Annotated in this window: 145 protein-coding genes, 1 pseudogene and 1 riboswitch (1 of these 147 only partly in view); of the genes and pseudogenes, 82 read left to right on the top strand and 64 right to left on the bottom strand. The window is 75.1% G+C overall.

The genetic code is table 11. The features are described from left to right. Positions 1–529: 529 nt before the first annotated feature. From ACH4SE_RS07345 to ACH4SE_RS07325, 5 genes are all read right to left on the bottom strand, one after another. Positions 530–3,151, bottom strand: coding sequence for a discoidin domain-containing protein (locus ACH4SE_RS07345; protein WP_398542332.1), 2,622 nt, complete (start codon positions 3,149–3,151; stop codon positions 530–532). Between the two features lie 453 nt (positions 3,152–3,604). Then, entirely contained in the window at positions 3,605–4,303 is a 699-nt protein-coding gene (locus tag ACH4SE_RS07340; RefSeq protein ID WP_398542331.1) for a maleylpyruvate isomerase family mycothiol-dependent enzyme, read from the bottom strand. 215 nt (positions 4,304–4,518) lie between these two features. Beyond that, positions 4,519–6,465 (bottom strand): alkaline phosphatase family protein, encoded by a 1,947-nt coding sequence (locus tag ACH4SE_RS07335; RefSeq protein ID WP_398542330.1) that lies wholly within the window; start codon positions 6,463–6,465, stop codon positions 4,519–4,521. Positions 6,466–6,677: 212 nt separating this feature from the next. Then, positions 6,678–7,928: an iron uptake transporter deferrochelatase/peroxidase subunit gene (efeB, locus tag ACH4SE_RS07330; protein WP_398542329.1), complete on the bottom strand. Its 1,251-nt coding sequence runs from the start codon at positions 7,926–7,928 to the stop codon at positions 6,678–6,680. Next, positions 7,925–9,196, bottom strand: coding sequence for an EfeM/EfeO family lipoprotein (locus ACH4SE_RS07325; protein WP_398542328.1), 1,272 nt, complete (start codon positions 9,194–9,196; stop codon positions 7,925–7,927). Before ACH4SE_RS07325 ends, efeB begins: the two co-directional genes overlap by 4 nt. 226 nt (positions 9,197–9,422) lie before the next feature. Between ACH4SE_RS07325 and ACH4SE_RS07320 the strand changes: the two genes are divergently transcribed. Further along, positions 9,423–9,860, top strand: a complete 438-nt coding sequence (locus ACH4SE_RS07320) for an RNA-binding S4 domain-containing protein (protein ID WP_398542327.1) — start codon at positions 9,423–9,425, stop codon at positions 9,858–9,860. Between the two features lie 6 nt (positions 9,861–9,866). Here the strand turns inward: ACH4SE_RS07320 and narI are convergent, their stop codons facing one another. Genes narI through ACH4SE_RS07300 form a run of 4 tightly spaced genes read right to left on the bottom strand, consistent with a single transcriptional unit; the run spans position 9,867 to position 16,700 of the window. Then, positions 9,867–10,586 carry a respiratory nitrate reductase subunit gamma gene (narI, locus tag ACH4SE_RS07315; protein WP_398542326.1) on the bottom strand — a complete coding sequence of 240 codons (720 nt, stop codon included), beginning with the start codon at positions 10,584–10,586 and terminating at the stop codon, positions 9,867–9,869. Beyond that, positions 10,583–11,284, bottom strand: coding sequence for a nitrate reductase molybdenum cofactor assembly chaperone (gene narJ / locus ACH4SE_RS07310; protein WP_398542674.1), 702 nt, complete (start codon positions 11,282–11,284; stop codon positions 10,583–10,585). Before narJ ends, narI begins: the two co-directional genes overlap by 4 nt. Positions 11,285–11,289: 5 nt before the next feature. After that, positions 11,290–12,981: a nitrate reductase subunit beta gene (narH, locus tag ACH4SE_RS07305; protein ID WP_398542325.1), complete on the bottom strand. Its 1,692-nt coding sequence runs from the start codon at positions 12,979–12,981 to the stop codon at positions 11,290–11,292. Continuing rightward, positions 12,981–16,700: a nitrate reductase subunit alpha gene (locus ACH4SE_RS07300; RefSeq protein WP_398542324.1), complete on the bottom strand. Its 3,720-nt coding sequence runs from the start codon at positions 16,698–16,700 to the stop codon at positions 12,981–12,983. Before ACH4SE_RS07300 ends, narH begins: the two co-directional genes overlap by 1 nt. A gap of 230 nt (positions 16,701–16,930) precedes the next feature. Between ACH4SE_RS07300 and ACH4SE_RS07295 the strand changes: the two genes are divergently transcribed. Then, positions 16,931–17,923, top strand: coding sequence for a tellurite resistance/C4-dicarboxylate transporter family protein (locus tag ACH4SE_RS07295; RefSeq protein ID WP_398542323.1), 993 nt, complete (start codon positions 16,931–16,933; stop codon positions 17,921–17,923). On the opposite strand, the gene ACH4SE_RS07290 is transcribed toward ACH4SE_RS07295, so the two are convergent. Next, a complete protein-coding gene (locus ACH4SE_RS07290; protein WP_398542322.1) occupies positions 17,920–18,315 on the bottom strand; it encodes a VOC family protein in 396 nt (131 codons plus the stop codon). The genes ACH4SE_RS07295 and ACH4SE_RS07290 overlap by 4 nt on opposite strands. Before the next feature lie 62 nt (positions 18,316–18,377). Here ACH4SE_RS07290 and ACH4SE_RS07285 point away from each other — a divergent pair, with 62 nt between their 5' ends. The 4 genes from ACH4SE_RS07285 to ACH4SE_RS07270 all read left to right on the top strand — a co-directional run bounded on the left by ACH4SE_RS07285 (position 18,378) and on the right by ACH4SE_RS07270 (position 21,901). Then, a complete protein-coding gene (locus ACH4SE_RS07285) occupies positions 18,378–18,815 on the top strand; it encodes a MarR family winged helix-turn-helix transcriptional regulator (protein WP_398542321.1) in 438 nt (145 codons plus the stop codon). A gap of 224 nt (positions 18,816–19,039) precedes the next feature. Beyond that, positions 19,040–20,230: a thiolase family protein gene (locus ACH4SE_RS07280; protein WP_398542320.1), complete on the top strand. Its 1,191-nt coding sequence runs from the start codon at positions 19,040–19,042 to the stop codon at positions 20,228–20,230. Positions 20,231–20,342: 112 nt separating this feature from the next. Next, positions 20,343–21,209: a metallophosphoesterase family protein gene (locus ACH4SE_RS07275; protein WP_398542319.1), complete on the top strand. Its 867-nt coding sequence runs from the start codon at positions 20,343–20,345 to the stop codon at positions 21,207–21,209. Next, a complete protein-coding gene (locus ACH4SE_RS07270; protein WP_398542318.1) occupies positions 21,206–21,901 on the top strand; it encodes a 4'-phosphopantetheinyl transferase in 696 nt (231 codons plus the stop codon). Before ACH4SE_RS07275 ends, ACH4SE_RS07270 begins: the two co-directional genes overlap by 4 nt. Positions 21,902–21,925: 24 nt before the next feature. Here ACH4SE_RS07270 and ACH4SE_RS07265 read toward each other — a convergent pair whose 3' ends face one another. The 3 genes and pseudogenes from ACH4SE_RS07265 to ACH4SE_RS07255 form a co-directional block, all read right to left on the bottom strand. Beyond that, positions 21,926–22,978: a LacI family DNA-binding transcriptional regulator gene (locus ACH4SE_RS07265; RefSeq protein WP_398542317.1), complete on the bottom strand. Its 1,053-nt coding sequence runs from the start codon at positions 22,976–22,978 to the stop codon at positions 21,926–21,928. A gap of 174 nt (positions 22,979–23,152) precedes the next feature. Further along, positions 23,153–24,844, bottom strand: a complete 1,692-nt coding sequence (locus tag ACH4SE_RS07260; RefSeq protein ID WP_398542673.1) for a discoidin domain-containing protein — start codon at positions 24,842–24,844, stop codon at positions 23,153–23,155. Positions 24,845–25,711: 867 nt separating this feature from the next. After that, positions 25,712–26,194, bottom strand: a pseudogene (locus ACH4SE_RS07255) (discoidin domain-containing protein); the annotation flags it as partial. A 439-nt stretch (positions 26,195–26,633) separates the two neighbouring features. Here ACH4SE_RS07255 and ACH4SE_RS07250 point away from each other — a divergent pair. From ACH4SE_RS07250 to ACH4SE_RS07210, 9 genes are all read left to right on the top strand, one after another. Next, on the top strand, positions 26,634–29,168 hold the full coding sequence (locus tag ACH4SE_RS07250) for a glycoside hydrolase family 3 C-terminal domain-containing protein (RefSeq protein WP_398542316.1): 2,535 nt from the start codon (positions 26,634–26,636) through the stop codon (positions 29,166–29,168). Between the two features lie 192 nt (positions 29,169–29,360). Beyond that, positions 29,361–29,864 carry a hypothetical protein gene (locus tag ACH4SE_RS07245; protein ID WP_398542315.1) on the top strand — a complete coding sequence of 168 codons (504 nt, stop codon included), beginning with the start codon at positions 29,361–29,363 and terminating at the stop codon, positions 29,862–29,864. After that, positions 29,834–31,255, top strand: a complete 1,422-nt coding sequence (locus ACH4SE_RS07240; RefSeq protein WP_398542314.1) for a hypothetical protein — start codon at positions 29,834–29,836, stop codon at positions 31,253–31,255. Before ACH4SE_RS07245 ends, ACH4SE_RS07240 begins: the two co-directional genes overlap by 31 nt. Then, positions 31,252–32,682 carry a VWA domain-containing protein gene (locus ACH4SE_RS07235; RefSeq protein WP_398542313.1) on the top strand — a complete coding sequence of 477 codons (1,431 nt, stop codon included), beginning with the start codon at positions 31,252–31,254 and terminating at the stop codon, positions 32,680–32,682. Before ACH4SE_RS07240 ends, ACH4SE_RS07235 begins: the two co-directional genes overlap by 4 nt. 76 nt (positions 32,683–32,758) lie before the next feature. Further along, complete coding sequence (locus ACH4SE_RS07230) at positions 32,759–33,904, top strand: AAA family ATPase (RefSeq protein WP_398542312.1); 1,146 nt, start codon at positions 32,759–32,761, stop codon at positions 33,902–33,904. After that, entirely contained in the window at positions 33,901–36,687 is a 2,787-nt protein-coding gene (locus tag ACH4SE_RS07225) for a DUF5682 family protein (RefSeq protein WP_398542311.1), read from the top strand. The genes ACH4SE_RS07230 and ACH4SE_RS07225 overlap by 4 nt, the downstream gene beginning before the upstream one ends. 588 nt (positions 36,688–37,275) lie before the next feature. Further along, positions 37,276–38,475: a glycoside hydrolase family 6 protein gene (locus ACH4SE_RS07220; protein WP_398542310.1), complete on the top strand. Its 1,200-nt coding sequence runs from the start codon at positions 37,276–37,278 to the stop codon at positions 38,473–38,475. A 231-nt stretch (positions 38,476–38,706) separates the two neighbouring features. Beyond that, positions 38,707–39,225: a hypothetical protein gene (locus tag ACH4SE_RS07215; RefSeq protein ID WP_398542309.1), complete on the top strand. Its 519-nt coding sequence runs from the start codon at positions 38,707–38,709 to the stop codon at positions 39,223–39,225. A gap of 129 nt (positions 39,226–39,354) precedes the next feature. Then, positions 39,355–40,299, top strand: a complete 945-nt coding sequence (locus ACH4SE_RS07210) for a carbohydrate kinase family protein (protein ID WP_398542308.1) — start codon at positions 39,355–39,357, stop codon at positions 40,297–40,299. Between the two features lie 76 nt (positions 40,300–40,375). On the opposite strand, the gene ACH4SE_RS07205 is transcribed toward ACH4SE_RS07210, so the two are convergent. The 4 genes from ACH4SE_RS07205 to ACH4SE_RS07190 form a co-directional block, all read right to left on the bottom strand. Beyond that, positions 40,376–41,257: a DUF6227 family protein gene (locus ACH4SE_RS07205; protein WP_398542307.1), complete on the bottom strand. Its 882-nt coding sequence runs from the start codon at positions 41,255–41,257 to the stop codon at positions 40,376–40,378. Between the two features lie 237 nt (positions 41,258–41,494). After that, a complete protein-coding gene (locus ACH4SE_RS07200) occupies positions 41,495–41,680 on the bottom strand; it encodes a hypothetical protein (protein WP_398542306.1) in 186 nt (61 codons plus the stop codon). Next, positions 41,677–42,783 (bottom strand): AraC family transcriptional regulator ligand-binding domain-containing protein, encoded by a 1,107-nt coding sequence (locus ACH4SE_RS07195; protein WP_398542305.1) that lies wholly within the window; start codon positions 42,781–42,783, stop codon positions 41,677–41,679. The genes ACH4SE_RS07200 and ACH4SE_RS07195 overlap by 4 nt, the downstream gene beginning before the upstream one ends. 304 nt (positions 42,784–43,087) lie before the next feature. Continuing rightward, entirely contained in the window at positions 43,088–43,750 is a 663-nt protein-coding gene (locus ACH4SE_RS07190) for a TetR family transcriptional regulator (RefSeq protein WP_398542304.1), read from the bottom strand. A gap of 105 nt (positions 43,751–43,855) precedes the next feature. Between ACH4SE_RS07190 and ACH4SE_RS07185 the strand changes: the two genes are divergently transcribed. Beyond that, positions 43,856–44,008, top strand: coding sequence for a hypothetical protein (locus ACH4SE_RS07185; protein ID WP_398542303.1), 153 nt, complete (start codon positions 43,856–43,858; stop codon positions 44,006–44,008). Positions 44,009–44,163: 155 nt separating this feature from the next. Further along, the gene (locus ACH4SE_RS07180; RefSeq protein WP_398542672.1) at positions 44,164–44,379 is read left to right on the top strand and encodes a DUF4190 domain-containing protein; all 216 of its coding nucleotides are present in this window, start codon (positions 44,164–44,166) and stop codon (positions 44,377–44,379) included. Between the two features lie 104 nt (positions 44,380–44,483). On the opposite strand, the gene ACH4SE_RS07175 is transcribed toward ACH4SE_RS07180, so the two are convergent. Next, positions 44,484–45,935 carry a glycine hydroxymethyltransferase gene (locus tag ACH4SE_RS07175; RefSeq protein ID WP_398542302.1) on the bottom strand — a complete coding sequence of 484 codons (1,452 nt, stop codon included), beginning with the start codon at positions 45,933–45,935 and terminating at the stop codon, positions 44,484–44,486. 21 nt (positions 45,936–45,956) lie between these two features. After that, positions 45,957–46,059: riboswitch (ZMP/ZTP riboswitch) on the bottom strand. Between the two features lie 108 nt (positions 46,060–46,167). On the opposite strand from ACH4SE_RS07175, the gene ACH4SE_RS07170 reads away from it, so the two are divergent. From ACH4SE_RS07170 to ACH4SE_RS07130, 9 genes are all read left to right on the top strand, one after another. Continuing rightward, positions 46,168–47,166, top strand: a complete 999-nt coding sequence (locus tag ACH4SE_RS07170) for an enoyl-CoA hydratase/isomerase family protein (protein ID WP_398542301.1) — start codon at positions 46,168–46,170, stop codon at positions 47,164–47,166. 89 nt (positions 47,167–47,255) lie between these two features. Then, positions 47,256–47,996 carry a class I SAM-dependent methyltransferase gene (locus ACH4SE_RS07165; RefSeq protein ID WP_398542300.1) on the top strand — a complete coding sequence of 247 codons (741 nt, stop codon included), beginning with the start codon at positions 47,256–47,258 and terminating at the stop codon, positions 47,994–47,996. Between the two features lie 175 nt (positions 47,997–48,171). Then, positions 48,172–49,197, top strand: a complete 1,026-nt coding sequence (locus ACH4SE_RS07160; RefSeq protein ID WP_398542299.1) for a LacI family DNA-binding transcriptional regulator — start codon at positions 48,172–48,174, stop codon at positions 49,195–49,197. A 255-nt stretch (positions 49,198–49,452) separates the two neighbouring features. Next, a complete protein-coding gene (locus ACH4SE_RS07155; RefSeq protein WP_398542298.1) occupies positions 49,453–51,369 on the top strand; it encodes a ricin-type beta-trefoil lectin domain protein in 1,917 nt (638 codons plus the stop codon). A gap of 375 nt (positions 51,370–51,744) precedes the next feature. Then, positions 51,745–52,722, top strand: coding sequence for a YbhN family protein (locus tag ACH4SE_RS07150; RefSeq protein ID WP_398542297.1), 978 nt, complete (start codon positions 51,745–51,747; stop codon positions 52,720–52,722). A 201-nt stretch (positions 52,723–52,923) separates the two neighbouring features. Further along, positions 52,924–53,679, top strand: coding sequence for a response regulator transcription factor (locus ACH4SE_RS07145; protein WP_398542296.1), 756 nt, complete (start codon positions 52,924–52,926; stop codon positions 53,677–53,679). Next, positions 53,676–55,169 carry a sensor histidine kinase gene (locus ACH4SE_RS07140; RefSeq protein WP_398542295.1) on the top strand — a complete coding sequence of 498 codons (1,494 nt, stop codon included), beginning with the start codon at positions 53,676–53,678 and terminating at the stop codon, positions 55,167–55,169. The genes ACH4SE_RS07145 and ACH4SE_RS07140 overlap by 4 nt, the downstream gene beginning before the upstream one ends. Positions 55,170–55,224: 55 nt before the next feature. Beyond that, complete coding sequence (locus ACH4SE_RS07135) at positions 55,225–55,677, top strand: hypothetical protein (protein WP_398542294.1); 453 nt, start codon at positions 55,225–55,227, stop codon at positions 55,675–55,677. Next, positions 55,674–55,889: a hypothetical protein gene (locus ACH4SE_RS07130; protein ID WP_398542293.1), complete on the top strand. Its 216-nt coding sequence runs from the start codon at positions 55,674–55,676 to the stop codon at positions 55,887–55,889. The genes ACH4SE_RS07135 and ACH4SE_RS07130 overlap by 4 nt, the downstream gene beginning before the upstream one ends. Before the next feature lie 13 nt (positions 55,890–55,902). Here ACH4SE_RS07130 and ACH4SE_RS07125 read toward each other — a convergent pair whose 3' ends face one another. Then, positions 55,903–57,531, bottom strand: coding sequence for a bifunctional 3'-5' exonuclease/DNA polymerase (locus ACH4SE_RS07125; protein WP_398542671.1), 1,629 nt, complete (start codon positions 57,529–57,531; stop codon positions 55,903–55,905). A 195-nt stretch (positions 57,532–57,726) separates the two neighbouring features. Next, positions 57,727–58,101, bottom strand: a complete 375-nt coding sequence (gene trxA / locus ACH4SE_RS07120) for a thioredoxin (protein WP_398542292.1) — start codon at positions 58,099–58,101, stop codon at positions 57,727–57,729. Positions 58,102–58,222: 121 nt separating this feature from the next. Here trxA and ACH4SE_RS07115 point away from each other — a divergent pair, with 121 nt between their 5' ends. Continuing rightward, positions 58,223–58,432, top strand: coding sequence for a hypothetical protein (locus ACH4SE_RS07115; protein WP_398542291.1), 210 nt, complete (start codon positions 58,223–58,225; stop codon positions 58,430–58,432). Positions 58,433–58,575: 143 nt separating this feature from the next. On the opposite strand, the gene ACH4SE_RS07110 is transcribed toward ACH4SE_RS07115, so the two are convergent. After that, the gene (locus ACH4SE_RS07110) at positions 58,576–59,907 is read right to left on the bottom strand and encodes a citrate/2-methylcitrate synthase (RefSeq protein ID WP_398542290.1); all 1,332 of its coding nucleotides are present in this window, start codon (positions 59,905–59,907) and stop codon (positions 58,576–58,578) included. A gap of 111 nt (positions 59,908–60,018) precedes the next feature. On the opposite strand from ACH4SE_RS07110, the gene ACH4SE_RS07105 reads away from it, so the two are divergent. From ACH4SE_RS07105 to ACH4SE_RS07085, 5 genes are all read left to right on the top strand, one after another. After that, positions 60,019–61,188 (top strand): citrate synthase/methylcitrate synthase, encoded by a 1,170-nt coding sequence (locus ACH4SE_RS07105; protein ID WP_398542289.1) that lies wholly within the window; start codon positions 60,019–60,021, stop codon positions 61,186–61,188. A gap of 76 nt (positions 61,189–61,264) precedes the next feature. After that, complete coding sequence (locus ACH4SE_RS07100; protein ID WP_398542288.1) at positions 61,265–62,218, top strand: zinc-binding alcohol dehydrogenase family protein; 954 nt, start codon at positions 61,265–61,267, stop codon at positions 62,216–62,218. Between the two features lie 129 nt (positions 62,219–62,347). Continuing rightward, complete coding sequence (gene htpX, locus ACH4SE_RS07095) at positions 62,348–63,247, top strand: zinc metalloprotease HtpX (RefSeq protein WP_398542287.1); 900 nt, start codon at positions 62,348–62,350, stop codon at positions 63,245–63,247. Further along, positions 63,247–63,813, top strand: coding sequence for a hypothetical protein (locus ACH4SE_RS07090; RefSeq protein ID WP_398542286.1), 567 nt, complete (start codon positions 63,247–63,249; stop codon positions 63,811–63,813). Before htpX ends, ACH4SE_RS07090 begins: the two co-directional genes overlap by 1 nt. Before the next feature lie 72 nt (positions 63,814–63,885). Next, positions 63,886–64,326 (top strand): nitroreductase family deazaflavin-dependent oxidoreductase, encoded by a 441-nt coding sequence (locus ACH4SE_RS07085; protein ID WP_398542285.1) that lies wholly within the window; start codon positions 63,886–63,888, stop codon positions 64,324–64,326. A 103-nt stretch (positions 64,327–64,429) separates the two neighbouring features. On the opposite strand, the gene ACH4SE_RS07080 is transcribed toward ACH4SE_RS07085, so the two are convergent. Both ACH4SE_RS07080 and ACH4SE_RS07075 read right to left on the bottom strand, forming a co-directional pair. After that, positions 64,430–65,887 (bottom strand): MFS transporter, encoded by a 1,458-nt coding sequence (locus ACH4SE_RS07080; RefSeq protein WP_398542284.1) that lies wholly within the window; start codon positions 65,885–65,887, stop codon positions 64,430–64,432. Positions 65,888–65,931: 44 nt separating this feature from the next. Next, the gene (locus ACH4SE_RS07075; RefSeq protein ID WP_398542283.1) at positions 65,932–66,297 is read right to left on the bottom strand and encodes a nuclear transport factor 2 family protein; all 366 of its coding nucleotides are present in this window, start codon (positions 66,295–66,297) and stop codon (positions 65,932–65,934) included. Between the two features lie 351 nt (positions 66,298–66,648). Here ACH4SE_RS07075 and ACH4SE_RS07070 point away from each other — a divergent pair, with 351 nt between their 5' ends. The 3 genes from ACH4SE_RS07070 (at position 66,649) to ACH4SE_RS07060 (ending at position 71,328) form a co-directional block, all read left to right on the top strand. After that, positions 66,649–67,794 (top strand): CaiB/BaiF CoA transferase family protein, encoded by a 1,146-nt coding sequence (locus ACH4SE_RS07070; RefSeq protein WP_398542670.1) that lies wholly within the window; start codon positions 66,649–66,651, stop codon positions 67,792–67,794. Between the two features lie 94 nt (positions 67,795–67,888). Beyond that, the gene (locus ACH4SE_RS07065) at positions 67,889–69,103 is read left to right on the top strand and encodes an acetyl-CoA C-acetyltransferase (RefSeq protein WP_398542282.1); all 1,215 of its coding nucleotides are present in this window, start codon (positions 67,889–67,891) and stop codon (positions 69,101–69,103) included. Positions 69,104–69,144: 41 nt separating this feature from the next. After that, a complete protein-coding gene (locus ACH4SE_RS07060) occupies positions 69,145–71,328 on the top strand; it encodes a 3-hydroxyacyl-CoA dehydrogenase NAD-binding domain-containing protein (RefSeq protein WP_398542281.1) in 2,184 nt (727 codons plus the stop codon). A 28-nt stretch (positions 71,329–71,356) separates the two neighbouring features. On the opposite strand, the gene ACH4SE_RS07055 is transcribed toward ACH4SE_RS07060, so the two are convergent. Further along, positions 71,357–72,166, bottom strand: coding sequence for a MerR family transcriptional regulator (locus ACH4SE_RS07055; protein ID WP_398542280.1), 810 nt, complete (start codon positions 72,164–72,166; stop codon positions 71,357–71,359). A 139-nt stretch (positions 72,167–72,305) separates the two neighbouring features. Between ACH4SE_RS07055 and ACH4SE_RS07050 the strand changes: the two genes are divergently transcribed. After that, entirely contained in the window at positions 72,306–73,730 is a 1,425-nt protein-coding gene (locus ACH4SE_RS07050) for a M1 family metallopeptidase (protein ID WP_398542279.1), read from the top strand. A gap of 18 nt (positions 73,731–73,748) precedes the next feature. Here the strand turns inward: ACH4SE_RS07050 and ACH4SE_RS07045 are convergent, their stop codons facing one another. Beyond that, entirely contained in the window at positions 73,749–74,792 is a 1,044-nt protein-coding gene (locus ACH4SE_RS07045) for a fatty acid desaturase family protein (protein WP_398542278.1), read from the bottom strand. Positions 74,793–75,146: 354 nt separating this feature from the next. Here ACH4SE_RS07045 and ACH4SE_RS07040 point away from each other — a divergent pair, with 354 nt between their 5' ends. The 4 genes from ACH4SE_RS07040 to ACH4SE_RS07025 all read left to right on the top strand — a co-directional run bounded on the left by ACH4SE_RS07040 (position 75,147) and on the right by ACH4SE_RS07025 (position 80,105). Further along, positions 75,147–77,537: a Tex family protein gene (locus ACH4SE_RS07040; protein ID WP_398542277.1), complete on the top strand. Its 2,391-nt coding sequence runs from the start codon at positions 75,147–75,149 to the stop codon at positions 77,535–77,537. 165 nt (positions 77,538–77,702) lie between these two features. Further along, positions 77,703–77,885, top strand: a complete 183-nt coding sequence (locus ACH4SE_RS07035) for a hypothetical protein (protein WP_398542276.1) — start codon at positions 77,703–77,705, stop codon at positions 77,883–77,885. A gap of 79 nt (positions 77,886–77,964) precedes the next feature. After that, positions 77,965–78,528 (top strand): NADAR family protein, encoded by a 564-nt coding sequence (locus ACH4SE_RS07030; RefSeq protein ID WP_398542275.1) that lies wholly within the window; start codon positions 77,965–77,967, stop codon positions 78,526–78,528. A gap of 197 nt (positions 78,529–78,725) precedes the next feature. Beyond that, the gene (locus ACH4SE_RS07025; protein ID WP_398542274.1) at positions 78,726–80,105 is read left to right on the top strand and encodes an FAD-dependent oxidoreductase; all 1,380 of its coding nucleotides are present in this window, start codon (positions 78,726–78,728) and stop codon (positions 80,103–80,105) included. Between the two features lie 118 nt (positions 80,106–80,223). On the opposite strand, the gene ACH4SE_RS07020 is transcribed toward ACH4SE_RS07025, so the two are convergent. Further along, the gene (locus tag ACH4SE_RS07020; protein WP_398542273.1) at positions 80,224–81,231 is read right to left on the bottom strand and encodes a hypothetical protein; all 1,008 of its coding nucleotides are present in this window, start codon (positions 81,229–81,231) and stop codon (positions 80,224–80,226) included. Positions 81,232–81,354: 123 nt separating this feature from the next. On the opposite strand from ACH4SE_RS07020, the gene ACH4SE_RS07015 reads away from it, so the two are divergent. From ACH4SE_RS07015 to ACH4SE_RS07000, 4 genes are all read left to right on the top strand, one after another. Beyond that, complete coding sequence (locus ACH4SE_RS07015; RefSeq protein ID WP_398542272.1) at positions 81,355–81,729, top strand: deoxyxylulose-5-phosphate synthase; 375 nt, start codon at positions 81,355–81,357, stop codon at positions 81,727–81,729. 87 nt (positions 81,730–81,816) lie between these two features. After that, a complete protein-coding gene (locus ACH4SE_RS07010) occupies positions 81,817–82,152 on the top strand; it encodes a YnfA family protein (protein ID WP_398542271.1) in 336 nt (111 codons plus the stop codon). A gap of 119 nt (positions 82,153–82,271) precedes the next feature. Next, on the top strand, positions 82,272–82,673 hold the full coding sequence (locus ACH4SE_RS07005) for a roadblock/LC7 domain-containing protein (protein ID WP_398542270.1): 402 nt from the start codon (positions 82,272–82,274) through the stop codon (positions 82,671–82,673). Positions 82,674–82,840: 167 nt separating this feature from the next. Then, the gene (locus ACH4SE_RS07000) at positions 82,841–84,127 is read left to right on the top strand and encodes a DUF6397 family protein (RefSeq protein ID WP_398542269.1); all 1,287 of its coding nucleotides are present in this window, start codon (positions 82,841–82,843) and stop codon (positions 84,125–84,127) included. A gap of 23 nt (positions 84,128–84,150) precedes the next feature. Here the strand turns inward: ACH4SE_RS07000 and ACH4SE_RS06995 are convergent, their stop codons facing one another. Next, positions 84,151–86,664, bottom strand: a complete 2,514-nt coding sequence (locus ACH4SE_RS06995; protein WP_398542268.1) for a DEAD/DEAH box helicase — start codon at positions 86,662–86,664, stop codon at positions 84,151–84,153. A 136-nt stretch (positions 86,665–86,800) separates the two neighbouring features. Here ACH4SE_RS06995 and ACH4SE_RS06990 point away from each other — a divergent pair, with 136 nt between their 5' ends. Next, on the top strand, positions 86,801–87,595 hold the full coding sequence (locus tag ACH4SE_RS06990) for a metal-dependent hydrolase (protein ID WP_398542267.1): 795 nt from the start codon (positions 86,801–86,803) through the stop codon (positions 87,593–87,595). 41 nt (positions 87,596–87,636) lie between these two features. Here ACH4SE_RS06990 and ACH4SE_RS06985 read toward each other — a convergent pair whose 3' ends face one another. Both ACH4SE_RS06985 and ACH4SE_RS06980 read right to left on the bottom strand, forming a co-directional pair. Then, entirely contained in the window at positions 87,637–89,418 is a 1,782-nt protein-coding gene (locus ACH4SE_RS06985) for an ABC transporter ATP-binding protein (RefSeq protein ID WP_398542266.1), read from the bottom strand. Beyond that, positions 89,415–91,253, bottom strand: a complete 1,839-nt coding sequence (locus tag ACH4SE_RS06980) for an ABC transporter transmembrane domain-containing protein (RefSeq protein ID WP_398542265.1) — start codon at positions 91,251–91,253, stop codon at positions 89,415–89,417. Before ACH4SE_RS06980 ends, ACH4SE_RS06985 begins: the two co-directional genes overlap by 4 nt. A 408-nt stretch (positions 91,254–91,661) precedes the next feature. Here ACH4SE_RS06980 and mscL point away from each other — a divergent pair, with 408 nt between their 5' ends. Continuing rightward, complete coding sequence (gene mscL, locus ACH4SE_RS06975) at positions 91,662–92,105, top strand: large conductance mechanosensitive channel protein MscL (RefSeq protein ID WP_398542264.1); 444 nt, start codon at positions 91,662–91,664, stop codon at positions 92,103–92,105. Positions 92,106–92,216: 111 nt separating this feature from the next. On the opposite strand, the gene ACH4SE_RS06970 is transcribed toward mscL, so the two are convergent. Continuing rightward, on the bottom strand, positions 92,217–92,786 hold the full coding sequence (locus ACH4SE_RS06970) for a MarR family winged helix-turn-helix transcriptional regulator (RefSeq protein ID WP_398542263.1): 570 nt from the start codon (positions 92,784–92,786) through the stop codon (positions 92,217–92,219). Positions 92,787–92,882: 96 nt separating this feature from the next. Between ACH4SE_RS06970 and ACH4SE_RS06965 the strand changes: the two genes are divergently transcribed. Beyond that, entirely contained in the window at positions 92,883–94,697 is a 1,815-nt protein-coding gene (locus ACH4SE_RS06965) for an ABC transporter ATP-binding protein (RefSeq protein ID WP_398542262.1), read from the top strand. A 25-nt stretch (positions 94,698–94,722) separates the two neighbouring features. Here ACH4SE_RS06965 and ACH4SE_RS06960 read toward each other — a convergent pair whose 3' ends face one another. The 5 genes from ACH4SE_RS06960 to ACH4SE_RS06940 form a co-directional block, all read right to left on the bottom strand. Continuing rightward, positions 94,723–95,376: a lactate utilization protein C gene (locus ACH4SE_RS06960; RefSeq protein WP_398542261.1), complete on the bottom strand. Its 654-nt coding sequence runs from the start codon at positions 95,374–95,376 to the stop codon at positions 94,723–94,725. Continuing rightward, complete coding sequence (locus tag ACH4SE_RS06955) at positions 95,373–96,914, bottom strand: lactate utilization protein B (protein WP_398542260.1); 1,542 nt, start codon at positions 96,912–96,914, stop codon at positions 95,373–95,375. The genes ACH4SE_RS06960 and ACH4SE_RS06955 overlap by 4 nt, the downstream gene beginning before the upstream one ends. Continuing rightward, entirely contained in the window at positions 96,911–97,732 is an 822-nt protein-coding gene (locus tag ACH4SE_RS06950; RefSeq protein WP_398542259.1) for a (Fe-S)-binding protein, read from the bottom strand. Before ACH4SE_RS06950 ends, ACH4SE_RS06955 begins: the two co-directional genes overlap by 4 nt. A 153-nt stretch (positions 97,733–97,885) precedes the next feature. Continuing rightward, a complete protein-coding gene (locus ACH4SE_RS06945) occupies positions 97,886–98,992 on the bottom strand; it encodes an NAD(P)-binding domain-containing protein (RefSeq protein ID WP_398542258.1) in 1,107 nt (368 codons plus the stop codon). Between the two features lie 72 nt (positions 98,993–99,064). Next, on the bottom strand, positions 99,065–99,877 hold the full coding sequence (locus tag ACH4SE_RS06940) for a glycoside hydrolase family 3 N-terminal domain-containing protein (RefSeq protein ID WP_398542257.1): 813 nt from the start codon (positions 99,875–99,877) through the stop codon (positions 99,065–99,067). 210 nt (positions 99,878–100,087) lie between these two features. Here ACH4SE_RS06940 and ACH4SE_RS06935 point away from each other — a divergent pair, with 210 nt between their 5' ends. Further along, on the top strand, positions 100,088–100,510 hold the full coding sequence (locus ACH4SE_RS06935; RefSeq protein ID WP_398542256.1) for a YjbQ family protein: 423 nt from the start codon (positions 100,088–100,090) through the stop codon (positions 100,508–100,510). 39 nt (positions 100,511–100,549) lie between these two features. Here the strand turns inward: ACH4SE_RS06935 and ACH4SE_RS06930 are convergent, their stop codons facing one another. Next, entirely contained in the window at positions 100,550–101,626 is a 1,077-nt protein-coding gene (locus ACH4SE_RS06930; RefSeq protein WP_398542255.1) for an ATP-dependent DNA ligase, read from the bottom strand. Positions 101,627–101,693: 67 nt separating this feature from the next. On the opposite strand from ACH4SE_RS06930, the gene ligD reads away from it, so the two are divergent. After that, positions 101,694–102,707 (top strand): non-homologous end-joining DNA ligase, encoded by a 1,014-nt coding sequence (ligD, locus tag ACH4SE_RS06925; protein ID WP_398542254.1) that lies wholly within the window; start codon positions 101,694–101,696, stop codon positions 102,705–102,707. A gap of 36 nt (positions 102,708–102,743) precedes the next feature. Here ligD and ACH4SE_RS06920 read toward each other — a convergent pair whose 3' ends face one another. Continuing rightward, positions 102,744–103,274, bottom strand: coding sequence for an Lrp/AsnC family transcriptional regulator (locus ACH4SE_RS06920; RefSeq protein WP_398542669.1), 531 nt, complete (start codon positions 103,272–103,274; stop codon positions 102,744–102,746). Between the two features lie 250 nt (positions 103,275–103,524). Between ACH4SE_RS06920 and ACH4SE_RS06915 the strand changes: the two genes are divergently transcribed. Further along, complete coding sequence (locus tag ACH4SE_RS06915; RefSeq protein WP_398542253.1) at positions 103,525–104,565, top strand: lactonase family protein; 1,041 nt, start codon at positions 103,525–103,527, stop codon at positions 104,563–104,565. 96 nt (positions 104,566–104,661) lie between these two features. Here the strand turns inward: ACH4SE_RS06915 and ACH4SE_RS06910 are convergent, their stop codons facing one another. The 8 genes from ACH4SE_RS06910 to ACH4SE_RS06875 form a co-directional block, all read right to left on the bottom strand. Next, positions 104,662–105,555, bottom strand: coding sequence for a sirohydrochlorin chelatase (locus tag ACH4SE_RS06910; protein WP_398542252.1), 894 nt, complete (start codon positions 105,553–105,555; stop codon positions 104,662–104,664). A gap of 165 nt (positions 105,556–105,720) precedes the next feature. Then, positions 105,721–106,689 carry an N-acetylglucosamine kinase gene (locus ACH4SE_RS06905; RefSeq protein WP_398542251.1) on the bottom strand — a complete coding sequence of 323 codons (969 nt, stop codon included), beginning with the start codon at positions 106,687–106,689 and terminating at the stop codon, positions 105,721–105,723. A 7-nt stretch (positions 106,690–106,696) separates the two neighbouring features. Further along, the gene (locus ACH4SE_RS06900) at positions 106,697–107,536 is read right to left on the bottom strand and encodes a phospholipid scramblase-related protein (RefSeq protein WP_398542250.1); all 840 of its coding nucleotides are present in this window, start codon (positions 107,534–107,536) and stop codon (positions 106,697–106,699) included. A 26-nt stretch (positions 107,537–107,562) separates the two neighbouring features. After that, complete coding sequence (locus tag ACH4SE_RS06895; RefSeq protein ID WP_398542249.1) at positions 107,563–108,240, bottom strand: uracil-DNA glycosylase; 678 nt, start codon at positions 108,238–108,240, stop codon at positions 107,563–107,565. An 86-nt stretch (positions 108,241–108,326) separates the two neighbouring features. Next, positions 108,327–109,421 (bottom strand): WD40/YVTN/BNR-like repeat-containing protein, encoded by a 1,095-nt coding sequence (locus tag ACH4SE_RS06890; RefSeq protein ID WP_398542248.1) that lies wholly within the window; start codon positions 109,419–109,421, stop codon positions 108,327–108,329. A gap of 92 nt (positions 109,422–109,513) precedes the next feature. Further along, positions 109,514–110,170: a TetR/AcrR family transcriptional regulator gene (locus tag ACH4SE_RS06885; RefSeq protein ID WP_398542247.1), complete on the bottom strand. Its 657-nt coding sequence runs from the start codon at positions 110,168–110,170 to the stop codon at positions 109,514–109,516. A 148-nt stretch (positions 110,171–110,318) separates the two neighbouring features. Then, a complete protein-coding gene (locus tag ACH4SE_RS06880; protein WP_398542246.1) occupies positions 110,319–111,257 on the bottom strand; it encodes a M56 family metallopeptidase in 939 nt (312 codons plus the stop codon). A gap of 123 nt (positions 111,258–111,380) precedes the next feature. Continuing rightward, entirely contained in the window at positions 111,381–111,929 is a 549-nt protein-coding gene (locus tag ACH4SE_RS06875; protein ID WP_398542245.1) for a DUF5134 domain-containing protein, read from the bottom strand. A gap of 322 nt (positions 111,930–112,251) precedes the next feature. On the opposite strand from ACH4SE_RS06875, the gene ACH4SE_RS06870 reads away from it, so the two are divergent. Continuing rightward, entirely contained in the window at positions 112,252–112,785 is a 534-nt protein-coding gene (locus ACH4SE_RS06870) for a GNAT family N-acetyltransferase (protein WP_398542244.1), read from the top strand. Between the two features lie 21 nt (positions 112,786–112,806). On the opposite strand, the gene ACH4SE_RS06865 is transcribed toward ACH4SE_RS06870, so the two are convergent. Further along, positions 112,807–113,475 carry a glycerophosphodiester phosphodiesterase gene (locus tag ACH4SE_RS06865; protein ID WP_398542243.1) on the bottom strand — a complete coding sequence of 223 codons (669 nt, stop codon included), beginning with the start codon at positions 113,473–113,475 and terminating at the stop codon, positions 112,807–112,809. A 224-nt stretch (positions 113,476–113,699) separates the two neighbouring features. Between ACH4SE_RS06865 and ACH4SE_RS06860 the strand changes: the two genes are divergently transcribed. From ACH4SE_RS06860 to ACH4SE_RS06825, 8 genes are all read left to right on the top strand, one after another. Next, positions 113,700–115,097 carry a DUF6421 family protein gene (locus tag ACH4SE_RS06860; protein WP_398542242.1) on the top strand — a complete coding sequence of 466 codons (1,398 nt, stop codon included), beginning with the start codon at positions 113,700–113,702 and terminating at the stop codon, positions 115,095–115,097. Between the two features lie 23 nt (positions 115,098–115,120). After that, positions 115,121–115,879, top strand: a complete 759-nt coding sequence (locus ACH4SE_RS06855) for an SDR family NAD(P)-dependent oxidoreductase (protein WP_398542241.1) — start codon at positions 115,121–115,123, stop codon at positions 115,877–115,879. Further along, positions 115,858–116,979 carry a threonine aldolase family protein gene (locus ACH4SE_RS06850; protein WP_398542240.1) on the top strand — a complete coding sequence of 374 codons (1,122 nt, stop codon included), beginning with the start codon at positions 115,858–115,860 and terminating at the stop codon, positions 116,977–116,979. The genes ACH4SE_RS06855 and ACH4SE_RS06850 overlap by 22 nt, the downstream gene beginning before the upstream one ends. A gap of 58 nt (positions 116,980–117,037) precedes the next feature. After that, complete coding sequence (locus ACH4SE_RS06845; RefSeq protein ID WP_398542239.1) at positions 117,038–117,634, top strand: transglutaminase family protein; 597 nt, start codon at positions 117,038–117,040, stop codon at positions 117,632–117,634. 20 nt (positions 117,635–117,654) lie between these two features. Further along, entirely contained in the window at positions 117,655–117,981 is a 327-nt protein-coding gene (locus ACH4SE_RS06840) for a thioredoxin family protein (protein WP_398542238.1), read from the top strand. 246 nt (positions 117,982–118,227) lie between these two features. After that, positions 118,228–119,013, top strand: coding sequence for an electron transfer flavoprotein subunit beta/FixA family protein (locus tag ACH4SE_RS06835; protein ID WP_398542237.1), 786 nt, complete (start codon positions 118,228–118,230; stop codon positions 119,011–119,013). A 90-nt stretch (positions 119,014–119,103) separates the two neighbouring features. After that, positions 119,104–120,066, top strand: coding sequence for an electron transfer flavoprotein subunit alpha/FixB family protein (locus tag ACH4SE_RS06830; protein WP_398542236.1), 963 nt, complete (start codon positions 119,104–119,106; stop codon positions 120,064–120,066). Positions 120,067–120,246: 180 nt separating this feature from the next. Continuing rightward, positions 120,247–121,494, top strand: coding sequence for a DUF6986 family protein (locus tag ACH4SE_RS06825; RefSeq protein WP_398542668.1), 1,248 nt, complete (start codon positions 120,247–120,249; stop codon positions 121,492–121,494). A 13-nt stretch (positions 121,495–121,507) separates the two neighbouring features. On the opposite strand, the gene ACH4SE_RS06820 is transcribed toward ACH4SE_RS06825, so the two are convergent. Then, complete coding sequence (locus tag ACH4SE_RS06820; protein WP_398542667.1) at positions 121,508–122,494, bottom strand: LacI family DNA-binding transcriptional regulator; 987 nt, start codon at positions 122,492–122,494, stop codon at positions 121,508–121,510. Positions 122,495–122,733: 239 nt separating this feature from the next. On the opposite strand from ACH4SE_RS06820, the gene ACH4SE_RS06815 reads away from it, so the two are divergent. Continuing rightward, complete coding sequence (locus tag ACH4SE_RS06815) at positions 122,734–123,702, top strand: ROK family protein (RefSeq protein WP_398542235.1); 969 nt, start codon at positions 122,734–122,736, stop codon at positions 123,700–123,702. A gap of 99 nt (positions 123,703–123,801) precedes the next feature. On the opposite strand, the gene ACH4SE_RS06810 is transcribed toward ACH4SE_RS06815, so the two are convergent. Then, a complete protein-coding gene (locus ACH4SE_RS06810; protein ID WP_398542234.1) occupies positions 123,802–125,250 on the bottom strand; it encodes an MFS transporter in 1,449 nt (482 codons plus the stop codon). A 139-nt stretch (positions 125,251–125,389) separates the two neighbouring features. Here ACH4SE_RS06810 and ACH4SE_RS06805 point away from each other — a divergent pair, with 139 nt between their 5' ends. After that, on the top strand, positions 125,390–125,956 hold the full coding sequence (locus tag ACH4SE_RS06805) for a winged helix-turn-helix transcriptional regulator (protein WP_398542233.1): 567 nt from the start codon (positions 125,390–125,392) through the stop codon (positions 125,954–125,956). Positions 125,957–125,979: 23 nt separating this feature from the next. Continuing rightward, positions 125,980–127,044 carry an NUDIX domain-containing protein gene (locus ACH4SE_RS06800; protein WP_398542232.1) on the top strand — a complete coding sequence of 355 codons (1,065 nt, stop codon included), beginning with the start codon at positions 125,980–125,982 and terminating at the stop codon, positions 127,042–127,044. 45 nt (positions 127,045–127,089) lie between these two features. Here ACH4SE_RS06800 and ACH4SE_RS06795 read toward each other — a convergent pair whose 3' ends face one another. After that, positions 127,090–128,451 (bottom strand): dipeptidase, encoded by a 1,362-nt coding sequence (locus tag ACH4SE_RS06795; protein WP_398542231.1) that lies wholly within the window; start codon positions 128,449–128,451, stop codon positions 127,090–127,092. Positions 128,452–128,603: 152 nt separating this feature from the next. Between ACH4SE_RS06795 and ACH4SE_RS06790 the strand changes: the two genes are divergently transcribed. After that, on the top strand, positions 128,604–129,860 hold the full coding sequence (locus ACH4SE_RS06790; RefSeq protein WP_398542230.1) for a geranylgeranyl reductase family protein: 1,257 nt from the start codon (positions 128,604–128,606) through the stop codon (positions 129,858–129,860). A gap of 96 nt (positions 129,861–129,956) precedes the next feature. On the opposite strand, the gene ACH4SE_RS06785 is transcribed toward ACH4SE_RS06790, so the two are convergent. Further along, entirely contained in the window at positions 129,957–130,442 is a 486-nt protein-coding gene (locus ACH4SE_RS06785) for a nitroreductase family deazaflavin-dependent oxidoreductase (protein ID WP_398542229.1), read from the bottom strand. A 165-nt stretch (positions 130,443–130,607) separates the two neighbouring features. Here ACH4SE_RS06785 and ACH4SE_RS06780 point away from each other — a divergent pair, with 165 nt between their 5' ends. Genes ACH4SE_RS06780 through ACH4SE_RS06770 form a run of 3 tightly spaced genes read left to right on the top strand, consistent with a single transcriptional unit; the run spans position 130,608 to position 133,420 of the window. Continuing rightward, a complete protein-coding gene (locus ACH4SE_RS06780) occupies positions 130,608–131,414 on the top strand; it encodes a TetR/AcrR family transcriptional regulator (RefSeq protein ID WP_398542228.1) in 807 nt (268 codons plus the stop codon). Between the two features lie 57 nt (positions 131,415–131,471). Then, positions 131,472–132,758: a sensor histidine kinase gene (locus tag ACH4SE_RS06775; RefSeq protein ID WP_398542227.1), complete on the top strand. Its 1,287-nt coding sequence runs from the start codon at positions 131,472–131,474 to the stop codon at positions 132,756–132,758. Next, the gene (locus ACH4SE_RS06770; protein WP_398542226.1) at positions 132,755–133,420 is read left to right on the top strand and encodes a response regulator; all 666 of its coding nucleotides are present in this window, start codon (positions 132,755–132,757) and stop codon (positions 133,418–133,420) included. Before ACH4SE_RS06775 ends, ACH4SE_RS06770 begins: the two co-directional genes overlap by 4 nt. A gap of 115 nt (positions 133,421–133,535) precedes the next feature. Here ACH4SE_RS06770 and ACH4SE_RS06765 read toward each other — a convergent pair whose 3' ends face one another. Then, positions 133,536–135,110, bottom strand: a complete 1,575-nt coding sequence (locus ACH4SE_RS06765) for an MFS transporter (protein ID WP_398542225.1) — start codon at positions 135,108–135,110, stop codon at positions 133,536–133,538. 85 nt (positions 135,111–135,195) lie between these two features. On the opposite strand from ACH4SE_RS06765, the gene ACH4SE_RS06760 reads away from it, so the two are divergent. Then, entirely contained in the window at positions 135,196–135,597 is a 402-nt protein-coding gene (locus ACH4SE_RS06760) for a MarR family winged helix-turn-helix transcriptional regulator (protein ID WP_398542224.1), read from the top strand. A 77-nt stretch (positions 135,598–135,674) separates the two neighbouring features. Here ACH4SE_RS06760 and ACH4SE_RS06755 read toward each other — a convergent pair whose 3' ends face one another. Then, positions 135,675–136,952, bottom strand: a complete 1,278-nt coding sequence (locus tag ACH4SE_RS06755) for an MFS transporter (RefSeq protein ID WP_398542223.1) — start codon at positions 136,950–136,952, stop codon at positions 135,675–135,677. A gap of 17 nt (positions 136,953–136,969) precedes the next feature. On the opposite strand from ACH4SE_RS06755, the gene ACH4SE_RS06750 reads away from it, so the two are divergent. Together ACH4SE_RS06750 and ACH4SE_RS06745 are read left to right on the top strand one after the other, a co-directional pair. Beyond that, positions 136,970–138,193 carry an ROK family protein gene (locus ACH4SE_RS06750; RefSeq protein ID WP_398542222.1) on the top strand — a complete coding sequence of 408 codons (1,224 nt, stop codon included), beginning with the start codon at positions 136,970–136,972 and terminating at the stop codon, positions 138,191–138,193. Between the two features lie 252 nt (positions 138,194–138,445). Further along, a complete protein-coding gene (locus ACH4SE_RS06745) occupies positions 138,446–138,760 on the top strand; it encodes an SHOCT domain-containing protein (RefSeq protein ID WP_398542221.1) in 315 nt (104 codons plus the stop codon). A 145-nt stretch (positions 138,761–138,905) separates the two neighbouring features. On the opposite strand, the gene ACH4SE_RS06740 is transcribed toward ACH4SE_RS06745, so the two are convergent. Both ACH4SE_RS06740 and ACH4SE_RS06735 read right to left on the bottom strand, forming a co-directional pair. After that, complete coding sequence (locus ACH4SE_RS06740) at positions 138,906–139,481, bottom strand: ATP-binding protein (protein ID WP_398542666.1); 576 nt, start codon at positions 139,479–139,481, stop codon at positions 138,906–138,908. Between the two features lie 250 nt (positions 139,482–139,731). Next, complete coding sequence (locus ACH4SE_RS06735) at positions 139,732–141,075, bottom strand: PLP-dependent aminotransferase family protein (RefSeq protein ID WP_398542220.1); 1,344 nt, start codon at positions 141,073–141,075, stop codon at positions 139,732–139,734. Positions 141,076–141,208: 133 nt separating this feature from the next. Here ACH4SE_RS06735 and ACH4SE_RS06730 point away from each other — a divergent pair, with 133 nt between their 5' ends. The 5 genes from ACH4SE_RS06730 to ACH4SE_RS06710 all read left to right on the top strand — a co-directional run bounded on the left by ACH4SE_RS06730 (position 141,209) and on the right by ACH4SE_RS06710 (position 145,581). Continuing rightward, complete coding sequence (locus tag ACH4SE_RS06730) at positions 141,209–142,027, top strand: alpha/beta fold hydrolase (RefSeq protein WP_398542219.1); 819 nt, start codon at positions 141,209–141,211, stop codon at positions 142,025–142,027. A 63-nt stretch (positions 142,028–142,090) separates the two neighbouring features. Further along, entirely contained in the window at positions 142,091–142,843 is a 753-nt protein-coding gene (locus ACH4SE_RS06725; protein WP_398542218.1) for a molybdopterin-dependent oxidoreductase, read from the top strand. After that, positions 142,840–143,511, top strand: coding sequence for a cytochrome b/b6 domain-containing protein (locus ACH4SE_RS06720; protein WP_398542217.1), 672 nt, complete (start codon positions 142,840–142,842; stop codon positions 143,509–143,511). Before ACH4SE_RS06725 ends, ACH4SE_RS06720 begins: the two co-directional genes overlap by 4 nt. Before the next feature lie 116 nt (positions 143,512–143,627). Further along, a complete protein-coding gene (locus ACH4SE_RS06715; protein ID WP_398542216.1) occupies positions 143,628–145,037 on the top strand; it encodes a hypothetical protein in 1,410 nt (469 codons plus the stop codon). Between the two features lie 160 nt (positions 145,038–145,197). After that, positions 145,198–145,581 (top strand): hypothetical protein, encoded by a 384-nt coding sequence (locus ACH4SE_RS06710; protein ID WP_398542215.1) that lies wholly within the window; start codon positions 145,198–145,200, stop codon positions 145,579–145,581. Between the two features lie 39 nt (positions 145,582–145,620). Here ACH4SE_RS06710 and ACH4SE_RS06705 read toward each other — a convergent pair whose 3' ends face one another. From ACH4SE_RS06705 to ACH4SE_RS06685, 5 genes are all read right to left on the bottom strand, one after another. Beyond that, positions 145,621–146,448 (bottom strand): DeoR/GlpR family DNA-binding transcription regulator, encoded by an 828-nt coding sequence (locus tag ACH4SE_RS06705; protein ID WP_031513571.1) that lies wholly within the window; start codon positions 146,446–146,448, stop codon positions 145,621–145,623. Between the two features lie 159 nt (positions 146,449–146,607). Next, complete coding sequence (locus ACH4SE_RS06700) at positions 146,608–149,010, bottom strand: right-handed parallel beta-helix repeat-containing protein (protein ID WP_398542214.1); 2,403 nt, start codon at positions 149,008–149,010, stop codon at positions 146,608–146,610. Positions 149,011–149,170: 160 nt separating this feature from the next. Further along, the gene (locus ACH4SE_RS06695; RefSeq protein WP_398542213.1) at positions 149,171–149,794 is read right to left on the bottom strand and encodes a hypothetical protein; all 624 of its coding nucleotides are present in this window, start codon (positions 149,792–149,794) and stop codon (positions 149,171–149,173) included. Positions 149,795–149,919: 125 nt separating this feature from the next. Beyond that, complete coding sequence (locus ACH4SE_RS06690) at positions 149,920–150,750, bottom strand: MOSC domain-containing protein (RefSeq protein ID WP_398542212.1); 831 nt, start codon at positions 150,748–150,750, stop codon at positions 149,920–149,922. A gap of 32 nt (positions 150,751–150,782) precedes the next feature. Then, on the bottom strand, positions 150,783–151,454 hold the full coding sequence (locus ACH4SE_RS06685) for a DUF6643 family protein (RefSeq protein WP_398542211.1): 672 nt from the start codon (positions 151,452–151,454) through the stop codon (positions 150,783–150,785). A gap of 235 nt (positions 151,455–151,689) precedes the next feature. Between ACH4SE_RS06685 and ACH4SE_RS06680 the strand changes: the two genes are divergently transcribed. Continuing rightward, positions 151,690–152,883, top strand: coding sequence for a hypothetical protein (locus ACH4SE_RS06680; RefSeq protein ID WP_398542210.1), 1,194 nt, complete (start codon positions 151,690–151,692; stop codon positions 152,881–152,883). Between the two features lie 870 nt (positions 152,884–153,753). Here the strand turns inward: ACH4SE_RS06680 and ACH4SE_RS06675 are convergent. Then, positions 153,754–154,914 (bottom strand): glycosyltransferase, encoded by a 1,161-nt coding sequence (locus tag ACH4SE_RS06675; RefSeq protein WP_398542665.1) that lies wholly within the window; start codon positions 154,912–154,914, stop codon positions 153,754–153,756. 76 nt (positions 154,915–154,990) lie between these two features. Between ACH4SE_RS06675 and ACH4SE_RS06670 the strand changes: the two genes are divergently transcribed. After that, entirely contained in the window at positions 154,991–155,758 is a 768-nt protein-coding gene (locus ACH4SE_RS06670) for a glutamate racemase (RefSeq protein ID WP_398542209.1), read from the top strand. A gap of 45 nt (positions 155,759–155,803) precedes the next feature. Beyond that, positions 155,804–156,349 (top strand): hypothetical protein, encoded by a 546-nt coding sequence (locus tag ACH4SE_RS06665; RefSeq protein ID WP_398542208.1) that lies wholly within the window; start codon positions 155,804–155,806, stop codon positions 156,347–156,349. Between the two features lie 30 nt (positions 156,350–156,379). Here ACH4SE_RS06665 and ACH4SE_RS06660 read toward each other — a convergent pair whose 3' ends face one another. Next, positions 156,380–157,483, bottom strand: coding sequence for an O-antigen ligase family protein (locus ACH4SE_RS06660; protein ID WP_398542207.1), 1,104 nt, complete (start codon positions 157,481–157,483; stop codon positions 156,380–156,382). 189 nt (positions 157,484–157,672) lie between these two features. Between ACH4SE_RS06660 and ACH4SE_RS06655 the strand changes: the two genes are divergently transcribed. The 3 genes from ACH4SE_RS06655 to ACH4SE_RS06645 all read left to right on the top strand — a co-directional run bounded on the left by ACH4SE_RS06655 (position 157,673) and on the right by ACH4SE_RS06645 (position 160,437). After that, a complete protein-coding gene (locus ACH4SE_RS06655) occupies positions 157,673–158,182 on the top strand; it encodes an NUDIX hydrolase (RefSeq protein ID WP_398542206.1) in 510 nt (169 codons plus the stop codon). 210 nt (positions 158,183–158,392) lie between these two features. Then, positions 158,393–160,006, top strand: coding sequence for a DHA2 family efflux MFS transporter permease subunit (locus ACH4SE_RS06650; protein WP_398542664.1), 1,614 nt, complete (start codon positions 158,393–158,395; stop codon positions 160,004–160,006). 167 nt (positions 160,007–160,173) lie between these two features. Further along, positions 160,174–160,437: a hypothetical protein gene (locus tag ACH4SE_RS06645; protein WP_398542205.1), complete on the top strand. Its 264-nt coding sequence runs from the start codon at positions 160,174–160,176 to the stop codon at positions 160,435–160,437. Between the two features lie 63 nt (positions 160,438–160,500). Here the strand turns inward: ACH4SE_RS06645 and ACH4SE_RS06640 are convergent, their stop codons facing one another. The 3 genes from ACH4SE_RS06640 to dhaK form a co-directional block, all read right to left on the bottom strand. Then, positions 160,501–160,905 carry a PTS-dependent dihydroxyacetone kinase phosphotransferase subunit DhaM gene (locus ACH4SE_RS06640; protein ID WP_398542204.1) on the bottom strand — a complete coding sequence of 135 codons (405 nt, stop codon included), beginning with the start codon at positions 160,903–160,905 and terminating at the stop codon, positions 160,501–160,503. Continuing rightward, positions 160,902–161,564, bottom strand: a complete 663-nt coding sequence (gene dhaL / locus ACH4SE_RS06635) for a dihydroxyacetone kinase subunit DhaL (protein ID WP_398542203.1) — start codon at positions 161,562–161,564, stop codon at positions 160,902–160,904. Before dhaL ends, ACH4SE_RS06640 begins: the two co-directional genes overlap by 4 nt. A gap of 92 nt (positions 161,565–161,656) precedes the next feature. After that, entirely contained in the window at positions 161,657–162,649 is a 993-nt protein-coding gene (dhaK, locus tag ACH4SE_RS06630) for a dihydroxyacetone kinase subunit DhaK (protein ID WP_398542202.1), read from the bottom strand. A 158-nt stretch (positions 162,650–162,807) separates the two neighbouring features. Between dhaK and ACH4SE_RS06625 the strand changes: the two genes are divergently transcribed. Further along, positions 162,808–163,683 carry an oxygenase MpaB family protein gene (locus ACH4SE_RS06625; protein WP_398542201.1) on the top strand — a complete coding sequence of 292 codons (876 nt, stop codon included), beginning with the start codon at positions 162,808–162,810 and terminating at the stop codon, positions 163,681–163,683. Between the two features lie 92 nt (positions 163,684–163,775). Further along, positions 163,776–165,193, top strand: the 5' portion of a protein-coding gene (locus tag ACH4SE_RS06620) for a tetratricopeptide repeat protein (protein WP_398542200.1). 826 nt of this gene lie beyond the right edge of the window; only the first 1,418 of its 2,244 coding nucleotides appear in the window; the start codon lies at positions 163,776–163,778; the stop codon falls past the right edge of the window.

The following is a 165,193-nucleotide window of genomic DNA, read 5'->3' as shown; positions in this document are numbered from 1 at the left end:
CGTGCCCCCCCCCCCCCCCCCCCCCCCCCCCCCCCCCCCCCCCCCCCCCCCCCCCCCCCCCCCCCCCCCCCCCCCCCCCCCCCCCCCCCCCAGTCGTCGTGCGCGGTGCGCCGGGTACGCCCCCGAGCCTGCTGGGTCCGGACGGGCCGGACAATTCCCGCCGGGGAATGAGCCGGAGCGCGCGTTCATCTCATGAAGCCGTGACGGACCCTTGACGGCACATGGGGCGGCTGGTTTCCATGTGTTGCGGTGCCGTCCACCGTTCGGTCGTCGGGAGTCGACGTCTGAGGCCGCACCAGAGCCGCCGCCGCGTAAACCCCTTGGACGCAACGATTCCGGGGGAAGGCGTCCGCCGCAGGATGGGAGCGCTCCCACCCTGCGCCGGAGAGCCGCTGCCGCACCGCCGTGTCCCCGCCCCCCACCGGGGACAGGGCAGGGGCCGCCGTCCCGGTCTCCCGGGACGGCGGCCCCCTCGGTCCGTCAGGCCGTCGTGTCCGACGACCGCGTGGCGGCCCTCACCGCCGCGCGGCTACGGGTACGAGGTGACCGTCGACGGCACCGTGCTGGTGCCCGAGGTGCCGGGACCGGTGCTGTTGATGACGTGGGCGTACTGGCCCATGCCACCGAGCGACACCACCAGCAGGTCGTGGAATTTCACGCCCGCCGTCGTCGGGGCCTCGAAACCGTGGTCCTGGACGATCGTCGGATCGGCGGTGAAGTTGCAGTAGCTGCCCAGACCCCAGCCCTCGTGCGAGGTCACGTTGTCGTCGACCTTGTAGGCCGCGTAACCGCGGATGCTGCCGTTCTGGATCGCCGCCTGGTTCGGCGGGTCGTAGGCGATCTCGTTCTGGAAGAAGATCGTCTTGCCGTTCTGGCCGTGCCACTCGACGTCGTACTTCTCGAAGTGCTCCACGAACAGGCCGGTGGCCAGCACGTTGTTGCCGTTCACCTTCATGCCGTAGTTGGCCGGGTTGGTGGTCCAGCCGACTCCGGCGCCGTGGTCGGCGCGCCACAGCCAGGTGTGGTCGACGATCACGTCGTTGCTGTTGATCTCGAACGCGGTGTCCGCCTTGCCGGGGCCCGCGCCGCCGATCCGGGCGAAGACGTCCTGGACGGTGGTCGGGTTGGACGCGTGGCTCGCGGACGAGCCGGGAGCGCCCACCTGCAGCAGCTGGGCGGAGTTGCCGGTGCCGGCGTCGATCAGGAAGCCGGCCAGGCGCACGCCGTCGACGTCCGCGACCTTCACCGCGTCCACGCCGTTGTCCGGGATGACCGTGGCGTAACCCAGGCCGAGCACCACGGTGTTGGCGCGGGTGACGTTGATCGGCTGGTCGACGTGGTAGATGCCCGGCGTGAGCAGCAGGTTCAGGCCCTGGGCGAGCGCCGCGTTGATGTGCGCCGCGGTGTCACCCGGGTGGGCCACGTAGAACTGGCTCAGCGGCAGGGACGTCCCCGGGGTGTTGGGCCACGACACGCCGCTGGCGTTGGTGCGCAGGCCGGGCACGAACACCGCGTAGTTGCTGCCGTCCAGGTACATGTACGGCTTCTCGCGCGACTCCGGGGTGGTGTTCAGCGTCGTGTAGACCGGGTTCGGGAAGCCCTGCGCCGGAGCGCCCTGGACACCCGAGAAGACCATGTTCCACACGCCGTTGGTCCAGCCGCCGACGGAGCTGTCGCGGGTGTACCACTGCTGCTGCGAGTACGGGCCGACGGTGCCGTCGATCTTGCTGTCGGCGATGTAGCCGCCGGACGCCCAGCCGTAGCCGTTGGGCGCCAGGTTCAGGCCGCCCTCGACGTGGACGCGGCGGAAGGGCGCGGCCTGCGCGACGGCCCAGCGGTCGTCGCCGCTCACCGGCTTCACGGCCAGGTTCTCCACCGAGCGCCAGAAGTTCTGGGTGGCGTTGCCGTTGAACCAGCCGGCGTCCACGGTGATGTCACCGTTGATCTGGACGTCGTCGGGGTTCTTGCCCAGGCCCGAGACCGAGGTGTAGAAGCCGACCTGGTCGTTGAGGCCGTTGTAGGTGCCGGGCTTGAAGAAAACCTGGTAGCGGGCGTCGCCGAACTGGTTGCTCTCCTGCTGCTGGAAGATCTGGTCCAGCTGGCCCTGGATGTTCGCGCTCGACGGGTCGAAGACCTTGACGTTCGGGCCGAGGTCGCCGCCGCCCTGGATCGGGCCGCCCGGGTCGGTGGTGGGCGGGGTGGTCGTGCCGCCGCCGGTGGTGCCGTAGACCTGGAACTCCCACAGCGAGTAGCCGTAACCGGTGGCGCGGACGGTGCCGTACATCCGCACGTAGCGCCCGCTGCCCGAGACGTCGAGCGTCTGCGTGCCGCCGGTGCCGGTGGTGGTGGAGTAGACGTCGGTCCAGGTACTGCCGTCCGCCGAGGTCTGGATCTTGAAGGACTTGGCGTACGCCGCCTCCCACCTGAGGGTCACGGACGTGAGGGTCGCGGTGGCGCCGAGGTCGACCTGGAGCCACTGCGGGTCGCTCGCGGCGGAGGACCAGCGGGTGCCGGTGTTGCCGTCGACGGCCGCGGAGGCCGGCGTGCCGGCGTTCTCGGTGGAGGAGGCCGTCGCCGTCTTCCCCTGGGACAGCAGGGTGCCCGCGCCCGGGTTCGTGCCGCCGCCGGTGGTGCCGTAGACCTGGAACTCCCAGAGGGAGACGCCGTACTGGGTGGCGCGGGCTGTGGTGTAGATCCGGACATAGCGCCCGGAACCGTTTACGGTGAGGTTCTGTATGCCGCCGGTGGCGGTGGTGGTGGTGTAGATGCCGGTCCAGTTGGTGCCGTCGGCCGAGGTCTGGATCTGGTAGGCCTTGGCGTAGGCGGTCTCCCAGTTGAGGGTGACGGAGCTGATGGTGTCGGTGGCGCCGAGGTCGACCTGGAGCCACTGCGGGTCGCTGGCGGCGGAGGACCAGCGGGTGCCGGTGTTGCCGTCGACGGCCGCGGAGGCGGGGGTGCCGGCGTTCTCGGTGGAGGACGCGGTCGCGGTCTTCCCCTGCGACAGCAGGGTGTCGGCCGCGTGTGCCGAGCGCATGGGCACGAAGAGCAGCAGCGAGGCGATCAGTGCGGTGATCAGCGCCGCGGCCACCTTGCGCCGGTTCGACAGCACCGAGGGTCTCGGTGCGGCCGTTCCGGTGGGGGGAGCGAGCATGGGCAACTCTCCTGGTTCCACAGGTGGGGGGCAGAGGGTGCGCGCCCGGGCGCACACGCGTCCGGACGGTTCGTCAGGTGCCGGAAGACGCTGTGGTGAGCGCTCTCCCGGCGGAAACCCGAGGAAATGAGAGCGCTCTCCCGGCACACACGGTGATGTTTCTCCCTGTGTTTCATCCATGTCAAGAGTTGTGCGCGAAGCCGCTGCGGCGAAAAGGTGAAGGGCCAACAAGTCCGGCAAAGAGCCCGAAACTTGCGACAGAAGTTGAAGCCGACGCCTTGACCAGCGCATATCGATGCGGGCGCCCGGCGCGCCGGACGCCGTCCCCCGCGCCTACCCCGGCCGTGCGGGTGCCGCGCGGCGACGGCGGTGTTGAGCACCCTTCAGGCCGTGAACGCGGAAGCGGCCGTTCCCGTTGCGCGACGGCGGTACGCACCCGCGGGCGGGAGGCGCTCAGGGCACCAGCGGCCCGCGCAGCACGGCGTCCGCCGCGGCCCGGTCGCCCTTCCACACCAGCCCCGGGTCACCGGCCGGAAGCCGCCGCCACAGCATCAGCAGCAGCTCCTCGGCCCGCCCGGTGACGGCGGCGGCCGGCGCGCCCGGCCCGTACGTCCACGACCCGCCGGTGTCGGTCGCCTCGAAGGTCACCGCGCACGGCGGCGCCGGGGCGCGGCCCACAGCGACCTGCCGCGGCGCGAAGGTGTCCAGCACCTCGGCGACCCCGTCCGCGGCCAGCTCCGGGTCGAGGGGGCCGGGCGTGCCGCCCGCCGCGAGCTGGGCGTCCCAGCGGTGCACCAGCGTCTCCAGGCAGCGCCGCCGCTGCCAGAAGCCCACGGTGTGCGGCGGGTGGAAGGTCCATGCGGGGCCGGCCGGATCGGCGTTGAGGACGGCGAGCAGCGCCGCGCACCGCTCGTCCAGCCAGCGCAGCAGTGCCGCCGGCTCGCGCGGCGGTACAAGAGAGCGGTGCGCCGGGCGGCGCGCCCTGATCGCGGTGACCGCCCTGCCGTGCCCGGCGCCCAGGTGGCCCGCCAGGTCGTGCAGCGTCCAGCCGGGGCAGTGCCGGACCGGCGCCGCCGGGTCGCCGCCGGTCAGGCAGCCGCGGAAGGCGGCGCTCTCGCGGCGCAGCGCGGGCAGGTATCCGGCGGTCTCCATGCCGCGACCCTAAGCCTGCTCCGACGCCCCGCCCGGCTGCGACGCGGCCCCGGCCACCCGGCTGCCGGAAGCGGCGGAGGCGGCCGTTCCCGTCCGGCGGCCGCGGGCACGCGAAGGCCGCCCCGGCGTGTGCCGGGGCGGCCCTGGGGGCGAACCGGGGTCAGGGGGTCCGGTTCGGCCGTGCGGCCGGATCAGGGCCGCTCGCGCGGGGTGCGTCAGGCCGCGGTGCCCGTCCCGCCGCGCTGCCTGCGGGCGTACCACAGGGCGCCGCCGCCGGCCAGCAGGACGCCGGCGGTGATGCCCAGGGGCAGCACCGGGGAGGTGCCACCGGTCTCGGCCAGCGTCTGGGTGGAGGCGTTGTTGCCGCCGGTGCCCTGCCCGCTGCTGCCGTTGCTGCCGCCGCTGTTCGCGTTGCCGTTGCCGTTGCCGCCGCCGTTGGCGTTCGCACCGCCGTTGGCGTTGCCGTTGCCGGGGTTGCTGATCGGCTTGACCGACTTCACCGAGCCGTCGGCGTTGAGCAGCACCTGCTGGTTGTTCGGGTGCTTGAAGTCGAAGGCGCCGTCCAGCGTGTTGGCGCGGGCGTCGAAGGACGCGTCACCGATGCGGCCGGTCTTCCAGTTGTCCTCGATGAACTTGGTGATCGAGGTCTGCTCGGTGCGGGTGTGGTCCACCGAGTTGGTCTTGCTGTAGGGCGAGATCACCAGCAGCGGCTGCCGCGTGCCGGGGCCGCAGCGGTCGGCGTAGCCGCCGGCCGCCTTCGGGCCCGCCTGGCAGGCCGGGCTGTCGATCGCCTTGCCGTTGGAGCCGGCCTTGGTGTCCGTCGAGCCGTTCTGCGGCTCGGCGTAGGCGTGGTCGTACCAGCCGTCGGAGTCGTCGTAGGAGACGACGACCGCGGTGTCCTTCCACTCCGGCGACTGCTGGAGCTGGTTGATCTCCTTGACCAGGAAGTTCTGCTCGTCGATCGGGTCGGAGTAGGCGCCGTGGCCGTCCTGGAACTCCGCGGCCTTCAGGAAGCTGACGGCCGGCAGGTTGCCCGCCTTGAGCGCGGCGTCGAAGTCGGTCAGGTCGTAGTTGTGGTTGGCCTGACCGTCGTGGCCGATCTCGGCGGTGTTCTCCGGCGCCAGGTGGTGCGGGTTCGACGTCGACTTGTAGTACTGGAACGGCGAGTGGTGCGGGCTGTAGTCCACCGAGGACGCACCGGCCACGTTGGTGTGCGTGCTGCCGGCGCAGGACGCGTAGTCGCCCTGCTTGCCGTCCCACGGGGTGGACGGGCGGAAGCCGCCCTGGAACCAGCCCCAGCTCACGCCCTGCGCGTTGAGCAGGTCGCCGATGTTCCTGCCCTGCATCGCGGCCAGCGCGTTCTTGCTGGCGTGGCTGCCGTCCGAGCAGTCGTCGAACGCCGGGTCGGGGTCGTTGATGACCGTGCCGACGCCCTTGGCGTCGGGGGACAGGACGGTGTAGGCGTCCGGCGTGGCGGTCTGCTTGGGGTTCTCCGTGCCGGAGGCCGGGTCCACCGAGACCACGCCGTGCGTCTGGCCGGAGACCAGGTTCAGCGCGCCGGGGGTGGAGGGGCCGTAGACGGTGCTGTAGGAGTTGTCACCCAGCGAGTAGTGCTGGGCGTAGTTCCACAGCGCGGTCACGGTGTTGCCGTCGTAGTAGTCCATGACCAGGCCGGGCTCGCCGAACAGGCCGCCCGAGCAGGTGCTGGTCTCGGTGTTCTGGACGTACTGGTCGGCCTTGCCGCCGTTGGCCGCGTACTGCTCGGCGCCGTAGTTGTGGTTCTGGTCGCACGTGACGGCCTGGGCCGGCGTCAGGCGCTTGGGTGCGTACTGGTTGGGGTTGTTCTTCAGCAGGCCCGCGTGGCTGAGGGTGTCGATGTCCTTCGGCGTGTTCTTGGCCGCGGTGAACTTCGTGCCGTCGGTGTTGGCGGCCACCGGGTAGGTGCCGAAGTAGTGGTCGAACGAGATGTTCTCGTCGAAGATGACGACCAGGTGCTTGATGGGGGTGGCGGTGGAAGCGCCGCCCTTCCCGTGGCCGTTGGAGTCGGCGAACGCGGGCGCGGTGCCGCCCGCCAGAACGAGCGCTGCCGCCCCCGTGAGCGCTGCCCAGCGGGCCGGGCGCGCTCCCCTTCTCCTGCTCGTACCGCCGCCTGTGGTGCTCATGCTTTCTCAGCCTCCGCTACGTGGCGCTTTACGCGTGCCGCTGTCGATTCGTGCACGGTGTCGAACGAGATCGTCCGGGCGGTCCGCGACATGACAACGGCCCGGTGGTGGCGTCAGGGTGAACAGCGGGTCAGTAAATCCATGGGAAAGCTTGACCGTTCCTTTACGCGAGGCGGCCGGGCGCGGCGCACCCGGCCGGGCGCGGCGGCGGTTCAGGCGAGCAGGGCGCGTCCGAGCCAGTCCGAGCGGTCCTTCACCCCGGGCAGTGCGAAGAAGTATCCGCCGCCGAAGGGCGAGATGTAGTCCGTCAGCGGCTCACCGGCGAGTCGCCGCTGCACCGTGGCGAACTGCCGCTCCAGGTCCTGCTGGTAGCAGACGAAGACCAGCCCCATGTCGAGGTTGCCGTTGCTGTCCGTCCCGCGGTCGTAGTTGTAGCTGCGGCGCAGCAGGCGCGAGCCGTCGGTCGCCGGGGTACGCGGGTTGGCCAGCCGGATGTGCGCGTCCAGCGGGATGATGTCGCCGGTCGGGTCCTCCGCGTACTTCGGCGTGTCGGACTCGTGGTTGCCGTCCAGCGGCGCGCCGGTGTCCCGGGCCCGGCCGAACATCCGCTCCTGCTCCACGATCGAGACCCGGTCCCAGAACTCCACCAGCATCCGGATGAGCCGGACGACCTGGTAGGAGCCGCCCGCCGTCCAGCCGGGCTCGGCGCCCGCGCCGACCCACACCAGGCTGTCGGCGGTCCTCGGGTCCGTCACGTCGGGGTTGGCGGTGCCGTCCTTGAAGCCCATGTGGTTGCGCGGGGCGCCGCTCGGGCGCGGCGGGCTGCTGAAGCCGTCCATCCGCCAGCGCACCTGCATCCCGCCCCTGGTGTGCCGGGCGATGTCCCGCAGCGCGTGCAGGACGGTGTCGGTGTGCGGGGCGCTGAGCTGGAGGCTCAGGTCACCGTGGCACCAGGCCGGGTCGAGGTCGTCGTCGCCGAAGGCGGGCATCGTGGTGAGCCGCAGCGGCCTGCGGCCGGCGAGCCCGAACCGGTCGTCGAAGAGCGAGGCGCCCACGCCGACCGTCACCGTCAGCCCGTCGCCCGGCAGCTGCGGGCCCAGCGTGCCGCTGTCGGAAGGGGAGCCGGTGATGCCGAGGGGCGCCGGCGTGCCGCCCGCCGTCAGGAAGCGCGCCCGGTCGGTGACGGTGCGCATCAGCTCGGTCAGCTCGCGCCGGTCGGTGGCCGTGACGTCGAAGGACAGGAAGGCCGAGGACGCCTGGACGTTCTCGACGACGCCGGCCTGGTGCGCCCCGTGGAAGGACGCCTTGCGCGTGGCGGCCGCCGCGGCGGCGGGCGGGGTGGCGGCGGAGGCGGCCGGGCCGGCCGGCGTGGCGGCGCCGGCCGCCACCGCGCCGACGCCCAGCGCGGCGCCGCGCAGGAAGCCGCGGCGCCGCAGGTCGCCGTCGTGATCGGTGCCGGTCATGCCGTCCTCCGTACTTCGAAGAGCGTCGCCACCGGGGCGAGCTGTTCCAGCAGGTCGCCGAAGTCGGCGTCGAGCCGCTCGCGCTGGGAGCGCGTCAGCTTGCCGACCGGCGTCCAGACGGTGCCGTGGTGCTGGGCGTCCAGGTCCTTCTGGGCGCGGTCGAGGGCCGCGTCGAGCCGGGCGACGCCGGGGTCGCGGGGGACCAGCAGCGCGCGCAGCCGGGTGAGGATCGCCCGGGCGCCGTCGAGGTTGGCGCGGGCGGTCGCGAGGTTGGTGCCGCTGCCGTAGTCGGTGCGTGCGGTGAGCTCGAACTGCGCGGTGTTCTCGACGATCTCGTGGGCCCGCAGGCCCATCGCCGCCGGATCCATCCGCTGGTCCGGCCAGCCCGCCGCGAGGTCGCCGGCCGCGGTGGCGAGCGCGGCGGCCGGGGCACGCAGCGAGGCCGCGGACTCGCCGTGCCACAGGCCGTACTCGATACGGTGGAAGCCGGTGAAGTCCGGGTCCCGCTCCGCGCCGGGGGTACGGGCCGCGGTCCCGTTGATCCGGCCGTCGGCGTCACCGAAGGTGTCGTAGGCGGCGCCCATCCGCTCGTAGACGAGGTGGGCGGCCAGCCAGTCGGTGCGGGCCGCCGCGAGGTCGCCGCGGTCGATGTCGCCCCTGAGCTTCGCGGTGCCGGCCGCCAGCTCGTCGATGCGGCCGCCGACCCACTTCTGGTAGGCGAGCGTCGGCGGGATGAGGTCGTGCTGGTTGACCGGGGCGGCGGCCGGGCCCTGCGGCCGGTCGCCGGGCACCACGACCGTCGGGCCGGTCACGGCGTCGGTGTCGTTCTGCAGGCACTTGAAGGCGTACGACCCGCTGCCGAGGTCGACCGTCAGCGGGCGGGTGGTGCCGGGGGCCAGGCCGTCGACCTCGCCGAAGATCCGCCCGGTGCGCGGGTCGCCGAGGTAGACCTCGGACGCGGTGTCGGAGGTGTTGTGCAGGTCGAAGACCTGGCGGCCGGGTTCCGGCACCGACCAGCCGCTGCCGCAGGTGCCGGGCGAGATCTCGATCGCGGTGTGCCGCAGCCCGTCCGCCGGCGCCGTGGCGGCGGCCTTGGCGTCGTCCCCGGACGAGCCGCCGGACCCGGCGGCCAGGACGGTCGCGGTGACCGCGGCGGCGACCGCGCCGGCCGCGGCGCCCACCTGCCACCGCCGGCCGGGCCGGAAGCGCGGACCGGAGGGGGGCGGGGGCGGGGGCGGGGCTGCTACGCCCTCGGGTTCGGCGGACACACCGGACCTCCAGTTTGTGCAAGTGATCGGGGCGCGGCTCACTCTAGGCACGGTCCGGCGCGGCCTCGCGGCTGCTGGGCGCCGGGAATCCACAATTCCGCGCCAGTTCACCCGCCGGTCACCTAAGGGCACCCTTACCGGGGCTTTCCCGGCCGTGCGGACCCGCCGGGGGGCCGCCGGGAAAACCGCGCGCTACGCGAGCGGCGGCCGCGTTAGGCTCGGCTGCATGGCAGCAGCTGGACAGCAGAACCCCACCGGGAACGGCACCGCGGACGCCTCCGGCAGCGCCCGGGTCGACAGCTGGATCTGGTGCGTCCGCCTGACCAGGAGCCGCTCGCTGGCCGCCGCCGCGTGCCGCGCGGGCCATGTGCGGGTCAACGGCGAGCGGGCCAAGCCCGCGCAGACCGTCCGCCCCGGCGACGAGGTGCGGTTGCACCACGCCGGGCGGGAGCGGATCGTCGTGGTGTCCAAGGTGCTGAACAAGCGCGTCGGCGCCGCCCTCGCGGCCGACTGCTTCGTCGACAACAGCCCGCCCCCGCCGCCGCGCGAGGACATCCTCGCGATGGGTGTCCGCGACCGCGGTACCGGCCGCCCCACCAAGCGCGACCGGCGCGAGCTGGAGCGGCTGTACGGCGGCTCCGCGCGCCGCACCCCCGGGCGCTGAGGGGGCTCACACCCCGAGCCGGTCCCAGCCGCGCGGCTGCTCGCGCTCGGTCAGCGCGCCGCGGCTGCGGTAGACGAGGTAGGGGCGGAAGAAGTACTGGAGCGGCGCGCTGAACATGTGCACCAGCCGGGTGTAGGGCACGAGCGCGATCAGCACCATGCCCGCCACCGCGTGGATCTTGAACTCGACCGGGATCCCCGCCATCAGGTCGGTGCGCGGGTCGAGCCGGAAGAGGCTGCGCGACCACACCGCGAGGGTGGTCCGGTAGTCGTAGCCGGTGCCGAAGCTCGCGTGCGAGAGCTTCGCGTACAGGCCCATCGCGATCTCGCCGACCAGCAGGACGTACATCACCTTGTCGTTGCGGGTGGTGGCCAGCAGCACCGGCGCGTTGGTGCGCCGCCGGTAGACCAGCAGCGCGATGCCCGCGACGGCCAGCAGCCCGGCGAGGGTGCCGCCGATGAGCGAGAGCAGGTTGTACGCGTGCTCGTCCACCCCGATCGCGTCCGTCCACGACGCGGGCACGAACAGCCCCAGCAGATGGCCGGCCAGCACGAACAGGATGCCGTAGTGGAAGACGGGCGAGGCGAGCGACAGCAGCCGCGACTCGTAGATCTGCGAGGAGCGCGTCGTCCAGCCGAACTTGTCGTAAGCGTGCCGCCAGACCAGGCCGCTGACCAGCATCGCGAAGGCGACGTAGGGCAGCGCGCCCCACAGCAGGGTGTTCATCGGCGGATCTCCGTTCCGTGGGCGGCCGGGCCCGCGGCCGGCCCGCCGGTGAGGAGGGGCAGCAGCCGCAGGTGCCCGTACGGCGACAGCCCGACGTCCTCCCGCGGCGGGCCGCCGCCGGCCATGGCCAGGGCCTGCGCGCGGTCGGCGGGCGACGCGCCCGGCAGCGCCGCGCACACCGCCCGCAGCGCCGCGGCGTAGGGCGTGCCGCTCTCCTCCAGGGCGAGCCGCAGCAGCTCCAGCGCCGGGCGGTGCTCGCGCAGCAGCGCGTCGTCACGGACCGCGGCGCAGAACTCCAGCACCGCGGGCAGGAAGTCCGGCAGCTCGCCCTCCCGCAGGACGAAGCCGCGTGCCCGGTAGGCCTGCTGGAAGCGCAGCAGGGCCGTGCCCCGGCGCCGGGTGTCGCCGTCCGTCCACCAGGTCAGGTGCAGGCAGTGCCGCCCGTCGAAGTCGAAGACCCGCACGTAGTCGGCGGCGAGTGCCGCGGGCTCGCCGCCCGCCAGATGCCCGGCCAGCGGCGCGAGCAGGGCGCCCGGCGCGCCCGCCTCGGCCAGCGCCGCCCGTACCAGCCCCAGGTCCGCGCGCAGGGCCTCGTCGGGGCAGGCCAGCAGGCGGGCCGCGGCCTGGTAGAGCACCGCCGCGGGGTGGGCCACCTCCGTCCCGGCGGCTCTGCCCGCCCCCGCACGCCGTCCGCGCAGCGGGCTCACCGCTCGGCCTCCTGGTCGCCCGCCCCCGGGGCGCGCGCCGGGCCCGTGCCGGGGGACTCCGCGCCCACCGCCGCCTCGTCGTCGCCGGTCTGGCGCCTGCGCAGGATGTGGAAGGTCTCCAGGCTCACCAGCGGCAGCCGCCGGCGCCCCGAGTCCTCGCCGAAGGGGCCCTTGCCGGGCGCGTCGCCGCCCATGCCGGGCCCGCCGTCGGTGTCCAGCGAACAGCCCGGCGCCTGCACCGACTCCTCCAGGCCGCGCGCCTCGCCCATCGCGGCGGTCGGGATGACGTACCGCTCCTCGTACTTCGCGATCGCCAGCAGCCGGTACATCTCCTCGATCTCCCGCCCGCTCATGCCGACCGCGCCCGCCGCGTCCGAGTCCGCGCCGGACGGCGCCTCGCCCAGCGTGACGGCCCGCATGTGCGCCCGCATCGCCGCCAGCCGGTCCAGGCTCGCCCGCACCGGCGCCGGATCGCCCGCGGTGAAGAGCCCCGCCAGGTACTCGACCGGGATGCGCAGCGCGTCGATCGCCCCGAACAGGTGGCCGGCGTCCTCGCCGTCGAAACCGCTCTCGGTGAGCGCCTCCACCACCGGCGACAGCGGGGGGATGTACCAGACCATCGGCATCGTGCGGTATTCCGGGTGCAGCGGCAGGGCCACCCGGTAGCGGCTGATCAGCGCGTGCACCGGGGAGCGGCGGGCCGCGTCGATCCAGTCCGGCGGCACCCCGTCGCGCTCGGCCGCCGCCCGCACCTGCGGGTCGTGCGGGTCGAGGAAGACGCCCAGCTGCGCGGCGTACAGGCCCTGCTCGTCGGGCGTCCGTGCGGCGGCCGTGACGCGGTCGGCGTCGTACAGCATCACCCCGAGGTGGCGCAGCCGCCCCACGCACGTCTCGGAGCACACGGTGGGGAGCCCCACCTCGATCCGCGGGTAGCAGAAGGTGCACTTCTCGGCCTTGCCGGTGCGGTGGTTGAAGTAGACCTTCTTGTACGGGCAGCCCGTCACGCACTGCCGCCAGCCGCGGCAGCCGTCCTGGTCGACCAGGACGATGCCGTCCTCGGCGCGCTTGTAGATCGCGCCCGAGGGGCAGGAGGCGACGCAGCTCGGGTTGAGGCAGTGCTCGCAGATCCGCGGCAGGTAGAACATGAAGGTCTCCTCGAAGGTGCTGCGCACCTTCTCGGAGATCTGCCGTGCCCGCTCTCCCGGGCCGCCGACCAGCGGGTCGGCGTCCCGGTGCTCGACCGACCCGCCGAGGTCGTCGTCCCAGTTGGCGCTCCACTCGATCGCCATCGGCCTGCCGGTGATCAGCGAGCGCGGGGCGGCGACCGGGAAGTCGTCACCGAGCGGGGCGTTGACCAGGTTGCGGTAGTCGTACGTCCACGGCTCGTAGTAGTCCTTGATGCCGGGCAGCACGGGGTTGGCGAAGATGTTCGCCATGCGTGCCAGCCGGCTGCCCGCCCGCAGCGTCAGCGCGCCCCGGCGGTTCAGCCGCCAGCCGCCGCGCCAGGTGTCCTGGTCCTGCCAGCGCCGCGGGTAGCCCTGCCCGGGGCGGGTCTCGACGTTGTTGAACCAGACGTACTCCATGCCGCGGCGGTTGGTCCACGTCTGCTTGCAGGTGACCGAGCAGGTGTGGCAGCCGATGCACTTGTCGAGGTTCATCACCATCGCGATCTGCGCCATGACCCGCATCAGTACGCCACCTCCGTGCTGCGGCGGCGGATCACGGTGACCTCGTCGCGCTGGTTGCCCGTCGGGCCCAGGTAGTTGAACGCCCAGCTCAGCTGGGCGTAGCCGCCGATGAGGTGGCTGGGCTTGAGGATCAGCCTCGTCAGCGAGTTGTGGACGCCGCCGCGCCGCCCGGTGCTCTGCGCCTTCGGCACCGCGACCGTGCGCTCCTGCGCGTGGTGCATGTAGACGGTGCCGGCCGGCATCCGGTGCGAGACGACCGCGCGCGCCGCGACCACCCCGTTGCGGTTCACCGCCTCGACCCAGTCGTTGTCGCGCACCCCGATCGCGGCCGCGTCCTGCGGCGCCATCCAGATCACCTGGCCGCCGCGCGACAGCGACAGCATGAGGAGGTTGTCCTGGTACTCGGAGTGGATGGACCACTTGTTGTGCGGCGTCAGGTACCGCACCGTCACCTCCTGCTGCCCGCCCGGCCCGAGCCGCGGTTCGCCGAACAGCCGGTGCATGTCCAGCGGCGGCCGGTACACCGGCAGCGCCTCGCCGAGCTCGTGCATCCAGTCGTGGTCCAGGAAGAACTGCTGCCGCCCGGTCAGCGTGTGCCACGGCTTGAGCAGCTCGACGTTCTGCGTGAAGGGGCTGTAGCGGCGGCCGCCGGACTCGCTGCCCGACCACTCCGCGGAGGTGATCACCGGGGCCGGCGCGGCCTGCGTGTCGGCATACGTGATGCGCCGCGACTCGCTGTCCTCGGCCAGCTGCGCCATGGCCCGCCCGGTCCGCGCCTCCAGCGAGCGCAGGCTCTGCACCGCGAGCCGCCCGTTGGTCGTCCCCGACAGCGCCAGGACCGCGTTGGCCGCCTTCGCCGCGGTGTCCAGCAGCGGGCGGCCCGCGGCCGGGCCGCCGGCCGCGGTGCCGTTGAGCAGCCGCAGGCTCTCGACCTCGGCGTCCGGGCGCAGGGTCACGCCCTTCGCGGGCAGCCCGAGCTCCTCGGCGAGCGGCCCGAGCGCGGCCATCTTCGCGCCGACCGCCGTGTAGTCGCGCTCCACCACCGTCAGGGCCGGCATCGTCACGCCCGGCACGGGCTCGCACTCGCCGCGCCGCCAGTCCGGCGCGCGCCCGCCGGGCTGGGCGGTCTCGCCGGGCGTGTCGTGCTGGAGCGCGGTCGCCACCAGGTCGCGGCGGGTGCCGAGGTGGTCCACCGCCAGCTCGCTGAAGCGCGTGGCGATCGCCTGGAAGGCGTCGAAGTCCGTACGCGCCTGCCACGGCGGGTCGATGGCCGGCGAGAAGGCGTGCACGAAGGGGTGCATGTCCGTGCTCGACAGGTCGTGCTTCTCGTACCAGGTCGCGGCGGGCAGCGTCACGTCCGACAGCAGGGTCGAGGACGTCATGCGGAAGTCCAGCGACAGCAGCAGGTCCAGCTTCCCCTCCGGCGCCCGCTCGTGCCACACCACGTCGCGCGGCCGGACCTCGGGCGGCGCCTCGGTGGCGTTCAGCGAGGAGTGGGTGCCCAGCAGGTGCCGGGCGAAGTACTCCGCGCCCTTGCCCGACGAGCCCAGCAGGTTGGCCCGCCACAGCGTCAGCACCCGCGGCCAGTTGCGCGGCGCGTCCGGGTCCTCGCACGCGAACCGCAGGGTGCCCGCGCGCAGTTCGGCCACCGCCGAGGCGACCGGGTCGTCGCCCGCGGCGAGCTCCAGCGGGTTGCGGTCGAAGGTCGGGTAGGACGGCATCCAGCCCGCCCGGGTCGCCTGCGCCAGGCAGTCCGCGCCGGTCATCCCCGCGAAGCGGCCCTGGCCCAGCGGCGACGCCAGCACGTCGGCGCGGAAGTGGTCGTAGCGCCACTGGTCGGTGTTCAGGAACCAGTAGGCGGTGCCGATCATCTGCCGGGGCGGGCGGCTCCAGTCCAGCGCCCCGGCCAGGGTCGCCCAGCCCGTGAGCGGGCGGCACTTCTCCTGGCCCACGTAATGCGCCCAGCCGCCGCCGTTGCGGCCCTGGCAGCCGGTCAGCTGGAGCAGCGCGAGGAAGGCGCGGTAGATCGTCTCGGAGTGGAACCAGTGGTTGGTGCCCGCGCCCATGAGGATCATGCAGCGCCCCCGCGAGCGCTCCGCCGTCCGCGCGAACTCCCGGGCGATCCGCGCGCACGCCGCCGCCGGCACCGAGGTGTGCGCCTGCTGCCAGCCCGGCGTGCCCGGCGTGTCGGCGTCCTCGTACGAGGCGGGCCAGCGGCCCGGCAGCCCGTCGCGGCCCACCCCGTACTGCGCCAGCAGCAGGTCGAAGACGGTCGTGACCAGCTGCCCGCCGGGCAGCCGCACCGCGGGCACCCCGCGTTCCACCACGGTCCCGCGGCCCTGGCCGTGCGTGCCGCCGTCGGTGTCGAAGCGCGGCAGCAGCACCTCGGCGGGTTCCCAGCCCGCCGTACCCAGCAGCGTCAGCGCGGGGCGGATGTCGCCGAGGTCGAGATTCCACCGCCCCCGGCCCGACTCCGTCCAGCGGAAACCGACCGAACCGCCGGGCACCGCGGGCGCGCCGGACGCGGTGTCCCACACCGCCGTCTTCCACTCCGCCGCTTCCTGCCCGGCCTCCTCCCCGCCCAGATCCGCCGCCCGCAGGAACTTGTCCGGTACCCGCGCCCCTTCGCGCTCGGTCAGCGTCACCAGGAACGGCAGGTCGGTGTAGCGGCGCACGTAGTCGGCGAAGAAGGGCACCTCGCGCTCGACGAAGAACTCGCGCAGCAGCACGTGGCCCATGCCGATCGCGAGCGCCCCGTCCGTGCCCGGGTGCGGGTGGAGCCACTCGTCGGCGAATTTGGTGTTGTCGGCGTAGTCCGGGGAGACCACCACGACCTTCTGCCCCCGGTAGCGGGCCTCGGCCATCCAGTGCGCGTCCGGGGTGCGGGTGACCGGCACGTTGGTGCCCCACATCACCAGATACGCCGCGTCCCACCAGTCGCCCGACTCCGGCACGTCCGTCTGGTCGCCGAAGACCTGGGGCGAGGCCACCGGCAGGTCCGCGTACCAGTCGTAGAACGACAGCATGGGCGCGCCGATCAGCGACATGAAGCGGGCGCCGGCGGCGTGCGAGACCATCGACATCGCCGGGATCGGCGAGAAGCCCGCGACACGGTCCGGACCGTGTTCCCTGATGGTGTGCACGTGCGCGGCCGCGACGATCTCCACCGCCTCGTCCCAGCCCGCCCGCACCAGGCCGCCCTTGCCGCGCGCCTGCTGGTAGCGGCGCCGCCGCTGCGGATCGGCCTGGATGTCGGCCCACGCCAGCACGGGGTCGCCGAGCCGCTGCCGGGCCTCCCGGTACATCTCCAGCAGCACGGCGCGGACGTACGGGTAGCGCACCCGGGTGGGGGAGTAGGTGTACCAGGAGAAGGCGGCGCCGCGCGGGCAGCCGCGCGGCTCGTACTCCGGGCGGTCCGGGCCGACCGTCGGATAGTCGGTCGCCTGCGTCTCCCACGTGATGATGCCGTCCTTGACGTACACCTTCCAGCGGCACGAGCCCGTGCAGTTGACGCCGTGGGTGGAGTTGACGACGGTGTCGTGGCTCCACCGGTCGCGGTAGAAGCGGTCGCCCTCGCGGCCGCCCTTGAGGTGCTCGCTGTGCAGGTCCTGAGCGGTCTCGCCGCGCCGGAAGAACCTGCCGGCGGCGAGCAGCGCGGCGCCGGCCTCACGGGGCGCGCCGCCGCCCGGCGGGTCGGTGTCCGTGGTGCTGGCGCGCATGGCGTTCCTTCCCGGCCGACGACTTCGGAAGGTAGCAATATCGGACAAAATGGCCGACCAATGCGGGTGCCGACATGCCGGACGTCCACCGTTCGGCCGCCCGCCGCGGGGACGGCCGCGTTCCGGGGGCCGTGGCCGCCGGGCGTGGCGCGGTGGGACCGCCCCCCGCGCCCGGTCCCGTGCGGCGTGGCGGTGCGGGGCGGCGGGCGGGGGTGTGCTGCGATGCGGAGGTGACCACACTCCGGGGCCGTAGCGCCGACGTGTTTCCCGGCGTCCGTGCCGTCGGCTGGCTCGCGACCGTGCCGCCCGGGGCCGGGGCCGCCGTCATGGCCACCGGCATCGTCTCGATCGGCCTGCACCTGACCGGCCGTGACGTCCTGTCGGAAGTCTTCCTGACCGTCACCGCCGCGCTGTGGGTGCTGCTCGCGGTGGCCTTCGCCGTACGGCTGGCCGCCGACCGCTCCGGCTGGATCGCCGCCTCGGCCAACCCGCCCGCGCTCACCGCCGTCGCCGCCACCTGCGTCCTCGGCACCCGGCTGTCGCTGCTGGGCGCGCAGCGCACCGCCCTCGCGCTGCTCGCGCTGGGCGCCGTCGCCTGGCCCTGGCTGCTGCTGTCGGTCCTGCGGCACCTCAGGCGGCCCGCGCCCGGGGCCGCCTTCCTCGTGTGCGTCGCCACCGAGGGGCTGGCCGTCCTCGCCGCGACCCTCGCGTCCGCGGGGCAGGGCGACTGGCTGGCGTGGGCCGCCCTCGCCGCCTGCCTGCTCGGCGTCGTCCTCTACGCCGAGGCGCTGCGGCGCTTCGACCTCGGCCAGGTCCTCACCGGCAGCGGCGACCACTGGATCGCCGCGGGGGCGCTGGCCATCTCCGCGCTCGCCGCTTCCAAGCTCACCGCCTCGCCGGTGTGGACCGGCGCCGGGCACGGCGCCCTGCGCGTCCTCACCTTCGTGCTGCTCGGCCTGGACCTCGCGTGGTACGCGGTGCTCGCCGTCTGCGAGGTGCTCCGCCCCCGGCCGCACTACGACCTGCGGCGCTGGTCGACGGTCTTCCCGCTCGGCATGAGCGCGGTGGCCTGCCTCTCCACCGCGCAGGCGGGGCACGTCCGGCAGCTGCACGGCACGGGCACCGTGCTGCTGTGGATCGCGCTCGCCGCCTGGCTGCTGGTGGCCGCCGGCTTCGCGGCGCACGTCGCGCGCGGGCGCGAGGCGGGGCGGCCGCGCTTCTAGTCCTCGTACGACTGGAGCTCCCACAGGTTGCCGGCCGGGTCCCGGACGTGGGCCGTGTGCATCGTCGGGCCCCATGCGGGGCGGGGGGCGGGGGGTGCGACCGCGGTGCCGCCGTGCCGCAGGCACAGTCCGTACCCGGCCGCGACGTCCCCGACCCTGCTGACCAGCATGCCCGCGTCGCCCCCGGCGGGGCCTGCGCCGGTGACCGCCGCGAAGGCGGAGCGCTCGATGAGGGCGAGGACGCCCTCGGAGCCCACGTCCCAGCTCGCGTACGGGCCGTCCGCCGAGCCGCGGGCGAGGTGCGCGCCGACCAGCGGGGGGAGGACGGCGTCGTAGAAGCGGAAGGCGGCGCCGAAGTCGGCGACCAGCAGGCGGGGGTGGAGTGCGTCCATGGTGACCTCGCGACAATTAATGGGTGCAGACCTATTATTGGGTCGAGCCTACAATAAGGACCATGGCCGCCGACGGGACACCCCCCACGCTCACCGCCCTCACCACCTACCTGCTGTCGAGGACCGGCAAGGCCGCGCGCGGCCGGCTCGCGGCCCGGCTCGCCGAGCAGGGCCTGCGCCTGTGGCACATGGCCGTGCTCGCCGCCCTCGCCGACTTCGGCCCGCACACCCAGCGGGAGCTGGCGGAGCGCCTCGCGATCGACCCCAGCGACATCGTGAAGGTGCTCGACGACCTCGCCGCCGCGGGCCACGTCACCCGCACCCGCGACCCCGCCGACCGGCGCCGCGTCCGCGTCACCCTCACCCCCTCCGGCGCGACCGCCCTCGCCGGCCAGGTCGCCGGGGCGGAGTCCGTCCAGTCGGCCCTCCTCGCCCCCCTGACCCCCCAGGAGCGCGCGACCCTGCACGCCCTGCTGCTGCGCGTCTTCGACGGGGCCTGACCCTCACGCCGCGGAGCGGCCCCCGAGCGGCCTGCGGCGCCGCCCGGGACGCCGGGCACGGGCGAGGAGTCCCGCGCCGGCCGGTGGTTGCGGAGCGACCGCCCCTCCGCGCCCGTGACGACCCGCGCCGCACGGCCGACTTGGGCGCCCGCGCCCGGCGGCTGCGAGGGCGGCCTCCCCCCGGAGAGCCCCACAATCGCGACTAGCACTGCTAGTTTGACGTCATGCGCCCAGCAATCCATTTCGTCGCAGCCCGCCGCACGGCGATCGGCAAGCTCCGGGGCGGCCTGGCCGGTGTGCGGCCGGACGACCTGGCCGCGAGCGTCATCCGCGGCCTCGTCGCCGACGTGCCCGCCCTCGACCCCGCCCGGATCGACGACGTCTACTGGGGGGCCGCCAACCAGGCCGGCGAGGACAACCGCAACGTCGCCCGCATGGCGGCCCTGCTCGCCGGCCTGCCGGATTCCGTGCCCGGCGCGACCGTCAACCGGCTGTGCGCCTCCGGTCTGGAGGCCGTCACCGCGGCGGCCCGCGCGATCGCCGCCGGGGAGGCGGACATCGTGCTCGCCGGCGGTTCGGAGTCCATGAGCCGCGCCCCCTTCGTGCTGCCCCGGCCGGACGAGGCCCTGCCGCGTACGCTCCAGACGTACGACACCCGGCTCGGCTGGCGGCTGACCAACCCGGCGATGCGCGAGCTGCACGGCGTGCTGGCGATGGGAGAGACGGCCGAGGAGGTCGCCACCCGGTACGGCATCAGCCGCGCCGACCAGGACGCCTTCGCGCTGCGCTCGCACCGCGCCGCCGCCGAGGCCCGCGCCGCCGGGCGGTTCGACGCCGAGATCTTGCCGGTGGTGCGGCCGGACGGCGTCACGTTCACCCGCGACGAGTCGGTCCGCGAGGACACCGGGGCGGACAAGCTCGCCGCCCTCGCCCCCGTCTTCCGCCCCGGCGGCACCGTGACCGCCGGGAACTCCTCGCCGATGAACGACGGCGCCGCCGGCCTGCTCCTGGTCAGCGACGCAGCCCTGCGCGACCTCGGCGTGGAACCCCTCGGCCGCTACGCCGCCGGCGCGGCCTCGGGCGTGCACCCCGACGTGATGGGCACGGGCCCGGTGCCGGCGACCCGGAAGGCGCTGGCCCGGCTCGGCCGCGAGGTGGGCGGCCTCGACGCCGCCGAGGTCAACGAGGCGTTCGCCGCCCAGGCCCTGGCCTGTGTGCGCGAGCTCGGCCTCGACCCCGGCGTGGTCAACTGCGAGGGCGGCGCCATCGCCCTGGGCCACCCGCTCGGCGCCTCCGGGGCGCGGATCCTCACCACGCTGCTGCACCGCATGAAGCGCACCGGTGCCCGGCGCGGGCTCGCGACCATGTGCGTCGGCGTCGGCCAGGGCGCCACCGTCCTCGTCGACCGGGACTGACCGCAAGTCAGGGGTGCGGCGGGCGGGGGAAGATCGGTAGGGGTTGGCCGCGGCGTCCGCCTCTGGGAGAATCGGCAGCGCTGTTGCCGGCACCACGGGGGACGGAGTCGCCATGACAGGCCCTGACGGGGCGCATCTGCTCGCGATCAGCGACCTGCACGTCGGGTACGAGGCGAACCGGCAGATCGTGGAGCGCCTCCGGCCCGAGCACGACGACGACTGGCTGCTGGTCGCCGGGGACGTCGCGGAGCTGACCCCGGACATCACCTGGGCGCTGACCACCCTGACCAACCACTTCTCCACCGTCATCTGGCTGCCCGGCAACCACGAGCTGTGGACCCACCCGCAGGACCCGGTCCAGCTGCGAGGCGAGCGCCGCTACCGCCACCTCGTCGAGGAGGCCCGCGCGCTCGGCGTGATCACCCCGGAGGACCCCTACCCGGTGTGGGAGGGCCCGCAGGGGCCGGTCGCCGTCGTGCCGATGTTCCTGCTCTACGACTACAGCTGGCGGGACGGCACCCCCGGCGCCCGGACGAAGGACGAGGCACTGGCGCAGGCCCGGGAGGCCGGCATCGTCTGCACGGACGAGATGTTCCTGCAGCCCGACCCGCTGCCCTCCCGCGACGACTGGTGCCGGGCCCGCGTCGCGGAGACCGCCCGCCGGCTGGACGCCCTCGACCCGTCCCTGCCCACCGTCCTCGCCAACCACTGGCCGCTGCACCGCGAGCCCACCCAGATCCTCACCTACCCGGAATTCGCCCTGTGGTGCGGCACCGAGCGGACGGAGGACTGGCACACCCGCTACCGCGCCACCGAGGTCGTGTACGGCCATCTGCACATCCCGCGGGTCATCTGGCGCGACGGCGTCCGCTTCACCGAGGTCTCGCTCGGCTACCCGCGCGAGTGGGGCCGCCGCGAGGCCGGCCCCTCGGGCCCGCGCCGCATCCTGGCGGGCCGGCGGCAGGCGGCCCCCCGGTGATCGGTCTCGTCCTGCCCCCGGGCGTCCTCCACCGCTCCGCCTACGGCGGCGAGCTGGACCACGCCCCGCTGCACCCGGAGGAACTGCCGGCCGTCGCCCGCGCCGTCGACAAGCGGCGCCGCGAATACGCCGCAGGCCGGGCCTGCGCGCGCGAGGCCCTCGGGCAGCTCGGCATCCCGCCGGGCCCGATCCTGCGCGATCCGCACCGCGGCGCCCCGCAGTGGCCGGACGGTGTCGTCGGCAGCATCACCCACTGCGACGGCTACCGCGCGGCGGCAGTGGCCCGCAGCAGCGACATGCTCGCCCTCGGCATCGACGCCGAGCCGCACGCGGCGCTCCCCGAGGGGGTCCTGGACGCCGTGCTCGCCACGGACGCCGAGCGCGCCCGGCTCGCCGAACTCGCCGGCAGCGCCCCCGCGGTCCACTTCGACCGGCTGTTGTTCAGCGCCAAGGAGACCGTCTACAAGTCCTGGTACCCGTACCACCACCGCATGCTCGGCTTCCACGAGGCCGAACTGCTGCTCCACACCGATCCCGGCGTCACCGACCGCGGCGGCTACACCGCGCGTGTGCTCGTGCCGGGGCCGCTGCTCGCCGAGGGCGTCGGACCGGACACCTTCACCGGGCGCTGGGCCGTACGCGACGGGCTGCTCGTCACGGCCATCGCCGTACCGGCCGGGCGGGCCGCCTGACCGGCGGCCCTCCCCGCCCCGTGCTCAGCCCGAATCGCGTTCCACCAGCGTCGTCCTGAGGATGACCGAGCGGGTGTCCTGCCGCGGGTCGTCGATGAGAGCGAGCAGCAGCCGGGCCATCTCCGCCGCCATGTCCTCGACCGGCTGGCGGATCGTGGTCAGCAGCGGGCGGGACGCCTGCGCCGCGCTGCTGTCGTCGAAGCCGATCACGGCGACGTCCTCCGGCACCCGGCGGCCCTGGTCGCGCAGCACCAGCAGGGCCCCCTGCGCCATCAGGTCGTTGGCGACGAAGACCCCGTCCGTGTCGGGATGGTGCTCCAGCAGCTCGCGCATCGCCCGCTCGCCGCCGGCCTGCGTGAAGCCGCCCTCCACGCTGGGCACGTACGCGTGGCCGTGCTCGGCCATCGCTTCCCGGAAGCCCGCCAGCCGGTCCTGGCCGGCGGGGGAGTCGGAGGGTCCGGCGATCGTGGTGACGCGGCGGCAGCCGCGGGCCAGCAGCCGCTCGGCCGCGAGCTTCGCGCCCGCCTGCTGCGCCGCGTCGACGTAGCTGATGGGGATCGGCGTGGACGGGCGCGCGAACAGCACGGTCGGCAGGCCCGCGCCGGTGAGCAGCGCGGGCAGCGAGTCGCCGGGGGCTATCGACACCAGCGCCACTCCGTCGATGTGCTCCTGGCGCAGATTCGCCACGAGTGCGTGCCGGGCCTCCTCGGAGTCGGCGACCATGAGCACCGGGTGCACCCCGCGCGGCCGCAGCACCGTCAGCAGGCCGCCGACCACCCGGCCGAAGAACGGGTCGCTGAACACCTGGCCGAGGAACGGGTCGTCGGCGGTGCGGTGCGCCGGGACGGAGAAGACCAGCGCGATCGAGTCGGTGCGCCGGGTGACCAGGGTGCGGGCTGCGCGGTTGGGCACGTAGCCGGTCGCGGTGACCGCCTCCTGGACGATCCGCCGGATCTCCGGGTCGACGTTGCGCGTCCCGTTGACGACGCGCGACACCGTCGCCCGCGACACCCCGGCGGACCGCGCGACGTCTTCCAGCGTGGGCCGGCGCGGCCCCGGCGGACGGCTGCTCGTCATGGGTGCAGTTATACCATGTACGGGAGAGCGCTCTCCCGCCTTCCGTGCAGGCCACGGCGCGGAGGGCCGTCCGCGGGGCGCCCCTTCCCGCCCTCGTCGTGCCACCGGGGGGCGGGGTGCGGCGACCCCCCCGCAGGCCCGCCACACCCCGCCCGGTTCATCCGGAGCCACCGCTCACGCGTAGACCCCGAACTCGTACAGCGAGTCGCCGTACGCCGTGCCCCGCTGGGTGATCGTCACCCGCACGTACCGCCCGGTGCCGCTGACGTCCAGGGTGTCCACCCCGCCCGCGCCGGCCGACGTGGAGTGCACGGTCGTCCACGTGCTGCCGTCGTTCGACACCTGCACCTGGTACGCCTTCCCGTAGGCCGCCTCCCAGGCCAGCTGCACGTGCCGGACGGCGGTCGGCGCGCCCAGGTCGACCTGGATCCACTGCGGGTCGCTCCAGTCGCTCGCCCACCGGGTCGTCATGTCCCCGTCGGTGGCCATCGCGGGCGTGCACGGGCAGCCGCCGGCCGGGTCGGACTGGGAGGAGGACGCGGTCGTCGGCCTGCCCCGGGCCACGTCCGTACCGTCGACCTTCGGCGCCACGACCCGGAAGGACCTCGTCTCCACGCCCAGGTTGCCGTGCCCGTCGTAGGCGTAGACGTACACCTTCCACACCCCGGGCGTGGTGGGCGCGGTGACGGCGAACTGCCCGTCACCGGTCTGCGTGAAGTCCACCTGGCGCAGGCCCGTCGTGCCGTCGACGTACTTGGCCGAGTACATCAGGGTGTAGCGGACGAGGTCCCCGTCCGGGTCCGTCGCCTTCGCCGAGACCGTGAACGTGCCGCCCGCGGGCACCGACGAGCTGTCCGACAGCGTCATCGAGCCGATCGACGGCGGGGTGTCCGCCGGCGGGGTGCCGCCGTAGTCCCTGGCGACCGAGTAGTACGCGGGCCGCTTCCAGCCCTCCGGGCGGAGGTTGAACCAGATGCCGCCGAAGTCGTTCTCCTCGCCGTAGTTGAACATCGTCGCGCCGAGTCCCACCCCCGTGTGCCCGGCCACGCAGTTCCACGCCGAGGTGTACGCGTCGCGCTTCTGCGCGTCGGCAGGCTCGTCCGGCACCCCGTTGGCGTCGTCCGGCACCTCCCACTCGCCCGCCTCGCCGGACTCCGTCACGATGTACGGCCTGTTGTACCCGCCGTTGACCCAGTCCTGCCTGACGTTGCAGACCGCTCCGTAGGAGTTGACCGCGTAGAGGTCCAGCGACGGCGCGTACTGCTTGTAGTACGGCCACGCGCCCGTCCACGCGTCGGTCGAGGTCACCGGGTGGTTCGGGTCGATCGCGTGGATCGCCTGAGCCACCTGCTCCACGAACTGCGCGTAGGCGATGCGCTGCTGCTCGACCGCCGCGCCGGAGTAGTGGTCCTGGGTGGTGAGGATGACCTCGTTGCCGACGTCCCACATCAGCACACCCGGATGGTTCCTGTAGGTGCTGACCCAGTTCCTGATGTCGTTGAGGGTGTTCGTCCGGTACGCGGTGTCGTTGACGTAGTCCGCGCCCTGGTTGAGCCAGAAGCCGCTGACGACCTTCATCCCGTACGCGGCCGCCGCGTCCAGCAGCGGCTTGCTGCTCGCGTCGGTGCCCCAGGTGCGCAGCGTGTTGACGCCCATGGACCTCAGGTCGCGCATGTGCGCGTCGGCGGTCGTCGCCGACGGACCCCACGTCACACCCTTGACCTGCCACGGCCTGCCGTTCACCGTGAGCTGCCAGTTGCCCTGGCCGCCCGTGACGTGGACGTCGCTCGCGCCGGCCGGCACGGGCGGGTCGGTCAGCGGCGCCGGTGCGCTGCCGGTGGTCTGCGACACGGTGACGCTGTCGATGCTCAGCGCGCCGCCGGAGGTGGTGTCGGCGGCGGGCGAGGTGCAGCCGCACACGGCGTCCGGGTAGGAGCCGCCGATGCGCAGGCTGAAGTCGAGGTAGACCCCGTGGTGGACGGCCGCGTCCCACGTGGACACGCCGACCTGCGACTCGTCGGCCTGCCAGACCTGGCTGCCGTCCAGGTACCAGCGGATCTGCTCGTCGGAGGTCGTGCGGTCGATGATCTCGGAGTAGGTGTGGTAGCCGGTCTGGCAGCCCGCGCAGGTGGCCAGCCCGCTGGTCAGGCCGTTGTACTCGGCGCAGTTGCCGCCGGGGGCGGTGCCGCAGTGCAGCGTCGCCGACAGCTGGCTGCGGCCGTTGACGTCCTCCATGACGTCGCTCTCACCCACCGCGGGCCACGCGTCGACGTTGCCGCGGTAGCCCGCGCCCATGGCGCGGAAGGACGGCCAGTAGCCGAGCGCCTTGCCGACGCCGGGCTGCTCGAGGGTGGCCGAGATCTGCAGCCGGCCGCCGGCCGGGGCCTGGAAGTCCGCGCGCCTGGTCTCGATGCGGCCCGACGTCCAGGAGCCGCCCGACTTCAGTGCCGTCAGGTTGAGGTGGCCGCTGCCGTCGAGGCCGACGTTGGCGGGGGAGTCCGTGGCCGTCTCGACCTCGCCGGTGCCCCAGCCGGCGGGGCCGCCGGGGTAGGCGGTGCCGGTGTCGGTGATCCAGTTGCCCGCGTCGGGCCTGCTGCCGGCGGCGCCGTCGAAGCCGTCGCTCCACAGCGTCGTCCAGTCGCCGGGGGGCGGCGTCCCGGTGCTGCCGCCGGTGCTCCCCCCGGACGTGCCGCCGGTGCCCGCGGTCCCGTAGACCTGGAACTCCCACAGCGAGTAGCCGTAGCCGTTACTGCGGGCGGTGCCGTACATCCGGACGTAGCGGCCGGTGCCGCCGGCGGTCACGGTCTCGGTGCCGCCGGGCGCGGCGCCGGTGGCGTAGATCTGCGTCCAGTGGGTGGCGTCGTCGGAGACCTGGATCTGATAGGCCTTCGCCGGGTTCTCCCAGGCGAGCACGACCTTGCTGACGGTGGAGGAGGTGCCGAGGTCGATCTGGAGCCACTGCGGGTCGGACCAGGTGCTGGCCCAGCGGGTGGCGGTGCTGCCGTCGACGGCCGCGGAGGCCGGGTAGCCGGTGCCCTCGCTGGAGGACGCGGTGGCGGGCCTGCCCTGGGAGAGCAGGGCGTCGGCGGCGTGCGCGGGGGCCGGGACGGCGAGCGCGCAGAGCGCGAGGCCGGTGGCCACGAGCAGCAGGAAGGCGGCACGAAGCGGCGGAGGCAGGGCTCCGGTCCGCGAGCGTGCCGGGGGTGACGCTCTCATGACGGACTCCAGCGGTGGGGGGGGTGGAGGAAGGAGGGGCCCGTGGGAGGGGGCCGGTGGGGGTGAGGGAGGAGCGGGGCGCTTTCGGAGAGCGCTCTCTCGATGGCCCCGATGGTTGCCCCGGGCTTTCCGGGGTGTCAAGGGATGCGACACGAACGGCCGCTCGTGGGGCGGTTGGTGGAGGTGTGACCCGCCGTCGCGCACCGGACGTGCGTACGGGGGTGCGGCGGGCGGCCGGGGCTTGACACCGGTTCGCGCGCGCCGTCAGGGTGGCGGGTGTGGGAGAGCGCTCTCCGACAGCTCTCCCGGGCATTGACGCACCTCTCCCGCCCCCGCGGCCCCGACCGCCCGTCCCCAGCCTGCCGCTCACCGCGGCCTTCCTGCCGATGGGCCGTCACACCGCGGGCGGCGCCGCACGGAAGGCCATGAAGGGATGACCATGATCACCCCACGGCCCCTGCCCGTGCCGCGGCCCGCCGCCGCGCCGGCGATCACCGAGGAGCGGCTCGACGCCCTCGTCGCCCGGCTCGACCTGCCCGCCAAGATCCGGCTGCTGTCCGGCGCCGGGACCTTCCGCACCGCCGCGGAACCCGCCGTCGGCCTGCGCGCGCTGGTCTTCTCCGACGGGCCGGCCGGTGTGCGCGGCGAGCGCTGGGACGAGCGCGACACCGCGCTCGCGCTGCCCAGCCCGACCGCACTCGCCGCCGCGTGGGACGACGGACTGGTCGCCGAACTGGGCGGGCTGCTCGCCGCGGAGGCCCGCCGCAAGCGGATCGATGTGCTGCTCGCGCCCACTCTCAACCTGCACCGCACCCCCGCGGCCGGCCGCCACTTCGAGTGCTTCGCCGAGGACCCGCTGCTCGTCGGCCGCACCGCCGCCGCCTACATCCGCGGCGTCCAGGCCGGCGGCGTCGCCGCGACCGCGAAGCACTACGTCGCCAACGACTCCGAGACCGGCCGCCTCACGCTGGACGCCCGCCTCGACGAGCGCACCCTGCACGAGGTCTACCTCGCCCCCTTCGAGACCGCGGTGCGCGCCGGGGTGTGGGTCGTGATGTCGGCGTACAACCGCGTCAACGGCGTCACGATGTCGCAGAGCCCGCTGCTCGCCGAACCCCTCAAGGGTGCCTGGGGCTTCGACGGCGTCGTCGTCTCCGACTGGGGCGCGGTGCGCAGTACGGAGCCGGCCGCGCTCGCCCCCCAGGACCTCGCGATGCCCGGCCCGCACCCGCTGTGGGGCGAGCCGCTGCTCGCGGCCGTCCGTGCGGGACGGGTGCCGGAGGAGGTGATCGACGCCAAGGTGCGGCGGCTGCTGCGGCTCGCCGCGCGGGTGGGCGCGCTGGAGGGCGTGCGGCCGCCGCGGACCGCTCCCGCCGCCGCCGGGCCGCGCGCGCTGCTGCGCCGCGCGGTGGCGGCGGGCTGCGTACTGCTGCGCAACGAGGGCGGGCTGCTGCCGCTGGTGCCGCTGCCCCCTGCCCCGGCGGGGGGACAGGGCGCTTCCGGTGCGGCCGGCGGGCTCGCGCGGCTCGCGGTGATCGGGCCGAACGCCTCCGCCGCGCGGGTGCAGGGCGGGGGCAGCGCGGGGGTCTTCCCGGAGGCGGTCGTGTCGCCGCTGGAGGGGATCCGGGCAGCGCTCTCCGGCAGCGGTACCGAGGTCGTGCACGCGGAAGGTGTACGGCTGGGCACCCGGCCGACGCCGCTGCACCAGGGCAACGCCCGCGACCCGCGCACCGGCGAACCGGGCGTGCTGGTCCGCTACCTCGCCGCGGACGGCACGGAGTTGTGCGCCGAGCACCGGCTCAGCGGGCGCGTCCTGGAGCCGGGCGACGCGCCGGACCTGGCCCGGACCGCGGCGTCCGTCGAGGTCAGCGCGCACTTCACGCCCGCCGCGGCGGGGGAGTGGCGGCTGTCGGTGGTGGGCCTCGGCGCGGTCACCCTGCACGCGGACGGCGAGCCGCTGATCGACACCGTGGTGGAGCCGGAGTCCGGGGACCCGACCTACGTGCACGTCGCGCCGTCCTTCCGCACCGCGGTCCGCCGGGCCGTCGCGGGCGAGGTGCTGCATTTGGTCGCCACCCGGCGGCTGCTGCCGGAACAGGGCCTGGCCGTCGCGCTGGCGGCCGACGCGCCGCGGCCGGACGAGGACGCGGCCGTCGCCGAGGCGGTCGCGTGCGCCCGCGGCGCCGACGCCGCGGTCATGGTGGTGGGCACCACCGACGAGATCGAGAGCGAGGGCGCCGACCGCACCTCGCTCGCGCTGCCGGGCCGCCAGGACGAGCTGGTCGCGGCGGTGGCCGCGGCCAACCCGCGCACAGTGGTGATCGTCAACACGGGCGGCCCGGTCGAGCTGCCCTGGCGGGAGAGCGCTCCTGCGCTCCTGCTGTGCTGGTTCCCGGGCCAGGAGGCCGGGCACGGGCTCGCGGACGTGCTCTTCGGCCGCGCCGAGCCGGGCGGGCGGCTCCCCACCACCTGGGCCGCGCGCGCCGCGGGCGCCCCGCTGCCCGCCACGGCCCCCGAGGACGGCGTCCTGCGCTACGCGGAGGGCCCGTACGTCGGCCACCGCGCCTGGCGGCGCGCGGGGGCGGAACCGGCGTACTGGTTCGGCCACGGCCTGGGCTACACCACCTGGGCCTACGAGGCGCTGGAGGTGCTGCCGCCGGCGCCCGGCGGCACGGGGCCGACCGCCCTGGTCACGGTGCGCAACACCGGGACGCGGGCCGGACGCGAGGTCGTCCAGGTCTACCTGACGACGGGTCCGGACGAGCACGACGACGGCGGCCCGCGGCTCGCCGGTTACGCCGCCGTGCACGCCGCGCCCGGCGAAGCCGCGGTCGCCGAGGTACGGATCGAGCCGCGGGTGCTGCTGCGCCGGTCGCCGGACGGCGCCCGCTGGGTGCCGCGCCCCGGCCCGTACGTGCTGCACGCCGGTCCGTCCGCCGCCCGACAGCCCCTCAGCGCGCCGCTGGCCACCTGACCGCCCGTCACCCGGGCCGCGGACCGGGCGCCTCCCGCTCCTGACAGCGGGCGGCGCCCTCCCGGGGCGGCCCCCCGCCGGGGCCCGGCGGCGCCCGCGCTCAAGATCGGCAGTGTCAGACCCTCCCGCTAGCTTCTGTGGTGTCGCGCCGGTCCGGCGCGTACGTCCCGGCGTGTGCAGAGGAGATGACGCATGTCCGAGTGGGGGAGATCCAGCGTGGTGCGGGTGGTGGCGCCCGCCAGTCCGCGCAAGCTCGCCAAGGTGCCGTTCGTCGAGCTGGCGGACGGACGGTTGCAGGGAGTGGTGTCGAGCGGGTCGGACATGGCGCGGGTGTACGTCTCGTCGATCGCCGCGGGCTCGTTCGCCTTCACGTGCAGCACGAACAACAACCGCCCCTGCGGCGGCGCACGCGGCACGTTCTGCAACCACATCCGCGCGCTCGTCGGCGAGGCCGTCCTCCAGTACGGGGCACAGCGTGTCGCCCGCTACATGCGGCTCGATCCCGTGGAGGCCGGCGCCGACGCCGCCACCGTCCTCGGCCCGATGGTGCTGGCCCGCCCGCAGCAGGGCGACTCGTCGTCGGCCGCCTCCGTCTTCAGCCGCTTCCTGCGCCAGCTGGGCTACCTGGAGCTGGCTCCGACCACGGCGCCGCTGCCGGAGATGCAGTGGTTCCCGCCGACCAGGGCGGTGGCGTGATGCGGGTGGACGTGCTCGCCGAGGAGATCGACGGGCTCGACGAGGCGACCGCCGCCGTCGACGCGTTCGACGAGGTGCTGGTCTCCGGCCTGCTGCGGCCACAGCCCGCCCAGGCCGCGGGGCTCGCGGCGCTGGCCGGCGCGCTCGCCGGGTCGCCGCTGGCCGGGAAGGTCGCCGAGGCGGCGGAGAAGGCCGCGACGGGGGCGGCCGGCGAGGAGCACTTCGTGGCGCTCGCCGCGGGCCGCACGGCCCTGCTCGGCTCGGTGCACGACGCACTGGTCGCGCGTGCGGCGGAGGCGACGGGCCGGCCCGCGGCCGAGCCGGCCGCCCCGGGGCCCGGCGCGCAGCAGGCGCTGAACGTGCTGGCGGCCGCCCGCTCCTGGCTGTCGGATGTGGCCCGCAGCGGCTGGCGCGGCATGGACCACGAGCTCGTCGCGGGCGCCGCGCCGGTGGTCGCGGCGATGCTGCCCGATCCGGCGCTGCGCCGCCTGGCCGCGCTGCTCGACGGATTCGCCGGCGAGCTGGCCGCGTGCTGCCCGGGCGCGGCCCTGGAGCGCGTGCCGGCGCGCCGCTGGGCCGATTTGTGGTCGCGCGCGCTGCTGCTGACGCTGCCCGGGGCCGCGGGCGCGCCCGCCGGGGCCCGGGCGACCGGGCGCCTGCTGCCGCTGGGTGTCGATCTGCACGAGCACCCCACGGCCGTGCAGGCGCAGGTGCACGCGGTCCTCGAGCCCGCCGACGGCTCCGCGGCACTGCTGGTGCGGGCGAGCGTGTCGGCGCCCAAGCCGGAGACGGTGGTGGGAGCGGGCCTGTGGCAGCTGCTGCGCCCGCACATGTCGCTGCTGGCGGCCGCGGGCGAGGGCCGGTGCATGGACGTCACGGGGATGCCGCTGACGGCCGGGGGCGATCTCCTCTGGGACGACGCGTGTGCGCGCCCGGGCGAGCCCGCCGACGCCTTCAGCACGGCGAGGGTCGCGCTGCCCGCGGCCGCGGATCCCGCGGTGGCACCGCTCGACCGGCACCCGGCACGTATCGCCGTCCCCGTCTTCGTGGAGGGCTACGCCGCGGCGCAGCACGACGGGAAGGGCCTGGTCCTCACGTTCGCCGGGGGCGAGCTGCCCGTCGACACCGACCGCGTCCCGGTCGCCGGCCCCCTCACGCCGGAGGCCGTCGCGAAGTCCGCCGCCTGCATCGGCCTGCTGCGCTGGGACGCGGGAGCCTTCCGCCTGCAGCCACTCGCCGTGGAGAGCGTCGTGCGCAAGAAGCCCGTCGCGCTGCACGCCGGGGCGTGGGCGGGCGGCACCGCCGACAAGGACGGGGCCAGGGCGGAGAAGGCCGCCACGGACGCCGCCGAGGCGCTGCGGGAGCGCGCGGGAAGGCTGCTGCGGAAATGACCGACCAGCCCACCGCGCCCGTGCCCGCGCCGGCCCACGACACCCGGCGGCAGGTCGTCTACTGGCGGCTGCTCGCCCGGCTCTTCGACCAGGAGGAGCAGGCGGCGCTGGAGTCCGCGAGCCTGGCCGTCGTCGAGGACGTCGGCCTGCCGGCAGCCCTGCTCGACCCGCAGGTCTCCGTCGACTCCCTGGTGCAGCGCCACCCCGAACTGGCCGCCGAGTTCGACGGCCTGATGGTCCCGCCGGCCCCCGGGCCGGGCGAAGGCGACGAGACCGCCGCGGACGGCGGCAGGGACCGCGCCGCGGAAGTGCGCCGCGCGGCCCTGGTCTCCAAGGTGCTGCTCAACGTCTTCGCGACCGGCGGCGGGGCCGTCACGGCGGGGCAGCTGGCGCGCTGGCAGGCCGACGCGCACTGGCTGGAGCGCGCCCTCGGCTGCCGTCCCGGCGGGCTGCGCGGCGGCCGGGGCGCGGGTCCCGGCGCCGGCCCGACGGGTACGGGCGCCGGGCACGGCACGCCGGACCTGAGCCGGCTCGTCCCGGCGATCGGGCCGGAGCTGGCCGCGATCGAGGCCGACCTCGTCCGGCGGATGCAGCTGCGCGAGGTGCTGGCCGATCCGCAGCTGGCCGCGCAGCTCACCCCGAGCATGTCGCTCATCGAGCAGCTGCTGCGGGACAAGAACAACCTGTCCGGTGTCGCGCTGGCCAACGCCAAGGCCCTGATCCGCCGCTTCGTCGACGAGGTCGCCGAAGTCCTGCGCACCCAGGTGGAGAAGGCGACGGTCGGCGCGATCGACCGGTCCGTCCCGCCCAAACGGGTCTTCCGCAACCTGGACCTGGAGCGGACGATCTGGAAGAACCTCACCAACTGGAGCCCGGAGGACGAGAAGCTCTACGTCGACCGGCTCTACTACCGGCACACCGCCCGCCGCACGACCCCGCAGCGGCTGATCGTGGTCGTCGACCAGTCCGGTTCGATGGTCGACTCGATGGTGAACTGCACCATCCTGGCGTCGATCTTCGCCGGGCTGCCCAAGGTCGACGTCCACCTGATCGCCTACGACACGCAGGCCCTGGACCTCACCCCGTGGGTGCACGACCCGTTCGAGACGCTGCTGCGCACCAACCTCGGCGGCGGCACGGACGGCACGGTCGCCATGGCCCTCGCGCAGCCGCTGATCGCCGAGCCGCGCAACACCGTCGTGGTGTGGATCTCCGACTTCTACGAATGGCGCTGCGAACCGCTCTTCGAGAGCATGGCCGCCGTCCACCGCTCGGGTGCCCGCTTCATCCCGGTCGGCTCGGTGACCAGCGCCGGCCGCGGCAGCGTCAACCCGTGGTTCCGCGAGCGCTTCAAGGACCTGGGCACGCCGGTGCTGTCCGGCCACATACGCAAGCTCGTCCACGAGCTGAAGACGTTCCTCACCTGAGCCGGGCGCCGCCCGGCCACCGTGCCGCGACGACGGCCCCCCCCCACGTTCGACCTTTTCCCAGAGAGGCCCTGACATGTCCGACCTGCTGCGCGCGCCCGCGGAGATCAAGTACGCCGAGGAGCTGGACTGGCTGGAGTCCGTCGACGACGGCCCGAAGCCCTTCTCCTGGCGGCTGTCGCCCAAGATGGTGCGGCTGTTCGTGCTGGGCGCCGAGCGTTCCGACGGGCTGGACCGGGAGATCGCCCCGAAGTGGTTCGGCGACCGCAGTTTCGTCGAGCGCTCGATCGTCACACTCGCCTCCGACCGCGGGCTGCTGCTGATCGGCGACCCGGGCACGGGCAAGAGCTGGCTCGCCGAGCTGCTGTCCGCGGCGATCTGCCGCAACTCCACCCTCGTGGTGCAGGGCACCGCGGGCACCACCGAGGACCACATCAAGTACTCGTGGAACGTCTCCCAGGTCATCGCGCGCGGCCAGTCGCGCGACTCGATGATCCCCTCACCGATCATGACCGCGATGGAGACCGGCGCGATCGGCCGCTTCGAGGAGCTGACGCGTGCCACCAGCGACGTGCAGGACGCGCTGATCTCCATCCTGTCGGAGAAGTACATCTCGGTGCCGGAACTGGGCGGCGACACCGCGCAGGCCGGGGAGGGCGGCACCGCCGACAACATCGTCTTCGCCAGGCCCGGCTTCTCGGTCATCGCCACCGCCAACAGCCGCGACCGCGGCGTCAACGACCTGTCGTCGGCCCTCAAGCGGCGCTTCAACTTCGTCCGCATCCCGGTGGTGACCGACAGGAAGAGCGAGGCGGAGATCGTCCGCTTCCGCACCGAGGAGCTGCTCCGCCGGCACTCCATCGACCTCGACGTGCCGCCGACGCTCCTGGACGTGCTGCTCCGGAGCTTCGCCGACCTGCGCGCCTCGGCGGCCGCTGCGGGCAGCGACGACGAGAAGCTGGAGTCCGCGCTGTCCACCGCCGAGCAGATCGGCGTGCTGGAGGACGCGATCCTGCACAGCACCTTCTTCGGCGAGCGCAGCCTGACCGCCCGCACGCTGGCCGCCTCGCTCGTCGGCTCGCTGGCCCGGCGCGAGCCGGAGGATCTGGCGATCCTGAACAAGTACCTGCACGGTGTGGTCGAGCCCCGCAGCAAGGACGAGGGCGGATCCTGGCCGGAATTCCTCGACGGCGGCCGCGACGCGATAGCCACCCTGTCGTGAGCGGCGCGCAGGAGGCAGCGCCCTTCGACGCGCTGCGCGGCCGGCTCCAGGAGGCCGCGGCGGAGTTCGCGGACGGACCGGACGCCCTGGAGGGCATCCTGCTCGGCATCGTCGACGACGTCGACCGCGCACTGCGCGAGCCGCTGGAGATCTTCCCGGTGTGCCACCACTCTCCGGCCTCCGCCGTCGCCATGGCCCGCCGGCTGCGCGAGAAGCAGCCCAAGGTCGTCTACCTGGAGCTGTGCGAGGACATGGCACCGCTGCTCACCGAGCTGCGCAACTGCCGCCTGCCGGTGGCGGTGCAGGCGTTCGCGAGCGAGGTCGACGGCTTCCCGCCCGAGTGGGCGCCGCTGTCGGTCGTCGCCCCGGTCACCGAGGCGTCCGCGGAGTACCAGGCCATCGCGTACGCGCTGGACACCCCGGGCGTGGAGCTGGTGCTCGTCGACCGGTCGTGCGACCACGTCTTCCAGTGGCAGCCGGAGGGCCCGCGCCCCGCCGGCGCATCCGGCGAGCCCGCTCCGGCCGCCCCCGAGGAGGCGGCGCTGCACGGCGACGCGGTCGGTGTGGAGGTCGGCGACCTGCGGCCGCGCTTCGCCGAGCTGGAGGAGTACCTGCTGCGCCACGGGCGGGTGCGGCACTGGTCGGAGTGGTGGCACCAGTACGTCGAGCTGCCGCTCGGCGACAGCGACCACGACACCTACCGCCAGGTGATGCTGCTCATCGGCAGCCTCTTCCGACGCCTCGCACCCGGCGACCCGGGGCGGATACGGGTGGACGAGGACCGCGAGCGCCACATGTGGACGCGGATGCGCGCGCACCTGGCGGCCACCGGCACCGATCCCGCCGACTGCCTCTACGTCTGCGGCGCCTTCCACGCCGCCAGCCGCGTGCCGGAGTTCGGGGTGCACGGCAGCGACACCTTCGAGATCAGCCCGCCGAGCGCGAGCACCTGGCAGTACGGCCTCATCCCGTCCAGCCACGCAGCGATCGAGGCGCAGTTCGGCCTCGCCGCCGGCTCGGTGTCGATCGCCGCGACGCAGTGGGCGAAGAACCTCAGGCGCAGCGGGGTACGGCCCTTCCGGCTCGCCGGGCAGGCCGGCGAGCGCAAGGCCGCGAAGGCCGTGAAGCTCGGGCCGCCCGTCCCGGACACGGAGGCGGGCGACCGGCTCAGCGGCTTCCTGCGGCGGCCGCCGGTCCTCGACCGGCTGGACGAGGACGAACTGCTCGGCTGGAGCGTCGACATCGTCCGCGCGGCCCGCCGCAACGGCTACCTCGCCTCGACCGCCGACGCCATCGCCGTCTTCGAGACGTCGATCCTGCTGGCCGGCATGCGCGACCGGGCCAGGCCCACGCCGTACGACTTCCAGGACGCGGCCGTCACCTGCATCGAGAAGGACACCGTGCCCGGCCGGCGGGACGTGCGCCGGCTCGTCGAGATCATGATGGGCGGCGACCGGATCGGCCGGGTCGGCTACGAGGCCCTGCCGCCGCTCGCCCGCGACGTCCACGACCGGCTCGCGCCGCTCGGCCTGAAGCTCCAGCAGCGCGGCGTGCAGCGTGCGTTGCTGGACCTGGCGTCGAAGCCGGAGCTGAGGGGCTGCTCCGACGTGCTGTGGATGCTGCGCCGCCTCATGCCGCACGGCACCGCCCGCCCCATCATGGGCGAGCGCAGGCTCGGCGAGCAGTCCGTCCAGGAGTCCTGGGACGTCGCTCTCGGCACGCACCAGCGGGCCCTGATCGAGCTGGGCTACGAGGGCGTGAGCATCGAACAGGTGCTGGAGCAGCGGCTGCGGCGCGCCGCCTACGAGCCGCAGGCGACCGCCGCGGACGTGCTGCAGGCCGTCGAGGACGCCACGCTCTACCTGCGCAGCCGCCGACTCGCCGACGAGCTGGGCAACCGCGCCCTGGAGGTGCTCGCCACCGAGCGCACCGTCGACGGGGCGCCGGAGGTGCTGCGCCGGGTGCGCCGGCTGCTCGCGTACTACCGCACGAGCGAGCCCGCGCTGCCCGGGTGGATCGAGTCCTTCGTCACCACCGGCTACGCCCACTACTGCACCCTGCTGCCGACCGCCTTCACCGACGAGGACGCGACCGTGCGGCAGGTCGCCGCGATGCTGGGCTTCCTCTTCGGCATGGAGGGCCTGGCGCTGTCGCTCGGCTGCGACCGCACCCAGCTGGAGCTGGCCGTCGCGCAGTCCCACCCGGAGGAGCCGGCCAGGGTCGCGCTGCTGTGGGCGGCGCAGCTCCGGCTCGGCCGGCTGACCCGGGCCGAGCTGCGCGCCCGCTGCTCCGGGCTGCTCGGCAACCCGCTGGTGGTGCCGTCCTACCCGCGCTACCTCAGCGGCTTCCTGCACGCGCTGGAACCCGTCCCGCAGCTCGCGGACTTCGTGGTCGAGCTGGTGTCGGACGCCTTCGCGGTGCTGCCCGACCACGTGCTGCTGCCGTGGCTGCCGACGCTGATCGGCACCCTGCGTTCGGGCGGCGCGGAGCCGGCCCCGCTGCTGATCCGGGAGGCCGGGCGGATCTTCCCCGGCCGGCTCGCGGCCCTCGACACCTGGGTGCCGCCCTGGCGGGAGGAACCCGGGCTGCTGCCCTCCGCCGCGCCCGCCGCAGCCCGTGGTGCCGCGCTGCTCGCCGCCCACCCGGCCGCCTGCGACGCGCTGGCGGAGCTGCTGGGCTGCGAGGGGACGTGGACGGTGGCCGGATCCGGCCCGGGCGGCGCGGTCCTGGTCGCCCGTCACCCGGCGGCGGCCGATGCGCTCGCCGGGCTCCTCGGCTCCTGAGCCGGCCGCACGGGCCAGGGCGTTCCCGCCGCAGGGAGCCCCGGCCCGTGCCGCGCGGGCGGCGCCCACCTCCGGGAGAGCGCTCCCCGGCAGGAGGCGCCGGAGCCGCGGTCCGGCACTGTGCGCCGTGCCGCGGCGGCGCCGGGCGCCGCGGCACGGGCATCGCCGGCCCGCCGGTCGTCCGGTCCCGGCACCCGCGTGCGCTCCACCCCGGTCCGGCGGTACCGGGCGCGGGAGGCCGAAGGGCGCGGTACGGCCGGGTCGTCGCTCCACTCACTGGTGTCCACCGGGCCCTGGTGTCCGGGCCCCGGTGCCCGCGCTCCTCCCGCCCTTCCGCCCCCTGGCGGATCGGCCTGGTGAGGGCCCCTCACACACCGGACCGCGGCTCGCGCCCGCCTCCGGCCGCGGCCCGGTTCGGGCTTCGAGGCCTTCACTTCTTGAAGCCCGCACAGGGGATTGACGCGGTACTCATGCGAGGAGTTAATTCTTTCCACCGCTAGTGGGAGCGCTCCCACCCCCCATGCCGGGCAGCGCTCCCCGGCGGTCACCGTGTCCTGTGCCCGAGGATTTACCGAGGAGCCCGTCCGCATGACCGCACGCGTCCGCGCACGTACCCGTACGCTCACCGTCGCCGCGGCGACCGCCGCACTCGCCGCCGTCACGGCCGCGGTGCCCGCGCACGCCAGCGCGCCCGGCCACCAGGCAGCCGCCCCCACCACGCTGTTCACCCCGCCGGCCAACCCGGACGCGAACGCCCAGATCCTGGACCTCGCCAAGCACTGGCAGCTGAAGGACGCCGCCGGCCTGCTCGCGATGACCCTCACCCCGCAGGCCGTGTGGCTCGACGGCGGCGCCACGCCGGCGGCCACCCGCACCGCCGTCGACAAGACCGTCGGCGACGCCGCCCGCCGGCACCAGCTCCCGGTCCTCGCGCTCTACAACATCCCCGGCCGCGACTGCGCCCAGTACTCGGCCGGCGGGGCCGCGAACACCGCCGACTACCAGGCGTGGATCGACGCGGTGAAGGCCGGTATCGGCAACCGCCCCGCCGACGTCGTCCTGGAGCCCGACTCGCTCGCGCTCCTGCCCTCCGACTGCGGCATGGACGACGCGCAGGGCACCAAGACCACCGAGCGCTACGACCAGATCCACTACGCCGTCGACGCCCTGGAGCCGCTGGCCGGCACCAAGGTCTACATCGACGCCGGGCACAGCGGCTGGCACAGCATCAACGACATCGTGCCCCGGCTCGTCGCCGGCGGCGTCGACGACGCCACCGGCTTCTACCTCAACATCTCCAACTACCGTTCCGACAGCGAGATCGCCTGGTACGGCAAGCTCGTCTCGTCCTGCCTCGCCTACGTCTCCGGCGGCGGCGACGCGGCGTCCTGCCCCAACCAGTGGTGGTCCGTCAACGACGCCCAGGCCTGGCTGGACGCCAACGTCCACACCGCGCCCGCCGCCATGAAGCACTACGTCGCCGACACCAGCCGCAACGGCCAGGGCCCCTGGACGCCGCCGGCCGGCGCCTACACCGACGCCCAGGACTGGTGCAACCCGCCCGGCCGCGGCCTCGGCGCCCGCCCGACGCTGAAGACCGGCGACCCGCTCCAGGACGCCAAGCTCTGGGTCAAGATCCCGGGCGAGTCCGACGGCCAGTGCACCCGCGGCACGGCCGGCCCGAACGACCCCGAGCGCGGCTACCAGGACCCGGCCGCGGGCAAGTGGTTCCCGCAGCAGGCGCTCGAACTGCTGCACAACGCGAACCCGGCGGTGCTCCCGCACTGAGCACGTGAGCCGCAGCGCCCGCGGTGCACACGACCGCGAAGGTGCGCTCGAACGCCCACCGGACCCGCGCAGGCCCCGGACCGCCCCCGGGCCGCGCGCCGCGGCACCTCCGCCTCGTGCGAGGGCCGCACCCCGGGCCCGCCCGCCGGCACCACGCCGGCGGGCGGGCTCTCCGCCGTTATGGCGTGGGGCCGCCGGTGCGGCGGTGGGCGATGGGGCAGAGTGGGCAGCATGTTGCCCGAGGTGCCCTCGCCGGACGACCCGCACGTGCGCCACATGCGCCGCGTGCTGCTGGCCGTCATCACCGGAAGCTTCCTCTTCCTCATCCCCTGGATCGGCTATCTCTACGTGAGCCTGCCCACCCACCGGACGGTGAGCAACTGGCGCTACGCCTGGGTGGGTTTCGACGGCGCGCTGATCGTGCTGCTCGGCATCACCGCGCTGTGCGCGTGGCGGCGGCTCCAGATCTTCATCCCCTGGGCGGTGGCCACCGCCACGCTGCTGTGCTGCGACGCCTGGTTCGACATCGTGCTGGACTGGAACAGCGACGACCTGGTCGTCTCGATCGTCACCGCGGCCGTGGCCGAACTCCCGCTCGCCGCGCTGCTGCTGCACGCCGCCCGCCGGATGATCCGGCTGACGCTGACCCTCGCCTGGGCGCGCGCCGGGCGGGAGGGGCCGGTGCCGCCGCTGTCGCGGCTGTCGGTGCTCGTGCTGGCGGAGGACTCCGAGGCGCAGCGCCGGCCGTAGTTCCGCGGGCCCGCGGGTTGTCCACAGGGCGGGGCACGGGCCTGGCCGGGGTGCGGGGCGGTCGGTAAGATCTTTCTGTAACTTTCAGCACGGCCAACCGGATTGGCCCACAGCGGGGGGAGCGGAGCCGTGGCGGTCGCAGCGGAGGGCGCGGCGTACGACGTGCTGGTGGTCGGCGGCACGGGCGTCGACACGATCGTGCTGGTGGACGAGCTGGCGGTACCGCGGGGTGATTCCCGCTCCGTCCCGCCGATCAGGGACTACGTGGCGCACACGGGCAACGGCGTGGCGCTCGGCTTCCGTGCGCTGGGCCTCGCCACCGCCTTCATCGACTTCCTCGGGGAGGACGCCCAGGGCCGGATGATCCTGGAGCGGTACGCCGAGGCAGGGCTCGACTTCCACCACCTGCCGGCCCCGGCGGGCACCCCGCGCAGCGTCAACCTGGTCGACCGGGAGGGCCGCCGCTTCTCCTTCTACGACGGCCGGCACCCGCTGGACCTGCGGCTGCCGGAGGAGTTCTACCTGCCCTACGTCGAGCGGGCCCGGCACGTGCACGTATCCCGCTCCGCGCACGCCGAGCCGGTCCTCGCCGACGCGGTACGCCTGGGCCGCACCGTCTCCACCGACCTGCACGCCTGGGACGGCGAGGAGGCTTCGGCGCTGCCCTGGGCGCTGGGCGCCGACCTGGTCTTCCTCAGCGCGGCGGAGGTGGGGGAGCGGATACCCGAGGTCATGCGGCGGATCCTGGCCGAGGGCCGGGCGTCGCTCGTGGTCGCGACGGACGGCGCCGCGGGCTGCCATGTCCTTCAGCGCGGTGAGCCGGAGCCGCGGCGCTTCCCGGCGGTGCTCCCGGAGCGGCCCGTCGTGGACAGCAACGGAGCGGGCGACGCCTTCCTGACCGCCTTCCTGCACCGCCGGTTCTCCGGCGCGCCGCTGGAGGAGTGCGTGCTCGCGGGATCCGTGTCCGGAGCTTTCGCGTGCGGCAGCCCGGGCACGCACGAGGAGCTGATCGGCGCCCCCGAGCTGGCCGCGGCCGTCGCGCGGGCCGCGTGGGCCCGCCCGCCGGTGGGCTGACGGGGCCCGGCGTGCGGCCGGAGCGGTCAGCCGCCTCCGTGGGGCGGCTTCCCGGGGCGTGGGCCGGGACGGGCGGTCAGCCCGCCTCGATGCGGCGGACGGCGGTGTCGAGCGCCGCGTCCTGGGAGGTGTAGACCTCGCACACCGGGTTGCCGGTCGGCGTCCTGGTGTGGTCGATCTCCCACAGGCTCAGCTCGGTGCCGTCCAGCAGCAGGAACGCGTGCTCGTAGAGCGACCAGGACACGTGCCGGCCGGCCACCAGGGTGCTCCGGCGGGCGACGATGCTGATGTCGTGGGCGATGGCCGCGCGCAGCCGGGCCCGCAGCTCGTCGCCCGGCGCGCTCGCGTTCGCCGCGCGGCGCAGCAGCCGGCGGGCGTGCTCCACCGAGTCGCCCTCGGTGTACGTACGGCGGAGCGCGTGCTCCGGGGCCGGGGCGGAGAGCAGGGCGTCCAGGTCGTCGCCGCCCCCGGCGTCGCTGTCGCCGGCCCGTCCGCCGGGTCCCGCCGTGCCGCCCGTACGGCTGCCGTCGGCCGGGGCGGTGCCCAGTGGTGCCCGGCCGGGGGTGTCGCAGGGCACCTCCACCGGGCCGGTCGGGCCGCCGAAGGCCAGGTCGACCTCCCACTCGGCGAGGGCCAGGTCCTCGGGCTGGGTGAAGACGGTGCGGTGCGGCAGGCCTTCGGGCCCGGTGTCGTGCTCCAGCTCCCACACCAGCCGCACGCTGCCGTCCGGCATCAGGAAGCTGTGCCGGAAGGTCCGGCGGTTCATCCGGCGCGGCGGGCCCTTGGTGTGCCGGCAGGACTGCAGGCCGCAGTGGTGCATCAACGCGGTCCGTAACGCGTCCAGTTCGTGCGCCGCCCCGCTCGCGCCCGCCGCCCGGGCGAGCAGCCGGTCGAGCTGTTCCGCGGGCGTACCGCCCGCGCGCTCGGGTTCCGCCGTGTCCGCGAATTCGCCGTCCATACGGTCCTCCCGGCCTCCGCCGTACCGCAACCCCGGCGACTCAGGGTAGTAGGACCGTCGCCGATTGCGCCCGCGAACGCCGACATTTCCGGGCGTGCGGCCGATTCTCGCGCTTCTTCCGGCATGTTCCGGCCCCGTGCGCCCCACGCGCAACCCGGTGCGCCCGAGCCGCACGGACCTCTCGCGTCCGGCGAGGCAGGGGTGTTCCGGCCGCCGACGCGCTGCGTGCCCGGCCGGTCAGCCGGTGGGGTGGCCCCTGTCGTCCTGGTCCGGTGCGGGGAAGGGCGTGCCGCAGCGGGCGCAGCGGGAGGCCCGCATGTCCTCACGCATCGCGCCGCACTCGTCGCAGACCCGCTCCAGCCAGCAGACCGGGTCACCGCCCTCGGTCCGCTCCTCGTGGCCGTGCTCGCCGTCCGCTCTCATGACTGCCGCGCTCCTTCCGCCGCCGGTCCTCCGGTGCCCTCCGGGGCTCCCGCCCCGTCACCGTCCGCCGGGCCCGGCTCGTCCCGGGCGTCCCAGCGGCTTTGCGCGCGGCGCAGCGAGCGCGCCTCGGCGTAGCCGAGCCGGGTGGCCGCGTGCTGCGCCGACCATGTGCCCGTGCGCCGCAGCCCCACCGAGAACTCCTGGCGCACGGCGTCCAGTTCCGCCCGCCAGGTGGTGTCGGCCTCGGCCAGCCGGCGCTGCAGGGTGCGCGGGCTGACCGCGAGCTGCCGGGCGGCCGCGGCCAGCGACGGGCGGCCGTCGGCGAACTGCGTCAGTATCGCCCGGCGCAGCTCCGGCAGGGGCCCCGCGGGCCGGGGTGGCGGGACGGCCGACGCGGTGCGCCGGATGATGGCCGCGAGCGCGGGGTCCGCGCCCGGCAGCGGGGTGTCCAGCGCCCGGCGGTGCAGCGTGATGCTGTCGGTGCCGGCGCCGAAGTCGATGCGGCCGCCACCGAAGAGGGCGGTGTGGTCCGCGGTCCTGCGGGGCGCCCCGTGGGCGAAGGAGATCCGGGCGGGACCGACCGCGCCGCCGGTGCTGTGCCGTATCACCTGGCTGAAGGCGCCCAGGACGAATTCGGCGACCACCCCGCGCAGTTCGCTGTCCGGCAGCAGCGCGCCGTAGGTGAGGGTCACCTCGTCCTCCGACTCCTCGGTGGTGAGCAGGGAGGCGTCGCTCAGCAGGTGCAGGTGGGCCCTGGCGGCGTCCAGCCCCTCGCCCAGCGTGGGCGCCGTGCTGAACAGGTAGTCGAAGAGGTCGAACTGCCCGTGCCGGTACTGCGCCGCCGTCAGCAGCCCCGCGTCCTGCCGCCCGGTGCGGCCCACCACCTCCGTCCACAGGCGGTAGAGGTGCATCGACGGGATGCGTGCGGTCGCCGGGCCGTCGAGCACGTCCGGTCGCAGCCCGGCGGGGCGCAGCAGCGAGCGGGCCCCGGTCTCCCCGAGGGCGGCGGCGCGGGCTATGAGCCGGGGCAGGACGACGCTCTCGGTCGGCCCGGCGCTCGGTGCGGCCACCGCGGGCGGCGGGGACGTCAGGGTCGGGGGCATGCCGGGCACCTCGGGGATCTGCGGCGTGGGGGGGGTGTCGGGCGGGCGGGTCCTGGCCGGCCGGAGGGGCGCGGTGCGCACGGTGCCGCCTGCCTTCCGGCAGCCTAGCCTCCTCGTGGCGCGTTGCGTCCGCCGCCTGGCGCGTTCCGTCCTCCCGGTCCGGCGCGGCGGTGACGAAGATCAGTCGAACTGGTGCCTTCGGGCGCCGGGTGCGCCCGCGCCAGGGAGGGGGCGGGCGCACCAGGGGGAGGGGCGTCGGCGCGGACGGGCCACCGTCCGCGCCGGCGGGATCCGCCGGTCCGCGTCAGCCGCCGGCCGTGCCGCCCCCGCCCTCCGCCGGCCAGTGGCGCCGGCCGAGGCTGACGATCCGCATCCGCAGCCGGGCCGTCTCGGCGATCGAGGCCCGGGTGGCGGTGTCGTCCGGCGGCGCGTCCATGACGGCCGCCGCCGTCAGCACCATGTGGTCCACGTACAGCCCGGCCAGCACACGCAGTTCGGCGGGGCGCCAGCCCGCCGATTCGGGCTGGGCGGCGAGCCCGTCGGCCACCTCCCCGGTGAAGCGGTCCAGTTCGGCGGCGATGGCCTCGCGCACCGGGCGGACCCCGCCGTAGCGCTCGCGTGCGATGAAGCGGACGTGCGCGCGGTGCTCGTCGGCGTAGGCGACGGTGAGGGCCACCGCGCGGTCGATGAGGTCCGCGGCGTCCCCGGAACCCGCGCCGCCGGCCATCACCTCCCGGACGACGGCGTGCAGGCTGCCCAGGGCCTCGCCGACCAGGGCCACGCCGAGCGCGGCCATGTCCGGGAAGTGCCGGTAGAAGGCGGCCGGCGCGACGCCGACCTCCCGGGTGATCTCGCGCAGGCCGAGGCTGCTGAGGCTCTGCCGGTCCAGCAGGCGCAGTCCGGCGTCCAGCAGTGCCCGCCGGGTCTGCTCCTTCTGGGCCTGCCGGACGCCTGGTGTGTGACTCATGTCATTCAGTAAACAACCGTTTGCCGAAGCGTGCCACGGTTAGACTCGGTAGTCAGTGAACAAGTGTTATCCGAACCCCCGACACCGACTGGAGGTGCCGCCGGTATGGCCCTGGTCTTCGTCCTGCTCGGCATCGGCGTCGTGATGGGCGCCGCCGCCCACATGCCCCTGACCGTCTTCGCCGTCGCGTCCGCCGCCGTGACCGCATGGCTGCTGGCCTTCGCCGTACGCGAGGCCGTCGCGCGCCGACGCGGCTGACCCCGGCACCGGCGCCCCGACCGGGCGTCCCCCGGCCGCCGCCGTACGGCGCCGGCCCCCATCCGACACCGCCCACGGAAGAGGACACCGTGAACTCCGCAGCCCACCCGGTCCCGGCCGGAACTCCGGCCGCGACCACCCGCGACGCCGACGGCATGGCCGTCGCGTCGTTCCTGCTCGGCCTGCCCGGCCTGCTGGTGCTGAATCTCGTACTCGGCCCGGCCGCGATCGTGCTGGCCCTCGTCGCGCTCCGCCGCGGCACCCGCCGCCGCGGCCGCGCCCTGCTCGGCCTCGCCCTCGGTGTGGCCGCGCCGGCGATCCAGGTCGCGCTGACGATCGCCGGCCACGGGGTGCTCTGGTCGTTCGAGTGACCCGCCCGGACGGGGGAGCACCGTGACGACGCAAAAGGGTGAGGGCCCGGCCGACCGGCCGGGCCCTCACCCTTTCCCGCGGGCGCGCGGCGCGCGCGGCCGCGTCAGCTCAGGTCGATGCCCGGGTAGAGCGGGAAGCCGGACAGCAGGTCCGCCGCGCGCTTGGCGACCTGGTCGGCGACCGCGCCGTCCAGCAGGTGGTGCGCCTTCGACAGCCCGCCCTTGGGTGCGGGCGCGGCCGTCGTCCCGGACAGCACGGTGTGGATCAGGCCGGCGATCTCGTCCATCTCTGCGGCGCCGAGGCCACGGGTGGTGAGCGCCGGGGTGCCGATCCGGATGCCGGAGGTGTACCAGGCGCCGTTCGGGTCCTGCGGGACGGAGTTGCGGTTGGTGACGATGCCCGCGTCGAGCAGCGCCGCCTCCGCCTGGCGGCCCGTCAGGCCGTAGCCGGACACGTCGATGAGCACCAGGTGGTTGTCCGTGCCGCCGGTGACCAGCTTGGCGCCGCGGGTGAGCAGGCCCTCGGCGAGCGACCGCGCGTTGTCGACGATCCGCTGCGCGTAGGTGCCGAACTCCGGCCGGGAGGCCTCCGCGAGCGCCACCGCCTTCGCGGCCATCACGTGCGGCAGCGGCCCGCCCAGCACCATCGGGCAGCCCCGGTCGACGTGCTCGGCGAGGGAGTCGTCGCACAGCACCATGCCGCCGCGCGGGCCGCGCAGCGACTTGTGGGTCGTGGTCGTCACGATGTTCGCGTGCGGCACCGGGTCGAAGTCGCCGGTCAGCACCTTGCCCGCGACCAGGCCCGCGAAGTGCGCCATGTCGACCATGAGCGTCGCGCCCACCTCGTCGGCGATCTCCCGCATGATGCGGAAGTTGACCAGACGCGGGTAGGCCGAGTACCCCGCGACGATGATCAGCGGGCGGAACTCGCGCGCGGTCTCGCGCAGCGCGTCGTAGTCCAGCAGGCCGGTCTCCGGGTCCGTGCCGTAGCTGCGCTGGTCGAACATCTTGCCGGAGATGTTCGGCCGGAAGCCGTGGGTGAGGTGGCCGCCGGCGTCCAGCGACATGCCGAGCATCCGCTGGTTGCCGAACTCGGCGCGCAGCTCGGCCCAGTCCTGCTCGGACAGGTCGTTGACCTGCCGCACCCCGGCCCTGGCCAGGCCCGGGGTCTCCACCTTCTGCGACAGCACCGCCCAGAAGGCCACGAGGTTCGCGTCGATCCCGGAGTGCGGCTGCACGTACGCGTGCGCGGCGCCGAAGACGTTGCGGGCGTGCTCGGCCGCGAGCGCCTCGACGGTGTCGACGTTGCGGCAGCCGGCGTAGAAGCGGCGGCCGATCGTGCCCTCGGCGTACTTGTCGCTGAACCAGTTCCCCATCGCCAGCAGCACGGCGGGGGACGCGTAGTTCTCGCTGGCGATCAGCTTGAGCATCTCGCGCTGGTCGGTGAGCTCGCCGGCGATCGCGTCCGCGACCCGCGGCTCGACCCCCCGGATCACGTCCAGGGCACTGCGGAAGGCGATCGACTCGGTGCTGTACGGCTGCTCGGGCGCTGCCACGGCGGTCCTCCGGTTGGTCAACGGGACGGCCCAGGCGCACGGCACTTCGTTCTTCCGGATCTTTCCGGTGGAGCCGCTCCCCGATGGTTGACCCCATCCCAGCGCGCCAGTCACGGCTCCGCCCTGAGCCTACCAACCCCGCCGCCCGGTGCTCCCCGGCAGGGCGGGACCGCAGCTCACGGCGCAGGGCCGGCGGTGTTTGATGGGGGCAGGCGACGGCGGAAGGAGCCGCATGGCAGGCAGCGACGGGCCCGCACCGGTGCAGACCCGGGTCGGGGCGAACGGCACGGCGGTCATCGGGCTGGCCCGGCCGGCCGCCCTCAACGCGCTGGACCTCACGATGGTGCGGCTCATGACGGGCGCCCTCACCCGGTGGCGGGACGACCCGGCCGTCCGGTCCGTCCTCGTCGTCAGCACCTCGCCGAAGGCGTTCTGCGCCGGCGGCGACATCGTCGCGGTGCGGGCGGCGGGCGCGTCCGGCGACAGCGCGGCCGTCCGCGGCTACTTCGCCGCCGAATACGCCCTCAACGCCCTGATCGCCCGCTACCCCAAGCCGTACACCGCGCTGATCGACGGCTACGCGATGGGCGGCGGGCTCGGCATCTCCGTGCACGGGTCGGCCCGCGTGGTCACCGAACGCGCGTCGCTGGCGATGCCGGAGACGGCGATCGGCTTCTTCCCCGACATCGGCGCGAGCCACTTCCTGCCGCGCCTGCCGGGTGCGTACGGCTGGTACCTGGGGCTGACCGGCGCGCGGACCGGCGGGCCCGACGCGGTCGCGTGCGGGCTCGCGACGCATCTCGTGCCGGCGGCCGACCTGCCGGCCCTGCAGACGGCGCTGACGACGGACCCCGCGCCCCCGGAGACCGTCCTGCGGGACTTCGCGGCGCCCGTGCCGCGGCGCCCCGCGCACGCGGACGCCGTGGCCCGCTGCTTCGCCGAGCCGGACCCGGCCCGGGTGCGGGCGCTGCTGGCCGCCGAGAGCGCGGAACCGGACTGGGCGCGCGAGACGCTCGCGCTGCTCGACGCCGCCTCACCCGCGAGCCTCGCGGCCACCGCGGCCCTGCTCCGGGCGGGCGCGGGGTCGACGCTGGAGGAGTGCCTCGCCCGCGAGCTGGAGCTCGCGTGCCGTACGGCGGGCAGCGCGGACTTCCAGGAGGGCGTGCGTGCCGCGCTCGTCGACAAGGACCGCAAGCCGGTCTGGTCGAGCCCCGTGCAGTCCACATTGTAAGATAGCGGTGTCACCATACGGACGGCGCGCGTAGTGTCGGCCCCGAACCCGCCGCGCCGCGGCGGGACTTGTCACGGGAGGACCGCGCCATGCCCCGGGAATGGGACGCCAAGACCTACGACTCGCTGCCCCTGCCCCACCTGGGCTGGGGCCGGCGCACGCTGGCGCGGCTGGATCTGCGCGGGGACGAGCGGGTGCTCGACGCGGGGTGCGGCACCGGACGCGACACCGAGGGACTGCTCGACCGGCTGCCGCAGGGGCGGGTGGTCGCCGTGGACGGATCCGTCCGCATGCTGGACCAGCTGCGCGAGCGCCTGGCCGGCCGGCTGGACCGGGTCGAGGTCGTGCACGCCGACCTGACCCGGCCGCTGCCCTTCGACGGCGACGTGGACGCCGTCTTCAGCGTCGCCGCCTTCCACTGGATCGAGGACCACGCGGCCCTCTTCGCCTCGCTCGCCACCCGCATGCGCCCGGGTGCCCGGCTGGTCACCGAGTGCGGCGGCCACGGCAACATCAGGTCGGTCAACGCCGCCGTCGCCGACGTCACCGGCGGGGAGCGCGACATGTGGGACTTCGCCGGCGTCGAGGACACCCGTGAGCGGCTGGCGGCGGCGGGCTTCACCGACATCGAGGTGCGGCTGCGGCCCGACCCGGCCCGTTTCGAGCCCGGCGAGCAGCTGGAGGCGTACCTGGCCACCGTCATCCTGGGCGCCCACCTGGACGCGATGGCCGAGGACGACCGCGAGCCCTTCGTGACGGCGGTGGCCGCGCGCCTGGCCGAGCCGGTCGTCGACTACGTACGGCTGGAGATCTCGGCGACCCGCGCCTGACACCGGACGGCGGTCCCGCGGCGGCGGGCCCGGCGGCGCGGGCGGGCCGTGCCGGGCCGCCGCCCGCGTTGTTAAGGTATGGGCGCCGATCACCCGATCACCCGTCAGCCTGCCGGCCGGCCACCAGCCGAACCCGGCGCGCAGGCCCGCGGGCCGTCCGCCGTATCGAGGCCCCATGAGCCCCAAGAAGCGTCCCACCATCGCCGACATCGCCGAGGCCGCCGGCGTGTCCAAGGGCGCCGTGTCCTACGCGCTCAACGGCAAGGCGGGCGTCTCGGAGCAGACCAGGGCCAGGATCCTGGAGATCGCCGCGCGGATGGGCTGGCACCCCAGTAGTGCGGCGCGCGCGCTCTCCGACGGGCGCAGCGGGGCGATCGGCCTGGTGGTGGACCGCCCGGCGTGGGTGCTGGGCATCGAGCCGTTCTTCATGCAGCTCATCTCGGGGGTCGAGGCCGGCCTCGCGGCCACCGGCACCGCGCTGCTGCTCCAGGTCACCGACGACGCGAGGGCCGAGCAGGAGGCCTACCGCCGCTGGTGGGGCGAGCGCCGGGTGGACGGCGTGCTGCTGGTCGACCTGCGCGAGCAGGACCCCCGGCCCGGCCTGGTCGCGGAGCTGGGACTGCCGGCCGTGGTGATCGGGCACGCGGCGGAGTCCTCCGGGGTGCCGTCGCTGTGGATCAACGACGGTGCGGCCGTTCGCGAGACACTCGCGTACCTGGCGGCGATGGGCCACCGCAGGATCGCCCGGGTCGCCGGGCCCGCGGACTTCGTGCACACCCGCGAGCGCAGCGAGGCCTTCGACGCGGCCGCCGCGGAGCTGAGCCTCGAAGGCGTGCCGTGCGTCCACACCGACTACTCCGGCGAGGCGGGCGCCCGCGCCACCCGGCGGCTGCTGTCCGGCTCGGCGCGCCCCACCGCGATCGTGTACGACAACGACGTCATGGCGGTGGCCGCGCTGAGCGTGACGCAGGAGATGGGCGTGCACGTGCCGGGCGAGCTCTCGCTCGTCGCCTGGGACGACAGCGAGCTGTGCCGGCTGGTGCACCCCGCCCTGACGGCCGTCAGCCGCCCGGTGATGGAGTACGGCGAGCGGGCCGCCGCGGCCCTGCTCTCGCTCATCGCCGGCGGGCCCGTCCCGGACGTCCAGCTCCCGCCGCCCGCCCTGGTCCCGCGCGGCAGCACGGCGCCCCGGGGCGCGTGACCCCGGACCTTCCGGCGTCGCCCCGCCCGTGAGTCACCGGCGGGGCGCCTTCCGCGTACCGTGCGGCGGCCGCGCGTTACATGGCGTTTCATGGCGCCGGGCCCTTCCCGATCCCTTGACGGCCATGAAGTGCCCTAGTTAAATCACGTCGCGATATAAGTCGTGAAACAAGCGAGGAAACAAGCGTGCGGGCCCCCTCGCTGCACGCTTGTCCCTGTCAGGCCCATGCCAACGTGCGAAGAAGGGCAACGACTCATGAGCGCAGCAACCCGGCCCCACACGGGCAGATCCACCACCTCCCGGCTCCGGCGTACCGCCGTCGGGATCCTCACCTCCGCCGCGGCGGCCGTCGTCCCGGTGCTCGCGGTCCCCACGTCCGCGCAGGCGGCGGGCGAGAGCGTGCAGGTCTACCTCACCACCACCAACGACTCCGGCGGCCGCAACGTCGTCAAGGGTCTGGAGCGGCAGTCCGCGGTGTCCTTCGCCGCCGGCACCGGCGGCTCCGGGCAGAACGTCACGGTGGACGAGGGCACCACCTACCAGAAGTTCACCGGCGGCGGCGCGTCCTTCACCGACACCGCCGCCTGGCTGATGAACAGCAGCGGCGCGCTGTCGCCGGCCACCCGCGACAGCGTCATGCAGAAGCTCTTCGACCCGGTCAACGGGATCGGCCTGGGCTTCCTGCGCAACCCGATGGGCGCCTCCGACCTGGCCCGCACCAGCTACACGTACGACGACATGCCGGCCGGCCAGACCGATCCGACGCTCGCGCACTTCTCGATCGCCCACGATCTCGCCGACGTCGTCCCGCTCACCAAGCAGGCCCGCCAGCTCAACCCGGACGTCAAGGTCATGGGCACGCCGTGGACTCCGCCGCCGTGGATGAAGGACAACGGCGCCTACAGCCAGGGCTGGCTCCAGTCGCAGTACTACGCGGCCTACGCGCAGTACTTCGTCAAGTACCTCCAGGCCTACCAGGCGCAGGGCGTGCCGGTGGACTACGTCACCGTGCAGAACGAGCCCACCTGCTGCTCCGGCTACCCGTCCGCGCAGTGGAACGGCTCGGGCCTGGCGTACTTCACCAAGACGGACCTGCTGCCCGCGCTGCACGCGGCCGGGCTGTCCACCAAGGTGCTGGCGCTCGACTGGAACTGGGACACCTACGACAGCTACGCGGCGCCCACCGTCACCGACGCGTCGATCCGGACCGACCCGAACTTCGGCGGCATCGCGTGGCACGGCTACGGCGGCAACGTCTCCGAGCAGACCACGGTGCACAACCAGTACCCGGACCTGCCCGCCTTCGACACCGAGCACTCCGGGGGCACCTGGATCGGCAACCAGCAGAAGGAGGACATGGAGAACCTGATCGACTACACCCGCAACTGGGGCCAGAGCTGGGTCAAATGGAGCCTCGCGGTCGACCAGGGCATGGGTCCGCACAACGGCGGCTGCGGCACCTGCACCGGTCTGATCACCGTGCACAACGGTGACAGCCGCAGCGGGCAGGTGGACTACACGATCGAGTACTACACGATGGGCCACCTCACGAAGTTCGTGAAGCCCGGCGCGACCCGTGTCGCCTCCACCGACAACGCCACCGTCCGCAACGTCGCCTGGCGCAACCCCGACGGCTCCAAGGCGCTCATCGCCTACAACGAGTCGTCCTCCGCGCAGACCCTGCGGGTCAACTGGGGCAACGAGAACTTCTCCTACTCGCTGCCCGGCGGCGCCTCCGCCACCTTCACCTGGTCGGGCACGCCCGGCGGCGGCGGGACCGGCGCCGGCCACACCGGCACGATCACCGGCTACGGCGGCAAGTGCGTCGACGTCGCGGGCGGGAACACCGCCAACGGCACCGCCGTCCAGCTGTACGACTGCAACGGCACCGGTGCCCAGCAGTGGACCGCCTCCGGCTCCACCCTCCAGGCGCTCGGCAAGTGCATGGACGTCGCCTCGGCCGGCACCGCCAACGGCACCCAGGTGCAGCTGTACGACTGCAACGGCACCGGCTCCCAGGTGTGGACCCGGGGTGCGAACAACGCGCTGGTCAACCCGCAGTCCGGCAGGTGCCTGGACGCGACGGGACCCAGTTCGGCCAACGGCACCCGGCTGCAGATCTGGGACTGCACCGGCGCTGCCAACCAGCAGTGGAACGCGCCCGCCGCGTGATCCGCTGAACCCCTGGACGGCCGGCCGCGGACCTCTCACCGCGGCCGGTCGCGCTGAAGGAAGAGAGCCGGACCGCCGGATCCGCGCGACACGCGCGGGCCCGGCGGTCCGGCGTGTCCGGGGGCGCCGGCATACGCGCGGGGCCCGGCGGGCATCCCTGGCGTCAGCAGGTGTTTGTCAGACGTTGACCCGCCCGGCCGCGTGGGGGTGGGGCGCCGCCATCCGCGCCGCCTAGTCTGAGGGGGCGTCCGATCCGCTCCGGTTGTGCGCATCCGTGCTGTCTGTCCCGCCCGCTCTGCCCTGTGCCGCCCCGATCTGCGCCCCCGCCCTCACGCCGCGCCCCACGCCGCCGTGTCCCCCTGCGAGGAGTCCCCCGTGTCCATCGCCCGCAACGAGGGTGCCGTCCGGCAGCGCGTGTCGCTGCGGTCGGCGGTGATGCTGCTGCCGGTGGCGGCGGTCGCGGCGCTGGTGAGCAGCAAATGGGCGGTGATCGGCTCCAGTGCCGGACGGCTGGGCGAGGCGGACACCGGGTGGCTGGCCGTGGCGTGCCTGGCGGCCTTCATGACCTGGGTGTGCTCGGCCGCCGCGCAGCAGGGCGCGGTCGTCGAGACGCTGCCGCCCGGCGTGCTGCTGGCCACCCAGTTCGCCGCGTCCGCCGCCAACCACGTGCTGCCCGCGGGGCTCGGTGGCAACGCCGTCAACCTGCGCTTGCTGATGCGGCGCGGGCTGACCCCGACCCGCGCCCTGGCGGCACTCGCGGTACGCGCCTGCGCCGCGGTCGCGGGGCGGGTCGCGCTGCTGCTCACGGCGCTGCTGCTGTTCCCCGGCGCCCTCCAGCTGCGCCGTGTCACCGGGGGCGGGCCGGTGATGCCCGGCCACCCGCTGGCGCTCGGCTGCGTGGCGGTCGCGGTCCTGGCGGGCGGCGTGCTCCTGACGCGCTGCGTGCGGCGGCTGCGCGACCGGCTGCGCGAGGTGCTCGGCTCGGTGCTGCACGACGTGCGCGTCCTGCACGGCAACCGCTCCCGTGTGGCGGCGCTGTGGGGCGGTTCGCTGGCTTTTCCCGCGATGCACGCGGCGGTCGTGGTCGCGGTGGTGCGCGCGGTGCACGCGCCCGTCCCGGTCGGCGGCGCCGTGGTGGCGTACCTGTTCGCCAGCACGGCGGCGGGCTGGATGCCGACCCCGGCGGGACTGGGCTCGCTGGACGCCGCGCTCGCGCTCGCACTGGTCACCGCGGGCGCGTCCGGGGTGACGGCGACCTCGGCGGTACTCGGCTACCGGCTGGTCACGACCTGGCTGCCGCTGCTTCCCGGCATGGTCGTGCTGGCGCTGCTGGTGCGCCGCGGCGAACTCTGAGTGCCGTGGGCGCGGTCATCGGTACCTGACCGGCCGACCGCCTGCCCCGCCCGCCCGGCCCGCCGCAGACCCGGCCGTGGCACTCCGCCCCCCGGCCGTGTAGGCATGGTCCCGCGTGCACCACGCCTGCGCCCGCACCACGCGCGGCGTACGGCGGCAGGAGAGCGGGGGCACGCCGGACGACAGGGCGGAGGACACCGGATGGCGGGAACGACAGGGGACACGGGACCCGGCGCGGCAAGCGGGCGGGTGCTGGTGGTGGACGACGACGCCGTCATCCGCCGCTCCCTCGGCCGCGCCCTGCGCCTGCACGGCTTCACCGTCACCGAGGCCGACGGCGGCGCCGCCGCGCTCGCCCGGCTGGCCGGCGACGCCCCGCCCGACGTCCTGGTGCTGGACATCTCGATGCCCGGCGTCGACGGCATCGAGGTCTGCCGCACCCTGCGCGCGGCCGGCAACGACCTGCCCGTGCTCGCCCTCTCCGCGCTCGACGAGGTCGCCGACCGCGTCGCCGGACTCCAGGCCGGAGCCGACGACTACCTCGTCAAACCCTTCGCGCTCGACGAACTGGTGCTCCGGCTGCACGCCCTGCTGCGCCGCCGCCCGCCGCGCCCCGGAGGCCCCGTCCGCGCCTGCGGCCTGGTCATCGACCCCGAGGCCCGCACCGCGACCCGGGACGGCAGCCCGCTGGACCTGACGCGGCGCGAGTTCGAATTGCTGGAGACCCTCGCGCGCAACGCGGGTCTGGTGCTCACCCGCGACCAGCTGCTGGACCGGGTGTGGGGCTACGACTTCGACGTGCGCAGCGACGCCGTGGACACCTTCGTGAGCTACCTGCGCCGCAAACTGGAGGCCGGCGGGCGCCCGCGCATCCTGCACACCGTGCGCGGCGTCGGCTTCGTGCTGCGCCCGGCCGAAGGCACACCGTGCGCCGGAACCGCCGGGAGCGGCACATGAGACTGGCCACCCGGATCGCGCTGGCCGTCGCCGTCGTCGTCCCGCTGCTCGTGCTCGCCTCCGGCTGGGTCATGGTCCGCCTCGTCACCGGGGACGTGCACGCCGCCGCCGACGCCCACCTGAGCGAACGCGCCGCCGCCGTACGCCCGGAGGCCCTGTCGCTGCTGCGGGCGATGGCCAACGACCGGCCGGCGGGCGTGGAACAGGCCCGGCAGCGGCGGCTGTTCACCGCCGCCCTGGACGTCGGCATCCGGGTGGCCGGCCCCGCGGGCACCGTCAGCGGCGGCCCGCAGCCCGCCTCCGCCGTGCTCCCCGACCCGGCGGCCGCCGCCCGGCCCCTCACCCTGACCGCGGACGGCCGCGGCTGGCGCACGCTGGCCGTACCGCTCGGCGGCCCGCGGCCCGAGGCGCGCGGCACGCTGTGGCTCTTCTCCGCCGACACCGCGGGGCGCCGGCAGATCGCGCAGGTCCGCCGCAGGGTGCTCACCGTCGCGCTGCTCACCGCGCCGGTCGCCGGACTGGCCGCATGGCTCGCCGCCGTACGGCTCGCCCGCCCGCTGGCCCTGCTGCGCCGCCGCGCCGCCGGGATCGACCCGCGGGCCGGCGCCGCCCGCCTCGACCACACCCCCACCGGGGTGCCCGAGGTCGACGACCTGGCCCGTACCCTCCGCACGCTGCTCGCCCGCTACGACGAGCAGGCCGGCCGCACCGCCGAGGCCCTCGCCACCGCCCGCTCCTTCTCCGCCGCCGCCTCCCACGAGCTGCGCACCCCGCTGATGGGCATGCGCATCAACCTCGACGTGCTGGCCGGCGATCCGGCCCCGGGCGCCGGGGAGCGCGCCGAGATCCTCGCCGACCTGCGGGAGGGCCACGACCGGCTGCTGGAGCTGCTGGTGATGCTGCGCGCCCTCGCCCAGGGCGACCTCGTCGAGGCCGACGCCTTCGTACCGGCCGACCTCGCCGACATCCTCGACGCCGCCGTGCGCGACCTGCGCCGCGACCACCCCGGAGCCCAGGTGTCCGTCGACGCCCCCGGGCCCTGCCCCGTGCAGGGCTGGCCGCCCGGCCTGCGCAGCGCCGTGGACAACCTGCTCCGCAACGCGGTGCTGCACGGCGCCGGAAGGGTCGAGGCCGCCCTGCACCGCACCGCGGACGGCAGCGCCGTACGCCTCACCGTCGCCGACCACGGCCCCGGGGTCCCGCCCGGTGCCCGCAGCGGGATCTTCGCGCGCTTCCGCCGCCGCCCCGACAGCCCCGGAACCGGACTCGGCCTCGCCCTCGTCGGCCAGCAGGCCGCGCTGCACGGCGGCACCGTGACCGTCACGGACCGGCCCGACGGCGCGCCCGGCGCGCACTTCGTCCTCGACCTTCCCGCAGCCCTCCCCGAACTGCCCCGGCAGCGCGACTGGCTGGGCGGCGAGGGCGGGGGAACGGAGAGCCCCGGAGCGGTGCGGGAGGCGCCACAGGATTTCCACAAAGAGCGCACCTAGCCTCCCGGCGGAACCGGCACCGCGCCCGCGGCGCCGCCATCGAGGAGGTCACCCCATGCGCACCACCCGTACGGTCGTGCCCGCCGTCGCAGCGGTCGCGGCACTGCTCGCCGCGGCGGGCTCCGCCACCGCCGGCACCGGCGCCACGCCGTCGCCCTCGGCCACCGCGACGTCCGCCGCCAAGGCGCCGAAGGGCGACGGCGCCCGCGCCCTGTGCCGCCGGCTGCCCACCGTGGACGCGCGCATCGACCGCGCGCTGGCCCGGCTCAACGGCCCCGCCACCGAACGCGGGTCGGTCGCCCGGCTGCAGCAGCGCGTCAGCAACGCCGAGGCCAAGGGCGACACCGCGGTCGCCACCTACCTCAAGGACCGGCTCACCTTCCGCACCTCCCTCGTCACCACCCTCGGCGCGCGCTCCACCGACCTCGACGCCGTCCGCACCTGGTGCGGCACCCAGAACTTCCCGGTGAAGAAGCGGCCGGAGGCCGGGAAGGGCACCGGCAAGTGACCCGGCGGCAGGCCCTGGCCCTCCTCCCGGCCGGTGCGCTGGCCGCGGCCCTCCTGCTCACCGGCTGCGGGGGCCACGACGGCGCGTCCGGCAGCCCGGGCGCCACCTCCCCGGCGCCCGCCGCCTCGGACCTGGCGCACATGCGCAAGCTCGTGGACGACGCGGACTCCGCCGCCGCGGTGGCGGACTCCGACGCCGCATCGGACAAGTGACCGGCCCGGAGGGTTACTTGGCGTCCGCGTAGCACTCCACGGCGTGCGTCTCCAGGGGGAAGGGCACCGGCGTACGGCCGAAGACCAGCCGCCGGGCCTCGTCCGCGGCCGAGGCCACCGCGGCCTCGACCGCGGGCGCCAGCTCCGCCGGTGTGTGCACCACCACCTCGTCGTGCTGGAAGAAGACCAGCCGCGGCGCGGATCCGATCACGGCCAGCTCACGGCGCAGCGCCGCCAGCATCGCGAGCGCCCAGTCGGCGGCGCTGGCCTGGATCACGAAATTCCGCGTGAAGCGCCCCCAGGAGCGCGCGGCCCGGCGGTCCGTCGAGGCGCCGTCCGCCGGATCCGCGGTGTCGTCGAGGAAGCGGTCGGCGGACGGCGCGGGCGACGTACGGCCGAGCTGCGAGCGGACCGTCCCGCCCGCCTCGCCGGTACGGGCCGCGGACTCCACCAGCGCGAGCGCGACCGGGAAGCGGCGCCGCATCACCGCGAGCAGCTGCCCGGCCTCCCCGCTGGTCTGCCCGTACATCGCCGCCAGCAGCGCGATCTTGGCCCGCGGCCGGTCGCCGGCGAAGGCGTCCCGGGCGAGCGCCGCGTAGAGGTCGCCGCCGGCAGCCGCCCGCGCCAGGCCCGGGTCGCCGGACATCGCCGCCAGCACCCGCGGCTCCAGCTGGCCCGCGTCGGCGACCACCAGCAGGTGCCCCGGATCGGCGACCACCGCGGCCCGCAGCGGCCGCGGGATCTGCAGCGCCCCGCCGCCACGGGTCGCCCACCGGCCCGACACCACGCCGCCGGCCACGTACTCGGGGCGGAAGCGGCCCTCGCGCACCCACGCCTCGCGCCAGGCCCAGCCGTGCGCGGCGTGGATCCGGGACAGCTCCTTGTAGCGCAGCACCAGCTCCGCCGCGGGGTGCGCCACCTTGCGCAGCTCGTGCGAGCGGGTCGACGCGAGCGGCACGCCCGCGCGGGCGAAGGCGGGCAGCAGCTGGGCGGGGGAGTCGGGATTGACCGGGCGCCCGCCCAGCGCGTCCTGTATCTGCCGTGCGAGGCCGGACAGCAGGGCGGGCCGCGCCCCGGCGGCCGGACGCGGGCCCAGCAGTCCCGTCAGCAGCTCGTCGTGCACCGCCGCGCTCCACGGCAGTCCGTCCCGCCCCATCTCGACCGCCGCGAGCGCGCCTGCCGACTCCGCCGCGCACAGCAGCCGCATCCGCTCCGGATGCCCGCCCTCGGCGACCCTGCGCTGCTGGTCGGCGTGCACCTCCACCAGCGCGGCGAGCGCGTCCGCACCCGGCGGCAGCCGCAGCCGGTCGGCCGCGAAGAGCACGGGCTGGCCCTGCGCGCCGTGCTCCGGGGCGTCCGGCGGCTCCGGCAGGCCGTGCAGCCGCGCCCACGCGGCGCCGAGCGACCGCGGCCTGCCGTGCCGGCCCTCCACGCCGAGCAGGAGCGACTCGACCAGCCGCACGTCGTGGCACCGTGCGAGTCTGACCCCGCCGCGGTCCAGGAGGTCCGGATAGACCTCCTCCGTCCCCGCCCACACCCAGCGCGGCGCGACCTCCGCCTCGATCTGGCGGACCGCCGCCGCGAGATCCCCGACCGCGTGCACCTCCCCGGCGCGCGCACCCTCCTCGTCCAGCCCGCACATCCGCCCGCCGCCGCCCACCGGGTCGGCCACGACGGCCACCCGCCCTGTCCCGGCGTGCACGGCTCCCCTCACACCGCGAGCGTAGGCGCCACCACTGACATCCCGGCCGGTCGCGGCCGCGTGCGGTGCGCGTGCGGGCACGGCAGAGAGCCCGGCGGCGCGGGGGCGCCTGCCGGGCTCAGGGGCGGCGGACGGTCAGCCCTGCTGTTCGGCCTGGGCCTGCTCCACGGACTTGTGGACCTCGGCCATGTCGAGCGCGCGCGCCTGCGAGATGACGTCCTCGAGCGCGGGCTCGGGCAGCGCGCCCGGCTGCGCGAAGACGGCGACCTTCTCCCTGATGATCATCAGGGTGGGGATCGACTGGATCCCGAAGGCCTGCGCCAGCTCGGGCTGCGCCTCGGTGTCCACCTTCGCGAAGACGAGGTCGTCGTGCTTGTCCGACGACTTGTCGTACACCGGGGCGAACATCCGGCACGGGCCGCACCAGGCGGCCCAGAAGTCGATGAGGACGAAGTCGTTCGAAGACACGACCTCGTCGAAGTTCTCCTTGGTCAGCTCCATAGTGCTCATGCCCCCCACAACGGGTGGCGCTGCCGGGAAATTCCGCACCCGCGACCGGGCTCTTCACCCGTTCGGGTGATACCGCGCGCCGCCGCGGCGCGGGCGGCGGGGCCCGCTCGTTGGTCCGCGTATGGCACCGACGCAGACGAAATGGACCCGCCAGCCGGACCCGGTGACGGCACCCCCGCCCGCCGGAACGGTTCTGCATCCCCTGGCGGAGCCCCCCGTCTTCGCGGCTCTCGCCGCCCAGTGGCGTTCCGCGGGCCGCATGGTCCCCGGCCAGACCGACCCCGAGTGGTCCGCCCTCGTCACCGACGTCCCCCGCCTGACCCGCACCTAGCCCCGGGCGGCCACCGGCCGGTGGCCCGGCGCGAGCCCGGGACCGCCCCTCCGGGCCGGCGACGATCCGCGCGGCGCGCGCCGGCGGGCGCGCCCGGGACGCGGCCCGGTCTCCCCGGCGGGGCCTGCCCCCCCGGCGCGGGTCTAGCCCGCCGGCCGGGGCAGGGGCCGGGGCGGCGGAGGGCCCGCGTACGTGCCCGTGGGGCGCAGGCGGAGCGGGGGCTCGGCGTACTCCTCCAGGGCGTGCGCGATCCACCCCGCGGTGCGGCCCACGGCGAAGACCGCCTCGCCCGCCTCCGCGGGCATGCCGGAGGCGACGGAGAGCACCGCGAGGGCCAGGTCGACGTTCGCGTGCAGCGGCTGGTGCCGGGCCACCGTGCCGACCGTGTCGCGCGCCGCGGCGAGCGCGTCCGCCGCCCCGGGCACCTCCGCGAGCCGCTCGAAGAGCAGCCGCGCCCGCGGGTCCTCGCCGGGGTAGAGCCGGTGGCCGAGCCCCGGTACGCGCTGCCCGGCGCGCAGGTACTCCGCGACGACGGGCCCCGCCCCGCCGCGGTCCAGCACCTCCCCGAGCATGCGGTGGGCGAGCGCGCTGGCCTGGCCGTGCAGCGGGCCGTCGAGCGCGCCGAGACCGGCGGACACCGCCGCGTAGGGATGCGCCCGCGCGGAGGCCGCGACCCGGACCGCGAGGGTGGACGCCGCCAGGCCGTGGTCGAGGAGCAGCACCAGCGCGGTGTCCAGCACGCGCAGCGCCGCCGGGCCCGGCTCCCGGCGGGTCAGCCGCGCCCAGAGCCGCCGGGCGATCGGCTCCCCGGCGTCCGGTACGTCCCCCGCTGCCCCGCCGGCCGGCGGCAGCGCGTCGACCAGGGTCGGGATGAGCCCGCGCGCGGACCCCAGGACCGCTTCCGGCGCGAGGTCGAAGCGCAGCGGGTCCGCGCACCCCGCGGCGATCACCGCGACGCGCATGCGGTCCATCACCCCGCTGTCCGCGGGCAGCGCGGCCGCCGCCGCGCGGGCGGCCGCCAGCGGCGCGGGGGGAGCGGTGAAACGTGTGCCGGGCAGCACCCGCCCGGTCCACAGCCACTCCGCGGCCTCCTCGTACGCGTACGACTCCGCGAGCGCGACGGCGTCGACGCCGCGGAAGGCGTACGCCCCGGTGGCGGTGTCGATGCGGGTGACGCCGCTGCGGATGCGTCCCCAGCCCCCGTCCGGCCCGCCGGGCCCGTCCGCCCCCTCCGCGCCCGCGCCTTCCGCGGGGCCCGGTCCGGAACGGCCGCGGGCGGCGAGCGCGGCGACCTCCGCCGGGTCGAAGGTGCTGCCCCGCCCGCCGGGCAAGCGCCTGCTGCCGAGCAGCCCGCGGCTCACGTACGCGTAGAGCGTCTCCGGCTTGACCCCGAGCCGCCGCGCGGCCTCCCGCGTACCGATCCGCTCGGCGGCCTGCCCGCCACCGGCGGTGCCGTCCGCCGTCCCCTCAGTCATGCACGCCACCGTACCCACTTTCCGTCAACCCTCGTCCATATTGATTCAATCAACATTGACAGATTTTCAATCAATCATGGACAGTCGAATCAAGAGCCGAGGAGGAAACCCATGCGCACCACCCAGTCGCCCGCCCCGTCCGCCCCGCTGGAGGCCCCGCGCGGGCTGAAGGGCGTGATCGTGACCGACACCGTGCTCGGCGACGTCCGCGGCGCCGAGGGCTTTTACCACTACCGGGAGTTCTCCGCGGTCGAGCTGGCCGCGAGCCGCAGCTTCGAGGACGTCTGGCACCTGATGGTCCACGGCACGCTGCCCACGCCGGCCGAGCGCGCCCGCTTCACCGCGCAGACCGCCGCGCTGCGCCACCTGTCGCCGGAGGTCGGGGCGGCGCTGCCGGCGGTGGCGCGGGCCACCGGGCCCTCCGGGCCGCTCGCGGGGCTGCGCACGGCGCTGTCCCTGACCGGTGCCGCCGCGGGCTTCCGCCCGGTGTACGACCTGGATCCCGCCGCCCGGCAGGCGGACGCGCTCGCCGCCTGCGCGGCAGTGCCCACGCTGCTGACCGCCCTGCACCGGCTGGGCCGCGGCCTGGAGCCGGTCGAGCCGCGCGACGACCTGCCGTACGCCGCGAACTACCTCTACATGCTCACCGGCGAGGAGCCCGACCCCGCCCGGGCGCGGGCGGTCGAGCAGTACCTGATCTCCACGGTCGACCACGGCTTCAACGCCTCCACCTTCACCGCCCGGGTCATCGCCTCGACGGGCGCGGACCTGGCGGCCTGCCTGGTCGGCGCGGTGGGGGCGCTGTCCGGGCCGCTGCACGGCGGGGCGCCGAGCCGTGCGCTGGACACGCTGGACGCGATCGGCACGCCGGAGCGCATCGACGGCTGGCTGCGCGAGCACATCGCCGCGGGGGAGCGGATCATGGGCTTCGGCCACCCCGTCTACCGCACCGAGGATCCGCGCTCGCGGCTGCTCAAGGGCATAGCCCGGGAGATCGGTGGCGAGCTGGTCGACTTCGCCGTTCGGGTGGAGGAGCGGGCCGAGGCGCTCCTCGCCGAGCTGAAGCCGGGGCGGGAGCTGCACATCAACGTGGAGTTCTACGCGGGCGTGGTGATGGAGCTGTGCGGGCTGCCGCGCGAGATGTTCACCCCGACCTTCGCCGCCGCGCGCGTCGTCGGCTGGAGTGCGAACATCCTGGAGCAGGCGTCCGACAGCAAGATCATCCGACCGTCCGCGCGCTACGTGGGCACGCCGCCGCCCCGCCCCGTCCCCGCGGCCTGATATACGTACCGACCGGTCGGTAATATGAGCGCGCCGGGAGGTCCCCGGTGCGAGGCCCACCCGGGAGGAGTCGCCCGTGCGCGCGATCCAGATCACCGAGTTCGGCGGACCGGAGGTCCTGAAGGAGACCGAACTGCCCGACCCCGTCCCGGCGGAGGGGCAGCTGCTTCTGGACGTGGACGCGGCGGGGGTGAACTACGCCGACACGCACACGGTGGAGAACTCCTACCTCTCACGCACCGAACTGCCCCTCGTGCCGGGCGCCGAGGTCGTCGGGCGCACCGACGGCGGCCGCCGGGTGGTGGCCCTCACGGGCAACGGCGGCTACGCCCAGAAGGCCGTGGTCGCCGAGCGGATGGCGCACGACGTGCCCGACGGCGTCACCGACGCGCAGGCGCTCGCGCTGATCGTCCAGGGCCTGACCGCCTGGCACCTGCTGCGCACCTGCGCGCGGCTGGCGGGCGGCGAGAGCGTCGTCGTCCACGCCGCCGCCGGCGGTACGGGTTCGCTCGCCGTCCAGCTGGCCCGGCACTTCGGGGCGGGGCGGATCATCGCCACCGCGTCCACGGCGGACAAGCGCGCCCTCGCCCTGGAGCTGGGCGCCGACACCGCCGTCGACGCCGACCCGGAGGGCCTCACCGAGCGGCTGACGGAAGCCGGTGGCGGGCGCGGGGTGGACATCGTGCTGGAGATGACCGGCGGCCCCGTGTTCGACGCGTCACTCGCCGCGCTCGCCCCCTTCGGCCGCCTGGTCACCTACGGCATGGCGTCCCGGGTCCCGCCCACCCCGGTGGAACCCGCGCAGCTCATGGGGCGCTCGCGGGCCGTCGTCGGCTTCTGGCTCGCGCACTGCGTCGGCAGGCCGGGGATGTACCACGAGCCGCTCGGTGAACTGCTGGCGATGACCGCGGACGGCAGGCTGCGCCCGCAGGTCGGCGGCGTGTACGGCCTGTCGGAGGCGGCGCGGGCGCACGCCGACCTGCGGGCCCGGCGTACGGTGGGGAAGCTGGTGCTCGACGTGACCCGATGAGCGGAACCAGTCGGTCGCCCAGCACGTTGCACCGGTGCAGGAGAGGAAATCTCAGGCACAATCACCACCAGGCGAGCACGCTGGGCCGCCGCCCGCGACCCGCGCCCCCGCACAGCTCGGGAGGGGCCCATGCCACGCAACCGCTTCGCAGCCGACCGGGGCCTGACGACCCGGATGGTCGTCACGATGTTCCTCATCGGGCTGCTCTACGTCGTCTTCGTCGGCGCGCTGCTGGCGCTGCTGCGCGGCTCGTGGCCGATCATCCTGGTCATCGCGGGGCTGCTCTTCGTGGCGCAGTTCTGGTTCAGCGACCGCATCGCCGCCTTCAGCATGGGAGCCCGCGAGGTCACCCCCGAGGAGCAGCCGGAGCTGCACGGGGTGGTCGACCGGATCTGCGCGCTGGCGGATCTTCCCAAGCCCAAGGTCGCCGTCGCTCAGTCGGACGTGCCGAACGCCTTCGCGACCGGCCGCAACCGGAAGAACACGGTGGTGTGCGTGACCAGCGGGCTGCTGCGCCGGCTGGAACCGGAGGAGCTGGAAGGCGTCGTGGCGCACGAGCTGGCCCACGTCGCGCACAAGGACGTCATGGTGATGACCGTCGCGTCCTTCCTCGGGGTCCTGGCCGGTGTCATCACCAGGATCGGCCTGTGGGGCGGCTTCCGGCGCAGCCGGGATCCCGGCACCACCGCGCTCGTCGTCCTGGTGCCGCTGGTCAGCGCCGCGGTCTACGCGGTCAGCTTCCTGCTCACCCGGATGCTGTCGCGCTACCGGGAGCTGTCCGCCGACCGCAGCGCCGCGCTGCTGACCGGGCGCCCCTCCGCGCTGGCCTCCGCGCTCACCAAGGTCAGCGGCGAGCTCGCCGCGATCCCGACGAGGGACCTGCGCGCCACCGAGCCCTTCAACGCCTTCTACTTCGCGCCGGCGCTGACCTCCAGCGCCACCGTCTCCAGGCTGCTCGCCACCCACCCGAGCCTGGAGCAGCGCCTCGCCCAGCTCGCCGCCGTCACCGTCGAACTGGACCGCCGCTGATGGGACTGCTGGATGTGCTGCTGGGCCGCAGCAAGCCCGTGAAGCCGGATCTCGACCAGCTCTTCGGGCTCGCCTCGGCCGCGCTGACCCTGGAGGCCGCGAGCGCGCTGCGCCCGACCGGCCGCGGAGCGGTGTGCTTCGCGGCCGTCGAGGGCGGGGCCTTCACCGAGATCCAGCAGGATCTGCACGCCCTGCTGCCGCTGGAGTCCAGCCGCGACTCCTACGGCTACACCTGGCTGGAGTCCCGGCACGCCCCGGACGAGACGAACGACCTCGTGACGGATCTGCACGCGGTCAATTCGGCGCTGGAGTCCGGCGGGTTCGGCCCGCAGCTGCTGTGCTCGCTGGTTGCCTTCCACGACCCGCAGGACCCCGAGGACCGCCGGATGGCCCTGGTCTACCTCTACAAGCGCGGGTCCTTCTACCCCTTCGCCCCGCTGCCCGGTGAGAAGCGCGACCACGCCCTGGAACTCCAGGTCAAGGCCCTGGTCGCCAATGACCTGCGGCTGGAGCAGGACCTGGCGCGGTGGTTCCCGGTCTGGGGCGCGCCCGGCATGGGCGGCTGAAGACCGGGCCTGCGGGGCACACGGTGCCTATGGTGGAGCTGTTGCAGGACGGACCCGTCAGGAGGCGCACGGATGACCACGTACGACCCCGCCACCGTGAAGATCAGCCCCGAGTCGTGGGTGGCGGACCAGGCCAGACGGTACGAGGAGTCGGACGGCACCGAGGCCACCGACATGAAGGGCTCGCCGTGCCTGCTGCTGGACTACCAGGGCTGGCGTACCGGCGAGTGGCGGCGCACGGTGCTCATCTACGGGCGGTCCGGTGAGGACTACCTGATCGTGGCCTCCAAGGGAGGTGCCCCCGAGCACCCGCTGTGGTTCAGGAGCCTCGTCGCCAACCCCGAGGTCCACGTGCGGGTGCTCGGCGAGCGCTTCACCGCCCGCGCCGAGGTGCTGACCCCCGAGGAGAAGGCCGAGGTCTGGCCGGGCCTGGTGGAGGTCTACCCGCCCTACGAGGACTACCAGAAGAGCACCGAGCGCGAGATCCCCGTCATCCGCCTCACCCGCGTCTGACGCCTCCGGCGAGCACGCGCACCGGCCCGTAGCGGGCACGGGTAAGGGGCGCCCCTCCCGGAGGGGCGCCCCTTACGTCCTGCGTCATGCCGTCCGCCGGCGCCTACCGGTCGGCGGGGGCCTTGCGCACCGCCATCCAGGTGGTCAGGGCGGCCAGTGCCAGTTCGAGCGCCAGCAGGAAGGCGAGGCCGAGGCCGAAGGCGTGCGGGTAGCGGCCCGGCGCCCCGGCACCCACCGCGCCGTAGAAGACGATGCCGATCAGCGCGATGCCCAGCGCGCCGCTGACCTGCTGGATCGTCGCCACCACGCCGGAGGCGGCGCCCACCAGGTGGGCGGGGACGGTGCCGAGGGAGGCGTGGGTCAGCGGGGCGATGACCAGGCCCATGCCGGCGCCGTCGAGGAAGAGCCCGGGCACCAGCTCCCACAGGCTGCCCGTGGTCCCCGAGGCGTGCACGGCCTCCCACAGCGCGCCCAGGCCCGCCGCCATGACCAGCGCGCCCACCGGCACGGTCCGGCTGCCCAGGCGTTCGGCGATGCGGTGCGCGGTGGTCGACGTCAGCAGGTAGCCGGCGCCGATCGCCACGAAGACCACGCCCGAGGTCAGTGCTTCGAGCCCGCGTCCGGCCTGCAGGTACAGCGCCAGGACGAGGAAGAACGAGCCCTGCCCGGACCAGAAGACCAGCTGCGCGACGGCGCCGGCCGCGAAGCCGCGCTGCCGGAAGAGCGCGATGTCCACCACCGGGTCGCCGCCCGCCGCGCCCACCCGGCGCTGGTGCGCCACGAAGCCCGCGAAGAGCACCGCGGAGCCCGCGAGGCACACCCACGTCCACACCGGCCAGCCCAGCGCACGCCCCTGGATCAGGGGCAGCACCAGCGCGATCGTGGCGGCCGTGGACAGTGCCACACCGGTGTTGTCCAGCCGCGGGCGGCGCGGCGCCCGCGACTCGGCCAGCGCCCGCGGGGTCACGGCGAGCGCCGCCAGCCCGATCGGCACGTTGATCAGGAAGCAGGCCCGCCAGCCGAGCCCGAGCACGTCCGCCTTGATCAGCAGCCCGCCGATGAGCTGCCCGAAGACCGCTCCGACGCCCATCGTCATGCCGTACATCCCGAAGGCGCGGGCCTGTGCCCTGCCCGTCCAGGCGGTCTGCAGGATCGACAGCACCTGCGGGCCCATCAGGGCCGCGGACAGCCCCTGGCAGACCCGTGCCGCCACCAGGCTCCCGGAGGTCGGCGCGAGGCCGCAGGCGGCCGACGTCGCGGTGAAGAGCGCGAGCCCCAGCATGAACATCCGCCGCCTGCCGTGGATGTCGCCCAGCCGGCCCGCGGTGATCAGCCCGGTGGCCACGGCGAGGGCGAAGCCCGCCACCACCCACTGGATCGCCGCGCTGCCGGCGTGGAGGTCGCCCTGCACGGCCGGTATCGCCACGTTGACGATGAAGAGGTCCAGCGAGGTCATGAAGGTCGCTGCCAGCAGGACCGGCAGACCGAGCCCCGGCCGCCCGGCGGCCGGTGCCGCGTCCGCGGGAGCGGACGCCGAGAGCGTGGAGGTGGCCGAGGCCATGGCTGAATCTCCTGTCGGGAAGAGGGGCGGGGGAGCGGGGCCGGTCAGGCGCCGGCCGGGACCTTGTCGAGGAAGCCGTGGACCCGCTGGATCAGGCCGTCCTCGCCGGTCGAGATGACGTCGAAGCCGACCACCAGCGACTCGCCGCCGGCCGGTCCCAGCTCCCAGGTGAAGCGGGCGATGTCGTGGTGGGTGTCGACCGGGCCGAGGGTGAAGACCAGGCCCGCGAACTGCGCCTGCACCGCGCCGACGACGGCGTCCAGGGCGTCGGGGCCGGTGACGTCCGCCAGCGGGTCGGTGTAGCGGGCGTCCGCCGCGAAGACCTCGCCGATCGCGGCGCGCCGGGCGGCCGGGTCGGTCTCGTTCCAGAGGGCGATGTACTGCTCGGCCAGCTGCTGGATGTCGCTCATGACGGGGTGTCTCCCTGCTGTCTGCGGCGCCGTGTTGCGCCGTGTCCTTGCAGGTCATGAAGTTACGGACCGCGCCGTACGGCCGAATCGGTCATCGTTAGGTAATCGCCGACCGGTCACCGCTGTACACGTCCGCGGCTCCCTGCCGGAGGGGACGGGCAGCAGGTCACAGGGCTGCGCGGCGCGGTGGTGGGCGGTGGCGCGGTGGGGCGCCGGCCGGACGGGGCGCCCGCGCTAAGCGCCCGCTCAGCCGAACCCTTGCGAAAACTGGAACACGTTTCTACGATCGCGGGTGTGACATCGTCAGTGTCAGACCCGCCTCCACCGCCCGCTCCGCCCGGGCCCGGCCCGCTGGCCGGGGTGCGGGTGGTCGAGCTGGCGGGCATCGGCCCCGGCCCCTTCGCGGCGATGCTGCTCGCGGACCTGGGCGCCGACGTCGTCCGGGTCGACCGCCCCGGCGGTCCCGGCCTGGGGGTCGCCCCCGCCGCCGACCTGACCAACCGCAACAAGCGCTCGGTGCTGCTCGACCTCAAGACGCCGGAGGGCACCGCGGCCGCCCTCGACCTGGCAGGGCGCGCCGACATCCTCGTCGAGGGCTACCGCCCCGGCGTCGCCGAGCGCCTGGGCGTGGGCCCGCAGGAGTGCCTGGCCCGCAACCCGCGGCTGGTCTACGGCCGGATGACCGGCTGGGGCCAGCACGGACCGCTCGCCGCCAGTGCCGGGCACGACATCGGCTACATCGCGATCACCGGTGCCCTGGCCCTCAGCGGCCCCGCCGACGGAGCCCCCACCGCCCCGGCGAACCTGCTCGGCGACTACGCGGGCGGTGCGCTCTACCTCGTCACCGGTGTGCTCGCGGCCCTGCACCACGCCCGTGCCCACGGCCGCGGGCAGGTGGTCGACGCGGCCATCGTGGACGGCACCGCCCACCTGGGCACCCTGCTGCACGGCATGGTCGCCGCGGGCGCCTGGCAGGACCGCAGGGGCGTCAACCTGCTGGACGGCGGCGCGCCCTTCTACGGTGTGTACGCCACCTCCGACGGCGGCCACATGGCGGTCGGCGCCCTCGAACAGCGCTTCTACGACACCTTCAGCACCCTGCTCGGCCTGTCCCCGCAGGAGGCCGCGCTCCGCGACGACCCGGCCCGCTGGGCCGAGCTGCGGGCCGCCGTGGCCGCCCGCTTCCGCACCCGCACCCGCGAGGAGTGGACGGCGGTCTTCGCCGGCACCGACGCCTGCACGGCGCCCGTCCTGTCACTCACCGAGGCCCCGCGGCATCCGCACCTGGCAGCCCGCGGCACCTTCGCCGAGGTGGACGGAACCGTCCAGCCCGCCCCCGCACCCCGCTTCTCGGCGACACCCGCCGCGCTGCGCCGCCCGCCCGCCCTCCCGGGCGCGCACACTGCGGAGGTGGCGCGCGACTGGGACGTCCCCGCCCTGGCCGGCCGCCGGGACGGCGGCGCCCGGCCGTCCGGCCCCGCCCCCGGCCGCCCATGACGTACGACCGCACGCACGCCGCGCCCCGCGGCCCACGGCCGCACCCGGGGCCCCATCCGCCGCCCGCACCGAACCCGCACAGAAAGGCCCGACGTTGAGCACCGACGCCTACGTCTACGACGCCGTCCGCACCCCGCGAGGGCGCGGCAAGGCCAACGGATCGCTGCACGGCACCAAGCCGATCGACCTGGTCGTCGGCCTCATCCGGGAGCTGCGCGAGCGGTACCCCGCGCTCGACCCCGCCGCGATCGACGACATCGTGCTCGGCGTCGTCAGCCCGGTCGGCGACCAGGGCTCCGACATCGCCCGGATCGCCGCCGTGGCCGCCGGTCTGCCCGACACCGTGGCCGGCGTGCAGGAGAACCGCTTCTGCGCCTCCGGCCTCGAAGCGGTCAACATGGCGGCGGCGAAGGTCCGTTCCGGCTGGGAGGACCTGGTCCTCGCCGGCGGCGTCGAGTCGATGTCGCGGGTCCCGATGGCCAGCGACGGCGGCGCCTGGATGATGGACCCGATGACCAACTTCGAGGTCGGCTTCGTCCCGCAGGGCATCGGCGCCGACCTCATCGCGACCCTCGGCGGCTTCAGCCGGCACGACGTCGACAGCTACGCCTCCCTGTCGCAGGAGCGGGCCGCCGAGGCCTGGAAGGAGGGCCGCTTCGCCCGCTCCGTGGTGCCCGTGCGGGACCGCAACGGCCTGGTCGTCCTCGACCGCGACGAGCACCTGCGGCCCGGCACCTCGCCCGAGTCGCTCGCCGCGCTCAAGCCGTCCTTCGCCGACATCGGCGAGCTGGGCGGCTTCGACGCCGTCGCCCTGCAGAAATACCACTGGGTCGAGAAGATCGACCACGTCCACCACGCCGGCAACTCCTCCGGCATCGTCGACGGCGCCGCGCTCGTCGCCGTCGGCAGCCGGGAGATCGGCGAGCGCTACGGGCTGACGCCCCGCGCCCGGATCGTCTCCGCCGCCGTCTCCGGGTCCGAGCCCACCATCATGCTCACCGGGCCCGCGCCCGCCAGCCGCAAGGCGCTCGCCAAGGCCGGCCTGACCATCGACGACATCGACCTGATCGAGATGAACGAGGCCTTCGCCGCCGTCGTGCTGCGCTTCGCCGCCGACATGGGCGTCGGGCTCGACAAGGTCAACGTCAACGGCGGCGCGATCGCCCTGGGGCACCCGCTCGGCGCGACCGGCGCGATGCTGCTCGGCACCCTCGTCGACGAGCTGGAACGCCGCGACGGGCGCTACGGCCTGGTGACCCTCTGCGTCGGCGGCGGCATGGGCGTCGCCACCGTCGTCGAACGCCTCTGACCCGCCCACGCCCCCACCCCGCCGCTACGGAGCCACCCGACATGAGCGAGCCCACCACCATCCGCTGGGAGCAGGACGCGGACGGCGTCGTCACCCTCGTCCTGGACGACCCGGCGCAGTCGGCCAACACCATGAACGCCGCCTTCACCGCCTCGATCGAAGCGGTCGTCGACCGCCTCGAAGCCGAGGCCGAGGGCATCCGCGGAATCGTCGTCACCTCCGCGAAGAAGACCTTCTTCGCCGGCGGCGACCTGCGCGACCTCATCCGCGCCACCCCGGAGGACGCCGCCGAGGTCCTCGCCGGCAGCATGCGCGTCAAGCGCGCGCTGCGGCGGCTGGAGACCCTCGGCAGGCCCGTCGTCGCCGCGATCAACGGCGCCGCGCTCGGCGGCGGCTACGAGATCGCGCTCGCCTGCCACCACCGTGTCGCCCTCGACACCCCCGGGACGAAGATCGGCCTGCCCGAGGTCACCCTCGGCCTGCTGCCCGGAGGCGGCGGGGTCGTCAGGACCGTACGCCTGCTCGGCATCGCCGACGCGCTGCTCAAGGTGCTGCTGCAGGGCACCCAGTACTCGGCGCGGCGCGCCCTGGCCGCCGGCCTGGTCCACGAGGTCGCCGCCGACCGCGACGCGATGCTCACCGCGGCCCGCGCGTACATCGACGCCCACCCGCAGGCCCGGCAGCCGTGGGACGAGCCCGGCTACAAGATCCCCGGCGGCACCCCCAAGAGCCCCGCCTTCGCCGCCAACCTGCCCGCCTTCCCGGCCAACCTGCGCAAGCAGCTCGCGGGCGCCCCCTACCCGGCGCCGCGCAACATCCTCGCGGCCGCCGTCGAGGGCTCCCAGGTCGACTTCGACACCGCCCAGCTGATCGAGGCCCGCTACTTCACCGAACTCGCCTGCGGCCCGACGTCGAAGAACATGATCCAGGCCTTCTTCTTCGACATGCAGGCCGTCAACTCCGGTGCCGCCCGCCCGGCCGGCATCCCCGCGCGCCCCGTCACCCGGGTCGCCGTCCTCGGCGCCGGCATGATGGGCGGCGGCATCGCGTACGCGTGCGCCCGGGCGGGCATCGACGTCGTCCTCAAGGACGTCACCCCCGAGGCGGCCGCCCGCGGCAAGGCCTACTCCGAACGGCTGCTGGACAAGGCGCTCGCCAAGGGGCGCACGACGCCGGAGAAGCGCGAGGCGCTGCTCGCCCGCATCACCCCGACGGCGGAGCCCGCCGACCTGGCCGGCTGCGACGCCGTCATCGAGGCGGTCTTCGAGGACGCCGCGCTCAAGCACGAGGTCTTCCGGGAGATCCAGCACGTCGTGGCGCCGGACGCGCTGTTGTGCTCCAACACCTCCACGCTGCCGATCAGCACGCTCGCGGAAGGAGTGGAGCGCCGCGCGGACTTCATCGGCCTGCACTTCTTCTCGCCGGTCGACAAGATGCCCCTGGTGGAGATCATCAGGGGCGAGCGGACCGGCGACGAGGCGCTGGCCCGCGCCTTCGACCTGGTGCGCCGGATCCGTAAGACGCCCATCGTCGTCAACGACTCGCGCGGCTTCTTCACCTCGCGGGTGATCAGCCACTTCATCAACGAGGGCGTCGCGATGCTCGCCGAGGGCGTCCCCGCCGCGTCCGTCGAGCAGGCCGCGGCGCAGGCCGGCTACCCGGCGAAGGTGCTGTCGCTGCTGGACGAGCTGAGCCTGGCGCTCTTCGTCCGGATCAGCCGCGAGACCCGTGCCGCGGTCGAGGCGGCCGGCGGCGTCTGGACCCCGCACCCGGCGGAGGCGGTCATCGACCGCATGGTCGGCGACTTCGGCCGCACCGGCCGCAGCGGCGGAGCGGGCTTCTACGACTACGCCGAAGGCCGCAGGACCGGGCTGTGGCCGGGCCTCGCCGAGCACTTCGAGAAGCCGGGCGTGGAGATCCCGCTGGAGGACCTGAAGGAGCGGATGCTCTTCGCCGAGTCGCTGGAGACCGTGCGTCTGCTGGAGGAGGGCGTGCTCACCTCGGTCGCCGACGCGAACGTCGGCTCGGTGCTCGGCATCGGCTTCCCCGCCTGGACCGGGGGCGTGCTCCAGTACGTCAACGGCTACCCCGGCGGCGTGGCGGGCTTCACCGCCCGCGCCCGTGAGCTGGCGGCGACGTACGGCGCGCGGTTCACCCCGCCCGCGCTGCTGGTCTCCACCGCCGAGAGCGGCGGGACGTTCACCGACGGCGCACGGAAGCGCTGACCGGTACCGGACGCGCCGGGCGGCCTGCTCAGGGCCGTCCGGCGTCCCCGGCGTCCCCGGCGTCCCCGGCGTCCCCGGCGTCCCCGGCGTCCCCGGCGTCCCCGGCGTCCGGGGCGGTTCGCGGTGGGTCGCCGGCGGGTGAGGGCCGCCCGGCCCACAGCTGCTCCTTCAGCGACCGCTGGAAGGCCGTCACGAGCGCCTGCACCACCAGCGGCTGCATCTGCGCCGACAGCGACCGCGCGGCGGGATCCGGACCGGCCTCGTGGCCGGCCCCGCCCACCGTCTCCCGGAAGATCCGGCTGATCGCGCCCGCCGCCGCCCGCGCGTGCTGCTGCAGCGCCTCCCGGGCCGCGACGACGGCCTCCAGCGGGACGGGCGCGTCCAGCAGCCGCAGCCCCAGGTGCAGGATGCCCGGGTCGGCCACGAAGACGTCCGGGTCCGCGGTGCGTTCCAGCACCGCCATCGCCGCCAGCCGTGCCACGTCCGCCTCGCCCAGCGGGCGGCCCGCCCGCCGCTCCAGCTCGGCGCGGTCCAGCCGCGCACTGCCCTCCGGCAGCCACGACGCCACGAGCGCGCGGTGGACCGCCAGATCGTGCTCGCCGGCCCCGGGCGGCAACTGCGCCAGGTAGCGCCCGACCGCCGCGAGCGTCAGGCCCCGGCTCCGCAGCTCGCCGATCAGCGCCAGCCGCGACAGGTGCCCCGGACCGTACCGCCCGACCCGGCGCGGGCCGATCTCCGGTGGCGGAAGCAGCCCGCGGGCGCTGTAGAAGCGGACGGTGCGGACCGTCACCCCCGCGCGGGCGGCCAGCTCGTCGACGGTCAGGGCGGTCTGCGGCACCGCATCAGTATTGCCCCGGCGGCGCCCCCGTGAAAGGCGCCCGCCGGGTCCTGCACGGAGGCCTGCCCCGGGCCCGGCCCGCACACCGCGCCGCCGGGCCGGCACCCGCCGCCCGGCCGCGCCTCGTACGCTGGCCTGCGTGCCCCGACCCCGTACCGCCCGCGCCCGGCGGATCGCCGCCGTCTGCCTGGCGGCCGTCCTCCCGGCCTGCCTGCCGTCCTGCTCCGGCGGCGGCTCCCCGGATCCCACGGCGGGCGCCGCGGGACTCGGCGACCGGCTCTTCCCGCGCGCGGGCAACGGCGGCTACGACGTCACGCACTACGGCCTGGACCTGTCCTACGACCCCGGCAGCGGCCGGCTGGCCGGCACCGCCGTCGTCAGCGCCACCGCGACGCAGGACCTCACGCGGCTGAACCTCGACCTCGCCGGTATGACCGTGGCCCGGGTGAGCGTCGACGGCCGCACCGCACGCACCTCACGCGCCGGCACCGAGCTGACCGTACGCCCGGCCTCTCCGCTGCACCGGGGCGCGCGCTTCGCCGTCACCGTCGCCTACGGGGGCGTGCCGCGCCTGCTCACCGACCCGGACGGCTCTCACGAGGGCTGGTTCCGTACCGACGACGGCGCCCTGGCGCTCGGCGAACCGGTCGGCTCCATGGCGTGGTTCCCCGGCAACGACCACCCCTCCGACAAGGCCGCCTTCGACCTCACCGTGTCCGTTCCGGCCGGGCTGACGGCCGTCTCCGGCGGCGAGCTCGCGAGCACCCGCACCGCGGGCGGCCGTACGTCCTTCCACTGGCGCAGCACCGCGCCGGTGGCCACCTACCTGGTGACCGCCGGCATCGGGCACTACACCGTCACCCGCTCCCGTACGCCCGGCGGGGTGCCGCTCCTCAAGGCCGTCGACCCGCGTGCGGCGGACGCGGCGACCACCGCCGCGCTGGGCCGCCTGCCGGAGATCCTGGACTGGGAGACCGCCCGGTTCGGCCCCTACCCCTTCGGCTCGTCCGGCGCGATCGTCGACCACCTGCCCCGCGGCTCGGTCGGCTACGCGCTGGAGACGCAGAACCGCCCCGTCTTCCCCGGGGACGGCGACGGGCCCGCGGTCGACGTCACGTCCCTCGTCCACGAGCTCGCGCACCAGTGGTTCGGCGACTCCGTCACCCCGCGCAGCTGGCAGGACATGTGGCTCAACGAGGGCTTCGCCACCTACGCCGAATGGCTGTGGCAGCAGCACGACACGGGAGTGCCGCTCTCCCGGAGCGCCGCCGGGGCCTTCGCCGACCCCGCCACCTGGTCCTTCCCGCCCGCGGCGCCACCGACGGCCGCGGACGTCTCGGCCCCGCCGGTCTACGCCCGCGGCGCCCTCGTGCTCTACGAGCTCCACCAGGCGCTCGGCGGCACGGTCTTCGACCGGCTGCTCCGGGGCTGGAGCGCCGCGCGTTCCCACGGCAACGCCTCCACCGCCGACTTCACCGCATATTGCGCCCGCTTCACCGGCCGCGACCTGACCCCGCTCTTCGCGACCTGGCTCTACGGCAGCGCCAGGCCCGCCCGTCTGTGAGCGCGCACGCCCCGCGGTTCAGCGCAGCGGCTCGCCCACCGCGTGCATGTGGCCGAGCGCCTGCGCGTAGGAATCCAGCAGCCCCGTCTCGGTGTAGCGCACGCCGAGCCGGGCGCAATGTGCGCGCACCAGCGGGCGGGCGAGCCGCAGATGCGGGCGCGGCATGCTCGGGAGGAGGTGGTGCTCGATCTGGTAGTTGAGCCCGCCGAGCAGGAAGTCCACCACCGGATTCCCCCGTACGTTGCGCGAGGTCAGCACCTGGCGGCGCAGATGTCCCCAGCGCGCACCGGGCTCCGGCATCTCCATGCCCTTGTGGTTGGGGGCGAAGGCGCATCCCAGGTGCAGCCCGAAGAGGGCGTGGTGCAGCGCGGCGAAGGCGACCGCCTGCGGCCACGGCAGCGCGGTGAACAGCAGCGCCGCGTAGCCGGCCAGGTGGGCGACCAGCAGCGCGCCCTCCACCAGCCGCTCCCGGCGGTCCAGCCGCCGCAGGTCCTGGAAGCTCGCCACCTTCAGGGCGAGCCCTTCCAGCAGCAGCATCGGGAAGAACAGCCGCGCCTGGTGCTTGGTCAGGAAGCGGGCGAAGCCCTGCCGTTCGACGGCCTGCGCGCGCGTCCACACCAGGGCGCCCACCTCCACGTCCGGGTCCTTGCCCACGTGGTTGGGGTTGGCGTGGTGCCGGTTGTGCTTGTCGCTCCACCACGCGGCGCCCATGCCCAGCAGCAGGTTGCCGTGGAAGAGCGCGATGAGCCGGTTGGCGCGGCGGCCCGCCGCTATCTGCTGGTGCCCGGCGTCATGCCCGGTGAAGCCGCTGCGCGCCGAGAACACCGCAGCCGGCAGGGCCAGCGCCAGCACCCACCACGACCCGGTGCCGCCGACCACGACGACCGCCGTCCACACCGCGGCGATCGCCAGCAGGTCGGCCGCGATCGACAGGGCGTACCGCCGCCGGCGCCGCCGCAGCAGCCCGGCCTCGCGCACCGCGCGCAGCAGCGGGGCGAATTCGCTGGCCTCCCCGCCGGGGGCCTTTTCGGCCGGTTCGAGGATGGTCAGAACGGTCGCCATGGGCGCTCCTCAGTGACGGGCGGTGTCTGTCCCACGGCCCGGACGGGCCGTACGGCGACGCTACGGACAACCGCCCGCCGCGGACCATGGCGCCATCACCCGGCTTCCCGGGGTGCCACTCCCCCCGGAAACGCGGGGGATATCCCCACCCCGAACAACCGTGAGGGGACCGTACTGGCCACGGACGATCTCTGCCCGGCCGCATCGCGGCGGCCGCGCCCGGCCCAGTGTGCCATCCCGGCGGCCCGGCCGGGAGCGCTCCGGCACTCCCGTCGGCGCGCAACCGGCCGCGGCGCCTTGCCGCGTGCCGCCGCCCGGTGGCGTCTACGATGCTGGACAACCGCCAAGCGGCAGGTGTCTTGGCCAGGTCTGAGGAGCACCATCATCAGCGGCAACGTTTCGGTCGAACGCAGGATCGCCGAGGAGCTGGGCGTACGCGAAGGTCAGGTACGGGCGGCCGTCGATCTGCTCGACGGCGGGGCCACGGTGCCGTTCATCGCGCGCTACCGCAAGGAGGCCACCGGCACCCTCGACGACGAGCAGCTGCGCAACCTGGAGGAGCGCCTGCGCTATCTGCGCGAGCTGGACGAGCGGCGTGCCGCGATCCTGGAGTCCGTCGAATCGCAGGGCAAGCTCGACGACGCCCTGCGCGGGCAGATCATGGCGGCCGATTCCAAGGCGCGGCTGGAGGACATCTACCTGCCGTACAAGCCCAAGCGGCGCACCAAGGCGCAGATCGCGCGCGAGGCGGGCCTGGAGCCGCTCGCCGACGCGCTGCTCGCCGACCCCGGGCTGGACCCGCAGACTGCCGCGGCGCCCTACGCCGACGCCGAGAAGGGGGTGGAGGACGCGGCGGCCGCGCTGGAGGGCGCCCGCGCCATCCTCACCGAGCGCTTCTCGGAGGACGCCGACCTGGTCGGCGAGCTGCGCACCCGGATGTGGAGCCGCGGCCGGCTGGTCGCCAGGGTGCGCGAGGGCAAGGAGGAGACGGGCGCGAAGTTCGCCGACTACTTCGACTTCGCCGAGCCCTTCGCCAAGCTGCCCTCGCACCGCGTCCTGGCCATGCTGCGGGGCGAGAAGGAGGAGGTCCTCGACCTCACCCTGGAGCCGGAGGAGCCCACCGAGGGCCCCAGCAGCTTCGAGCGGCGCATCGCCCAGCACTTCGGCGTCGCCGACCGCGGCCGCCCCGGCGACCGCTGGATGCTGGACACCGTCCGCTGGGCCTGGCGCACCCGCATGCTGGTCCGGCTCGGTATCGACCTGCGCGTGCAGCTGCGCCAGCAGGCCGAGGACGAGGCGGTACGGGTCTTCGCCGCCAACCTGCGCGACCTGCTGCTCGCCGCCCCGGCCGGCACCCGCGCCACCATGGGCCTGGACCCGGGCCTGCGCACCGGCGTCAAGGTCGCCGTCGTCGACGGCACGGGCAAGGTCGTCGCCACCGACACCATCTACCCGCACGCGCCGCGCAACCGCTGGGACGAGTCCCTCGCGACGCTGGCGAAGCTCGCCGCCGCGCACCGCGTCGACCTGATCGCCATCGGCAACGGCACCGCCTCCCGCGAGACCGACAAGCTGGCCGGGGACCTCATCAAGGCGCACCCGGAACTGAAGCTCACCAAGGCCGTCGTCTCGGAGGCAGGCGCCTCGGTGTACTCGGCCTCCGCCTACGCCTCCGCCGAACTTCCGGGCCTGGACGTGTCGCTGCGCGGCGCGGTGTCCATCGCCCGCCGCCTCCAGGACCCGCTGGCGGAACTGGTCAAGATCGACCCGAAGTCCATCGGGGTCGGCCAGTACCAGCACGACCTCTCCGAGGTGAAGCTGTCGCGCTCGCTCGACGCGGTGGTCGAGGACTGCGTCAACGGCGTCGGCGTCGACGTCAACACCGCGTCGGTGCCGCTGCTGCGCCGGGTCTCGGGCATCACCGAGGGCCTGGCCGCCAACATCGTCGCCCACCGCGACAGCAACGGGCCCTTCCGCAGCCGCAAGGCCCTCAAGGACGTCGCCCGGCTCGGCCCGAAGGCGTACGAGCAGTGCGCGGGCTTCCTGCGCATCCTCGGCGGCGACGACCCGCTGGACGCCTCCGCCGTGCACCCGGAGGCCTACCCGGTGGTCCGGCGGATCGGCCATAGTGCGGGCACCGCCGTCCCCGAACTGATCGGCAACGGCGCCGTGCTGCGGCGGCTGCGCCCGGAGGACTTCGTGGACGAGTCCTTCGGCCTTCCGACCGTCACCGACATCCTGGCCGAGCTGGAGAAGCCCGGGCGCGACCCGCGGCCGGCGTTCAGGACCGCGGCCTTCAAGGAGGGCGTGGAGGAGATGAAGGACCTGCGGCCGGGGATGCTGCTGGAGGGCGTGGTCACCAACGTGGCCGCCTTCGGCGCCTTCGTGGACGTCGGTGTCCACCAGGACGGTCTGGTCCACGTCTCGGCGCTGTCCAACCGCTACGTCTCGGACCCGCGCGAGGTTGTCAAGCCCGGGGACATCGTCCGGGTCAAGGTGCTGGACGTCGACCTGCCGCGCAAGCGGATCTCGCTCACGCTGCGGCTGGAGGACGAGCCCCGCGCGGCGGGCGGTGGCGGCGGCGAGCGCCGCGGCACGGCGCCGCGTCAGGGTGGCGGACGGCAGGGCGGCGGGCGCCAGGGCCAGGGGCAGGGCGGCACGCGGCGCGGCGCCTCCGCGCCCGCCCCGCAGAACGGCGCGATGGCCGACGCCCTGCGCCGGGCGGGCCTGACCGGCGGTCGGTGAGCTGCGGGGCGCCGTGCGGGCCGGGTGCACCCGGCCCGCACGGCCCCCGGCCTCCGGCGGCCGCGGGGAACCAGGACGGCCGGGTGGACGTTGTGGTGGGTAGGCGGTAAACGTGCGAGGGAGCGGCGGCCGGCCGCCGGACGCCGTGAACGGAGGCGGGGACAGATGTCGAACCGTGCGAAGGTCGCCATCGGTGGTGTGGCGGTCGGGCTGATCCTGCTCTTCGTTCTCCCCTGGTGGATCTCCTTCCTGATCATCGTCGGCATCCCGGCGGCGGCGTATCTGACGCTGGACTCCTCGCAGCGCCGCCGGCTGCGCCGGGTCTCCCGGCGCCAAATCGGTCGCTGACCGGGACGACGCGCCGGTAGCGTGGCCGCTCGCCCCGCCTGACGCGGGCGGGGCGGCGAGCTGGGAGGGATCCCGTCCGATGTCGCTTCTTCCCGCCACCGTGCGGTCCGTCGACGAGCTGCTCGCGTACGCCGCGGGCGGCGCGCGCGTGAAGTACCTGCACTTCTGGGGCCACCGGCCGCAGCGCGGCGGCGGCGTGGGCCCCGGCTGCCTCAGCCAGTGGTGGCCCGCGCCCTTCACCGTCGGCGGCGCCCGTTACGCCACGGCGGAGCACTGGATGATGGCCGGCAAGGCGCGGCTCTTCGGCGACCAGGAGGCCGAGCACCGCGTCCTGGCGGCGGCCTCGCCCGGCGCCGCCAAGGCCGCCGGGCGCACGGTGCGCGGCTTCGACGACGCGGTCTGGGCGCGGGAGCGCTTCGCCCTCGTCGCCGAGGGCAGCCGCCACAAGTTCGAGCAGCACCCCGACCTGCGGGAGTACCTGCTGGCGACCGCGGGCCGGGTGCTCGTCGAAGCCAGTCCCGTGGACCGGATCTGGGGCATCGGCCTGGCCGTGGAAGACGAGCGCGCCGGCGACCCCGCGCGCTGGCGTGGCCTGAACCTGCTGGGCTTCGCCCTCATGGACGCCCGCGACGCCCTCGCATGACCCGCCCGGCCGGACGTGCGCCGCACCGGATGCGCGGACCGGCCGCGCCGGGTCCTGCCCGGTGCGGCGTCCCCCGCTTCCAGGAGCAGGCCCGGCGCCAGGAGGCGCCGCCGGGGCCGGCGCGGCGCCGCGCGTAGGGTGATCACGGTGCGGCAGCCGCGGCACCGCCCGGCTGCGAGGGAAGGTGGGTCGCGGACATGACGGAGCGCCTGGTGGTCATCGGCGGCGACGCCGCGGGAATGTCGGCCGCCTCGCAGGCCCGCCGCCGCAGAAGCGCGGCCGAACTGGAGATCATCGCCTTCGAACGCGGCCACCACACCTCCTACTCGGCCTGCGGCATCCCCTACTGGATCGCGGGCGACGCCGCGGGCCCCGGTGCCCTCGTCGCCAGGACCCCGGCGGAGCACCGCGAACGCGGCATCGACCTGCGGCTCGCCACGGAGGTCGTCGCGATCGACCCCGAGCGCGGCCGGGTCCGCAGCCGCGACGCCGCGGGCCGCGAGGAGTGGACCGGCTACGACCACCTGGTCGTCGCCACGGGCGCGGAGCCCGTACGCCCGCCGGTACCGGGCATCGACGCGCCCGGGGTCTTCGGCGTGCAGACGCTCGACGACGGCGAGGCCGTCCTGCGCGGCCTGGAACGCTCCGGTGTGCGCCGGGCCGTCGTGGTCGGCGGCGGCTACATCGGCGTCGAGATGGCCGAGGCGCTGCTGCGGCACGGCCTCGACGTGACCCTGATCGACCGCAACGAGCAGCCGATGACCACCCTCGACCCGGACATGGGCCGCCTGGTGCGCACCGCGCTCGAAGGCCTCGGGGTACAGGTCGTCTCCGGCGCCCCCGTGCGCGAGGTGCTCACCGGCGCGGACGGCCGGGTCCGCGCGGTGGCCACCGACACCGCCGAACACCCCGCCGACCTGGTGGTGCTGGGCCTCGGCGTACGGCCCCAGACCCGGCTCGCGGCCGCCGCCGGGCTGCCGCTCGGCGCCCACGGCGGCCTGCTCACCGACCGCGCCATGCGGGTGCGGGGCAGCGAGCGCATCTGGGCGGGCGGCGACTGCGTCGAGGTGCTCAACCTGGTCTCCGGAGAGCTCCAGCACATCGCCCTCGGCACGCACGCCAACAAGCACGGAAGGATCATCGGCATCAACGTCGGCGGCGGCTATGCCACCTTCCCCGGCGTGGTCGGCACCGCCGTCAGCAAGGTCTGCGACGTCGAGATCGCCCGCACCGGCCTGAAGGAGTCCCAGGCGCGCGCGGCCGGGCTGCAGTTCCTGACCGCGGCCGTCGAGTCCACCAGCCGCGCCGGCTACTACCCGGGCGCGGCCCTCATGACGGTCAAGGTGCTGGCCGAGCGCCGCAGCGGGAGGCTGCTCGGACTGCAGATCGTCGGCGGGGAGGGAGCCGCCAAACGCGTCGACGTCGGGGCGGCCGCGCTCACCGCGGGTATGACGGTCGAGCAGATGACCGGCCTCGATCTCGGCTACGCCCCGCCGTTCTCCCCGGTGTGGGATCCCGTGCTGGTGGCCGCCAGGAAGGCGGCCGACGCGGTGTCGGCGGACCTCGCCGCCGGCTGAGGCCCGCGGTCGCAGGGCGGCTCGCCGCGGCCCGGCCCGGCGGCGATTGCGAAGGTGCGCGCGGACCCGTCCCGGCGCCGGCGTGCGTACGTGCGCGGGAGGCGTGCGGCCGCCGCCGTCAGGACGGTGTTCCGGCGAGCTTGCCGAGCCCTTCCAGGAGCTGCGGCAGCGCCTTGCCGCGACCGACGGGCATCACCTCGCCGGGGGCCTCGTCCAGCAGCACGAAGGCGATGTCGTCGGTCCGGGCGACCAGGCTCCAGCCCGGGCCGTCGGCGCGCAGGGCGCCCGCGGTGGTGCGTATCCGGCCGGGCGGCGGGGGAGTGCGGAGGTACTCCGCGGCCTCCGACAGCACGCGGCGGACACCCGGGTGGGAGATCCCGGTCGCGTCCGGGCCGCCGCCGGGAAGGGGCGGGTCGCCGGCGTCCGGGGCGCCGCCGCCGTCCGCCGCGGTCCCGCCGGAGGAGGCCGCCTCGCCGGGCGTCGCTCCGCCGGTGCCCGTGCCGGAGGTGCCCGGCGCGGTCTCCGCGTCCGCCGCACCGGCGTCCGCGTCCGCCGCGTCCGGTCCGGTCCGCCCGGCCGTGCCGGGCGTCTCCTCCGGAGGGGCGTCCGCGGGGGCCGGGGCGGGGGCGAGGGAGGGCGGCAGCTGGTCGCGCCACTGGTGCCAGTGCACGGCGATCTCGTCCGCGCCCAGCCGCCGTTGCGGCGGGCCCCACACCGAGACGTCCGGCGGCGCGAGCGCGGGCCCCGCCTCCTCCTCGTCCGGGTCGTGCGGGTCCGGCACGTGGGGCACCGCCACCGCCACCGGCAGCGGCCAGCCGGGCAGGGACGCCGCGAGCGTGTCCTCCCGCGGCGCCAGCTCGTACTCCAGGCCGCAGTCCCACGCCGCGAGCGCGCACGCGACCAGGGCGGCGTCCGTGGTGACGACGGTCCAGCGCGCGCCGCGGCCGTCCTGACCGAACATCAGGCCGTAACCGCCGGGCAGCGGCTCGAGCCCCAGCTGCCCGCACGCGGCGGGGTAGTCGTCGCCGAGCACTCCGGGGAAGCGCTCGGCGGTCAGCATCGCGGCCGTCAGCACGAACAGCGCGTCCTCGTCCTCCGCGTAGTCGGCATGCTCGGCCGCGGCCATGTGGCGCCTCCCTCTCGTTCCGGTTCGCGCACCTTAACCAGCCGGTAACCACTACGTCGAGGGGGGCGGGAGTGCCGTGAATCCGTTCGGGCGCGGCCGTCGCCGTCACCTATCCTCGAACGCATGGGACGTATCCGCAGCACCCACTACGTCTGCATGCCGTGCAGGGCCTCGTGGAAGGTGCCGCTCGGCCGCGGCTCGGCGGGGACGTGCCCGCGCTGCGCGGGCCGACTGGTCGACGCGGGCACGCAGTTCGCCGCCCCCAAGCGCCGCGACACCGCGGCGTGGCGCGCGCTCGGCGTGGTCCTCGCGTCCGGGCTGCGCTTCAACTCCGCCTGCGAGTGCTGTCAGGACGGACCGGGCTACCGGCCGCGCACACCGCGGGAGGTGCGGGAGCGGCTCGCGCACGCGGCGGTCGCCGGGGTGCCGGTGGCGGTGGCGCTCCAGTGCCGGGACGTGACGCACGGTGGCGACGGCGCCGGCCGGTGCCTGCCGTAGCCGCGCCTTCCGCGGCGGTCGGTCCGCCCGCGCGGCGGTCCGCCGCCTCCGCTCCGTCCGCGGATACCGGCCATGCATCATGGGGGGATGATCACCCTGCGTTCCATGGCCCTGTTCGTCCTCGCCGCCGTCCTGGAGATCGGCGGCGCCTGGCTGATCTGGCAGGGCGTGCGTGAGCACCGCGGAACGGCCTGGACCGTCGCGGGCGTCGTGGCCCTCGGCCTCTACGGATTCGTCGCGACCCGCCAGCCCGACGCCGAGTTCGGCCGCATCCTGGCGGCGTACGGCGGCGTCTTCGTTGCCGGGTCGCTCGTGTGGGGCGTGGTCGCCGACGGTTACCGGCCGGACCGCTTCGACATCGCCGGGGCCGTGATCTGCCTGGTCGGAGTGGGCGTCATCATGTACGCCCCGCGCGGCGGCTGAAACCCGCCGGTCCCTCCTCGCCGCCCGGCGGTTGTGCACGCGCGGTGCCCCGAGGCGGGGTTGCCGAAGCGCCTCCGGAGCGACAGGCTCTAGGGCAGGGGAGACGGGAGGCAGGGGCGATGACGGTGAGCAACAAGCTTGCGTGGCTGCTCGATGATCTGACACAGCGTGTGCCGCACGTCCGACACGCCCTCGTCCTGTCCAACGACGGACTGGTGACCGGCGCCAGCGGGAGCCTGGACCGTCCGACCGCGGAGCACCTGGCTGCGGTCTCGTCCGGATTCCACAGCCTTGCCAAGGGGGCCGGCCGGCAGTTCGGCGTCGGCGGGGTACGGCAGACGATGGTCGAGTTCGACGAGGGCTACCTCTTCGTGACCGCGGCGGGCGACGGGAGCTGCCTGGCGGTGCTCAGCGGCATGGAGGCCGATGTCGGCCGGGTCGCCTACGAGATGACGCTGCTGGTGCACCGGGTCGGCGAGCACCTCGGAGTGGCGGCCCGTCAGTCGAGCTCGCCCTACTGACGTCCGCGCCGCCGGCGCCTCGCCGCGGCGGTGCGGGCGGGCACCGCAGGCGGGCCGAGCTGCGGGGACAGGAGTTTTCCACAGGACCGGGAACGGGTGTTCGCCGGCGCGCGCTATCGTCGTGACTGTCAGTGATGGAGTGACAGCACAGAGAGATGGTGGCGGCGATGACGTCGACGAGGAGCGAGACGAGGGCGGACCGGACGACGGGGAAGTCCGGCGCGGGCAGCCGCGGTGAGGCAGCGGCGGGCGCGGGTCCCGCGGAACGGCGGCCGGCGGGCCGGCCGGCCCGCCGCCCCGGGCCGGGTGCCCGGGCGGTGCGCGGCGCGCCGGTGGCGCAGCCGGCACAACCGCCGGGCAGGGCGGCGGACGTCCCGCCGCGGACGTTCACGCTCGACCGCGCCCGCGAGGAAGTGGGTCTGCCCTTCGCCGAGTTCGAGCTGGCGCTGCAGCTCGGAGAGATCGCCACGGTCCCGGGCGGCGGCGAGCGGCCGCGGGTGTCGGCCGAGGAGATCGCCCGGGTGCGCGACCAGGACGGCGGCACGGCGGCCCTGCTGTCCCGCATCGAGCTGGTCAACAGCACCGCGGCGGCCGGTCTGCTGGGGATCGGCCGCGACCGGCTGCTGCGCCTGACGCGGGCGGGCCTCGTCCTGCCCGTGCGCTGGTACGTGAACCGCTACCGGGCCCTGGTGTGGCTCTACCTCGCCGGTGAACTGCGGGAGCTCGCCGTGGCCCGGCCCTCGTTGCTGGCGGGCCGGCTGCCGGCGGAGCTGCGCGAGGCTGAGGCGGAGGGCGTGGATCTGCGACCGCGCGGCTGGCGGTCCCGCCAGGTCGCCCGGCTGGTGAAGGACGCGCCCGGCCCCTGGGAGGAAGCGGCGGTGTGGGCCGCACTGCTGGGACCCGAGGTCACCGACGCGGCGGTGCCCGATCCGCGCGAGCGCAGGCGCCTGCGCGCGATTCACACCGTGCTCCCGTACGGCCGCCCCGGACCGCTGGCCGGTGCGGCCCTGATCAGACGGCTGACCGTCGCGGACGCCCCGGACGAGGTCGCCACCGGTTTGCTGGCGCTCTCCGAGGCCCTCGGCCGTGCCCGGGGCGCCGACAGGGCCGCGCCGAGGCCGCCGCACCGGCCGGGGAGCACGCCGCCGGAGCGGAGGGCCGCCCTCGCGCCCGGGCCGGGCGAGGTGGCCGTACCGCGGCCGGAGCCGGTACGGGTCCTGCGGCCGGCACCGGGCGCGGCGCGGGCGCCGCTGCCGGATCCGTTGTCAGGTCCCGGGCCGGGCGGGGCGTCGGCCGTGCCCGCTCCCGCGGGAGCACCGGCCGGCCGGGTGGGCGGGGCGGCGCCCCCGGCAGGGGCCCCTCGGCCTGCCGCGGCCGCCTGGGCGGTGGGGGAGCGGCCGAGACGCAGCCTGCTCCGGCTGCTGCGCGGGCGGCGCCACGCCGTCGAGGGCTGACGCCACCCGCTCGGGCGCCGCGTTCAGAGCTCGCCGACGCCGGTGACCCTGACCACCGCGCGGCCCTCCTCGTCGGAGGCCGCGAGGTCGACCTCGGCCGAGATGCCCCAGCCGTGGTCGCCCGCGGGGTCGGCGAAGGTCTGCCGCACGCGCCACAGGCCGTGCTGCGGCTCCTCCTCGATCATGAGCAGCTTCGGGCCGCGGGCGTCCGGGCCGGTACCGAGGTCGTCGTACTCGTCCCAGTAGGCGTCCATGGCGTCGGCCCACGCGTCCGCGTCCCAGCCGGTGGCCCCGTCCAGCTCGCCCAGCAGCTCGTACTTCTCCAGCGCGGCCAGCTCCACGCGGCGGAAGAGCGCGTTGCGGACGAGGACGCGGAAGGCCCGGCCGTTCGCGGTGACCGGCTTGACCTGGTCGGCGCGCTCGGCGGCCTCCTCCGCGGTCTCCTCCTCGGGGTTGGCGAGCTGCTCCCACTCGTCCAGCAGGCTGGAGTCGACCTGCCGGACCAGCTCGCCGAGCCACGCGGTGAGGTCCTGGAAGTCCTCGGACTTCAGGTCGTCGGGCACGGTGTGCTCCAGCGCCTTGTACGCGCTCGCCAGGTAGCGCAGCACGATGCCCTCGGTCCTGGCCAGCTCGTAGTACGACACGAACTCGGAGAAGGTCATCGCGCGCTCGTACATGTCGCGCACCACCGATTTGGGGGACACCGGATGGTCACCGACCCACGGGTGGCTCTTGCGGTACACGCCGTAGGCGTGCAGCAGGAGCTCCTCCAGCGGCTTGGGGTAGGACACCTCCTGCAGCCGCTCCATGCGCTCCTCGTACTCCACGCCGTCCGCCTTCATCGCGGCCACCGCGTCGCCCCTGGCCTTGTTCTGCTGGGCCGCCAGGATCTGGCGCGGGTCGTCGAGTGTCGACTCGACCACCGAGACCATGTCCAGCGCATAGGACGGGGAGTCCGGGTCGAGCAGTTCGAAGGCGGCCAGCGCGAACGTGGACAGCGGCTGGTTGAGGGCGAAGTCCTGCTGGAGGTCGACGGTCAGCCGGACGATCCTGCCCTCGGCGTCCGGCTCGTCCAGCCGCTCCACCACGCCGCCGTCCAGCAGCGAGCGGAAGATGGCGATGGCCCGGCGGATGTGCCGCAGCTGGGAGCGGCGGTCCTCGTGGTTGTCCTCCAGCAGGCTGCGCATCGCGTCGAAGGCGTTGCCCGGGCGCGCGATGACCGACAGCAGCATCGCGTGCGTGACGCGGAAGCGCGAGGTCAGCGGTTCCGGCTCGGAGGCGATGAGCTTCTCGAAGGTGTTCTGCGACCAGTTGACGAAGCCCTCGGGAGCCTTCTTGCGCACCACCTTGCGGCGCTTCTTCGGGTCGTCGCCCGCCTTGGCCAGCGCCTTCTCGTTCTCGACGACGTGCTCGGGCGCCTGCGCCACCACGAAGCCCGCGGTGTCGAAACCGGCTCGGCCCGCGCGCCCGGCGATCTGGTGGAATTCCCTGGCCCGCAGTACACGTACCCGCTGCCCGTCGTACTTGGTGAGCGCGGTGAAGAGCACGGTACGGATCGGCACGTTGACGCCGACGCCGAGCGTGTCCGTCCCGCAGATCACCTTCAGCAGCCCGGCCTGCGCCAGCTTCTCCACCAGCCGACGGTACTTGGGCAGCATCCCCGCGTGGTGCACGCCGATGCCGTGCCGGACGTAGCGCGAGAGGTTGCGGCCGAAGGCTGTGGTGAAGCGGAAGTTGCCGATCAGCTCGGCGATGGCGTCCTTCTCCGCGCGCGTGCACATGTTGATGCTCATGAGCGCCTGCGCGCGCTCCACCGCGGCGGCCTGCGTGAAGTGCACGATGTACACCGGCGACTGACGGGTCTCCAGCAGCTCGGTGAGCGTCTCGGTCAGCGCCGTCATGCGGTACTCGTAGCTCAGCGGCACGGGGCGGGTCGCCGAGCGCACCACCGAGGTGGGCCGGCCGGTCCTGCGGGTCAGGTCCTCCTCGAAGCGGGAGACGTCGCCGAGCGTCGCCGACATCAGCAGGAACTGCGCCTGCGGCAGCTCCAGCAGCGGGATCTGCCACGCCCAGCCGCGGTCCGGCTCGGCGTAGAAGTGGAATTCGTCCATGACGACCTGGCCGACGTCGGCGTTGCGGCCGTCGCGCAGCGCGATCGAGGCCAGCACCTCGGCGGTGCAGCAGATGACCGGCGCGTCCGGGTTCACCGAGGCGTCGCCGGTGAGCATGCCGACGTTCTCGGTGCCGAACAGCTTGCACAGGTCGAAGAACTTCTCCGACACCAGCGCCTTGATCGGCGCGGTGTAGAAGGTGACCTCGTCCCGGGCCAGCGCGGCGAAGTGCGCACCGGCCGCGACCAGGCTCTTTCCGGAGCCCGTGGGGGTGGAAAGGATCACGTTCGCCCCCGAGACCACCTCGATCAGCGCCTCCTCCTGGGCGGGGTAGAGCGTGATGCCCTGCTCTTGCGCCCACGTCGAGAACGCGTCGAAGAGGGCGTCGGGGCCGGGGTCGGACGGCATCTGATCGATAAGGGTCACCCCACCATCTTGCCTGTCCCGGCCGCTCCGGGCGGAACCGGAGGCGCCACCGGTGATCGCCGACGATATGGTGTGCCGTCGAACCACGCGTCAACTCCGCCTGCGGGCGGCACTTTCTGGGGGGCGGAGCAGCCTGATGATGGGACCTGCGCATTCACTGTCCGGGGCTGTGGCCTGGCTGGCCGTCGGGGCGGTGGCCGCGGGCCTCGACCATCCGATGCCCTGGCCGACCCTGCTGGTCGGTGCCCTGATCTGCGCAGGGGCGGCACTGGCGCCGGACCTCGACCACCAGGCCGCGACGATCTCCCGGGCCTTCGGCCCGCTGTCGCGGGGGCTGTGCAAGATCGTCGACGCCGTCGCGCACGCCACCTACAAGGCGACCCGCAAGGCGGGCGACCCGCGCCGGGCCGGAGGGCACCGCACCCTGACGCACACCTGGCTGTGGGCGGTGCTCGTCGGCGCCGGATTCTCCGCCGCCGCCGTGTACGGCGGGCGCTGGGCGGTGCTGGCCATCCTCTTCGTCCACATGGTGCTGGCCGTCGAGGGCCTGCTGTGGCGGCAGGCCCGGGGCGCGCACGACGTCCTGGTGTGGCTGCTCGGCGCGACCAGCGCATGGATGCTCGCCGACGTGCTGGACGACCCGGGCAACGGCAAGGACTGGCTCTTCACCCAGCCCGGCCAGCACTACCTGTGGATCGGCCTGCCGATCGTGCTGGGCTCACTCGTGCACTGCCTCGGCGACGCGCTCACCGTCTCCGGGTGCCCGGTGCTGTGGCCGATCCCGGTCGGGCGGCGCCGCTGGTACCCGGTCGGCCCGCCGAAGTTCATGCGCTTCCGCGCCGGCAGCTGGGTCGAGATCAAGGTCCTCACGCCCGTCTTCTTCGTGGTGGGCGGCGGCTGCGCCCTGGGAGCGCTGGGCCTCGTCGGCTGACACCGGGAGCGTCCGGACGGCCCGGTGGACGGCCGGACCGCTCAGCCGTGCCAGGACCGCCACAGGGCCGCGTAGGCGCCGTCCGCGGCCACCAGCTGGTGGTGGCTGCCGAGCTCGCTGATCCGGCCGTCCTCGACCACCGCGATCACGTCGGCGTCGTGCGCGGTGTGCAGCCGGTGGGCGATGGCGACGACCGTGCGGCCGTCCAGCACACGCGACAGCGAGCGCTCCAGATGGCGCGCGGCGCGCGGGTCCAGCAGCGAGGTGGCCTCGTCGAGCACCAGCGTGTGGGGGTCGGCCAGCACCAGCCGCGCCAGCGCGAGCTGCTGCGCCTGCGCCGGGGTGAGCACCGAGCCGCCGGAGCCGACCTCGGTCTCCAGGCCGCCCGACAGCGCCCGCGCCCACCCCTCGGCGTCGACGGCGCGCAGTGCCTCCCACAGCTCGTCGTCGGCCGCCCCCGCCCTGGCGAGCAGGAGGTTGTCGCGCAGCGTGCCGACGAAGACGTGGTGCTCCTGGTTGACCAGCGCCACGTGTTCGCGCACCCGCTCGGCGGGCATCCGGGCGAGCTGCGCGCCGCCGAGGGTGACCTCGCCGGTGCGCGGGGCGTAGATCCCGGCCAGCAGCCGGCCCAGCGTGGACTTGCCCGCGCCCGACGGGCCGACCAGCGCGAGCCGGGTACCCGGCCGCACGTGCAGGCTCACACCGTGCAGCACGTCGCTGCCCGCGCGGTAGCCGAAGCGCACCCCGTCGGCGGTGACGTCGCGGCCGAGCGGTGCGATCCGCTCGTCCCCGGCCTCCTCCTCGATCTCGCGTACCCCCACCAGCCGGGCCAGCGAGACCTGCGCGACCTGCAGCTCGTCGTACCACCGCAGGATCATGTTGACCGGGTTGATCAGCATCTCGGCGTAGAGCGCCCCGGTCGTCAGCTGCCCCGCGGTCACCCAGCCGTGCAGCGCGAACGCGCCGCCGATCATCAGGACCGACATCAGGACCAGCACATGGGTCGCGTTGACCACCGGGAACAGCACGGTGCGCAGCCACATGGTGTAGCGCTCCCACGCCACCCACTGCCCGATCCGCGTCCGCGACAGCTCCTCGCGGCGGCTGCCGAGCCCGTGCGCCTCGATGGTGCGGCCCGCGTCGACGGACTCGGTGAGCGCCGCGGCGACCGCGGCGTATCCCGCGGCCTCGGAGCGGTAGCCCTGCGGGGCGCGCCGGTAGTACCAGCGTGCGCCGACGAGCAGCACCGGCAGCGCCACGAGCACCGCCAGGGCCAGCGGCGGCGAGGTCACGCACAGGGCGCCCAGCAGCAGCCCCGCCCACACCACGGCGATCGCGAGCTCGGGCACCGCCTCGCGCATCGCCGCGGCCAGCCGGTCGATGTCGGTGGTGATCCGGGACAGCAGGTCGCCCGTGCCCGCCCGCTCCAGCACTCCCGGGGGCAGCGACACCGAGCGCACCAGGAAGTCCTCGCGCAGGTCGGCCAGCATCCGCTCGCCGAGCATCGCGCCGCGCAGCCGCACCAGGCGGACGAAGAACGCCTGCACCACCAGCGCGGTCAGGAAGAAGGCCACGGCCCGCCCGAGGTGCACCTCGCGCCGCCCCTCGGACAGGTCCTGGACCATCCCGCCCAGCACGTAGGGGCCCACCATGGACGCCAGCACCGAGACGGTGTTGACGCCCACCAGCAGCAGGAAGGCGCGGCGGTGCCGGCGGGCCAGCTCACGGACGTACGCGCGCACCGTCGCCGGCGAGCCCACCGGAAGGGTGCTGCTCTGCTGCGGCGCGGCCGGATCGTGCTCGGGCGGTCGCACGCCGATCATGCGGACTCCTCCATCGGGGCGGTCGGGTGCGCGGCGCCGGCGGGAGCCGGCAGGGCGCCGTTGCCGTCGGGCTCGCGGGTGACGACGGCGCGGTAGCGGGGCTCCGTGCGCAGCAGGTCGTGGTGGCGGCCGGCGGCCACCACGGTGCCGCCGTCGACGAGGACCACCCGGTCGGCCCGGTCGAGCACGAGGGGGCTGGAGGTGAGGACGACGGTCGTGCGCCCGGCCCGCACGTCGCCGAGGGCGCGCGCGATCCGCGCCTCGGTGTGGGCGTCGACCGCCGACGTGGGCTCGTCCAGCACGAGCACCCCGGGATCGGCGACCAGCGAGCGCGCCAGGGCCAGCCGCTGCCGCTGCCCGCCGGACAGGGACCTGCCGCGCTCGGTGATCCTGGCGCGCAGGGGATCCGGTTCCGGCTCCGAAGCCGGCAGCGACTGCACGAGCGACTCCAGCACGTCGCCGCACTGCGCGGCGGCCAGGGCCTCGGACGGCGTGACGCGGCCGGAGGACGGCACCGCGAGCAGTTCGGCCAGCGTGCCCGACAGCAGCACCGGCTCCTTGTCCTGGACCAGCACCGCGGCCCGGGCCACGGTCAGCGGGAGGGCGTCGAGCGGCCGGCCGCCCAGCGTCGCCGAGGGCGCGCCGTCCTGCCCCGACGGGCTGTGCCCGCCCAGCCGGTCGGCGAGCCGCCCGGCGGCGTCCGGGTCACCGCACACCACCGCGGTGAGCAGCCCCCGGGGGGCGCACAGCCCGGTCAGCGGATCGCACAGGTCCCCTGCCGGCGCGGGCACGCCGTCGCCGGACGCGGTGTCCGCGGTGTCCCCAGCAGACTCCCCGCTCCTGGACAGTGCCAGCACCCGGGCCGCGCGCTTCGCCGAGGGCCGGGAGAAGGACCAGGCCATGGCGATCTCCTCGAAATTGCGCAGCGGCAGCAGCAGGAAGCCCACCGCGCCGTACACGGTGACCAGCTCGCCCGCCGTGATCTGCCCGTCGAGTGCCAGCCGCGCGCCGTACCAGGCGACGCCCACGAGCAGCAGGCCGGGCAGCAGCGTCTGTACCGCGCTGATCAGTGCCCACATCCGGGCGCTGTGCACGGCCGCGGCGCGTACCTGCTGCGAGGCCCGCCGGTAGCGGTCGAGGAAGAGGTCCTCACCGCCGATGCCGCGCAGCACGCGCAGCCCGGCGACGGTGTCGGACGCCAGCTCGGTGGCCTTGCCCGCCTTCTCCCGCTGGATGTCGGCGCGCCGTGTCGCCGCGGGCAGCAGCGGCAGCGAGGCGAGCGCCAGCACCGGCACCGCGGCGGCCACCACACGGCCCAGCTGCGGCTCGTAGACCAGCAGTGCGGCCGTGACCCCCGCGGTGGCCAGCAGCGCGGAGGTGAAGCGGGCGAGGGCCTCGACGAACCAGCCGATCTTCTCGACGTCGGCGGTGCTGACGGCCACGACCTCGCCCGCCGCGACCCGGCGGGTGAGCACCGAGCCCAGCTCCACGGTCTTGCGGGCCAGCAGCTGCTGGACGCGGGCGGCGACGCTGATCCAGTTCGTCACCGCGGTGCGGTGCAGCATCGTGTCGCCGACTGCGGTGAGCACCCCGAGCAGCAGCATGAGGGCGCCGGCCGCCAGGAGCCGCCGGCCGGAGTGGTCCACCACCGCCTGCACCGCCAGGCCGACCGGCACCGGGAAGCCCGCCACCGCCGCCAGGTGCAGGGTGCCCCAGGCGGTCGCGAGCAGCTGGCTGCGCCACTGCCTCATCTCCAGCCAGAGCAGCAGGCGCGTTCCCGAACGCGCGTCGGGGACGCCGGGATCGGACAACGGGAGATCGCGTAGGGACGGCATGATGTCCTGGGGTCGTGGCGGGCGACGGCGGTCGCATGCGGTCCGGTGGGCCGGACGGCGGGCGGGCGGGCTCGGACGGTCCGGTGGGGCGGGGGTCCGGGGCGGTAGGACGCCGAGCGCCCCGGAGCGCGGTCCTGAACCGTGCAACCTTCCCGAAACCGCCGCCGCCCGGTCAACAGGTTTTCCGGCCGCCGAACCCCCGCCCGGTCCTGCGCCGGGGACCTCCGCCCGGTCCCGCGCGGGACCCCGGCCCGCCCGGCGAGGCGCTCCGCACCGGGCACGCAGGAGCCGCCAACCGGACGCAAGGGGGTGGACCGGACCGCGGGCCGCCCGGTTCACCCGTACGCAGCGGGAGCGGGCACACTGTGGACGTCACACCGCTCATGATCCACAGAGGGGACCCCACCCATGAAGGGCTTCCGCGCCTTCCTGCTCCGCGGCAACGTCGTCGACCTGGCCGTCGGCATCGTCATCGGTGCCGCCTTCACCGCGCTCGTCAACGGCTTCGTCAAGGCGTTCCTCACGCCGGTCGTGGGTCTGGTCAGCGGTGCCACCGGCGACTTCAGCGCCCGGACCTTCCACGCCTCGGGGGTCACCTTCCCCTACGGCGTCTTCATCGACGCCACGATCAGCTTCGTCATCGTCGCGGCGGTGATCTACTTCCTGGTCGTCCTGCCGATGAACCGCATGCAGGAGCGGTTCTTCCCCAAGGCCGCGAGCGCGCCGATGCGCGAGTGCCCGGAGTGCCTGACGGCCATTCCCGCGGCGGCGAAGCGGTGCAGCGCCTGCACCGCCCCGATAGCGCCGACCGCCGTCCCGGCGCAGGACGGTGCTCCCGGCCTCGGGAAGTAACCGCGGGCCGGCGGGTGCCGGACGTGCCGCGCGGGGGCTGTGGGGGCCCCGGGGGTCCGCAACCCCGGAGCCCCCGCAGCCCCCGCGCCGTGCGGGGGGCGCGGGCCGTCCTCAGTGCGGGGCGCCCGTGCCCTCCGGCTCCTCCTGGTCGAGCACGGCCAGCAGCCGCGTCAGCGCGGCGCGCCCGTCGTCGTCCAGTGGCGAGAGGATCTCCGCCGCCGCCGTCCGGCGCGCCTGCCGCAGCTCCTGCACCGCGCCGCGCCCGCCCTCGGTCAGCTGGATCCTGATCACCCGCCGGTTGGACGGGTCAGGGGCCCGTCGCACCAGCCGGCGTTCCTCCAGTGCGTCCACCAGCGTCGTCACGGCCCGCGGCACCACCTCGAGGCGCTGGGCCAGGTCGGCCATCCGGGGCGGTTCGGCCCCGTGCGCGTCCCAGTGCGAGAGGGCCCGCAGCAGCCTGGCCTGCGCCGGTGTGATGCCGAGCGGGTCCAGCCTGCGGCGCTGGGCGCGGTGCAGCCTGCGGCTCAGCCCGAGCAGCTGGTCGGACAGCCTGCCCGTCAGGTCGTCCCTCCGGTCGGAGGCCGCGGTCGTGGCACCGGCAGCCTCCGGAAGCTCGGCCTCCACCGCGGTCGCGGGGCCGTGCGGGGCTTCCGCGGCGGGGTCTGCGGTGCGGGTCTCCATGGAATACATCATAGCAGAGCGACGTTCATTGTGAGCATAGGTAACAATGACCTACACTCTCCGTCGAGAGAGCCCCGCCGTCTCCCAAGGAGTCCCTTGCGCCCCGAAGAACTCACCGACCGGTGGTCGCCGCCGGAGAAGAAACCCGGCAGGTCCACCGACGTCCGCCGCATCGTCCGGCTGTTCCGCCCCTACCGCGGCCGGCTGGTCGTCGTGGGCCTGCTCGTCGCCCTGTCCTCACTGGTGTCCGTCGCCTCGCCCTTCCTGCTGCGGGCGATCCTGGACACCGCCATCCCGCAGGGGCGCACCGGCGTGCTGAGCCTGCTGGCGCTCGGCATGATCGCCACCGCGGTCGCCAACGGCGTCTTCGGCGTCCTGCAGACCCTGATCTCCACCACCGTCGGCCAGCGCGTCATGCACGACCTGCGCACCGCCGTCTACGCGCGCCTCCAGCGCATGTCGCTCGCCTTCTTCACCCGCACCCGCACCGGCGAGGTGCAGTCGCGGATCGCCAACGACATCGGCGGCATGCAGGCCACCGTCACCTCCACCGCGACCTCGCTGGTCTCCAACGCCACCTCCGTCATCGCCTCGGTCGTGGCCATGGCCGCACTCGACTGGCGGCTGACGATCGTCTCCCTCGTGCTGCTCCCGGTGTTCGTGTGGGTGGCCCGCCGGGTCGGCCGCGAGCGCAAGAAGATCGCCACCGAGCGGCAGAAGCAGATGGCGTCGATGTCCGCGATCGTCACCGAGTCGCTGTCGGTCAGCGGCATCCTGCTCGGCCGCACCATGGGCCGCGCCGACTCCCTGACCCGCGACTTCTCCACCGAGTCCGAGCGGCTCGTCGACCTCGAAGTGCGCTCCAACATGCAGGGCCGCTGGCGGATGGCCGTCATCGGCATCGTGATGTCGGCGATGCCCGCGCTGCTGTACTGGGCGGCCGGCCTGACCGCGGGGCACGGCGGTCCCGTCGTCTCCATCGGCACCCTGGTCGCCTTCGTCTCGCTGCAGCAGGGCCTCTTCCGGCCCACCGTCTCGCTGCTGGCCACCGGTGTCCAGGTGCAGACCTCGCTCGCGCTCTTCCAGCGCATCTTCGAATACCTCGACCTGCCGGTCGACATCACCGAGCGGCCGGGCGCGCGGACCCTGGAGAAGGTCCGCGGCGAGGTCGCCTTCGAGGGCGTCGACTTCTCCTACGACCCCGGTTCCGCCGCCGGCCCCACGCTGCGCGGCATCGACGTCACCGTGCCCGCCGGCGGCAGCCTGGCCGTGGTCGGGGCGACCGGCTCCGGCAAGAGCACCCTGAGCTACCTCGTGCCCAGGCTCTACGACGTCACCGCCGGCCGGGTCGCCATCGACGGCACGGACGTGCGCGACCTGACCTTCGGCACACTGGCGTCCGCCGTCGGCGTCGTCTCCCAGGAGACGTACCTCTTCCACGCCTCCGTCGCGGAGAACCTGCGCTTCGCCAAGCCGGACGCCACCGACGACGAGATCCACGCCGCCGCGAAGGCCGCCCAGATCCACGACCACATCACCCACCTGCCGGACGGCTACGACACCATGGTCGGCGAGCGCGGCTACCGCTTCTCGGGCGGCGAGAAGCAGCGGCTGGCCATCGCCCGCACCATCCTGCGCGACCCGCCGGTGCTGATCCTCGACGAGGCGACCAGCGCCCTGGACACACGCACCGAGCAGGCCGTCCAGGACGCCATCGACACGCTCTCCGCCGGACGGACCACGATCACCATCGCCCACCGGCTCTCCACGATCCGCGACGCCGACCAGATCGTGGTGCTCGACGCCGGGCGGATCGTCGAGCGCGGCACGCACGACGAACTGCTCGCCGCCGACGGCCGCTACGCCGCCCTGGTCCGGCGCGACGCGCGCGTGGCGACCACCGCGCCGTGACCGCGGGCGGCGCCGGGCCGGGCGGCTACGGCGTCACCAGCACGACGTCGAGGGTGCGCGGCCCGTGGACGCCCTCGACCCTGCTCAGCTCGATGTCGCTGGTCGCGGAGGGCCCGGAGATCCAGGTGAGCGGCCGGGCCGGGTCCAGCCGCGGCAGCGCCTGGGGCACCGAGTCGACGACCTGCTCGGGCACCCGCACCACGCACACATGGTGGTCCGGGATGAGCGTGAGCAGCCGGCGGCCCTGGTCCGGGCCCGCGTCCAGGACGATCGTGCCGGTTTCCGCGATCGCCACCGCGCAGCCGGTCACGACGCTGCCGACCTCGTCCAGCCGCGCGGCCGCCAGGGGGGTCCCGTCGTCCAGGACCTCGACGCCGGACGCCTCGGACAGCCAGCCGCGCGGTGCCCGCTCGGGGACGACGACGCTGCGCGAGCCCTGTTCGGCCAGCAGCCGGGCGACCGTCGCCGGCAGGCCCGCGGCGTCCGTGCGGTGCACGCGGGCACGGTAGTCGGTGAGGTTCTCCGCGAGCAGGTCCACCCGCTCGTCCGCGCTCCGCTCCGCATGCACCGTCAGATAGCCGCGCTCCGGACCCTCGTCGCCCGGGGCGCCTCCGTCGGAGGTGGCCGCCAGGGCCTGGCGCACCCGGCGCAGGATCTCGGTGCGGCTGTCCCCGCTCACTGCTGACCGCCCTTCGGTTCGCCGCTCCGCGTGCCGCCGCCCGCCTCGCCCCCGGTTTCCGCCGGTCTCCCGGCCTGCCGCTCGCGCTGCCGCCACCACTCGCGGAAGGACTGGCCCGGCAACTCGGGCAGTTCGCGGCTCGCGGTCCACGCCTTCGCCGCCTTGCCGGGCAGCCGGCGCGGGTGCAGCGCCCGGGTGCCCAGCGCCAGCCGCTGCGTGGTGCGCCAGGCCGCCGGGTGGTCCAGGGCCCAGCGGCCGGCGCGCATCGCGGCGCGCTCGGCGGCGTGCCCCTTGGCGGGCTTGATGGTGGTGCGGATGCCCGCCCGGGTGACCTCGCCGCCCTCCACGACCCGTTCGCGCAGGTGGACCAGCACTTCGGGGATGTCGATGGCGACCGGGCAGACCTCGTAGCAGGCCCCGCACAGCGAGGAGGCGTAGGGGAGCGAGGCGTCCAGCGCGGTGCCGGTCCCGCGCAGCTGCGGGGTGAGGATGGCGCCGATCGGACCGGGGTAGGGGGAGCCGTAGGCGTGGCCGCCGGCCCGCTCGTAGACCGGGCAGACGTTGAGGCAGGCCGAGCAGCGGATGCAGCGCAGGGCCTGGCGCCCGACGGCGTCGGCGAGGGTGTCGGTGCGGCCGTTGTCCAGCAGGACGAGGTGGAAGGTGCCCGGCCCGTCGCCGTCGGTGGTGCCGGTGAAGGTGCTGGTGTACGGGTTCATGCGCTCGGCGGTGGAGGACCGCGGCAGCGTCTGCAGGAAGATCTCCAGATCCCGCCAGGTGGGGACGACCTTCTCGATCCCGGCGACGGTGATCAGCGTCTCCGGCACGGTCAGGCACATCCGGCCGTTGCCCTCGGACTCCAGGACGACCACCGTCCCGGTCTCGGCGACCATGAAGTTGGCGCCGGAGACCGCGACCTTGGCCCGCAGGAACTTCTCCCGCAGGTGCAGCCGCGCCGCCTCGGCGAGATCGGCGGGGCTGTCGCCGAGGCCCTCGGGGGCGGGCCTGCCCCAGCGGGCCATCTGCTCGGTGAAGGTGTTGCGGATCTGCCGCCGGTTCTTGTGGATGGCCGGCACCAGGATGTGCGACGGCCGGTCGTCGGCGAGCTGCACGATCAGCTCGGCCAGATCCGTCTCGTAGGCCGTGATGCCCGCCTCGGCCAGCGCGTCGTTGAGCTCGATCTCCTGCGTGGCCATCGACTTGACCTTGACGACCTCGGTCTCGCCGGTCTCCTGGACGAGCCGGGTCACGATCCGGTTCGCCTCGGCGGCGTCGGCCGCCCAGTGGACGGTGCCGCCGGCCGCGGTGACCGCGGCCTCCAGCTGGAGCAGGTAGTGGTCGAGGTGCCGCAGGGTGTGGTCCTTGACGGCGGCGCCCGCGGCGCGCAGCTCGCCCCAGTCGTCGAGTTCGGCGACCGCGGCGGCGCGCTTGGCACGGATGGTGTGCGTGGCGTGCCGCAGGTTCGCCCGCAGCTGCGTGTCCCGGGTGGCGGGCGCGGCGGCGCGCGGGAAGGTCGGCAGGCCAAGGTAGGTGGAGCTCATCGGACCTCTTCCGCACGCCGGCCGGGCTTTCCCTGCACAATGTGCCGCGCCTGGGCGTCGGGCGCCCGGTACGGCTCCTCGCGGGTCGACGCGAGCACCTCGGCCAGGTGCACGGTGCGCATCGGCGCCCCGTCCCTGCGCAGGATGCCGTCCAGGTGCATCAGGCAGGAGTTGTCCGCGCCGCACAGCAGTCCGGCGCCGGTCCCGAGGGCGTTGGCGGTCTTGTCGCGGCCCATGGCGGCCGACACGTCGGGGTTCTTGACCGCGAAGGTGCCGCCGAAGCCGCAGCACTCCTCGGCGCCCGGCAGCTCCCGCAGCTCCAGGCCCGCGACGGCGTCCAGCAGCCGCCGCGGCCGGTCGCCGAGCCGCAGCATGCGCAGCCCGTGGCAGGAGGGGTGGTACGTCACCGTGTGCGGGAAGTACGCGCCCACGTCCGTGACGCCCAGCACGTCGACCAGGAATTCGGTCAGCTCGTACGTCCTGGCCGCCAGCGCCGCGGCGGCCCGCTCCAGGCCGTCGCCCCGGCCCTCGGCCTTCGCCCTGGCGCCGATCCGGGGGTAGTTGTCGCGCACCATGGCCGCGCAGGAGCCCGAGGGGGTGACGACGTAGTCGTAGCCCTCGAACGCCGCGGCCATGCGCAGCACGAGCGGTTCCGTCTCCCGCCGGTAGCCGGTGTTGAACTGCGGCTGCCCGCAGCACGACTGGGCCGCGGGGAAGTCCACCGCCACGCCCAGCCGCTCCAGCAGGCGCACCATCGCCTGCCCCGTGCCGGGGTGGAGCAGGTCGTTCACGCAGGTCACGAACAGCGCTACGCGCATGGGTCCTCCGCGCCGCACCGGCGCGGGCCGGGCTGGTCTCGATCACGCATGCGCCCATACTGCCGCAGTCCCCTTCCCGGGGGAAGGAGACATCCGATGTTTCTTGCGCCGACGTGGCAGAAGCGCCGGATCCGGTGGGGCGGCGCCGGACCTTCAGTGCGCGGGTGCCGGTACGGGCCCGGGCGCGGGGACCGGCACCCTCCCGGCCAGCAGCGACCGGATCTCGCGCACGGCGGTACGGCCCGCGCGGTTGGCGCCGATGGTGCTCGCCGAGGGCCCGTAGCCGACCAGGTGGATGCGCGGGTCCTTGACCACCCGGGTGCCCTCCACCCGTACGCCGCCGCCGGGCTCGCGCAGCCTCAGCGGAGCGAGGTGGTCGAGGGCGGCGCGGAAACCGGTCGCCCACAAGATCACGTCCGCGTCCAGCATACGCCCGTCGTCCCAGGCCACGCCGTGCGGGGTGACGCGGTCGAACATCGGCCGGCGGCGCAATGTGCCGCTCTCTCGTGCCTGCCGCACGGACTCGGTCGCCGCCAGCCCGGTCACGCCCACCACGCTCTGCGGGGGCAGCCCCCGGCGCACCCGCTGCTCGACGCGCGCCACCGCCTCACGCCCCCAGTCCTCGTCGAACGGCGCGTCGCGGAAGACCGGCGGACGCCGCGTCACCCACGTGGTGCGCGCCACCTCCGCCAGCTCGATCAGCAGCTGCACCGCCGAGGTGCCGCCGCCGACCACGACGACGTGCCTGCCCGCGAACTCCTCGGCCCCGCGGTAGCCGGCGGTGTGCAGCTGGCGCCCGAGGAAGGTCTCCTGACCCGGGTAGTACGGAACGAAGGGCCGGTCCCAGGTGCCGGTGGCGTTGACGAGGGCCCGCGCCGCCCACGTGCCCGCGTCCGTCTCGACCAGCAGCCGTCCGCCGTCGCCGTCGCGCACCGCGGTGACGTCCACCGGGCGGCGCACCCGCAGGTCGAACGCCCGCTCGTAGCGGGCGAAGTACTCGGACACCACCTCGGCGGACGGCCGCCCGGGGTCCGTGTCGCCGAGCGGCATGCCCGGCAGCTCGTGCACGCGGTGCGCCTTGCCGTAGGTCAGTGACGGCCAGCGGTACTGCCAGGCGCCGCCGGCCCCGGGGGAGTGGTCCAGCAGGACGAAGCCGCCGTCCGGCCGCAGCCCGGAGCGGCGCAGGAAATACCCCGCCGACAGCCCGGCCTGCCCGGCGCCGACCACCGCCACCTCGACCTCGCGCACCGCGTCGTCCATGCAGACGGCAACGGTACGGACCCGGCAATGCTTCCCGGGCGTCCCTCGGGCGCCGCCGAGGGACGCCCCGGCCTATACCGGCATCCGCGGCTCGGACGCCCAGCGGCGCAGCCGCGCCACCCGCTCCGCCGCCTCCTCCAGCCGCCGCTGCGGAAGGTCGCCGTCCGCCACCGCGCGCGCCGCGGCCGCGTGGATCGCGTCCCGCACCCCGGCGCCGCTCGACGGCCCGAGCCGTACGAGGTCCACCCCGGCGATCCAGGCCAGTACCGCGGCACCCGGTACTCCCCAGCCGTCGACGATCGCCGGCTCGTCCAGGGCGTCGCTCAGGACGACCCCGCGGTAGCCCAGTTCGCCGCGCAGTACGCCGGTCACGGCGCGGGCGCTGAGCATGGCGGGCACCTCCTCGTCGCCGGGCGCCGGCGCGCGGCCGGCGGTGATGGCGCGCACGCCCGCGGCGGCGCCCTCCGCGAAGGGCCGCAGGCTGGTCGCGCCGCCCGCGGTGAAGGGGCCGAGGGCCGCGGCGACACCGTGTGTCTGGAGGTCGGTGACGAACACCCGGGTGTCGTCGGCCCGCGTACCCGGGCGCACGGCCAGGTGCAGGTTCGCGCCCGCCGCGACGAGTTCGGCCGCCGCGGCGCAGCCGTCGGTGCGGGCGGCGTGCTGCGCGCGCCGGCTCCGGGGCGGGCCCGGGTGGCCGGTGAGGGCGTCGGGCACCGCCGCCCTGAGCGCCTCGGCCGTGGCGCGGGCCGCGGGGTCCCGGCCGTCGACGGCCGCGCCGGGGGCGCCGTTCTCCAGGCTGTGCAGGACCCAGTCGGGCAGCCGCCCGCCGTGCCCCCGCAGGGTGGGCAGCAGGCAGGAGTCGACCAGTGCGGTGAGCCGGCGCAACGCGAATGCCCCCTCCGGGCCGCGGGCTTGGGCCGGACGGTGGTCCGGGTCCGCAGAATGGTACAGACCAATCCCCGTCCCCGGCAACGATCCCGGCGACCGGCCCTCCGGCCGCCGTGCCGTACGCGGAAGGGCGCCGGACGCCCCGGCTGCCCGCCGCCGGGCCGTACCCCGGGTGGTGCCGCGGGACGGGCGGGGCACAATGGCCGTATGGGTGATCGTTTCCGTTCCCGCCTGATCGAGGTCGCCACCGGCTCGGCCGAAACCGTGCACGACCTCACCGCGGACTGCGCAGCCTTCCTGCGGGAGGCGGCTCCGGGCCGCGACGGCCTGCTCAACGTCTTCGTGCCGCACGCCACCGCGGGCGTCGCCGTCATCGAGACCGGCGCCGGCAGCGACGACGACCTGCTGGCCGCGCTGCGCGACCTGCTCCCCGCCGACGACCGCTGGCGCCACCGGCACGGCTCCCCGGGCCACGGGCGTGACCACGTCCTGCCCGCCCTCGTCCCGCCGCACGCCACCCTCCCGGTGCTCGGTGGAGCCCTGGAGCTGGGCACCTGGCAGTCCGTGGTGCTGGTCGACACCAATCGCGACAATCCGCGCCGCCAGGTCCGGCTGAGCTTCCTGGGCTGAAGCCGGGCGGCCGCGGCGCCGCCGAAGCCGGAGGAGCCGTCAGCCGCCCGGCCGCCCGGTGGCAAGGAAGTCCGCCAGGTCGTAGCGCACCGGCTCCTCCAGCTGGCCGTACGTGCACTGCTCCGGCTCCCGGTCCGGACGCCACCGGCGGAACTGCGCCGTGTGCCGGAAACGGTCGCCCTGCATGTGGTCGTAGGCGACCTCCAGGACGCGTTCGGGGCGCAGCGGCAGCCACGACAGGTCCTTCTTGCCCGTCCAGCGGCTCGGGCCGCCGGGGAGCCGGCCCGCGCCCTGCGCCTCCTCGCTCGTCCAGTCCTGCCACGGGTGCCCGGCCACCGAGTCCATGAGCAGCGGCGCCAGTTCCTCCATGAGCTGGGCCCGGCGCCGCATCGGGAAGGACGCGCAGACGCCGACGTGCTGGAGGCGGCCCGCGCCGTCGTACAGCCCGAGCAGCAGCGAGCCGACCACGGGGCCGCTCTTGTGCTGGCGCAGGCCCGCGACCACGCAGTCCGCGGTGCGCTCGTGCTTGACCTTGACCAGGACCCGCTCGCCGGGCCGGTAGGGCAGCTGCGGGGGCTTGGCGACGACGCCGTCCAGGCCCGCGCCCTCGAAGCGGTCGAACCACTCCTCGGCGAGCGCCCGGTCGGCGGTGGCGGGCGCGGTGTGCACCGGCGCGTCCGCGTCCCGCAGCGCGGCCGTCAGTGCCTCCCGGCGCGCGGTCTGCGGCTCCTCCATCAGCGACCGGTCGTCCAGGGCGAGTACGTCGAAGGCGACGAGGCTCGCCGGTGTCACCTCCGCCAGATGGCGTACCCGCGACTCGGCCGGGTGGATGCGTTCCAGCAGCGCGTCGAAGTCCAGCCGCCCGTCCCGGGCGATGACGATCTCGCCGTCCAGCACGCAGCGCCGCGGGATCCGGTCCCGCAAGGCCTCGACCACCTCGGGGAAGTACCGGGTCAGCGGCTTGCCGGAGCGGCTGCCCAGCTCGATCTCGTCGCCGTCGCGGAAGACGATCGCCCGGAAGCCGTCCCACTTCGCCTCGTACTGCATGCCCGGCGGAATGGCCTTCGCGGGCTTGGCGAGCATCGGCTGCACTGGGGGCATCACCGGCAGATCCATGCTCCGATTGTGCCCGCGGGCGGCGTCCCGGGCGCGGCGGCGGGCCGTCCGGCCTAGCGTGGGGGGCATGGCAGAGACGCTGGAGCTGACCGTCGGCGAGCGCACCGTGCGCGTCTCGCACCCGGACAAGGTCTACTTCCCGCAGCGCGGGCTGACCAAGGCCGATCTGGTGCGCTACTACCTCGCCGTGGGCGACGGCATCCTGCGGGCGCTCCGGGACCGCCCCACCACCATGGAGCGCTACGTCGACGGCGTCGAGGGCGAGTCGTTCTTCCAGAAGCGCGCTCCGAAGAACCTCCCCGGCTGGATCCCGACCGGCCGGATCGCCTTCCCCAGCGGCCGCTACGCCGACGAGATCTGCCCCACCGAGGTGGCGGCTGTGCTGTGGGCGGCCAACCTCGGCACCTTCACCTTCCACCCGTGGCCGGTCCGCCGCGGCGACACCGAGCACCCCGACGAGCTGCGCATCGACCTCGACCCGCAGCCCGGCACCGGCTTCGCCGACGCCGTACGGGCCGCGCTGCAGCTGCGCGAGGTACTGGACGACCTCGGCCTGCGGGGCTGGCCCAAGACCTCGGGCGGGCGCGGGCTGCACGTCTTCGTGCCCATCGCGCCGGAGTGGACCTTCGTCCAGGTGCGCCGCTCGGCCATCGCGGTGGCGCGCGAGCTGGAGCGGCGCGATCCCGGGCGCATCACCACGGCCTGGTGGAAGGAGGAACGCGGGGAGAAGATCTTTGTGGATTACAATCAGACAGCCCGCGACCGCACCATCGCCAGTGCGTACTCCGTGCGTCCCTTCGCGCACGCGCCCGTCTCCGCGCCGCTGCGCTGGGAGGAGCTGACCGACGTCGCGCCGGCCGACTTCGACCTGGTCACCATGCCCGCCCGGTACGCCGAGCTGGGCGACCTGCACGCCGACATGGACGACCACGCCTTCCGCCTCGACGAGGCCCTCGACCTCGCCGACCGCGACGAGCGCGAGCACGGCCTCGGGGACCTGCCCTACCCGCCCGAGCACCCCAAGATGAAGGGCGAGCCCCGGCGCGTCCAGCCGAGCCGGGCGCGCAGGCCCGCGGACTGACGGCCCGTCGGCCCGCACCGCGCCCGCCGGGGTGGACTACCTGGCGGCACGCCGGCCGTCCTGCCCTGACGGGCCGGCACCGGCGTCCGGCACGCCCGCCTCCGCCGCGAGTGACTCGACGAGGGGCAGCAGCCGGTGCGCGACCCGCTCGCTCAGCGCGATCTCGGTGCGGATCCGCATCACGCCCGGCAGCCGGCCCAGCCGCTGGATGACCGCTTCCAGGTGCCCGTTGTCCCGGGCCACCACCCGGGTCAGCAGATCACCGCCGCCGCCCGCGACGGAGAACGCCTCGACGACCTCCGGCACCGCGGCCAGCGCCCCGCCCACCTCGTCCAGATGCCCCCGGGTGACCTCCAGCCGCACGAAGGCCAGCACCGGGTGGCCGAGCGCGGTGGGGGAGACCCGGGGACCCGCCACGGTGATGACCCCGTCGTGCTCCAGCCGCTCCAGGCGGGCCTGGAGGGTGCCGCGGGCCACGCCCAGGATGCGGGCGTATCCGCGGACGCTCGTACGGGGCTGATCGAGCATCAGCCGCACTATGCGGGCGTCCAGGGTGTCGAAGGGCATGGTGCGGCCGTACTCCTCGCAAGCAGGGGCGATCGTCGGGGATCTCATGATCACCGTACTGACGGTCCCCGCCGGACCGGTTACTTTGAGCCATCGCGGTCGTGAACGGCCGCCGTGACGCCCAACGGCCCGCGGCGGCCGTAACGTCGGCGGACACCGGCGGGCGACAGACCGCCCCCGGACGCGACGCGGCCGCCGCGAGGCACTACTCTCGGCCGCCGTACAGACATCGGGCGGAAGAGGTACGGCAGTGGCCGGGCACGCATACATCGGTTCGTTCACCTCGGGGGGCGGGCGCGGCCTCACCACCGCAGCCGTCGACCCGAAGACGGGAGCGCTCACCGCGCTGGGCGCCACCGCCGACGTGGTCAACCCGTCGTTCCTCACGGTGTCCCCCGATGGGGGGACACTCTACGCGGTCAGCGAGACCGATCCCGAGGGCGCCGCAGCCGCCTTCTCACTCGCCGACCCGGCAGCGCCCGCGCTCATCGGCGAGCCGGTCGCGGTGCGCGGCGGCTCGCCCACCCACCTGGCCGTCCACCAGGGCCACCTGCTGACGGCCAACTACTCGGCGCCCGGCAGCGTCAGCGTCCTGGCGATCCGCGAGGACGGCGGGCTCGGCGCGCTGCGCTCGGTGCTGGAGCACGAGGGCGACGGCCCGAACCAGCAGCGCCAGGAGGCCCCCCACGCGCACGCGGTGCTGCCCGACCCGACCGGCCGCTGGGCGGTCAGCGTCGACCTGGGCACCGACTCGCTGCGGGTCTGCGAACTCGACACCGCCACCGGCGAGCTGGAGATCGAGCGCGAGCTCGGCCTGCGCTCCGGCATCGGACCGCGGCACCTCGCCTTCCACCCGGACGGGCGACACGTGTACGTGATGAACGAGCTGGACTCCGTCGTCACCGTGTGCGGCTGGGACGCCGAACGCGGCAGCCTGCGCCCGCTGTCGGAGACCCGCGTGCTGCCGGAGGGCGTGGCCGGCGAGAACTACCCCTCCGAGCTGGTCGTCTCCGCGGACGGGCGCTTCGCGTGGGCCTCCAACCGCGGCCACAACAGCATCGCAGTGCTCGCCGTGGACGAGGGCGGCGAGCGGCTCGAACTCCTCGGCACGGTCGGCTGCGGCGGCGACTGGCCGCGCCACCTCACCCTCGACCCCGAGGGCGTCCGGCTCTACGCGGCCAACGAGCGCTCGGGCGACGTCACCTGGTTCGACGTCGACCCGGCCACCGGCATGCCCGAGCAGGCCGGCTCCCTCGGCGTCCCCGCCGCGTCCTGCGTCGTCTTCGGCTGAAGCGGCCGCTCCCACGGCGGCACGGCGGCGCGGAACGCCCGGGGCGGGCGGCCCCGGCCGGGACCGCCCGCCCAGCGAACGCGGTGGGACCCGCGCTCAGCGCATCGGCACGCCGCTGCCCTGCTGCGGCATGGGCAGGCCCAGCGCCGCTGCGTACTGCGTGACGACCAGCCGGCCGACGGCCGGGTAGGGACCGAGCGCGTCCGCGGCGGAGCAGCCCGCCTCCTCGGCCGCGGTGTGCAGCACCTGCGGGGCGATCTCCGGGCCGATCAGGCACGGCGCGAGCGCCAGGGTGCCGGAACCCGAGGACCGCAGCTGCTCGGCGGCGGACGCGATCGCGCCGTCCTCGTCGAGCGCGGCCGCCAGCACCGGCACCGCGAGCCGGGCGGCGAGCAGCAGCCCGGTCACCCCGGCGGCCTGCGCGGCCTCCTCGCCGCCGACCGTGGCGAGGATGATGCCGTCCGCCGCCGTCGCCACCGTGAACAGCCGCGCCCGGTCCGCGCGCGCCAGCCCCGCCTCGGACAGCCGGACGTGCAGCGCCTCGGCGAGCAGCGGGTGCGGGCCCAGTACGTCGGTCAGCTCCACCTGCGCCTTGCTGTCGGCGACCGCCTGCCGCACCCGGCGCAGCACCGACGCCTCGGGACCGGCCAGCAGCGGCACCACGACCGCCGACGTGTCCTCGCCGGCGCGCTCCACGGCCACCTGGTCGAGCACGCCGCGCAGCGAGGGGAATTCGGCGTCCTCGGCGTCGCCTCCGTCGACGAAGCCGATCCGCGGGTCGAGCCCGGACAGCTCGGAACGCGCGATGCTGACGACCTCCTCGGCGAGGCTCAGCGCGGCGGTCGAGGGCGTGCCGGGAACGGCGAGGACCAGCACCGGGGCGCCCTCGGGCGCGGAGAGCGCCTCGGGCCGGCGGTGCCGTCCGGTCTGGCGCGGGCGCGGCATGCGAACAGGGAGACCGGAGGCGGGACCGCCTGTGGTAGTGCTCATGGCGTGGCATGCTAACGCCTCGCGGCGTACGGCCGTCCAGCCGGGTGCGGGACGGTGCGGCCTGTCCTGAACTGTCCGTTTCCCCGTCCGTACCGGCCGTCACCCACCGTCAGAAGACCGTCATCGTACGCTTCTGAGCAGCGGCGATCGCCCTGCCGCCGCCCTCTAGCGACTGCTGACGGTCAGCAGCGCGCCGTCGCACGGCAGCGCCAGCGAACCGGAGTGCAGCGCCCCGGCGATCATCAGCGCACCGTCCAGCGGGTCGCCCGCCGCGGGCACCAGGACGGCGTCGGGCAGCAGCCACTCCGCCTGGTCGCGCAGCGGCGCGAGCAGCGGCTCGCCCATCCGGAACAGCCCGCCGGCCAGTCCCACCTCGACGGTGCCGTCGCCCGGCGGGCGGGCGGCGGCGGCCGACTCCAGGATGTGCTGCGCCGCCTGCCGCAGGATGCCGGACGCCACCGGGTCCTGCGCGGCGCAGCGCGCCACCTCGGGCGCGAAGGACGCGAGCACCGCGGGCCGGTCGGGACGCGGGTAGAGCCGGGCGGGCAGCGCGTCCGGTGGCCCGAACCGCTCCCGCAGGCGGGCCAGCAGCGGTTCCGAGCCGCCGGCCCGGCCGTCGTGGGCGCGCATCGCGGCGTCCAGGCCCGCGCGGCCGATCCAGGCGCCGCCGCCCGCGTCACCCAGCAGATGCCCCCAGCCGTCGACGCGCCGCCAGCCGTCGCCGGAGGTGCCCAGGGCGATCAGCCCCGTACCGGCGGCGACCACCACGCCGGGGCGCAGCCCCAGCGCGCCGGCGTAGGCGGTGACGGCGTCGCCGGCCAGCGCCAGGGCGCGCACGCCGAACGCGTCGCCGAGTGCGGCGGGCAGCTCGGCGCGCAGTTCGTCACCGAGGGTCGCCATCCCCGCCGCGCCGACGCAGGCCGCGGCCACCGAACCGGCGCCCACCTCGCGCAGCAGACCGGACGCCAGCGGCAGCACCCGGTCGAGCAGGCTCGCCGCGTCGATGCCGCGCTCGCCGGTCACGGCGGGGCGGTCGCCGGTGACCGGCGCCGGACCCCCCGAGCCGTCGGCGCGGGCGACGGCGACCCGCACCCCGGAGCCGCCCGAGTCGACCCCCAGCACCCAGTGCGCCATTCCGGGCTCAGCCGAGCCCGCGCGAGTCCTGCTTGAGGGCGGTGTCCACGGTCAGGGCGGAGGCGACGACCATGCTCAGCAGCGGGTCCTGGAGCGGCCGGTGGATCTGCAGGACGTAGTTGTCCGCCGTCGTGAACAGGGTCTTGGCCAGGCCCTCCCACGTCTTGGTGATCCGGGCGATCTCGGTCTCGGTGTGGTCGACGATGGCGAAGTTCCAGGCGCGCCAGTTCTCCGCCTTGATCGCGCCGATCTGCTGGCCGTTGTACATGAAGCCGAAGCGGATCTTGCCGAAGGCGTTCTGCTGGACGATCTCGCCGAGCGGCTCGCCGTTGGCCCGCTGCACGACGACCTTGGACTTGATGAACTTCGCCGGCCGGGTCAGCACCAGGTGCGGGGTGCCGTGGGCGTCCCGGACCTCCAGCTTGTGGGTCAGGAACTGGTCGACGCTGGAGACGAAGCGCAGCACCTTCTTCGCCGTGCTCTGGCCGACCTCGACGACGGAGCCCAGGGTGTTGCCGTGCTGGTCGAAGACGCTGTACTCGTTGACCAGCTCGATCAGCTTGGCCTTCTGGTTCACCACCAGGACCGGCTCGGTGAACAGCGTGCCGCCGCCGAACCCCGCCGGGGACACCCCGGCCTGCTGCTGCACCTGGTGCTGCACCTTCGCCGGGTCGGGGGTGCGGCTGACGTTCAGCTCCCAGGCGTTGCCCCCGCTCTGCTGCTGCTGGGGCACCTGGCCGGGATTGGTGTGCTCCGTCCACTGGGTGCCGTCCCAGTAGCGGAGCAGATTCGGGGTGCCTTGCGGGTCCGCGTACCAGCCCGCCGGGGTATTCGAATGCGTTGTCACCCGGGCAGGGTACCGTTTTCGGCCGCTCAGGGGAGCTGCCAGTTCACCGGCTGTCCGCCCTGCTGCAGCAGCATCTCGTTCGCGCGGCTGAAGGGGCGGGAGCCGAAGAAGCCGCGGTCGGCCGACATCGGCGAGGGGTGCGCGGACTCGATCGCCGGCAGCCGGCCCAGCAACGGGCGCAGATTGCGGGCGTCGCGCCCCCACAGGATGGCCACGAGCGGCTTGTCCCGCGCGGCCAGCGCCCTGATCGCCTGCTCGGTGACCTCTTCCCACCCCTTGCCGCGGTGTGCGGCCGGACGCCGCGGCGCGGTGGTCAGCGCGCGGTTGAGCAGCAGCACCCCCTGCCGGGTCCAGGGCGTGAGGTCGCCGCTGGACGGCCGCGGCACTCCGAGGTCGGCGACCAGCTCGCGGAAGATGTTCTCCAGGCTGCCCGGCAGCGGGCGCACGTCGGGCGCGACCGAGAAGCTGAGGCCGACCGCGTGGCCGGGCGTCGGGTACGGGTCCTGGCCGACGATGAGGACGCTGACCTCGTCGAGGGGCTGCTGGAAGGCCCGCAGGACGTTGGGCCCGGCGGGCAGGTAGGTACGGCCCGCGGCGATCTCCGCCCGCAGGAAGTCGCCCATCGCCGCGATCCGGCCCGCCACGGGTTCGAGCGCCCGGGCCCACCCCGCCTCGACAATCTCGTTCAACGGTCGTGCTGTCACGGTCCGTCACTCTACTGGCTCAACAGGCCTGCCACGGACGGGGATCGGAGACGGCGAGCCCCTCCCGCGGCGGCCCGCGGCGGAGATCACACGACGGCCGCCCTAACGCAGAGCACGTCCGGCAGGTGCCCGGCGACCAGTCCCCAGGTGTCGCCCTGGTCGGCGCTCGCGTACACCTCGCCGTTGCGGTTGCCGAAGTAGACCCCGCCGGGGTCGGCGTCGTCGGTGCACAGGGCGTCGCGCAGCACCACCCCGTAGGACGGCTCGTCGGGCAGGCCGTCGGACAGCGCCGTCCAGCTGCCGCCGGCGTCCTCCGTGCGGTAGACGCGGCAGCGGAAGCCGGGCGGCATGCGCAGGCTGTCGGCGGCCACCGGGAAGACGTACGCCACGTCACCGCGGCTCCTGTGCGCGGCGACGGCGAAGCCGAACTCCGCGGGCAGCCCGTCCGCGATGCCCTGCCAGCGCGCCCCGCCGTCGTCGCTGCGGTAGACCCCGCCGTGGTTCTGCAGATACAGCCGCTCCGGATCGGCCGCGTCCTGGGCGATCTTGTGCACGCACTGGCCGAACTCGGGATAGCGCTGCTCCTCCGGCAGGAAGGTGGCCTGCACCCCGGAGTTGGACGGGGCCCAGCTCTCCCCGCCGTCCTGCGACCGGTAGACGCCGCCGGTCGACACCGCGACCGTGACCCGCCCGGCGTCGGCGGGGTGCGTCACCACCGTGTGCACGGCCTGGCCGCCGAACCCGGCGTCCCACCGCGGGCGCTGCGGATGCTCCCACAGGCCGCGGACCAGCTCGAAACTCTCCCCGCCGTCCTGCGAGCGGAAGAGCGCGCCCGGCTGGGTGCCGGCCCACACCACGTCAGGTGCGGCGGGTCCGGCCGGATGCAGCTGCCACACCCGCTCCAGCGAGGCGCCGGTGCCGTCGGGGAAGCGCACCGCGGGTCTGGACGGCTCCTGCCACGTCGCCCCCAGGTCGTCGGAGCGGAAGACGGACGGGCCGAAGTGCGAGCTGTCGGCCCCGGCCAGCAGCCGCGGCACGGACCGCCTGGTGTCGATCCCCACCGAGTAGACGGCCTGCATGGGGAAACGCGGGCCCTCCACCTCCCACCGGCCGTTCCCGCCCTTTCTCCGGGCGAGGAACAGCCCCTTCTGCGTGCCCACCGCGAGCAGCACGTCGTCCATGGCGTGTCACCTCCGTCGCACCGATGTGACCGGCACCACGCAGTCTGCACCCCACCACCGACAACAGCCCGTACGGCACGCGCCGCCGCAGCTCACAGCGGCGTTGCCCGGCCGGTGGCGCCTGCCGCGGCCGCGGGCCCGGGCGCGGGGGAGGGCTCCGGCGGGGGGAAGCCCCACTCCCACTCCAGGCCGTAGCGCTGGAACAGCTCGCCCCGCAGCCGGCGCAGCGGCATCGGCGCGCCCGGCAGCAGCATCGCCACCGTCGCGCCCATCAGCAGGGCCCGCAGCAGCCGGTACTCCTCCTCCGGGTCGGCGGCGCCCCAGCAGGTCACCGTGTCGCGGAGCAGCAGCGCCAGCCGCTGCTGCTCGGGGCACTGGATGAAGCCCTCCTCCTGGAGGATCGCCGCCATGTGCGTGCGCATCAGCGTGGTGTGCCGGACGCTGATGCCCAGCATCCCGTCGATGGCCCGGGCCAGCAGCTGCCGGCCGTCGTCGGTCCTCGGCTCGAATTCCAGGGCGGCGGCCAGCTCGTCGGCCATCAGACGGTGCACCGCCGACTGGAGCAGTGCCCGCTTGCCGGAGAAGTAGTACGAGACCAGGCCCCTGGCCGACCCCGCCCGCTGGGTGATGTCGGCCAGGGTGGTGGCCTCGTAGCCGCGCTCCTCGACGAGCTCGACGGTGGCGCGCAGCAGCCGTTCCCGGGAACGCCTGCGCATCGCTTCATTGACCGAAGCGCTCCGAGGGGACATGCTTTACTCCTGCGTTGACTGGCTGCGAGCCAATATACTCAGCGCATCCCGCCGGACCAGGGTCCGCACGGGGTATCGGGGACGGGCGCCGTCCCGGCGACGCGGGGGATCGCCGGGACGGCGCCCGTCGCCCTTCCGGGCGCCCCCATCAGGTCAGGGCGTTCAGGCCGGGGCCGAAGGCGATCAGCAGCGGCACCGCGGGGACGAGCAGGGCGTACGCGCTCATCCGCACGCGGCGCGCCAGCGGCAGCCGCGGCGCGGGGTCCAGCAGCCGGCGCACCCGGCCGGGAAGCGCGGCGAGCGCGGCCGGGGCCGGGCCGAAGACCCCGCGCTCCTCGTTCAGCTCCACCAGTGCCAGCGCGGTGGTGAGCCGGCCGACACGGCGTGAGGCGGTGTCGTCCGCCGCCAGTTCGACCAGGTGGTGCACCTGGTCGCGGAAGGCCGCGAAGACCGGCACCTGCGGGAAGCCGCCGGCGAGCGCGCCCGCGCAGTGCAGCAGCACGTCGTGGCGGGCCCGCATGTGCCCCTGCTCGTGCGCCAGCACGGCGTCCAGCTGCCGGCCCTTGAGCCGCTGCAGGGCCGCAGTGGTGATCACCAGCTGCGGCTCCGCGCCGGACAGCCACCAGGCGTCCGACCGCGGGTCCTCCAGCACGACCAGGCGCTCGCCGGGCGGCACCTCCTCGCCCGGCAGCCGGGGCGAGCGCACCCGCAGCTCCGCCCGGCGCTGCCGGCGCCTGCCGCGGGCCCCGCGGACCTCCCGGGTGAGCATGGCGACCGTCCACAAGCCGCCGAGCGCCAGCGTCACCGCCAGCGCCGCCGCTCCGCGGCCGTACTCCGAGAGCCCGTACGCGTCGACCACGCCGTGCGGTGCGAAGGCGAACACATGGCCGCGCACCGCCGCCCACGCGGCCGAGGCCGTCAGGGCCAGCGCGGAGAGGCAGCACAGCAGCACGGCGGCGACCACGCACTGCCACACCCACAGGGCCAGCACGGGCTCGCGTCCCGGCCACTCGGCACGGGACAGCAGGCGCGGCGCCATCGCCGCCGTCAGTGCCCCCAGGACCAGCAGCACGAACGGGACCGTCATGACGATCACCCTAGGAGCGGGCGGCGGGCCGCGGGTGCGGCCCGCACACGATGTGACGTATCACTCACGCAACATCGTGCGCCCCAGGCGTCCCAAGGCTCCCACGCTCCGCGGGAGCGCCGGTCACATCGTCAGCAGCATCGCGAACATGCCCATCGCCATCGCCGCGCGGCACGCCGCCGCCACCTCCGGGGCGTGCCGCAGGCGTATCGCGCCGCCGGCCGGCGCGGCGGGGTCCGCGGCGGCCAGGCGGGTGCCCGCGCGCAGCACGTAGCCGGCGAAATACGCCAGCAGCAGCCCCGTCAGCACCGGAGTGCCCATCGCGGCGCCCCCCGCCGCGTGCCCCGCGTGGTCCGCGTGCGCACCGCCCGCACCTGCCGAGGCGGCCGCCATGTACACCATCGCCCCCGCGCACACGGAGTGGTGCACCCGATGCGTGGCCGCGCGGTGCGCGGAGGGCCGGAGGGCGTGCACCGCGGTGCCGGCGAAGACGACGGCGAGCACCGCGGGGGCCCAGCGCGGGGGCTCGTACGCGGAGAGCGGGACGGCCATGAGCGCCATGCCCGCGCCGAGCAGCGCCTCCGTCCGCGCCTCGCGGCGCAGCACGCACGACAGTGCCGTCGTGGCGCTGAGCGCCACCAGCAACCACGCGACCACCGGCGGTCCGTGCACCGCGTCCACCCCCCTCGGGCTCCCGCCCGAACCGGCGGCCCCCCAGCAAGCTGCCCGCGCCCGGCGGCGCACACCCGAGCGCACGGAGGCGTCCCCCGGCGTGAGCCCACTCCTTTCGCGCCGGCCCCCGCCCGCCGGGAGCCCCGGGCCGGAGGGGCGCCCTGGTGCGTTCCGGACCGCCGGCCGGGAAAGGCCGCTCGTGTCCCCGCGGTGCCCGCCGCACACCCGGGGCCGGAGCCGGGCCACCGGGGGCGCTCCGGAGCGGCCCGCGGGCCCCGGGGGCCGGGTGGTGGCCGGGAGCGGCGGGATATTCTGCGGGGTCATGGACACCACCGCCTCACCGAGGTTTCGCCCCGCGACCGCCGCAGACGTTCCCGCGCTGGTCGCGCTGATCGAGTCCGCCTACCGGGGGGACGCCAGCCGGGCGGGGTGGACGACGGAGGCGGACATCCTCGGCGGGCAGCGCACCGACCCCGAGGGCGTGCTCGCGGTGATCGAGAGCGCGAGCAGCCGGCTCGTCGCGGTGGAGCGCGACGGCGAGCTGGTGGCCTGCTGCCAGCTGGACCACCGCGGGGCGCACGCGTACTTCGGGATGTTCGCCGTGCGGCCCACGCTGCAGGGCGACGGGCTGGGCAAGGCCGTCATCGCGGAGGCGGAGCGTTTCGCCCGTGAGGAGTGGGGCGTCGCCGAGATGCACATGACGGTGATCTCGGTCCGGGAGGACCTGATCGCCTGGTACGAGCGGCGCGGTTACCGGCGCACCGGGCAGACGAGCCCGTTCCCGTACGGCGACGAGCGGTTCGGCCTGCCGACCCGCGACGACCTCGAGTTCGAGCTGCTCACCAAGAAGCTCTGAGGCCGGGGCCCGGCCCGGCCGTCATGCGGCCGGTTCGGCGGGCAGGTCGGTCACGGCTCCGTCCAGGCCCAGGGCGCGGGCGAGCGCCCAGTCCTGGGCGGTGTTCACCGTCCACGCGATGACCCGGATGTCCGCGGCGTGGCAGCGGCGGACCACGTCCAGGGTCAGGTGCGTGAGGTCGAGGCTGACCAGGCGCGCCCCGACGGCCTGGGCGCGCGGGACGACGTCCGGGCCGGACCTGCCCGCGACCAGCACCGTCGGTACCCCGGGCAGCAGCGTGCGGATCTCGGCGAGGGCCTCGTCGTGGAAGGACAGCACGCTGACCCGGCCGGTGGCGCCGCGTTCGCGCAGCGTGGCGGCGAGCGCCCGGGCGGCCGCCGTGTCCTTGATCTCGGCCTGGACGGGGCCGCGCACCGCGTCGAGCACTTCCTCGAAGACCGGCACCCGCTCGCCGAGCCCGGCGTCCAGCGCGCGGATCTCGTCGAGGGTGAGGTCCCGGACGAGCCCGCTGCCGTCCGTGGTGCGGTCCACGTCCGCGTCGTGCATCACCACGAGCGCGCCGTCCTTGCTCAGGTGCAGGTCGAGCTCGACCTGGTCCAGTCCCGCCTGCTCGGCGCGGCGGAAGGACCGCAGCGTGTTCTCCGGCTCGACGCCCATGACCCCGCGGTGACCGACAGTGAGGAAGCTCATGACCGCAGCCTAGGCCGCGCGGACGGCGCGGGGCCGACGACGCCGCGACGCATCGGCGGTGCCGGAGGGATTCCGGAAGGAGACCGGACGAAACGGGTCATCCGCCGCAGGAAAAGCGACTGTTCGGCGCTCCCGCCGGAGGATCGCCTCTTCGTCCGCTTGAAGCCGGAACAAGGTCGCGGATACGGTGTCGGTACGGCAATTTTTCCTGTGAGGGAGCGGTCATGGCTGACATTCTTTCGTCGAGGGCGGCACCTGCTCAGGGGATATCCGGTGACGACGTCATCGGGCACCCGGTGTGGGCCGAGCTGAAGGAGGCCGTCGAGACCGTCCGGCCGTGGCAGCTCAAGGACGGGTCGATCGACTTCGACGCCGAGGACGCGCCCGGCCGCACGGACGCGGCGCAGGCCGTGGACCGGATCGCCGGCGCCGTGGACCGGCTCACCGAGCTGCTCCCGCACGACGCGGCCTACCACCGCGCGCTGGCCGCCGACCTGCGCCGCTGGGCGGAAGAGGGCTTCGGCGTCCCGGACTTCCTGGACTCGCTGCTGGCCTTCCAGCCCGCCGCCGGGCGCACCGACGGCCGCCGCCATGTCGTCGTCTTCCCGATGTACACCCAGAACGGCAATCCGGACCGCAACCTGGAGGCCGTCGCGCTGCGCGTGATGTGGCCGGAGTGGATCGCCGAGCTGGAGCGCACGCGCTTCGACAACCCGCAGTTCGTCCCGATCGTCTTCGAGGACTTCACACCCGGTTACGACACCGACTCCGCGGTGCTCTTCCCGGAGACCGTCGCCGTGCGCAAGCCCCCGGCCCGCTGGAGCTGGGGCGCCATCTTCTGCGACCGGGAGGCCGCCCGCTTCCGGATGGTGACGGAGGCGGCCGTGGACATCCTCGGCCTCGACCTGCCGCCCGAGGCGGCCCGGCTGGTGTCCGACCAGGAGCTGGCGCAGCAGACGTACATGCTCTGGGACATGATCCACGACCGCACCCACAGCCACGGCGACCTGCCCTTCGACCCGTTCATGATCAAGCAGCGGGCCCCGTTCTGGATGTACGGGCTGGAGGAGCTGCGCTGCGACCTGACCACCTTCCGGGCGGCCGTCCAGCTGCAGGCCGAGGGCCACCCGATGGGTCTGGGCGTGCAGTACGCGATCCTCTTCGACCGCCTCTTCCGCTTCCCCGTCACCGGCGCACGGGTCCGCAACTACGACGGACTCGGCGGACAGCTGCTCTTCGCCTACCTGCACAAGCACGACGCCGTACGCTGGACGGACAACACCCTGCACATCGACTGGGAGCGTGCACCGCAGGTCACCAACCAGCTCTGCGAGGAGATCGAGACGCTGTACCGGGACGGCATCGACCGCCCCAAGCTCGTGCACTGGTTCGCCGCGTACGACCTGGTCGCGAGCTATCTCTCGCCGCACCCCGGCTCGGTCTGGGCCAAGGGACCCGACGCCCTGGACCTGTCTCTTCCTCCGCGCAAGCTGGTGGACGACGTGCTCGCGGACGAGTTTCCGCTCAGCATGTTCTACGAGGCCCTGTCCAGGAAGCTCCGCGACACGATCGCCTCCACCAAGGGGATCACCGGTGCCGGCCTGGTGCGGAGCGCCGCGTGACCGGTGCGGCCGAGGAGGCGGAGATGACGACCGACACGTATTCCGGCGGTCTCGACGGAGCGGTGATCGCCGTGGCGGGCGCGGGCGGCCCGGCCGGCCGGGCCGTGCTGCAGCGGCTCGCGCGGGCCGGCGGCCACGTCGTGGCGGCCGACCACGACCCCGAGCGGCTGGCCGAGGCGGTCGACGCGGCGCGCTACGACGCCGGCGGCGCCGACATCACCGGCGAGATCGTCGACCTGCTCGACCTGGAGGCCACCCAGGACTGGGCGGGCCGGATCGAGAAGGACCACGGCAGGGTCGACGGCCTGGTGCACCTGGTGGGAGGGTGGCGCGGCTCGGCGTCCTTCCCGGAGACGGAGCTGGCCGACTGGGACGTGCTGCACCAGCTGCTCGTCCGCACCGTCCAGCACACCTCGCTGGCCTTCCACGACGGGCTCATGCGCAGCCCCGGCGGCCGCTACGTGCTGGTCAGCGCGGCGGGTGCGAGCCGCCCGACCGCGGGCAACGCCGCCTACGCCGCCGCGAAGGCCGCCGCCGAGGCCTGGACCCTCGCGCTCGGTGACTCCTTCCGCCGTCTCGGCGGCGAGGACGGGCCCACCGCGGCCGCCACCGTCCTGGTGATCAAGGCGCTGGTGCACGACGCGCTGCGGGCCGAGCGCCCGCAGTCGACCTTCCCGGGTTTCACCGACGTCACCTACCTCGCCGAGGCGATCGCGACGCAGTGGAACCGCAACGCAGCAGAAGTGAACGGGACCCGCCAGTGGCTGACGCCCCAACCGTGACCGGCACCTCCGGCAACGCCGGTCCCGTGCCTCCCACCGACGCCGTGCGCCGGCACGACCCGGACGTCCGCGGTTTCGCCAGCGACAACTACGCGGGCGTGCACCCGGAAGTGCTGGCGGCGCTGGCGCTCGCCAACGGCGGCCACCAGGTCGCCTACGGCGAGGACGCGTACACCGCCGCCCTCCAGGAGATCTTCCGGACGCACTTCGGCCAGGCCGCCGAGGTCTTCCCGGTCTTCAACGGCACGGGCGCCAACGTGACCGGCCTCCAGGCGGTGACCGAGCGCTGGGGCGCGGTGATCTGCGCCGAGAGCGCGCACATCCACGTGGACGAGTGCGGCGCGCCCGAGCGTGTGGGCGGCCTGAAACTGCTCACGGTCCCGACTCCGGACGGCAAGCTCACCCCCGAGCTGATCGACCGGCAGGCGTACGGCTTCGACGACGAGCACCGTGCGCGGCCGCAGGTCGTGTCGATCGCCCAGACCACGGAACTCGGCACCTGCTACACACCGCAGGAGGTCGCGGCGATCTGCGACCACGCCCACCAGCTGGGCCTGGCCGTGCACATGGACGGGGCGCGCCTCGCCAACGCCGCCGCGACCCTCGGGGTGCCGCCGGCCCGCTTCACCACCGAGGCGGGCGTCGACATCCTCTCCTTCGGCGGCACCAAGAACGGGCTGCTGTTCGGCGAGTGCGTGGTCGTACTGGCCCCGGAGAAGGTGCGCGGGCTGCCGTACCTGCGCAAGGCCTCGATGCAGCTGGCGTCCAAGATGCGCTTCGTGTCGGTGCAGTTCGAGGCGCTGCTGGCCGGTGACCTGTGGCTGCGCAGCGCCGCGCACGCCAACGCGATGGCCCGCCGGCTGGAGGCGGCCGTGCGCGGCATCGAGGGCGTGCGGGTCACTCGGCCCGTGCAGTCGAACGCGGTCTTCGCGGTGCTGCCGCGCGAGGCCGCCGAACGGCTGCAGAAGCGCTTCCGCTTCTACTTCTGGGACGAGTCGACCGGTGAGGTGCGGTGGATGTGCGCCTTCGACACCACGGAGGCGGACGTGGACGGCTTCGCGGCGGCCGTCGCGGAGGAGCTGGCCGCGATGCGTGGATAGATATGCGGTAGTGGGTAAATTGATTGATCGATGGCCGATGGCTCTCTAGGGTCTGCCCATGGAACCGATCCCGGAGACCGACGACCTTTCCGCCTTCCTCGCAGCCGACGACGTCATCGACCACCACGACCCGGTGGTGGTCGAGACGGCGGCCCTGCTCGCAGAGGACGCGGACACCCTGCATGAATATGCGCACACGGCGTTCGAATACGTGCGCGACATGATCCCGCACTCCTTCGACTCGGGCGACCCGCGCGTCACGTGGCGGGCGTCGGACGTACTGGCCCAGCGCAACGGGATCTGCTACGCCAAGTCGCACGCCCTCGTCGCCCTGCTGCGGGCCCGCGGCATCCCCGCGGGCCTGTGCTACCAGCGGCTCACCGAGGACGACGGGTCCGATCCCGCCCTGCACGGCCTGATCGCCCTTCGGCTGCCGGGCACGGACCGCTGGAGCAGGCTGGACGCCCGCGGGAACAAACCCGGGGTGCGGGCCGCTTTCTCCCTCGACGTGGAGCAGCTCGCCTTCCCCGTGCGCCCGCACCTGGGGGAGTGCGACTACCCGACCGTCCACGTGGCACCGCTGCCGCAGGTGGTGGAATGTCTGCGGGCGGCACCGGACAGCTCGCGGATCGTGCTGCCGACCGAACTGCCCTGACTGCCCCGAGGAGGACGCGCATGGGCGCCACGGACGACGCCGGGCGGCTGACCGCCGCCGATCTCGGCGGGCCCCTGGGGGAGCGGGCCACCCTGGTGCAGTTCTCCAGCGCCTTCTGCGCGCCCTGCCGGGCGACCCGGCGCGTGCTGGCCGAGGTGTCGGCGATGGTCGAGGGGGTGGGCCACGTGGAGATCGACGCCGAGGCGCACCTCGGCCTCGTGCGGCGGCTGCGGATCGAGAGGACGCCGACCGTGCTGGTGCTGGACGCGGACGGCGCGGTGGTGCGCCGTGCTGCCGGCCAGCCGCGCAGGGCCGACGTGATCGCGGCGCTCGGGGCCGCGGTCTGAGCGGCGTCCGCACGGCCTCTTCGCCGGGCGGGCGTCGGGCAGGTCACAGTCGCGGGCCTTGCGAAGGGGCGGCGCAGTCTGTGTACTGGCGAGTAATATAACCGCAGGGGACTTGCCGCGACGCGTGCCGTACGCGGCGGGGAGCCGATGCCACTGGCGCCTATGCTGCCAGTTCCGGGGCACTTGCCAGGGCGCTGCCGGGGCAGTTGACGAAGACGTGCAGGACGAAGCAGTAGGAGAGCAGGCGTGAGCTTGAGGATCGTAGTCGCTGTGAAGTACGTGCCCGACGCCACCGGCGACCGTCACTTCGCCGATGACCTGACCACCGACCGCGAGGCGGTCGACGGACTGCTGTCGGAGCTGGACGAATACGCCGTCGAGCAGGCGCTGCAGATCGCGGAGGCCGCCGACGACGCGGAGATCACCGTGCTGACGGTGGGCCCCGAGGACGCCAGGGACGCGCTGCGCAAGGCGCTGTCGATGGGCGCCGACAAGGCCGTCCACGTCGAGGACGACGAGCTGCACGGCACGGACGTCATCGGCACCTCGCTGGTGCTGGCCAAGGCCGTCGAGCACATCGGCTACGACCTGGTCGTGACGGGCATGGCCTCCACCGACGGCACCGCGGGCGTGGTGCCCGCGCTGCTCGCCGAGCGGCTCGGCATCCCGCAGGTCACGCTGCTGTCCGAGGTCGCGGTGGCCGACGGCAAGGTGACCGGGCGGCGGGACGGCGACGCGGCGAGCGAGCAGCTGGAGGCGTCGCTGCCCGCCCTGGTGTCGGTGACCGACCAGTCCGGCGAGGCCCGCTACCCCTCCTTCAAGGGCATCATGGCCGCCAAGAAGAAGCCGGTGGAGTCCCTGGACCTGTCGGACCTGGGCATCGACGCGGCCGACGTCGGCCACGCCGGCGCCTGGACCGCGGTGCAGGACGCCACGCAGCGCCCCCCGCGCACCGCCGGCACCATCGTCAAGGACGAGGGCGAGGGCGGCAAGCAGCTCGCCGCCTACCTCGCGGAGCAGAAGTTCATCTGACGGACGGCCGTGTCCGGCGCACACCGCCCGGGCCCGGCCACGCGCTCCCGCCCGCCCCCGACTCCCTTTCTTCCGCAGGAGAACGCACCCATGGCTGAAGTCCTCGTCCTCGTCGACCACGTGGACGGCGCCGTCCGCAAGCCCACTCTCGAACTGCTCACCCTGGCCCGCCGGATCGGCGACCCCGTCGCCGTCCACCTGGGCGCCGGAGCCGACACCGCGGCCCCGGTGCTCGCCGAGCACGGCGCCGTCAAGGTGCTCACCGCCGACGCCCCGGAGTTCGCCGACTACCTCGTCGTGCCCAAGGTGGACGCCCTGCAGGCGGCCGCCGCCGCCGTCTCGCCGGCCGCGGTCCTGATCCCGTCCTCGGCGGAGGGCAAGGAGGTCGCCGCGCGGCTCGCGCTGCGGCTCGGCTCCGGCATCATCACCGACGCCGTCGACGTGACGGCGGGCGAGGACGGCCCGGTCGCGACCCAGTCGGTCTTCGCCGCCGCCTTCACGACCCGCTCGCGTGTCACCCGCGGCGTCCCGGTCATCACCGTCAAGCCCAACTCCGCGCCCGTCGAGGCCGCTCCGGCGGCCGGCACCGTCGAGCCGCTGGAGGTCGCCTTCGGCAAGCTGGCCACCGGCACCAAGGTCGTCTCGCGCACCCCGCGCCAGTCCACCGGGCGGCCGGAGCTGACCGAGGCCGCGATCGTGGTCTCCGGCGGCCGCGGCGTCAACGGCGCCGAGAACTTCTCGCTCATCGAGGAGCTGGCCGACTCCCTCGGCGCGGCCGTCGGCGCCTCGCGCGCCGCGGTGGACGCCGGCTGGTACCCGCACAGCAACCAGGTCGGCCAGACCGGCAAGTCGGTCTCCCCGCAGCTCTACATCGCCAACGGCATCTCCGGCGCCATCCAGCACCGGGCCGGCATGCAGACCTCCAAGACGATCGTCGCCGTCAACAAGGACGCCGAGGCCCCGATCTTCGACCTCGTCGACTACGGCGTGGTCGGCGACCTCTTCCAGGTCGTCCCGCAGCTCACGGCGGAGATCAAGGCCCGCAAGGGCTGAACCGCCGTCACCGGCCGCCACCGTTCCGGCCCCCGTACGCCCCGCGCGCACGGGGGCCGCGGCGTGCCGGCGCGGTGTTGACCTGGCCGGACGCCCCGGTTAGCGTCACCTCGTCGATCCAGGGACACGACGTCGACCGGTACGGGGAAGGTGGCGCCTGTGACGGAGCCGGCCGGCAGGATGCTCAGCGACGCGGACGTGGCCCGTGCCGGCGCCTCGCTCGCGGCCACCGACGCCGAACTCGCCCGCCGCTACCCCGGCGACGCGGGCACCCGGCAGCCCGTCCACACCGTCTACGTACCCGCCGACGCCGCGAACCCCGGCACCCCGCGGGAGTGGGGCGACCGGGCGCTGGCCGCGCTGGACGCCCACGCCCCCGACGCCGCCGCCCTCGGCGCGGTGCTGGGACTGCCCGCCGCGCTCGCCGCCGAGGTGCACGACCGGGTCCGCGCCAAGCTGCTCCGGGAGCCGGTGGAGGACCTGCGCATCGACTTCGAGGACGGCTACGGCTCGCGGCCCGACGCGGAGGAGGACGCGGCCGCCCGCACCGCCGCCCGGACCGTCGCGGAGCTGGCGGAGCGGGAGGGGGCGCCGCCCTGGGCCGGGATCCGGATGAAGTGCCTGGAGGCCCCCGTACGCGACCGCGGCATCCGGACCCTCGACGTCTTCCTGACCGCGCTGCTCGGCGCCGGCGGGCTGCCGGACGGGCTGGTGGTGACGCTGCCCAAGGTGACCTTCCCCGCCCAGGCGGCCGCCATGGCCGAGCTGTGCGGGCAGTTCGAGCGGGCCGCCGGGCTGCGCGCGGGCCGGATCCGCTTCGAGATCCAGATCGAGACGCCCCAGGCCGTCCTGGGCCCCGACGGCACCGCGACGGTCCCGCGCCTCGTCGACGCCGCCGCGGGCCGCCTCACCGCGCTGCACTACGGCACCTTCGACTACAGCGCCGCCTGCGGGGTCGGCCCCTCCCACCAGGCACCCGACCACCCGGCCGCCGACCACGCCAAGGCCGTCATGCAGGTCGCCGCCGCGGGCACCGGCGTGCGGCTCTCCGACGGCTCCACCAACGTCCTGCCGGTCGGCGCCACGCAGGACGTGCACGCCGCCTGGCGGCTCCACTACCGGCTGGTGCGGCGCTCACTGGCCCGCGCCTTCCACCAGGGCTGGGACATGCACCCGGCGCACCTGCCCACGCGCTACGCCGCCGTCTACGCCTTCTGCCGGGAGGACCTCGACACCACGGCGGCGCGACTCGCGGCCTACGTGCGCACGGGGGCCGGGAGCGGTGCGGTGCTGGACGAGCCGGCGACGGCCCGCGCGCTGTGCGGCCACCTGCTGCGCGGTCTGGACTACGGCGCCCTGGACCCGGACGAGGTCGCCGCGCGCACCGGGCTGGCCCGGGCCGAACTGGACACGCTGGCCGGGCGCTGAACCGCCGCCCGCGTCAGGAGGACGGGGGGATCTCGCCGGAACCGCGCGGGACGAGCCGGGCGGGCAGTTCCACACGGCTGGTCCCTTCCTCCGCGCCGTCCAGCCGGCGGAAGAGCAGCTGCGCGGCCGTCCGCCCGAGGCCCGGGGCGTCCTGGGCGACGACGGTGACCGGGGGGTCGAGCAGGTCGGCCAGCTCGAAGTCGTCGAAGCCGACCAGCGCGATGCGCTCGGGACGGCCGGACAGCACACGCACCGCGGACACGGTGACGCGGTTGTTGCCCGCGAGGAGCGCCGTGACCGGCTCGGGCCCCGACAGCATCACGGCCAGCGCGGCCTGCACGCGCTCGGGCGTGGTGGGGCCCATCGCGTACCACTCGGGGCGGACGGCCAGTCCCGCGTCGGCCATCGCCTCGCGGTAGCCGCGCAGCCGCTCGGCGGCGGTGTGGATGCCGGGCTGGTCGCCTATGAAGCCGATCCTGCGGTGACCGTGCGCGATGAGGTGCGCGACGCCGGTGCGGGTGCCGCCCGCGTTGTCGGTGAGGACGACGTCGGCGTCGATACGGCCGGCGGGGCGGTCCACGAACACGGTGGCCACGCCCGCGTCGATCTCCGGGCTCAGGTAGCGGTGGTCGTCCCCGGCCGGCACCACGACCAGGCCGTCGACCCGGCGGGCGCAGAACGCGAGGACCAGCTCCTGCTCACGGCGCGGGTTCTCGGTGCTCGACCCGGTGAACAGCAGCGCCCCGTGCGCACCGGCGACGTCCTCCACGGCGCGGCTGAGCGCGGCGTAGAAGGGGTCGGCGAGGTCCTCGAGGACCAGGCCGACACTGGCCGTACGGCGGGTGCGCAGCAGCCGCGCGCTGTCGTTGCGCCGGAAGCCGAGGGCGTCGATGGCGGCCTGGACGCGGGCCGTCGTGTCGGGTGTGACGCCCGGTTCCTCGTTCACCACCCGGGACACCGTCTTGAGGCCGACGCCCGCGCGCGCGGCGACATCCTTCATGGTGGGCCGGGGGACTCGTCCAGGAGTTTGGGTCACGGTCGTAGTATTCCCTGCGGCAAGAGATGGACAACGTTGTCACGATCAGGCGAGACTACCCCCGGGCCCGCCGCCGCGGAACCCCGGCGGCCGGGCCGGCGTGATCCCCGGTACCGCGACCGCGCCGCCTCGCCACGGCGACCCCGCGGCACCTCGCAGGAGACCTGTGCGATCCCGCACGACACCGAAGGAGACCCCGAAGCATGCACCTGCACGGCGTGACCGGTCCACTCGTGGCCGCACTGGACATCGGCGGTACGAAAATCGCCGGGGCGCTCGTCGACACCGACGGCCGCCTGGTCACGCGGTCGCTGCGGCCGACGCCCGCCGGGCGGGACGGCGAGACGGTCATGCGGGCCGTCGCGGAGGTGGTCGGCGAGCTGCGCGCGGCACCGCAGTGGGACGCGGCCGTCGCCCTCGGGATCGGCAGCGCGGGGCCGGTGGACGCCGTCCACGGCACCGTCAGCCCCGTCAACGTGCCCGGCTGGCGGGACTTCCCGCTCGTCCCCCGGGCCGCCGAGGCGGCCGGCGGGCTGCCGGTGGTACTGGCCGGGGACGGCGTGGCGATGACCGCGGCCGAGCACTGGCAGGGCGCCGCCCGCGGCTACGACAACGCGCTGTGCATGGTCGTGTCCACCGGCGTCGGCGGCGGGCTGGTGCTCGGCGGCGCGCTGCTGCCCGGGCCCACCGGCAACGCCGGGCACATCGGGCACATCAGCGTCGACCTCGACGGTGACCCGTGCCCGTGCGGCTCCCGCGGCTGCGTCGAACGGCTCGCCAGCGGCCCCAACATCGCCCGCCGCGCGGTGGAGTCGGGCTGGACGCCGCCCGCGGGCACGCCGCCGACCGCGGCGGCCGTCGCCGAGTCCGCCCGGGCCGGCGACCCGCTCGCGGTGGCGTCCTTCGACCGTGCCGCGCAGGCGCTCGCGGCCGGCATCGCCGCGACCGCGACGCTGGTGGAGATCCACGTCGCCGTCATAGGCGGCGGGGTGGCCGGGGCCGGCCCGGTGCTCTTCGACCCGCTGCGCGAGCACCTCGCCCGCTACGCCACGCTGTCCTTCGCCGCGGGCGTCGACGTCGTCCCGGCCAAGCTCGGCACCGACGCGGGCCTGGTCGGCGCGGCGGCCGCGGCGGCCCAGGGACTGGGCCTGGCGGGCTTCGTCGGCGGCTGACGCGACGGCCGGAGGGGACCGGCTCGCGGCAGACCGGCGGAGCGCGGCCCGCCGGCCGCGAGGGGCGGCCGCGGCCGGACCGCCCGGCCGGAGCCCCGCTCAGGCTGCCGCACGGGCCGCGCGCCGGCCCAGCAGCAGGACGGCCGCGGCGCCGGCCAGGCAGGCGGCGGCGCTGAGCAGGAAGGCGTGGTTGGCGCCCGCGGCGAGGGCGGCGGCGGGCGAGCTGCCGTGCGCGGCCGTCACCACCGAGACGGTGAGCGCGACGCCGAGCGCGGAACCGACGTAGCGCGCGGTGTTGTTGGCGCCCGAACCCATCGCGCCGCGGTCGGCGGGAACGCTGGAGACGGCCAGCCGGGCGAGCGCGGCGTTGAGGATGCCGCTGCCGACGCCCCCGACCGCGAGGGCCGGGAACATCCGGCCGTACGAGCCGCCGGCGTGCAGGCCGTACAGCGCCGCCTGCCCGGCCCCGGCCACCGCCAGGCCCAGTGCCGCCTGCGCCGCGGCGCCCAGGTGCGGGGCGAGCCGGCGGGCCAGCAGGGCGGACACCGCCGACAGGCCCGACCAGACCAGGAAGAGCATGCTGGTGGCCACCGCGCCGGTGCCGAGCACGCCCTGCACGATGGTGGGCAGGTAGCTGAACACCCCGACCAGCGCGAGCCCGTTGGCCAGTGCGCCGAGGCCGGAGGCGAGGAAGGCGGGACTGCGCCACAGTGCCGGGTCCAGCATCGGCTCGGCGACCCGGCGTTCGACGGCCGCGAAGGCGGCGAGCGCCACCGCGGCCGCGCCGACCGGCACCAGGACCGCCGGGTGCAGCCAGCCGCCGCGGCTCTCGCCGAAGCCCGCGACGAGGGCGCCGACTCCCGCGCCGAGGGTGGCCGCCCCCGCCGGGTCCAGCCGCCGGGGGCGGGCGGCGCGCGATTCGGGGACGCCCGCGGTGAGCGCCGCGACCGGCAGCGCCAGCAGGGCCAGGCCCCAGTAGAGCGAGCGCCAGCCCCAGGCCTGTGTCAGCAGCGCGGCGTAGACCGGGCCGACGGCCACCCCCGCGCCGACCGTCGCGCCCCACAGCCCGAGCGCCCGTACCCGCTGGGGGCCTGACGGGTGGGTCGCGGCGACGAGTCCGAGGCCCGCGGCGAGGACGGCGGCGCTCGCGGCGCCCTGGAGGATGCGGGCGGCCAGGAAGACGCCGGTGGCGGGTGCGGCGGCCGCCAGCGCGGTGGACACCAGGAGGAGAAGGGTGCCGGCGGCGAAGGTACGACGCCGACCGCGGGCGTCGGCGACGCTGCCCATCGTCAGCAGCAGGGCGGCCAGGCCGACCGGGGTGCCGGTGAGCATCCAGGTCTGTGCGACGGGCCCGCAGTGCAGTCCGCGGGCGGTGGCGGCGAGCGTGGTGGCGGGGGCGGTGAAGGCCATCAGCGTCAGCAGGGTGCCGAGGCCGACGGCCGCCAGCGTGGTCCCGGCGCCCGGTGCGGGCTCCGCGGACCGGCGCGGCGGTGGGGCGGGTGCGGCGGCGGGCGGTGCGGGGGTGCGGGGTGCGGCCTGGGCCTTCATGGGTTCCTCCGCTGGGTGCGGTCGGGTCCGCGGGATGCGGGTGGGTGTGAGTCTGTTCACTGAACTCAAGCGCCGCCGCAGCGTAACACGTGAGTCTGTTCACCGAACTCAAAGGGTGGCCCGGCGGTACGCTGGCCCCATGGCACTCGGTACGGACTACGCGAAGCAGGACTGCTCCCTCGCGCGCGCCCTGGAGGTGGTCGGGGAGCGCTGGAGCCTGCTGATCGTGCGGGACGCCTTCTACGGGGTGCGCCGCTTCAGCGACTTCCTGGTCCACCTGGACATCCCGCGGGCCGTCCTCACCGCCCGGCTCGCCGCACTCACCGAGGCCGGGGTGCTGCGCAAGGTCGCCTACCAGCAGGCGCCCCCGCGCTACGACTACGTGCTGACCGATGCCGGGATCGGGCTGTGGCCGCCGCTGCACGCGCTGATCCGGTGGGGCGGCGAGCACGTGGCCGGGAGCGGGCCGAGCAGGACCTTCCACCACGCCGCCTGCGGCACCCGCCTCGACATGACCGGCGGCTGCCCGCACTGCGCCCTCGCGCAGGTGCCCCCGCCGGACGTCGAGATGCGCACCCCCGACCCCGACGGGCGCCCGCACCGCTCCGACCCGGTCGCCGCCGCGCTCGCCGCCCCCCACCGGCTGCTGCGGCCGCTGCGCGGGGCCGGCGCGTTTGCCGGTGCCGAGGATCCGGGCAATTCGTAGGGGTCGACGGAGAAGGGGGCACCGTGATCATCTGGGTGAACGGGGCGTTCGGAGCGGGCAAGAGCGCCGCCGCGCGCGAACTGCTCGACCTCATACCGGAAAGCACCCTGTACGACCCCGACGTCCTGACGGGCTGCCTGCGGCAGCTGCTGCCCGAGAAGCGGCTCCAGGAGGTCGCCGACTGCCAGGAGCTCCCCCTCTGGCGGCGGCTGGTGGTCGAGGCCGCCGCGGGGCTGCTCGCCGAGGTCGGCGGGGTGCTCGTGGTGCCGATGGCACTGCTGAGGCAGGAGTTCCGTGACGAGATCTTCGGCGGTCTGGCGGCGCGCGGGATCGAGGTCAGACATATCGTGCTGGATCCCGGAGAAACGATCCTGCGCAGCCGGATCGCGTCCCGCGCCGAAGACCGCGACCCCACCGCGGGCAGCCCGCCCCGAGCCCGCCGCGCGCCTGCGGACGAGGCGGCCCGCCGCAGGGCGCAGGAACGCGTCCCCGACTACCTCGACGCGCTGCCCTGGCTCGCCCGGGACGCCTGCGTGGTCGCCACCGCCGGGCTGACGCCGCGGCAGACGGCTCTGCGGATCGCGGAGGCGCTCGCCCGGGGCGAAGGCGCGTGCGGGATCGTCCAGACACCCGAGCCGCGGGCCGAGACGGTCGCGGCCGGCGTGCTGCTCTTCGACGACGCCGACCGGGTGCTGCTCGTCGACCCCACCTACAAGTCCGGCTGGGAATTCCCCGGCGGGGTCGTCGAGCGGGGCGAGTCGCCGGCCACCGCGGGGCACCGCGAGGTCGCCGAGGAGCTCGGCATCGAGCTGACCGGCGGCCTGGAACTCCTCGTCGTCGACTGGGAACCGCCGCATCCCACCGGGCACGGCGGGATGCGGCTGCTCTTCGACGGCGGGCGCGTGCCGGCCGCCGACATCGGCCGGCTGCTGCTGCCCCCGGCCGAGCTGCGCGACTGGCGCTTCGTCACCGAGGACGAGGCCGCGGGCCTGCTGCCGCCCGTGCGGCTCGACCGGCTGCGCTGGGCCCTGCGCGCCCGCGAGCAGGGACGCCCGCTCAACCTGGAGGCCGGCCACCCCGTGCGGTGAGCCGGAACACCCCGCCCCGCACGCCGGCGGGGCGGGGACACGCGTCTACGACGCCTTCGAGGCCGCGTAGTGCCGGAGGAACAGCGCCTCGGTGAGCGACAGCCGCTCCAGCTCCTCGGGGGACACGCTCTCGTTGACCGCGTGGATCTGGGCCTCCGGCTCGCTCAGCCCGATCAGAAGGATCTCGGCCTGCGGGTACAGCGTCGCCAGCGTGTTGCACAGCGGGATCGAGCCGCCCTGCCCCGCGACGGCCATCTCCTGCCCGTAGGCCTCCCGCATCGCCTCGGCCATCGCGGTGTACGCCGGGCTGCCGGTGTCGGCCCGGAACGGCTGGCCGCTGCCGCAGTGCTTCACCTCGACGTGCGCGCCCCACGGGGCCGCCGCCCGCAGGTGCTCCTCCAGCGCCGCCGCGGCGTGCTCGGCCGTCATGCCCGGAGGCACCCGGACGCTCACCCGGGCGCCCGCGGTGGCCTGCACCGACGGGGTCGCGCCGACGACCGGCGGGGCGTCGATGCCCATCACCGTCACCGAGGGCCGGGCCCAGAGCCGGTCGGCGACCGTGCCCGTACCGACCAGCTCGACGCCGTCGAGCACCTTGGCGTCCCGCCGGAAGTCCTCCTCCGGGTACTCCAGGCCGGCCCAGGTGCCCGAGCCGTCCAGCCCGGCGACCGTGGTCGCGCCGGACGCGTCGCGGAGCGAGTCGAGCATCCGGATCAGCGCCGCCAGAGCGTCCGGCGCCGCGCCGCCGAACTGGCCCGAGTGCAGGTTGCCTTCGAGGGTGGCCACCCGGACCTCGAGCTGCGCCATGCCGCGCAGCACCGAGGTGACGGTCGGCAGCCCGACCCGGAAGTTGCCCGCGTCGCCGATCACGATCGCGTCCGCGGCCAGCAGGCCGGGGTGCGCCTCGGCGTAGCGCTCCAGGCCGCCGGTGCCCTGCTCCTCCGAACCCTCCACGATCACCTTGACGGTGACCGGCACGCCGCCCTGCGCGGCGAGCGCCCGCAGTGCCGTCAGGTGCATGAGCACGCCGCCCTTGCAGTCGGCGGCGCCGCGGCCGTACCAGCGCCCGTCGCGCTCGGTCAGCTCGAACGGCGGTGTCAGCCACGCCGACTCGTCCAGCGGCGGCTGCACGTCGTAGTGCGCGTAGAGCAGCACCGTGGGTGCGCCGTCAGGGCCGGGCAGCACGCCGTAGACCGACTGCGTGCCGTCCGGGGTGTCCAGCAGCGCCACGTCCTGGAAGCCCTCGCCGCGCAGTGCCGCCGCCACCCACGCCGCCGCCTTCTCGCTCCCGCTGCGCGGGTACTGGCGTTCGTCGGCGACCGACGCGAAGGAGACCAGCTCCGCCAGTTCGGTACGCGCGCGGGGCATCAGCGAGGCCACGGTCTCGGACAGCGGAACGGACGTCATGGGCTGCTCCTCGTAGGAATCGGCGGGTCGCGGCGCTCGGTGGTGCACACGACGGTCGCTGCCGATGGTGCCACAGCAGATCCGGTCCGGCGGGCGCAATAGGATGCCCTGAGCAGGGGTGACGGACGGGCCGAGCGGGAGCGGATCAAGACGTGAGCGGTGAGCGGGCGGCGCAGGACAGCGGAGCGCAGGACGGGGAGACACCGGCGGTCTGGGACGTCGCGGTGATCGGCGGGGGTCCCGCCGGAGCGTCGGCGGCGCACGCGGCGGCGGTCACCGGACGGCGGGTCCTGCTGCTGGAGAAGGCCGAACTCCCCAGGTACAAGACCTGCGGCGGCGGCATCATCGGCCCCTCGCGGGACGCGCTGCCGCCCGGCTTCGAACTCCCGCTCCGCGAGCGGGTGCACGCCGTCACCTTCAGCCTCAACGGCCGCCGCACCAGGACCAAGCGCTCCCGGCAGATGCTCTTCGGGCTCATCAACCGCCCGGAGTTCGACGCCGCGCTCGTCGACGCAGCCCGCGAGGCCGGCGCCGTGGTGCGCACCGGCGTGACCGTCTCCCGCGTCGAGCAGCACGGTCCGGGCGTCCCGGACCGGCGCACGGTCGCGGTCGTCGTCGGCGCGAGCGGCGGCGGTGCCTCCGGCAAACGCGACGAGGAGATCGTCTACGCCCGCGCGGTCATCGGCGCCGACGGCAGCGCCAGCCGGATAGGAGCGCACGTCGGGGTCAAGCTCGACCAGGTCGATCTCGGCCTGGAGGCGGAGATCCCCGTCCCGCCGGCCGTGGCGGAGGACTGGGCCGGCCGGGTGCTGATCGACTGGGGCCCGCTGCCCGGCAGTTACGGCTGGGTCTTCCCCAAGGGGGACTCCCTCACCGTGGGCGTCATCTCGGCCCGCGGCGACGGGGGCGCCACCAAGCGCTACCTCGACGACTTCATCGCCCGGCTCGGGCTCGCCGGATTCGAACCCAGCGTCTCCACCGGCCACCTCACCCGTTGCCGCGCCGACGACTCGCCGCTGTCCCGCGGCCGGGTGCTGGTCTGCGGGGACGCGGCCGGGCTACTGGAGCCCTGGACGCGCGAGGGCATCTCCTTCGCGCTGCGCTCCGGGCGGCTCGCGGGGGAGTGGGCTGTCCGCATCGCCGAGGCGCACGACGCGGTCGACGCCCGGCGGCAGGCGCTCAACTACGCCTTCGCCGTCAAGGCGGGCCTCGGGGTCGAGATGGGCGTCGGGCGCAGGCTGCTCGGCGTCTTCGAGCAGCGGCCCGGGCTCTTCCACGCGGCGCTCACCACCTTCCCGCCCGCCTGGCGGGCCTTCGCGGGCATCACCAGCGGCAAGCGCTCGCTCGCCGAGATCGTCCGCACCCACCCCGTCGCCCGCCGTGCGCTGGACAGCCTCAGCCGGGCCTGACACCTCCGGCCACGCGCGGCCGCTTCCCGGCGGCCGCCCGTGGCCGCGTCGCGGCCGTCCCGCCGCACCCCGGGCGGCCGCCACCCTCCCCGGCCCTCACGCCCCCGCGCCCGCTCCGGTGGCCGCGCCCGGTTCCGTGATGCGGAAGACCGGGTGCCTGGGGGCTATCGCGCGCAGCCGGTCGTCCGGCGAATCCGGGCCCACGCCGTCGAAGAAGACCCCCACCTCGGCCTTCCAGCGCTTCAGGTAGGCGCGCAGCACCGGCACCTTGTCGTCGTCGCCGACCTCCACGGCGGCGAACTCCTCCGCCTTCTTCCCGAGGCGGAGCTCGCCGCCGCCCGCCGCCCGCATGTTGTGCGTCCACTGCACGTGGCCGCGCGGAGCCACCAGATAGCGCTCCCCCTCCAGCGACAGCACGTTGACCGGCGTCGTCCGCCACTCACCGCTCTTGCGGCCCCTGACGGCCAGGACCCGTGAGCCCCAGACGCTGAACCCGCGCCGGGTGAGGAAGGCGACCGCGCGGTTGACGACGTTGACGGTGACCCAGCCGGGCTTGCGGACGTGCAGGACCTGCTCGGACATGGCGGCCTCTCCTCTGTTCCGGTCTTCCGCTCCGTTGTGTGAGCGGTGCTCTCGCTTGAGAACAGTGTGCTCGCTCATGTCCTGCAAAAGCAAGAGCACCGCTCTCGTTTTCTTTCGCCGCTCTCGTTCTTGGTCGTCGCTCTCCCCGATGGCACACTGGACGTCATGAGTGCCATCAGGGGAGCAAGGGAACGCGCCAGGGCCGAGATCACCGAGGCGATCAAGGAGGAGGCGGCCCGGCAGCTCGCCGTCCAGGGGTCGGCCGGGCTGTCGCTGCGTGCCGTCGCACGGGAGCTGGGGATGGCGTCCTCCGCGCTCTACCGCTACTTCCCGTCCCGGGACGACCTGCTCACCGCTCTCATCATCGACGCGTACGACGCGGTCGGCGAGGCGGCGGAGCAGGCACTCGCCGCGGTCGACGCGGACGCCCGGGACCGCGCCGCCGCCGCGGTCGTCGCCGGGGCGGCGGCACCGGCCGGCGCCGCCCCCGTCGACCGCTGGCGCGCGGTGTGCGCCGCGGTCCGCGAGTGGGCGGTCGCCCATCCGCACGAGTACGCCCTGATCTACGGCTCGCCGGTGCCCGGCTACGACGCGCCGCAGACCACCGTGGGTCCCGCGTCGCGCGTGCCGCTCGTCCTCGTCTCGGTCGTGCGGGACGCCCACGCCGCCGGGCTGCTCGGGGTGCCGCCCGGCCGGCCGCTCGCCGAGCCGGTGCGGGCCGACGCCGTGCGGCTCGCCGCCGAGCTGGCGCCCGAGCTGCCGATACGCGTGGTCGCCGCGATGGTCGCCGTCTGGGCGCAGCTCTTCGGCATCGTCAGTTTCGAGCTGTTCGGGCAGTTCAACCGGGTGGTCGAGGCCCGCGGCGCGTTCTTCGGGCAGGCCGCCGACGCGCTCGCGGCCCAGGTCGGGCTGACGGCCGGTGCTCCGGACGGCGCCCCGGCCGCCCCCGCCGGCGTACTCCCCGGGGAGTAGCCGCACCGCCCCCGTGCAGTGGACGCCGCCCCGGTCGCCGCGGTCTAGCGTGGACGCATGACGTACGAGGTGCAGCCGGGCCCTCCGGGCGGCGGGTCCGGGCCGGCGCCCGCGGGGGAGTGGCGCCGCCGCGGGACGGTCTCGCTCTGGGTGCCGGTCATGCTGCTGGCCTTCCTCCAGGTGGCCGGCTCCGGCGCGGCCGGGCGGCACCAGTCCGTACGCGTCGCGCTCGACGGGCCGGGCTACCTGCTGCTGCTGGCGGGCCCCGCGCTGCTGCTGCTGCGCCGGCGTGCACCGGTGCCGGTGGCAGCCGGCACCGCCGTCGTGACGCTGCTGTACGTCGTGCTCGGCTATCCGTACGGGCCCGTCTTCGCGGCCCTCGTCGTCGCGTTCTTCAGCGCGGTGGCCGCCGGGCACCGCAAGGGCGTGCTGATCGTGGCCGCCGGCGCCTTCGCCGCCCACGCCCTCGTCGGGCTGTGGCTCTACCGCTGGCTGCCGCCCTCCGGCGACACCCGCGCGTCCTGGACGGAGGTGTCGGGGGCGGCGGCCTGGCTGGCGGCGGTGCTGGCCGCGGCCGAACTCTTCCGTGTGCGGCGCGAGCGGATCGCCCGCGAGCGGCGGGAGCGGGCCGAGGCCGAGCGGCGCCGGGCGGACGAGGAGCGGCTGCGGATCGCCCAGGAGCTGCACGACGTGCTGGCGCACAGCATCTCGCTGATCAACGTGCAGGCCGGTGTGGCCCTCGCGCTCATTGACGAGCGGCCGGAGCAGGCGCGCACCGCGCTGACGACCATCAAGGCGGCGAGCAAGGAGGCGCTGGGGGAGGTGCGGCAGGTGCTCGGCGCGCTGCGCACGCCCGGCAGCCAGGCGCCGCGCGCCCCCGCCCCCGGGCTGGACCGGCTGCCCGAGCTGGTCGAGCAGGCCACCGCCGCCGGGCTGCGCGCCGAGGTGGCCGTCGAGGGAGAGCGGGCCGCGCTGCCGCCGGGCGCCGACCTCGCCGCCTTCCGTATCGTCCAGGAGGCACTGACCAACGTGGTGCGGCACTCCGGTTCGCGTACCGCACGCGTCCGGCTGTCGTACCGCCCCGGTCTGTTCCAGGTCCAGGTGGACGACGACGGCCCCGCCGCGGCACGGGGTGAGACCGGGGGCGGCAACGGCCTCGTCGGCATGCGCGAGCGCGCCGCCGCGCTGGGCGGCACGGTCGAGACGGGCCCGCGTCCGGACGGCGGCTTCCGTGTCCGCGCCCGCATCCCCCTCGGCGGCCGCAGCGCTTCCGGGACCTCCGGCACCCCCGCCGGGAACACCACCCCCCACCCGGCCGGGCCGGCCGCAGAGGAGCACTCGTGATCCGCGTCGTGCTGGCCGACGACCAGGTGCTGGTACGGGCCGGTTTCCGGGCGCTGCTCGACGCCCAGGACGACATCGAGGTGGTGGGGGAGGCCGCGGACGGCGGTGAGGCGCTGCGTGCCGTACGCGAACTGCGGCCCGACGCCGTCCTGATGGACATCCGCATGCCGGTCATGGACGGCCTCGCCGCGACCCGCGGCATCACCGGCGACGCGGCGCTGGCGGACGTGAAGGTCGTCGTCCTGACCACTTTCGAGCTGGACGAGTACGTCTTCGAGGCGATCCGCTCGGGCGCCTCGGGCTTCCTGGTCAAGGACACCGAGCCCGCCGAACTGCTGCGCGCCGTCCGCGCCGTGGTGGCCGGGGACGCACTGCTGTCGCCCGGCGTGACACGTCGGCTGATCGCGGAGTTCGCCGCCCGGTCGAAGGAGCCCGCGGCGGCCGGTGCGCTCGACGAGCTGACCGACCGCGAGCGCGAGGTCATGGCGCTGGCCGGCATGGGACTGTCCAACGAGGAGATCGCGCGCCGCCTGGTGGTCAGCCCGCTCACGGCGAAGACGCACGTCAGCCGGGCCATGGTCAAACTCGGCGCCCGCGACCGCGCCCAACTGGTCGTCCTCGCCTACGAATCCGGCCTGGTCCGCCCCGGCTGGCTGGGCTGACGCAGGGCGTGCCCGCGGCCCGGGCGGACCGGGTGCTCCTGCGCCGGCGGCCCCGCGCGGTGGTCGCGCGGGGCCGGTCGCGTGCCCGCCCTTGTCCGGGCACGCCGTGTCGTGTTCAGGCGCGGGAGGAGCCGTCGGACCCGGTGCCGGCCGCGCTCGCGGACGCCACCGCTTCGCCCGTCGCGGGGTCCCGCTCGGCGGCGGCCCGGCGGGCCAGCTCGTCGCCCTCGGAGGACGCGACGAGGATGCCGTAGGACGGGCGGCGCCTGCGCAGGCCGGTCAGGGTGAGCAGTAGGCCCGCGAACCCGATGACGGTGACGACCCACAGCGCGGGGCGGTAGCTGTCCAGCACTGCCTGCTGGGTGCCTGCCGTGGCGCCGGAGGTGGTGTGGGCGGTGACCACCGCCGTCACCACCGCGAGGAAGATCGCGCCGCCGACCTGGAAGGACGTGTTGAGCAGGCCTGAGACCATGCCCTGCTCGTGGTCCTTGACGCCGTTGGTGGCCTGGATGTTGAGCGCGGGGAAGGCCGTGGCGAAGGCCACGCCGAGCAGCAGCATCGAGGGCAGGATGACCGCGGCGTAGCTGGGGTGCAGGTCGATGCGCAGGAAGAGGACGTAGCCGACGACGAGCGACAGGAAGCCGAACGCGGTCACCCGCGGGGTGCCGAACCGGTCCACGATCGGCCCCATCCGGGTGGAGAGGATCGCCACCAGCGAGCCGGCGGGCAGGAAGGCGAGCGCGGTGTGCATGGCGCTGTAGCCGAGGACGTTCTGCAGGTACTGCGTGACCAGGAACTGGAAGCCGACGTAGGAGCCGAAGAAGGTCGCGGCACCCAGGTTGGCCCGCACCTGCGTGGACGAGCGGAGGACGCCGAGCCGGATCAGCGGCGACGCCGAGCGGTTCTCGATGACGGTGAAGGCCGCGAGCAGCACCGCGACGGCGGCGAAGGAGCCGAGCGTACGGGCCGAGGTCCAGCCGGCGCTGGAGGCCGAGACGACGGTGAACACCAGCAGCAGCATCGACGCGGTCCCGGTCACGGCTCCGGGCAGGTCGTAGCCGCGGCCCTGCGTGCTCTCCCGCGGGGTGCGCGGGATCAGCTTGAGGCCGGCGACCAGGGCGATCACGGCGACCGGTGCGGGCAGCAGCATCGTCCAGCGCCAGCCGGCCTCGGTGAGGAAGCCGGAGAGCACCAGGCCCATGGAGAAGCCGGTCGCGCCGCAGCTGGAGTAGATCGTCAGGGCGCGGTTGCGCACCGGGCCCTCGGCGAAGGTGGTGGTGATGATCGACAGGCCCGCGGGAGCGGTGAACGCGGCGCTCAGGCCCTTGACGAAGCGGGTGGCGATCAGCAGGGAGCCGGAGTCGACGAGGCCGCCGAGCAGCGAGGCGACGGCGAAGACGCCGAGGGCGACCAGGAAGACCCGGCGCCTGCCCAGCAGGTCGGCCGCGCGGCCGCCGAGCAGCAGCAGGCCGCCGTAGCCGAGGATGTAGCCGCTCACGACCCACTGCAGCGAGGTCGTCGACAGGCCGAGGTCGGTGCCGATGGAGGGGAGGGCCACGCCGACCATCGAGACGTCGAGGGCGTCGAGGAAGAGCGCGGCGCACAGCACGAGGAGCGTGCCCCACTGGAGGGCGCTCCATCGGTCCTGCGCACGGGGGACGGTGGTGGACGTCACGGACGGAGAGGTCATGATCAGTAGAATACATGCAAGTGCATGAGATGCAAGCGCATTTAATTACCGTGCATCGGGGTCCGTTTCCTGCTACCCTGCGAACATGGCAGTGGACAAGGACGAGCGTGCACTGGAGCGCGAGTGGCGGGAGATCCTCGCCATCCACGCCCGCACGGCCTGCGAGCTCGACCGCGAGCTGAACCAGTACGGCCTGTGCGCGAGCGATTTCGAGGTGCTCGACGTGCTGGCCGGTGGTCCGGAGGACGGCGGCTGCACCTTCCGCGTGCAGGAGCTGGCCGACCGTGTCCACCTCAGCCAGAGTGCGCTGTCCCGGCTCGTGGCCAGGCTGGAGAAGGAAGGCCTGGTCGACCGCGGCATCTGCTCGGAGGACCGCCGCGGCGTCTACGTCGCGATCACCGAGCGCGGCCGCGCGCGTCACGCCGAGGCCCGCCCCGGCCACCGTGCCGTCCTGGAGCGGATGCTCCCCCGGCACGCCGACGCGTGAGGCGCCCCGGCGCCGCCCCCCGTCGTCCGTGAGCCCCGCAGGCCGCCCGCCCGCGGGGCTTCCGCATGTCCGGGGTGTCAGGCGGCGGTACGGCCCAGGTTGCGCACCGAGTACGCCAGCACCGCCGCGACGGCGCCCAGGGCCGCCACCGTGGTCAGGGCGGTCGGCAGCCCCACCGCGTCGGTGAGGAAGCCGATGGCCGGCGGCCCCAGCAGCAGCCCGCCGTAGCCGAAGGTCGACGCGGCGGCGACACCGCCCGGTCCGGTCAGGGCGCCCGCGCGCGCGATCGTGGTCGGGAAGGTGTTGGACAGCCCGAGGCCGGTGAGCGCGAAGCCCAGGACGACCAGCGGCAGCAGCGGGGCGAGCGCCGCCAGCAGCATGCCGCCGGCCGCGAGCAGCCCGCCCAGGACCAGGACCCGGGTCTGGCCGAACCTCAGCAGCAGGGTGGTGCCGGACAGCCGGCCGAGCGTCATCGCCAGCGTCACCGCCGCGTAGCCCGCGGCGGCGACGCCCGGCCCGCGGTGCAGGTCCTGCTGGACGTGCAGCGGGCCCCACTCGGCGAGCGCCCCCTCGCCGTACGACGAGCAGGCGGCGATCAGCCCGAAGAGCGCGACGAGCAGCCCCGGGCGGCGCGCGGTGACGGACCCGGGGCGAGCTGCGGGCGGCGGGACGCGGACGCCCGGGGGCGCGGGCGGCGGTGGGATCTGCTCGGGCGGTGCCTGGAGCCGGGTGCCCAGAAGGACGCGGCCGGTGAACAGCACGGTGACCAGGCCGACCGGGGTGAGCAGCGCCAGATGGACGGCCGGCGAGAGGTGCGGCGCCAGCAGCCCGCCCAGGCTCGCACCGATCAGGCCGCCGCAGCTGTAGGCCGCGTGGAAGGACGACATCACCGGCCGGCGCAGTGCGGCCACCACGTCCACGGCGAAGCTGTTCATCGCGACGTTCAGACCGCCGTACGCTATGCCGAACACCAGCAGGACCAGGCCGAGGGTGAGCGCCGAGTGGGTCTGCGGCGGCAGGGCGATGCTCAGGGAGAGCATCACCGCGGTGCCGACGGTCACGCGGTCGCTGCCGAAGCGGCGGCAGAGCCGTCCGGTGAGCACCATGGTGGCCACCGCGCCCGCCGACACGCAGAGGAGTGCCAGTCCGAGCCGGCTCGCGGAGGCGCCCGTCTGGGCTTTGATGGCGGGGATGCGCACGACCCAGCCGGCGAAGAGGAAGCCGTCGACGGCGAAGAAGACGGTGAGGGCCACGCGCAGCCGGCGCAGGGCCGGGTCGGGGGCGGGGGGACGGGGAGGGCGGGACGGCCGGGAAGATCGACTCAGGGCCGTCCCTATTTTGTTCAGTGTCGGCACAAAGTGAGAATAGGGGGGTGACACAGATTCGGACAAGGCTGGAGCGGGGCCGTGGAGCCCTCGGCCCCGCGCTCGCGCTCGTGCACACCGGCCGCGCGGCGACCCGCGCACTGCTCACCGCGGAACTGGGCGTGACCAGGGCCACCGCGGGAGCGGTGGCCGCGGAGCTGGAGGCGCTGGGACTGATCCGGGTGGACACCCGGCCCAGTGGCCCGGCGGGCGCGCAGGGCCGCCCCTCGCACCGGCTCGACGTCGCGCCCGCAGGACCGGTCGCGCTCGCCGCGCAGGTGCACGCCGACGGCTTCCGCGCCGCCCTCGTGGGGCTCGGCGGCGAGATCGTGGCGACGGCGCCCGGCTCCATGACCGTGCCGCCCGACCCGGTGCACGTGCTGGGCGCGGTCGTCGAGGCGGGCGCCGGACTGCTGCGGGAGTCGGGGCGGGTGTGCGTGGGGGCGGGCCTCGCGGTGCCCTCCGCGATCGCCGAGCCCGAAGGCCTCGCGCTCAACCCGCTGCACCTGTCCTGGCCGGCCGGTACGGAGGTGGCCGAGGTCTTCGCCGGGCGGATCGCCGAGGTGGGCATCGCGGGCCCGGACGGCGGGCCGGTCCCGTCCTTCGTCGGCAACGACGTCAACGTCGCCGCGCTCGCCGAGCACCGGCACGGCGCCGGGCGCGGGGCGCAGCACCTGCTGGTGGTGGCGTCCGGGCACCGTGGCGTCGGCGGCGCGCTGGTGCTGGACGGCCGCCTGCACACCGGCAGTTCGGGCCTCGCGCTGGAGGTCGGCCACCTCACCGTGCGCCCCGACGGGCGCCCCTGCTACTGCGGCAGCCGCGGCTGCCTGGACGTCGAGGCCGATCCGCTGGCCTTCCTGGAGGCGGCCGGGCGCACCCCCGGACCTGAGGTGTCGCTGCTGGACCAGAGCGCGGCCCTGCTGCGTACGGAGTACGCCGACCCCGCCGTCAGGGCCGCGGCGCTGCTGATGATCGACCGGCTCGGGCGCGGCCTCGCCGGACTCGTCAACGTCCTCAATCCCGACCGCATCCTGCTCGGCGGGCTGCACCGCCACCTGCTGGACGCCGACCCGGAGGCGCTGCGCGCGGTCGTCGCCGACCACAGCCTGTGGGGCCGCAGCGGCAGCGTCCCGGTGCTGGCCTGCGCGCTGAACCACAACAGCCTGGTCGGCGCGGCCGAACTCGCGTGGCAACCGGTGCTGGACGACCCGCTGGCCGTCCTCGGCGGCTGAGCCCGGCAGGGGCGTGCGTGCGCGGCGCGTGCGCCCCGCGGGTGCTCCGGCCCGCCCCCGTGGGGTGCTCCGGCCCGCCCCGGAAGGCTCGCGGTCCGCGGCCCGGCCGCGGGTGGGCCGCAGCGCGGCGGTGCCGGCGTACTCCCCGCGGAGCAGCCGCGGTGCCGCTGGCCGTACGACGATTCCCGCGGCCGGTGGGGCCAGGCTCGGTGGTGCCGGGAGAACCCGGCAGGACCGAGGAGTTGACAGACGATGGACACCCTGGCGTGGCACGACGGCGGGCCCGGCCCGTGGATCCTCTTCTTCCCCCTGATCTGGGTGTTCGCGGTGGCCGCCGTGGTCACCGTGCTGCGCCGCACGGCGTGGCGCGGACGCGGCGCCCCGTGGCGGCAGTTCGGGCCGGCCGCGGCGGGCGGCGGCAGCGAGCACAGCCCGCTCGCGGTGCTCGGCCGGCGCTTCGCCTCCGGCGAGATCGACGAGGAGGAGTACTGGCGCCGGATGTCGGTGCTGGAGGAGCACTTCGCCCGCAGCCCGCGTGACCGGCACAGCGGCAGGGACGGAGCCTGACGGCTCGTGTGCGGCCGGCCCGGCGGCACCTCCCGCGGGCGGCCGCGGCCGGTCGGCGGGCGTACGTCGGGCGCCGCCTCCCCCGCGGGGGAGGCGGCGCCCGGTGCGCGGTCCGCCGGCGCCCACACCGGCGGCTGCCGCGCGGTCAGGCCGCCGCAGCGACAGCGGCCGGTTCGGGGACGGTGCCGGTGACCGGCACGGGGACGGCCTCCGGGGCCGGCTCCGGCAGCGGCTCGGCCATGGCGCGCTCGAACGGCACGGAGCCGCGGACCGGCAGCATCGTGGGCACGGCGACGGGGGTGCGCAGCACGAACCACACGACCTTGCCGGAGTCCTCGGGCAGCAGGTCGGTGCCCCACGAGTCGCTCAGCGCCTCGACCATCGTCAGGCCGCGCCCGGTGGTGGCCAGCGGCTCCACGGGCCGCAGCTGCGGCAGCCGGGGGTCGCCGTCGGTGACGGCGACGGTCAGCCGGTCGTCGGCGAGGGTCAGCCGGACGCCGCACTTCTTGTGGGGCCTGGCGTGCCGGTGCACGTTGGCCAGCAGTTCGCTGGTCGCGCTCGCGGCGGCCTGGATCAGCGGATCGAGCCGCCAGTAGCGCAGCTGCGCGGCCACGATGCGGCGGATCTGCTGGATCCGGTACGGGTGCGCCTCCACCTCGAAGGTGCACTCGCGGGGTGTTCGGTGGGTGGGGTCGGTCTGGTCGGTCTGGTCCGCTTGCATGATCACGGCTGCGACTCCCTCCGCGGCTGGGACGGTCCCGCACGTGCGGTCTCCGCCGCTTCGCCGCTCCGATGGGAACACTTGAGCGATACTGCGTAGAGTGACTGCTTCAGCACTCCGTGATGCGATAACAGCGTCACCCGATGTGGGGAATCCCGCAACTCGTGGCGCGTCGCGGCGCTGACCTGCCGGTTCGGCCGCCCTGGGCCCGCGCGCGGACGCTCCGGTGCGGCCGACCGGCGGGGGGCGCTCAGTCCGGCCCGAGGTCGTCCGGCCCGGTGAGGGCCAGCTCGGCCAGCGTGTCGAGGGCCCGGCGCAGCACCGCCGGCGGCGGGGAGGCCAGCCCGATCCGCACCGCCGCCGGCGTGCTGTGCGAGCCCACCACGAAGGACGCCGCGGGCGTGACGGCGATCCCGCGCCGGGCGGCGGCGGCCACGTAGGTGTCGGCCCGCCACGGCGGGGGCAGCTCAAGCCAGCAGAAGTACGCGGACGGGCCGGACCGGACGGTGAGCCCGGCCAGGGCGCCGGCCGCCAGTTCGCTGCGCAGCCGGGCGTCCTCCCGCTTGGCCGCGCTGAGGGTCTGCGCGGTGCCGTCGCCGATCCACCCCGTCGCCGCCGCCAGGGCGTACCCGGCGCTCGTCCAGCCGCCGGAGCGCAGCGCGGCCGACACCCGCGCGGTGAGCCCCGGCGGGGTCGCCGCGAAGCCCACGGTCAGGCCCGGCGCCAGGCGTTTGGAGAGGCTGTCCACCAGGACGACCCGCTCCGGCGCGTAGGCGGCGAGCGGCGGTGGCGCGTCCGTCCGCAGGAAGGCCCAGATGGCGTCCTCGACGGCGGGCAGCCCCGACTCCCGCAGTGCCGCCGCGACTTCGGCCCGCCGGCCCGGACCCATGGTCGTGCCCAGCGGGTTGTGCAGCGTCGGCTGGACGTAGAGCCCGCCGAGCGGCGCGGCCCGGTGGGCGGCGAGCAGCGCGTCGGGCCGCAGTCCCTCGGCGTCGCACTCCAGCGGCACCAGGGTCACCCCGAGCCGCGCCGCGACCGCCTTGACCACCGGGTACGTCAGCGCCTCGACACCCAGCCGCCCGCCGGGGCGGACCAGCGCGGCGACGCACGCGGCGACCGCCTGGCGCCCGTTGCCGGCGAAGAGCACACCCGCCGGGTCCGGAGCCCAGCCCGGCCGGGCGAGCAGCTCCGCCGCCGCGGCGCGCGCCGCCGCCGTACCACCCGCGCCGGACGGGCCCAGGGCGGTGCCCAGCACGTCCGGCCGCGACAGCCGGGCGAGCCCCGCGGCCAGCAGCTCCGGCTGGCCCGGCGTCACGGGGTAGTTGAGCTCCAGGTCGACGCGGGCCGTACCCGGCTCGGCGAGCGCCGGGTCGGCGGCGGGCGGCGCGGCCCGTACGAAGGTGCCGCGCCCGACCTCGCCGACGACCAGACCGCGCCGGGTCAGTTCGGCGTACACCCGGCTCGCCGTCGACTGGGCGACGCCGTACCGCCGGGCGAACGCCCGCTGTGTCGGCAGCCGGTCCCCGGGACGCAGCCGCCCCGCCGCGATCTGCGCCGCGACCGCGTCGGCCGCCTGCCGGAAATCCCGCGCCATCCCCTGCTCCCGCCCGTCCGTGCGACTCCTCGGAGCACCGGGACATTGCCCCGACTTCAAAGCTGTTCATTGCTCCGCCGATTGCCTCATGCCTAGCATCGGCACAGCAACCACCACAAGGGGGGAACCGCAGGTGAACACGGCTTTCGTCAACGGCATCAGCATGACCTACGGAGATACGGGCGGCGAGGGCAGCGCCCTTCTGCTGATTCACGGCCACCCCTTCGACCGCACCATGTGGGCACCCCAGCAGGACGCCGCGCCCGCCCACCGCGTCATCACCCCCGACCTGCGCGGTTACGGCGGCAGCCAGGTCGTCCCCGGCAGCACCCCGCTCGGCACCTTCGCCCGCGACCTCGCGGCGCTGCTCGACCACCTCGGGGTGGCCGAGGCGGTGGTCTGCGGGCTGTCGATGGGTGGTCAGATCGCCCTGGAATTCCACCGGCTCTTCCCGCACCGCGTCACGGGGCTGGTCCTCGCCGACACCTTCGCGCAGGCCGACACGGAGCAGGCGAAGCAGGAGCGCTACGCCCGTGCGGACCGCCTGGAGCGCGAGGGCACGGCCGGCTACGCCCGCGAGGTGCTCGGCTCGATGGTCTGCCCCGAGACCCTCGCGCGGCGGCCGGACGTCGCCGACCACGTGCTCGGCATGATGCTCGCCGCGCCGCCGCAGGGGGCCGCCGCCGCGCTGCGCGGCCGGGCCGAACGCCCCGACTACACCGCCGGCCTGGCCGGCGTCGCCGTGCCCACCCTGGTCGTCGTCGGCCGCGAGGACGTCTTCACGCCCGTCTCGGACGCCGAGTTCCTGCACCGGCACATCCCCGGCGCGACCCTCACCGTCGTCGACGACGCCGGCCACATGCCCAACCTGGAATGCCCCGCCGCCTTCAACGACGCCCTCGCCCGGCTGCTCGCCCGGGTGCCGCAGGCCCGGCGGCCCGCCCGGATGTGACGAAAGCCTGACGGCCCGCCCGGGGCCCTGGCCAGACGGCGGCCCGCGTGCTCGAATCGACCCATGGACGACCGCACCCCGCCGCCGCAGACAGCCCCCGGGCCCGAGGAGGGCCGCGGCAGCCCCGTGGGGCGGCGGCTGGTGCTCGGCATGGTCGGGCTCGGCGCCGCCGGGGTCGCGGTGGGCGGCGCGGTGCAGGACAGGCTCGACTCGGTGCTGGCGTCGGTCAGCGCCAAGGACCCCACCGGCGTCACCTCGCTGCTGCCCGGCGGCGGCGGATTCCGCTTCTACTCGGTCTCCAACTCCGTGCCGCACCGCGGCGAGAGGGACTACCGCCTCACCCTCGGCGGGCTCGTCGACCGCCCGGGCAGCTACCGGCTCGCCGACCTGCGCGCCCTCCCGCAGACCCGGCTCGTGCGCGACGTGCAGTGCGTCACCGGCTGGCGGGTGCCGCACACCGCCTTCACCGGGGTGCGGCTGTCCACCCTGCTGGACGCCGCCGGGGTGCGCTCGGGCGGCACCGCCGTCCGCTTCACCTGCTTCGACGGTGTCTACACCGAGAGCCTGACGCTGGAACAGGCCCGCCGCGACGACGTCCTGGTGGCACTGACGATGGACGACAAGCCCGTGAGCGCGGCCCACGGCGGCCCGGTCCGGCTCTACGTGGCACCGATGTACTTCTACAAGTCCGCGAAGTGGCTGTCCGGCATCACGGTCACCAAGGACGTGCGGCCCGGCTACTGGGAGCACTACGGCTACGACGTCGACGGCTGGGTCGGCAGGTCCAACGGCCGCCGCGACGACCCCACCTCATGACCGCCGTGACCCCGCGCCCGAAGCCCGCCGGCGCCACCGGGCTGCGCCGCTTCACCCGCGCCGAGACCTGGGTGCACCGCGCGGTCACCTGGCTGATGGGCGTGTGCGTCGCCACCGGGGCCTTCCTGTACGTGCCGCAGCTCGCCGAGATCGTCGGCCGCCGCCGGCTGCTGGTCACCGTGCACGAGTTCTCCGGGATCGCCGTACCCCTGCCCGTGCTGCTGGGCCTCGCCTCGCGGGCCTTCCGCGCCGACACCGGCCGCCTCGGCCGCTTCCACCCGCACGACTGGCGCTGGCTGCGTGCCGCGCTGCGCCACCGCAGGCGCGAGCCGAGCCTGGCGGGCAAGTTCAACGCGGGCCAGAAGCTCTACGCGGCCTTCGCCACCGGGGCGCTGCTGGTCATGGCCGGCACCGGGGTGGTCATGTGGTTCCCGCGGCTGGCCCCGCTGGTCTGGCGCACCGGCTCCACCTTCGTGCACGACTGGCTCGCGCTGCTCTTCGCGGCCGTCATCACCGGCCACGTGTGGTTCGCCGTCCAGGACCCGGAGGCCCGCCGCGGCCTGCGCACCGGCTACGTACCCCGCTGGTGGGCCCGGGAGGAGCACCCGCTGTGGCGGCCGCCGGACGAGCAGCCCTCCGCCGGCAGGCCCCCCGCCGACGCCCCCTGACCTCCGTGCGGGAGCGCCAACCGGCCCTGCCGCCGCGGCAGTTCTGTTACACGCAGGACACCCCCCGGTCGCCCTCGCGCCACCGTCCTTTCCCGCCCCGCGCCTAGCGTCACGGCATGACGATGTCCCAGGCGTCGGCTCAGCCGGCCCCGCCGGCCCCCGACCCGGAAGAGCCCGCGGCCGCGCCGGCGAGCCCGCCGGAGACCTACCGGGCGCGCCGCAGGTTCCGGGTGGCCGCCCGGGGGACACGGCGGCTGGCCGTCCGTACGGCCGCCGTCCTGCTGGTGCTGGGCGCGCTGTGCGCCGCCGCCGTCGCCGGAGCGGTCTCCGTACGGCACGCCACCGCGCGCTTCGCCGGCACCGTGACCGAGCGCGCGTCGGCGGCCGCACAGCTGCGCGCCACGCTCGCCGACCTCGACGCGCAGCACGCCGACACCCTCGCCCCCGGCCGCTCCGCCGACGACCCGGACGTGATCGTCGGCAACCAGCTCAACGCGCTGATCACCGCGCAGCGGGACCGCGCCCTGGTCAGCGACCTGCTCCGCAAGCTCGGCGGCGACCCCGGGCAGGGGGCGCGGGTCGCGCAGCTGCTCGACGGCCTCGGGCAGTACGACGACCTCAGCGGGCGCGCCCGCTACGTCGCCGAGCAGGAGCCCGACCAGACCGTCGGCCACCCGCCGCGCTACGCCGTCGCCATGAACGTCTCGGCCGGCAGCGTCATGCACACCCGGCTGCTGCCGCTCGCCGAAGCCCTGTCCGCGGACTACCAGCAGCAGGCGGCCCGGCAGCGCGGGACCGCCCGGCACGCCGCCGTCCGCTGGGGTGCGGCGGTCGGGACGCTGGGGGTGCTCGCCGTCGTGCTGCTGCTGTGGTGGCAGTGGGAGCTGGCCCGCGACTACCGCAGGCGGTTCAATCCGGCGCTCCTCGTCGCGACCGCCGCGACCCTCGCCGTCACCCTGGCCGGGACGCTGGCCATGAACGCCGCCGCCGGCGGTGTGGACGACGCGAGCAGCCAGGGACTGCGGCCCTGGACCGACCTCGCCGAGGCCGGGGCCGTCGCCTCCCAGGCCGCGGCCGCCGAGAGCCGCTGGTTCGTGCACGACAGCGCCTTCGGCGAGGCCGACGAGGCGCAGTTCGACACCCTCGCCGCGCGCCTCGACGGGCTGCTGGCCCCGGACGGCCGGGCCACCGCGGTGGGGCTCCCCGCCTACCAGGACATGCTCGGCCGCTACGCGCACTTCCGCGCCGACGACACCAGGCTGCGCGCGCTGAAGAAGAGCGGCGACACCGAAAAGGGCGCGGTGGTCCTCACCGGGGTCGGCCGCGGCGACGTCGCCTTCGACTTCTGGGACTTCTCCACCACCCTGGAGCGCCTCGCCGACCGGCGGCTCGCCGACTTCCGCCAGCACGCCGACGGCGCCCACGGCGCCCTCGACGGCTGGCCCGCGGTGCCCGCCGGGGCGCTCGGCCTGGCGGCGGCACTGGTCCTGCTCGGGATCCGGCCCAGGTTCGCGGAATACCGCTGACCCGCTGACCTGCGCCGGAGCCGCCCGCACCCGGGGACCCACGCCGCGCACGGCATCGGGCGTGGTACAAGTGGCAGGGGAAGTATCGATTCGCCGGTGGGGGGAAAGTGTGCTGCGTGCCGCCGCCCCGGCCATGTCTGGACGAGACGAGAGCGCAGAAGTGACCACCGAACCACCACCCGCGGCCGACGAGCCGTCGCTGCCCGACGACGTGTGGGAGCAGTTCGCCAACGACTCCGAGCGCGCGATACGCGCCACCGCGCCGAAGGAGCCCTCGGCGCGGGCCAGGATCGTCGCCCGCCGGCTGCGCGAGGAGGACGAGCGGGGCGTCCACGTCGAGCCGCCCCGCTTCGGGCGGCGCCGCAGGCGGCCGTACACCCCCTCGCAGCACGCAGCCGCGTGGCGGCCCGACAACCGCCCGCCCCGGCGCCCGCTCACGCCCGGCGTGCGGCGGCTGCGCGCCTTCGCGGGCATCCTCCTGGTCGTCGCCGTCGCGCTCTTTCTGCTGGCCCCCGGCGACGCCTGGTCCTGGATCACCGGCTGAGCACCGCCGGCCCGCGGGACCTGCGGAAGGGCCCGCCGCTCAGCTCTCGGCGGGCTCGCCCGCCACGATGAGGTCCGACAGGTGCTCGGCGATCTCGGCCCGCAGCACCTCGGGGATGCCCGCGTCCGTCACCAGTGTGTCGACGTCCTCCAGCGACGCGAACGAGCTGAGGCCCACCGTGCCCCACTTGGTGTGGTCGGCGATCACCACGACCCGGCGGGCCGAGCGGACGAAGTGCCGGTTGGTCTCGGCCTCCGCCAGATTCGGTGTCGACAGGCCCGCCTCCACCGAGATCCCGTGCACGCCCAGGAAGAGCAGGTCGAAGTGCAGGGCCTGGATCGCCCGGTCGGCCACCGGACCGACGAGCGTCTCCGAGGGGGTCCGCACCCCGCCGGTGATCACGACGGTGGCCGACCCCTCGCCGGGGGCCGCGCCGGGCCGCCGCTGGTTGTTCTGGAAGACGTCGGCGACACGCACGGAGTTGGTCACCACCGTCAGGTCCGGCACGTCCAGCAGGTGGTGCGCCAGGGCGTACGCCGTCGTCCCGCCGGCCAGGGCGATCGCGCTCCCGGGCGGCACGAGGGCGGCCGCCGCCGTCGCGATGGCCTCCTTGGCGCCCAGCTCCAGCCCCGACTTCGCCTCGAAGCCCGGCTCGTGGCTGCTGGCCTCGACGACCGGCACCGCGCCGCCGTGCACCTTCTCCACCACGCCCTGCCGGGCGAGCGCGTCCAGATCCCGGCGGACCGTCATGTCCGAGACGTTCAGCCGGCGCGTCAGCTCGTTGACCCGCACACCACCGCGGCGGCGCACCTCGTCCAGGATCAGTGCCCTGCGCTGCTCGGCGAGGAGGTTCTGGTTGTCGCCCACCCGTGACCTCGTCTTCTGGTTCTCGGTTCTTCCCGGTGTGACCGGCCGCCGCGGTGCGCCGGCGGGGGCGCATCCGCCCCATCTTTCCACGTGCCCGCCGCCTCGCGCCCGGCGGCCGCCCCCTTCCGTCCGGCCCGGGAGCGGCCGGGGCAGCGCGAGTCAGGGCAGTTCGGGCAGATCCTCCGGGTAGAGCAGCTGGAGCTCGTCGTGGGTGGGCTCGTCGACGTGCGCCAGGCGTACCGCGTGCCGCTCCACCATCGCCTCGAAGGCCTGCCGCGCCGCCCGGCCGTTGCCGAAAGCGGGGCCCTTGGGCAGGGCGGTGAAGTACTTCAGCAGGGCCTCGCCCGCGTCGTCGCCGAGCCGGTACTCCTGCTCGGCGGCCTGCGACTCCACGATCCGCAGCAGCTCCTCGGCGGAGTAGTCGCCGAACGTGATCGTCCGCGAGAAGCGGGACGCCACACCGGGGTTGGAGGCCAGGAAGCGCTCCATCTCGGCGGTGTAGCCGGCGACGATCACCACCACCGCGTCCCGGTGGTCCTCCATGAGCTTGACCAGGGTGTCGATCGCCTCGCGGCCGAAGTCCCGGCCCCCGTCCTCCGGCGCGAGCGCGTAGGCCTCGTCGATGAACAGCACGCCGCCGCGGGCCCGTTCGAAGGCCTCCTGGGTGCGGATCGCGGTCGAGCCGATGTGCTCGCCGACCAGGTCGACGCGGGCCACCTCCACCAGGTGGCCGCTCTCCAGCACGCCGAGCGACGCCAGGATCTCGCCGTAGAGCCGCGCCACCGTGGTCTTGCCCGTGCCGGGGGAGCCCGTGAAGACCAGGTGGCGGCGCGGTGAGGACGCCTTGAGGCCCGCCTGCTGGCGGCGGCGGCCCACCGAGATCATGTCGATGAGGGTGCGCACCTCGCGCTTGACGCCCTCCAGGCCGACGAGCGCGTCCAGTTCCGCCAGCACCTCCGCGCTGTCGCGCCCGGCGGGCGCCGGCTGCGCCGCGGGCCCGGCGGACTGCTGCGGCACCCCGCCGAGCAGCCCGTACGACTGGCTCGCCGGCTGGCGCTCCGGCACCGGCGGCACCGTGACGGGGGCCGGCTCGGGCGTCGCGGCCCGGTCGCTCGTGCAGTCCTCCGTCACCGGGCCCGGCTCGGCGAACTCGTAGCCGCCGCGGGCGCAGCGCTCGGTACGGCAGCGGGTCAGCGTGGAGCGGCACCCGTCGATGATGTGGAAGCCGTAGCCCTTGCTGCCGGTCACCCGGCACGCGGTGAAGGTGCCGCGGCCCTCCGCCGAGACGTAGATGCCGGACTCGGTCGTGTTGGTCACCGTGCAGCGTTCCAGCGCGGGATCCGCGCCCTTGGTGACGATCACGCCGGTCGCCGCGGAGTCGATGGTGACCTGCGCGAAGGTGCCGCCGCTGCCGTGGTCGCGGAACCAGGCACCCGTGGCCGCCTCGCGGATCCGGCAGTCGTCCAGCTGGACGTTGGCGCCGTCGCTCACCGACACCGCGGTGTTGCGGATCCGCGTGAAGTCGCTGTCCACCACGTCCGCGCGCGAGCCGCGGTCCAGCACGAACAGCGCGTCCGGCACGTCGTGCACGCGGCAGGCGTCGAGGATCGCGACCGCGCCGTCGCTGACCCACACCGCCGGGTAGTCGCCCGTGCTGTCGTGGATCTCGCACGCGTTGGCGTCGGCCCGGGTGCCCGGATCCCACACCGACAGGCCGTTGCGGCCGAAGCGGCGGACCGTGCAGCGGGTCAGCGTGAGCACCGCGCGGGCCCGCAGGTCGACGGCGTTCTCCGGGATGTCGTGGACCTCGCAGTCGGACATGGCCAGCACCGCGTCGGAGTCCAGCGTGATCCCGTCGCCGGTCGTGCCGTGCACCCGGCAGTCGGTGAGCTGGCCCGAGGCGCGCTGCGAGACGTGCAGCCCCGTACCGCGCACCTCGTAGACCTCGCAGCCGACCGCTTCCAGCGAGCTGTGCTCACCGGTGACCGACAGGCCGGAGCCCGAGACGTGGTGCACCCGGCAGCGCTCCAGGCGGGGGCTGCCGCCCGTGCGCACCGTCACGCCGGACTGCCCGGCGGCGAGCACCTCGCAGTCCTCGAACAGCCCGCCCGCCGCGTCCAGCACGCTGATGCCGACGCCCGCCGGGTTGTCGACCGTGCACCGCCGGGCGGTCGGCCGGGCGCTGTCCCGCACCTCCACGCCGACCGCCGAGCGCGCGTTGACGCGCAGTCCCGTCAGCTCCGGCGCACAGTTCTCGACCAGCAGGGCGGCGGCCGTGCTGTCCTGCCCCTCGACCACCAGGTCGTGCACCGCCGCGGCGGCCCGCACCGTCACCGCCACCCCCGAGGAGGGGGAGATCCGGACCGTGCCGGGCCCATCCGCGCAGCGCAGCGTGATCGCGTGGTCTATCACCAGGTTCTCGCGGTACGTGCCCGGACCCACCGTCAGCACGTCGCCGTCGGCGGCGGCTGCCAGCGCGTCGGCCACCGTGCCGTACTCGCCCGTGCGGCGACGCCACCGTGAACTGCTCGGGTTGGTGACCTGCACCACGCCATGTGCCATCGGGTTGCCCTGCCCCCACCTCTTGCGTCGGCCGACCGGGGCTCAACCGTAGCGTGCGCGAAGGGGAGCCGTTGACGACGACCCGTCAGGCGGTCGGCGCGGCCCGGCGCATCCGCCCGCGCACCGGAGTACCCGCGCGTCGCGGGCGTGCGCCACCGTGTCAGCCGCCCGCGCCGGCCCGGCCCCAGTCCTGGTCGAACCGCGCCCACGCGCGGTCCCAGGAATCCATCCTGCGCCGCGTCAGCCGCCACAGCAGCAGCTGCCGGGTCAGCAGCAGGGTGCCCGCGGCCACGCCCGCCGCCGTCATCCCGGCGAGGGCGGCGTGCGCGCGGACCGTCGCCCGGTCCAGCGGCGGCGCGACCAGCGCGCCCCGGTGGTCCGTCCACAGCAGCAGCCGCCTGCCGCGCCACACCTCCAGCCCCAGCGGCACCTTCGCGGTGTGCGCCGTGCCGTCCGGCGCCGTCCAGCGCAGCACCTCCTCGCCGACCGGATCCACCACCCGGCCCGCCGTCCGCTCCGCGCCGGGGGCGGTCGTGGCGCCCGGCGCGGCGGACGCGGGCACCGAGGCGGCGGCCACGAGGCTGCGCTCGGCCCGCTGGACACGTGCCACCCGGGTCAGGGCGCGGTCCACCGACTGGCCGGCCCACCAGCCGGCGAGCGGCACCGTGCAGAACAGCACCACCGTGACCAGGCCGAGCCAGGCCTCGACGACATCGGAACGCCGGCGCAGCGGATTGCGCCGCCAACGCCACCCGAACCTGGTGCTCCTGCTCCGACGAGCCACGGCCGGCACCCCCTTCACCCGTCCACCTACCGCCCCGCATACCCGCGGAAGGCGCGACCGACGCACACGGTCACCGTTGTCCCGCCGGAAGGGCGACCGCGGGCGACTCGGGGCATGTCCGTCCGTCACTCCAGCACGGTGAACGGATCGCCGACGCGCAGGGTTCCGGTGCTGCCCTCCGGCACCAGGTTCTGGCCGAAGAGCAGGCGGGAGCCGACCCTGCGGTGCAGCCCCAGCGTGCGCAGGGGCTCCTTTCCGCGGGCGGCGGTGGCCTGGTCGGTGGTGGTGACCACGCAGCGCGCGCAGGGCTTGGCGACCCGGAAGTCGACCTCCCCGATCCGCACCCGCCGCCAGCCGTCCTCCGCCCACGCCGGGGCGCCGTCGACCACCGCGTTGGGCCGGAAGCGGTTCATCGGCAGGGGGCCCTCCCCGGGGCGGTCCCCGGCGGCGATCAGCGCGTTGAGGGCGTCGAGCGAGGAGGACGACGTCAGCAGCAGCGGGTAGCCGTCCGCGAGGCTGACGGTCTCGCCCGGCCGCGCGAACGCCGGGTCGATCGGCCGCCGGACGGCGGGCTCGTCCAGGAACACCAGGCGCACCGGCTCGCCGAGATACGCGCCGAACCACGCGTCGGCCGACGGGCCGGCCGCGACCACGTCGACCTTCCCGGAGAAGAGGCGCACACCGAACGCTTCCGCCCCCGCGGGGGGCACCGCGACCTCGAGGTCCGGCAGACCGGGCGCGGACAGCCGCAGGCCGCCGCCGGGCAGCATCAGCGCACCGACCAGCGCCAGCCGCGCGTGCTCGCGCTGCGTCACGGCCGTGTCGTCGGCGTCGACCAGCATCCAGCGGCGATCCCCCGCGAGCCCCCAGGGCTCGACCACCGCCTCCCGCACGCCGACGGCGCGCAGGGACTTGACCGGATGAACGTTCAGGGCACTCAGCGTCAGCGAAATCATGGCGCCATGGTGCCAGCGGGGAGCCCCGCGCTTCAGCCCTGGTAGTAGCCCCCGCCGCCGTTGCCGAGGTTGCGCCTCGGGTACTGCTCCTCGGGATGGCCGCCGGGGGCCTGCCGGGGCGGCACGGGACGCGGCGGCAGCGGGCGGGCGGCCTCGTAGCCGCCCGGCTGCTGCGGCGCGCCGCCGCCGTAGCCGCCCTGGTGGCCGTTCACCGGCGGGGCCATCGGCCCGCCCATGGGCGCGTTGCCGGGCGGGAAACCGCCGTTGAAGCTTGCGCCGTTGAGGCTGCTGGTGCCGGGGCCGCTGCCGTTGAAGCCGTTGCCGTTGAAGCCGTTGCCGGGTCCGCCGGGGTAGCCGCCGCGCGGCGGCTGGGCCTGCTGCGGGACGTACGGCGCGGGCGGCTGCGGGTAGCCGCCGCCCGGGTAGCCGTTCGGCGCCGCAGGCTGCGGCGACTGGTAGGAGGGCGACGACGGGCCGGCCGGGAGGGCGGGAAGCGCCGCCCGGGGGGCGGGCAGGTTGGCGCCGCCGTAGCCGGCGGGCATCCCGGAGTCGAAACCGGAGTACGGCGTCGGTACGCGGATCGGGGCGATCTGCGGCGTGCCGCGCTCGGCGACGAGGCTGTCGTAGATCGGGGTGTCCGGGAAGGACGCAGACGAGGGGTAGCTGCCGTAGCCGCCACCGTACGAACCGCGAGGGGTGGTCATGGGCCATAAGTTAAGCCCACGATGTGGTCGTTGGGGAGACCGATTAGAGGGTTGTTTGACGGGTGTTTGACGGCTTCCTCGTGGCACGATGTCCCCAATACGAGCGAATCCCCGGAAACCGGTCATGGAACAGCGCTGTGATCAGGTAAAAGGCACGCGCCGGAAGGGATGCCGGGGAGGCGCGACGCACGGGGGGAGGGGTGCAGTGCTGCTGCGCAGGGGGGAAAGTGTCCGCTTGCCGAGCGCGGAAGTCCGGATGGAGTTCCGCCGCGGCACGGGGCAGGGCCTACCGCGGGCGGAGCTGTGCGCGCTCCTGCTCGCGGACGGCGCGGTGCGCGGGCCCGCGGACCTCGTCGTCGCCGGCGCCCCCGGGCCCGCCTCGGGAGCCGTCACCCACACGCGGGAGGACGGTGCCGACGGCACCGCCCTCGACACCCTCGTGCTCGACCTGGCATCACTCGAAAGTGCGGTCACCGCGGTGCTCGTGGTGATCCGCGCCGAGGGCGGGCCCGCCGCGCGGATTCCCGCCCCGGGGCTGCGCGCCCTCGCCGCCGGAAGACACGTGCGGATCGAGCTGCCGGGAGTCACCGGCGGGCCCGCCACCGTGGTCGGCGAGTGCTACCGGGACGGCGGGGAGTGGCGGCTGCGCGCCCTGCACCGGGCCGCGCCGCCCTTCCCTTCCGCGGGTCGCCGCCCCCGGGGTGCGGGCGCGGGCGGTGCCGGGCGCCGCGGCGCCGAGGGCACGCGGCTGGGGCCCGGGCTGCTGCGGATCGCCTACGGCGGGGTGGGGGCGTCCGGCGCTGCGCTGGGCGGGGAGGGCGTGTCAGGCGCCGAGTTGGGCGGGGTGGGGGTGCCGGGCGCTGCGCTGGGCGAGGGGGGCGTGTCCGGTGCTGTGCTGGGCGGGGGCGGCGTGTCCGGCGCTGTGCTGGGCGGGGAGGGCGTGCCGGGCGCTGTGCCGGGCGGGGGCGGCGTGCCGGGCGCCGAGCTGGGGGCGCTCTTCGAACTCGCCGACGGGCGCAAGGGGGTGGTCCAGGCGCTCGGCGGTGCCACCGGGGCGCTCTGGCTGCCGCCCTACGTGCAGCTCGACACAGGCGGCGCCGGGGGCAGGGCCGAACTGACCGTCAACCTCGACCACGCGGTGAGCTTCCGCCGGGTGCTGGTCTTTCTCGCGCTGCGCGGGGGGAGCTTCGCGGAGCCGGGCGGCACGGTGGAGGTGCGGCCCGAGCACGGGCCGCCGGCGGACTTCGAGCTCCCTCCTTGCGGGGGCGAGTCCGCGGTGTGCGCGCTCCTGCTGCTCGTGCGGGAGGGCGAGGCGCTCCGCCTGCGCCGGGAGGCCCGCTACCTCCCGGCCCGCCCGGGCCTCAGCCCCCAGCGCACGGTCGACTACGCCTACGGGTGGGCTCTCCGCTGGGTTCCTGCGGACGCGTGAGGGTGGGCCGTTTTGCGCTGCGGGGTGTCCGTTGCGGTGGGCCGCGGCCTTGCGGTGGGGGGGGGTGCTCGCGCCGTTCCCCGCGCCCCTGGGGGTGCGGCTTGGGGTGGGCGGTTCGCCGTTCTGCCGGTGGGGGCTGGTCGCGCCGTTCCTCGCGCCCCTGAGGGGGTGCCACTTGCGGTGGCGGTTCGCGTTTCTGCCGGTGGTGGGTTGCTCGCGCAGTTCCCCGCGCCCCCGGGTTGCCCGGCGGGGCATCGCGCTTGCGCTCGGGGGGTGGGGTCGGGTGCCACTCCGGGGGTACCTCCTCGGAATGCGCGTCTGGCCTCTCCCCAGGTCGTTGGGCGGTGGGGTGCGCATTCCTGCGGGGGCACCCCCGGATCGTCCCCCTCCCGGGCCGGTATGGCGGCTGCCTGCCGGTGGGGGTGAACGTAGTTCGGGGACTGCGGTTCGCCCCCGACGGCGGCGCACCCCCACGAGAAGGCCGTCAGCCGACGTCGAATCTGCACGGGTGGTGGGGGTGGGAACACCCCGCGCCGCCAGGCGCGGGCACCCCGGCGCCGGGTCAGTCGCCCACGCACCCCGGGCGGGCACCGCCCGAGGCGTCCCCCGTGGCGGGCAAGCCGCCCACGCACCCCGGGCGGGCACCGCCCGAGCGCGGCGCCGCCAGGCGCGGGAAACCCCCACGGCGGGTAAGCCGCCCACGTACCGGCAAGCGGCCACCGCCCGAGCGCGGCGCCGCCAGGCGCGGGAAACCCCCACGGCGGGTAAGCCGCCCACGTACCGGCAAGCGGCCACCGCCCGAGCGCGGTGCCGCCGGGCGCGGGCGCGGGCCCCGTCGTGAGCGGGCGGGAGGGGCCGGCCCCGGAGGGGCTACGTGAGGTCGGGGCGGGAGTAGGTGCGGCCCTTCCAGGCGGCGCCGCGGCCGCGGTAGTGCTGGACGGCGGAGTCGACGGTCATGAGGAGGTACAGCGCCGCGGTGTAGGGCAGGGTGAGGGCCAGCCACAGCGGCTGGGCGTAGTAGCGGAGCATCGGCACGTACGTGAGGGTCATGACGGCCCACGCGGCGGCGCCCGCCGCGCACAGGGCCCAGGAGCCGGTGGCGGCCCCGCCGACGGCGGTGGCGGGCGGGACGAGGTAGATGAGGGCGAGTCCGAGGACCGTGCCGGCCAGCACCGCCGGGTTGTGCCGCAGCTGCGCGTACGCGCTGCGCGCGATCATCCGCCACAGTTCGCCGAGGTGGGGGTAGGGGCGGACGCTGTCGACGCGCTCGGCCAGGCCGAGCCAGATCCGCCCGCCGGAGCGCTTGACCGCGCGGGAGAGCGCGACGTCGTCGATGACGGACTGCCGGATGCTGTCCGGCACCCCCGCCGCGTCGACGGCCGCGGAGCGGATCAGGACGCACCCGCCCGCGGCCGCGGCGGTGCGGGAGCGGTGCCGGTTGATCCACCGGAAGGGGTAGAGCTGGGCGAAGAAGTAGACGAAGGCGGGCACGATCAGCCGCTCCCAGCCGGTCTCGACCCGCAGCCTGGCCATGAGGGACACCATGTCGAGGTCCGCCCCCGTGGCGGCCGTGACGAGGGCGCGCAGGCTGTCCGGGCGGTGCGCGATGTCGGCGTCGGTGAGCAGCAGGTACTCGGCGCCGGTGCGTTCGCGTGCGAGCGCGATGCCGTGCCGCACGGCCCACAGCTTGCCGGTCCAGCCGGCGGGGGGTTCGCCGGGGGAGGAGACGGTGAGCGGCAGCCCGCCGTGCCGGGAGGCGAGCTCGCGGGCGAGGTCGCCGGTGCCGTCGGTGCTGCCGTCGTCGACGAGGAAGACCTCGGCCCGTCCCGGGTAGTCCTGTGCGAGCAGCGACGGCAGGCTCGTGCCGAGCACCTCCGCCTCGTCCCGTGCCGGCACCACGACGGCGACCGCCGGCCACCGCCCGGGCTCCGCGGCCGCGCGTGGCAGCCGGACGTCCGTGCGCCAGAAGAAGCCCTGTCCCAGCAGCAGCCACACCCACACGAGCAGGGACAACCCCGCGATCACTGTCATCACCGTCACCCGCGCAGTCTGCCGCACCGCGGGTGCCGCCCGGCTGTGCGGTCCCGGCGGCGCCTATTGTGAAGGCGTGAAGATCGCACTCGTGGACTCCGGGATCGGACTGCTGGCCGCCGCGGCGGCCGTACGGCGCCTGCGGCCGGACGCCGACCTGGTGCTGTCGAGCGACCCGGCGGGCATGCCCTGGGGGCCGCGGACCGCGCAGGACGTCAGCGACCGCGCGCTGCGCTGCGCGCTGGACGCCGCCGAGCGCGGTCCGGACGCGCTGATCGTGGCCTGCAACACCGCCTCCGTGCACGCGCTGGCGGCGGTGCGGGCCGCGCTGGAGCCGGGCCTGCCGGTGGTGGGCACGGTGCCCGCGATCAAGCCCGCGGCCGCGGGCGGCGGTGCCGTCGCCGTGTGGGCCACCCCCGCCACCACGGGCAGTGCCTACCAGCGCGAGCTGATCGCCGAGTTCGGCGGCGGCGCGCAGGTGACCGAGGTGCCGTGCCCGGGCCTCGCCGCCGCGGTGGAGGCGGGCGACGAGACCGCGGTACGGGCCGCGGTCGCGGCCGCCGCGGCGCTGACCCCGGAAGGGGTGCGCGCGGTCGTGCTGGGCTGCACGCACTACGAGCTGGTCGCGGACCGTATCGCGGCCGCCGTGCCGGGTGCCGAGCTGTTCGGCTCCGCGGAGGCGGTCGCCGCGCAGGCGCTGCGCCGGATCGCCGCCGCGGGGGACGTGACGGAGGGCGGCGGCGGCCTGGAGGTGCTCCTGAACGGGGTGGGCGCACCGCTGCAGGCGGTCGCTGCGGCCTACCCCCAGGGAGCCGCGCTCTGCGTGACACCCGCCACGGCCTGACGCGGCGGGGCTGCCCGAAACGTGCCGGGTGAGTACGCTTCGAGCATGACGCACGCTCCCCGCTCGGAGTCCGTCGCGCCCCAGGTGTGGACGGGCCGCGCCAGCAACCGCATGCAGTGGGTCCTCGCCACGGTGGGGGCGGCCTGCCTCGCCCTCGGTGTCGAGCTGGCCGTCGACCAGCCGGCCACGACCGATCTCGTGCCCCTGGTGATGTCCGTCGTCGGCTGCCTGGCCGCCGGCCTGCTGATCCTCTTCGGCACGGTCGCCTTCACGCACGTGAAGGTGCGGGTGGACCGGGAGTGCGTGGAGGTGCGCTGCGGCCACATCGGGGTGCCCCGCCGCCGCATCCCGCTCGCCGATGTCAGCGGCGCCCGGCTGGCCCCGCTGATCAGCCCGCGCAGCTGGGGCGGCTGGGGTTACCGCTGGCGACCGGAGAAGGGCACCGCGGTGATCGTCCGGCGGGGTCCCGGCATCGTCATCGATCTGGGCGGCGACCGGCGCTTCACCGTCACGGTCGACGACCCCGAGGGCGCCGTGCAGGCCATCGCGGCCTGGCTGCGCCTGCGCTCCCGCCCGATCGCCAGGTCCTGAACCGGGCCGCCGCTTCTTCACCCGTCCGGCTCAGTCGTCCGGTGGCGTCCGCTCCGGGGCGAGCGGGCGGGCCGTCGTCACGCCCGCGACGAAGCCGGCACCCGCGGTGACGACCGCGTAGCTCAGTACGTGGTCGACGGCCGCGAGCATCGCCAGGGCCGTCAGCGTGGCGCCGGCGGTGAGGACGACGGGGGTGGGGCGTGGCGAGCGCCCGAGCGCGGTGAGCAGCCACGCGAAGGACGCGGCCAGCAGCGCGACGCCGGGGAGGCCCTGCTCGGCGGCGAGCTGGAGCGGCGCGGACTGCGGGGACGGGGCGGCAGGGCCGGTGGCGGGCGCCGCGAAGGGGTCGGCGTCCGCGCCGTCCGCGTCGGCGAAGCGCTCGGGGCCGACGCCGCGCAGCGGGTGGTCCTCGGCCAGGGTGACGGCCCGGTGCCAGAGGTCGGCGCGGGTCTGGGCGGGCCGGCCGGTGAGGGACGCCGACGGACCCGCCGGCAGAGCGCCGGCCGCGACCGCGCAGGTCGCCCCCACGGCGAGGGCGGTGGCCAGGCCGAGCGCGGCCAGCGCGGGGAGCCGGTGGCGGAGGCGGGCGGCGGTCAGGGACCACAGCACGACCGCCACGCCCGCGGTGCATCCGGCGGCCGAGCCGAGCGCCAGTGCCGCGGCGGCCGCGCCCAGCCCCGCGGTGCGCAGCGCGATCCGCCGCGGGCGGTCGCGTACGGTCCAGGCGGCGCAGCACGCGGCGCCGGCGGCCAGCACGAGCAGCGCGGCGTCGGCGTTCGGGTAGCCCAGCGGCGGGGCGCCCCCGCGGGCGGTCAGCCGGCCGTCGGGGGCGAGGACCAGGGCGAGGACGGTGGTGGCGGCCGCGGCGGGCGCGAGCGCGGGCAGCAGCGCGCCCAGGACGCGTCCGAGCGCGTAGCCGGCGGAGACGGCGAGGACGGCCAGCAGCGTGCCCTCCGGGCGGGCGGGCCGTCCCGCCGCGGCGACCAGCGCCCACGCCGAGGCGCAGCCGAGCACCGCGACGCCTGCCGCGTCGGTGAGGCCGCGCCTGCGGTTGCGGTCCGCGGGCCCGTCCGGCCGCAGCGGCGCCGGCCGTGCCCGCGCGGCGCCCGGCGGTTCGCCGGCCGTCGTGTCCATCCCCCGGTACCCCCTGACCCACGAGGGCGCGACGGGTTGCCGTCACGCCCTCGTTCCCCGTGCGGGCGCTCTTCCCGGGTCACGGTAACGGCTGGGCGGGCCGAGGGGGACAGGTGCGCGGCAAGCTTGTCGTCACTGGGAAACGTGGTGCGCACGTGGTGTTCACCCGGCGTCTCGTAGGCTCGGTCCATGGCGACTCCGCAATTCATCCTGGACATCCGTGCCAAGGCGGGCGACACCCTGCTCTTCCTGCCGGGCGTGGTGATGGTGGTGTTCGACGACCGCGGCCGGGTCCTGCTCAACCGGCGCGCCGACACCGGGAGGTGGGCGCTGCTGAGCGGCATCCCGGACCCGGGTGAGCAGCCCGCGGAGGCGGCCGTGCGGGAGGTCGAGGAGGAGACCGGCGTCCTGGCGGTCGTGGAACGGGTGCTGAGCGTCTTCACCAACGAGCCGGTGGTCTACCCCAACGGCGACCGGGCGCAGTACGTGGACATCGTGCTGCGCTGCCGCGCCGTCGGCGGGGAGGCACGGGTCAACGACGACGAGTCGCTGGACGTGCGCTGGTTCGCCGTGGACGAGCTGCCCCCGCTGGGGCCCACGGCCCGGGGCCGGATCGAACTGGCGCTGCGCGAGGACCCCACCTGGTTCGCGCCCGCCGCGCTCCCCGGCAGCGCCGACCGGGGCTACCGGGTGCCCTGACCCCGCCGGGCGGGTCCGCCGCCCCGCCCTTTCCCCGCCCCGCCGCGATGTCACATCGCGCCCCGCGGCGCCCCTCTGACCGGCAGGAGCCGTGAGGGCGCGCCGAGCGCACCGGCTCGTCCGCGTGCCGCGCCGTCCCGTACGGGACCGCACGGCACGACCACGAGGCCGCGGGCGCGCGCACGCGGCGAGGAGGGAAAAGTGAGTTCAATGCGGGGCAACCCGTGGGCGGTCCTTTCCGTGCTGTCCGTCGGGTTCTTCATGACGCTGCTCGACCTGACCATCGTCAACATCGCCGTTCCCGACATGGTGGGCGGTCTGGGCGCGTCCCTGGACCAGGTCCTGTGGGTCACCAACGCCTACACGCTGGCGCTGGCCGTCCTGCTCATCACCGCGGGCCGGCTGGGCGACCTGAACGGCAAGAGGAACCTCTTCGCCGGCGGTGTCGCGCTGTTCACGGTGGCCAGCCTCGCGTGCGGGCTGGCGCAGGGCCCGGGCGAGCTGATCGCCTTCAGGGCGGTGCAGGGCGTGGGCGCGGCGATGCTGCTGCCGCAGACGCTGTCGCTGATCGTGGACGTCTTCCCGGCGGGCAGGCGCGGCGCCGCGCTCGGGGTGTGGGGCGCGGTGGCCGGGGTGTCGGGGGCCGCCGGGCCGACGGTGGGCGGCCTGCTGGTCACCCGGCTGGACTGGCGGTGGATCTTCTTCGTCAACGTCCCGCTCGGCGTGCTGTGCGTCATCGGGGCCCTCGCCTGGTTCCCGGCCCCGGTGCGCACCGTGCGGCACCGCTTCGACGTGCCGGGCACCGTGCTGTCCACGGTCGCGCTGTTCCTGGTGACCTTCGGGCTGACGGAGGGCCGGCGCTACGACTGGAACGGCTGGATCGTGGTCTGCCTGGCCGCTTCCGCGGTGTTCGGGGCCGGCTTCCTGCTCCACCAGCGCAGCCGCCAGGACGGCGAACCGCTGGTGCCCTTCGCGCTCTTCCGCGACCGCAACTTCACCCTCATGAACGTCGTCGGTGTCGCCGTCTCCTTCGGCATCGTCGGCCTCTTCCTGCCGCTCACCGTCTACCTCCAGTCGGTGCTGGGCTACAGCGCGCTCAAGGCCGGCCTGGTGCTGCTCCCGCTGTCGGCCGGCACCTTCGTGACGGCCGGGCCCGCATCGGTGCTGGCCGACCGGCTGGGCGCCAAGTACGTCCTGCTGGCGGGACTGCTGCTGTTCGGCGGCGGCCTGGTGTGGATCGCTTCGGCCGCGGACGCCGGCGGCAGCTGGACCGGCGTCGTGACCCCGCTGTTCCTCATGGGCCTGGGCACCGGGTGCACCTTCTCGCCGATGGCGGGGGAGGCGATGCGCAATGTGCCGCCGCACCTGACGGGTGCCGCCTCGGGCGTCAACAACGCGCTGCGGCAGATGGGTTCGGTGCTCGCCGGGGCCGTCGTCGGGGCGGTGCTGCAGGGGCGGTTCGCCGCCGGGCTGAAGGACCAGGCCGCGCGGCACGCGGTCGACGTGCCGGCCGCCTACCGGGCCTCCTTCGTGCACGGCTTCGACGCGGCCGGGCGGCGGCTGGACCTGGCGTCCGGGACGGCGGGCCCGGCGCTGCCCGGGGACGTCCCGGCGGGCACCGCCGCGCGGATCCGGGGAGCCGCGGGGACGGTCTTCGCGCACGGTTTCGTCGACGCCATGGGGCCGACGCTGCTGGTCTGCGCAGGCGTGCTCGCAGTCGGCGCGCTGAGCTGCCTGTTCGTCATCCCGCACGCGGGCGCGTCCGGTAACCCGCACGGGCTGCCGATGACGGAGGAGGAGACCGCGTCGGCCGCCGCCGGGTGACGCCGGGAACCGGTGGACGGCACGGACGGCACGGACGGCGCGGACGGCGCGGCGGAGGTGTCGTACAAACATTCGTCATATGGCGTCTGGCCAGCGGACTTTGTCAGTGGTGGGCAGTAAAATCGGGAGTGTTCGAGAGGTTCGGCCGACGCCGCAGGAGGTTGCCGATGCCCGCTGCCGTACTGTCCCCGCCGAAGAGTCCGCTACCGAGGCGGGCGCTGCCCGCCGGCCGTCCGCGTGCGTGGTACGTCGCGCACAACCGGCGGCTGAAGTCCATGCGCCTGGTGATCGCCCTGCTCGACGCGGGCGTGTACGAGCCGGCCCAGGCCGGCAACGGGCGGATACGCGACGCCGCCGAGCGGATCGGTGTCCACGAGCCGTCCGACACCACCTGCCGGATGGTCCGCACGCTGCTGGTCTACGGCCGCTGATCCGTCCGGCCCGTCCGCCCGTGGCCCCTCCCGCGACCGGGGGAGGGGCCACGGGCCGCCCGCTCAGAACTTGCGGTAGGTGTACGCGTCGGCCGCCGCGGCGGCCACCGCGTCCAGGTCGGCGCCGGTCGAGGCGGTGACGACCGCGGCGACGGCGCCCTCCAGGAAGGGGGCGTCCACCAGCCGCGTCCCTGCGGGCAGCTCCTCGTCCGCGAGCAGCGCCTTGACGGTGAGCACCGCGCTGCCCAGGTCGGCCAGCACCGCCACCCCGGCGCCCCGGTCCACCGAGTTCGCCGCGGCCGTTATCAGGTCGGAGCTGGTGCCGAAGCCGCCGTCCGGGGCACCGCCCGCGGGTACGACGGGCACGGTGCCGCCCGCGCCGCTCAGCCCGGCGGCGAGGTCGGCGACCGCCTGGGCGGCCTGCGCGCTGTGCGAGACCAGCACTATTCCGACGAGCGGGGTGCTCATGCGTCCTCCCGGGCTGCCTCGGCGAAGGCCTCGACCAGCAGCGCCGACGAGGTCGCCCCCGGGTCCTGGTGGCCGATGCTGCGCTCGCCCAGGTAGCTGGCCCGCCCCTTGCGGGCCCGCATCGGTGTCGTCGCCTCCGCACCCGCCCGGGCTGCCTCCGAGGCCGCCGCGAACGCCCCGGCCGCACCGGCGCCCCCGTCCAGGGCGCCGCCCAGTGCGGCGAGGGCCGGCAGCAGCGCGTCCAGCATCGTCTTGTCGCCCGGCACCGCACCGCCCAGCTGCGCGACCCCGTCGGCCCCGGCGCGCAGCGCGTCCCGCAGCCGTGCGAGGGACACCGCCGGCTCGTCGCCGAGGTCCTTGCCCGCCCGGCGCAGCAGCGTCCCGTACAGCGGCCCGGACGCGCCGCCCACCGTGCTGATCAGCGTGCGGCCCACCAGCACCAGCACCCCGCCCGGGGACGGCGGCGCCTCCTGCTCGACGGCGGTCCGCGCGGCGAGGAAGCCGCGCCGCATGTTCGCGCCGTGGTCGGCGTCGCCGATGGGGGAGTCCAGCTCGGTGAGCCGCGCGGCCTCGCGCTCGACCGCGGCGGTCGCCGCCGCGAGCCAGCGGCGGGCGAACGCCGCGTCGACCGGCGCCTCGGGATCGGGGGTTGCGTTCATCGGGGTCGCGCGGTCCTTTCGCCGGTGGTGCGGGAGGAGGTGCGGGTCGTACGGGCCGGGTGGCGGTGCGCCGGGCGCGGGCGGGACCGGGGTCAGCAGCCCCAGCGCAGGCCCGGGGTGGCGACCGGGGCGTCGTACAGCCGCAGCAGCTCCTCGTCGGCCCTGCATATCGTCACCGAGGCGCCCGCCATGTCGAGGGAGGTCACGTAGTTGCCGACCAGGGTGCGCGCGACCGGGACGTTGCGCGCGGACAGCGCGCGCTGCACCTCGGTGTTGAAGCCGTACAGCTCCAGCAGCGGGGTGCCGCCCATCCCGTTGACCAGCAGCAGCACCGGGCCGTCCGGCTGGAGGTCGGACACCACCGCGTCCACGGCGGCGTCGGCGATCTCCCCGGAGGTCATCATGGCGCGCCGCTCGCGGCCCGGCTCGCCGTGGATGCCGACACCCAGCTCCAGCTCGCCGTCGGGCAGGTCGAAGGTGGGCCCGCCCTTGGCCGGTGTGCTGCACGCCGCGAGCGCCACACCGAAGGAACGCGAGGCGGCGTTGACCTGCCGGGCGAGCGAGGCGACCCGCTCCAGCGGCGCGCCCTCCTCGGCCGCGGCGCCGGCGATCTTCTCGACGAAGAGTGTGGCGCCCGTGCCCCGCCGCCCCGCGGTCCAGGTGCTGTCGGTCACCGCCACGTCGTCGTCGACCAGCACGGTGGCGACCTGCACGCCCTCGTCCTCGGCCAGCTCGGCGGCCATCTGGAAGTTGAGCACGTCGCCGGTGTAGTTCTTCACGATGAAGAGCACCCCGGCGCCGCTGTCGACGGCCGCCGCGGCGCGCACCATCTGGTCCGGCACCGGCGAGGTGAAGACCTCGCCCGGGCACGCCGCGTCCAGCATGCCGCGGCCGACGAAGCCGCCGTGCAGCGGCTCGTGCCCGGACCCGCCGCCGGAGACCAGCCCGACCTTGCCCTCGTACGGCGCCCCGCGCCGTACGATCACCCGCCTCTCCACGTCCACGATCAGCTCGGGATGCGCGGCGGCGACACCCCGCAGCGCGTCGGCGACCACGTTCTCGGCGACGTTGATCAGCATCTTCATCGGCTACTCCGTCCGCACGGGCCACGGGCTCTCCAGCCTACGGTTCCACCGCCCGCGGGGCACCATGTACGGCAAGGGCCGTGGGCCCTGCGGTACCCTCCCGCCCCTCCCGGCCGGCCGCGGGCGCGGCTACGGTGGGCCGGGGAAGGGAGGCCGTCATGAGCGACGCCGACCCCGGGCTCTTCGGACCCCGCTCGGTGACCTGGCAGCTGCACGCCGACCCGGTCATGTGGGTGGCCGGCATCAGGGCGCTCTACCTCCAGGCGCTGCACCCGGGGGCGGTGCGCGGGGTGGTGCAGAACTCCGACGTCCGGCGTGACTCGTGGGGGCGGCTGCTGCGCACCGCGTCCTTCGTCGGCGAGATCACCTACGGCACCGTGCCCGCCGCCGAGCGCGCGGGCGCCCGTGTCCGCGGCATCCACCGCCGGCTCTCCGCGACCGACCCGGACACCGGCGAGCGCTACCGCGTCGACGACCCCGAGCTGCTGCTGTGGGTGCACTGCGCCGAGATCGACTCCTACCTCGGCGTCGCCCGCCGCTCCGGCTACCCGCTGACCGCCGCCCAGGCCGACGCGTACGTGGCCGAGCAGCGCACCGCCGCCCGCCTCGTCGGCCTCGACCCGGCCGATGTGCCGGGCAGCACCGCCGAGCTCGCCGGGTACTTCGACGCCGTACGGCCGCGGCTCGCCGCCACGCCCGAATCCGGCGACATCGTGCGCTTCCTCGACGCGCCGCCCGTGCCCTGGCCGCTGCTGCCGCTGCGGATCGCGGTGTGGCGCGCGGTGGCCGGCACCGCCTACGCCGCCCTGCCGCCCTGGGCGCAGGAGCTCCACGGGCGGCCGGGGCCCGCGCCGGGCGCCGCCGACCGGCGGCTGCGGGCCGCCGGCCGGCTGCTGCGGGCGATCCCCGCGCGGGTGCGCTGGCAGCTGCCGCCCGGCCACATCCTGCGGGCCGTCGCCCGGCTCGGCCCCGGCACGCGCCCCTCCCCCCGCGGGCTGCCGGACGCCGCCGGGGCGCAGGCGGGTACGGCCTGAGCGGATATGCCCTGATGCGAGGTGACGTGTTCGGCGCGGCCCGGCCATACTGAGTGCGGGGAAGCACCGAGGACCACGGGGGCGGGTACGCGATGGCGGCGGGACATCACGGGGACCACCACGGGCGGGGCGGCGGGGCGGAGCAGGCCGAGGTCATCCAGGGGCGCTACCGGCTGCACGAGCTGATCGGGCGCGGCGGCATGGGCGAGGTGTGGCTCGCGCTCGACGAGGCGCTGGGCCGCAGGGTGGCCGTGAAGTGCCTCAAACCGCTGGGCCAGGCCAGGGACGCGGGCTTCACCCGGGTCCTCCAGGAGCGCTTCCGCCGGGAGGCGCGGGTCGCCGCGGCACTCCAGCACCGCGGCATCACCGTCGTCCACGACTTCGGCGAGCACGACGGCCTGCTCTTCCTGGTGATGGAGCTGCTCGACGGGCGCAACCTGCTCCAGGTCCTCGACGACGCCCAGCGGCACCCGCTGCCCGTCCCCGACGTCATCGACATCGCCGAGCAGGTCGCCGACGCGCTCGCCTACACGCACTCGCAGGGCATCGTCCACCGGGACCTGAAACCGGCCAACATCATGCGGCTCACCGACGGCGGGGTGAAGATCTGCGACTTCGGCATCGCCCGGCTCGGCCACGACATCGGCTTCACCTCCCGGCTCACCGGCACCGGTGTGGCCATGGGCACCCCGCACTACATGTCGCCCGAGCAGATCGGCGCCTCCGGCGAGGTCGACCACCGCAGCGACCTGTACTCGCTGGGCTGCGTGCTCTACGAACTGGCCACCGGCGCACCGCCGTTCGACCTCGGCGACACGTGGGCGATCCTGGTCGGCCACCGCGACACCGCTCCCGACCCCCCGCGTGCCCGGCGCCCGGAGCTGCCGACCGAGCTGGACCGGCTCATCCTCGACCTGCTCGCCAAGGCCCCCGACGACCGCCCGCAGGACGCCGCCGGCGTCTGCGGCCGGCTCAAGGCGCTGCGCGGCGGCGGCCTCACGCACCAGCCGCCCGCCGCGTCCGCCGGGACGGGGCCGGCCGCCGGACTGCCCGGCTGGGCGCGGCACCTGACCACGGGCACCGCCGCCGCCCCCACCCGGCCCGCGCCCGTCCCGCACCACGAGCTGACCGGCGCGTGGTCCACCCGCGGGATGCGCCCGCCCGTTCCCGCCCCGCCGCCCGGCCCGGCCGCGGGACCGCAGGCGGAGCTGGCCGCCCGGCACGCCGAGGCCATCGACCTGGCCCGGGCGGGCAGGTGGCGGCAGGCCCACGACCTGCACACCGCCGTGGCCGCCGCCCGCGAGAGCACGCTCGGCGCCGACCACCCGGACACCCTCGCCAGCCGCTACGAGACGGCCTACTGCCTCACCGGCCTCGGCCGCACCGAGGAGGCGCTGCGGCTGTACGCGCACGTCGGCGAGGCCCGCGCCCGCGTCCTCGGCCCGGACCACCCGGACACGCTGGCCGCCCGCCACGAGGCCGCGTACGCGCTCGGGGTGCTCGGCCGCCA

It is taken from the genome of Streptomyces sp. NPDC020983 (assembly GCF_044333485.1).
GTDB lineage: Bacteria > Actinomycetota > Actinomycetes > Streptomycetales > Streptomycetaceae > Actinacidiphila.
Note: the sequence above shows the minus strand (reverse complement) of the source record. Positions and strands in the feature narration are given on the sequence as shown.

Excerpts from the sequence above, each read along its gene's own strand:
- ACH4SE_RS07345 (WP_398542332.1), bottom strand. The coding sequence starts at position 3,151 with ATGCTCGCTCCCCCCACCGGAACGGCCGCACCGAGACCCTCGGTGCTG.
- ACH4SE_RS07340 (WP_398542331.1), bottom strand. The coding sequence starts at position 4,303 with ATGGAGACCGCCGGATACCTGCCCGCGCTGCGCCGCGAGAGCGCCGCC.
- ACH4SE_RS07335 (WP_398542330.1), bottom strand. The coding sequence starts at position 6,465 with ATGAGCACCACAGGCGGCGGTACGAGCAGGAGAAGGGGAGCGCGCCCG.
- efeB (WP_398542329.1), bottom strand. The coding sequence starts at position 7,928 with ATGACCGGCACCGATCACGACGGCGACCTGCGGCGCCGCGGCTTCCTG.
- ACH4SE_RS07320 (WP_398542327.1), top strand. The coding sequence starts at position 9,423 with ATGGCAGCAGCTGGACAGCAGAACCCCACCGGGAACGGCACCGCGGAC.
- narI (WP_398542326.1), bottom strand. The coding sequence starts at position 10,586 with ATGAACACCCTGCTGTGGGGCGCGCTGCCCTACGTCGCCTTCGCGATG.
- narH (WP_398542325.1), bottom strand. The coding sequence starts at position 12,981 with ATGCGGGTCATGGCGCAGATCGCGATGGTGATGAACCTCGACAAGTGC.
- ACH4SE_RS07300 (WP_398542324.1), bottom strand. The coding sequence starts at position 16,700 with ATGCGCGCCAGCACCACGGACACCGACCCGCCGGGCGGCGGCGCGCCC.
- ACH4SE_RS07290 (WP_398542322.1), bottom strand. The coding sequence starts at position 18,315 with ATGGACGCACTCCACCCCCGCCTGCTGGTCGCCGACTTCGGCGCCGCC.
- ACH4SE_RS07285 (WP_398542321.1), top strand. The coding sequence starts at position 18,378 with ATGGCCGCCGACGGGACACCCCCCACGCTCACCGCCCTCACCACCTAC.
- ACH4SE_RS07280 (WP_398542320.1), top strand. The coding sequence starts at position 19,040 with ATGCGCCCAGCAATCCATTTCGTCGCAGCCCGCCGCACGGCGATCGGC.
- ACH4SE_RS07275 (WP_398542319.1), top strand. The coding sequence starts at position 20,343 with ATGACAGGCCCTGACGGGGCGCATCTGCTCGCGATCAGCGACCTGCAC.
- ACH4SE_RS07265 (WP_398542317.1), bottom strand. The coding sequence starts at position 22,978 with ATGACGAGCAGCCGTCCGCCGGGGCCGCGCCGGCCCACGCTGGAAGAC.
- ACH4SE_RS07250 (WP_398542316.1), top strand. The coding sequence starts at position 26,634 with ATGATCACCCCACGGCCCCTGCCCGTGCCGCGGCCCGCCGCCGCGCCG.
- ACH4SE_RS07245 (WP_398542315.1), top strand. The coding sequence starts at position 29,361 with ATGTCCGAGTGGGGGAGATCCAGCGTGGTGCGGGTGGTGGCGCCCGCC.
- ACH4SE_RS07235 (WP_398542313.1), top strand. The coding sequence starts at position 31,252 with ATGACCGACCAGCCCACCGCGCCCGTGCCCGCGCCGGCCCACGACACC.
- ACH4SE_RS07230 (WP_398542312.1), top strand. The coding sequence starts at position 32,759 with ATGTCCGACCTGCTGCGCGCGCCCGCGGAGATCAAGTACGCCGAGGAG.
- ACH4SE_RS07220 (WP_398542310.1), top strand. The coding sequence starts at position 37,276 with ATGACCGCACGCGTCCGCGCACGTACCCGTACGCTCACCGTCGCCGCG.
- ACH4SE_RS07215 (WP_398542309.1), top strand. The coding sequence starts at position 38,707 with ATGTTGCCCGAGGTGCCCTCGCCGGACGACCCGCACGTGCGCCACATG.
- ACH4SE_RS07205 (WP_398542307.1), bottom strand. The coding sequence starts at position 41,257 with ATGGACGGCGAATTCGCGGACACGGCGGAACCCGAGCGCGCGGGCGGT.
- ACH4SE_RS07200 (WP_398542306.1), bottom strand. The coding sequence starts at position 41,680 with ATGAGAGCGGACGGCGAGCACGGCCACGAGGAGCGGACCGAGGGCGGT.
- ACH4SE_RS07195 (WP_398542305.1), bottom strand. The coding sequence starts at position 42,783 with ATGCCCCCGACCCTGACGTCCCCGCCGCCCGCGGTGGCCGCACCGAGC.
- ACH4SE_RS07190 (WP_398542304.1), bottom strand. The coding sequence starts at position 43,750 with ATGAGTCACACACCAGGCGTCCGGCAGGCCCAGAAGGAGCAGACCCGG.
- ACH4SE_RS07185 (WP_398542303.1), top strand. The coding sequence starts at position 43,856 with ATGGCCCTGGTCTTCGTCCTGCTCGGCATCGGCGTCGTGATGGGCGCC.
- ACH4SE_RS07180 (WP_398542672.1), top strand. The coding sequence starts at position 44,164 with ATGGCCGTCGCGTCGTTCCTGCTCGGCCTGCCCGGCCTGCTGGTGCTG.
- ACH4SE_RS07170 (WP_398542301.1), top strand. The coding sequence starts at position 46,168 with ATGGCAGGCAGCGACGGGCCCGCACCGGTGCAGACCCGGGTCGGGGCG.
- ACH4SE_RS07165 (WP_398542300.1), top strand. The coding sequence starts at position 47,256 with ATGCCCCGGGAATGGGACGCCAAGACCTACGACTCGCTGCCCCTGCCC.
- ACH4SE_RS07160 (WP_398542299.1), top strand. The coding sequence starts at position 48,172 with ATGAGCCCCAAGAAGCGTCCCACCATCGCCGACATCGCCGAGGCCGCC.
- ACH4SE_RS07155 (WP_398542298.1), top strand. The coding sequence starts at position 49,453 with ATGAGCGCAGCAACCCGGCCCCACACGGGCAGATCCACCACCTCCCGG.
- ACH4SE_RS07145 (WP_398542296.1), top strand. The coding sequence starts at position 52,924 with ATGGCGGGAACGACAGGGGACACGGGACCCGGCGCGGCAAGCGGGCGG.
- ACH4SE_RS07140 (WP_398542295.1), top strand. The coding sequence starts at position 53,676 with ATGAGACTGGCCACCCGGATCGCGCTGGCCGTCGCCGTCGTCGTCCCG.
- ACH4SE_RS07135 (WP_398542294.1), top strand. The coding sequence starts at position 55,225 with ATGCGCACCACCCGTACGGTCGTGCCCGCCGTCGCAGCGGTCGCGGCA.
- ACH4SE_RS07125 (WP_398542671.1), bottom strand. The coding sequence starts at position 57,531 with ATGTGCGGGCTGGACGAGGAGGGTGCGCGCGCCGGGGAGGTGCACGCG.
- trxA (WP_398542292.1), bottom strand. The coding sequence starts at position 58,101 with ATGAGCACTATGGAGCTGACCAAGGAGAACTTCGACGAGGTCGTGTCT.
- ACH4SE_RS07115 (WP_398542291.1), top strand. The coding sequence starts at position 58,223 with ATGGCACCGACGCAGACGAAATGGACCCGCCAGCCGGACCCGGTGACG.
- ACH4SE_RS07110 (WP_398542290.1), bottom strand. The coding sequence starts at position 59,907 with ATGACTGAGGGGACGGCGGACGGCACCGCCGGTGGCGGGCAGGCCGCC.
- ACH4SE_RS07105 (WP_398542289.1), top strand. The coding sequence starts at position 60,019 with ATGCGCACCACCCAGTCGCCCGCCCCGTCCGCCCCGCTGGAGGCCCCG.
- htpX (WP_398542287.1), top strand. The coding sequence starts at position 62,348 with ATGCCACGCAACCGCTTCGCAGCCGACCGGGGCCTGACGACCCGGATG.
- ACH4SE_RS07090 (WP_398542286.1), top strand. The coding sequence starts at position 63,247 with ATGGGACTGCTGGATGTGCTGCTGGGCCGCAGCAAGCCCGTGAAGCCG.
- ACH4SE_RS07085 (WP_398542285.1), top strand. The coding sequence starts at position 63,886 with ATGACCACGTACGACCCCGCCACCGTGAAGATCAGCCCCGAGTCGTGG.
- ACH4SE_RS07080 (WP_398542284.1), bottom strand. The coding sequence starts at position 65,887 with ATGGCCTCGGCCACCTCCACGCTCTCGGCGTCCGCTCCCGCGGACGCG.
- ACH4SE_RS07075 (WP_398542283.1), bottom strand. The coding sequence starts at position 66,297 with ATGAGCGACATCCAGCAGCTGGCCGAGCAGTACATCGCCCTCTGGAAC.
- ACH4SE_RS07060 (WP_398542281.1), top strand. The coding sequence starts at position 69,145 with ATGAGCGAGCCCACCACCATCCGCTGGGAGCAGGACGCGGACGGCGTC.
- ACH4SE_RS07045 (WP_398542278.1), bottom strand. The coding sequence starts at position 74,792 with ATGGCGACCGTTCTGACCATCCTCGAACCGGCCGAAAAGGCCCCCGGC.
- ACH4SE_RS07035 (WP_398542276.1), top strand. The coding sequence starts at position 77,703 with ATGTCGAACCGTGCGAAGGTCGCCATCGGTGGTGTGGCGGTCGGGCTG.
- ACH4SE_RS07030 (WP_398542275.1), top strand. The coding sequence starts at position 77,965 with ATGTCGCTTCTTCCCGCCACCGTGCGGTCCGTCGACGAGCTGCTCGCG.
- ACH4SE_RS07025 (WP_398542274.1), top strand. The coding sequence starts at position 78,726 with ATGACGGAGCGCCTGGTGGTCATCGGCGGCGACGCCGCGGGAATGTCG.
- ACH4SE_RS07020 (WP_398542273.1), bottom strand. The coding sequence starts at position 81,231 with ATGGCCGCGGCCGAGCATGCCGACTACGCGGAGGACGAGGACGCGCTG.
- ACH4SE_RS07015 (WP_398542272.1), top strand. The coding sequence starts at position 81,355 with ATGGGACGTATCCGCAGCACCCACTACGTCTGCATGCCGTGCAGGGCC.
- ACH4SE_RS07010 (WP_398542271.1), top strand. The coding sequence starts at position 81,817 with ATGATCACCCTGCGTTCCATGGCCCTGTTCGTCCTCGCCGCCGTCCTG.
- ACH4SE_RS07005 (WP_398542270.1), top strand. The coding sequence starts at position 82,272 with ATGACGGTGAGCAACAAGCTTGCGTGGCTGCTCGATGATCTGACACAG.
- ACH4SE_RS07000 (WP_398542269.1), top strand. The coding sequence starts at position 82,841 with ATGACGTCGACGAGGAGCGAGACGAGGGCGGACCGGACGACGGGGAAG.
- ACH4SE_RS06990 (WP_398542267.1), top strand. The coding sequence starts at position 86,801 with ATGATGGGACCTGCGCATTCACTGTCCGGGGCTGTGGCCTGGCTGGCC.
- ACH4SE_RS06985 (WP_398542266.1), bottom strand. The coding sequence starts at position 89,418 with ATGATCGGCGTGCGACCGCCCGAGCACGATCCGGCCGCGCCGCAGCAG.
- ACH4SE_RS06980 (WP_398542265.1), bottom strand. The coding sequence starts at position 91,253 with ATGCCGTCCCTACGCGATCTCCCGTTGTCCGATCCCGGCGTCCCCGAC.
- mscL (WP_398542264.1), top strand. The coding sequence starts at position 91,662 with ATGAAGGGCTTCCGCGCCTTCCTGCTCCGCGGCAACGTCGTCGACCTG.
- ACH4SE_RS06970 (WP_398542263.1), bottom strand. The coding sequence starts at position 92,786 with ATGGAGACCCGCACCGCAGACCCCGCCGCGGAAGCCCCGCACGGCCCC.
- ACH4SE_RS06955 (WP_398542260.1), bottom strand. The coding sequence starts at position 96,914 with ATGAGCTCCACCTACCTTGGCCTGCCGACCTTCCCGCGCGCCGCCGCG.
- ACH4SE_RS06950 (WP_398542259.1), bottom strand. The coding sequence starts at position 97,732 with ATGCGCGTAGCGCTGTTCGTGACCTGCGTGAACGACCTGCTCCACCCC.
- ACH4SE_RS06945 (WP_398542258.1), bottom strand. The coding sequence starts at position 98,992 with ATGGACGACGCGGTGCGCGAGGTCGAGGTGGCGGTGGTCGGCGCCGGG.
- ACH4SE_RS06935 (WP_398542256.1), top strand. The coding sequence starts at position 100,088 with ATGGGTGATCGTTTCCGTTCCCGCCTGATCGAGGTCGCCACCGGCTCG.
- ACH4SE_RS06930 (WP_398542255.1), bottom strand. The coding sequence starts at position 101,626 with ATGGATCTGCCGGTGATGCCCCCAGTGCAGCCGATGCTCGCCAAGCCC.
- ligD (WP_398542254.1), top strand. The coding sequence starts at position 101,694 with ATGGCAGAGACGCTGGAGCTGACCGTCGGCGAGCGCACCGTGCGCGTC.
- ACH4SE_RS06920 (WP_398542669.1), bottom strand. The coding sequence starts at position 103,274 with ATGCCCTTCGACACCCTGGACGCCCGCATAGTGCGGCTGATGCTCGAT.
- ACH4SE_RS06910 (WP_398542252.1), bottom strand. The coding sequence starts at position 105,555 with ATGAGCACTACCACAGGCGGTCCCGCCTCCGGTCTCCCTGTTCGCATG.
- ACH4SE_RS06905 (WP_398542251.1), bottom strand. The coding sequence starts at position 106,689 with ATGGCGCACTGGGTGCTGGGGGTCGACTCGGGCGGCTCCGGGGTGCGG.
- ACH4SE_RS06890 (WP_398542248.1), bottom strand. The coding sequence starts at position 109,421 with ATGGACGACGTGCTGCTCGCGGTGGGCACGCAGAAGGGGCTGTTCCTC.
- ACH4SE_RS06885 (WP_398542247.1), bottom strand. The coding sequence starts at position 110,170 with ATGTCCCCTCGGAGCGCTTCGGTCAATGAAGCGATGCGCAGGCGTTCC.
- ACH4SE_RS06880 (WP_398542246.1), bottom strand. The coding sequence starts at position 111,257 with ATGACGGTCCCGTTCGTGCTGCTGGTCCTGGGGGCACTGACGGCGGCG.
- ACH4SE_RS06870 (WP_398542244.1), top strand. The coding sequence starts at position 112,252 with ATGGACACCACCGCCTCACCGAGGTTTCGCCCCGCGACCGCCGCAGAC.
- ACH4SE_RS06865 (WP_398542243.1), bottom strand. The coding sequence starts at position 113,475 with ATGAGCTTCCTCACTGTCGGTCACCGCGGGGTCATGGGCGTCGAGCCG.
- ACH4SE_RS06860 (WP_398542242.1), top strand. The coding sequence starts at position 113,700 with ATGGCTGACATTCTTTCGTCGAGGGCGGCACCTGCTCAGGGGATATCC.
- ACH4SE_RS06855 (WP_398542241.1), top strand. The coding sequence starts at position 115,121 with ATGACGACCGACACGTATTCCGGCGGTCTCGACGGAGCGGTGATCGCC.
- ACH4SE_RS06845 (WP_398542239.1), top strand. The coding sequence starts at position 117,038 with ATGGAACCGATCCCGGAGACCGACGACCTTTCCGCCTTCCTCGCAGCC.
- ACH4SE_RS06840 (WP_398542238.1), top strand. The coding sequence starts at position 117,655 with ATGGGCGCCACGGACGACGCCGGGCGGCTGACCGCCGCCGATCTCGGC.
- ACH4SE_RS06830 (WP_398542236.1), top strand. The coding sequence starts at position 119,104 with ATGGCTGAAGTCCTCGTCCTCGTCGACCACGTGGACGGCGCCGTCCGC.
- ACH4SE_RS06825 (WP_398542668.1), top strand. The coding sequence starts at position 120,247 with ATGCTCAGCGACGCGGACGTGGCCCGTGCCGGCGCCTCGCTCGCGGCC.
- ACH4SE_RS06820 (WP_398542667.1), bottom strand. The coding sequence starts at position 122,494 with ATGAAGGATGTCGCCGCGCGCGCGGGCGTCGGCCTCAAGACGGTGTCC.
- ACH4SE_RS06815 (WP_398542235.1), top strand. The coding sequence starts at position 122,734 with ATGCACCTGCACGGCGTGACCGGTCCACTCGTGGCCGCACTGGACATC.
- ACH4SE_RS06810 (WP_398542234.1), bottom strand. The coding sequence starts at position 125,250 with ATGAAGGCCCAGGCCGCACCCCGCACCCCCGCACCGCCCGCCGCCGCA.
- ACH4SE_RS06805 (WP_398542233.1), top strand. The coding sequence starts at position 125,390 with ATGGCACTCGGTACGGACTACGCGAAGCAGGACTGCTCCCTCGCGCGC.
- ACH4SE_RS06795 (WP_398542231.1), bottom strand. The coding sequence starts at position 128,451 with ATGACGTCCGTTCCGCTGTCCGAGACCGTGGCCTCGCTGATGCCCCGC.
- ACH4SE_RS06785 (WP_398542229.1), bottom strand. The coding sequence starts at position 130,442 with ATGTCCGAGCAGGTCCTGCACGTCCGCAAGCCCGGCTGGGTCACCGTC.
- ACH4SE_RS06780 (WP_398542228.1), top strand. The coding sequence starts at position 130,608 with ATGAGTGCCATCAGGGGAGCAAGGGAACGCGCCAGGGCCGAGATCACC.
- ACH4SE_RS06775 (WP_398542227.1), top strand. The coding sequence starts at position 131,472 with ATGACGTACGAGGTGCAGCCGGGCCCTCCGGGCGGCGGGTCCGGGCCG.
- ACH4SE_RS06765 (WP_398542225.1), bottom strand. The coding sequence starts at position 135,110 with ATGACCTCTCCGTCCGTGACGTCCACCACCGTCCCCCGTGCGCAGGAC.
- ACH4SE_RS06760 (WP_398542224.1), top strand. The coding sequence starts at position 135,196 with ATGGCAGTGGACAAGGACGAGCGTGCACTGGAGCGCGAGTGGCGGGAG.
- ACH4SE_RS06745 (WP_398542221.1), top strand. The coding sequence starts at position 138,446 with ATGGACACCCTGGCGTGGCACGACGGCGGGCCCGGCCCGTGGATCCTC.
- ACH4SE_RS06740 (WP_398542666.1), bottom strand. The coding sequence starts at position 139,481 with ATGCAAGCGGACCAGACCGACCAGACCGACCCCACCCACCGAACACCC.
- ACH4SE_RS06735 (WP_398542220.1), bottom strand. The coding sequence starts at position 141,075 with ATGGCGCGGGATTTCCGGCAGGCGGCCGACGCGGTCGCGGCGCAGATC.
- ACH4SE_RS06725 (WP_398542218.1), top strand. The coding sequence starts at position 142,091 with ATGGACGACCGCACCCCGCCGCCGCAGACAGCCCCCGGGCCCGAGGAG.
- ACH4SE_RS06720 (WP_398542217.1), top strand. The coding sequence starts at position 142,840 with ATGACCGCCGTGACCCCGCGCCCGAAGCCCGCCGGCGCCACCGGGCTG.
- ACH4SE_RS06715 (WP_398542216.1), top strand. The coding sequence starts at position 143,628 with ATGACGATGTCCCAGGCGTCGGCTCAGCCGGCCCCGCCGGCCCCCGAC.
- ACH4SE_RS06700 (WP_398542214.1), bottom strand. The coding sequence starts at position 149,010 with ATGGCACATGGCGTGGTGCAGGTCACCAACCCGAGCAGTTCACGGTGG.
- ACH4SE_RS06690 (WP_398542212.1), bottom strand. The coding sequence starts at position 150,750 with ATGATTTCGCTGACGCTGAGTGCCCTGAACGTTCATCCGGTCAAGTCC.
- ACH4SE_RS06685 (WP_398542211.1), bottom strand. The coding sequence starts at position 151,454 with ATGACCACCCCTCGCGGTTCGTACGGTGGCGGCTACGGCAGCTACCCC.
- ACH4SE_RS06675 (WP_398542665.1), bottom strand. The coding sequence starts at position 154,914 with ATGACAGTGATCGCGGGGTTGTCCCTGCTCGTGTGGGTGTGGCTGCTG.
- ACH4SE_RS06665 (WP_398542208.1), top strand. The coding sequence starts at position 155,804 with ATGACGCACGCTCCCCGCTCGGAGTCCGTCGCGCCCCAGGTGTGGACG.
- ACH4SE_RS06660 (WP_398542207.1), bottom strand. The coding sequence starts at position 157,483 with ATGGACACGACGGCCGGCGAACCGCCGGGCGCCGCGCGGGCACGGCCG.
- ACH4SE_RS06655 (WP_398542206.1), top strand. The coding sequence starts at position 157,673 with ATGGCGACTCCGCAATTCATCCTGGACATCCGTGCCAAGGCGGGCGAC.
- ACH4SE_RS06650 (WP_398542664.1), top strand. The coding sequence starts at position 158,393 with ATGCGGGGCAACCCGTGGGCGGTCCTTTCCGTGCTGTCCGTCGGGTTC.
- ACH4SE_RS06645 (WP_398542205.1), top strand. The coding sequence starts at position 160,174 with ATGCCCGCTGCCGTACTGTCCCCGCCGAAGAGTCCGCTACCGAGGCGG.
- ACH4SE_RS06640 (WP_398542204.1), bottom strand. The coding sequence starts at position 160,905 with ATGAGCACCCCGCTCGTCGGAATAGTGCTGGTCTCGCACAGCGCGCAG.
- dhaL (WP_398542203.1), bottom strand. The coding sequence starts at position 161,564 with ATGAACGCAACCCCCGATCCCGAGGCGCCGGTCGACGCGGCGTTCGCC.
- dhaK (WP_398542202.1), bottom strand. The coding sequence starts at position 162,649 with ATGAAGATGCTGATCAACGTCGCCGAGAACGTGGTCGCCGACGCGCTG.
- ACH4SE_RS06625 (WP_398542201.1), top strand. The coding sequence starts at position 162,808 with ATGAGCGACGCCGACCCCGGGCTCTTCGGACCCCGCTCGGTGACCTGG.